Genomic DNA, 228440 nt, shown 5'->3' with positions numbered 1-228440 from the left:
ATTCGTGTGCATGCGATCGAAAGCATCGAGAAACAGGCCGACAAGGTGACGCATGCGACGCTGGATGCGCTGCACAAGACCTTCATTACGCCGCTGGATCGCGACGACATCCACCAGCTGATCTCGCGCATGGACGATATTCTCGATCTGCTCGAGGATGCGGCGCAGACCATTTCGCTGTACGACATCAAGACCATCACGCCGGAAGCCAAGCGCCTCGCCGAACTGTGCCAGGCCTGCATCGAGAAGGTCGCCGCGGCCGTCAAGCTGCTCGACAACATGGACAATTCGCGCGAAATCCTCGGCATCTGCCAGGAAATCGATCGTCTCGAATCCGATGCGGACCATGTGATGCGTGCGGCCATGTCCAAGCTGTTCCGCGAGGAACCGGATGTGCGCAACCTCATCAAGCTGAAGGCGATCTACGAACTGCTGGAAACGGTGACGGATCGCTGTGAAGACGTTTCCAACATCATCGAAGGCATCATCGTCGAAAACGCATGATCGACGCGCAGGCGTCTCTTCCGGTTAGGTTGCTGCGCAGTCTGAACCGGGTGTATTGAACCAAGACTAGATACCCCATGCAAACTCTTCACATGAGCCTTACCGTGCTCGCTTTTCTGATCGTGCTGGCATTGGTGTTCGATTTCATGAACGGCTTCCACGATGCAGCCAACGCCATTGCGACTGTCGTGTCGACCGGCGTGCTGAAACCGCAGACGGCGGTGGCGATGGCGGCAGCCTTCAATTTCATTGCGATCGGCGTCTTCCACCTGCAGGTGGCATCGATGATCGGCAAGGGCACCATCGATCCGCACGTCATCGATCATTACGTCGTATTCGGTGCGCTGGTCGGCGCCATCATGTGGAACGTCGTCACCTGGTATTTCGGGCTGCCGTCCTCTTCCTCGCATGCGCTGATCGGCGGCCTGGTCGGTGCTGCCGTCGCCAAGGCAGGCACCGATGCGCTGGTTGCTTCCGGCCTGATCAAGATCATCCTGTTCATCGTGCTGTCGCCGCTGCTCGGTTTCATTTTCGGAGCGTTGATGATGGTGATCGTGTCGTGGCTGTTCGTGCGATCGTCGCAACGTACGGTCGATCGCATCTTCCGCCGTCTGCAACTGGTTTCCGCGGCCATGTACAGTCTGGGTCACGGCGGCAACGATGCGCAAAAGACAATGGGTATCATCTGGATGCTGCTGATCGCTGCAGGCGTCTCGGCCCCTGAAGATCCGCTGCCGATGTGGGTCGTGATCAGCTGCTACAGCGCGATCAGTCTCGGCACGTTGTTCGGCGGCTGGCGCATCGTCAAGACGATGGGACAGAAGATTACCAAGCTGAAGCCGGTCGGCGGCTTTTGCGCGGAGACCGGTGGCGCCTTCACGTTGTTCCTGGCGACGGCGCTGGGCGTGCCGGTTTCGACCACGCATACGATCACGGGTGCCATCGTCGGCGTCGGCGCGTCGCGCAAGATGTCGGCCGTGCGCTGGGGCGTGGCGGGCAACATCGTCTGGGCATGGATTTTCACGATCCCCGCTTCGGCCTTTGCCGCGGCAATCGCCTGGTGGATCGGTACGATGATTCTTTGAGTCCTGCCGCAATAAAAAAAGCCTGCCGATTTGGCAGGCTTTTTTGTTTGTGACGTACCGCGATTACAGCACGTCGCTTGCGTGATCCGCCAGGCGCGAGCGTTCGCCGCGCGCCAGCGTCACGTGACCGCTGTGCGTCCAGCCCTTGAAGCGATCGACGACGTAGGTCAGACCGCTTGAACCTTCGGTCAGGTAAGGCGTATCGATCTGCGCGATGTTGCCGAGACAGACGATCTTGGTGCCCGGGCCGGCACGCGTGACCAGCGTCTTCATCTGCTTCGGCGTCAGGTTCTGCGCCTCGTCGATGATCAGGTACTTGTTGACGAAGGTGCGGCCGCGCATGAAGTTCAGCGACTTGATCTTGATGCGCGAGCGGATCAGGTCCTGCGTCGCCGCACGACCCCATTCGCCGGCATCAGTGTCGGCCTTGTTCAGCACTTCGAGGTTGTCGTCGAAGGCGCCCATCCACGGCGACATCTTTTCCTCTTCGGTACCCGGCAGGAAGCCGATGTCTTCGCCGACCGGAACCGTTACGCGGGTGACGATGATCTCGCTGTAGAGCTTGGTTTCCAGCACCTGCGCCAGACCCGAAGCCAGCGCCAGCAGCGTCTTGCCGGTACCGGCCTGGCCGAGCAGCGTAACGAAATCGCATTCCGGATCCATCAGCAGGTTCAGCGCGAAGTTCTGCTCGCGGTTGCGCGCCGTCACGCCCCACACGCTGTTCTTCGTGTGCGTGTAGTCGCGCAGCGTCTGGATCACGGCGGTCTTGCCGTTGATCTGGCGCACCTGCCCATAGAAGGACGCTTCACCGTTCTGCGGTTCCATGAAGACGAACTGGTTGACCAGCATCTGCGGCACCAGCGGACCAGTCAGGCGATAGAAAGTGTAGCCGGTGCCGTGCTTGTTTTCCTGCCACGATTCCATGCCCTTGCCGTGCTTGGTCCAGAAATCGTCCGGCAGCTGCATGATGCCGGAGTAGAGCAGGTCGGTGTCTTCGAGAACGTGGTCGTTGAAATATTCCTCTGCCGGCAGGCCCATCGCGCGCGCCTTGATGCGCATGTTGATGTCTTTGGACACCAGCACGATGGCGCGCCCCGGAAACTGGTCTTCTAGTGCGCGGACCACGCCGAGGATCTGGTTGTCGGCCTTGCCGATCGGCAGGCCGTCAGGCAGCGAGGCATTCTGCAGCTTGGTCTGGAAGAACAGGCGCCCGCGCGCATCCTTGTTGCCGAGTTTGGAGAGCGGAATGCCTTCGTCGATTTCGTTTTCCTCGACGCCGCTGACCAGCGCATCCAGCGAACGCGATACCTGGCGTGCGCTGCGTGCCACTTCGGACATGCCCTTCTTGTGGTTGTCCAGTTCTTCCAGTGTCACCATCGGCAGATAGACGTCGTGTTCCTCAAAACGGAACAGGGAAGTCGGATCGTGCATCAGCACGTTGGTGTCGAGCACGAACAATTTCGTCATGCCGCCGACCTTGGCGATCGGTCGACGGCTTGTCGCTTTCGATGCGGAGGATGTCGGTTGCGAAGAGACAGCACGTGGTTTTTCGACGGGAATCTTGTCGATCTTGGCGCGTGGTGGAGCAGGTGGCGTATCGATCTTGCGTGCAGCGGGTTCGATCAGGGTCAGCGATTTGACGATCTTTTCCTTGTCAGCCTTCGGATAGTCTTGCGGAGACAGTAATGCAGCGGGCTTGGTCGGAATTTTTGGTAGGGGCATCAGGACCTCGATCTGGAAAGTATGGGAAACAGCGTACAGACGACTACAGCCAAAGAACGATGGAAGAGGGTTGAGGGAAGGGAAAAAATGGTAACGGCAGCGGCGCACGGCAGGAGCGTACGTCGCGGATCGAAAAGCAAAAAAGCCGTTTGGGACGGCGCGAGGCCTGATCCGCAAACGGCTTTTTCAGATGAATATTCTTTTGAATTCAATGGGTTCTATCACCCTAGGCAAGGGCCTTCACGAAATCCAGCACTTCGTCGATGTGTCCAGGCACTTTGACTCCACGCCATTCTTTCACCAATTTGCCGGACTCGTCAATGACAAAAGTGGAGCGTTCGACGCCGCGCACTTTCTTGCCATACATGTTTTTCATCTTCATGACATCGAACATGACGCAGACCGTTTCATCCGGATCGGAAATCAGTTCGAACGGCAGGCCGAGCTTGGCCTTGAAGCCGTCATGCGAACGGATGCTGTCGCGACTGACGCCGATGATTTCCGCATTGGCGGCGCGAAACTGTTCATGCAGGTCGCGAAACTGCATGCCTTCCGTCGTGCAGCCTGGCGTGTTGTCCTTCGGATAGAAATAGAGGACGATCTTTTTGCCTTTGTAATCAGACAGTTGAAAATCGCGGCCGCCTGTCATCGGTGCGGAGAATTCGGGCACCATCATGTTGAGGGCCGAAGGGCGTTCCGCCGGGGCACTTTGTTGATCCATGTGTTCGCTTTCTTTCGTGAAGGATGATCGATCGCCAATGGACATGAGGGCAACTTTCCATTCTTCAAGTTATTTCACCGGAAATTGATGAAGTATCCATCAACGATCGTTTCCATGGCAGTAGGCATGTCAGTTCGACATCAGCGAAATGGACCGAATACGCCGTCATTGGTTCGGCGTGGTGTACGGCCTGAAGTTCAGTTTTCGAAAATCAGCGCCAGCGCAACCTTGCGGCCTTCGCCCATCAGGATGTTGTAGGTGCGGCAGGCAGCTTGGTTGTCCATGCATTCGACGCCGATGCGGCGCGACGTCAGCGGCGTGGTCAGGCGCGGGTGGGCAAAACGCTGCTGCGTGCCGGTGCCGAGAATGACAACGTCGGGCGAGGCTGCGCTGATCTGCTCGAAATGCTCGATCTGCAATGCTTCGAATGACGAGACGGGCCACGCGGTCGGCGGCGTTTCCGGCATCACCGTCAGGCTGTAGCTGAAGCGGTTCATGTTGATTTCGACGCCGTCCTCGTCGTATGCGGTCACGGTCTGGTATTGCTGGGTAGGCGTGTTGTGGAGCTTCATGACAATGGCCGGAATCCGGCAGGGAAAGTCGGTGGTCGTCTATTGTAACGGTTCATGTGCCGTCGCACGGTGCCGGCAAGAACTTGCAGGAACGACCATAACGGCTGCGAACCGGCGGTGATCCGGCGACTATGAGGCGATATCGGCGGGTATCGATTGATAAAATCGCTTCCTTTCGGCAAAATGGCTCTCTTTCGCGGCGCAACATCCGTCAGCCATCCGATGGCTGCATGCGATCTTTCCCGCCGCACGTCCTTCCCATCGGAGCGCCCGCCGCTTCCGCAGAAAACCACAAGGAATATTCGCTGTGCGACCGATTCAAAAATCGAAAAAACTGGCTGACGTCTGCTATGACATTCGCGGCCCCGTGCTGGAAAAGGCACGGCAGATGGAGGAAGACGGTCACAAGATCATCAAGCTGAATATCGGCAATCTGGCAACCTTCGGTTTCGATGCGCCCGACGAGATCGTGCAGGACATGATCCGCAATATGTCCAATGCGTCCGGTTATACGGATTCGAAAGGCCTGTTCGCGCCACGCAAGGCGATCATGCATTATTCGCAGGAAAAGAAGATCGAGGGTGTGACCATCGATGACATCTACCTGGGCAATGGCGCATCCGAACTGATCGTCATGAGCATGAACGCATTGCTCAACAGCTACGACGAAGTGCTGGTGCCGTCGCCCGACTATCCGCTGTGGACCGCGGCCGTCAGCCTCTCGGGCGGTACGCCCGTGCATTACGTCTGCGACGAGCAGGCCGGCTGGCTGCCGGATATCGACGACATCAAGCGCAAGATCAACGCGAACACGAAAGCCATCGTCGTCATCAATCCCAACAATCCGACCGGCGCACTGTATCCGGTCGAACTGCTGGAGCAGATCGTCGAACTCGCGCGCCAGCACCAGCTGATCGTGTTCGCCGACGAAATCTACGACAAGGTGCTGTACGACGGCGAAAAGCACGTGTCGATCGCCTCGCTGGCGGACGACGTGCTGTTCATCACGTTCAACGGCCTGTCGAAGAACTATCGTTCCTGCGGCTATCGTGCCGGCTGGATGATCGTCTCCGGCGAGAAGCGTCATGCGAAGGATTACATCGAAGGGCTGAACATGCTGGCCTCGATGCGCCTCTGCGCCAACGCGCCGGGGCAGTATGCGATCCAGACCGCCTTGGGTGGCTACCAGAGCATCAACGACCTGGTCGGTCCTGGCGGACGCCTGCTGAAACAGCGCGATCTGGCGCACAAGCTGCTGACCGACATTCCCGGCGTTACCTGCGTCAAGCCGAAATCGGCGCTGTACATGTTCCCGCGGCTCGATCCGGTCATGTACCCGATCGCCGACGACCAGGAATTCGCCTATCAGTTGCTGGCCGAGGAGAGCGTGCTGATCGTGCAGGGCACGGGCTTCAACTGCCCGACCACCGATCATTTCAGGGTAGTATTCCTGCCCAATTCCGACGATCTGGAAGTGGCGATCGGCCGCATTGCGCATTTCCTCGACGGATACCGCAGAAGGGCCGGCTGACAACGGATGCCGCATTGCCGGCATCCGTGCATTCAATATCTCAGTGCTGCTGCCGAAAGCATCCGGCAGCAGCATCAACAGCATCAAAATTACGCAGACATTCAATGAAATCCATCAAAGTAGGCTTGCTAGGAATCGGCACCGTCGGTGCGGGCACATTCAACGTCCTGAAACGTAATCAGGAAGAGATTGCGCGCCGTGCCGGTCACGGCATCGAGATCGTGATGGTGGCCGATCTGGATGTCGCGCGCGCGAAGGAAGTCACCGGTGGCGCATGCGAGGTCGTCAGCGACGGCAATCTGGTCGTTTCCAATCCCGACATCGATGTCGTCGTCGAACTGATCGGCGGCTACGGCGTGGCGAAGGATCTGGTGTTGAAGGCAATCGCCAACGGCAAGCACATCGTGACGGCCAACAAGGCATTGCTTGCCACGCATGGCGACGAGATTTTCCAGGCTGCGCAGCAAAAAGGTGTGATGGTTGCGTATGAGGCAGCAGTGGCCGGTGGTATTCCGATCATCAAGGCATTGCGCGAAGGATTGACGGCCAACCGCATCGAATGGATCGCCGGCATCATCAACGGTACGACCAACTTCATCCTGTCCGAAATGCGCGACAAGGGTCTCGATTTCGACACGGTGCTGAAGGAAGCGCAACGCCTCGGCTACGCAGAAGCCGACCCGACCTTCGATATTGAAGGCGTCGATGCCGCGCACAAGGCGACGCTGATGTCGTCGATTGCATTCGGCATTCCGGTGCAGTTCGACAAGGCGCACATCGAAGGCATCACGAAACTGGAAGCGGTGGACATCCGCTACGCCGAACAGCTCGGCTACCGCATCAAGCTGCTGGGTATCGCCAAGCGCACGCCGAAAGGCATCGAACTGCGCGTGCATCCGACGCTGATTCCATCCAAGCGCCTGATCGCCAACGTCGAGGGTGCGATGAACGCGGTGCTGGTGCAGGGCGATGCCGTCGGCGCCACGCTGTACTACGGCAAGGGCGCCGGCTCCGAGCCGACCGCGTCGGCCGTGATCGCCGATCTGGTCGACATCGCACGCCTGGCCGATGCCGCGCCGGAGCACCGCGTGCCGTATCTGGCCTTCCAGCCGCAAGCGATCACCGATACGCCGATTCTGCCGATTTCGGAAGTCACGTCCAGCTACTACCTGCGCATGCATGTGGCCGACAAGCTCGGCGTGCTGGCCGATGTGACGAGCATCCTGGCCGAATCGACGATCTCAATCGACGCGATGCTGCAGAAGGAACCTTCGCTGGGCGAGACGCAGACCGACATCATCATCCTGACCCATCAGACGCAGGAAAAGAACGTGGAGGTTGCAATCGGCAAGATCGAGCAATTGCCGACGGTGCTCGGCAAGGTGACCAAGTTGCGGCTGGAGCACCTGAGCTGAAAAGAGAAAGGCGCTGCGGCGCCTTTCTCTTTTGTCCGCGCGACGGCCGCGCCGTTTCACGTTGCCGCAATGGCATGATCCAGTAAGTCCACGACCATTCCCGTACGCGAGCGAACGATGGTCAGCAGGTATAATGTCGGCTTGCTTTCGCTCTCCAACACATCTTCCGACATGCAATACATTTCCACCCGCGGTGAAGCCGCTGCCCAGTCCTTTTCCCAGATCCTGCTTGGCGGCCTCGCGCCTGACGGCGGTCTTTATCTGCCGGCCGATTATCCGCAAGTGACGGGCGCCGAACTGGATGCCTGGCGTACGCTGTCCTACGCGGACCTTGCCTACGAAGTGCTGAAGAAATTCGCGACCGACATTCCGGATGCGGACCTGCACGCGCTGGCGCACAAGACCTACACCGCTGACATCTATCGCAACGCACGCCATGGTGAAGATGCATCGCGCATCACACCGTTGCGACTGGTCGAAGAAACCGGCGGCACGAAGATCATGCTGCAGGCGCTGTCGAATGGCCCGACGCTGGCGTTCAAGGACATGGCGATGCAGTTGCTCGGCAACTTGTTCGAATACGCGCTGGCCAAGCAGCATGCAGAACTGAACATCTTCGGCGCAACGTCGGGCGACACCGGTAGTGCGGCCGAATACGCGATGCGCGGCAAGAAGGGTATTCGTGTCTTCATGCTGTCGCCGCACAAGAAGATGAGTGCGTTCCAGACTGCGCAGATGTTCAGCCTGCAGGACCCGAACATCTTCAACATCGCCGTCGAAGGCGTGTTCGACGATTGCCAGGACATGGTGAAGGCCGTGTCCAACGATCTCGCATTCAAGGAAAAGCAGAAGATCGGTACCGTCAACTCGATCAACTGGGCACGCGTGGTGGCGCAGGTCATCTACTATTTCCGCGGCTATCTGACCGCGACGACCAGCAACGACCAGAAGGTGTCGTTCACCGTACCGTCCGGCAATTTCGGCAACGTCTGCGCGGGCCACATCGCGCGCATGATGGGCCTGCCGATCGACAGACTGGTGGTCGCCACCAACGAAAACGACGTGCTCGACGAATTCTTCCGTACCGGTGTCTACCGTACGCGCAAATCTGCCGAGACTTATCACACCAGCAGCCCGAGCATGGACATCAGCAAGGCGTCCAACTTCGAGCGTTTCATCTACGATCTGCTGGGCCGCGACGGCGAGCGCGTGCGTGCGCTGTTCCGCAAGGTCGAAACGCATGGCGGTTTCGATCTGTCAGGCAAGCCGGGCAGCGATGGCGATGAATTCAAGCGCGTCGCGGAATTCGGTTTCGTTTCGGGCAAGTCCACGCATGACGATCGCATCGCGACGATTCGCGATCTGCAGGAAAAATACGGGCTGATGATCGACACGCACACCGCCGACGGCGTGAAGGTCGCACGCGAAAACCTGGCGCCGGGTACGACGATGATTGTGCTGGAAACGGCGCTGCCGGCGAAATTCAACGAAACCATTCGCGAAGCCCTGGGCCGCGATGCGGAGCGCCCGGCCGGATTCGAAAATATCGAAAGCCTGCCGCAGCGATTCGACGTGATGCCGGCCGACATCGACAAGATGAAGGCCTATATTTCGGCCCGCACCGGATTGTAAGTCGTCTGCATAAAGGCATGGCCGCGGGTGTTGCCGCGGCCGTTGCCGTTGCGGTCATACTGCGGCAGCAGGCGCTTCCGGCTACAATCAGCCCATCAGGACAAGCCAGATTTGACATGAACCAACCCAAGCCGATGCTGAGCGTGGCCGAGGCGCTCGACTTTCTTCTCGCAGGCGCCGTCGCCGTCACGGATACCGAGACGCTGCCGACGCTGGAGGCCAACGGCCGCGTGCTCGCGCTTGCCCAGCAGTCGACACTCGACGTGCCGCCGATGGACAACACGTCGATGGACGGCTACGCCGTGCGTGCCGCCGATTGCGCCAGCGGCAACGCGGTGCTGGAAGTCGCGCAGCGCATTCCTGCCGGCCATGTCGGCCAACCGTTGAAGGCCGGCACGGCAGCACGCATTTTCACCGGCGCGATGGTGCCGGAAGGCGCGGATGCGGTCGTCATGCAGGAGGTCTGCACGGCGCGCAAGGATGGCGAGCGTGACGTTGTCACGATCAACCATGCGCCGGCCTCCGGCGAATGGATACGCCGTGCAGGCGAAGACATCCGCGCCGGCAGCACGATCCTGGAAGCCGGCACGCGGCTGCGCGCACAAGAGCTGGGACTGGCCGCTTCGGTCGGACTGGCGCAGTTGCCGGTTGTGCGCAAGCTGCGCGTGGCCGTGTTCTTCACCGGCGACGAACTGGCGATGCCGGGCGACGAACTGAAGCCGGGCGCGATCTACAACTCGAACAAGTTCACGTTGCGCGGACTGCTGGAGAATCTGCACTGCGACATCACCGATTTCGGCATCGTGCCGGATACGCTGGCGGCGACGCGCGAGACGCTGCGCCGCGCAGCTGAAGAGCACGATCTGATCATCACGTCCGGCGGCGTCTCTGTCGGCGAAGAAGACCACATCAAGCCGGCGCTGGAAGCGGAAGGGCGCGTCAACATGTGGCAGATCGCCGTCAAACCGGGCAAGCCGCTGGCGTTCGGCGAAGTCAATCGTGCTACGCATGCAGGACGTGCATTTTTCCTGGGACTTCCGGGCAATCCGGTATCGAGCTTCGTGACCTTCCTGCTGTTCGTGCGGCCGTTCATCCTGCGTTTGCAGGGCGTGCAGAACGTGGCGCCGAAGGCGGTGACGCTGCGCGCCGACTTTGCGTTGCCGAAGGGCGATCGCCGCAACGAATTCCTGCGTGCGCGCATCAATGCGCAAGGCGGGCTGGATCTGTTTCCGAACCAGAGTTCCGGCGTGCTGACTTCCACCGTCTGGGGCGACGGCCTGATCGACAATCCGCCGAACAATTCGATCGCACCGGGAGACCTGGTGCGCTTCCTGCCATTTGGCGACCTGATGTATTGAGGTAAAAACAATGAATATCGAACTCCGTTTTTTTGCCAGCGTGCGTGAAGCGCTGGGCGTGTCGCAGGAAACCGTGGCACTGCCGGCTGGCGTGGCGACCGTGGGCGATGTGCGCGCCTTCCTGCGCGAGCGCGGCGGCAAGTGGGCTGAAGTGCTGGCCGATGGCAAGTCGCTGCGCATGGCCTATGACCAGCAGATGACCGATGCCGCGACGCCGATCCGCGAAGGCGGTGAAGTGGCTTTCTTCCCGCCGGTCACTGGCGGTTGATTCTTGATGCAGGCAGGCAATATGTCCGTACGTGTTCAGACCGAAGATTTCGACGTCAGCCGGGAAGTGGCTGCGTTGCGCGCGCATGATCCGAAGGTCGGTGCCGTCGTCACTTTCATCGGTACCGTGCGTGATTTGAACGATGGCTCCAGTGTTGCCGAGATGGAACTTGAGCACTATCCGGGCATGACGGAAAAGGCGCTGCAGACCATTGTCGAGCAGGCGAAGTCACGCTGGAACATCGCCGATGCGCTGGTGATCCATCGTGTCGGCCCGTTGCTGCCGCGCGACCAGATCGTGCTGGTTGCCGTCACATCCGCTCATCGCGGCGAAGCCTTCGATGCCTGCGAATTCATCATCGACTATCTGAAGACCGAAGCACCGTTCTGGAAAAAGGAACAGACGCCGCAAGGCGCGCGCTGGGTCGATGCACGCGTGACTGACGACGAGGCGCTGGAGAAATGGCGCACATCGGATAACAAGGCCGGTAGCGAAGGAAACGCCGGATGATGTCGTGGGCGGCAGTCGGCATCGGTGCCGCGTTCGGCGCATGGCTGCGTTGGGGGCTGACGCTGTGGCTTAATACGCTGCATTCCAAGGTCTTTTTCGGCACGCTGATCGCCAATCTGGCGGGCGGCTATCTGATCGGCCTGGCCGTCGGCTTCTTCGCCGCGCATCCGGGGCTGTCGGCCGAGTGGCGGCTGTTTGCCGTGACCGGCTTCCTTGGCGGCCTGACGACCTTCTCCACCTTTTCCGCCGAATCCTTCCTGTTGCTGCAACGTGGCGACTATCTATGGGCGATGGCGCACGCCGCGCTGCATCTGTTTGGTTCCGTGCTCTTCTGCATGGCCGGTTTCGCTTCCTACCGGGCCTTTTCCGTCTAAACTGTATCCGGCCGCCAAATGCCAGGGACGTCGGCGGTATCGACGGGGTACCCATGCTTGAAAAGAGGTTTCCCCGGCCCAATCTTTCGTTGCATCGGAAAATCTTCTTACGGGAGAGTATGCAATGCGTCTCGACAAACTCACGACCAAATTGCAGGAAGCGCTGGCAGATGCCCAGAGCCAGGCGGTCGGCAATGACAACCAATACATCGAACCTGTCCATGTGCTCAGCGCGCTGCTGAGCCAGGACGATAGCAGCACGCGCTCGCTGCTGCAGCGTGCCGGCGCCAACATCGGTGGCATGGTGACGGCGTTGAAGAGCGCGCTGGAGCGTTTGCCCAAGGTATCGGGCACCGGCGGCGCCGTACAGATCGGCCGCGATCTGGCATCACTGCTGAATCTGGCCGACAAGGAATCGCAGCAGCACGGCGACCAGTTCATCGCCACCGAAATGGTGTTGCTGGCGCTGACCGAAGACAAATCGGAAGCAGGCCGCATCGCGCGCGAGAACGGCCTGACGCGTAAGGCGCTGGAAGCCGCAATCAAGGCCGTACGCGGCAACAGCAAGGTCGATTCCGCCGAGGGCGAGGGCCAGCGCGAGGCGTTGAAGAAATTCACGCTCGACCTGACCGAACGCGCTCGTCTCGGCAAGCTCGATCCGGTGATCGGCCGCGACGACGAGATTCGTCGTGCGATCCAGGTGCTGCAGCGCCGCTCGAAAAACAATCCGGTGCTGATCGGCGAGCCCGGCGTCGGCAAGACGGCCATCGTCGAAGGGCTGGCGCAGCGCATCGTTAACGGCGAAGTGCCGGAAAGCCTGAAGAACAAGCGCGTGCTGTCGCTGGACATGGCTTCGCTGCTGGCCGGTGCCAAGTATCGCGGCGAATTCGAGGAACGCCTGAAGGCGGTGTTGACCGAACTGTCCGAAGACGAAGGGCAGTCGATCGTGTTCATCGACGAGATGCATACGCTGGTCGGCGCCGGCAAGGCCGAAGGCGCAATGGATGCCGGCAATATGCTCAAGCCCGCGCTGGCACGCGGCGAACTGCATTGCGTCGGCGCGACCACGCTGGACGAATACCGCAAGTACATCGAGAAGGATGCCGCGCTGGAGCGCCGTTTCCAGAAAATTCTCGTCGACGAACCGAGCGTGGAGGCGACGATCGCGATCCTGCGCGGCTTGCAGGAGAAATACGAAGTGCATCACGGGGTCGAGATCACCGATCCGGCCATCGTCGCCGCGGCAGAGCTGTCGCATCGCTATATCACCGATCGATTCCTGCCGGACAAGGCGATCGACCTGATCGACGAGGCTGCGTCCAAGATCAAGATCGAGATCGATTCCAAGCCGGAAGTGATGGATCGCCTGGATCGCCGCCTGATTCAGTTGAAGATCGAACGCGAAGCAGTGAAGAAGGAAACCGACGAAGCGTCGCAGAAGCGTCTGCAACTGATCGAGGAAGAAATCGAGCGCCTCGGCCGCGAGTATGCGGATCTGGAAGAAATCTGGAAGGCGGAAAAATCCGCCGCGCAGGGCAGCCAGCACATCAAGGAAGAGATCGAGAAAGTGCGCCTGCAGATGGAAGAAGCCACGCGCAAGAGCGACTGGCAGCGCGTGTCAGAACTGCAGTACAAGACGCTGCCGGACCTGGAAGCGAAGCTGAAGAATGCGGTATCCAGCGAAAACACGTCGGAGAAGCGGCAACTGGTGCGCACGCAGGTCGGCGCGGAGGAAATTGCCGAGGTCGTCTCGCGCGCAACCGGCATTCCGGTCTCGCGCATGATGCAAGGCGAGCGCGACAAGCTGCTGCGGATGGAAGAGGAATTGCACAAGCGCGTGGTCGGCCAGCACGAGGCGATCGTCGCGGTATCGGATGCGATCCGCCGTTCGCGTGCAGGCTTGAGCGATCCGAACCGGCCGTACGGTTCCTTCATGTTCCTGGGGCCTACGGGTGTTGGCAAGACCGAGCTGTGCAAGGCGCTGGCATCCTTCCTGTTCGATACCGAGGAATCGTTGATCCGTATCGACATGAGCGAGTTCATGGAAAAGCATTCGGTCGCGCGACTGATCGGTGCGCCGCCGGGTTACGTTGGCTATGAAGAGGGCGGCTATCTGACCGAGGCCGTGCGCCGCAAGCCGTACAGCGTGATCCTGCTGGACGAAATCGAGAAGGCGCATCCGGACGTGTTCAACGTGCTGCTGCAGGTGCTGGACGACGGCCGCATGACCGACGGCCAGGGCCGCACCGTGGACTTCAAGAACACGGTGATCGTGATGACGTCCAACCTGGGTTCGCACAAGATCCAGTCGATGGAAGGCAGCGATCCGTCGCTGATCAAGATGGCGGTGATGGCCGAGGTGCAAGGGCACTTCCGTCCAGAATTCATCAACCGTATCGACGAGATCGTCGTGTTCCACGCACTGGATGAGAAAAACATCGGTTCGATCGCGAAGATCCAGCTGCATGTTATCGAACAGCGTCTTGCGCGCATGGACATGAAACTGGATGTCAGCGAGGCTGCGCTGCAGAAAGTGGCCGAAGCCGGTTTCGATCCGGTATACGGCGCGCGGCCGTTGAAGCGTGCGATCCAGCAGCAGATCGAGAATCCGCTGTCGAAGGCTATTCTCGAAGGGCAGTTCGGTCCGAAGGATGTCATCGAGGTCAGCGTGGAAAACGGCGAACTGGCGTTTGTGAAAGCGTCGTAATGTTGGAGTTGGAAATGAAAGACGGCCTTGAGGCCGTCTTTTTTTTGGAGGGGATTGAAATCAATCTTCTATTGCTTTGAACTTTTGATCAAAACAACTTGCGAACGTTAATTCGATTTAGCATTTGTGGCAATCTTCGGCGTTTCCGTTGAGGAATAGGTCTTTAATTCTAGGTTTTTTATGTTATCCAATTTTGTCAGTAAAACTGAATTGCTTTTAGGTAGGAAAAAGAATATTTGTTCGCCTGCTTGCCCTATATATCTCGGCTGTTCTAAAGGAGCATTGTCGACCTTTTGTCCTGTTCCCTCTATCGAACTAACTGTATAAATAAATTTGCTACCAGTATGTATCGATAAAGCTTTTAAATGGCCGTGTCCATATGAGAACGGCGGGAGTATAGCTAGCAAAAATATAACCGTTGATCTGGCTCCGTCAGACAAGATGATGTCTTCCAAAAAGCCAATTTTTTTTAAGCTAAGTGAAACTGGAATAGCTATTAACATCGGTACTAACCACCATTTTTCGTCAGGACCAAACATAAATAGTAGAACGGTAGCTATTGTGTATCCCGCAACAAAAATAAAAACAAAGCGATTTAAGAATTTCCCTAAAACAGTGTCTTTGCCTCCGCCGGGGGGAAGGGCGTTATGTGGAAAAATTATTTCTCCTAAAACAGCACCTATTACGACAAAAATAAATGTTGAGGCAATTGGATACGCTGCGCTTTTGGCAATGTCGGATATGTCCGAATATTCAAAAATATTAATATCGAATACAGACCAATATCCCCAAAGATAAAGAATTGAGGTGATTAAAAAATAAGCAGAAGCCCAATAAATAGAAAACGTTTTTCTATTTATTGATACGGGTGTTGAATCAATAGTCATATCTGACAATTTAGTTGATGTTAAGTAAGTTGGTGAACATCATAACAACTCCACACTATTCAAATTCAGATAACAACTCTCCCGCGTCGTCGTCACAAAATCCGCCAGATAAGGCTTCTGCGACACTTCCGGCAAACAAGCCGTGTACAAATGCCCCGTCAAACCATCCGGCGTAATTTGCTTCGCCAACACATAATTCCGATTCAAATAATTCTGTGCAGCCCACACCGGTAGCGTCGCGATGCCGCGTTTGCTGGCGACTAGTTGCAGCATCGCGACGGTCAGTTCCGTGGTGCGGCGTGCGACTTCGACACCGGCTGGTTTGAGCACCTGACGTACGACGTCCAGCATGTCGTCCGGCACCGGATAGGTGATCAGCGTGTCGCCGTCAAAATCCCTGGCAGTCAGATATTCCTTTTTCGCCAACGGATGGTCGTGCGCCAGCAGCGCGACGATCTCGAAGCGGAACAGCGGGTGGTAATCGACAGTTTCGTCGGGATCGATGTCGGACACGATGGCGACATCGGCACGGTGTTCGTACAACAGGCCGACCGGATCGGCCTGGAAACCGGAGACAATGTCCAGCTCGACCTCCGGCCAGCGGCCGCGGAATACGTCCATCGCCGGCATCAGCCAGTCGAAGCAGGTATGGCACTCGACGGCGATGCGCAACTGGCCGGCCGTACCCTGCGCCAGCCGCGCGAGGTCGCGTTCGCTCTCCGCCACTTGCGGCAGTACCGCATCGGCCAGCTTCAGCAGTCGTTCGCCGGCGGGCGTGAAGCGCACCGGCACCGACTTGCGTTCGAACAGCTGCGTGCCGTGATGATCCTCCAGTTGCTTGATCTGGTGCGACAGCGCGGACTGCGTGACGTTGAGCAGCGTTGCCGCGCGCAGCAGGTTGCCGGCTTCGCGTAGCGCGACCAGCGTTTTCAGGTGCCGTAATTCCAGGATGGATTGCATTATGAATTAAATTCAAGATAAATCTGAATATTTATCGTTTGAATCATATTCCTGTAACGGGCACCATGGCAAGCCTTGAAATCGATCTGGAGTTTTCGGCATGGCAAAGGCACATATCCTGGGTTTTCCGCGCATCGGCGCACAGCGCGAACTGAAGTTCGCCGTGGAATCGTTCTGGCGCGGCGAGATCGACGAAGCCGCATTGCACCAGACCGGCAAGACGTTGCGCGCGCGGCATTGGGCGCTGCAGGCGCAAGCCGGGCTGGATGTCGTGTCCGTCGGCGATTTCGCCTGGTACGACCAGGTGCTGAATACGCTGGCGCTGCTGGGTGCGGTGCCGACGCGTTTCGGCTTCGATCCGAAGAAGCTGGCGCTGGCCGATTACTTCACGCTGGCGCGCGGCAATCCCGATCACTTCGCGATGGAGATGACGAAGTGGTTCGATACCAATTACCACTATCTGGTGCCGGAATGGACGGCGGATGTCAGTTTCGACGGCGGCATCGATTGGCTGTTCGAGGAAAATACCGAGGCCGTTGCACTCGGCCATCAGACCAAGGTGACGCTGGTCGGTCCGTTGACGCTGCTCTACCTGGGCAAGATCAAGTCTGGTTTTGCGGACAAGCTGGAACTGCTGCCGCGCGCGATCGCCGGCTATGAAAATCTGCTGGCGCGTTTGAAGCAGGCCGGCGTCCAATGGGTGCAGATCGATGAACCCATCCTCGCGCTCGAACTGGATGTCGCGTGGGTCGATGCGTTTGCGCCGGCTTATGCGCAACTGTCGCGTAATGCGCCGTCGCTACTGCTGACGACTTATTTCGACCACGTGCGCCGTCACGCGGATCTGTTGCGTGCGCTGCCGGTGGCCGGCGTGCATCTGGATCTGGTGCGCGGCGCGGGACAACTGGACGAATTCATCGACAACTGGCCTGCCGATCGCGTGCTGTCTGCCGGTGTCGTCGATGGTCGCAACATCTGGCGTGCCGATCTGGAAAGCGCGTTGGCGACGCTGCAGCCCTTGCAGCAGAAACTGGGCGACCGGTTGTGGATCGGTTCCAGCTGCTCGCTGTTGCATGTGCCGGTCGATCTGGCGCATGAGAACAAGCTCGATGCCGAACTGAAAAACTGGCTGGCGTTCGCTGCACAAAAGGTGGAGGAAGTCGCTGTGCTGACGCGGGCGCTGAACGGTCGGCGCGATGCCGTCGCTGCGCAGTTCTCCGCTTCCGCGCAGACCGTGGCATCGCGCAAGGTGTCGCCGCGCATCCACAATCCGCTGGTGCAAAAACGTTTGCAGGAAATCGCCGCCGTACCGGCACAGCGTGCAACACCGTTCGCTGAGCGCATCGTCAGGCAGCAGGCACGTTTTCAGCTGCCGGCCTTTCCGACGACTAATATCGGCTCCTTCCCACAAACTATGGATATCCGACAGGCGCGTGCGCAATACAAGCGCGGCGAGATCGGCCATCTGGAATACCTGAATCGCATGCGTGACGAAATCCGCCATGTCGTGCAGCAGCAGGAAGAGATCGGCCTCGACGTGCTGGTGCACGGTGAAGCGGAGCGCAACGACATGGTGGAATATTTCGGCGAACAGTTGTGGGGTTATGCCTTCACGGCCAACGGCTGGGTGCAGAGCTATGGCTCGCGCTGCGTGAAGCCACCGGTCATCTACGGTGATGTCTATCGTCCTGAAGCGATGACGGTCGGCTGGAGCGAATTCGCGCAAAGTCTGACCGCCAAGCCAATGAAGGGCATGCTGACCGGCCCGGTGACGATGCTGCAATGGTCGTTCGTGCGCGACGATCAGCCGCGCGAGACGACGGCGTTGCAGATCGCACTGGCGCTGCGCGACGAAGTGACGGATCTGGAAAAGGCCGGCATCGGCATGATCCAGATCGACGAGCCGGCTTTCCGCGAAGGCCTGCCGCTGAAAGCCGCAGACTGGCCGCATTATCTGGATTGGGCCGTGCGTGCGTTCCGCATCACCGCTTCCGGCGTGCGCGACGATACGCAGATCCATACGCACATGTGCTATTCGGAATTCAACGACATCCTGCCGTGGATCGCAGCGATGGATGCGGATGTGATTACGATCGAGACGTCGCGCTCGGACATGGAGTTGCTGGATGGTTTCGGCGAGTTCGATTATCCGAACGACATCGGGCCCGGCGTCTACGACATCCATTCGCCGCGCGTGCCCAAGGTCGAGGAGATGCAGCGCCTGTTGCGCAAGGCGCGCAGCGTGATTCCGGATGCGCGCCTGTGGGTCAACCCGGATTGCGGGCTGAAGACGCGCGGCTGGCCGGAAACAATCACCGCATTGCAGAACATGGTGCAGGCTGCACGCACCTTGCGTGAGGAGATCGCGGCGACGCAATAAGTCGGATAGTGCGGCTCTGGAAAGCGGAAATCGGTTGCGCGGTTTCCGCTTTTTTCCTTTTGTGTGCGGTGGAGTTGTTAGAATGATGCATTGCCGATGCGGCAGCATTTTTCCGCGTCTTTCTTCCTCCTCCTACACGATTCTTCCTATGTTGAGTTATCGCCATGCCTTTCATGCAGGCAACCACGCCGACGTACTCAAGCATGCCGTCCTGATCCAGTTGCTGAAGTACCTGAATCAGAAGGAAACGCCCTACATGGTGATCGACACGCATGCAGGTGCCGGCGTTTATGCCCTCGACGGCGATTACGCAAGCAAGAATGCGGAATTCGAGACTGGCATCGACAAGCTGTGGGAGCGCAAGGATCTGCCGCCGTCGCTGGCCGATTATGTACAGCTCGTCAAATCGTTGAATCCGAGCGGCAAGATGCGCTATTACCCCGGCTCGCCGTATTGTGCGGATACTTTGCTGCGCGAGCAGGACAGGTTGCGCCTGTTCGAGCTACATCCATCCGACAGCAAGATCCTGGCTGACAATTTCCGCAAGCTGGAAGCGCATGCCGCCGAGCAGGGAAAACGGCCGGCAGCGCGCGGCAAGCGCGTGATGATCGCGCGGGATAATGGATTTGCCGCATTGAAGGGATTGCTGCCGCCGCCATCGCGCCGCGGTCTGGTGCTGATCGATCCGCCTTATGAAGACAAGACGGATTACCGCAGTGTGGCGGATGCCGTGGCCGACGGCCTCAAGCGGTTTGCCACGGGCGTCTATGCAGTCTGGTATCCGGTGCTGAATCGTATGGAAATGCGGCAGATGCCGGAACGCCTGAAGAAACTGCCGTCCAACGGCTGGCTGAACGTCACGTTGTCGATCTCGTCGCCGTCACCCGATGGTTTCGGCCTGCGCAGCAGCGGCATGTTCATTCACAATCCGCCGTGGACGCTGGAGCCGATGCTGCGTGAACTGATGCCTTACCTCGTCTCTGTATTGGGGCAGGACGCCGGCGCCGGCTTTACGCTGGAAAGCGGACAGGGGGCGCCGGTATCGCGCCGCGTTACCAACGATGCATGATTAAAACGCATGACTTAAAGGCATGATTAAGGTGTGCCGCCGTCGCACATCTTAAAACTTGCCTTTTGGAAATGGCGGCGGAATAATGGAGCGGCATGTCTCGATGTGCGGATCGTTCCTCCATCGAAGAAATGCGGAGACAGAAAAAAGAAGAAACAGGAACGTGAACTGGTCGATCGCACGTTCCGCTGGAATGAGACAACCATCTGATGATCACCACCGGAATCGATCGGCATTGCGCTGACAATCTCCCACGTGCGAAGGAATTCTTCCTCGCACGTCAGCCCATATTGAATAACAAGGAAAATCTGGTGGCCTACGAGCTGCTGTTCCGCCATGCGATGGCGGGGCCGGCAAACGTGGTCGACGATCTTTCCGCTACGGCCTCCGTCATCGCTCATGCATCCGAACTGGGCATCGTCAACGTGATCGGCGGAGCACTGGGATTCTTCAACGTCGATGCGGCCGTGCTGATGTGCGATTTCGTGAATTTTCTGCCGAGCGACAAGGTCGTGCTGGAAATACTCGAGACCGTGGAGATCACTCCCGAACTTGTCGCGCGCGTGTCGGAACTGGCGGCGCAGGGATATACCTTTGCGCTGGACGACGTGACCTGCTGCAGCGACGCCCTGCAGCAGCTGGTGCCGCTGGTGAAGATCATCAAGATCGACATCACCGACATGGACGAGCAGAAGCTGACGGAACTCGCAGTGCATTTCAAGCGTGCCGGCAAATTGCTACTGGCAGAGAAGGTCGAAACCATCGAGCAGTTCCGCATCTGCATGGACCTCGGCTTCCATTATTTCCAGGGATATTACTTTGCGCGTCCGGTCATCCTGTCCGGCAAAAAGCTGGCGCCGTCGCAAATCATCATCATGGAACTGATGGCGCTGATCGTCGCCGATGCCGAGAATGCGGAAATCGAATCGGGCATTAAGAAGGATGCATCGCTGGTGCTGACGCTGCTGCGTCTGGCGAACTCGCCGGGTGCCGGCATGCTGCAGCGTATCGATTCCTTGAATCAGGCGCTGGCGGTGCTGGGCCGACGCCAGCTGCAGCGCTGGCTTCAGATCATGCTGTATGCCGACAGCGAGCGCGGTCATCTCACGTCGCCATTGCTGCAGCTGGCTTCCACGCGCGGAAAGCTGCTGGAGCTGATCACCGAGAAACTGCATCCGGGCGAACGAACGATGGCCGACATCGCGTTCACGGTCGGCATCATGTCGTTGATGGATACGCTGTTCGGTCAGTCGATGAAGGAAATTCTCGAACAGGTTTCGGTCGTCGACGAAGTCGGCGATGCCTTGCTCTACCGCAAGGGTTTCTATGGCGACTTGCTCAAGCTCGCGGAATACATCGAGCGCATCGAGCAGACCGGCGCACTGCTGATCCCGACGTTGCGCAAGCTCGGTCTGTCGATCGAGGATCTGTACGCATTGCAGCTGAATGCCTTCGAATGGAGCAATCACCTTTCGGCCGCCTAGTTCAATGTCCGCAGTGGTGTCGCCACGCGTAAAATGGCGGGCATGAATCAACAGGTAAAAAACGATCAGGACGACGACGAGGATTTCGGTGCGCCGCCGATTCCTGCCGGCTCGAAAAACTACATGACGCCGCAGGGCCACCAGCGGATGAAGAACGAGCTGCTGCATCTGATCGATGTCGAGCGTCCCGAGGTCGTGCAAACCGTTTCTTGGGCAGCCTCCAACGGCGATCGTTCCGAAAACGGCGATTACATCTACGGCAAGCGCCGGCTGCGCCAGATCGACAGCCGCATCCGCTTTCTCACCAGGCGGCTGGACATGGCCGAAGTCGTCGATCCTTCTGCGCATCACGGCAGCGACCAGATTTTCTTTGGTGCGACGGTGCGCTATGAAACGCAGTCCGGCGAGGAATTCACGGTGACGATTACCGGCATCGATGAAATCGATCCGCTGAACGGCAAGATCAGCTGGATTTCGCCGGTTGCCCGTGCATTGACGAAAGCGCGCGAGGGCGATGCGGTGATGTTGAAGACGCCTGGAGGATTGGAGGAACTGGTGGTGCTGGAAGTGCGTTATCCGGCACCGGCGGCATGAAGAAGAATCGGAAAATCTTGGTTTTCTGAAGAAGCAGAATCAGTCGCGGATCAGTTGCTCTTCTCGCGCAACAGACGGGTGACGCCGGAAATGCGCCGCAAGTTGCGCATCAGACGCGCCAGATGGACACGATCCTGGACTTGTACGGTGAAGTGCAGGCGTGTCATCGAATGGTCCTTGTCGTCGTCCATGCCGACCTGGACGATATTCGCATCCGTTTCACCGATCTCGGCGGCCACGCGCGCCAGGATGCCTTTTTCGTTGTGTGCAACCAGCGTGATCTTGCAGTCGAAGCGGCGATCGATGTCCGAACCCCACGTCACCTCGATCCAGCGATCCGGCTCCTTCGAGCGCTGCCTTCTGGCGACGTCGCAATCCATCGTGTGAATGACCAGCCCTTGATCGCGTTTCATCTGGCCGACGATGCCGTCACCCGGGATCGGCATGCAACAGGTCGCCAGTTGCACGGAAACGCCTTCGCTGCCGTAGATGATGACCGGGTCGATCTTCTTCGGCACGACTTCGCCGCTGGCATCGATGGTTGGTGGCGTGACAGAAGCGTCGATTTCCGACAGGCTCAGGATGTGACGAGCGACCAGCGCCGCCATGCGCTTGCCGACGCCGATGTCGGCATACAGATCGTCCATCGACTTGGCGCTCGATTCGTTGAGCAGACGTTCGACGAGCTGATCGGGCAGGGCAGGGTTTAGATCGAGTGCCTGCAATGCCTGCGACAGCAGCCGGCGACCGAGCTCGATTGATTCGGACAGATTGATTGTGCGCAGATGATGGCGGATCGCCGAGCGTGCCTTGCCGGTGCGTACGAAGCTGAGCCAATTCGGATTCGGCCGCGAGGTCGGCGCGGTGATGATCTCGACGATGTCGCCGTTGCGCAACTCGGTGCGCAGCGGCACCTGTTCCATGTTGATCTTGACGGCGATCGTCTGGTCGCCGATGTCGGTGTGGATGGTGTAGGCGAAATCGAGCGCGGTGGCGCCGCGCGGCAGCGCGATGATCTTCGACTTCGGCGTGAACACGTAGACCGAGTCGGGGAACAGGTCGACTTTCACGTGCTCCAGGAATTCGGCCGAATCGCCGGTCTGCTTCTGGATATCCAGCAAGGACTGCAGCCATGCATGCGTACGCTGCTGCAGGTCGGACAGCGTGTTTTCGTCGTCTTCCTTGTACAGCCAGTGTGCAGCCACGCCCGATTCGGCGACGCGATGCATTTCCTGCGTGCGGATCTGGAACTCGACCGGCGTGCCGTAAGGGCCGATCAGCGTCGTGTGCAGCGACTGATAGCCGTTCAGCTTCGGAATCGCGATGTAATCCTTGAACTTGCCCGGCATCGGCTTGAACAGCGCGTGCAGCGTGCCGAGCGCGACGTAGCAGTTGGCGAAGCTATCGACGACGATGCGGAAGCCGTAGACGTCCAGCACCTGCGAGAACGACAGATGCTTGTTCTGCATCTTGCGGTAGATGCCGTACAGCGTCTTTTCACGGCCGTAGACCTGCACCGGGATGCCTGTTGCCTCCAGCGTGCCGTTGACCGATTCCAGGATCTTGCTGACCACTTCGCGACGGTTGCCACGTGCTGCCTTGACGGCTTTCGCCAGCGTCCGATAGCGCAGCGGATACAGATGCGAGAAGGCCAGGTCCTGCAGTTCGCGGTAGATGTTGTTCAGACCGAGGCGATGCGCGATAGGCACGTAGACTTCCATCGTCTCGCGTGCGATGCGGCGCTTCTTCTCCGGCGACATCGAGCCCAACGTGCGCATGTTGTGCAGACGGTCGGCCAGCTTGACAAGGATGACGCGCACGTCTCGCGCCATCGCCAGCAGCATCTTGCGGAAATTCTCCGCCTGCGCCTCGATCTGGCTCTGGAATTCGATCTTGTCCAGCTTGGACAGGCCGTCGACCAGCGTCGCGACCGGCGCGCCGAAGCGCTCGATCAGTTCGTCCTTCTTGACGTCCTGATCCTCCATCACGTCGTGCAGCAGCGCGGCCATGATGGCCTGCGCGTCCAGTTTCCAGTCGGCGCAGATTTCGGCGACAGCGATCGGATGCGAGATGTACGGTTCGCCGGAAATGCGCATCTGGCCGAGGTGCGCCTCGTCGGAGAAGCGATACGCTTCCTTGACCTTTTTCAGCTCGGTCGGATCGAGGTATTCGGCCAGCTTGTTGGTCAGATGCGTGACCGAGGCGACGCTGGCGGCAGCGGCCGTATGGCCGTTTTGCTGAGAGGGGGGCGAGCGGTCGGAAACCGCTCGGCTGGGAGCGATGGGAAGTGTCGAATCTGCTGGTGTCAGGTTCATGCCGTTACCGGCTGCATCGCGGTGAAAGTCTTGATACGAATCAGCTTGGGACTTTTTTCAGCATTTCAATCCCGACCTGGCCGGCGGCGATTTCGCGCAGCGCGACGACGGTCGGCTTGTCCTTCGCGTCGACCTTCGGCGTGTGGCCTTGCAGCAATTGGCGTGCGCGGTAGGTGGCAGACAGCGTCAGTTGAAAACGATTCGGGATTTGCTTGAGGCAATCTTCGATGGTGATACGGGCCATGGGGTACTCCTGCTATCAGCTTAAATTGGGATGAATGCCCAGTTGGGCGAACAGAGATGCGTTCCTTGCCGACTGTTGCGCAAAGCGGCAACGTGTGGCTTTGACAATCGCGCTCAACTCGGACAATGCGACTGTAAACTCTTGATTGATAATAACATATTCGAACTCGGACGCGTGCGCGATTTCGCCGCCGGCGGCGAGAATTCGGCGTGTAATCACGTGCGGTTCGTCCTGCCCGCGTTTCCTCAGCCGTTCCTCGAGGGCGGCGATCGACGGCGGCAGGATGAAGATGCCGACCGCATGCGGGAATTGTTTTTTCACCTGCTGCGCGCCTTGCCAGTCGATTTCCAGCAGCACGTCGGTGCCGGCCGCCATCTGGTCGGCGATCTGCAGGCGCGATGTGCCGTAGTAATTGCCGAATACTTCAGCCCATTCCAGGAATTCGCCGGCTTCGCGGCGCGTCTGGAAATCCTCGATCGACGTGAAAAAGTATTCGCGGCCATTCTGCTCGCCCGGGCGCGGCGGGCGTGTCGTGAAGGAAATCGACAGCTTGATCGCCGGTTCCTGCTGCAGCAGGGCGTTGACGAGACTGGATTTGCCGGCGCCGGAAGGGGCGACGACAAGAAACAGGCTGCCGGAAGAGGTGGATTGATCGGACATCTGCATTCCTGAACGATGGAAAGTAAAGGTTGGTTGACTGCGGGTTGATTGCGGATATTGGCGGATGAAACGCAACGACGGTGGATGGCGGCGAAATCGGCCGCCAATCGTCATTCGAGATTCTGTACCTGTTCGCGCATCTGCTCGATCAGCAGCTTCATCGCCATCGACGCATCGGCCAGTTCCTTGACGGCGGCCTTGGAGCCCAGCGTATTAGCTTCGCGATTGAGCTCCTGCATCATGAAATCCAGGCGTTTGCCGACCTGGCCGCCTTTTTTCAGGATGGCGCGGGTTTCGTCCAGATGCGCAGCCAGCCGCGACAATTCTTCGGCGACGTCGATGCGAATGCCGTACAGCGTGACTTCCTGACGGATGCGGTCCAGCGCTTCTTCGCGCGAGATCGTCGGTTGTGCGCCGCTGTCGGCGGATTTGGTGACCAGCCCCAGCGCTTCCTGCATGCGTTCGGTGGCTTTTTGCTGGAACTGCGCGATCACCTGCGGGATCAGCGGCGTGACGCGTCGCACGATGGCTTCCATGTCGTCCACGCGCGACAGTAGCACGGCCTGCAATGCATTGCCTTCGCGCACGCGGCTTTCGACGAAGGCATGCATGGTGGTTTGCATCGCAGTCGCCGCATCTTCCTGCAGCGTGTCCTGGCCCATTTCAGCATCTTCGATGACGCCGGGCCAGCGCAGCAGTTCGCCGATAGACAATGGCGCGGCATCGATAAAACGCTGTCGCAATTCGGCTTGCAGTTTTGCTAACGTATCCAGTGTGGTGGCGTTCAATGCCTGATTGTTGCCGGCTGCTGCCTTGCGGCCGAAGCTGACGCGGCATTCGACCTTGCCGCGCGTGATGCGTGCCATGATCGCTTCGCGCAGCATGGGTTCCAGCGCACGCAGGTCGTCGTTGATACGGAACTGCAGATCGAGAAAGCGCGAATTGACGCTCTTGAGTTCGATCGTCAGGGTGCCGTTGCCAATTTCGTGCGTGGTGACGGCATAGCCGGTCATGCTGCTGATTGTCAAAATGCGATCCTCGTATCTCTTTACAAAGCAGCGATTTATCAACACAATCCGGGAACGAAAGCCGCTCAGCAAGCCGCCAGAGCCTGCCGCAGCTTGGAAAAACAGGCAAGTTATTGCCATCCCGTTTTGCCGATTGTGCGCATCGGCACGATCAGAGACTAGGACGACATGGCTGCGCAAAACAACGCTCCGTTGCCGGATGGACTGGAAATCGCCGGATATCGCATTGTAAAGAAGATTGCGTCTGGCGGGTTCAGTATTGTCTATCTGGCATATGATGAAGACGGCAATGCGGTCGCGGTCAAGGAATACCTGCCGAGTTCGCTCGCACTGCGCCAGCCGGGCGAGCTGGTGCCGGCCATTTCGCCGGAAAACCTGCCGACCTTCCGCATCGGATTGAAATGTTTTTTCGAGGAGGGCCGTGCGCTGGCGAAGATCTCGCATCCGAACGTCGTCAGTGTCACCAACTTCTTCCGTGCCAACGAGACCGTCTACATGGTCATGGGCTACGAGTCGGGCCGCTCGCTGCAGGATCACATCCTGCGCCGCCGCGACAAGGGCGAGAAGCCGCTGGTTTCCGAGCGCTTCATCCGCAAGATGTTCAGCCACGTCATGAACGGGCTGCGCGAAGTACACACGAACAAGCTGCTGCATCTGGATCTGAAGCCGGCCAACATCTATCTGCGCGTCGACGGCACGCCGATCCTGCTGGATTTCGGCGCAGCGCGGCAGACGCTGAAGGCCGACATGCCGAAGCTGTATCCGATGTACACGCCGGGCTTTGCCGCACCGGAGCTGTACGTAAAGAACGGCAATCTCGGCCCGTGGACCGACATCTACAGCATCGGCGCCTCGATGTTCGCCTGCATGGTCGGCGCGCCGCCGCAGCCGGCCGATCAGCGCAAGGTGAACGACAAGATGGATGGCCATTTCAGCAAGCTGGAAGGCGTTTATTCGTCCGACCTGATCAAGGTCATCCGCTGGAGCCTGATGCTGGATCCGCTGGAGCGCCCGCAAAGCGTATTCGCGCTGCAGAAGGCCTTGCGTGAACCGCTGCAAGAACAGCCGGAAGATGCGCGCCTGCAGCAGGTCACGCGCAAACTGAAAAACCTGTTCAGTGGGCTGGGCCGCAAACCGGGCAGTGTGGCGACCACGATCCAGGAACACACGCGCTGATGTTTTCATCCACTCATCCCATCTAGCCTATGCGATTCTCTGTCTACCAGGAAAGCCTCATCGGCGGTCGCAAGAACAACCAGGACCGCATGGGCTACAGCTTTACGCGCGATGCGCTGCTGCTGTTGGTGGCGGACGGCATGGGCGGACACATCATGGGCGAGATGGCGGCACAGATCGCGCTGCAGACGATCGCCGCGCTGTTCCAGGAAAACGCGACGCCATATGTGAAGAAGCCGGAACGCTTCCTCGAAGATAGTTTCTTTGCCGCACACCGCGAAATCCATCGTTACCGCGCAATCAACAACCTGCCGGAAACGCCGCGCACGACGATCGTCGCCTGCCTGATCCAGCACAACAACGCGATGTGGGCGCACTGCGGCGATTCGCGCCTGTACTGGATGCGCAACGGTCAAATTCTTGCCCGCACGCGTGACCATTCGCGCATCGAAACGTTGATCGCGCAGGGCAAGGTCGATCCGTCCGAACGCGATACGCATCCAGAGCGCAACAAACTGTTCAATTGCCTGGGCGCGCCCAACATGCCGATCGTCGAAATCTCGCGCCGCGCGAGCCTGCAGGCCGGTGACATCATGCTGTTGTGCTCGGACGGCCTGTGGTCGGTGCTGCCGGATCACGAACTGGCGCAGCGTTTGCACCAGAACACCATCGTGCGTGCCGTACCGGAACTGCTGCAGACCGCGACCAGCATCGCCGGCAAGACCGGCGACAACGCGACTGCACTGGCGATGATGTGGGAAAGCGGCGAAAGCCTGCAGGGCAACAGCACGATCACCACGCACACGCTGCCGGTCGGCAGCGTGACGACGACCATTCAGGCACCGCGTCATCTCGACCCGGAGCCGGCCGATACCTACAACGATTCCGAGATCGAAAAGGCGATCGACGAAATCCGCAAGGCCATCGACAAATCCTCCCGTATCACTTCCAGGAATTAATTTCACATGCTGTCTGTCATTCGTCCCAGCGGCCGCGCCGCCGATGCGCTGCGCGCCATCAAGATTACCCGTAACTACACCAAGCATGCAGAGGGTTCCGTCCTCATCGAATGCGGCGATACCAAGGTGATCTGCACCGCCAGCATCGAAGACCGCGTACCGGGGTTCCTCAAAGGCAAAGGTCAAGGCTGGCTGACTGCCGAATACGGCATGCTGCCGCGTTCCACACATACACGCATGGACCGTGAAGCGGCACGCGGCAAGCAGTCCGGCCGCACGCAGGAAATCCAGCGCCTGATCGGCCGTTCGCTGCGCGCTGCCTTCGATCTGCAGGCGTTCGGCGAACGGACCTTGCATCTCGATTGCGACGTCATCCAGGCCGATGGCGGCACGCGCACGGCCGCGATCACCGGCACGATGGTCGCGGCCTACGATGCCTTCGACAAGCTGTGCAAGCAGAACCTGATTCCGGCAATCCCGTTGAAGCATTTCGTCGCTGCGATTTCCGTCGGTGTCTATCGCGGACAGCCTGTGCTGGATCTGGACTATGTCGAAGATTCGGATTGCGATACCGACATGAACATCGTGATGACCGAAGCCGGCCACTTCATCGAAGTACAAGGCACGGCGGAAGGCGAAGCGTTCGATCGCGTCACGATGAACAAGCTGCTCGATCTGGCACAGGACGGCATCCGCGATCTGATCGTGATGCAGAAGCAGGTACTGGAAATTTCGGTCTGATCTGTCACTTTGCAGCGGCCGTGCAGCGGCCAGATGGAAAATTCCGCTGCACATCGTTTGCGCCGTACGCGAGAATTGCGACAACACGGTAAACTTCTGCATTTGCATTTCGACCATCCGGACGGTGCAAACCGTCCGGCATCATCATGTCCCGACCACTCGTTCTTGCCTCCAACAACGCCGGCAAGCTGAAGGAATTCGGCGCGCTGCTGGCGCCGCTCGGCTTCACGCTGCACACGCAATCCGAATTCAACGTGCCGGAAGCGGAAGAGCCGCATCCGACCTTCGTCGAGAATGCGATCGCCAAGGCGCGCCACGCGTCCCGCCTGACCGGACTGCCGGCGCTGGCCGACGATTCGGGCGTCTGCGTCAACGCGCTGGGAGGCGCGCCCGGCGTGCATTCGGCGCGCTACGCGGGCGAGCCGAAATCCGACCAGCGCAACAACGACAAGCTGATTGCAGCGCTCGCGTCGCAGACCGACAAATCCGCCTACTACTATTGCGTGCTGGTCTTCGTGCGCCATGCCGACGATCCGCAGCCAGTCATCGCCGATGGTCGCTGGAACGGTGAAATGGTTGCCACGCCGCGCGGGCAGGGCGGCTTCGGCTACGATCCGTATTTCCTGATTCCGTCGCTGCAGAAAACGGCCGCCGAATTGACGGCGGAAGAGAAAAATCGTTTGTCCCATCGTGGGCAAGCATTGCGCGCGCTGATTGAGAAATTGAAATGATTCCGATCAAGCCGTCCGGTTCGAAATCCTTTGGCGCGCTCGATCATGCCGAGCCGGCGCGCGTCGCGATGGCTTATCTGAAGCCGGGCGCGTTGAATCTGACGGCATTGCCGCCGTTGTCGCTGTACGTGCATTTCCCGTGGTGCGTGAAGAAATGCCCGTATTGCGATTTCAATTCGCACGAGGCAAACGGCGGTTTCCCGGAAGAAGACTATCTGGCCGCGTTGCGCGCCGATCTGGAAATGGCGTTGCCGCTGATCTGGGGCCGCAAGCTGCACACGATCTTCATCGGCGGCGGTACACCCAGCCTGTTGTCCGCTGCCGGACTGGATCGTCTGATGTCCGACATCCGCACGCTGCTGCCTTTCGATCCGAGCATCGAGGTGACGATGGAGGCCAATCCCGGCACTTTCGAGGCGGAGAAGTTCAAGTCCTATCGCGGTAGCGGCATCAATCGGCTGTCGATCGGCATCCAGAGTTTCGATGCGCACCACTTGCAGGCACTGGGCCGCATCCACGACGGCGACGAAGCGCGCCGCGCGGTCGAGATCGCGCAGGCGAATTTCGACAATTTCAATCTCGACCTGATGTACGCATTGCCGTCGCAGACGCTGGAAGAAGCGCAACGCGACGTGCAGACCGCCATCGCCTGCGCGCCGCCGCATCTGTCGCTGTATCACCTGACGCTGGAGCCGAACACCTACTTCGCCAAGTACCCGCCGGCAGTGCCAGACGACGATGCCAGTGCCGACATGCAAGACATGGTCGAGACGGAAACGCAGGCGGCCGGCTATCGGCACTACGAAGTGTCGGCCTACGCAAAGCCGAACCGTCAGGCACGCCACAACATGAACTACTGGCAGTTCGGCGACTATCTCGGCATTGGCGCCGGTGCGCACAGCAAGCTGTCGTTCCCGCATCGCGTGATGCGCCAAGCGCGTTACAAGCAGCCGAAGGAATACATGGAGCGCATGCGCGCAGGCAATGCAGTGCAGGAAGAGCGCGAAATCACGCGCGGCGAACTCGGCTTCGAATTCATGCTCAACGCGATGCGCCTGATCGATGGCGTCGAAGCCAATCTGTTCATGGAACGCACCGGCATGCCGCTGAACGTCGTCGAGCGCGCGCTCAACGAGGCGGAGGCCAAGGGGCTGCTTTACCGCGATCACATGACTCTCAAACCTACCGAATTGGGGCGCCGCTTCCTCAACGATTTGCAAGAGATGTTTCTTGCGGAATGATTTCTGAAAATCGGCAACGACAAGGGAGTTGGGTATAATGCGTCCGCAAATCGATGTGTCCAGGTTCAATTGTGAAATATCGATGTCAAAATGGAAGTGTGGCCGAGTGGTTTAAGGCACTGGTCTTGAAAACCAGCGAGGGGTTATACCCTCCGTGAGTTCGAATCTCACCGCTTCCGCCAAATTCTTTCCCCTTTCCGATCAAGCGCCTATCTTGCAGAATCAAGACGAAATCAACCGTTCTGATCCGGTAGAGCAATTGCAATCGCTGGAGTATGCAGTCAGGCGATCGATGATCGTTCGTGAAGACATGGATGAGGCGGCCGAACAACGCCATGTCGACGAAGCCGAAGGCATGGGCATTGCCGTTCCCGATATGCCGACGAAGGGCGAGCTTCTCTCCGTTGTGCAGACTGCGCTGCGAGTAGCCCAAACCGCGCAAAAATCCTGATTCCGTGTTTTCGTACGTGCCGCACATGTAATCGCGGCAACATCCGACATCGGACGTCTGCTTGTCCGACTTGAATTTCGCCGATATTGCAGTAACCTCAGACGGATACAAGTCACGAGGAGGTTGCATCATGCAGATCAATTCCTATAGCAGTAAATTGCACAAGGGAAATTTTGTCGCAACCGATGCGATGGATGTCGGTGACGTTTCCGATCGCTACGATCATGCCGAGTGCCAGATCGTTCATGCCGTCTATGAACGAGGCAACGAGTGCGCTGCCGAAAAGAACGAGCCGATTTTCGACAATCGCGTCGGATTCACCGACATGAAATCTGCTGGTGGTAGCGGGCTCAGAGCAGGCGTGTTCAGTGCTAATCGCGGTGTCGGTTTGAACGATCCGTCGCCGACGCCGCCACAGGAGGCGCGGGAGGTGTTGCAGCAGGCGGCGCAGGAAAGTGCGCGTCTGGATTCGCCGGAGCGAACCAACGATTCAACGATTGCGCCGAACATGCCGAAGCAGGATATTCTCAAGGGCTTCCATGGCGGCTGACTGTCCGTACAGTTCCGCAAAATGAAAAACGGCTGGCGCATCGCTGCGTCAGCCGTTTTTCGTGAGAACGATCAGAACTGTTCCCATTCGTCTCCTGCCGGCACCAAACCTCTTTCCAGTTTTGGTGATTTTGGCGCGGGAATGCTGCGCTTGGTTGTTGGTCGAGGAGCGGGAGAAACCGGAACAGTCGGAGCAACCGCAGGAAGGGCCTTGGCGGGAGCCTCTGAAGGAGCGGCGAGCTGCCGCGATGCGGTCATGCCGTCCAGTTTGAACACCCCGACCGTGCGCTCCAGTTTGCCGGCCTGATCGTTGAGCGAGCCGGCCGCGGCAGCTGCCTGCTCCACCAGCGCGGCGTTCTGCTGCGTCACATGATCCATCTGTGAGATGGCGGCGTTGACCTGTTCAATACCGGCGCTCTGTTCATTGCTGGCGGCGGAGATTTCCGACACGATGTCTGTCACGCGTTTGACGCTGGCGACGACCTCGTCCATCGTGGCGCCGGCCTGTTCGACCAGTCTGCTGCCGATCTCCACCTTGCCCGTGGAATCGTCGATCAACGTCTTGATTTCCTTTGCCGCTGCTGCAGAGCGTTGCGCAAGATTGCGCACTTCGCCAGCCACCACGGCGAAGCCGCGACCTTGTTCGCCCGCGCGTGCAGCTTCGACTGCCGCGTTTAGCGCCAGGATGTTGGTCTGGAAAGCGATGCCGTCGATCACGCCGATGATGTCGGTAATCTTGCGCGCGGAATCGTTGATGGCGCTCATCGTATCGACGACCTGTCCGACGACTTCGCCGCCCTTGATGGCAACTTCCGAGGCGGAAAGGGAAAGGGTATTTGCCTGGCGGGCGTTTTCTGCATTCTGCTTGACGGTGGACGTGAGTTCTTCCATCGACGATGCGGTTTCTTCCAGTGAGCTAGCCTGTTGTTCGGTACGCGACGACAGGTCAAGATTGCCGCTGGCAATTTCATTCGAGGCGGTGGCGATGGCATCGGTGCCGTGGCGGACTTCGCTCACGATGCCGATCAGGCTGTCGTTCATCGCCCGCAGCGCCTGCAGCAGTTGTCCGGTTTCATCCTTGGCGCTGGCTTCGATACGGCTGGTCAGATCGCCGCTGGCGACGGTCTGTGCCACTTGAACCGCCTGATTCAGCGGACGTGTAATGGCGCGGGTGATGAATATACCCAGAACGATGCTGAGCAGTATCGCGATGCCGGCGACGATGAGCACGATGGTGATCGATTGAGAGGTCGTGCTATCGGATTCCTGCGTTTTGGATGCGACGATGCTCTGCACGGATTTGATGACGGTTTCCATGTCGGCCACGATCTGGCGGCGTAGCGGGCTGCATTCGTTGACGAGGAAGAGGCCGTATTCTTCCATCTTGCCGGATTCGCGATACTGACGAGGGCGGTTCAGTTCGTTCGCCATTGCCAGCAGACCCTTGCTGACTTTGTCGAAATCGGCATTGCCTTGAAACAGCGGTGCCATCTTGTCGAGCGCGTCGAGATAGATGGCCTTTTGTTTGTCGACGATATCGAGTTCTTTGCGGGCGTCGGCTTCGTTGGTGAAGACGTAGGCATTGCGGGCGGCGATGCCGGTTTGAGCGAGCGCTTCGCGAGTGACATACAGCTGTTCGAGCTGCTGGGTGCGGATGCGATCCTGTGCGCCGATGACGTTATGGATCTGATTTATTCGCATCAATGAAAACAGGGCGATGAACAGCGTCAGCAAGACGGTGATGCCGAACCCGAATCCGAGTTTCGTTCCTACTTTCATATTGGCGAACATTTTTTCCTCCCTTTGGTCATTGGCGATACAACAAATGTTGTCGATGCAATTTCCCAGCTGCTGGCGCGGCGGTCTTCATGGGAATGACGGCATCCGTAGGAAAAAATGGATGTCTTGATTGCCATGAGGATGAAAAAAATTCTTCTTGGAAATATGACAGATTTTTGTTGGCGGGAATACGATGGGAAGGTGTTTGCAACAAATTTTTACGTTCCTGCAACTACCTAAAATATGGGATGTACAACTGTTGTCGATTCGAACTTTTTCCTTGCCGACAGGCTCGTAAAGTGAGTGGGGGCAGGCCATCGCATAAAGGACGGCATGCGGCTGGACAGGAAACGGCGGCCCTCGCCGAAACCTATTTGAGGAGGGAGGTGCAAGATGAGCCATACCGATGTCGAACTGCATCACGGTTATTCCGTCCATGGCACCGGAGAGAAGCACGATACCGGCAAGTGGGGCGGTAGCTTTCATATCGCCCAGCATGGAAAACCGACAATCAGCGTCAGCGTGGTCGGTACCGAATTCGATTCGGCCGAGGCGGCGGCACGCCATGCACTGCAGCAGGGGAAACGCTATATCGACAATGAGCTGGCGGAGGCGCGACGATGACAGCCATGGCGGCAATCGCCGGCTACTCTGTTTCCGGCGAGGCCAGGATGGTACACAGCGGTGCCTACGGCGGCATCATCCGCATCCATGAGGCACCGCTGGGGAAACCATGCGATCCGCCGGTCGCCATCATTATCCCGGGCCAGTGGAAGACGCCCGAGGAGGCAGGCCAGGCGGCGCTCGACTATGCGGCCGTCATGGCCGATGACGGCGCGCTGGCTGCCGCGATCGCCTTGCGGGAATCGGCGCGGATGTAGCGGTGGAGTAGCGCGATTTGACGAACGATATGGCGATGCTTGTTGCGTTGCCTTGCGGGCAGGCTTGATTTTCCTGAAATGGAGTATATTATGTCCATAAAAGGAGTATCAAATGACTGCCGCCTACGCCTACCCAAAAAGCCGCTTCGAGCCCGCTGCTCCGGTCGATCTGACTGCAAAGCCGGAACGCGAACGCTTGTCCGGTTCGGCGCTGAAGGCATTCTTTCGCCTGGCAGCGGCCTGGAAACTGCGTGACGAGGAAGCGCGCGAATTGCTGGGCGGCTTGTCCAGCAGTGCTTTCTATGAGTGGAAAAAGAATCCGCAGCGCGTGCTGGAAGTCGACCGCATCACGCGGATTTCCTATCTGATCGGCATCTACAAAGCCCTGCATATCCTGCACGGTGACAAGCTGGCCGACGAATGGGTCGGCCTGCCCAATCGCAACGCCATCTTCGCAGGCCGTACGCCGCTGGCCTACATGCAGGCTGGCGGTCTGCTGGCGATGCAGACTGTACGCAAGCTGCTGGACGCGCGACGCGGAGGGCTTTGATGGCTGCTCCGCCGCTGGTGCATCTGCGGCAATTCGATACCTGCAGGCTGATTCCGTCGCGCTTCGTGGACAAGGAAGATTCGGTCCTCGTTCCTTTGGCGGAAGACGATGCACATCTGGCCGACATCTTTGCGCTGGATAATGCGACCAACGAACGGTTGATTGCCGAGCATGATCGCAGCACCGGCATTGGCGTCGACGAGCTGGTATTTGGCGTGCCCAACTTTCGCATGATCAATGCTGCGTTCACCTATGCGCGTCCCGAAGGCAGCCGTTTCAACAACGACGAGCGCGGCGCATGGTATTGCGCCTTCGATATCGAGACGGCACTGGCAGAGATCGTCTTTCACAAGACCGTCGAATATGCGGAGATCGATCGCTTCGACGACAGTGTGCGCTATCAAACGTTGCTGGCGGATTTCAATGCCGCGTTCCATGATTTGCGGAATGCGCCGCGCTATGCGAAATGCCTGGCGCCGGACAGCTATGTCGCCTCGCAACGCCTGGCGACGCAATTGCTGGAAGAAGGATCGCTGGGTGTCATCTATCCCAGCGTACGGCACGAGGGCGGCACCAATCTGGCCTGTTTTCGTCCGGCGCTGGTCGGCAATGTGCGGCGCGGCGTGTCGTACGAGCTGACGTGGTCGGGCACGCCACAGCCGAAAGTCAGGGCGCTCAAGCGATAAATCAGGCGCCGAACCGAGTATTGAAAGCGCCGAGTTACGCGCCTCTCATCCCAAATGGCGAATCTTGTGCAGATAGGTGTATAGCTGGCGCCGCTGCGCCGTATCGAGGCGGATGCATTCGCCATCGACCGCGATCGTCAGCTCGCCGTCGGAAAACAGGCCGGCAATCATGGCGGTGGATGTTCCACGAATCGAAGCGGAGTCGCGCGGCACGGTTTCCAGTGGCCGTACGTTGGACGACACCAATGCCAGCGAGGCGAAGTCGCCGCCCTTGGCGGATCCGGCCATTGCAGGTTTTGTCGCTGCTGCCGACAGCAGGCCATCCGCCATTTCCGGCAAAGCAAAGTGCAGCCGGCCATTCTCATCCCATAACTTGACGATCACGCCCTGCGCCAGCGGCCGATGCAGCAATGCGTGCACGGCGTCGCTGGCGCATCCCATGACATTGCCCAGTTGCTGCGTGGTTTTCGGACCGCTTTGCAGTGCTGCGATTGCCAGCGCAACCTTGCTGCCTGGACGCGGAACGTATATGGCGGTCGATTTTTTCATGCGGCGTTCTCCGGTGGTGGAAATATCGACGACAACTGCATGGCGAGCCGCATGGTGCGAATCACCGTATTCAAGCTATATGAGAACGGATGGATATGTCAATACGCAAATGGATAAAATTTGAGATGCGAAGAAAACAGCGCTGAACGGAAACGAACAAGCTGGGTACTGTGGAAAAGAGAGGGGGCGCTTAGTTTTTCCTGCGCGTCGATCTGCCGGATTCGGCGGGAGCCGGCTCGGCGATGGCATCGATGATCTTGACGATCTGGTTCAGTTTGTACTCGGGCATCTGCTGCATCAGCTTGATGACATGTTCGATGCGTTTGTCCGGGTAAGCGTCGAGCACCGGGACGGAGTGGGAAGCGGGCGTTTCTTCGCCTTCGTTGAGCCAGGTGAAGGAAACCTTGCAGGCACGCGCCAGTTTCTTGATGGTTTCGGTTTCCGGTCCTTTTGCGCCGGTGCCTTTCAGAATGCGGCTGATCGTCGCCTGCGGCACGCCGGAGATGCGCGACAGCTCGCTCTGCGATGTGATTCTGGCGGCTTTCATTGCCTGGTCGAGGCGGTCTCCGATACTCATGCGGCGACTATACATACGCGCATAAGGGCGATCAAAGTTCGATTCATTTGCGCATTAATCTGTATTCATTCATGGATTGCATGGTGTTGCAGGAATTGACGATGTGAGCATCTTCCGACGTCGTGTCGCGTTTCTTTCCGACTGTAGACATTCGGGTTTGACCTTACGCTTCATGCGAAGGCATCCGCGATTGCATGACGGGCTGCAACGACAAGGACGAGAGATGAACGGATCTCGACAGGAAGACACGGATACACAGGAAAACGTTCGGGACGAAGTGCGTTCGGTGGGCTTGCGCTATGTCGACGACCGATTGCCCGGTATTGCCCGCAAGACAGGGCGGTATGGATTCCGTTATGTCGACAACGACGGAAAGCTGCTGCGGGACGAAGAAGAACTGGCACGCATACGCTCGCTTGCCATTCCACCCGCGTGGACCGATGTCTGGATATGCCGCTGGCGTAACGGACATCTGCAGGCAACCGGTCGCGATGCCAGAGGGCGCAAGCAGTATCGTTACCATGCCCATTGGCGCCGTGTGCGGGACGAGGCGAAGTACGAACGTCTGCATGCGTTCGGCATGGCGTTACCCGCATTGCGCGAGCGTGTCGATGCTGCGTTGGCGCTGCCGGGTTTGCCGCGCGACAAGGTATTAGCGGCCATCGTCCACTTGCTGCAGGTTACGCTGATGCGCATCGGTAATCGTGAATATGCACGCGACAATAATTCGTTCGGGATGACGACACTGCGCAAGAAACATGTTCGTGTGGATGGCTCGCGAATCGTTTTCGAATTCCGTGGCAAGAGCGGCATCCGCCATTCGATTCGCCTGCAGGACCGGCGACTGGCACGCATCATCGCCCGCACGCGGGAATTACCGGGGCAGGAACTGTTTCAATACGTCGACGATGCGGGCCAGCGCCATGCGATCGGCTCGGCTGACGTCAACGAATACCTGCGCGCAGTGACCGGCGAAGACTACACAGCCAAGGATTTCCGCACCTGGGCCGGCACCGTGCTGGCAGCCGCCGTGCTGCGCGAATGTGAAGCCTGCATTTCGGAGTCGCAGGGAAAGCATCAGATCGCTCAGGCAATCGCCATGGTTGCGCAAAGACTGGGCAATACACCGGCGGTTTGCCGCAAATGCTATGTGCACCCCGAAGTGATCGAAGCCTATCTGGATGGATCGTTGCACGATTTGGCCAACCGATCCGAAGCCCCCAGTATTGCGCTGGCGCCGGAGGAAGAAATGGTGTTGCGATTGCTGGAAAAGAGAGGGAACGGCACGGCCGGCGATAAATGCACAAGGCGTGCTGCCTGAAGAATCGGGCGAACTATTCCGTCGGCTTCATTGCCTTCATTACGCCGTCGCGTTTCAGGATGTCGCCCCACGATTCGATGCGGTAAATATCGCCGAATTTGTGGATCACCATGCCGAACTGTTCGCGCAGCTTGTCGATCTCGCTATCAACGATGCTTTTGTCGATGCCGGTCAAATCGTCGATTGCCGTAGCGGTCGGACGTTCCAGCAGATCGATGGCGCCGGCAAGAACGAACAGGCGGCGCGCATCGTCATGCGGGTACTGCGGGATGCCGAAATGGTTGGTGTGAAAAGTCATCCGGATTCTCCTGCGATGCCGTCTGGCATGCGCCAGCCCATCGTCGGTTCAGTCTACATACTTTCGATTGACTGGCAAACGGCGAGGAAATTCCTTCTTTCATCATGGATGCGGGGCGTGGACTTACTGCGCGCCGCGAACATTCGCGTACTCCACGTACAATAGCCCGGCCGGAATTGCGCTGCAGGAACGGAACGCAGACGGCACAAGACCATTCCCGTTCCGCGGTCGCTGCGGAATGCTTTGCAAGGTGATGCATCCATGCTCGTTCAATCCTTTCGAATGACCCGGCGCGACTGGCGCGCCGGCGAACTGCGTTTTCTGCTGGTGGCGCTGATCGTCGCGGTCGCTGCGCTGTCGTCTGTCGGTTTCTTTGTCGATCGCATGCGCGCGGGATTGGCACGCGATGCGCATCAACTGCTTGGCGCCGACGTGGTCATCCGTACCGATGAGCCGATTTCCGCCGCCATGCGCGACGATGCGCGCCGCCGCGGATTGCAGCTGGCGGAAACGACGGTCTTCCCGAGCATGGCGATAGCAGGCGAGGGCGAGCAGAGCATGTCGCGTCTGGCGTCGGTCAAGGCCGTTAGCGCCGGCTATCCGCTGCGCGGCAAGGTCAAGATTACCGATCGCGTTGTGAATGATCGTGCTGCGGATGACGGCATCGCGGCCACCGACATTCCCGCCGCCGGCACGGTATGGGTGGACCATGCCATTCTCGACAGTCTGAACGTGGCAATCGGCAGCCCGATGAAGCTGGGCGACAAGACGTTCACGATTGCAAAGGTGATCGCATTCGAACCCGATCGCGGCGCCGGCTTCATGAACTTCGCGCCGCGCGTGATGCTGGGCCAGCGCGATCTGGCAGCGACCAATCTGGTTCAATTTGGCTCCCGCGTGACCTATCGCTTGCTGGTGGCTGGTGCCGACGATGCAGTCGCCGATTTCCGGAAGGCGGTGGAGCAGCGCATCGAGAAGGAAAACATCCGCGGCATGCGTGTGGAGTCGCTGGATTCCGGTCAGCCGCAGATGCGCGCGACGCTGCAACGCGCCGAGGAATTCCTGTCGCTGGTCGGCCTGTTGTCGGCGATGCTGGCGGCGGTGGCGATCGCGATGGCGGCGCGGCGTTTCATGCTGCGCCATGTGAATGCCTGCGCGATGCTGCGTTGCCTGGGCATGACGCAGAATCAGGTGACGGCGCTGTATCTGGTCGAATTCCTAATCGTCGGTCTGGTCGGCAGCATGATCGGCGCGGCGATCGGCTTCGGTGCGCACTTCGTGCTGATCGAATGGCTGGGCAATCTGGTGGCGAAGAACCTGCCGTCGGCGTCCTTCGTGCCCGCCTTGCAGGCAGTGGCGACCGGCATGTTGCTGCTGATCGGCTTTGCGATTCCGCCCATCCTGCAATTGCGCAATGTGCCGCACAACCGCGTGATCCGGCGCGAGCAGCACATGCCGCAGTCGATCACGGTGGCGACTTACGTGCTGGGGCTGGCGACCTTTATCGCGTTGCTGCTGTGGCAAGCGGGCAACGTCAAACTCGGCATGCTGACGGCTGTCGGTTTTCTCGGCGGACTGGGCGGCTTTGCCCTGATTGGCTGGCTGGCGCTGAAATCGTTGCAGTCGCTGCGCGGTGCTGCCAATCATCCGAACTGGCGCTTCGCCTTGACGGCGCTGCAGCGTCGCCCCGGTGCGACTGTGGTGCAGATCGTCGCGCTCGCATTGGGATTGATGGCCTTGCTGCTGCTGACGGTGATTCGCAGCGATCTGGTCGAAGCGTGGCGGCGCGCGACGCCGCCGGATGCGCCGAACCGTTTCGTCATCAACATTCAGCCCGACCAGAAGGCGCAGATCGAGCAGCGGCTGGCGCAGGCCGACATCCGCGACGTGCATTTGTACCCGATGATCCGCGGCCGCCTGCTGGCGATCAACGACATGGCGATTACCGGCGAATCCTTCATCGAGGATCGCGCCAAGCGCCTGGTCGATCGCGAATTCAATCTGTCGACGATGGCGGATATCCCGGAAGGCAACGAAATCGTCGCCGGCAGCTGGTACGACGACAGCAGGCCGGCAGCGTCGGTCGAGGAAGGGCTGGCAAAGACGCTGAACCTGAAGGTGGGCGACAAGCTGAAATTCGAGATCGCCGGCGAAACGGTGGAGGTGCCGATCACCAGTCTGCGCAAGCTCGAATGGGGTTCGATGCGCGTGAACTTCTTCGTCATCATCAATCCGGCAACGATGCGCGACATGCCGCAAACGTGGATCACCGCATTCCGCCTGCCGCCGGCGCAGAGCGAACTGGACAACCGACTCACGCATGATTTCCCGAACCTGACGGTGGTCGACATCGGCAGCATGGTGAGCCAGATCCAGCAGGTGATCGATCAGGTGGTGACGGCGGTGGAATTCCTGTTCCTGTTCACGCTGGCTTCCGGCATGCTGGTGCTGTATGCGGCGCTGGCCGGTTCGCAGGATGAGCGCAAGCGTGAAGCAGGATTGCTGCGCGCACTGGGCGCGACACGTACGCAATTGTCGCGTTCGCAATGGATCGAGTTCGCGCTGGTCGGCGGACTGGCCGGCTTGCTGGCGGCAGCCGGCGCAACGGCCGTCGGCTGGAGCCTAGCCCATTTCGTCTTCGATTTCGAATGGGTGTTCAGCCCTGTCGTCTGGCTGTCCGGCCTGCTGATCGGTGCCGCTTGTGCCTTCATCGGCGGCTGGTTGGGATTGCGCAACGTGCTGACGCATCCGCCGCTGCAGACGCTGCGCGAGGCATGATGCAGCCTTCGCTCAGAACGCGTAGCCGAGGCTGAAGATCAGCGCCGTGTCGGTCTTCTTCGCATCGGGTGCCGGCTCATTGTCGTAATCCAGATTGAACTGCGTGCTGAGATTGATGCCGTTGGCGACCGGGATGCGGATGCCCATGCGGTTGCGTACCAGCACGTCGCCGGTATCCTGCAGATTGGTATCGACGTTGAAGTTGTTGAAATAGACCAGCCGCTGGTTGAAGAACTTCTGCTCGTACTTGACGCCTACGCCCAGCGTGGGGAAGGAGTCGTCCGGCGCGGTGTAATAGTCTTCCCTGATGTAGTTCAGACCGACTTCGCCGGACAACCTGAGCCGATCATTGTCGTAGAACTGATGACCGTAACCGCCACCGGCGCCGCTGCGCAACCTGAGATCGGCCAGCTTGTCCTGCTCGGCTTTCAAATTCACGAACATGTAGTTGCGCGGATCGAGGAACATGTCGTACTGGCCAAGCAGGCGGCGGTTCGATGTGGTCTTCTCATCGGCCGAGCGCGCTTCGTTGAGTTCCCAGGTCAATGTATAGCGATCGTCCGGATTGCGTGCGATGAATTCGCCATTGGTATGTAATTGATCGTCATGCGAATTGCCGCGATTGAAGGCGCCGCCCAGATCGAACTTGCCGGAGTAGCGCGTGCCGTCGCTGAAGGGAGGATTGATCGCCGCGACGTCCTGCCGCGTGAGCGTCTGCGGCTGGCCGAGCGGCGTGTTGTCGACTGCAACCGTGCCGTCTGGTTCCAGCACGGCCTTGCCTTTGACCAGCGTACCGTCCTGCAATTGGAGGCGCGTGCCATCGTCGGACTCCATCCGGTTGACGTTGCCCCACGGGATTTTTACTTCGCCGAAGACGTCCGACTTGATCGTCAATACGCCATCGTTCATTTGTTTCAGTTCGCCGGTGACGCGATCGCCGTTGTTCAGCGTGATGACTGCTGCAGAGGCGGGCAGGGCGGCGAGGCAGGTGAGAAGGGACAGGACGAGTGGACGGGCGGGCAATCTGCCCCGCTTGCCGTAAGACATGGGGAAACTCCTTGAGGACGAATGATGACCACGGGGTAGAGCCGCGCCTAGCCGTCGAGTTCCCGGCGGCTGGCCGGGCATTCATTCCCGCGGAAGGCGAGAGCGACGGCATCACGGTGGAAAATTACGCATGGCCGATGCGTTATTATTGCGGGCTATGGCTACAGAAGACAAATTGACAGAAGGTAAATCCACCGACGAGCAGTCGGCCGAACAGCGACCGACGCTGTATGAACTGATCGGTGGCGAGCAGGAGTTGCGCGCGCTGGTCGACCGGTTTTACGACTTGATGGATCTGGAGCCGCAGTTCGCGGGCATACGCGCACTGCATCCGACGACGCTGGACGGTTCGCGCGACAAGCTGTTCTGGTTCCTTTCCGGCTGGGCCGGCGGACCCAATCTGTTCATCGAACGCTTCGGCCATCCGCGCCTGCGTGCGCGCCATCTGCCGTATGCGATCGGCATCAGCGAACGCGATCAATGGCTGCAATGCATGGACATGGCGATGGAAGACGTCGGCATCGTGCCTGCGCTGCAGGAATATCTGCGCAAGGCGTTTGCCGAAACCGCCGACTGGATGCGCAATATGCACGGTTAAGCTTGGCTAGGGTGCGAAATTTGCGTAGTTGACTGCGCGTCACGCCTGATTGCTCTTTTCGATTTCGCTTCCCGACGGAAGATTCCATGACACAAACGCATTTTTTCATTCTGCTGTTCGCCGCGCTGATCGTCGTCGTGCTGCAGATCGTCCTGCTGATGCGCAAGCGCGGCAACGACGCATCGCAACTGACGCAGATTCAGCAGGAACTGCAGCGCAGCCAGCAGCAGGCTGGTGAACGCATCGAGCGCGAACTGCGCGAACAGCTGCAGTCGACATCGCTGGCGACGCGGCAGGAGCTGGGCGGTAATTTCACGCAATTCCAGCAGACGCTCGCAGCGCAGCTGACCAGCGTGGCGACGCTGCAAAACAGCCAGATCGATAGTTTTGCGCAGCAATTGGCGAAGCTGAACGAAGCCAATGCGCAGCAACTGGAAGCGATGCGGCAGTCGATCGCACAGCAGGCACAGACCGGGCGCGACGAACAGGCCGTTGCGCTGAAACGCTTCGGCGATACGCTGAACCAGTCGCTGGCCGCGTTGACCGAATCGAATGCGCAACGCATGGCCGAAGTGCGCGCGACGCTGGAAGCGAAGATCAAGGATCTGCAGACCGACAACGGCACGCGCCTGGAAGAAATGCGCAAGACCGTCGACGAGAAGCTGCATGCGACGCTGGAGCAACGCTTGGGAGAATCGTTCAAGCTGGTGTCCGACCGGTTGGAAAAAGTGCATCAGGGGCTGGGCGAGATGCAGCAACTGGCGGTCGGTGTCGGCGACCTGAAGCGCGTACTGACAAACGTGAAGACGCGCGGCACCTGGGGCGAAGTGCAGCTGGAAATGCTGCTGGAACAATTGCTGACGCCGGAACAGTATGCGAAGAACGTCGAGACGATTCCGCGCAGCGGCGCACGCGTCGAATTCGCGGTCAAGCTGCCGGGCAAGGACGATGCGAACCAGCCGGTCTGGATGCCAATCGATGCGAAATTCCCGAAAGAGCAGTACGAGCGCCTGGCCGATGCCGCCGAACATGCCGACATGGATGGCGTGGCGGCAGCGGGCCGCGAACTGGAAACAGTGATTCGCAACGAGGCGAAGAAGATCGCGGAGAAATATCTGTCGCCGCCGCTGACGACAGATTTCGCCATTCTGTTCCTGCCGACCGAAGGTCTGTATGCGGAAGTAATGCGTCGCCCCGGTCTGGCGGACGAGTTGCAGCGCAATTGCCGCGTCAGCATTGCTGGTCCGTCGACGTTGTCGGCCTTGCTGAACAGTCTGCAGATGGGCTTCCGTACGCTGGCGCTGGAAAAGCGTTCGTCCGAAGTGTGGCAGGTGCTGGGCGCGGTCAAGACGGAATTCGGCAAGTTCGGCGACGTGCTGGCCGCGACCAAGACGACGCTGGAACGTGCAGCAAAAAATATCGAACAGGCCGAAACGCGCACGCGCCAGATGTCGCGCAAGCTCAAGTCCGTCGAAGCGTTGCCGAGCGACGCGGCACAGCAACTGCTGGGCGGCGCATCGCTGGATGTATCGCTCGATCCGTCGGATGACGCATGATGGGATGGATGGCCGGCGCGCCGGCAGCAATTCTTCAACCGTGATACATTCACGTCTCTGCCGAACAAACTGAGTGTTCGTTCGGCAGTGCGTTCTCGGGGCGGGGTGAAATTCCCCACCGGCGGTGATGACAGCAATGTCCAGCCCGCGAGCGTTCGATGCGATTCCGGTTTGCTTCTCTGCGAACCATTGCGTTGAAGTCAGCAGATCCGGTGTGATTCCGGAGCCGACGGTACAGTCCGGATGATAGAGAACGGAATGCCGCATTCCGCACAGCCGTCTTCGGACGCGTGCGCGTTGTCATTCCTGCTTGATCTTCACCATGCCCTGTAATTCTTTCTGCAGACAGGAGCTTTTGCATGCAATCACCCATCAATATCCAGGCGGGCGGCCGTCGTATCGCCTTCGTTCAATCCAGCTGGCACAAGGACATCGTCGACCAGTGTCGCGTCGCCTTCGTCGAGGAAATGGCACAGCGCGGCCATGCCGCCGACAGCATCGACTTCTTTGAAGTTGCCGGCGCGTTCGAGATTCCGCTGCATGCCAAGCTACTGGCAAAAAGCGGTCGTTATGCAGCTGTCGTCGCCGCCGGACTGGTGGTGGACGGTGGCGTCTATCGCCATGAGTTCGTGGCGCAGGCCGTCATCAGCGGCCTGATGCAGGTGCAGCTGGAAACGGAAGTGCCGGTCATTTCCGCCGTGCTGACGCCACATCACTTCCATTCGCATCAGGAGCATCATGGCTTCTTCCATGAGCATTTCCTGGTGAAGGGGAAAGAAGCGGCACACGCCTGTTCCGATACGATTCGGTGCGTGCAGCAATTGGCGGCAGCGCCGGACCGCATCGCTGCTTGAATCGTCGACAGCATGAAAAAGGGAGCCCGCGGGCTCCCTTTTTTATCGTGCGCTTCGTGTGAAGCGCTAGCGATTACCGCTTGGTTTCCATCTGGATCAGCGGTTCGTTCGATGCCGGCGGCAACGGTTTGCGTTCACGCGGTACGCGCGGTGCAGCGACGATTTTGGCGGCTTCTTCCTGTGCTGCACGCAGCTTGATCGGATCGGTCGATGCCAATTCCAGGCCGGCGGCGCGCAGGACTGCGTCCAGCGTGTCGGCCGTTGCCGGCGTTGTGGTCGAAGCAGTCGTTACTGCGGCACTTGCAGCCGGTGTTTCACTGACAGTTTCGGCTGCGAACAGCGTTTGCTGGCGTGCCAGTTCGGCGGCGGCAACCGGTGCGTCAATAATTTCCTTATTGGCTTCCGCTACGGTTTCTTCGACGGCTTCCGGCGAAATCGTGGCGATTTCTGGTTCGGACGCAATCGTTTCGACAGCTGCTTCGACCGGCGCCGTGGCGACGGTAGTAGCTGCTTCCTGTTGCGGTGCAGCCGCTTCGACAGCAACCGGTGCCGTTTCAACAATCGCTTCGCTGACAACGGCAGCGGCCATCGTACGTGCGTCGACATGCGGTTGTGCCGCCGGGGCTTCTGCCGCTTCGTCCAGCAGCGTGGTTTCCTGCAGGGCCGTCACGGTGTTTTCACCTTCGGCGGCGTCGGCATTTTCCGCATTCTCTGCATTTTCGACATTATCGCGATCGCGGCGATTGCGGTTGCGGCCGCCACGGCGGCGACGGCGGCGCGGCTGTTCTTCGCCGGTTGCGGCTTCCAGCGGATTGCCGTTGACGTCGAGGATGGGCGATTCGACTGCAGCATCGGCAACCGCTTCGCTTGCAGGAGCAATGATGCGTTGCTGCAGAGCCGGTTGCTCGACAGCTTCGGCGACGACCGCTTTGGCGGCTTCGGTTTCCTTGCGATCCTCGCGTGGCGGACGCGGTGCGCGCTCGCGGCGATTTTCATTGCCTTCGCGCTGTTCGCGTGCCTCGCGCGGTTCCCGTGGCGGACGAGCCGGGCGTTGCTGCTGTTGCGCTTCGGCTGCCGGAGCAGCTGCCTTGGCGGTTTCTTCGCGTTCCTCACCACGTTCGCGTCCACCGCGTCCACCGCGACGATTGCGGTTGCGGCCGCCACGTTCGCCGCGCTCAGCGCGATTACGCTGGTTCTTGTCTTCGGCAGCGGCCGGTTTTGCAACCGGTGCCGGTTGGGCAGGCGCACCCATGAACAGGTCGATCAGTTTCTGGAAGAAGCCTTTGCTTTGTACCGGTGCGGCTGTAGCTGCAGGTTTGGCGGCGCCGGCTTCCTTGCGCTCGACAATCGGCGCAGGCTGGTCTGGCGTGATGCCCTTGACGACGGCTTCCTGACGCGGCTTGGTTTCTTCCTTCTGGCGCTTGCCGTAGCTGATGTCGGTCTCTGCCTGCTCGGCCATTGCATAGCTGGCTTGCGTGTCTTCCAGGCGCGGATCGTCGTGCTTGATGCGTTCCAGCTTGTAATGCGGCGTTTCCAGGTGCTTGTTCGGGATCAGGATGACGGCGACGCGATGGCGCGTTTCGATCTTCAGAATCTCGCCGCGCTTCTCGTTCAGCAGGAAGGCAGCGACATCGACCGGCGCCTGCACATGGATGGCGGCGGAGTTTTCCTTCATTGCCTCTTCCTGGATGATGCGCAGCACCTGCAGGGCGGACGATTCGGTATCGCGGATGTGGCCGGTGCCGTTGCAGCGCGGGCAGGTCACGTGGCTGCCGTCGGACAGCGACGGACGCAGACGCTGACGCGACAGTTCCATCAGGCCGAAGCGGGAGATCTTGCCCATCTGCACGCGCGCACGGTCGAAGTGCAGCGCATCCTTCAGGCGGGTCTCGACTTCGCGCTGGTTCTTCGCGTTCTCCATGTCAATGAAGTCGATGACGATCAGGCCGCCGAGGTCGCGCAGGCGCAACTGGCGGGCGACTTCCTCGGCTGCTTCGCAGTTGGTGTTGAAGGCGGTCGTTTCGATGTCGGTACCGCGGGTGGCGCGTGCCGAGTTGACGTCGATCGAAACCAGCGCTTCGGTGTGGTCGATCACGATGGCGCCGCCGGAAGGCAGCGGCACGGTGCGTGCGTAGGCGGTTTCGATCTGGTGTTCGATCTGGAAACGCGAGAACAGCGGCACGTCGTCGCGGTAGCGTTTGACGCGATGCACCATGTCCGGCATCACATGGCTCATGAACTGCTGGGCCTGTTCGTAGATGTCGTCGGTGTCGATCAGGATTTCGCCGATGTCCGGCTGGAAATAGTCGCGGATGGCGCGGATGACCAGCGACGATTCCTGGTAGATCAGGAAAGCGCCAGGGGCTGACTTGCCGGCGCCTTCGATCGCGCGCCACAGCTGCATCAGGTAGTTCAGATCCCACTGCAGTTCATCGACATTGCGGCCGATGCCGGCAGTGCGGGCGATGACGGACATGCCTTGCGGAATGTCCAGCTTGTCCATGGTTTCGCGCAGTTCCTGGCGGTCTTCGCCTTCGACACGGCGCGACACGCCGCCGCCACGCGGATTGTTCGGCATCAGGACCAGATAGCGGCCGGCCAGCGAGATGAACGAGGTCAGGGCTGCGCCCTTGTTACCGCGTTCTTCCTTTTCGACCTGGACCATGATTTCCTGGCCTTCGCGCAGCGCATCCTTGATGGTGGCGTTGCGCACGTCCACGCCTTCCTTGAAGTAGGTGCGGGCGACTTCCTTGAACGGCAGGAAACCGTGGCGGTCTTCGCCGTAGCTGACGAAGCAGGCTTCCAGCGACGGTTCGATGCGGGTGATGACACCCTTGTAGATATTGGACTTGCGCTGTTCGCGTCCGGCGGTTTCGATGTCGATATCGATGAGTTTTTGCCCATCGACAATGGCAACACGCAGTTCTTCCTGCTGTGTTGCGTTGAAAAGCATACGCTTCATTTTTTGTGCTCCACGGCCCGCAGGCCATACGTGCCGTTGCGTTACGCAGGACGTCAGCGATGGCGGTGCTTCCGGCCTGCGGAAATCGATAGCCTCTCGCTATCGTTTTCGCAGCAACTGCGGACAAGCACGTTCTTCATCATCGACGGCGCATGCGCCATGCAACAGCGATCAGTACAGGGGTGTATGCGGGACGGGAGGACTGGGGGAGGGAAATTGCCTTGATGTGTGAGACTCAGCGCAGTGCGCTGTCGTCACAACGGGGCGCGGATGCGGAGAAGCGGTTGCCGGATGCGCACCCGATCGGCATCGGACGCTTCGAGTACATCGAGCGCAACGACGGCGTTTGGTGGGCAATTGGTTCTGACCATACTAAGTAAGGGCAATCGGCAAAACGGTTCTGCTGCATCAACCAGCAAGCTTTCCGTATTCGGCGAGCTTGCCGGACTTTTATCCTAACAATCCAGACATCCTGACCAACACTCTTGCGCGTTATCCGATTGCAACAACGGTGCAACCCTGATTCGCACAAGCGCGGTGCATACACATCTTTTCCATCAAATTTGCGAAATTGGCGAGGCCGATGGAGAGGCCCCTGTGTAGAATGTGTTTTTTATTCTTACACTGCAATGGCTTGGTAGCCATTGCGAACTGATTATATATTCAAAATGAAGGACTTAGCGAGATTTTCCGGGAAAGGGTCTGAAAAGCCTGCGCCCGCCCGGTCAGCGCAGGTCGCTTCCTCGTCTTTTGCACAGGTTCAACTGCTGACGATTTCCGAGGAGGAAGCCGGTCAGCGTATCGACAATTTCCTGCTTCGTATCTGCAAGGGTGTGCCGAAAAGCCATATTTATCGTGTGCTGCGGTCGGGCGAAGTGCGCGTCAACAAAGGGCGCATTGATCAAACCTATCGATTGGCGGAAGGCGATATGGTACGCGTTCCGCCGGTCCGTGTAGCCGAAAAGACAACGACGGGCGTGCCCGGCGCCGAATTCCATATCCTGTTTGAAGATGCGCATCTACTGGTCATCGACAAGCCGGCCGGCGTGGCCGTGCATGGCGGCTCCGGCGTCAGCTACGGCGTGATCGAGCAATTGCGGGCGGCGCGGCCGGACGCCAAATTCCTCGAGCTGGTTCATCGACTGGATCGCGAAACCTCGGGCGTGCTGTTGCTGGCGAAGAAACGTTCGGCATTGACGAATTTGCATGAGCAGATCCGCGGCGGCGAGCCGGACAAGCGTTACTGGACGCTGGTGCATGGCGACTGGAAGAATACGCGCCAGCATGTGAAGTTGCCACTGCATAAATATTCGACGCCGGACGGCGAGCGCCGCGTGCGGGTGCAGGCGGACGGCATGCCTTCGCATACGGTTTTCAATCTGGTGCGGAAATACGAAGATTTTGCGTTGCTGGAAGCGGAACTGAAGACGGGCCGTACGCACCAGATTCGCGTGCATCTGGCGTCCAGCGGTTTTCCGATCGCGGGCGACGACAAGTACGGCGATTTCGCACTCAATCGTGCCTTGCAGAAGGCAGACGGCGAACGACAGGCATTGAAGCGCATGTTTCTGCACGCGCACCAGATTACCTTTATCCATCCCGAAACCGGTCGGCAGATGACGCTGGAAGCGCCGATGCCGCCGGAATGCGCGCGTTTTCTCAAAGGTCTCAAAGAGACACGTGATTGAGCAAGGAGCAGGCGGCGTCGGCCGTCAGTGACATGGCAAGAAAGCAATTCGATTTCATCGTCTTCGACTGGGACGGCACGCTGATGGACAGCACGGCGACCATCGTCCATTGCATCCAGGCGGCCGCGCGCGATCTCGGCCTGCCGGTTCCGAACGAAAGAGCCGCGGCACACGTGATCGGGCTGAGCCTGCAGAGCGCAATGGAAGCGGCGATTCCCGATGTCGATCCCAAATACTATCCGCGCATCGTCGAGCGCTATCGTCATCACTATCTGGCGCAGGACGGCGGGCTGACGCTGTTCGACGGCGTGCACGAGATGCTGGAAGATCTGGCGAATCAGGGATATTTCCTCGGCGTGGCGACCGGCAAGAGCCGCGTCGGCCTGAATCGTGCGTTGAAGGCGGCAGAGCTGGAATCGCGTTTCGATGCGACACGCTGCGCCGATGAAACCTTCTCCAAGCCGCACCCGGCCATGCTGGAAGAACTGACGCGCGAACTGGGACAGGACATGCAGCGCACTGTGATGATCGGCGACACCACGCACGATTTGCTGTTGGCGAGCAATGCCGGCGCCGCAGGCATTGCCGTGCATTACGGCGCGCATCCGCCGGCCGATCTTCAGGCGCTACATCCACTGTTCGCCGCCAATTCTGTGGCAGAACTGCACGCGTGGCTGAATGCGCACGCCTGATAAAAGCGATGCCATGACGACGGAACGTATCGAACCGAGACGGCCGAGCCAACCGCAGCCGTAATCCGCGGCGCATTCACATTGTCGAAAAGGATATCGGGTATGCTGGCAGCCCGACGAACATGTCAGAACCGCACGCGCTTGCGCGGCGGAAAACCCATCGAGTGAGATCATGAGCAACGACAACGATCAAGGCAGGCAGATGCAGAGAAAAGACGGCTGGGAAAGGGACGTGCTGGAAAAGCTGGCCTTTGCCACATTGAAAGAACAGCGCGCACGCCGTCGCTGGAGCATCTTCTTCAAGCTGGCAACACTGGCGGTGATCGGCTTCGGTCTGTGGCTGGTGCTGGGATCGTCGGTTTCGGAAATGGAGAACGTCGGCCCGCATACGGCGCTGATCAAACTTGACGGCACGATCGAGGCCAAGGGCGCCGTCGATGCGGACGCTGTAGTGTCTGCATTGAACAAGGCGTATGAGGATCCGGGCACGGTCGGTGTCATCATGCAGATCAACAGCCCGGGCGGCAGCCCGGTGCAGGCCGGCATCATCAACGATGAAATGACGCGTCTGCGTACCAAATATCCGAAGAAGCCGTTGTATGTCGTCGTTACCGATATCTGCGCATCGGGCGGCTACTACATCGCTGCCGCTGCCGATCGTATCTACGTGAACAAGGCCAGCATCGTCGGTTCGATCGGCGTGTTGATGGACGGCTTCGGTTTCACCGGTGCGATGGAGAAGCTTGGCGTCGAACGCCGCCTGCTGACGGCCGGTGAGAACAAGGGCTTCCTCGATCCGTTCAGCCCGCAGTCCGACAAGCAGAAGTTGTATGCGCAGAACATGCTGGATGAAATTCATCAGCAGTTCATCGACGTTGTACGCAAGGGGCGTGGTACGCGCCTGAAGGAAGTGCCGGAGATTTTCTCCGGCCTCGTGTGGAGCGGCGCGAAGTCGGTGGACTTGGGATTGGCTGACGGTTTCGGTACGGTGGAAAGCGTGGCGCGTGATCAGCTGAAGTCGACGAACGTCGTCGATTACACGCAAAGGGAAGGTCTGTCGGATCGTGTTCTGCGGAAATTCGGTGCGGCTGCCGGTGCGTCTGCGGTGAAGGCACTCACCGAACAATGGATGCCGAATCTCAGGTAATGATTGACTGCAAGATGCCATCGTATTTTTTCAGTGGCACCGTGAAAATCGTCTTGCAGTTTCGGAGTGATTGACTATATTGAGATCGCGTTATCCACATCCGACGATGTGAATGCAACAACGTCAGCAATCAATGGATTGCAATCGCTCGCATTTTTACGATAACGCAGGGGTCTCATGGCCCATCCCGATGCCTTCTAGGAAGGCAGGCAAAGCGGCGATGAAACATCGCCGCTTTGCATCATCTTGCGGCGCGCCTTGAACGGCGCGCCGTTTTCATTTCTCTTTTATTCGGCCAGCAGCAGGAAGACCGTCGGCTTCTTGTGAAAGTCCGGCATGCCGCTGTTTGCCAACTGCTTCTTCCATTGAGCGGCGGATTGCGTGCATATCGTTTCCGATGGCAGTGTCAGATCGGTGGCAATGCTGATCAGTGTATCGGGGCGGCAGGCCGTAATCAGCGCTTCCAGCATGCCGGCATTGCGATACGGTGTTTCGATGAAGAACTGCGTCTGTTTTTCGGCGCGCGAGCGTTCTTCCAGTTGGCGGATGCGCTTCGTGCGGGCAGCGGTATCGATAGGCAGATATCCATTGAAGGCGAAGTTTTGTCCGCTCAGGCCGCTGGCCATCACGGCAAGCAGTAGCGATGATGGCCCGACCAGCGGTTGCACGCGAATGCCATGCGTATGTGCCAGCCGAACGAGATTGGCGCCAGGGTCGGCAACGGCGGGTACGCCGGCTTCCGAGGTCAGTCCGGCATCCTGACCGGCCAGCAGCGGTTCGAGCAAGGCGGGCAGCGCAGCAGCTTGCGTGTTGACGTCGAGTTCGACGATGCGGATTTCCTGCAGCGGTTTTGCGAGTGGAATCTGCGCGTTGACGAGCTTCAAAAAAGCGCGTGTGGTCTTGGCGTTTTCAGCAATGAAATAGTCGAGCTGCGCCGTGATGTGCTGAACATCGGCTGGAATGATATGTGCCAGCGGATCGGCGGCTTCGGCCTGCTGGCCCAGCGTATTGGGAATGAGATAGAGGGTGCCCGGCATGTCGACGGTTTTTATGTATTGAAAAATTCCACGCCGGTACGGCGCAGCATGGCAGTCAATGCGATCAGCGGCAGGCCGGTTAATGCGGTCGGATCGCTGCTGTCGATGCGTTCGATCAGTGCGATGCCCAAGCCTTCGTTCTTGGCGCTGCCGGCGCAATCGTAAGGCTGCTCGATGCGCAGATAGGCATCGAGTTCGTGATCGGGCAGGTTGCGGAACGTGACGCTGGTACGGACGTTTTCCAGTTGGTGTTGTGGCGCCCCGACGCCATCGCGGCCGTCAAACAAGCACAACGCTGTATGAAAGACAACAGTACGGCCGCGCATCTTTTGCAATTGTTGCAATGCCTTGTCATGCGTTCCTGGCTTACCGATTTGTTCGCCATCCAGCGTGGCGACTTGGTCGGAGCCGATGACCAGCGCATTCTGCACTTTGCCCGCGATTGCCGCGGCTTTCTCTTTTGCCAACCTCAGAGCGGTAGTCTCGGGGGATTCCCCCGCTTGCGGCGTTTCGTCGATATCCGGGGTCATCACGTCGAACGGGATACGCAAACGGGACAGCAGTTCGCGGCGGTAAACCGAACTGGAACCAAGGATCAGACGCGGTTGGCGGGAGGGCGAAGGCATTTTTGACGTTTATTTGAATGAGCGCTCAACAAAGACGCGCTAACGCTTTGACGAATAAGGAAAAAGCCTGTTATTATCGCAGGTTTTCCGGATTCGGCCAGCAGCCATGACCGCTTTTGCCATCGACGTTTTCGAATTCTGCCGGCTTGGCGAGCGGCGCGAGGGCGAGGTTTCGGTTGCCGACCTGTCCCGGTTGGCTGCCGAATGCATCGATAGGAATGCGTCGCTGCGCTGGACGTTGCAGGGCGATACGAACAGTTTCGGTCATCCTCAACTGACGATGACGGTCGCCGGCAAGGTACGGCTGGTCTGCCAGCGTTGTATGACGGCGCTGGAGCACGATATTGCGTCGGAACAGGTGCTGGTGCTGGCCAGAAGCGAAGAGCAGGCGGACGAAATCGAGGAGTTGCTGGACGACGAGTCGATCGACGTGATCGTCGGCACGAAGTCGATGAACATTCTGGATTTGGTGGAAGACGAGGCCTTGTTGTCGTTGCCGCTGTCGTCCAAGCATGAAGTCTGTCCGGACGGTGCAATGCAGGATGCCGCAGACAGTACGCGCAAGCCATCGCCTTTCGACGTTCTGAAGGGGCTGAAGCAGTAAGATATCGGCAGGAAGAATTTCAGCAACAGAAATGGTTGTTTTGCGCAGTGACGCAAAACGGATGTGTTAGAATTTTCAAACTTAAGGTTTAGGAGTAGTCATCATGGCAGTTCAACAGAATAAAAAGTCCCCGTCGAAGCGCGGTATGCACCGTTCGCACGACTTCCTGGTTGCTCCGCAACTGAGCACCGAGCAAACCACGGGTGAAACGCACCTGCGTCACCACATCAGCCCGAACGGCTTCTATCGTGGCCGTAAAGTCCTGAAGACCAAAAACGACGAATAATCCATTCCCGTTCAGGCGAAGAAAGCGGCGCGTTGAGTCATGACTTTGCGCCGTTTTTTCATATGCACATCAAGCGCATCGCGTCATTTTGAATCAAGCCGAACCTGCCGCATAATGTGGCCGGACCGAGGCACTGAATCAAGCCAATGACAATCAAAATATCCATAGACTGCATGGGCGGAGACCACGGCCCGGCGGTTACCATTCCTGCAGCCATTTCCTTTGTTGAAAGCGAGCCGGAAGCGGAGCTTATCCTCGTCGGCCAGGAAGCCGTGCTTCTGGCGGAATTGAAGAAGCGCAAGGCTGCGGAGCATCCACGCCTTTCCGTCGTCCATGCGGCGGATGTCGTCGAGATGAACGATACGCTGGAAACGGCGTTGCGTCGCAAGCGCGACTCGTCGATGCGCATCGCGATCAATCTCGTCAAGGAAGGCCAGGCGCATGCCTGCGTCTCCGCCGGCAATACCGGCGCACTGATGGCGATTTCCCGCTACGTGCTCAAGACCATTCCCGGCGTCGATCGCCCGGCGATCTGCAGCATTCTCCCCAATCAGAAAGACGGCCCGACCTATATGCTGGATCTGGGCGCCAACGTCGATTGCGAACCGCAGCATCTGCATCAGTTCGCGTTGATGGGCTCGGCGCTGGTATCGGCGATGGAAGGCAAGGCCAAGCCGACAGTCGGTCTGCTGAATGTGGGTGAGGAAGACATCAAGGGCAATGACGTCGTCAAGCAGACGGCAATGCTGCTGCGTGCCGATCACGAGAAGGGCACGCTGAATTTCTACGGCAACGTCGAAGGCGATGACATCTTCAAGGGGACGACCGACATCGTCGTCTGCGACGGTTTCGTCGGCAACGTCACGCTGAAGACGTCGGAAGGCCTGGGCCGCTTCGTCAAGAGCGTGCTGACCACCGAGTTCAAGCGCACGCCGCTGAACATGCTGGGCGCATTGATTGCGCGCGCCGCGCTGAAAGCCATTTCGCAACGTTTGAATCCATCGCGCTACAACGGCGGCAGTCTGCTTGGTTTGCGCGGGCTGGTATTCAAGAGCCATGGCGGCGCCGATGCATATGGATACCAATGGGCGATCCGGCGTGCTTTCGATGCGGCAAACAACGATCTGCTGTCGCGTATTTCGACAAAGATCGCCGACCTGATGCCGCAAACTCCTTCTCCCGCCGACGCCCCGACCAATACAGATAAAAACACGGAACAGAAAACCGCATGAGTCTCTATAGCAAAATTATCGGCACGGGGAGCTATCTGCCGCCCCGTCGCGTCACCAACCAGGCATTGGCCGACGAACTGGCAGCGAAGGGCATCGAAACTTCCGACGAATGGATCGTTTCGCGCAGCGGTATTTCCGCGCGCCATTACGCAGATCCAGGTATGCAGTCGAGCGATCTGGCCGTCGAAGCTGCGAAGCGCGCGCTTGAGATGGCGAAACTGGCGCCGAACGATATTGACCTGATCATCCTGGCGACTTCGACGCCGGATTTCTTTGGTGGCTTCCCGAGTACGGCCTGTGTCGTGCAGCGCAAGTTGGGCATCACCAACGAATGTGCAGCAGTCGACGTGCAGGCGGTCTGTAGCGGTTTCGTCTACGCGGTATCGACAGCGGACAACTTCATTAAGGCGGGTTCACACAAGAACGTGCTGGTGATCGGCGCCGAAGTGTTTTCGCGCATCATCGACTTCAACGATCGTACGACTTGCGTGCTGTTCGGCGATGGCGCCGGTGCAGTCGTGATGACGGCATCGAACGAACCGGGCGTGCTGGCTACGCGGCTGCATGCCAACGGTAACTATGGCGACATCCTGTGCGGCCCGGGTCGCATCAGCAACGGCGCGATTGAAGGTAACGCTTTCATGTACATGGATGGCCAGGCCGTCTTCAAGCTGGCGGTCGGCCTGCTCGACAAGGTCGCCAACGAGGCACTGCAACAGGCGAAGATGGATGCGTCCGAAATCGACTGGATTGTGCCGCATCAGGCCAATATCCGCATCATGCAGGGCACGGCGAAGAAATTGGGCCTTGGCATGGACAAGATGATCGTCACCGTCGACCAGCACGGCAATACGTCGGCTGCATCGATTCCGCTGGCGTTGGATACCGGCGTGCGCGACGGTCGCATCAAGCCGGGCCAGAACGTGATGATGGAAGGCGTCGGCGGCGGCTTCACGTGGGGCGCGGTTCTGGCGCGCATGTAATTGATTGACTCCCGGAAACAAATAACAACATGAGCAAATTCGCATTCGTTTTCCCCGGACAAGGTTCGCAAGCCATTGGCATGCTGAACGGTTTCGCCGATAACGCGGTCGTGCAGCAGACGCTGGCGGAAGCATCCGATGCGCTGCAATTCGATCTGGCGAAACTGATCGCCGAAGGTCCGAAGGAAGACCTAGATCTGACCACCAACACACAGCCGGTGATGTTGACTGCAGCTGTCGCGATGTATCGCGCATGGATCGCTGCGGGCGGCAAGGCACCGGCGGTGGTGGCTGGTCACAGCCTGGGTGAGTATTCGGCACTGGTCGCAGCCGGTGTGATCCCATTCAAGGATGCCGTGCCGCTGGTGCGCTTCCGCGCCAAGGCGATGCAGGAAGCTGTGCCTGTCGGTCGGGGTGGCATGGCGGCAATTCTCGGCTTGTCCGATGCCGACGTGCTAGCCGCCTGCCAGGAAGCGGCGCAGGGCGAAGTCGTCGAAGCGGTCAACTTCAATGCGCCGGCGCAAGTCGTGATTGCCGGTCACAAGGCGGCGATCGAGCGTGCCTGCGAAGCAGCCAAGGCAAAGGGCGCCAAGCGCGCGCTGCCGCTGCCGGTTTCCGCGCCTTTCCATTCGTCGCTGCTGAAGCCGGCGTCGGATCACCTGCGCGAATACCTGGCGCCGCTGGCGTTCAATGCGCCGCAGATTCCACTGATCAACAATGTCGATGTTGCCATCGTCAATGACGTGGACGGTATCAAGGATGCGCTGGTACGCCAGGCGGCCAACCCGGTTCGCTGGGTCGAAACGGTGCAGAAGATGGCGGCGGACGGCGTGACCGATCTCGTCGAATGCGGTCCGGGCAAGGTGCTGGCCGGCTTGACCAAGCGAATCAACGGCGATCTGACCGGACACGCGATTGTGGATCAGGCATCTTTGGATGCTGTTTTGGAGCTTTTGAAATGACGAATACTCAACTGGCAGGCCAGGTTGCATTGGTTACCGGCGCATCGCGCGGCATCGGACGCGCCATTGCGCAGGAACTGGCAAAGCAGGGCGCAAAAGTGGTCGGTACGGCAACGTCGGAAGCCGGCGCGGCAGCGATCTCGGAATATCTGGGCGAAGGCGGCAAAGGCGTCGTGCTTGATGTCAATAATGCGACGCGTTCGGTCGAGCTGATCGATGAAATCCAGAAGGATTTCGGCGCGGTCACGATTCTTGTCAACAATGCAGGCATCACGCAGGATCAACTGGCGATGCGCATGAAGGACGAAGAGTGGGACAGCGTGATCGCGACCAATCTGACGGCAGTCGGCCGCCTGTCGCGCGCTGTGCTGCGCGGCATGATGAAAGCGCGCAATGGTCGCATCATCAACATAACGTCGGTGGTCGGCTCGTCCGGCAATCCTGGACAGATGAATTATGCTGCGGCCAAGGCGGGTGTTGCCGGCATGACGCGCGCGCTGGCGCGCGAGATCGGCAGCCGCAATATCACCGTGAACTGCGTCGCACCCGGTTTCATCGATACGGACATGACGAAGGTGCTTGGCGAGGAACAGACGACGGCACTCAAGCAGCAGATCCCGCTCGGTCGTCTCGGCCAGCCGGAAGACATCGCTGCAGCCGTGAGCTTCCTTGCTTCACCGCAGGCCGGCTACATTACCGGCACCACGCTGCACGTCAATGGCGGCATGTATATGTAAATTAGGCGCTTTTGGCCGCAGAATCGACTTTCTCGATGACAAAAGCCAAAAGTAATTTATCGGTGCGCAAACCTGCTAAAATGCGCGCACTTTCTGTAACCACTCATTGGAGTTAAACATGTCGGATATCGAACAACGCGTTAAGAAAATCGTTGCTGAACAACTGGGCGTCGCCGAAGCGGACATCAAAACCGAATCGTCGTTCGTCGATGATCTGGGTGCCGACTCGCTCGATACCGTTGAACTGGTAATGGCGCTCGAAGACGAATTCGAAATGGAAATCCCGGACGAGCAAGCCGAAAAAATCACCACCGTGCAGCAGGCGATCGACTACGCCAAGGCAAACGTCAAAGCGTAAGCTTGTTTTGAATTTGAACGACTCCAGGAGAATTGCTTGAGCCGCTCTAGTAAACGTCGTGTCGTCGTAACTGGTCTTGGTTGTGTTTCTCCCGTCGGCAACAATGTCGCGGATACGTGGAAAGCCATCACGGCAGGCCAGTCAGGCATTGCCACCATCACCAAATTCGATGCGACTCCCTTCAGCACGCATTTTGCTGGAGAAGTGAAGAACTTCAATATCGAGGATTACATTCCCGGTAAGGAAGCACGCCACATGGATACCTTCATCCATTACGGCGTGGCAGCTGGCATGCAGGCGATGCAAGACAGCGGCCTGCAGGTGACCGAAGAAAATGCCGAGCGCATCGGCGTCATCGTCGGTTCCGGTATCGGTGGTCTGCCATTGATCGAAGATACGCATGCAGAATTGACGAATCGCGGCCCGCGCCGCATCAGCCCATTCTTCGTGCCGGCATCGATCATCAACATGATTTCCGGCCACCTGTCGATTCATTACGGGCTCAAGGGCCCCAATCTCGCCGTCGTGACGGCCTGCACGACCGGCTTGCATGCCATCGGCTCGGCCGCTCGCATGATTGAATACGGCGATGCGGATGTGATGATTGCAGGCGGCGCCGAATCCACGATTTCCCCGCTGGGGCTGGGTGGTTTTGCGGCAGCGCGTGCGCTGTCCTCCCGCAATGACGATCCGGCGACGGCATCGCGTCCGTGGGACAAGGATCGCGACGGTTTCGTCCTCGGCGAAGGCGCAGGCGTGATGGTGCTCGAAGAGTACGAGGCAGCGAAGGCACGCGGTGCGAAGATCTACGCGGAATTGGTCGGCTTTGGCATGAGCGCCGATGCCTATCACATCACTGCGCCGAACATGGACGGTCCGCGCCGCAGCATGGTCAACGCACTGAAGAATGCGGAAATTTCCGCTGACCAGGTGCAATACCTGAACGCGCACGGCACTTCGACACCGCTCGGCGACAAGAACGAATCCGATGCAGTCAAGGCTGCCTTTGGCGCACACGCGAAGAAGCTGACCGTCAATTCGACGAAGTCGATGACCGGCCACTTGCTGGGCGGTGCCGGCGGACTGGAATCGGTGTTCACCGTTCTGGCCGTGCATCATCAGATTTCGCCGCCGACGATCAATATCTTCAACCAGGATCCGGAATGCGATCTCGACTACTGCGCCAACGCGGCGCGCGAGATGCCGATCCAGTACGCGATGAAGAACAACTTCGGATTCGGCGGTACGAACGGTACCCTGATCTTCGGTAAGGTCTGATCGAAATCCGATTGCTCGCAAGGGCAATCGGATTTTTCACTTTATCCACCCATGTCGATCGCGGTCAGCACCGTGGTGCAGCCATCCAGACTATTGTCTCTGATGACGATGGTCATGTGTATTGCAGTGCTGTGCGCTGGCGTGGTGATCGGCTTGGGCCTCACGGGTGCTTTGTCGCCGGCTTTTCGGATCGTCATTGCGGGGGTATGCCTGGTGCTTGCAGGTCATGCATTCCGCCGCGAGAGAAAACGCAAGTCTTATGCAATTCATGTCTCGGGGACAGGGAAAATATTCTTGTCGACGTGCGATGCACGGGCCGAACCGGTCAGGCTGCTGCCGATCTCCGTGTTGTGGCCAGTTTTGTTAATCTTGCATTTGCAGAATGCCAAGCAGCATACGGAGATGGTGATCGTGCTGCCGGATTCTGCGCCCTCGGATGGATTTCGACGGCTGCTGGTGGCGTGTCGCTGGATTGCGATGCGTGGACCGGAGACCGAGCGCCGCGAGGGAATTGTGCAGGATATTTGAACTAATCGTGTTTCGCCCAGTCAACAGCACGAGCGCGTGCGTGTTGCGACATAACAAGGGAACGGGGATTTGACGACAGAACGCGATATTGATCAGCAACTCGTCGAGCGCGTACAACGCGGCGACAAAAAGGCTTTCGAGCTGTTGGTGATCAAGTACCAACGAAAACTGATGCGACTGGTATCGCGGCTCGTGCGCGACCAGGCGGAAGCCGAGGACGTCGTGCAGGAGGCGTTCATCAAGGCTTATCGCGCGTTACCCCAGTTTCGCGGCGACTCCGCGTTCTATACGTGGCTGTACCGGATCGGGATCAACACGGCGAAAAACTACCTGGTGACGCAAGGGCGCAGGGCACCGACATCGACCGAGGCCGATGTCGAGGAGGCCGAAACTTTTGACGATGGCGACCACCTAAGAGATATCAACACGCCGGAGTCGCTGTTGGCAACCAAGCAAATCGCCCAGACGTTGAACGTCGCGATGGATGAACTGCCGGAAGAGTTGCGGATGGCGATTACCCTGCGCGAGATCGAAGGGTTGAGCTATGACGAAATCGCCGAGTCGATGGGTTGTCCGATCGGCACGGTGCGCAGTCGGATTTTCCGTGCGCGCGAAGCGATTTCGGAAAAATTAAGGCCGTTGCTGGACACGGCAATCGATAAGCGTTGGTAAAAACGGAAAGAAGCGTTTTTTTGCTAAATACAGGGGTAGCCTTAATTTTTTCGGGGTTGTGATGAATACGACGAATATGACGCGGGAACAGATTTCTGCCTTTGCCGATGGCGAGTTGCCTGACGGGCATCTCGACGTCGTTCTGGCCGCTTTGCGCCAGGACGAGGGCCGCGATGCATGGAATCTTTACCATCAGGCGGGTGATGCCCTGCGTTCCGATGAACTGAACGTGCGCTTGAGCGCCGATTTCAATACGCGCATGTTTGCGCGACTGGAAGCGGAGCCGACCATCATGGTGCCGGCCGACAAGCGTGTTGTGGTTGCAAGGGATGTATCGCCGCTGCGCCGCTTCGCGATGCCGGGCATGGCTGCAGCGGCAGTCGCCGTGGCGGCTTTCCTGACCGTGCCGCAGATGATGACGCAGAACCAGAATGCCGCGCCGACACTGGCATCGGCTCCTGCTCCTGCCGTGGCATCCGCTGCGCCGGAAACGGTGACGGTCGCCAGCCAGGAAGGCGAAGTGCTGCGCGATCCGCGCATCGACGAATACCTGCTGGCGCATCAGCGTTTTTCTCCTTCTGTGTACAGCACTGCGCAATACGCCCGTTCGGCTACGTTTGCTGTTGATTCGGACAAGTAACTGATATGCGGCAAACATTGGGATTCTTCAGATTCGTCGTACTTTGCTCCAGCTTCATTGCGTTTGCATCCCATGCACAAGGCACCGAGCCGAATGTTGATTCGCACAATTCGCATGACACGCAGACCTGGCTGAAGAAAATTCAGTCGTCTGCGCAGAAGCTGAATTACTCGGGTACCTTCGTTTATCAGCAGGGCAATCAGGTGCGCACGTCGCGCATCACGCATATTCTGAACGGCAGGAACGAACTCGAGAAACTGGAAATTCTCGACGGCAAGCCGCGCGAATACATTCGTAACAACGAGGAAATCGCCTGCTACGTCCCGGAGAGCAAATCCATCCGGGTAGAGAAGCGCGTCAACAAGGATGTCTTTCCGGCTATCCTCGGCGCCAATCCGGATGACCTGGCTGCGCATTACGAAATGAAGAAGGGCGAGACGGGACGCGTCGCAGGCTACGACTGCCAGGCGATCGTGCTGGAGCCCAAGGACAAGCTGCGCTACGGCTACAAGCTGTGGGCCGAAAAGAACACCGGTCTGCTGCTGAAAGCGCAGACGCTGAACGACAAGAACGACGTGGTCGAGCAGATCGCCTTCACGCAGATCGTGATCGGCCATGTGGATGCGAACCAGGCCAAGCCCAGCTTCAAGGATACGCATGGCTGGCGTGTCGAGAATGCGGTCATGCAGGATGCCGATCTGTCGGAATGGTCCGTCAAGGGCGTGCCGCCGGGTTTCAGGAAGGTGCGCGAGATGAAGCGCCTGATCACGGATACCACCGGCGACAACACCGCGCCGACGCAGCGCGAGGTGTCGCAGATTGTCTATTCCGACGGTTTGGCAGCGATTTCCGTCTTCATCGAAGCCGGCTCGCAAAGCCGCACCGAAGGATCGATGCAGCAGGGTGCGATGAACATCATCGGCAAACGTCAGGGTGATTACTGGCTGACGGTGGTTGGTGAGGTGCCGGCCGCGGCGATCCGCCAGGTTGCCAATTCCATCGAGCTCAAATCCCGCTGAGATTCCTCGGATATCCCTTTTCGATTTCCTTTTGATTCATCCCGCTGATTTTTCTCATCCCATCTTTGCTTTTGCAAGTAAGTGTATGAAAACGATCCCTGTTCAGAAAAAACTTTCTGCCGTGCTGGTCGGAATCGCCGGCGCTTTCCTCATTTCCGTTACTGCGAATGCCGCGACGCCGGCAGCTTCGTCCGCGCCGGCGGTAGTGGCGCCAACGGTCGCGGCCTTGCCGGACTTCGCTGCGCTGGTTGAAAAGACCGGCAATGCTGTCGTCAACATTCGCACCACCGAGCGCGCGAAGATCAGTCAGGGCGGCGACATCACGCAGGATGAGGAAATGCAGGAATTCTTCCGCCGTTTCTTCGGTGTGCCGATCCCGCCGACGCAACCGTCGCCGCGTGGCCGCAAGCAGACGCCTGCTCCGGAAACAGAGGAAGAAGTGCCGCGTGGCGTGGGCTCCGGTTTCATCATTTCGCCTGATGGTTACGTGATGACGAACGCGCATGTCGTCGATGGTGCGGACGAAGTCTATGTGACGCTGACCGACAAGCGTGAATTCAAGGCCAAGATCATCGGTGCAGACAAGCGTACCGACGTCGCCATCGTGAAGATCGACGGCAGCAACCTGCCGCGACTGACGATGGGCGATTCGGACAAGATCCGCGTCGGCGAATGGGTGATCGCGATCGGTTCACCTTTCGGACTCGACAACACGGTGACGGCCGGCATTGTTTCTGCGAAGGCGCGCGATACCGGTGAGTACCTGCCGCTGATCCAGACCGATGTCGCCGTCAATCCTGGCAACTCGGGTGGCCCGTTGATCAATATGCGCGGCGAAGTGATCGGCATCAATTCGCAGATTTACAGCCGCTCGGGTGGCTACATGGGCATTTCGTTTGCAGTGCCGATTGATGAAGCGATGCGCGTGGCCGATCAATTGCGCACCACAGGCAAGGTGACGCGTGGCCGTATCGGCGTGCAGATCGGCGAAGTGACGAAGGACGTGGCCGAATCGCTGGGATTGAAGCACACGGAAGGTTCGATGGTCCAGCGTGTCGAGCCCGGCAGCCCTGCGGAAAAGGGTGGCGTCGAAGTAGGTGACGTGATCCTGAAGTACAACGGTGCGACGATCGAGCGTTCCAGCGATCTGCCGCGTCTGGTGGGTGGCACCAAGCCGGGTACCAAGGCGACGCTGACCGTCTGGCGCAAAGGTGCGACGCGCGATTTGACGTTGACGATCGGAGAGCTGGAAGCAGATGAAGCCAGCGCTGCGCCGCAGAAGAAACCGAAAGCTCCGCAGAAGCCTAATGCGTTGGGCCTGGCAGTTTCGGATCTGAACGCCTCACAGTTGAGCGAACTGAAGATCGACGGCGGTGTGCTGATCGAAGCGTCGGAAGGCGCGGCAGCCCGTTCCGGCCTGCGTGCCGGTGACATCGTGCTGCGCGTGAACAATACCGATATCAAGGATGTCAGCCAGTTCAACGCTGTGGTTGCCAAGCTGGAGCCGAAGAAGACTGTGCTGCTGCTGGTGCGTCGTGGCGATTCTTCGCAATTCGTGACGGTCAAGCCTGCACAATGATGCCGGCAATGATCGGAAAGGCTGCTTGCCGCAAGGCGGCAGCCTTTTTTGCGTTTGTACCCGTGGTGCAGCTGGGATGACGTCGTGATTCGCTTCACACTGTATTCGCGCGCCTATTGCCATTTGTGCGACGACATGTTGTCGGCCCTGTCGGCCTTGATGATTGCCGAGCCTCATGCGATCGACGTCGTCGACGTGGATGCCGACGAAGCATTGGTCGCACGCTATGACGAACTGGTGCCGGTGTTGACTGCCAGCCGGGATAACGGACCAGATCAGCAGCTTTGCCACTATTTTCTGGATGAGGCGGCGGTACGCGCTTTTCTGGTGGGTGAATGAAGCGCCTGCCGACATGAGTCCAATCGTTGTTGCAATGGAAACATCCGGATGGTGAATTACCGGCTTTCCCCTCTGAAATCCGGTAGAATGCCGGGGCCGTCATCCTCTGTAACAAGGCGCTCGCCTCCGGGGGCAACCCCGCACGGAGCGCTTTTTTTGTAATTGTCATCCGGTTAATGAACAACATCCGCAATTTTTCCATCATCGCCCATATCGACCATGGCAAATCGACGCTCGCCGATCGCATCATCCAGTTGTGCGGCGGTCTGTCGGATCGCGAGATGGAAGCACAGGTCCTCGATTCGATGGACATCGAGCGCGAGCGCGGCATCACCATCAAGGCACAAACCGCCGCGCTGACCTACAAGGCGAAGGACGGCCAGGTGTACAACCTGAACCTGATCGATACGCCGGGACACGTCGATTTCAGCTACGAAGTCAGCCGTTCGCTGTCGGCCTGCGAAGGCGCGCTGCTGGTGGTCGATGCGTCGCAAGGCGTCGAGGCGCAGACGGTGGCGAACTGTTATACCGCGCTCGATCTGGGAGTGGAAGTCGTGCCGGTGCTGAACAAGATCGATCTGCCGTCGGCCGACCCGGATCGCGCCAGCGGCGAGATCGAGGAAGTGATCGGCATCGACGCCAGCGACGCGGTGCATTGCTCGGCCAAGACCGGCCTCGGCGTGGCAGATGTGCTGGAATCGCTGATTGCGAAGGTGCCGCCGCCGCAAGGCGATCCCGATGCGCCGCTGCAGGCGCTGATCGTCGATTCCTGGTTCGACAACTACGTCGGCGTCGTGATGCTGGTGCGCGTGAAGAACGGCACCTTGCGTCCGAAGGACAAGATTCGCCTGATGGCGACCGAATCGACGCATCTGGTGGAAAGCGTTGGCGTCTTCACGCCGAAATCGGTCGCGCGCGATGCGCTGACTGCGGGCCAGGTGGGCTTCATCATCGCCGGCATCAAGGAACTGAAAGCCGCGAAGGTCGGCGATACCGTCACGCTGGTCAGCCAGCCGGCACCCGAGCCATTGCCCGGTTTCAAGGAAGTGCAGCCGCAGGTCTTTGCCGGCCTGTTCCCGGTCGAGGCGAACCAGTACGACGCATTGCGCGACTCGCTGGAAAAGCTCAAGTTGAACGATGCGGCGCTGATGTTCGAGCCCGAAGTGTCGCAGGCGCTCGGCTTCGGCTTCCGCTGCGGCTTCCTCGGCTTGCTGCACATGGAAATCGTGCAGGAGCGTCTCGAACGCGAGTTCGACATGGACCTGATCACGACTGCGCCGACCGTCATCTATGAGGTCCTGCAGCGCGACGGCACCATGATCATGGTCGACAATCCGTCGAAAATGCCCGATCCGTCGAAGATCGACGAGATCCGCGAGCCCATCGTCACCGTCAACCTGTACATGCCGCAGGAATACGTCGGCTCGGTCATCACGCTGTGCACGCAGAAGCGCGGCATCCAGATGGACATGAGCTACCACGGCAAGCAGGTCAAGCTGGTGTACGACATGCCGATGGCGGAGATCGTGCTCGACTTCTTCGACAAGCTGAAGTCCACGTCGCGCGGCTATGCGTCGATGGACTACGAGTTCAAGGAATACCGCGCTTCCGACGTCGTCAAGGTCGACATGCTGATCAACAGCGAGAAGGTCGATGCGCTGGCAATCATCGTGCACCGCGCCAACAGCCAGTTTCGCGGGCGCGCGGTGGCGGCCAAGATGCGCGAACTGATTCCACGCCAGATGTTCGACGTCGCGATCCAGGCGGCGATCGGCTCCAACATCATTTCGCGTGAAAACGTCAAGGCGATGCGCAAGAACGTGCTCGCCAAGTGCTACGGCGGCGATATCACTCGTAAGCGCAAGCTGCTGGAAAAACAGAAGGCTGGCAAGAAACGCATGAAACAGGTTGGCTCGGTGGAGATTCCGCAGGAAGCCTTCCTTGCCATCCTACAAGTGGAAGAAAAATGACATTGCAAGACATTCTCGGCAATTTCTCGCTGATCCTGTTCGTCCTGACTGTCGTCACGGGCATCATCTGGTTTCTCGACAAGCTCTATCTGGCGAAGAAGCGCCGCGCACGCGCCGATGCGGTGCTGGCCGAATTCGATGCGCGCCAGGCGAAGCTGGCCGGCGACGGCATCAAGGCGGACAATAGCGGCCGTGCTGCGCTGCAGGCCAGCCTGACGCGCCAGCCGACATGGATCGAATATTCGGGCAGTTTCTTTCCGGTGATCCTGCTGGTGTTCGTGCTGCGTTCCTTCCTGTACGAACCGTTCAAGATTCCGTCGACGTCGATGCTGCCGACGCTGGAAGTGGGCGACCTGATCCTCGTCAACAAGTACACCTACGGCATCCGCCTGCCGATCATCAACAAGAAGATCATCGAGATCAACGATCCGCAACGCGGTGACGTAATGGTCTTCAAGTATCCGGAAAATCCGTCGCTGGATTACATCAAGCGCGTGGTCGGCGTGCCGGGAGACACGGTCGTCTATCGCGACAAGCGCCTGATCGTCAACGGCAAGCCGGTCAGCTACAAGCCGCTGTCGGACTACCTGGATGAAGAAACGCTGAGTTATTCGAAGCACTACACCGAAAAACTGAACGGCGTGAACCATGGCATCCTGATCAATCCGCGCGCGCCGGCCTACGTGCCGAATCCGCATGATTTCCCGAACCGCGAGTTGTGCCATTACGATGCCGACGGATTCACCTGCAAGGTCCCCGCTGGACAATATTTCATGATGGGTGATAATCGGGATAACAGTCTGGACAGCCGCTACTGGGGCTTCGTGCCGGATGGAAATATTGTCGGAAAGGCATTTTTCATCTGGATGAACCTGGGCAGTATCGGCCGTATCGGCAGCTTTCAATAATTACGATCAGGGAGCATAGTCATGGTGGCATTGTCGTCTCGCGTCCGTCGCAACCAGCAGGGCTTGTCCCTGACAGGCTTGATCGTGTTGCTGGCAATCGTGGGATTCATTGCCGTGATGGCGATGAAGGTAGTGCCGACATTTACCGAATACATGTCGATCAAGAAGGCCATCGCCAGCATCAAGGCGGAGGGCGGATCGATTCCCGAAATGCGTGCCGCCTTCAACCGGCAGGCGGAAGTCGGCTATATCGATGCGATCGACGGCAAGGATCTGACGATCGTCAAGAATGGCGACGATGCGGAAATCAGCTTTGCATATCAGAAGGTGATTCCGCTCGTCGGTCCGGTCAGCCTGCTGATCGACTATGCGGGCTCCACGACGGATCGGTAGCCGACAACTGCCGCGTCATGGGGCCGGCGAAGAGAGTTCGAAGCGATAGAAAATGGATGTAACGTTATTGCAAACCCGGCTAGGCCACACATTCAAGGATGCAGTCCTGCTGCAGCAGGCATTGACGCATCGCAGCCACAGCGGCGTGCATAACGAGCGGCTGGAATTCCTCGGCGACTCCATCCTGAACTGCGTGGTGGCCTCGCTGCTGTTCGACCGCTACACAAAGATAGACGAAGGCGATTTGTCGCGTCTGCGCGCCAATCTCGTCAAGCAGCAGTCGCTGTATGAGATCGCGCAGCGGCTGGAACTGTCGCAGTTCCTGCGGCTGGGCGAGGGCGAATTGAAATCGGGCGGCTTCCGTCGCCCGTCCATTCTGGCCGATACGCTGGAAGCGCTGTTCGGCGCGATTTTCCTCGATGCCGGATTCGATGTGGCGCGCGACGTGATCCGCGCGCTGTATATTCCCATTCTCGATACCGTCGATCCGAAGACGCTGGGCAAGGATGCCAAGACGCTGTTGCAGGAATTCCTGCAGGGCAAGAAGATTCCGCTGCCGCAGTACAACGTCGTCGCCACGCATGGCGCCGCGCACAACCAGGAGTTCGAGATCGAATGCCTGGTGCCCAAACTGGATATCCAGGTGTTCGGCACCGGCGGCAGCCGCCGCGCCGGCGAGCAGGCCGCAGCCAAGCTGGCGCTGGAGGCGGTGCAGACCGCACTCGCGAAGTCGCCGGCCGGCAGCCGCAAGAGCCGGCCGCGCACGGCGCAGCTGAAGCTGGCCGGGATTGCAACCGTACAACCCGATGCGCCACAGGACGATGCCGCCAAGCCGGCGAAAGCCAAGGCCGAGCCGAAGGCTGCTGTCAAGCCTGAAGCCAAGGTTCCGCCTCCGGTGGAAGACGGCAGCCAGAAGAGCCTGATCGCCGAACAACCGGAAGCGACGGACAAGTCCGATGCTTCCTCAACCGTTTCCCATTCCAAAACTGCATGACCGAATCCGCAGCGCAATCTACATTCCGGTGCGGCTACATCGCCATCGTCGGCCGTCCCAATGTCGGCAAATCCACGCTGATGAACGAGCTGATCGGCGCCAAGGTCAGCATCACGTCGCGCAAGGCGCAGACCACGCGGCACCGCATCACCGGCATCCAGACGACTGACGACGCGCAATTCGTCTACGTCGATACACCGGGCTTCCAGACGCGCCATTCGAATGCGCTGAACCGCACGCTGAACCGCACCGTCACGACCACGCTGACGGCGGCCGACGTGATTCTTTACGTCGTCGAGGCAGGCACTTTCGGCCAGGCTGATCAGCAGGTGATCGATCTGCTGCCGGCCAAGGTGCCGTGCATCCTCGTGCTCAACAAGTCGGATCGCGTCAAGGACAAGGCGGCGCTGATGCCGTTCGCGCAGCAGGTCGCCGCGAAGCGCGATTTTGCTGCAGTGGTGCCGGTGTCGGCCAAGCAGCGTTTTCAGCTCGGCATCCTGCAGGACGAAATTCGCAAGTATCTGCCCGAAAATCCGCCGGTCTTCGACGAAGACGACATCACCGACCGCAGCGAAAAATTCCTCGCGGCCGAGATTGTGCGCGAGAAAGTGTTCCGTTTCGTCGGCGAGGAATTGCCGTACACCAGCACCGTCGTCATCGAGCAGTTCGAGCAGGAGGGCAACTTGCGGCGCGTGTTCGCCGCCATCCTGGTCGAGCGCGATATGCACAAGGCGATGGTGATCGGTTCGCGTGGTGCGAAGCTGAAGGAAATTTCCACGCAGGCGCGACTGGACATGGAGCGCCTGTTCGGCGGCCCGGTGTATCTGGAAATCTGGGTCAAGGTCAAATCGGGCTGGGCCGACAACGAAGCCGGTCTGCGCGCCTACGGCTACGAATAGATTCCGCCATGGCCGGACTCGCTGCTGTCGATTCCTCTCTGCATGATGTGCCGCACGACGGCGAGACACCTGTGCCTGTTTCCGCTACGGAAATAAAAACGGCGAAAACTTCCGTGCGTCGCACGCGTCCGCCTGAAAAGGAAACGCGCATTACGGAACAGCCCGGCTTCGTGCTGCACAGCTACCCGTACAAGGAAACCAGCCTGATCGTCGACGTCTTCTCGCGCGATCACGGCCGCGTCGCGCTGATTGCGAAAGGCGCCAAGCGACCGCATTCGAAACTGCGCGGCGCGCTGCAGACTTTCCAGCCGCTGTCGGTCTCGTGGAGCGGCAGGGCGGAAGTGCGCACGCTGACCGGCGCCGAATGGATAGGCGGCCTGCTGCCGCTGGAAAAGTCCGCCTTGCTGTGCGGCTTCTACCTGAACGAACTGCTGGTCAAGCTGCTGGCGCGCGACGATCCTCATCCGGCGCTGTTCGATCATTACGTCAGCGCATTGAACCAGTTGGCGCATGATGAGCCAGCCACCGTCGTGCTGCGCAAGTTCGAACGCCTGTTGCTGAAAGAGTGCGGCGTGGCGGCCGACTGGACGCGTTGTACGGCGAGCGGCGAGAAGGTCGATCCGGCGCAGATGTATGTCGTCGATCCGGAACGCGGGCCGCGCCCGGCGTATGCCGCCGATACCTGGCCGCGTGTGTCCGGCAAGACGTTGCTGGATATGGAAAATGAAGACTATGCGGATGCTGCTACGCAAACGCAGGGCAAGTTTCTGATGCGTTTTCTGCTTGCCCATCATCTGCATGGCGCCACCTTGAACACGCGGCAGATCCTGATCGATCTGCTGCAGCTTTGACAGGACATCGTAACGATGAGCTTTCTGCAACCGAATCATCCGACGCTTGAACTCGGCATCAACATCGATCACGTCGCCACGCTGCGCAATGCGCGCGGCACGGTCTACCCCGATCCGCTGCAGGCTGCGCTGCTGGCAGAGGATGCCGGCGCGGACGCGATCACGTTGCACCTGCGCGAAGACAGGCGGCACATCAAGGATGCAGACGTCGAAAAAATCCGCCCGCAGCTGCGCACACGCATGAATCTGGAGTCGGCGGTGACGCAGGAAATGATCGACTTCGCCTGCCGTATCAAGCCGCAGGATATCTGCCTGGTGCCAGAGCGGCGCGAGGAAGTGACGACCGAAGGCGGACTGGATGTCGTCCGCTACTTCACGCAGGTGAGCGCGGCTGTGAAACAGTTGCAGGCCGAAGGCATACGCGTGAGCCTGTTCATCGATGCCGATACGGATCAGATTCAGGCTGCAGCCGAAGCTGGTGCGCCGGTCATCGAACTGCATACGGGCCGTTACGCCGATGCGCATGCAGAGCTCGAAGCGCGCGACGAACTGCAGCGTATCGAAGCCGGCGTGCGTGAGGGCGTGCTGCGCGGCTTGAAGGTCAACGCCGGCCATGGCCTGCACTATACGAACGTGCAGGCGATCGCCGCGATTCCGGAGATCGCCGAATTGAACATCGGACATGCAATCGTCGCACATGCCGTCTTCGCCGGCTGGCAGAATGCGGTGCGCGAGATGAAAGCCATCATGGTCGCATCGCGATTGGAAGGGCTGGTGCGGTGATTTACGGTATCGGCACCGACATCATTCAGATCGATCGCATTCAGGCCGCTCTGGACCGCTACGGAGATCGTTTTGCCGAACGCATCCTCGGTGTGGAAGAGCTGCAGAAATACCATCGCCGCAAGGCGAAAGTGGAAGCACGCGGCTTGCGATTTCTGGCGACGCGCTTTGCCGCCAAGGAAGCATTCTCAAAAGCGATCGGCCTCGGCATCCACATGCCGATGACATGGCGTGCGATGCAGACGCTGAATGCGCCGAGCGGCAAGCCCATCGTCGTCACCAGCGGTGCGCTCGAACAATACATGCAGGATAACGGACTGACGGCGCAGGTCTCGATCACCGACGAGACCGAATACGCTGTCGCCTTTGTGATCGTGGAGAAAAAATGAATACAGCAGTAAAGCACGCGCAGCTTGGCCCCGTCATGCTCGACGTGGTCGGCACCGAACTGAATGATGACGACATTCGGCGCATCCGCCATCCGCTGACCGGCGGCGTGATCCTGTTCGCGCGGAACTATCGTGACCGCGCGCAACTGACGGCATTGACGTCAGCCATTCACGATGCGCGTCCCGGTCTGCCGATCGCCGTCGATCACGAAGGCGGGCGCGTGCAGCGCTTCAAGACCGATGGCTTCACGCATCTGCCGGCAATGCGCAAGCTCGGCGAATTGTGGGATTGCGACGTGCTGGCGGCGACCAAAGCGGCGACTGATGTCGGCTATGTGCTGGCGGGTGAACTGCGCGCTTGCGGCGTCGATCTGTCATTCACGCCAGTCCTCGATCTGGATTACGGCGAATCCGGTGTGATCGGCGACCGAGCCTTCCATCGCGATGCGCGCGTGGTGGCCCTGCTGGCGAAGAGTCTGAATCACGGCCTTGCATTGGCAGGCATGCTGAACTGCGGCAAGCACTTTCCCGGTCACGGCTTCGTGAAAGCCGATTCGCATTTGGAAATTCCGGTCGACGAGCGTGAGCTGAAAGACATTCTCGCCGAGGATGCAGCGCCATACGACTGGCTCGGTCTTGGCCTTGCAGGTGTGATGCCGGCACACGTGATCTACCCGAAGGTGGATAAACATCCTGCCGGGTTTTCACGCAAATGGCTGACGATGCTGCGCCGCGATTTCGGCTTTGACGGCATCATCTTCAGCGATGACCTCAGCATGGAAGGCGCGAGCGTTGCAGGCAGTGTCGTCGAGGGTGCGAATGCGGCGCTGGATGCCGGCTGCGACATGGTTCTGATCTGCAATTCGCCGGACAAGGCCGATAGCCTGCTGGCAGAACTGAAGCCGGGCAAGGACTGGATGAATTCGCCTTCGGCGGCACGCATCGCTGCGCTGACGCCGCAAGCGTCGGCGCTCGACTGGGATGCGCTGCAACGCGAACCGCGTTACCAGGCGGCGCGCAAAACTGCTCTGACGCTGGCATCGGCACGCAGCTAGCAAGGAAACGAGAAACGACGGAGACGCATGACCGTGACGTCCGACATCGAATCGCAAGACCCGCGCGAAGCTATCCTGCAGACGGTGGCGAAGCTGCCGAATCTGCCGGGCGTCTATCGCTATTACGATGCGGAAGGCAACCTGCTGTACGTCGGCAAGGCGCGTGAGCTGAAGAAGCGCGTCTCCAGCTACTTCCAGAAGAACATCGCCAGCCCGCGCACGGCCCTGATGGTCGAACGCATCGCGCGGCTGGAAACCACGGTCACGCGCAGCGAGGCCGAAGCGCTGCTGCTGGAAAACAATCTGATCAAGACGCAGCAGCCGCGCTACAACATCCTGTTTCGCGACGACAAGTCGTATCCGTATCTGAAGATCACCGGCGACGCGTTTCCGCGCATGGCCTATTACCGCGGCGCGGTCGACAAGAAGAACCAGTACTTTGGTCCATTCCCCAGTGGCTGGGCGGTCAAGGAATCGATGCAGATTCTGCAGAAGGTATTCCTGCTGCGCACCTGCGAGGATTCGGTGTACGCCAACCGCACGCGTCCCTGCCTGCTGCATCAGATTCATCGCTGCAGTGCGCCGTGCGTCGGTTTCGTCTCGCAGGAAGATTACGCGGCCGACGTGGAAAACGCCGCGCGTTTCCTGCGCGGCCGGCAAAGCGAAGTGCTGGAGGCCTTGCAGGCCAAGATGCTGGCCTATGCGGAAGAACTGAAGTTCGAGCAGGCAGCGGCCGTGCGCAACCAGATCACCGCATTGTCGCGCGTGCTGCATCAGCAGAGCATGGAAACCGTCGGCGATGCCGACATCGACATCATCGCCGTCGTCGTGCATGGCGGCCGCGCCTGCGTGAATCTGGCGATGGTGCGCGGCGGCCGCCATCTCGGCGACCGCGCCTATTTTCCGACGCACGTGGACAACGCGCCGACCGGCGCCGAGGAATCGCTGACGGCGGAGGTGATGAAAGCCTTTCTCGCGCAGCACTACATCGACAAGTTCATTCCATCGACGCTGATCCTGAATACCGAAGTCGATGCGCCGGAATTGATGCTGGCGCTGATGGAGCAGTGCGGTCATCGCATCAATCTGATCTTCCAGCCGCAGGGATCGCGCCGGCAATGGCTGGAGATGGCGCAGAAGGGCGCGGAAATCGCGCTGGCGCGGCTGCTGTCGGAGCAGGGCTCGCAGCAGACGCGCACGCGCTTGCTGGTGGAGGCGCTCGGCACTGAAGTCGAGGACCTCGATGCATTTCGTGTCGAATGTTTCGACATCAGCCACACGCAGGGCGAAGCGACGCAGGCGTCGTGCGTGGTGTTCCATCATCATGCGATGCAGAACGGCGAATACCGCCGCTACAACATCAACGACATCACGCCCGGCGACGACTACGCGGCGATGCGGCAGGTGTTGACGCGCCGCTATGAAAAAGTGGCGAACGGCGACGGCGTGATGCCTGACGTCGTGCTGATCGACGGCGGTAAAGGGCAGGTCGAGATTGCGCGCCAGGTATTCGTCGAGCTGGGGCTGGACATCAGCTTGATTGTCGGCGTGGCGAAAGGCGAGGGGCGCAAGGTCGGGCTGGAAACGCTGGTGTTCGTCGACGGCCGTGCGCCGCAGGAACTCGGTAAGGAATCCGGCGCATTGATGCTGATCGCGCAGATCCGCGACGAAGCGCACCGTTTCGCCATCACTGGCATGCGCGCCAAGCGCGCCAAGGCACGGCAGACCTCGCGGCTGGAGGAAATCGAAGGTGTCGGCGCCAAGCGGCGGCAAAAATTGCTGGCGCGCTTCGGCGGATTGCGCGGCGTGATGGATGCCAGCGTCGAGGAGCTGGCGTCGGTCGAAGGCATTTCCCGTCAATTGGCTGAAGACATTTACAGGCAATTGCATTAGATTACGGGTGCGCGATCGCGGATCGTGCCTGTCCATCAAACTGAAGTCCGATATGCCCGTCAATATTCCTATTCTTCTTACCTGGCTGCGCGTGGCGCTGATTCCGCTGATGGTCGGCGTGCTGTACCTGCCCGATTCGTGGCTGGGGCCATTCGACAAGAGCCTTGCTTCCACGCTGATCTTCATCGTCGCGGCATTGACGGACTGGATAGATGGTTTTCTCGCGCGGCGCTGGAACCAGACTTCGGCCTTCGGCGCCTTCCTCGACCCGGTGGCGGACAAGCTGATGGTGGCTGGCGCCTTGCTGGTGCTGATCGAATTCGGCCGCGTCAATGCGGTGATCGCCTTCATCATTATCGGCCGCGAGATCACGATTTCGGCGTTGCGCGAATGGATGGCGCAGATCGGCGCATCGAAATCGGTGGCCGTCAGCTCGCTCGGCAAGATCAAGACGATGGCGCAGATGACGGCGATTCCGATGCTGCTTTATTACGACAATTTCTTCGGCCTCGATACGCGGATCTGGGGCCAGTGGTTGCTGCTGATCGCGGCCGTGCTGACGGTGTGGTCAATGTTCTATTACCTGCGAAAAGCCTGGCCGCTGATCAAGGAAAGTGGCGGAAATTTGCTTTGACGCCATGCAAGATTGCTTGACAGGGCAAGGCATTTCTATATAATGCACACCTGTCGATGCGGGAGTAGCTCAGTTGGTAGAGCGATACCTTGCCAAGGTATAGGTCGAGAGTTCGAGACTCTTCTCCCGCTCCAAGGTTTCTTGGAAGGAAGCTGCAAAGCTTCCTTTTTTTGATAGATGGATGCGCATGCAATCCCATCGACGCAGCAGCAACATGCGGGAGTAGCTCAGTTGGTAGAGCGATACCTTGCCAAGGTATAGGTCGAGAGTTCGAGACTCTTCTCCCGCTCCAGATTTTCCAAAAAAGGAAGCTGATGCAGCTTCCTTTTTTATTCGCAGACAGTAAAAGTTTAGCGATCGGTTGTCCGCAGCAGCATGTGTCAATTGCGGTACAATACGGCCCCATGGCGGGGTAGCAAAGTGGTTATGCAGCGGCCTGCAAAGCCGTAGACGCCGGTTCAATTCCGACCCCCGCCTCCAGTTTTTCAAAAGCGCCATTGGCGCTTTTATTTTTTCTGCTGCTGTCGCACGCTGTCTTAAAATGGCGGCATGCCCGGATGGTGAAATAGGTAGACACAAGAGACTTAAAATCTCTCGCCGGAGACGGCGTACCGGTTCGATTCCGGTTCCGGGCACCATCTCTCTTTATCTCTTCCCGATTTCTTTCTTGACTACGCAAGATACTGCGCTTGATGTGCTCGCTTTCGTGCGCCTTCCATTCGCGCGCGATCAGGGCTGGTAAAATTTTCAGCTGATTGCCTTGCAAGCGATGGACTGGCTTTCGATAAAGATAGATGCACCAGCCCCGTCAATACCGCAAGTGCTCGGTATTTTTGTCGCCACGCGCGTATCTCAGGAATGAAGATGATCGGAAGGATCAGCGTCTCGCGTACTGCGTCGCGCCGAACAGGATTTCCTTCGATTTCGCATCTGCGATCGGTTGGCGTTCGCTGACCAGCATGCTGGTGCCTTTCTTCACAGCTGGGCGTTCTTCGATTTCATGAAACCAGCGTTCCAGATGCGGGTAGTCGGACAGCGTGATGCCTTGCTTCTCCCACGAGCGCAGCCAGGGGAAGGTCGCGATATCGGCGATCGTGTAGGTGTCGCCAGCGAGATAGGCGCTTTCGGACAGACGACGATTGATAACGCCGTACAAACGTTTCGCCTCGTTCGTGTAACGGTTGACCGCATATTCGATTTGCTCCGGCGCATACAGACGGAAGTGATGTGCCTGACCCAGCATTGGACCGACGCCGCCCATCTGGAACATCAGCCATTGCAGCGTCGTGAATTTCTCGCGATCGGTTTCGCCGAGAAAGCGGTTCACCTTGCTCGCCAGATAAACGAGGATGGCACCGGATTCAAACAGTGACATCGGCATGCCATCCGGACCGTCGCTGTCGACGATGGCAGGGATTTTATTGTTCGGCGAGATCTTCAGGAATTCCGGCTTGAACTGGTCGCCGGTGTTGATGTTGATGTGATGCAGCCGATAGGGCAGGCCGCATTCTTCCAGCATGATGTGAATCTTGTGGCCGTTGGGTGTGGCGGTGGAATAGGCGTCGATCATTTATCTCTCCTGTATTTTCTGTATCTGCCGATGCTGCAATAGATATGGTTCGAAATCAGTACGGTGCGATAGGCGTGCGCATGCCTACGCGAATGCGCAGATTATGCAGAAATACCGGCATTCCTGCCGGACGCCGGTTTTATGGAGAAATAGTCAGGTGAGGATGGGGCCGCAACTTTGGCCCCACGTAGCGAAGCTGCGTGGCAGAAGTTCTTGCCAGTTACTTATGGCGCTTTTCAAGAAAGGCCTGGATGCCTTCCTGCGCATCGCGATGATTGAGACAATCGACGAAGTGCTGCTTCTCCGCCTCGAAGTGGCGCGACAGCGTATTGTCCCTGGCTTCGCGTGTCAGCAGCTTGATGCGCTCGACGGCGTGCGGTGACAATGCCGCCAATTTGTCCGCCCAGTCCAGTGCGGCATCCAGCACGCTGCTGTCCGGCACCAGCCGGTTGATGAGACCGAGCGATTGCAGGCGCGTAGCCTGTACAGGTCCGCCTTCGATCAGCATCTCGGTCGCCAACTGGCGCGGCAGTGATTGCATCAGGAACCACGATGCGCCGCCGTCCGGCGTCAGGCCGACCTTGACGTAGGACATCGCAAACTTCGCCGTATTGCCGGCCACGATCAGATCGCAGGCCAATGCCAATGAAAAACCTGCGCCGGCAGCTCCGCTCTCGACGGCGGCGATCACCGGTTTCGGGCAATCGCGTATCGCTTCGATCCAGCCACGCAAGCCATCGACCGCATCCATCTGTTCGCCCGTTCCTGCGGTGCGCAGATCGAGCAGCTTGTGCAGATCGCCGCCCGCGCAGAAGAACTGGTCAGCGCCTGTCAAAACGACGGCGCGTATCGAATCGTCGCGCTCGGCCGTGGACAGCACTTCGACTGCCGCGGCAAACATGTCGGGATGCAGCGCGTTCTTCGTGCCTGGATTCGAGATCGTGAGAATCAGTGTCGCGTTGTTGCGCGAGGCTTGGATTTCGGCGGACATGGTGTTCTGGCAAGGATGAAATTGCCACAGAATATACAGGAAGCGAGGCCTGTCGTCGGCATGGCGACCTGTGGATAGGACGAAACAATCTGCAAACAATTGTCAGATGCGCGACCTTTCCTTTGACGTGCGCCAAATTCTTCCTTCAAAATACGGCGCCGAATGGGCTTCGCTGCGGTAGTTTCTAATGCGGCCCTGGCATGCATTCGCACACTTTCCCCATGAGGCATCTATGGCACGCCCCGAAAAGGTTCGGCTAGGCGAAATCCTGGTTCAGCAAAAACTACTTTCAGAAGAACAGCTGGCCTTTTCGCTGGAAGAGCAGAAACGCACCGGCCGCAAGCTGGGGCGCGTGTTCGTGGAAAACGGCCTCGTCAGCGAAGAGCAGATTTCCCATGCCATCGCCCGGCAGCTGGATATTCCCTACATCAACATCAAGTTCTACAACCTGCATGCGGATACTGTGCGCATGGTGCCGGAAACGCTGGCGCGCCGTTTCCGTGCCATCGTGCTGGAAGATCGCGGCAACAGACTGCTGATCGGCATGGCCGATCCGACTGACCTCTTTGCCTACGATGAAATCGCACGCACGATCAAGCGCGATATCGAACTGGCCGTCGTCAACGAGAGCGAACTGCTGCACGCGATCGACCGCATCTATCGTCGTACCGAGGAAATCACCGATTTCGCGCGCGAACTGGAACAGGATCTCGGCGACGGCCATGTCGATTTCGGTGCGCAGACGCTGGCACCGGGGCTGGAAGAGGCGCCAGTGGTCAAGCTGCTGCAATCGGTGTTCGACGATGCGACACAGGTGCGCGCATCGGACATTCACATCGAACCGCAGGAGAGCCGCCTGCAGATTCGTTTCCGTATCGACGGTGTGTTGCATCTACAGACCGAGGCCGATATCAAGATCGCCGCGCCGCTCGCATTGCGCCTGAAGCTGATGTCCGATCTGGATATTTCGGAAAAGCGTCTGCCGCAGGATGGACGCTTCGTGATTCGCGTTCGGAATCATCAGATCGACGTGCGTATTTCCACGATGCCGACGCAATACGGCGAATCGGTCGTCATGCGTCTGCTGAACCAGGGTGGCAGCATGCTGATGCTGGATTCGATCGGCATGCCGGCCGAGATGGTCAAGCGCCTGCGTCGCATCATTCATCGTCCGAATGGACTGGTGCTGGTGACCGGCCCGACGGGCAGCGGCAAGACGACAACGCTCTATGGCGCGCTGGCCGAACTCAATACCGCCGAGCGCAAGCTGATCACAGTGGAAGATCCGGTGGAATACCGCCTGCCGGGCATCAATCAGGTGCAGATCAACGAAAAGATCGATCTCAGTTTTTCGCGCGTGCTGCGCTCAGCATTGCGTCAGGACCCGGATGTGGTGCTGGTGGGCGAGATGCGCGATCAGGAAACGGCGCAGATCGGCATGCGTGCCGCGCTGACCGGCCACCTCGTGCTGTCCACGCTGCACACCAACGATGCCATCAGCACGCCGATTCGTCTGCTCGACATGGGCGTGCCGTACTACATGGTGGCATCGTCACTGCAGGCGGTGCTGGCGCAGCGTCTGGTACGCATGATCTGCGAAAGCTGCATCACGGATTACGAACCGCTGCCGGCGGAGCGTGAATGGTTGCAGGCCGAACTGGGAGATGCTGTCGCATCGCATCGCTACAAGCACGGACGCGGCTGCACGCATTGCAATGGCACAGGTTATCGTGGCCGTACCGGCGTCTATGAAATGCTGGAAATGACATCGGCCGTTGCACATGCCGCCAACAGCGAAGACCACACCGACTTCATTCGCGTCGCACGCGAACAACTGGCGGGACAGACGTTGCGGCATCATGCCGTGTCGCTCGTCATCGAAGGCAAGACCACCATCAGCGAAGCCATGCGCATCACGAATCAGTTCGAAGATTGATTCCGATTCTTTCGCTCGACAAAAATGCCCGTTTCGACGGGCATTTTTGTTTTTGATTTCAGCGTGGGGATTGTTGTGGAAGATCGCTTCTGTTTCAACGTGAAGGATTTGCGGATCGAGAAGGTTGAATAAATTTGTAGAAATGACTGCTGAAGCGCCTGCGATTTTCGAGTCATCGTTTCGTCACAAAAGCGTCTCACAATTTCTTCGCAAGCAAATTATTTCCATGTGGAAATTAATTAGCACGAATAAATTTCCATGTGGAAATAAGTGATGCAAGAGGCCAACACTTTTAGGTTAATTATTGTTAAATGCCCTCTGGCAACATCGGTTTCTCCCTTACCCTCGCGCATGGAGAAATTTTAGGAATCGATGTGCCGTTTTTTGCGTACAAGGCGCGCAACGCGCGTGGCGAATTGCTGCAGGGTATTCTGGAAGGACCGGACAGCGGCGTCATTGCCGATCAACTGTTCAGTACCGGCATTACGCCGGTGGAAATCGTCCCCACCAAAAAGCCTGCAGGCGGTAATGCCGATTCCTGGTGGGGGAGATTGTTCGAGCCGAAGGTGCGTCCCATCGACGTGCAACTGTTCAGCCGCCAGATGTACACCTTGCTCAAAGCCGGCGTACCTATCATGCGCGGTCTGGCGGGATTGCAGGAATCGGCCATCAGCAAATCGTTTGCGCGCGTCGTCAAGGACCTGCGCGAATCGCTGGACGCAGGGCGTGAACTGTCCACGGCAATGCGCCGCCATCCCAAAGTTTTTTCATCGTTTTACCTGAGCATGGTGCGTGTCGGCGAAATGACCGGACGGTTGGAGGAAGTCTTCCTGCGACTGTTCGACTACATGGAATTCGACCGCGACATGCGTCAACGCGTGAAGAGCGCGTTGCGTTATCCGAGCTTCGTCGTGGCGGCGCTGGTCTTGGCCATGGTCATCATCAATATTTTCGTGATCCCGGCATTCGCCAAGGTCTATGCCGGCTTCAAGACCGAGCTGCCGTTCATGACCAAGCTGCTGATCGATACATCGAATTTCACCGTGCAGTACTGGCCGGTGATGCTGTCGATCGTGATCGGCGCGGGTGTCGTCTTCAAGCTCTATACGGATACTCCGCACGGAAAGTATCAGTGGGACAGATTCAAGCTGCGCCTGCCCATCGCCGGCAAGATCATGCTGAAGGGAACGCTGGCGCGATTTGCACGCAGCTTTGCGTTGTCGAGCAAGAGCGGCGTACCCATCGTGCAAGGCTTGAACGTGGTCGCGCAAACGGTCGACAACAGATACATCGCCACCCGCATCGAGCAGATGCGGGACGGCGTGGAGCGCGGTGAAAGCATCCTGCGCACGGCAGTCACGACGGGCGTCTTCACGCCGGTGGTGACGCAGATGATCGCCATCGGTGAGGAAACCGGCGAACTGGACAGCCTGATGGACGAGATCGCCGCGATGTACGAACGCGAAGTGGATTACGAATTGAAGACCTTGTCGGCGCAAATCGAGCCGATCCTGATCATCGGCCTCGGCATCCTGGTATTGATCCTGGCGCTTGGTGTGTTCCTGCCGATGTGGGATTTCGGCCGGGCGGCGTTGCACCAGTGAGGCAAGACGTGTCGATACGGCGGTGCAGACCCGCTGCGATATCGGGCGGCTTCACGTTGCTGGAACTGGTGATCGTGGTCTGCATCGTCAGTACGTTGGCAATTGTGCTGCTGGATCGGCTGCGGGTTTATCAGCGCATGGCGGAGAAGACGGCAGTGGAGCAGATGGTGGGAACGCTGCAGAGCGCGTTGAATTTGCGGTTTGCGTCATTGATCACGCAAGACCGATTGAAGGATACACCGATGCTGGCTGATCAGAATCCGATCGATTGGCTGGTGAAGAAGCCGGCCAATTATGCCGGGGAATTCTTCGGTACACCGGACGATGTGAAGGCAGGCCAGTGGTATTTCGATCTGAAGGATCGCGAGTTAGTTTACCTCGTCTCGAATCGCGGCGAAGTGGAGCGGGAAAAGAAGGAAACGCCGTATTTGCGGTTCAAGACAGAGCTGGTAAAGGGTAATGAGGATTTTCCAGGCAAGAGCGGATCGATCGCTGGAAAAACTGTAGAGGGTGTAGTGGTTACACAGATCGTTCCGTATGGATGGGAATAGCAGTTCAATTGTTTTTATTAAGGGAGCTTTAAATGAAAGTGCAATCTTTTTCGAAAAAACAGGCTGGTTTCACGTTGATCGAATTGGTCGTTGTAATCGTTATTCTGGGTATTCTGGCAGCGACGGCGATTCCGCGTTTTGCGGATATGAGCAAGCAAGCCAAAGAAGCGGCAGTTGACGGTATGGTCGGTGCGCTCCAATCGGCTACGGCTATTGCGCATGCCCAGGCGTTGTTGACCAACACTGTCGACGGCACGATTACGCTTGAAGGTCAGGATGTAACAGTGGCAAACGGCTACCCAGCCGCTAGCGCAGCTGGCATCGGAGCGGCGCTGTCAGCTTATGATGGTTTTACTGCTACTTATCCGAGTAGCGGCGCTGTATTCCAATTGACAAAGGAAAGCGCTACTGAGACAACCTGTTCTGCCAAATATGCGGCAGCTACTGTGGCATCAAGTGTTGTTACGCCGCCAGCTATCACGTCTGACAAGAGCGGTTGTAATTAAGATCAGGCCCGCACCTATACTCAGGTGCGGGCTTTCTTTTTCAACTAAAACGTGACGAAAAACACAGCTTTATCTAATGCCGGTTTTACCTTGATCGAACTCATCATGGTTTTGATCTTGGTAGGCATTCTGTCTGCTTTCGTTCTGCCTCGTTTTTTTGATCGTAATGTTTTTGATAGTCGTGCATTCGGTGACGAAGCACAGTCGATGGTGCGCTATGCACAAAAATTGGCTGTGGCTCGCAATGGAAAAATTTATGTCTGTATGACTTCGACAAGGGTATCTCTGGGAGTGAATGATTCCTGTATCCAAGAAGTTGTGATGCCATCCAGTAAGCCGGCGACCTTGTCGCATAGCGATTTATTTATTAGTCCGGTTACAACCTTTTATTTCGACGCATTGGGCAAGCCGTTCAGCACGGGCTCTTCTGCGTTTGAGACAACGCAGTTTGATTTAACGATAGATGGCGTGACGCAAAGTTTCTTTGTCGAGAAAGAAACAGGCTATGTTCATTAGTCGCCGCACATTTTCTTCTCAACAAACTTCATCCGGTTTCACTCTGGTGGAATTGATTATTTTTATCGTCATCGTCAGCACGGCTGTTCTGGGCATATTGATGGTGATGAACTTCACAACCGCCAACAGCGCCGATCCGCAGATACGTAAACAGGCGTTATCGATTGCGGAAGCGTTGATGGAAGAGGTTTCGCTGGTGCCATTCACCAATTGTGATGGAGCGGAGCCTTCCTGTGTGGAGAGCAATGGTGGAGTCGATGGAGGTGGAAGCGAGAGCAATCTCAATCGGCTTCAGATCAATTCTGGCAATTTCGTTGCAATCAACGATATCAACGGTAATCCGGTTGCTACCCTGAATGGCTATAGAGCGAAAGTAACTATCCAAAACGCAGCTCTTGATTCGATCGGTGCCAGCGATGCATTGCATATCACCGTGACGGTAGCGAACGGTTCGGAATCGATTCAACTGGATGGTTATCGTACCCGCTACATGCCGGAGACCGAGGAATGAGAGTAATCGGTCGCGATTACTTCGTATCGGTTTCACAGCGTGGCTTCACGCTGGTGGAAATGATCGTTGTCATCGTGATCACGGGTATCGTCGCCGCCGCAGTGGCGGTTTTCATTCGTGCGCCGGTGCAGGGATATGTCGATTTGGTCGCTCGCGCGGAACTGGCGGACGAGGCCGATACGGCTGTGCGCCGCATCTCGCGCGAAGTACGCCGCGCATTGCCGAACAGCGTGCGACTCACTTCTGCTGGCGGAAATAATTACCTGGAATTTCTGCTGACTAGTACCGGCGGGCGTTATCTGACCGATTCGGACGATACGGCGCTCGGAGGAAATGTACTCAGCTTTACGACTGCAAGCGATACAAGTTTCAGAGTGGTTGGTGCGTTGTCGACCAATCCTGAGCAGCAAATTCATGCAGGCAACTGGATTGTTGTCTACAACCTGGGGCCAGGACAAGATCCTGCCAATGCCTATTGCAGCGGTGCTTCCTGCAACAACCGCGCAGAAGTGAAGACTGATATTGTGCCCGCATCCCAGACGATTACGCTGACATCCAATCCATTCGCCCCGGCCCCGGCCAATCCTTCCGGTGGCTTCCGTTCTCCTGGCAATCGTTTTCAAGTGGTGTCGACGCCTGTGACCTATGAATGCAATCCGTCGGCACATACGCTGACCCGTTATTCGGGATACACGATCGGTGCGATACAACCGGTTCCGCCAACAGGCGGAACGGCGGCATTGCTGGCAAGCGGTGTGACAAGCTGCGATTTTTCCTATGACAACAGCGCTATCAATACGAGCCAGGCTTTGCTCGGGATTACGCTCGCGTTGGCACGTCCGGATACCAATAGCGGCACGATCACCCTGTTTCATCAGGTGCATGTGGATAACACGCCATGATGAAAAGAACATACATGCATGCAACGAAGATGCGCCGCGCTGAGTGCATGCGCGGATTCAGCCTCGTCAGCGCCATCTTCCTGCTGATCGTTCTGGCGGCATTGGGTGTGGCGATGGTGACGATTTCGACGACGCAGCATCAGAGTTCCAGCCTCGATATCGAAGGTGTGCGGGCGTATCAGGCTGCGAAGGCGGGAATCGAGTGGGGTGTTTATCAACGCTTAAGGAACAACAGTTGTGCTGTTTCATCCACGATTTCGGTGTCAGGATTTATGGTCACGGTTGCTTGCAATGTTGGTGAAGCGGATACAGCGGTGATTAAGGCAACGGCCTGCAATATGCCAGTGGCTAATGCCTGTGACGATCCGGGGCCAAATAATCCTGATTACGTTCGTCGTGTAATGGAGGTGCGGTTGTGAACGTAACGATCCGCTTCCTATTCCGTTTTGTACTGTTACTGCTACTTGCCGTAACAGTAACGAGTAGCGCATATGCGGAATCGACGGGCATCCACTATGCCAATATCTGCGTCAATGCAGGCAGCGGTAGAACCTGGAGTATCCCAAACGGTGGGCTCAATGGAACGGGTAGCGAAAATGCCACGGTAACTCCTGATAGCGATGATGATCCGACCAAGGAATTGCAGTGTAGAAATGCCGGTTTTAACATTCCCAACGGCGCAGTCATCAATAGCATTACTGTCGAGATAAGAAGACGTTCGAGCAGCGAGCCTGATAACGGGGATCGTGCGCGTGACCTGCAAGTGCGTTTGTTTGAAGGCAGTTTGGAAAGCATCAATAAAGCCAGCAATAGCCAGTATCCCTCAAGCTATGGAACGGCAACGTATACCTGGTCCGGTAGTGAGTTGTCGTCGTCATGGACTGCCCAAAGGATCAATAGCAGTGGATTCGGCGTAATCTTCCAGAGCCGGTTTCGTGACAATGACGATCGTATCCGTGTTGATTACATCCGTATTACGATCGACTACACGCTACCCGGTCCGACGGTCGTTTCCATTACGCGTGCCGGCATCAATCCCACCAGCGCATCCAGCGTAGATTGGCGAGTCACATTCAGCGAGAAGGTGACTGGTGTCTCACCATCGAATTTTTCCCTGGCTCGCAGTGGCTTGAGCGGGGCAGCAAACGTGACGGCAGTTGTGGATGAGGGCGATGGTATCAACTGGCTGGTGACGGCAACGACCGGAACGGTGACCGGCGCAACGGGAACGATTCGTCTGGACATGCAGTCGGGTTCGAGCGTCACGAATCAGGCCGGTTATCAACTGACCGGATTGCCGGTACAGGGGGGAACCTACACGATCGACCCGAATGCGGCGACAGAATGCTACATCGACGATTTCGATCGCCCGAACGGTGCCCCGGGAGCCAACTGGTCTGTCGGACATGAGAGCGGAAGCTTCGGCGATCCGCGTATCGTCAGTGGCCGTTTGCGCCTGACGGATAATTCGACCCAAGCCTCAACCTTTGCGACATTGCAGCGCATTTTTCCCGGCGCAGGCAACAAGATCGTCGTGGAATTCAATCACTATGCCTACGGCGGCAATGGTGCGGACGGTATTGCAATGGTGCTGTCGGATGCCTCCAAGCCGCCTATTGCCGGTGCGTTCGGTGGGTCGTTGGGTTATGCACCCAAGCGAACATCGGCCGGAGGAGATACGACGCACGCGGGTTTTTCCGGCGGCTGGCTGGGTGTGGCGCTGGACGAATTCGGTAATTTTTCCAATCCTACCGAGGGACGTTCCGGCGGGCCGGGACAAAGACCCGACGCCGTTACGATTCGCGGTTCAGGCCAGGATTTTGACGGATACGAGTATCTGAGAACTACCGGTTCATTGGGTACTGGTATCGATACATCTTCTTCCAATCCCGGACCAGGATACCGATATCGCATCACTGTGGATCACAGCGACAGCGTACATGCCTATACGAAGGTGGAGCGTGATACCAGCGGCAGTGGCACTAACTATGCAACGCTGATCTCGTCCTTCGATGCCAAGGCGCAGCCAGGGCAGGCTGCGGTACCCACGAATTGGAGCTTGTCGTTCACCGGCTCCACAGGCGGCAACAGCAACATCCACGAGTTCACGCATCTGCAGGTGTGTTCCGTGACGCTGGAACGTCTGCATCACATCGAACTCGATCATCCGACTACATCCTGCGGTGCCGCTCCGGTGACGGTCAAGGCTTGTGCCAATGCGGATTGCTCCAGCCTGTACGTGGGTAAGGTGACAGTCAATCTTTCCAATGTCACATCCAACGGCACATCGAGCTGGTCGTCCGGCAATCTGCTGACTTTTTCCAACGGGCAGACGCAGGTGACTTTGAGCCAGAGCAGCCCAGTCAACGCAACGGTCAATATCGGCGGCAGCACGGCTACTTCGCCTGCGGCGACCAACAATGCAGTCTGCATGGACGGCAGCGGCAATGCGACGAATTGCGTCGTGCATTTCTCATCGGCCTGCTCGTTCGACGTGGTAGAGCCAGGTAAGGCGCCGGGTTCGCCGATCTATACGAAACTCGTCGGCCAGCCGTTCAGCCTGGATCTGCGGCCGAGCGATGCGAGCGGTAATCCGGCACCGTATAACGGCAATGTGACGGTGAGTCTCGTCGATCAGGATGCATCTACAGGAGGACAGTGCAGTAATACGACTGCAGGCATCACGCCGGAATCGGCATCGATTACGTTCAATAACGAATCGGTCAAGACGGTGAATTTCACGCTTAACAAGGCGCAGAAGAATGTACGCGTGCGGGTGATTGCCGGTGCGGGTGGAAGCGCCTTGCCGAGCTGTTCGCGCGACAATTTTGCGATACGGCCGCAATCCTTCCAATTGACGACGCCCACAATCGCGGACTGCACAGGGCCGACATCATGCAGTGCTTCTTATCCGGCTGGTGAGTCTTTCTATGTCGACGCTACACCAACACCAGTGCCGACAGGTTATGCAGGTACGCCGGTTTTTGATGAGACCAAGGTGCGCGACCACACTGGTGCTAATTTGCAGTCGTCGGATATGTTGGCAGGAACCTTTGGGGCGGCCGCTGCCAATGGCGTTGCATCAGGAACTTTCAAATACGACGATGTTGGAAGTATTGCTTTCCTCACGGGTGCAGTAATCGATGCGGTATTTACGAATGTGGATCAGGTGACAGGGACGGCCGGGAACGTGGTACACGACAACGAAGGAGATTGCATTCCCGGTTCTGCAACGAATACGAAAACCAACGGGAAATACGGCTGCTTGATCGGCAACGATGAAACTGCTCCGAAAGGAAGATTCAGGCCGCATCACTATGCTGTAGAAGCATCCCTTACAGCCGCTTGCACACCTGGTGCGCCAGCGCAATCTTTCACTTACATGGACCAATCCATGCAGGTGGCATTGTCTGCGAAGGCACTGAGTCGTAATGATGTTGTGTTGTCCCGTTACACGCCAGTTGCATCAGGCACGCAATTTCCGCAGTTGGCGACCCTCGCAATATCCGGAGTAGATACGGATGGTATCGACAGGATCGTGCGTTTTGTTCCTGCATTGCCGCCACGTGTCTGGACGGAAGGGCAATACAGCGGAAGCGGTACATATCAATTTTCCAGGGAAAGCACACCTGACGGCTCATACGAGAATTTCAGATTGAGTGTGAGCATCGCCGATCCGGATGGTGTCAGGATTACTCAACATAACAGTACGACGGTCGATGCTACGCAGGTCTTTTCCCTGCCGACCATCATCCGATTCGGCCGTCTGAAATTACTGAATGCGAACGGGGCACCGCAGAACACGCTGTCGATACCGATGCGGGTGGAGTACTGGGACAAGACCAGAGGCTTCATCACCAATACGGATGACAGTTGCACGACGCTTCTGCCGGCGAACGTCAAGACGACTCCTGGCGCCACCTTGAACATTTTCAACATTTCAAAAGGTGTTGGTTCTATTGCACTGAACAAGCCGACAACGCCGGGTAAAACCAGCATTGATATATGTACCGATCTGGCCGGTGACAACACGCCAGGAACGATTTGTACTGCCACGACATCCGCAGGAAAACCGTGGCTCCAGGGAGCATGGGGCGGCCCGAATTACGATGACGATCCGACAGCAAGAGCAACCTTCGGTGTCTTCAAAAGCGGTCCGATTATTTACCTTCGTGAGCTTTATTAGTTCACCAAAATTCACAATGCGTTGTTAATTGATTTTGTCTCCCGAGTCGTCGGGCAAATTGATTGACATCAATAATTTAATCACCTAATTTCACGCAGTTCTCGACAAAGATGCCGGTATGAGTTGGTTCCAAAAGAAAAAGAAAACAGCTGGGAGGCTGGTTGTTTCGATACAGGCAGATGATATTTGCATCGCCAGTATCGGCAATGCATCTGCGGAACGGCCGACCGTTGAAATCGCCGCGACGCACGCACTGAAGGGCGCGCAATCGGCAGCGGATCTGTTGGCGAAAATCGCCAAGGAACTGCGTGCCGAATACGATTGCATAAACTTGCTCTGCGGCGACGAATATCAATTGTTGTCGGTCGAGGCGCCAAACGTTCCTGCAGATGAGTTGAAGACGGCGATTCGCTGGCGCCTGAAGGACATGCTCGATTTTCATATCGACGATGCAACCATCGACGTGCTGGACGTGCCGCGCGACAGGAATGCAGGCAATCGCAATCATTCTATGTATGCGGTCGCGGCACGCAATCAGTTGATCGAACAGCGCCAGGCGTTGTTCAGCGATGCGCGCATGTCCTTGAGTGTCATCGACATTCCTGAAATGGCACAGCGCAATATCGCGAAGCTGCTCGAACCGGAAGGACGTGGCATTGCCATGCTGTCGTTCGATGCGCAGGGCGGATTGCTGACGATGACATGCGACGGCGAACTATATCTGTCGCGCCGCATCGATATTCCGTTTGCGCAGTTGGAGCAGGGCAGCGAAGAAGACCGCAATGCCTGCTACGGACGCGTGACGCTGGAATTGCAGCGTTCGCTCGATCACTTCGATCGTCAGTATCACACCATCACGCTGGCCAAACTGGTGTTGGCGCCGTTGAGCGGTGTGGCGACAGGCTTGTCGGCCTATCTGTCCGAAAATCTGTACATCCCTGTCGAGCCCCTCGATCTGGCAAGCGTGTTCGATATGGAGAAAGCGCCGGATCTGAAATCAGTGGAGATGCAGCAGCGCTATTTCATGGTGCTGGGTGCAGCGCTACGGCGTGAAGAGGCGGTGCTATGAGCCAGCAGATCAATCTCTTCAATCCGATCTTCCTGAAACAGGAGAAGCATTTTTCCGCGCTGACGATGGTGCAGGGGCTGGGCATCATCCTGGTCGGCGCATTGCTGTTGACGGCTTACTCGATTTTCCAGTTGTCGAAACTGGAAAAGGAACAGGCGGCGACGGCAGGCAGATTGCAGCAGGCGCAGAATCAACTTGCTCGCGTGACGACCGCCTACGCGGTCAAGGGCAAGGATGCGGAACTGGATGCCCGCTTGCTGCGAAAGCAAGCCGAAGTGCAGTCGTTGCAGCAGGTGGCTGATCTGCTGGAAAAGGGCGAGTTCGGCAACACCGTCGGTTATGCGGATTACATGACGGCCTTTGCGCGCCAGATCGGCAGCGGCATCTGGCTGACGGGCTTCACGATACAGGGCGTAAGCGATATCGCGATTCGCGGCAATACCTTGCGTCCCGAACTGGTGCCAGCCTATCTGTCGCGCCTGAAGACGGAGCCGGTGATGCAAGGCGCATCCTTCTCGACGCTGGAAATGCAATTGCCCAAGCCTGATAGCAAGTCAGCGGCAGCGCCGGACGAGATACCGAAAGCAGCTTCCTATATCGAATTCAGCCTGCATTCATCCGGCATCAAGGCGGCAGCGGAAGGAGGCCGGCAATGAAACAGACCTGGCAGAAACTGGCGCTCAGGATCGATGCGCTGACCTTGCGCGAGCGGGCGATCATCTTCGCCGTCGCGGTGCTGATCTTGATCACGCTGATCAATGCGGTGCTGCTCGATCCGCAATATGCGAAGCAGGCGAAGCTGTCGCAGCAGATTCGACAGCAGCAGGCACAGATCGCGGATATCCAGAACCAGATCCAGCAGCGCGTCAAATTGCAGGAGAACGATCCGAACCAGGAGGCGCGTGCGCAACTGGAAGCATTGACGCAGCGCGCGCAAGACATGCGCGATTCACTGGGCAGCCTGCAGCAGCAACTGGTGTCGCCGGACAAGATCGCCGATCTGCTGGAGAGCGTGCTGAAGAAGAACGACAAGCTGCAACTCGTCTCGCTGAAGTCGCTGCCGGTGACGCGACTGAACGAATCGGTAGAGGAAATCCAGTCGCGGCAGCAGAAGAGCGGCCAGCAGGGAGCGACGACCTCGGCATCAGGTAGTACAGGCGCATCCGGCGAGGATGTCGATGCGGTCTACAAGCACACGGTGGAATTGACGGTGCAGGGCGGTTATCTCGACATGCTGGCCTATGTGAAGTCGCTGGAAAAAATGCCGTGGCGCGTGTTCTGGGAAAACGCGCAACTCAAGGCCGATGGCGATCAGCCGGCGACGCTGACGTTGACGCTCTTTACATTGAGTCTGGACAAGAAATGGCTGAATCTGTGACGCGGCATTGGCGCGCATGCGCATTGGCGGCCGGCCTGATCGGCCTGCTGGGAGCAACGGTTGCGCAGGCGCAGTTGCGCGATCCGACACGTCCGCCCGAGCAATGGATGCCGGGCGGCGATGCAGAACCAACCGGCGGACCGGTGCTGCAGTCGGTACTGCTGTCGCCCAAACGCAAGATCGCCGTCATCAGCGGTCAGGCTCTCGCACTCGGCGAGCGCTATGGCGATGCGACGCTGGTGCGGCTAACCGAAAGCGAGGCTGTCCTACGGTACGACAGCAAATCTGGCAGTGAATCCCAGACGTTGAAACTTTTCCCAAGCATTGGAAAACGGCCGGCATCCGATTCAAGGAATCGGCATCCCGACAATCGGAAATGAGAAGGTAGCAAGCGTGCAAAAATTATCCCTAGCCATTCTGGTCCTTTGTCTCGCCGGTTGCGCGGCGCCGACTTCCAAGAAGGAAACCTACAACCTGATCAACGCGGAAATGGAAAAAGCCGCGCAGACGGTAGCGCAGCCGGCCAAGCCGGACGCGGTATCCGCCGCGCTGCTGCCGCCGTTGAATATCGAGATGCCCAAGCCGAAAGCGCCGCTGGAAGAGCGTTTCAGCCTGGCGTTCAACAACGTGCCGGCTGCGCAGTTCTTCAATGCGATCGTGACCGGCACGCGCTACAACATGCTGGTACATCCGGAGGTGACGGGAACCATCTCGGCCAACCTGAAGGACGTGACGCTGTTCGAGGCGCTGGATGCGATCAAGGAACTCTACGGCTACGACTATTCGCTCGAAGGAAACCGCATCGTCATCAAGCCGTTGACGATGCAGACCAGTATTTTCCGCGTCAACTATCTGACGGGTAACCGCAAGGGCGTTTCCGAAACCAGCGTCATCTCCGGTTCGTTGAATGCAAGCCAGACCAATGGCAACGTCGGCGGCACGAATAACAACTACGGCGGCAGCAACAATAACAACGGCAATCGTTCCGGCCAGACGTTCTCGCCGATCGAAAGCAGCCGCGTCAGCACCACGACGCAGAGCGATTTCTGGTCGGACCTGAAGATCGCACTGGATGCGATCATCGGCAGCGGCCGCGATGGCCGCAGCGTGGTCATCAGTCCGCAGTCCGGCGTGATCGTCGTACGTGCGATGCCGGAAGAATTGCGTAATGTCTCGACCTATCTGAAGGCGACGCAGTTGTCGGTCGATCGGCAGGTGATTCTGGAAGCGAAGATTCTGGAAGTCTCATTGAGTGACGGTTATCAGACCGGCATCAACTGGTCTGCGCTGCATGGCAATACACGTATTTCAGGAGGCTTTGCGACTACAGGTCAGGGCGCGTCGATCAGCAATCAGATCGGCAGCCTTCCTTCTACCGGCCTGACCGACAGCGCAGTCACGGGTAACGGCTTCTTCGGTCTGGCGCTGCAGGCACGCAATTTTGCCGGTTTGATTTCCTTCCTCGAATCGCAGGGCGACGTGCATGTGCTGTCCAGCCCGCGCATCGCGACGCTGAACAACCAGAAGGCCGTGTTGAAAGTCGGCACCGACGATTTCTTCGTCACCAACGTCAGCAACAACATCAATACGTCGGTCTCCGGTGCAGCGACGACGTCGACGCCGAACGTCACGCTGCAGCCGTTCTTCTCTGGCGTGGTGCTGGACGTCACGCCGCAGATCGACGAAGAGGGCAACATCATCCTGCACATCCATCCGTCGGTAACGGACGTGCAGACGGTGGAGCGCGTCATCGATCTCGGTACGCAGGGCAACGTGCAGAACGTTCTGAAGCTGCCATTGGCAAGCAGCAGCACGTCCGAAACGGATAGCGTGGTGCGTGCGCAGGACGGCAACATCATCGCGCTCGGCGGCCTGATGCGTCAGCGTACCGTCAGCGGCCGCGATCAGGTGCCGGTGGCAGGCGATGTGCCGCTCCTGGGCAATTTCGTCAAGAACATCAATCAGGTGACGGAGAAGCGCGAACTCGTCATCCTGCTGAAACCGACGGTGATCCAGAACGAAGCCAGCTGGGCACAGGACGTGCTCGATTCGCAGAAGCGGCTGCAATCGATGGCACCGCGAAGCAAGTCCTGGGAATGATTCTGCATGTATGAGCAGCACTTCGGTCTGAAGGAGCTTCCGTTCGGCATTACGCCCGACACCGGATTTTTCTTCGCCTGTCCGACATACCAGCAGGCGCTGAATACGCTGCTGATCGCTGCGCATAGCGGCGAGGGCTTCATCAAGATCACCGGCGAAGTCGGCACCGGCAAGACGCTGTTGTGCCGCAAGTTTCTGTCATCACTGGATGACGGATTCGTCACCGCTTACATTCCGAATCCCTATCTGGAACCGCGCAGCCTGATGCTGGCGCTGGCCGATGAATTGGAGCTGGTTTTGGAGAAGGACGTCGACCAGCACCAGTTGCTGAAGGCAATCAACCATCATCTGCTGAAGCTGGCGCGCGATGGCAAGCGCGTCCTGTTGTGTCTGGACGAAGCCCAGGCGATGCCGCTGGAAAGCTTGGAAGCGCTGCGCCTGCTGACCAATCTGGAAACCGAAAAGCGCAAGCTGCTGCAGATCGTGCTGTTCGGGCAACCCGAGTTGGATGTGAAGCTGAAGCAGCAGGCCATACGCCAGCTGGCGCAGCGCATCACGTTTCATTATCGTCTGCGGGCACTGTCGCGCGACGATCTGGATTTTTACGTGGCGCATCGCCTGAAGATCGCAGGTCATGCAGGTGGACGTGTGTTCGCCGCCGATGCCGTTCGTGCGCTGCATGCGGCCAGCGGTGGCATTCCGCGACTGGCCAACATTCTTGCCCACAAGTCGCTGATGCTCGCTTACGGAGAAGGGCGGCATGGTTTGAAGGCGCGCCATGTTCGCGCAGCCGCACAGGATACCGAAGCGTCGCGTCGCGTGGCGCCGCCTTGGATGCCGTGGCTTGCGGGAGTTTCCTTACTGATGATCGTATCCGGCGCAGCCTGGACCTATTTGCAATGAGCATTATCAACAAGATGTTGCAGGAGCTGGAACAGCGCCAGGCAGAAGAATCCGATACGCGCGTATTGCCGGGGCAACTAAAGGCTGCGCCGCAGGCACGTAGCCGGCATGCGGGCTGGCTGGCCGCCGCGGTTCTGGCACTTCTGCTGGCTGGTGTGCTTGCGTGGTTGTGGCTCAAGCCTGCTTCTGCGCCTGCAACTATGCCTGCGTCCATCTCTGCAAAGCCAACCGATGCACCGCCGACGCAGCAACTGGCATTGAAGATCGCGCCGACGATGCCGATGGCAGAACCGGAAGCGCCGGAGCCGGCAACGGTTGAGACGCCGATGCCTTCGACCGAGGAAGCATCGGCAGCAAAAATGGAAAAGAAGGAAGAGAAGCCGGCTGGCAGGAGCGAAGCGGTTGCCGCGCCGGCTTCTGTAACACCTGCTGTTGTCGTCGATGACAAGATCGTCGGCAAGACTGAGCGGCCGCAACCTGCGCATCCCGCAACGGTAGAGCGCAATGCGCCGCAACCGACCAAGACATCGCCGAAACCTGCCGTGCCGCCGCAGGTGACGACACAAACGGTTTCGACACAGCAGACAGCATCCGACGTGCCTGTCGTGCTGGACAAGCAGGTCCGGCCATTGACGCCGCAGCAGCGCGCGGAAAACGACTATCGCCGCGCGGCGAGCATGGCGGAACAAGGGCGTGCGGCGGAAGCGACGGCATTGCTGGAGCAGGTGTTGCAGGAAGTGCCTGCACACGCCGGCGCACGCCAGACGCTGATCGCGTTACTGCTGAAGGCAGGACGGCAGGAAGAAGCGATGCGGCGCGCGAAGGAAGGATTGGACATCGATGTACGGCAGCCGGGGCTGGCGATGATTCTGGCGCGCTTGCAGGTGGAGAAGGGCAGCAGCGGACAGCAGGCTGCCATCGCCACACTGCAGAACAGTCTGCCTTATGCGACCGATCAACCCGACTATCGGGCTTTTCTGGCGGCGCTGCTGCAGCGCGAAGGACGACAGAAGGAAGCGATCGAGCAATATCTGCTGGCCGTACGCGCCGTGCCGCAGAACGGTATCTGGTGGATGGGATTGGGAATTTCTCTGCAGGCGGACGGCCGTGCGGAAGAGGCACGCGAGGCATTTTCCCGCGCGCGTGAAACCGGTTCGCTATCGCCCGAGTTACGCGCTTTCGTGGAACAGAAGCTGAAGCAGTTGCACTAAATATTGTTGCGTATCAGCCGGTGGTGGTCTGCAGTGTTGCGATGGCCGGCGCATCAGCTTCCTGCGTCCACGCTTCCGGCGTCATGATGGCGAACAGGCCGTCGCGTCGCGTCTTGCGCGCCAGTTTCAGCAGCGCCTTGTCTTTCGTGATCAGCACGTCGGCGCGGACGTCGCGCGCCAGTTCCAGAAATTTCTGATCGTCCTTGTCCTTGCAGAGCGGCAGCCTGACGGTTGCTTGCGTTTCTTCCGTCTTTGGCAGCATGGGATGGCAACGGATCAGCGCGTCGAATTCCGTCATCGTCGCCGTGCGTCTGTCGTCATCCAGTTTCAAGTGTGGATAGCGCAAGACCAGGTGCCACTCCATGCGGCAATCCTCGCGCGTGACGGCTTCCAGCCGGCCGCTCTGCAGGGCGGCGAGCAGTGTCGTCCAGCGCGGATCGCGGAAGACGAAGAGATCCAGACAGACATTGGTGTCGAGTACGACGCGCTTCGGTATCATTGGCGGTTTTGGTTTTTCGTTCGGAAGTAACATGCTCATCGTCTTATCGCCCGCCAAGTCCCTGGATTACGAAACACCTGCCACGACGAACACCAGCACCAAACCGGATTTCATTAAGCGTTCGGCGGAACTGGTCGACATTCTGAAGCACATGCCGCCAGCCCGTATTGCCAGCCTGATGCGCATTTCCGATCCGCTGGCGGCGTTGAATGCGGAACGTTTTGCCGCATGGTCCACCCGGTTCACGGAAAAGAATGCAAAGCAGGCAATACTGGCTTTCAACGGGGACGTGTACGAAGGGCTGAATGCCCGGACATTCAACGACAAGCAATTGCAATATGCGCAGACGCACCTTCGCATTTTATCCGGACTGTACGGCCTGTTGCGCCCGCTCGATTTGATACAGCCTTATCGCCTCGAAATGGGCACGAAACTCCCCAACGCCGCGGGCAAGGATTTGTATGCGTTCTGGGGCGACACGGTGACCGAGACGTTGAACGCGCAGATCGCGGCGGTAAAGGCGTCGGCGCTGATCAATCTGGCATCCGAGGAATATTTCAAATCGGTGCGGCCGAAATTGCTGACGGTGCCGGTCATCACGCCGGTCTTTCTCGACTGGAAGGGCGGCGCGTACAAGATCATTTCCTTCCATGCCAAGCGTGCGCGCGGATTGATGGCGCGTTATGCGGCGGTAAAGGGGATTACAAGGCCGCAGTCGCTGCAATCCTTCGATGCGGAAGGCTACGCCTTCGACGCGGCGGCATCCGATGAACGGAAGTGGGTCTTCAAGAGGCGACTGACCGCATAAGACCGATAGTGTCGATCGAATGTCGGTGAAATTTTAATGAGACGCCGTAATGAAAAAAGCCCCGCAGTGCGGGGCTTTTTGCTGACGAAGCGATCGATCACCAGATCTGCCACCAAGGCTTCTCGATGGTCTTGCCGCCCTTGAAGTAGACGCTGTCGGGGAAGTTCAGGCGCAGCACGCGTTCTGCATCGTCGCGCAGTTGCGGCAGGTTCAGCGCATCGTAGGACTTCATCATGATGAACAGCGCTTCTTCGGTCGCCGGCGTGTTGGGATAATCCCTCACCGCAGCCTGTGCGCGGTTGGCGGCAGCCAGATAGGCGCCGCGCCGATAATAATAGTCGGCGACGTGCACGTTGTACTGAGCCATCCCGTTGACCAGATAGGCGAGGCGGGCCTCGGCGTCCGGCGCATATTTGCTGTTGGGAAAGCGATCGACCAACAGCTTGAACGAATCGAACGCTTCGCGCGCCGCTTTCGGGTCGCGCTCGGTCATGTCCTGGCGCGACAGGAAATCGAAGATGCTGGTGCGGTCGTTGAAGTTGATCAGGCCGCGCAGGTAATACATGTAATCGACGTTCGGATGATCCGGGTGCAGCTTGATGAAGCGCTCGACGGCGGCCAGTGCCTGCGGCTGGTCGCCCTGGCGGTAGTAGGCGTAGGCGATTTCCATCTGCGCCTGTTGCGCATAGGTGCCGAACGGATAGCGGGACTCCAGTTTTTCGAGGAGATCGATGGCTCTTTCGTAGTTGAGCGCGTTCAGCTCGTCGCGCGCCTCCGAGTATAATTTCGAGGGCGACCAGTTCTTGGTTTCGTCGACCTGATCGAAACTGCTGCAGGCGGTAAGCAGCAGGGCTAGTACGAGAGGGATGATTTTTCGCATTTGGTTTTGCACGGATTTCGCGGCAGGCCGCTGGACAATGGATGATTATAGCCGATGGGATCGCCGGTGAACCCGATTGAAATGGATGTAAATGACGGCGCAATGCCCGATGGCGACTGGGACGGCAGCGACGATGCCGATGCGGCCGCCGCCGATATTTCCCCGATAGAACTGACGCTGACGCCGGACGATTGCGGCATCCGTCTGGACAAGGTGCTTTCCGCACGCGTTCCCCAATATTCGCGCAGCCGTCTGCAGCAGTGGATAGAAGACGGCCACGTGCGCATCAACGGCGCAGTGGCCAAGGCGAAGACGACGCTGTACGGCGACGAAACGGTGGTCATCGCGCCGCAGCCCGCTCCCGAAGAACTGGCTTACAAAGCCGAACCGATGGATCTGCAGATCGCTCATGAGGATGCAGCCATTCTCGTCATCGACAAGCCTGCGGGACTGGTCGTGCATCCGGCGGCCGGCAACTGGTCCGGTACCTTGCTGAATGGACTGCTGCATCATCTGCCTGCACTGGCAGGCGTGCCGCGCGCCGGCATCGTCCATCGGCTGGACAAGGACACCAGCGGTCTGATGGTGGTGGCAAAGAGCCTGACCGCGCAGACCGATCTGGTGCGCCAGCTGCAGGCACGCACAGTCAAGCGCGAATATCTGGCGCTGGTGTGGGGCACGCCCAACCTATCCGGTCGGATAGAGGCGGCGATCGTACGGCATCCGCGCGATCGCATCAGGATGGCGGTATCGAACAGCCTGCTTGCCAAGCCTGCGGCGACGCGCTTCGAACGCCTTGCAACCGGCGCGCTCGATGGCCGTCCGGTCAGCCTGGTGCGATGCCAGCTGGAAACGGGACGCACCCATCAGATTCGCGTACACATGCAGTCGATCGGCTTCCCGCTGGTCGGCGATGCGCTGTACGGCAAGCAGCATCTGGCGTCGGTATTCCCGCGCCAGGCCTTGCATGCGTGGCGTCTCGGCCTGATCCATCCGGTTTCCGGCGAAGCAGGCGAATGGACATCCGTGCTGCCGCAGGATTTCGCCGCTCTGCTGGAACGCGCCGACATCGCCAACGTGACGTAACGCATTCCGCTGCCATGACGTCCATTGCGCCCATCGTCCCCGACTGGTCCATTTCCTCCGACATCGTCGGTGCGCTGATGACCGTGCGCAGCGGCGGTGTCAGCAGCGGTCCTTACGGCGATGCCTCCGGCCAGCGCGGCTTGAATCTCGGATTGCATGTCGGCGACAGTCCGCACAACGTGATGGCGAACCGCTCGCTGCTGCTCGATCGTGTGCCTTCGGAACCGGCATGGCTGACGCAGGTACACGGTACCGATGTGGTCGATGCGGCGCGCGTGGCCAATGCATCGCGGGCCGATGCCAGCATCGCCACGCAGCGCGGCGTGGTATGCGCGATCATGACGGCGGATTGCCTGCCGGTTTTACTGGCCGATGCCCACGGCCGCGTCGTCGGCGCGGCGCATGCAGGATGGCGCGGTTTGGCCGGCGGCGTGCTGGAGCATACGGTGGAACGCATGCGCAAGGCGGGCGGTGAGGAATTGCATGCATGGCTGGGACCGGCGATCGGCCCAGAGCAGTTCGAAGTCGGTGAGGATGTGTTGCAGGCTTTTACGTCCAAGGATGCGGCGGCGATCGATGCGTTCCGTCCGATCACGGGGCGTAGCGGTAAGTATCTGGCCGACATCTATCAACTGGCTCGTCAGATATTGGCGGCGCAGGGCGTGATGCACGTCAGCGGCGGTGATTTCTGCACGGTGACCGATGTCGAGCGTTTCTATTCCTATCGCCGCGACGGCTTCACCGGCCGCATGGCTGCGCTGATCTGGCTGCGCTAGCGTTCGGTTTCGGCTTGCTGCGGCGGCGATATTTGCTGCATTTCTTCCGGCGTGGCCGCACTTTTCTTGTTCTCCTGTTGCAACGCCTGCATTTGCCGTTTGCGCTTGCGGCGCGCGCCGCCTGTCAGATAGACAAGAATCGAGACAGGCAACAGGCCGTACAGCAGAAAGGTCATGACGGCGGCGACTGCCGATGTCTCGGTAATTGCCATCATGAAGGCGACATAAATCCAGGCGATGGCGACAATATGCATGCGAGATGCCGGAATGGAGACAGTGGGAAGGTGCATCACGATACGCGATGGTAGCCGTGATGGAAAGGGCAACAATGTCATCCTTCGCATATAAAAAGGAATGTGTGCGATAGACAAGCATTGCGTAAACCCTTGTTTTTCCGCACTATAATGGCCTCCCTTAGTGAACCTCGTTCGCTTTCTCCGTTCATTCAAGTCTGTGCCGTGGCGCAGCAAGCTGGAAATCCTGATGACGAGTGCAAAGAAAATCCCCGAACGTTTGATCAAGAAGTACCCGAACCGCCGCCTGTACGATACCCAAACGAGTTCCTACATCACGCTGTCCGACGTCAAGCAACTGGTGCGCGACAACGAATCCTTCACGGTGAACGACGCCAAGACCGGCGAAGACCTGACGCGCAGCATCCTGTTGCAGATCATCCTGGAAGAAGAAGCGAGCAGCACGCCAATGTTCTCGATTCCGGCGCTGTCGGAAATCATCCGCTACTACGGTCATGAAATGCAGGGCATGATGAGCGCTTATCTGGAAAAGAACATCCAGGCCTTCATCGACATCCAGAACCGCCTGAACGAAAGCTCCAAGGAACTGGGCGACGACAAGCCGCTCAATCCGGAAATCTGGTCCCAGTTCATGAACGTGCAGGGGCCGATGATGCAGGGCATGATGAGCAACTACATCGAGCAGAGCAAGAACCTGTTCGTGCAGATGCAGGAACAGATGCAGACGCAGTCGCAGAACATGTTCGGCGGTTTTGCCTTCAGCGCGACGGCTGAACAAAACGGCAAATAAAAAAACGGCAATAAGCGCCACGTCTGGCAGGACAGCGCTCTGCGGGGCGGCAAGCTCGACAGCCGGCCGAACGGGTACAATAGCGGATTCGTTTTGATCCTCGGGTTTTGGCCCGTTTCCGTCCCGTTTTTGCCTCGCTTTTTTGCCCTGTTTCTCCATGACCAACGCAACCCAGACCACACCCAAAATCGGCTTCGTTTCGCTCGGATGCCCGAAGGCGCTGGTCGATTCCGAACAAATCCTCACGCAACTGCGCGCCGAAGGCTACGACACCGCCAAATCCTATGACGGCGCCGACCTGGTCATCGTCAACACCTGCGGCTTCATCGATGCCGCCGTGCAGGAATCGCTGGATGCAATCGGCGAGGCGCTGAACGAAAACGGCAAGGTCATCGTGACAGGCTGCCTGGGCGCGAAGAAGGATGCCGACGGCGACGACATCATCACTAAGGTGCACCCGAAAGTGCTGGCCGTCACCGGCCCGCACGCGCTGGGCGAGGTGATGGATGCGGTGCACACGCACATGCCCAAGCCGCATGCACCGTTCATCGATTTGCTGCCGCCGCAAGGTGTCAAGCTCACGCCCAAGCATTTTGCCTATCTGAAAATTTCCGAAGGCTGCAACCATCGCTGCAGCTTCTGCATCATCCCGTCGATGCGCGGCGATCTCGTTTCGCGTCCGGTCGCCGACGTGATGCTGGAAGCGGAAAACCTGTTCAAATCCGGCGTCAAGGAATTGCTGGTGATCTCGCAGGACACCAGCGCCTACGGCGTCGACGTCAAGTTCCGTACCGGTTTCTGGAACGGCCGCCCGGTCAAGACGCACATGACGCAACTGGCCGAGGCGCTGGGCGAACTGGCCGCGCAATATGGCGCGTGGATACGTCTGCATTACGTCTACCCGTATCCGCACGTCGATCAAATAATGCCGCTGATGGCGGAAGGAAAGATTCTGCCGTATCTGGACGTGCCGCTGCAGCACGCGCACCCGGACGTGCTGAAACGGATGAAGCGCCCGGCCAGCGGCGAGAAGAATATCGAACGCATCCAGGCATGGCGCGCGATGTGCCCTGATATCACCATCCGCTCGACCTTCATTGCCGGTTTTCCTGGCGAGACCGAAGCGGAATTCGAATACCTGCTGGATTTCCTGAAGGAAGCGGAAATCGATCGTCTCGGCTGCTTTGCCTATTCGCCGGTCGAAGGCGCGACGGCCAACGATCTGCCGAACGCAGTGCCGGAAGAAGTGCGCGAGGAACGTCGCGCACGCGTGATGCTGCTGCAGGAAGAAATCTCGAAGAAGCGCCTGCAGGCCAAGGTTGGTAAGACGATGCGCGTGCTGATCGACGAAGTCGAGCGCACCGGCGGCGCGACCGGCCGCACGGCTGCCGATGCGCCGGAAATCGACGGCGTCGTCTACGTGAAGGCACCGTTCGAGCCGCATCGTCGTCTGCAAGTCGGCGAATTCGTCGATGTACGAATCACGGCAGCCGATGCACACGATCTGTGGGGAGAAGCATGATGGGCGTGCGCCGCATTGCGGCCGTCGTATCGTTGCTGCTGGCGTCGGCGAGCGCATGCGCTGCCGACGTATCGACATCGGTAGCGACGCCGGCGCCGGCAACTGCGCCGCTGTCGGCACAGCCGGCCGCGCAGCCACCGCAGCTGTTCAGCAAGCCGATGGTGTTTCGCGGCACGCTGGGCGACAAGCAGGTACAGTTGAGCATCCGTCCGAAAAATCCGGCGGATGAAGGATTGGAAGGCGAGTATTTCGTTTTCGGCAGTTCGCAGAAAGTATTGCTGGCCGGCGACGGTGAGGGCGATGCGCTGCTTCTCGAAGAATCCGAAAACGGCAAGGATATTTCCGGTCAGTGGGACGGCAAGCTGGAGGGCGATACGCTGAGCGGCAACTGGACTTCCGCCGACTTCAGCATCACGCGGCCGTTCGTTCTGAAAGTCCTGCCGACCAGCGCGCCGGTTCCTGCGAAAAAGACGACCGGCACACGATAAACCGGAAGAACCATGGAGGTGTCCGTGTCCGACGATCGACCATCCTTCCAGACGACGCTGCTGCATCACGATTACCAGGCGCCCGACGGTTTCGGCGCCTTCCCGCAAGCCATCCATCACGCATCGACGGTGCTGTTCGACAGCGTGGCCGCGATGCGCGCGCGCAACTGGCAGAACAAGTCAGGCTATACCTACGGCCTGCACGGCACCCCGACGACATTCACATTGGAAGCACGGCTGGCCGCCATCGAAAACGGCAAGCATTGCCGTCTTGCCCCCAGCGGACTGGCGGCGATCGCAATGGTCAATTTCGCGCTGCTGAAGACCGGTGACGATGTGCTGCTGCCGGATAACGTCTACGGCCCCAGCCGCGAGCTCGGCAACTGGCTAACGCAGGATTACGGCATCACGGCGCGTTACTACGATCCGCTGATCGGTGCCGGCATCGCCAGCTTGATTCGTCCCAATACACGACTGGTCTGGACCGAAGCACCGGGTTCAGTATCGATGGAAGTGCCGGACCTGCGTGCCATCTGTGCGGCGGCGCATGCGAAGAACGTGCCGGTTGCGCTGGACAACACCTGGTCCGCGGGCATTGCCTTGCCTGCGTTCGAGCTGGGCGTCGATATCGTCATGCAGGCGCTGACCAAGTATCAGTCGGGTGGATCGGACGTACTGATGGGCGCCGTCATCACGAACAACGATGTATTGAACGGCAAGCTGGAAACGGCACACATGCGGCTTGGCTTTGGTGTCGGTGCCGACGACTGCTATCTGGTATTACGCAATCTGCCGACGCTGAAGCTACGCTTCGAGGCGCATGACGCTGCTGCGCGTGAAGTTGCTGCGTGGCTGAAGCAGCGGCCCGAAATCGCCACCGTGCTGCATCCTGCATTGCCGGGGTGCCCGGGACATGAATTGTGGAAACGCGATTTCAGCGGTGCCGGCGGTTTGTTTTCGGTATTGTTCGACCCGCGCTATACGGAAGAGCAGACCGATCGCTTCGTCGATGCATTGAAACTGTTCGGCATCGGTTTCAGCTGGGGCGGAGCGCACAGTCTGTGCGTGCCGTACCGGATGAAGACGATGCGCGACAGCTGGCCGCATCGCGGGCAACTGGTGCGCTTCAACATCGGGCTGGAAGAGCCGAGCGACCTGATCGCGGATATCGAACAGGCACTCGGCAAGCTGTAGACCGGCGCGCTTAAAGAAAAAGCATCCTTGCGGATGCTTTTTTTGTGCCTTGGATTGCCCGTCGGACTACGGCATCGGCTTGTTGTCGTTCAGATCGACAATGCCCTTGATCAGCCGGTACAGCTTCCACAGCCATGCCAGCGCCCAGACCAGAAAGGCGGCCGGAATGCCGACCACGGTCAGGAACAGGATGCAGCCCAGCGTCATCCACACCAGATACCACCAGAACGAACGGATCTGCCAGCCGTGATGGCTGTAGACGAAGGTATCCGCCGCATCGTCGCGCTTGACGTAGTTGATGATCAGCGGAATGAACGAAAACATGCCGAGCGAAAAGAGCAGGCTGGCGCCGTGTCCGATGTATAGCCACCATGCGAGGTTCTTGGCCGATTGCAGGCGCGAATCGAGGACGAGTTGGTTCATGTCGCGTCTCCTTGTCTGATGTCGTCGGAAAGAATGTGACCATTTCGGCGATATCGCCGGATGCCATGATTACCGTCATTCTAACCAACCGTTCGACGGCAGCATCAATGCGCATAAAAAAGCCCGGACAAGAGTCCGGGCTTTTTGCGATTGGCAATCGCGTTAATGAACGACCATCTGCGTGAACGGCGAGACGTATGCCTGCAGCGTCACCAGCAAGCCGACCAATACCGCCAGTGCGATCGAGTGGAAGAACACGTAGCGCAGGATGTCGCCCTCGTGGCCGTACCACTTGGTTGCCGTGGACGCCACGACGATCGATTGCGCATCGATCATCTTGCCCATCACGCCGCCGGAACTGTTGGCGGCTGCCATCAGCACTGGATTCAGGCCGAGTTGTTCGGCCGTGGTTTTCTGCAGGCTGCCGAACAGCACGTTGGAGGCGGTATCGGAACCGGTTAGCGCCACGCCCAGCCAGCCGAGCAGCGTGCCGAACATTGGATACAGCACGCCGGTCTGTGCAAACGCCAGACCCAGCGTCGCATCGAGGCCGGAGTAACGGGTCAGGTAGCCGACACCGAACATCGCGCAGATCGTCAGCAGCGAGAAGCGCACCAGCTTGATCGTTTCCCAGTATTCGACGAACAGACGCTTGACCGAATAGCCCATGGCAAGGCCGGCAACGATGGACGACACCAGAATGCCGGTGCCCGCCATCGACAGCACGTTGAAGTTGAACACGGCGCTTTCGATGATCGGTTCATGCACCACCGGCGGCATCTTCATGACCATATGGTCCAAACCGGGGATCGCCAGTTTCACGGCCCAGATCGAATCGACGAATTTCTTGAAGAATGGCGTGCCCCACAGGAAGACGAAGACCGACAGGACGACCCACGGCATCCATGCGCGCGCCTTGCTGATTGCCGCTGCACCGCCGTTGTTGTCGACGCTGATCGGTTCCGGCTTGACGTCGTTGGCCGAGTTGTCAGGATGCTTGCCGAGGGCGGTGGAGGTCCAGATCTTCTTCGGTTGCCAGATTTTCAGGAACAGCGTCAGGCAGCCCATCGACACCAGCGAGGCGATCACGTCCACCAGCCACGGACCGTGGAAGTTGGAAACGAGGAACTGCGGGATCGCGAACGACACGCCCGCCACCAGGATGGCCGGCCAGATCTCGCGCATGCCGCGGAAGCCGGCAAAGGCCCAGATCAGCCAGAACGGCACGATCACCGAGAAGAACGGCAACTGGCGGCCGATCATGGCCGACAGGTGAAGCAGGTCGAGGCCCGTCACGGCGGACAGTGCGATGACCGGCGCGCCCAATGCGCCATAAGCCACGGGTGCGGTATTGGCGATCAGCGCCAGACCCGATGCCGCCAGCGGCGAGAAGCCGAGGCCGATCAGGATCGCGCCCGTCACGGCGACCGGCGTACCGAAGCCGGCAGCGCCCTCGAAGAAGGCACCGAAGCAGAAGGCCACCAGCAGCAGTTGCAGCCGGCGATCTTCGGTGATATTGCCGACACTGTCCTGCAGCACCTTGAAGTAGCCATTCAGCGTCGTCAATCGATGCAGGAAGATGATGTTGAGCACGATCCAGCCGATCGGGAACAGGCCGGAAATGATCCCCAGCCCCGCCGCCTTGCCGGCCATCGCGACCGGCATGCCGAACACGAAGGCGGCCACGACGATGCCGACCAGCAACGCCAGGCCGGCTGCCAGATGGGCTTTCATGTGGAAGAAGGCGAGGGATATCAGAAGAACGGCCACCGGAATGCCGGCGACCAGTGTGGACAGCGCGAAACTGCCCAACGGGTCATAGATTTGTTGCCATACCATTGTCTGCTCCTTTTTATAGTAGGCGTACAGATTGTTTTTATCTCTGCTTGTGTGAGTGACTCGGCATGCAATGCCGCCCCCGATTATTGAGGCAGAAGCAACGCGAAAAGATGAATAAAATTGCGCGACCGATGAAATGTTCTGCGTGGCGCATTAAATGCAACGTGCGAGGTACTTTTGTAAGCACCATGTAAGATAAATGGACTGCGACATAAGATCGCGAGTCGAGCCGCGAGGGCAAAGAAGAGGTGGCGGCCAGCGTGTGATGCATCGTGTTTTGCGACAGCCTCAGACATTCCTTGAAGGACTCCAGGTACATCCCGCGTCCAGTTCCTTTTTCAACTCATCTCAGTGGCACAACGATGCTTCGGTGAGCGGAATTGGATACGACTTAGAGCTTCTCTAGAAGCTGAGCGCCAAGCCCAGCGAAACACCCGATACGTCTTCTCCAAACATGTAGCGCATCACTAGTCGTGTTCTGGTGACGTAGACATCGTAGGCACTGGAGTCAAGCTCGAAACCGGCGCCGATGGTCGAAAGGGAATCGAAGCCGAGAATGCCGGCCTGGCTGCCGAGATAGCGCGAATGGGAAAATTCCAGCACGTAGCGCAGCGGGCGATCCAGCATCGTGACGCTGGTCGGCGCACGGTAGCGCGTCCAAAGGCTTGCCGTACGAGCATCTGCTTTGCCCTGAACCGATTCCGCGCCGCCGAAACTTCTCAGTTCGATGTCGGTGTAACGCAGTTCAAGATCGACTTCATAGTCTTTCCGGTAATGCTCGTAATCCAGCATCAGCGAGCTGCCCAGGCCGTAGGCATCCAGATGACCATTCTCGAGAAAGTCGAAGCTATGTCCCGTGCGGCGATCGAGAACCCGATTGCCCAGTGACAGATCGCTTTCCACCCGACCCAGCGCAAAATTGAAAATGGGACGCAGCACCAGATCCTGCGCAACGGGAAAATCCCATCCGACACCTGCGGTTCCGGTGAAGCTGTTCCATTTGAATGGCAAGGTGCGTTCGTCGGCACCGGCGCTGGCGACGAATTGCGGATCGTAGCGGCTGTATGCGACGCCGCCTTCAAGGTACAAGGGCACGTCCTTGCTGAGAGTCGCGCCGCCGGCGAACTGCACCATGTTGATGGTGGTGTCGTGCGACGAACTATCTTGAATCGCGAGCGAACTGCTGGCCAGATCGGGAACGACCGAATAAGCCATCAACGACAGCACGCCGTTGGCGCGCTTTTGAACGGTCTGGGGGGAAATATTCAGCAAGCCCTGTGCCGATGCGGAAGTCGCGTGAAGGCTCGCATACAAAACGAAAGCAAGCAGCAATATGCTGCAAAGAATGCGCCGGTCGATTGATGGTTTAGACAGGGTTCGTGGACTGAAAAATTCGGTCATGACGGATGTCGGCATTCCAGATGGTGATCTGCATGCGGAGACAGATGATCGCCATCCGTCCCGAACCATTTTTCAAGCGCTTACAAACGTCAATCTAGCATGGAAGAAATAGCATCCTGGACATTTTTCGGAAAATGCCTTGCGGCGGAATCCGTGCTGCCCGAGAGAACCGAATCAGAGCAGCGGCAGGATGCCGTCCAGGCCGACAAAGTTCAGCGCCACGTCGGCCTGCGCGCGCACGACCGGCTTGGCGCGGAAGGCCACCGACAGGCCGGCGATGCCCATCATCTTCAGATCGTTGGCACCGTCGCCCATGACGATAGCCTGCGATGGCCGGATGCCCATGTCGGCGCAGACGCGTTCCAGCGTGCGTTTCTTTTCATCGGCATCGACGATGTCGCCGATCAATTTACCGGTCAGCTTGCCGTCGACGATTTCTAGCCGGTTGGAATGCGTGTAATCCAGTCCGAGCCGCTGCTGCATGCGATCGGTGAAGAAGGTGAAGCCGCCGGAAACCAGCAGCGTCTTCATGCCGGCGGCTTTCACGGCGGCAAGCATGCGCTCCGCGCCGGGCGACAGCTTCAGGCGTTCGTCGTATACGCGTTGCAGCGCACTCGCATCCAGACCTTCCAGCAGTGCAACGCGGCGCAGCAGACTTTCGCGGAATTCGATTTCGCCGCGCATCGCGGCTTCGGTGATGGCAGCCACCTGTGGCTTCAGCCCCTGCATGTCGGCGATTTCGTCGATGCATTCGATCGTGATCAGCGTCGAATCCATGTCCATCGTCACCAGCTTGAAATCTTCCAGCGAACGGCCGCGTTCGATGAAGGCATAGTCCAGCTGTGCGGCCCAGGCGGCGACGTCGATCTGCGCCTTCACTTCGTCGTTGTAGGAAATGCCTTCGCAACGATAGGCGTGTTCGCCGACCGCGACGACGACGCGCGGACGTGCCAGGCCGGCGATCTGCTCGATGGTGCTGCGTTGCGTTGTCAGTCCTTGCAGAATGAGATCCATGGGTATTCCGATTGAAGCGAATGAGTGTTGGTTTGTATAAGGTGCGCGTCCGTCATGCCGTCAATGCGCGTATCGTGCCGCGTACCTGCGCGACACGCGCTGCCAGATCGGGCATGGCGGCGACGATGCGCAGCTTGTCCTGTCCGTTGAGCTTGATGTGGCGATTCTTCTGAACCAGCTCGATGATACGCATGCCGTCGATCGGCGGATTCGGTTCGAACTGCAGTGTGGCCGATTCGGCGTGTGCGTCGATCTTGACGATGCCGACCGGCTTGGCCGCCACGCGCAGCCGATGCGTTTCCACCAGCGCCTGCGCCGGCTCCGGCATCTTGCCGAAACGATCGATCAACTCTTCCTGCAAGTCGCTGATGGCATCGGCCGTCGCACAGTTTGCCAGACGCTTGTAGATCGACAGCCGTTCGTGTACATCGCCGCAGTAGGTTTCTGGCAGCAGCGCCGGCACGTGCAGGTTGATTTCGGTAGTGGAAGAGAGCGGCGCGGCGAGATCCGGCTCCTTGCCGTTCTTCAGCGCACGCACGGCTTCGTTCAGCATGTCCGAATAGAGCTGGAAGCCGATCTCGGTCATCTCGCCGGATTGGCTTTCGCCCAGCACTTCGCCGGCGCCGCGGATTTCCAGATCGTGCATCGCGAGGTAGAAGCCGCTGCCGAGTTCTTCCATCTGCTGGATGGCTTCGAGGCGGCGCTGCGCCTGCCGCGTCAAGCCTTGCACGTCGTGCACCAGCAGATAGGCGTAGGCTTGATGATGCGAACGGCCGACGCGGCCGCGCAGCTGGTGCAACTGCGCGAGTCCGAACTTGTCGGCGCGATGCATGATGATCGTATTCGCGGTCGGCACGTCGATGCCGGTTTCGATGATGGTCGTGCACAGCAGGATGTTGAAGCGCTGCGAGACGAAATCGCGCATCACCTTTTCCAGGTCGCGCTCGTGCATCTGGCCGTGCGCGACGGCGATACGCGCTTCCGGCAGCAACTCTTCCAACATCGCCTTGCGGTTTTCGATCGTCTCGACTTCGTTGTGGAGAAAGTACACCTGGCCGCCGCGCTTCAATTCGCGCAGGCAGGCTTCGCGGATCACGGAATCGTTCTCGCTGCGCACGAAAGTCTTGATCGCCAGCCGCTTCTGCGGTGCGGTCGCGATGATCGAAAAGTCGCGCAAGCCTTCTAGTGCCATGCCGAGCGTGCGCGGAATCGGCGTCGCGGTCAGCGTCAGAACGTCGACTTCGGCACGCAGCGCCTTCAACGCTTCCTTCTGGCGCACGCCGAAGCGGTGTTCCTCGTCGATGATGACGAGACCCAGGCGCGAGAACTTCACTTCCGGTGACAGCAGCTTGTGCGTGCCGATCACGATGTCCAGCGTGCCGTCGGCCATGCCTTTGACTGCATTGGCGATTTCCTTGCCAGTACGGAAGCGGGATAGCTCAGCGATGCGCACCGGCCAGTCGGCGAAGCGATCGGCGAAGGTCTGCGCATGCTGCTCGGCTAGCAGCGTGGTCGGCGCGAGGATCGCGACCTGCTTGCCGCCCATCACGGCGATGAAGGCGGCACGCAATGCGACTTCGGTCTTGCCGAAGCCGACGTCGCCGCAGACGAGGCGATCCATCGGCTTGCCGCTCGTCATGTCGCGCATCACGTTGTTGATCGCTTCCTGTTGGTCCGGCGTTTCTTCGAAGCCGAAGCTGTCGACGAATCGTTCGTAGTCGTGCGCCGAATACTGGAATGCGTGGCCTTCGCGCAGCGCGCGGCGCGCATACAGGTTCAGCAGCTCGGCGGCAGTGTCGCGAATCTTTTCGGCAGCGCGGCGCTTGGCTTTTTCCCACTGACCGGAACCGAGCGTATGCAGTGGCGCGTCGTCGGGCGATGCGCCCGAGTAGCGCGAGATTACGTGCAGCTGCGAGACCGGCACGTAGAGCTTGGTTTCTTTCGCGTATTCGAGATGCAAGAACTCGGTCTCGCCTTCGCCGAGGTCCATGCTGATCAGGCCCATGTAACGGCCGATGCCGTGGTTCACGTGTACGACCGGATCCCCAATCTTTAGTTCGGACAGGTCGCGCACCATCGCATCGACCTGCGTCGCACCTTCCTGCTTTTTGCTGCCGACGCGGCGGCCGGAGCCGGCGTACAGTTCGGTCTCGGTGACGAAGGCGAGATTCGCCGCGGCATCGCCCAGTTCGAAGCCGGCATGCAGCGGCGCGATGCCAAGCATGACCTTGTCGCCACCAGCAACGAAATCGGCGAAGCCGTCGGCCAGTGGTAGCGACAGGTCGTATTCGTTGAAGTATTGCAGCAGCGTTTCGCGCCGGCCGGCGGTTTCGGCGCAGATCAGCACGCGCTTGCCGGTCTGCAACAGATAGCTGCGCAGATTGACGAGCGGATCGTCGGCGCGGCGGTTGACGGCGACGTTCGGCAGCGGCGCCGACAGTTCGGAGGCTTCGGCAGCTTTCTGGACGACCCAGCGGCCGAACGGTTTGGCCTCCGTATAGAACTGTTCGACCGACAGGAATATCTGTTCCGGCGCCAGCACCGGACGTTCGCGATCCGATTTCAGAAAGCGGTAGCGCGATTGCGTGTCGTTCCAGAAGCGCTGGATCGCGTCGTCAATATCGCCGATCAGGGCGAACGTCGCCTCTTGCGGCAGATAGTCGAACAGCGTGCTGGTCTGCTCGAAGAACAGCGGCAGATAGTATTCGATGCCGGCGGATGCAATGCCGTTGCCGATGTCCTTGTAGATGACGGCGCGCGACGGATCGCCTTCGAACACTTCGCGCCAGCGGCCGCGGAAAGCCGTGCGCGATTCCTCGTCCATCGGAAATTCGCGTGCCGGCAGCAGGCGCACTTCCTTCACCGGATAGAGTGAACGTTGCGTGTCGGCATCAAAGGTGCGAATGGTCTCGATCGTGTCGCCGAACAGGTCGATGCGATAAGGCAGCGGCGAACCCATGGGGAACAGATCGATCAGGCCGCCACGCACCGAATATTCGCCGGGCGACATTACCTGCTTGACCGGCGTGTAACCGGCCAACTGCAACTGCGTTTTCAGTCGCGCTTCGTCCAGCGTTTCGCCCTGCTTGAAGAAGAAGGTATACGACGCCAGGAAGGAGGGCGGTGCCATCCGCAGCAGCGCGGTGGTGGCCGGAACGATCAGCACGTCGCATTGGCCGGTCTGCACTTCATACAGCGTGGCGAGTCTTTCCGACACCAGATCCTGATGCGGCGAAAAGGCGTCGTAGGGCAGGGTTTCCCAATCCGGCAGCAGGTGGCAGCGCAGCTTGTCGGCTTCGCCGTCGGCGAACCACGGGATTTCAGTCAGCAGGCGCTGTGCATCGGCAGGACTGGCGGCGACGATGGCCAGCATGCGTTTCCGCGATTTCAGCTCAATGGCAGCTTGTGCCAGCGCGTAGGCATCCGATGAGCCGTGCAGCGCAGGCAGAACGAAACGGGCGCCGGGTTTGGGAAGGGATTTTTTAAGGGTGAAGGACATCAAGCAGCGAGTCGGACCAACCGTCAGCGATCATGGAATGCACATGCATCCGCGAACGCATGCGCTTGATTTGACAGTGAAAAAGGTTGATGCGATTATAAACCAAGCCCTCGTTCCGGTCGGGCGCGCACTTCCTTCCAATGAGGTTCCGTCGCCGTTTTTCCGCACAAGCGCCTCCGGTTTCGCTGTTTTAGCCAGCCGCTTCGTTTCCGTTATTCGGTCCGATCCCGTGTTCCGATTTCTCGTTTATTTTTTAGTTTCATTTCGTCGATGACCGTATCCCGATATTTTGCATTGATACCGGCTGCCGGCGTCGGCGCGCGCCTGGGCGCGGCGATGCCGAAGCAATATGTGCGCATTGCCGGCAAGGCGATGCTGTCGCATGTATTGTCCGCTTTCACCGGTGTCGGCCAGATTGCGCACACTTTCGTGGTGGTCGGCCGGGATGATGAATATATCGAGGCGGCGCTGGACGAAATCGGCGATGCACGCACACGCGTGACGGTATTGCGCGTGGGAGCCGAAACGCGCCATCATTCCGTGCTGAACGGACTGGCAGCGATGCGTGATCACGTTGGCGACGAAGACTGGATATTGGTGCACGATGCGGCGAGGCCAGGCATTTATGCCGGATTGATCGAAAAACTGATCGAGACCGTGCATCGCGATGCGACGGGCGGATTGCTGGCCTTGCCTGTCGTCGATACGCTCAAGCGTGAAGATAAAGACGGTCGCGCCGCCGAGACGGTGTCGCGCGAACATTTGTGGGCGGCGCAGACGCCACAGATGTTCCGTTATGCTCTGTTGCAGCGCGCGCTGCAACAGGCGGATAGCGTGACGGACGAAGCGAGTGCGGTGGAAGCGCTGGGATTGAAGCCCTTGCTGGTCGAAGGCAGCGCGCGCAATTTCAAGGTGACGCTTCCGCACGATGTCGCATTGGCAGAGCTTTATTTGAAAGGGTTGGCATGAGTTACGTACCGAGCAATTTCCAGCCATTCCGTATCGGGCAGGGATACGACTGCCACGCATTGGTCGAAGGTCGCCAGTTGATCATCGGCGGCGTGACGATTCCGCATGCAACAGGTTTGCTGGGCCATTCCGACGCGGATGTATTGCTGCATGCGATCACCGATGCGCTGTTCGGTGCGGCCGGCCTTGGCGACATCGGACGGCATTTCCCCGACACGGCGGCCGAATATGCCGGCGCCGATTCGCGCGTGCTGCTGCGCGAGGCGGCCAAGCGCGTGATGGCGGCCGGTTACGGCATCGGCAATATCGATGCAACGATCATCGCGCAACGGCCGAAAATGGCGCCGCACATTTCGCAGATGATCGCGAACATTGCGGCCGATCTCGGCGTAACGGTCGGACAGGTCAACATCAAGGCCAAGACCAACGAAAAGCTGGGTTATCTTGGCCGTGAAGAGGGCATGGCGGCGGAAGCCGTGGCGCTGATCTATCGCCGGGACTGATGTGAAATCGACGTCAGGTCAAATACTGACGAATCTCGGCGAATTCTGCACATGGCCGCCTGCATTGCGAATCGTTCGCATTTTCCGGGATGGCAGCGTACCAAGCTGACAACTGCATAGCAAAATGCCAAATTGAAACGGCAATGTTTTATGCATGGCAGCTATTGATTTTCCGAAAAGCATCGCCAGCTATTGCAGCATGCGCCGTATTGACGCATAGTACGTACAGTATGCATAAGGTATGCAGGCATGCGAGACGCGCGATGGTTGTGCGTCCCCCTACAGAAGGAGCAATCTTACTCATGGCATCTTTTCTCTTCAGTCAGCAGATCAATGGCTGGCAGCAAATGTTTCGTCGCGGCCAGTCCGGCAGCTTCCTGTCGCGCCTGTTCGCGTGGTTGATGCTGGGTCTGCTGCTTGCCGTGGGACTGCTGGTGGTCGTCGCGGTTCTGCTGCTCAGCTGGTTGCTGATTCCGGTGCTGCTGTTCAAGAAGCGCAATGCGCTGAAGGCAGCACGTGAAGCGGCAGAGCGCGCTTATTATCGTCGTCCGGCACAAGGCGATGTCATCGAAGGCGTTGTGACGGAAGTCAAGGACGAACGCGCCTGATTCAGATTTCAACGCAGATAAAAAACGCACATCGATGGATGTGCGTTTTTTTTTACGTCTGCAATCGATGAAGAGGGGCAGTATCGCTCGCTGTCTGTATCAATGCCGTTTCTTCGCATGGGCGAAGCTGATCCGGATCATGAGCCCGCCGCCCTTGCGATTCGAAAGCTGCAGCTTGCCGCCGTGGCGGCGCACGATGCGATCAACGATCGCGAGGCCAAGCCCGGCGCCGTTTGCCTGCCCGCGCGCTTGATCCATGCGCGTGAACGGCCGCAGAAGACGGTCGATTTCCTCTTCAGGCACGCCGTCTCCATGGTCGGCAATTTCGAGCAGGACGCGGTCGCCCTCGACGCGGCAGGCGAGATCGATGGTGACGCGTTCGTCGCCTTTCTTCCTGCCGTAGCGTCGCGCATTCTCGACGAGATTGTTGACGATGCGCGTGATGTCCACCGGATTGGCCATGATGGAAGCGTGATCGTCGATCGTGGCATGGACCTGCACATTCTGCAGGCGCGATACTTCCTGCACCGTCTGCTGCATCAGCGACGACAGGTCGACTTGCACGAACTGCGCACTGTCGGTTGGCCTTGCATAGTCGAGGAACTGGCCGATGATGGCATCCATTTGTTCCAGGTCGGATTGCATGCCCTGGTGCGCGTCTTCGGGGAGCTTGGCCATTTCGAGTTCCAGTTGCATGCGCGCCAATGGCGTACGCAAGTCGTGCGAAATGCCGGCAAGCACGACGGCACGATCGGATTCGACGCGGTCCAGATCGTCGACCATGTGGTTGAAACTGCGATTGGCTTCGCTCACTTCGGTCGGGCCGGTTTCCGGTAGCGGTGCAGGGCGCTGCCCGTTCGCGACTGCGCGCGCCGCCGCCGTCAGGCGCGCCAGCGGTCGGTTGATCAGACCGGAAATCATCAATGCGCCCAGCAGGGAGAGCAGCAGCGTGACGGCACCCCAGCCCAGCCACTGCACGCCGGAGCTGCCTTCGACACGCTCGCGATCCAGCATCAGCCAGTATTCGTCGTCGGCGATCATGAAGCTGACCCAGAAGCCGGTGACATCGTTGACCGTGCGCGCAAAGCGCGTTTCTTCACCCAACGCGGCGCGCACATTGTTCTCGATGGTTTCCATCATGCGGCTTGAGGCCGGCGGTTTGATCTGGTCGGTGGCTTCCAGCGGGTAGACGCGTATGCCTTCGTTGCTGGACAGATCGAACAGCAGTTCGCGGCGTAGGTCGGGGGCGGAGTGCGTCAGTGCGGCGCGCGTAATCGTGACGATGGAGACAACCTGCGCCGCGATCTGGTTGGCGCGTGGTGTCTGTTCGACGATGCGGTAGCTGGCGACCCAGGCCGCCATGCTGGCGGCTATGAAGAAGGCGAGCAGGAAGAAAGTGCGCCAGAACAGGCCGCTTTTCATCCAGCTCAGTCTGTTGGGCGGGGTGGAGGGCATGCGTTCCCTTTGGCGGCGCTACGCTATTCCTTGTGCGAAGGCATGCCGATCAGCGCGGCTTGCCTTCCGGGATGAAAACATAACCGAGGCCCCAGACGGTTTGTATGTACAACGGCGTCGAAGGGTCGGGTTCGATCAGTTTGCGCAAACGCGAGATTTGCACATCCAGGCTGCGGTCGAAAACTTCGTATTCGCGGCCGCGCGCCAGTTCCATCAGTTTTTCGCGCGACAGTGGTTGGCGTGCATGACGCGCAAATACTTTCAGCACCGAGAATTCACCCGTCGTCAGCGAGACGGTTTCGCCGTTCTTCTTCAGTGTGCGCGTGCCGAGATCGAGCACGAAGTCGCCGAAGGTGAATGTCTGCGGCGTTTCCGATGGCGCACCCGGCAGTTCGTCGGGGCCGATGCGGCGCAGCACGGCGCCAATGCGGGCGACCAGTTCGCGTGGATTGAAAGGCTTGGCCAGATAATCGTCGGCGCCCATTTCGAGACCGACGATGCGATCGACATCTTCCCCCTTGGCAGTCAGCATGATGATGGGCGTCTTGTCGCCCGCGCCGCGCAGGCGGCGGCAGATCGACAGGCCGTCCTCGCCGGGCAGCATCAGATCGAGCACCAGCAGGTCGTAGCGTTCGCGCAGCCAGAGCTTGTTCATCGTCTGTGCATTCTCCGCCGTGACGACGTTGAATCCCTGTTCCGACAGATAGCGGCGTAGCAGATCGCGCAGACGCAGGTCGTCGTCGACGACGAGAATTTTCGTCTGATGCGTGTTGGCGGACTGCGGTGCGTCCTTCATGGTGGAATTTGTCGTATTCATGTTGCTATGGTAACGTCAGAAATCCTCAGGCGATACGATGAGAATGGAAGACATTACAAAGTGTTACATCCTTTACGGAAATGCACTTAGGGATGGAGACAAAGCGGCCTACACTTCTTGCATGGGACCATACCCTCGCAAAGGCCGCGAAACGACGAGATGAATATTACATTGAAAAGACGGGGAATGATTTTGCTTCTGGTAGCGGGTTTGACTGCAGGTGCTTCGGCGCTGGCGCAGTCGCGTTATCAGCATCCTTCGTTCGGCGGATTCTTTGCGCAGGACAATCGGCAGCGGCAGAACGACAATCGCCGCGAGATGGACAATCGCCGTTACAACGAGCGTGAAAATTCCCGTCAACAACCGCGCCGGGGCGAGCGGCTTTCGCCGGATGAAAGGCGTATGCTGCGTCAGCAGATCGACGAGGCAGGACGCGATATCTATGCGCCGCGTAGACGGTAATCGGTAATTTGCGGCGACGAGTCGCGACGATGGCGATAAACGAAACGGTGATATGCAGGTGTCACAGATACGCGGATGAATGTAAAACGGCGAGCAGAAATGCTCGCCGTTTTTGTATTGGAAGCGCCGACCGTCAGGCGACGATGTGGCGTACTGTCGATCTGCCGGACGTCTGTCCGTCGGGACCGTAGAACTGGTTACCTTGCGGGCTGCCGTGCTGAAGGATGTTCAGCATGCTCTGGTTGCGCACCATCTGCTTGTTGATCAGCGTGCCGTTGATGCGATTGATTTCCTTGGCGACGCGAGCCATTTCGATCAGTTCCAGCCAGGACTGGTTGGCGGTCTGGGAAGCGTCGGGAGTTTGCAGCCAGGCTTGCATGCCTGCTTCGGAAGCGTCGCAGCCGATGGCGGCGAGGGCGGTGTGGCGTTGGGCTGCCAGTTCCGCCATGCGGGCGGTGGCCTGGGCTTTCGGTTCGGTCAGATTGGCGATGCCGTCGATGTCGGCGGCGATCAGATGTTCCTGTTCCAGCTTCAGCAGGTCTGTAAGGGCGCGGATGGTTTCGTGTTCCTGGTGCAGACTGTCTTCGGGGCTGGCGCCGAACGATTTCATTTCAACCTTTCCGGGTTGAGATCAGGTCCTTTACCGTATCCATCAATCCATCGGCCACGCGTTCCGCGTCGACCTGGAATTGACCGTTGGCAATGGCTGCCTTGATCTCGTCCACTTTCTTCGAATCGAAGACGCCGGAAGCCGATGCCTGGCTGGTGAGAGCCTTGGCTTCAGCCGACAGCGTCACATTGTCGGACGATGCTTTCCCTGCGGCATCGGCCTTGTCCGGACCTTTGCCAGCGCGGGTCTGCGTCGCATTCACGCCTACACCGGCGATTTTCTTGCTTGCGTCATCAATTTTCACGACTTGCTCCATATGTTTGCGGCAAAACGCCTATCTCTGATCAGTCTAACGGCGTTATCCCACTAAACTTTAGACCTAAATGGAGGGATCGTAAAATTTAACTACTTATCTTTTCAATAATATTTCTATGCGGAAATTCAAAACGTCATTTCCACGATGCCGCCCAGCTTCGCGATGCCACTGATGACTTCGCCGCTGGCTGTGCGGACTTGCGTCAGTTGTCCTTCATTGGCGTTGTTCAAGGCGCGTGCTTCGCTACTCACGCTGAAACCGGCGCCATTCAATATCACCCTGACGGCCTGTCCCTGACGGATGGCCTGCTGCGTACGCAGCGCATCCTGCCGCAACGGCGCGCCGACGGCGACCGATGAAGCGACGGTGCGGCCGATCGCCTGCGTGGTATCGGTGATGATGCCCGGCGGCATGGCGGTCAGATCGCCCTTCACCTTGGCGAGATCGCCTTCCGTAATGGTTTGTCCTTGCGCCAGCGGCACGGTGGCGACCACGTACTCGCTGCGCACGCCGACGCGGGCTGCGATATAGACGGTCCAGCTGGACGGCGCCGTGCAGCGCACGCCGACCGTGGTCTTGCCCCATGCGCGGTTCCCGCGCGGCAGGAAGGCTTGCGGCTGGGGGCAGGCCGGCAGTCTCATCCGCGGATCGACGGAACCAACTTCGACCGCGATTTCTCCCGGCAGGCCGATGGCCTGTTTCTGCAGGAATTGTTCGACCGTCTGTTTTAGCGCGCCGATCTCCTGGCGCGGCGGTTCGGCGGTCTGCGCGAACGCGAGTTGCGTGGCGAGTCCGGCGGCAGCGATCGACAGGGCGAGGAAAGCGTTCATGAGAGTCCGTGGTTTCATTGCACGATCATGGTACCGATCCGGCCGCCGGGTAAAGCCGGGAATAGCATGGATTTTGGTCTTCTTATCGTTTGATCGAAGCGCCGACGGCATCCGTATAGTCCACGCTATACAAATCCATACTGGGTTCGGAAAACGGCCCGGGATATTTAGGCCGGAGGTGCGATGAGCAAACTTGACGATCTGATGCGATTCCAGGAAACGGCGCTGAGCATGCGTGCGCAGCGCCAGCAATTGCTGGCATCGAATATCGCGAATGCGGATACGCCCAACTACAAGGCGCGCGACATCGATTTCACCAAGGCGCTGCAGGGAGCGATTGCCCGCAGCACGGGCGGCACCGCGGCGCCGGGCGAACTGGTGAAGACGGCTGCCAACCACATGGCGCCCAAAGCGTTGCCGACGCTGGGCGGCGCGCGCATCCAGTATGTCACACCGCAGCAGGCCAATGTCGACGGCAATACCGTCGACATGGACATGCAGCAGAACCAGTTCATGGACAACGCGATGCGCTATGAAGCGAGCCTGACGCTTGCTTCCGCCAAGATCAAGGGCATGCTCACCGCAATTCAGGGGCAATAATCATGTCGCTATTCAATATCTTCAATGTCTCCGGTTCGGCGATGAGTGCGCAGAGCCAGCGCCTGAACGTCGTCTCCAGCAATCTCGCCAACGCGGAAAGCACCACCAGCGCAGACGGCAAGACCTATCGCGCCAAGCAGGTCGAGTTCAAGGCGATCCCGACGAACAATGCGACGGCGACCGCCGTGCGCGTCGATCGCGTGGTCGAGGATACGTCGCCGCTGAAGATGGTGTTCGATCCGAAGAATCCGGCCGCCGACGAGAACGGCAACGTCGCCATGCCGAACGTCAACGTCGTGGAGGAAATGGTCAACATGATTTCCGCCTCGCGTTCCTACCAGAACAACGTCGAGACCATGAATACGGCCAAGACGATGCTGCTCAAGACGCTGACGCTCGGTCAGTAATCGATAAGGGGAAGAACAATGAGTGCAGTGACCAACGATACGACGGCGCCGTCCTGGGTCGATGCTATGAGCCCGAAGACGTCGACCGGCAAGTCGGACGTTGAAGACATTCAGGATCGCTTCATGACGCTGCTGATCACGCAGATGCAGAACCAGGATCCGCTGAACCCGATGGACAACTCGCAGATGACGAGCCAGCTGGCGCAACTGTCGACGGTGACCGGCATCGACAAGGTCAATGCAACGCTGCAGTCGCTGATCGGCACGTTCCAGTCCGGCCAGTCGATGCAGGCGGCCTCGCTGATCGGTCACGGCGTGCTGGCATCGGGCAACAAGACGGCGCTTTCCGAAGGGCAGGCGCTGCTGGGCGCGAACTTCCCGCAGGATGTCGACAATGCCACGCTGGTCATCAAGGACGAATCCGGCAACGTCGTGCAGGCACTGGATCTCGGTGCGCAGAAAGCCGGATCGATCCCGCTGCTGTGGGACGGCAAAATGGCCGACGGCAGCGATGCGCCTGACGGCAACTATACGTTCGAAGTGCAGGCCAGCCTGAATGGCAACAACGTCAGCGTGGAAGAACTGCAGTTCGGCATGGTGACGACGGTCAGCATGGGTGCGGACGGCATGAAGATCAACGTGCCGGGACTCGGTGCGCTGGACTATTCCGATATCCATCAGATTCTTTAATTCAACGGCAGGCTAACCCAGGAGAAACAACATGAGTTTTCAGCAAGGTTTGAGCGGACTGGATGCCGCATCCAAGAGCCTGGAGGCAATCGGCAACAACGTCGCCAATGCCGCCACCGTGGGTTTCAAGCAATCGCAGGTACAGTTCTCGGACATCTACGCCAGCACGCTGCTGGGTTCGGGCGCATCGCAGATCGGCATCGGCACGCAGGTGGCGCGCGTCGCGCAACTGTTCAGCCAGGGTAACGTGACCGCCTCCGACAATCCGCTCGACATGGCGATCAACGGCAACGGCTTCTTCCGCATGAACAACAATGGCGCGATCAGCTATACGCGCAACGGCCAGTTCCTGCCGACCAAGGAAGGCTACATCGTCAGCGCGTCGGGTGCGCGCCTGACCGGCTTCCTGGCCGACGCCAACGGCGTGATCCAGACCGGTACGCCGACCGACATCGTCATCAACAAGGGCGACATGGCGCCGCGCGCCACCGACACCTACGATCTGCAGGTGAAACTGGATTCGCGCGAGGATGCACTGGACCCGGCCGACTTCGATCCGACCGATCCGAATACCTACACGCATGCGACTACCGCGCCGGTGTACGACAGCCTGGGCAACACGCATCAACTGAAGACCTTCTACGTGAAGACAGGCCCCAACCAATGGAGCGTCTATGCCACCAACGACGACGTGGCGGTCAATACCGGTTCCACGCCACCAGGCCTGATCGGCACGATGACGTTCAGCGGCAACGGCGGCGCGCTGACCGGCACGACGCCTGATCCGATGACGATTCCGCTGGATGTGACGACCGGCGCCACCACGCCGTTCAACGTCACGCTGAATCCGGCCGGTACGCAACAGCTGGCAGGCGAATTCGCGCTGTCCAAGCAACTGCCGAACGGCTATGCGTCCGGCATGCTGGTCGACTTCAGCGTCGGCGACAGCGGCATGATCGTCGGCCGCTACACGAACGGCCAGGTGCAGGCACTGGGCCAGGTCATCCTGTCCAACTTCGCCAATCCGAACGGCTTGCAGAACATCGGCGACAACCAGTGGGTGGAAACCGCCGAATCTGGCGTGCCGATGACCAGCACGCCGGGCAGCAGCGGTCTGGGCGCGGTGCAGTCGTCGCGCATCGAGGAATCGAACGTGGACCTGACCGAAGAACTGGTCAACATGATCACCGCGCAGCGCAACTATCAGGCCAATGCGCAGACGATCAAGACGCAGGACCAGATCATGCAGACGCTGGTCAACCTGCGCTGATAGGAAGCTGACAGTCGCCTGCGCCACAACCGGCGCAGACGCATCGGGAGAACGACATGGATCGTCTGATCTATACCGCGATGAGCGGGGCCAAGCAGATCATGGAGCAGCAGGCCACCGCGTCGCACAATCTTGCCAACGTATCGACCAGCGGTTTTCGCGCACAGTTCGATACGTTCCGTGCGGTACCCGTGGTCGGCCCCGGCTTGCCGACGCGCGCCTTTGTCGTCGATTCGACGATCGGCAGCGATTTCCGATCCGGCACGATCCAGCAGACCGGCCGCGTGCTCGACGTCGCTGTTGAAGGGCCGGGCTGGCTGGCGGTGGAAAAGGCCGACGGCAGCGAAGCCTATACGCGTGCCGGCAGCCTGAAGATCAACGAGAACGGTGTGCTGCAGACGCAGAGCGGCCTGAACGTGCTGGGCGACGGCGGGCCGATCACGATTCCGCCGGACGTGAAGATCACGATCGCCAGCGACGGCACGATCTCGCAGGTGGATGCCGGTCCGAATCCGGGCGCGACGATCGATCTGGGCCGCATCAAGCTGGTCAATCCCGAAGAGGCCAACCTGGTGCGCGGCAACGACAGCCTGTTCACCACCAAGGACGGCGAACCGCAGGAAGCCGATGCCAACGTGCGCATCATCAGCGGCGCGGTGGAAGGCAGCAACGTCAATGTCGTCGATGCGATGGTCAACATGATCTCGCTGGCGCGGCAGTTCGAGATGAACATGAGCATGCTGAAGAATGCCGAGAGCAACGCGGCAAAAGCCACCGAATTGTTGTCATTGGGTTGACGGCTGCGGTAGCAGAATGAAGATGGATGCAGGAACCGCCGGCGCTTTGCCGGCATACCGGAGAAGAACATGATTCGCTCACTATGGATTTCCAAGACCGGCCTGGATGCGCAGCAGACGCAGATGGACGTCATTTCCAACAACCTGGCGAACGTCAGCACGACCGGCTTCAAGGGCTCGCGCGCCGTGTTCGAGGATCTGCTGTACCAGACGATCCGCCAGCCGGGCGGTGCATCGTCGCAGCAGACGCAATTGCCGACCGGCTTGCAGCTGGGTACCGGTACGCAGCTGGTAGCGACCGAGCGCATCCATACGCAGGGCAATCTGCAAAAGACCGACGACGCGCGCAACGTCGCGATCGACGGCGACGGTTTCTTCCAGGTGCTGATGCCGGACGGCACGACCGCCTACACGCGCGACGGCACCTTCAAGACCAACGATCAGGGCCAGCTGACGAATGCCAGCGGCTTCCCGATCGATCCGGCGATCACGATTCCGCCGGACGCGACCAGCATGACGATTTCGCCGGACGGCATCGTCAGCGTCACGACGGCCGGCAATCCGCTGAGCGTGCAGATCGGTTCGATCCAGCTGGCGACCTTCATCAACCCGGGCGGTCTGGAAAGCCGTGGCGACAACCTGTACATGGAAACCACCGCGTCCGGCGCACCCGTCACCAACACGCCGGGCAGCAACGGCTCGGGCACGTTGAAACAGAACTACCTCGAAACGTCGAACGTGAACGTCGTCGAGGAACTGGTCAACATGATCCAGACGCAGCGCGCCTACGAAATGAACAGCAAGGCGATCACCACATCCGATCAGATGTTGCAGCGTCTGACGCAGATGTAATCGTCATCGTCATCGTCGCAATAAGTGCACCGTACAAGGAAACATCCGATGAAAACCACCGTGACGGCAATGATCGTGGCAGCAGGCCTGATGGCGGGCTGTGCAAGCCAGCCGCCGAGTACCATCGTGCAGACGCCGCTGACGGCGCGGCCCACCAACTATGCGGCGATGCCGTCGGGCAATGGCGCGATCTTCCAGAATTCCTCTTATCGTCCGATCTTCGAAGACAAGCGTGCGCGTCTGGTCGGCGACACGATCACCATCGTCATCAATGAGAAAAGTTCGGCCGGCAAGGCGGCGGGCAGTTCGGCCAGCAAGACCGGCGGAGTCGCCATGGCGGCGCCCAGCCTGTTCGGCATCTTCCCGGGCTTTACCAACAATCTGAGTGCCACCGCCTCGACATCGTCGCAGTATGCGGACAAAGGTGCGGTCACTTCCAGCAACAACTTCATCAGCACGCTGAGCGTGACGGTGATCGACGTGCTGCCGAACGGTAATCTGGTCGTCGCCGGTGAGAAGCAGGTGGCGCTGGACAAGAGCGCGGAATTCATCCGCTTCTCCGGCGTCGTCGATCCGGCTACGGTCGCCGCCGGCAACATCGTGTCGTCGCAGCAGGTGGCTGACGCGAAGATCGAATATCGCAGCAGCAGTCATATCGACAGCGCGGAAGTCATGTCGATGCTGGCACGCTTCTTCCTCAGCGTGGTGCCGCTCTGACGGCTGCGCGGGATAGCAAGGAACAGGCAGAAAGCAAGCAGGGAACAGGCAGGGGAAATGAGCAAGGAAACATCATGAACAACAAGCATCCGAACCGTCCGTTTTTCAGAAAAATGCTGCAGGCCGTCGCCTGCGCGGCGTTCGTACTGCTGCCGTTCGCGTCGCACGCAGAACGCCTGAAAGACCTCGCCAGCGTGCAGGGCGTGCGGGAAAACCAGTTGATCGGCTACGGCCTCGTGGTTGGCCTGGACGGCAGCGGCGACCAGACGACGCAGACGCCGTTCACCGTGCAGAGCGTGGCCAGCATGCTGCAGCAGATGGGAATCAACCTGCCGCAGACCAACAATCTGCAGCTGAAGAATGTCGCTGCCGTCATGGTCACGGCTTCGTTGCCGGCGTTCGCACAACCGGGACAAACGCTGGATGTCACCGTGTCGTCGATGGGCAATGCGAAGAGCCTGCGCGGCGGCACGCTGCTGATGACGCCGCTGAAGGGCGCCGACGGCCAGATCTACGGCATGGCGCAGGGCAACGTCGTGGTCGGCGGTGCGGGTGCCTCCGCCAATGGCAGCAAGGCGCAGATCAATCATCTGAGCGTGGGCCGCATCTCGGCTGGCGCTACCGTCGAGCGTTCGGTTCCCAGCGCGCTGGCGCAGGGTGACATGATCACACTGGAACTGAAGGACACAGATTTCTCCACCGCCAGCCGCGTCGTCGATGCGGTCAACAAGCGCTTCGGTCCCGATACGGCACTGGCGCAGAACGGCCGCGTGATCCAGGTGCGTGCGCCGCAGGATAGCAATGCACGCGTCAGTTTCCTCGGCTCGCTGCAGAGCATTGACGTCACGCCGGCTCCGGTCGGCGCCAAGGTCATCATGAATGCGCGTACCGGTTCCGTCGTGATGAACCAGAACGTGACGCTGGATACCTGCGCGGTATCGCACGGCAACCTGTCGGTGACGATCAATACGCAACCGGTCATCAGCCAGCCGGCGCCATTCTCCGGCGGCCAGACGGTCGTCGCGCAACAGTCGCAGATCGAAATCAACAAGGACCCGGGCAAGGTCATCCTGCTGAAGAATTCGGCTTCGCTGGCCGACGTGGTCAAGGCATTGAATTCCATCGGCGCGACGCCGCAGGATCTGCTGGCGATCCTGCAGGCGATGAAGGCGGCCGGTTCGCTGCGCGCCGAACTGGAAATCATCTAAAGATCGTCCACGCATGAGCACGTCACCTCTCGACAGCACGAACAATCTGGCGATCGATGCCAACAGCATCGAATCGCTGAAGATCGCCGCGCGGAAGAATTCGCCGGAAGCGCTGAAGGCGACGGCCAAGCAGTTCGAGGCGCTGTTCGTGAACATGATGATGAAGAGCATGCGCGAAGCCACGCCGCAGGACGGCGTGTTCGATAACCAGCAGACGCGCATGTACCAGTCGATGCTGGACCAGCAGCTGAGCCAGAACATGGCAAGCCGCGGCATCGGCCTGGCCGACGTGCTGATTCGTCAGCTGTCGAATCTGCCGGGCAATGCGGTGCAGGACGATGTTGCGACGGCAAACGGCGGCCAGCCGCAGGAACTGCGCGCCAATCTGAATGACGAACTGCTGCGTTCGCTGTCGCCGCGCACGGTGCGCACGGCACAGTCGCAGGCAACCGGCAATGCGAATGATGCAGGCGATGCATCCAGGCCGACGCACGTGCAGGCATTCCAGGATACATTGATGCCGCATGCGCAAGCGGCCAGCCGGACCACCGGCATTCCCGCCAAGTTCATGCTGGGGCAGGCAGCGCTGGAAAGCGGCTGGGGCAAGCACGTGATGAAGATGGCCGACGGCAGCAGCAGCCACAACCTGTTCGGCATCAAGGCGAGTCCGAACTGGAAGGGCAAGACCGTGGATGCGGTCACCACTGAATACGTGAATGGCGTACCGCAGAAGCGCGTCGAGAAATTCCGCGCCTACGATTCGTACGCCGATTCGTTCCGCGATTACGCGAACCTGCTGCGCAGCAATCCGCGCTACGAAAAAGTGCTGGCCAATGCGACCGACGTGCATGGTTTCGCGCAGGGACTGCAGCGTGCCGGTTACGCGACCGATCCGAACTATGCGGCAAAACTGACCAACATCATCAACAACAAACTGTCTACCTGATGCATCGCTGAGTCGCATTGCTTGAGTCGACACCGCGCCGAGGTCGCCGCAGTTGCCACTTCGGCATGATTCCCCGCTCAAGTTTTCCAGCGATGTGCCGTACACGCCAACATAGGGTTAACGAATAGATCATGGCCAATATCTTCAGCATCGCCCAGAGTGGACTCGCCGCAGCCCAGGCGGGTATCGCCACGACCGGTCACAACATCGCCAACCAGGCGACGCCCGGCTATAACCGGCAGCAGGTGATCCAGGCGTCGATGGACGGCCAGAACCTGGGCGGCATCGGCTTCATCGGCAACGGCGTGCAGGTGCAGACGATCCAGCGCATCTATAACGAATTCCTCGGCGCGCAAGCCGTCAGCGGAACCGCGACGGCCAGCCAGCTGGCGACCTATTACGCGCAGATCAACAAGGTCAACAACATGATCGCCGATCCGACCGCGGGTCTGGCGCCAGTGCTCGACAGCTTCTTCGCCGGCATACAGGATCTGGTCGCCAATCCGGGGCAAGTGGCATCGCGCCAGTCGATGCTGTCCGGCGCGCAGACGCTGGCCGCGCGCTTCCAGAGCTTGGATGCGCAATTCCGCAGCATGCAGGACGGCGTCAACAGCGAAATCGAAGGCGCCGTCACCAGCATCAATTCCTATGCGCAGCAGATCGCCAAGCTGAACGAAGCGATCCTGAAGGCAGGCAGCACCGGTCAGCCGCCGAATGATCTGCTGGACCAGCGCGATTACATCGTTGGCGAACTGGCCAAGCAGGTCAAGGTGACGGTTTCCAAGCAGGACAACGGCTACACGGTTTCGATCGGCAACGGCCAGACGCTGGTGATCGGCAATCAGGCGATGCAGCTGGCAGCGGTGCAGTCGCCGACCGATCCGAACCGGATGGAAGTATCGTACACGTCGGCCAGCGGCACCAGCAGCATCATCTCGGAAAGCGCGCTGGCAGGCGGCAATCTCGGCGGCCTGTTCACCTATCGCAGCGAGACGCTGGACCAGATTCAGAATTCGCTGGGCCGCATCGCGATCGGCCTGGCGTCGACCTTCAATGCGCAGCATCGTCTTGGCCAGGACCAGAACGGCGAACTCGGCGGCGATTTCTTCAATGTTTCCCAACCGCTGGTCAGCGGCAGCACGGCGAACAACGGCGATGCGGAGATCAGCGCCACCATCACCAACGTCGATGCGTTGACGACCAACGATTACCGCCTGACCTTCAACGGCACCGACTATCGCGTCACCCGCCTGCCGGACAACACGGTCGTCTATGCCGATCCGGCTTTCCCGGGAGAGATCGACGGTGTGACGTTTTCATTGGCGACCGGCACCGACATGGACGCAGGTGACGAATTCCTGATCAGGCCGACGGCGAGTGGCGCGCAGGATTTCAAGGTGTTGATCAGCGACGTCAAGGACATCGCTGCAGCCGTGCCGATTCGTACCACGGCACCGAGCACGAATACCGGCACGGGCAAGATCAGCGCCGGCGTCATCAATGCCGATTTCGATGCGGCGACCGCTGCGGGATTGCCGGCGACGCTGACCTACGATTCCGCCGCCGGCACCTTCACCGGCTTCCCGGCCGGCATGGACGTGACCGTGACGGTCAATGGTACGCCCACCGTCTATCCGGCCGGCACGCCGGTGCCGTTCACCGAAGGCGCGACGATTTCCTTCGGCGGCGTCGAAGTGCAGATCGACGGCGCACCGGCCAACGGCGACACCTTCACGATCAGCAACAACACGAACGGCGACGGCGACAACCGCAACATGCTGGCACTAGGCGAATTGCAGACCAAAAATGCACTGCAGGGTGGCACTGCCAGCTACAACAGCGCCTACGCGCAACTCGTCAGCTTCGTCGGCAACAAGACCAGCGAAATGAAAGCCAGCAGCGATGCGGAAGCGACGCTGCTGAAGCAAGTGCTGGATGCGCAGCAGTCGCAGTCGGGTGTCAACCTCGACGAGGAAGCGACCAATCTGCTGCGCTATCAGCAGGCTTACCAGGCATCGGGCAAGGTCATGCAGGCGGCGAGCGACATGTTCGACGTCCTGATCTCGCTGCGTTGACACTGAATATTAAGGATTGACACCATGCGTATCAGCACCAACATGATGTTCGAGATGGGCTCCAGCCGCATATCGGAACTGCGTGCCGAAATGATGAAGACGCAGCAGCAGATCTCGACCAATCGCCGCGTGCTGACGCCGGCGGACGATCCGATCGCCGCGGCTTCGGCGGTAGGCGTCAATCAGGCGATCTCGATGAACGACCAGTTCGCGACCAATCGCAACAACGCGAAGAATGCGCTGTCGCAGGAAGAAAGCGTGATGCAGAGCGTCGGCGATATGTTGACGTCGCTGAAGAGCGTGGTGGTCGGCGCCGGCAACGGTTCGTTGAGCGACGACCAGCGCCAGACCTATCTGGCCGAACTGAAAACCAGCTTCGATGAAATGCTCGGTTTCGCCAATACGCGCGACGGCAACGGCGATTACATCTTTGCCGGTTACCAGACCAATACCCAGCCGTTCACCAAGACGTCGACTGGCGCCAGCTACAACGGCGATCAGGGGCAGCGTCTGCTGCAGATCGGCGCTTCGCGCCAGATCGCTTCCAGCGATTCCGGTAGTGCCGTGTTCGAAGGCGGCCTGACGGGCAACGGCCGCTTCGTGACGGCTGCCGGCGCCGGCAACACCGGCAGCGGTATCGTCAGCACCGGCTCTGTCACCGATCTGTCGCAACTGACGAAGCACAATTATTCGATCGATTTCACCGTCGATCCGGCAACCAACGCCACGACTTATACGGTGACGGACAACACCACTGTGCCGCCGAGCGCCGTGCTGACCGATCAACCCTACACCAGCGGCGAGCCGATCGAATTCGATGGCGTGCGTTTCGACATCCAGGGCGAACCGGCCGACGGCGACAGCTTCAGTGTGCAGCCAAGCACGACGGAAAGCATCTTCACCACCATCACCAACCTGATCAATGCCTTGCAGCTGCCGGCCACCGATGCCGACGGCCAGGCGCGCCTGACGAATGCGCTGAACACGGCGAACAACAATCTGGATAACGCGCTGGAAAACGTTTCCGCGGTACGTTCCACGATCGGTGCACGCCTGAAGGAAATCGATGCGCTGGACAGCGAGGGTTCCAGCCTGGACATCCAGTATCAGCAGAATCTGTCCGATCTGATCGATATCGATCCGGTCGAAGCGTATTCGCGTTTCACGCAGCAGCAGTACACGCTGACGGCGGCGCAGCAGACTTTTGTGCAGACTGCAGGTCTGTCGTTGTTTGACCTGTTGCGTTGATTTTTACAAGAGAGCTTGAGCCAGGGCCGGCTGATTGCCGGCCTTTTTTTATCTTCCGAATGAAGGGTCGGCAGGCCGGAACGATGCAGGCATTGCGGCGTATCGCGTATGCGGCGATCGTCAGGACAAGGGTGTGAACGCCACCGTGATCTGCCCCATGGCATTGATGCCTTCCTGGATCAGGGCGATGATGGGATTCGTCAGATAGGGCAGCACGGCGCCGATCATGATGAAGCCGACGCCGATCGTGATGGGAAAGCCGATACCGAAGATGTTCAGTTGCGGTGCGGCACGCGTCAGGATGCCGAGTGCGGCATTGGTGATCAACAGTGCCGTGATAATCGGCAGCGACAATTGCACACCGGCGCTGAAAATGCGGCCACCGAGACTGACGACTTGCTGGAAACCGCCGTTCGACAGGATGTGGCCGGATATCGGCAGCATCTCGAAACTTTGCGCCAGTGTGCTCAATACCAGCAGATGCAGGTTGCTCGAGATGTAGATCATCAGCATCATCAATGCCAGAAACTGGCTGATGGAAGAGGAGCGGGCGCGCGTCTGCGGATCGAAGAAAACGGCGAAGCCGAATCCCATCGTCATGCCGGTGATTTCGCCGGCCATTTCGATACCGGCGAACACGATGCGTATCGCGAAGCCCATCGCCAGGCCGATCACCAGTTGCTGCGCCAGGATCAGCAGGCCGCCCCATGACATCGGGTCCAGCGCCGGTACGGCCGGCACGCCGGGCGCGATCACCAATGCCAGCATGATGCCGAGCCCGATCTTGATGCGTGCCGGCACACTGGCGTTGCCGAACAGCGGCGCGACGGAGAGCACGCCGAGAATGCGTGTCAGCGGCCAGATGAAAGAGGCGATCCAGGTCTGGAGTTCGGCGCTGGTGACGGTAATCATGGTTCGCGGACGGGCGCGACGGAAAGCCGCGTCAGCTGACCAGCAGCGGGATGTTGGTGAAGGTTTCGCGCATGTAGTCGACCATCAGAGTCAGCATCCACGGACCGGCGATGATCAACGCGATGAAGATGCCGATCAGCTTGGGAATGAAGGTCAGCGTCTGCTCGTTGATCTGCGTGGCGGCCTGGAAGATGCTGACGATCAGGCCGATGGCCAGCGCGATCAGCAACATCGGGGCGGCGACCATCAGCGTGACTTCGATTGCATGGCGGCCCAGGGTCATGACACTTTCGGGAGTCATCTTGGCATCCTCAGTAGAAACTTTGTGCGAGCGAACCGATCAGCAATTGCCAGCCGTCGACCAGGACGAACAGCATTAGCTTGAACGGCAGCGCCACGATGGCGGGCGAGACCATCATCATGCCCATCGACATCAGCACGCTGGCGACCACCATGTCGATGATCAGGAACGGAATCATGATCGCGAAGCTGATCTGGAACGCCGTCTTCAGTTCGCTGGTCACGAATGCCGGCACCAGGATGCGCAGCGGCACGTCTTCCGGACCCTGCATGGCCGGTGCGTTCGACATTTTCACGTAGAGCGCCAGATCCGATTCGCGCGTCTGCTTCAACATGAAGGCCTTCAGCGGCACCACGGCCTTGTCCAGCGCTTCCTGCATCTGGATCTTGTTTTCCGAAAACGGCTGATAGGCCTCGGTATAGATCTTGTCCAGCACCGGACTCATCACGAACAGCGTCAGGAACAGCGCGAGACCGATGATGACCTGATTCGGCGGAGCGCTCTGCGTGCCGAGCGCCTGCCGCAGCAGCGACAGCACGACGATGATGCGCGTGAAGCTGGTCATCATCAGCAGCACGGCCGGCAGGAAGGAGAGGCCGGTCAGCAGCAGCAGCGTCTGCAGGCTGAGCGAATAGGTCTGGCCGCCGCCCGGTGCAGGCGTGCTGGTCAGCGCGGGAAGGCCGGCCTGCTGTGCCATTGCCGCCATCGGCAGCGCGAACAGAAGCAGAGGCAGCAGCGGCAGGCAGCGGCGCGCGAAGGAAGCGTTGTCGGCGTTATTGGCCATTGCGTTTGTCGAGAGTCTGGGCGAGCCAGTTGGAGAAATTCTTTGCCGGCGGCGCATCAGGCGTCATCGTTGCAGGTTGTTGATGCTCCTGCTTTTGCATCGTCGCCAATGCATTGACGCGGCCCGGCGCGACGCCGACCACGATCCATTGATCGGCCACTTCGACGACGACCACGCGTTCGCGGTTGCCGACGCTGACGCCGCTGACGATGCGGATGTCGGCATTGCCCAGTCCCTTGGGACCGTTGAAGCGACGCAGCACCCAGGCCAGCGCGGCCATCAGGCCGAGCACGACGATCAGGCCGAACAGCACCTGCAGCAGGCCGCCGGCGGACGATGGCGCGGCAGCGGCGACCGGTGCCAGCGGTTTGGCGACGGCGTGCGCGATGCCGGCAAGCGCATACAGCGCAGCCGGCACGGCCATGGAAGACAGGCGAAGGCGCATTATCGGTTCAGCTTGCGGATGCGTTCGGACGGCGTGATGATGTCCGTCAGGCGGATGCCGAACTTGTCGTTGACGACGACGACTTCGCCCTGCGCGATCAGGCAGCCGTTGACCAGCACGTCCATCGGCTCACCGGCCAGGCCGTCGAGTTCGACGACCGAGCCTTGCGCCAGCTGCAGCAGATTCTTGATCGCGATCTTGGTGCGACCCAGTTCGACCGTCAGCTGCACCGGGATGTCGAGGATGAAGTCGATATCGTTGTGCGTGCCGGTAGACAGGTCGCCGCCGGCGAAATCCTTGAAGACGGTGGCGGTTGCCGGCTTTGCCGCCAGCGCAGCGCTTTCCTCGCTCTGCTGCTGTTCGGCCATTGCCGCGCCCCAATCGTCCTCGGCGGCGATCTGCTGTTCGTTTTCGTCAGCCATGTTCATCTCCTTGCATTGTGTCGCTGCTGCTGTAGATCAGTTTTTCCACACGCAGCGCATATTGTCCGTTCAGTTTTCCGTAAGAGCATTCCATGACGGGCACGCCGTCGACTTCCGCCGTGATGCGCTCCGGCACAGCGATCGGAATGATGTCGCCGGCCTTCATGTTCAGGATGTCGCCCAGCGTCACGCTGGCCGAGCCCATGTTGGCAAGAATTTCCACTTCCGCGGTCTGGATCTGCTGCGTCATCAGGCGGATCCAGCGCTTGTCCATTTCCAGCGTCTCGCCCTGCATGCTGCTGGTGAGCAGATCGCGGATCGGTTCGATCGTCGAGTAGGGCACGCAGAAGTGCATCTCGCCGCTGACCGGGCCCAGCTCGACGGTGAAGGTGGTCGAGACGACGACTTCGTTCGGCGTGGCGATATTGGCGAACTGCGTGTTCATCTCCGAGCGGATGAATTCGAATTCGACCGGATAGACCGGCTCCCACGACTTGGCGTAGGTCTCGAAGATGATGCCGAGGATGCGCTGGATGATGCGCTGTTCGGTCTGCGTGAAATCGCGGCCTTCGACGCGCGTATGGAAACGGCCGTCGCCGCCGAACAGGTTGTCCACCAGCAGGAACACCAGGTTCGGATCAAGCACGAACAGGCCGGTGCCGCGCAGCGGCTTCATGTGGATCAGGTTCAGGTTGGTCGGCACGACCAGGTTGCGGATGAATTCGCTGTACTTCGACACGCGCACCGGGCCGATCGAGACTTCCGCGCTGCGATGCAGGAAGTTGAACAGGCCGATGCGGAACAGGCGCGAGAATCGCTCGTTGATGATCTCGAGCGTCGGCATGCGGCCGCGCACGATGCGCTCCTGCGTCGCCAGGTTGTACGGGCGTACGCCGCTGGCGTCTTCCGGCTTGCCCGCATCATCCTGGTCGCCGGTGACGCCTTTCAGCAGCGCATCGACTTCTTCTTGAGAGAGAAAATTCTCGGCCATGGTTTTACTGTCGGATCTACTGCACGACGAACGACGTGAACAGCACGCTGGAAACGTTCACGCTCGGGCCGTTCGGTACGAAAGGCTGCTTGAGCGCGTCGATGATTTCCTGTGCCAGTTTGTTTTTTCCTTCGACCGTCAGGATTTCGGACGGCTTCTTGCCGGACAACAACAGCAACAGGCGGCTGCGCACGTGCGGCAGGTAAGTCTTGATCACTTCCACCTGATCCTGTGCAGGCAATTGCAGCGTCAGCGTGGTCTGCAGGAAACGCTCGCCGTCTTCAGGCTGCAGGTTGACGGTGAAGGCTTCCATCGGCAGGAACACCGGCGGTGCGGCAACTGCAACCGGCGCCGGCTGCTGCGCACCATGTGCTGCAGGAGGTGCTGCCTTGAATACCAGGAAATACCAGGCGGCGGCACCGCCCGCGCCGAGCACGATCAGCAGGATCAGCACGATGAGCAGCAGGCGCGACTTGGGCTTGCCTTCTGCTGCCGGGGTATCTGCGGATTTTTTCGGGGCGGTTTTGCCTGTTGCCATCTGTCTTCCTCAAGTGCGGCATGACTTCCATTGCATGCCATTATCAAAAAAAAGCGACACGCGGGATGCCTTGAAAAGAGAGGGGAACACGGCGTATATCGGCGCATTCACTTCGCTGCGGCATCCCGGTGCCGACTCTGCGGCGGACATCCATCGACTGCGATGTCTGCATTCAGGATGCTATTAAACCATCATTGCCACGCGACGCACACCCGGAGATCGCCAAAAAGAGGAGGCGCTTTCAGAGTGGAAGAGCGCATGCAAGGCGGGGGCGGCAGAGGCCGGAGCGCCGCTCGCGCGAGACTCCGGCAGAAAGAGACGATCAGGCGAAGGTATCGACCAGGCCGTTGCCGGCGGCGGTCACCGGCACGTGGCTGACGTTGACGGCTGCCGTTTCGACGGCATTGCTGCCCTGGCCGGATGAACGGCCATTCTGGCGCTGATCGCCGGAGGCATTGTTCTGCTGGTTCGGCAGACCGGCGCTGACGTTCGACTGGCCGAGCTGGATACCGGATTCGCTGAGCATCTCGCGCAGGCGCGGCATCGCGGCTTCCAGCGCATGGCGGACTTCCGGCTGGTGCGCGGTGAAGTTGGCGGTGGCCTGGTTGTTGTTGACGTGGACCACGACCTGCATCGGGCCGAGATCGGGCGGATTCAATGTCAGCGTCGCGCTCTGTTGCGCGCCCTGGATCATCCAGACGACCTTCTGGCCGAGCGACTGGCCCCAGTCGTCGGTACCGACCTGCGGCAGCAGACGGTTCGATTGTGGATCCTGCAGATCGTTGACCTGCTGTTGCAGTGCCGCCGTGGTGGCGACGGCGACTGCAGCGATATTCTGCGGCGTCGGTGCAGTGGCCTGTTCCGCATTCTTGGCGACGGCGGCCTGCACGGCGGCAGCCATGTCGGCGTCCGGGCTCTTGGTAGCGCCGGTTGCCGTCGTCTTGCCGGCGTCGGCGTCCTTGCCCTGCATCGCCTTGTCGAGCGAGGCGACGAAATCGGCCTGCTTGTTGGCGGCAGGGCCGGTCTTGTCTTCGATGGCGGCCGTGCCGAATGCGACCGGCGCGGCCTTGCCGTCGATTCCCTTGCCGCCGTCGATGGCGGCGGCAATGCGATCCTTGATCTCGTCGCTGGCGGAAACCGGCGTGCCGTTTGCGCCGGCCTGCGTCAGCGCGGTGACGAAGGCGATGATGTCGGACGGTTCGGTGGCGGCATCGGCCTGTTTGTCGTCCTTGTCGGCGGTCTTGCCGTCAGCGGCTTGTGCCGTCTTGTCGTCCGTGGCCTTGGTGCCGTCGGCCGGCGTGGTGCTACCGTCTGCGGCCGAAGCGGAATCGTTCTTGGTCTTGCCGGCGTCGGTGCCGTCCTTGCGGGTTCCCTGAGCGTTGTCGCTGGTCGTTGTTTTGTTCGGCTGTGCCGTGTCGCGATTCTGGATTCCATTCTGGATACCCATCTCGCGCGTCAGCATCTGGTTGAAGGTGCCGTCCGCGGCTATGGCATCGGCGGCCTTGCCGGTCTGCGGCGTCGGCATCACGGCGTTGAGTGCGTTGCTGATCGATGGTGTGCTCATGGTGATCGCCTTGATCGTTATCTTTGATCGTTATCGTTTGTACAGCAATTGCCTTGCCGCGTGCTCGTCCATCTGCTTCTGGTCGCGCTTGTTGTCTTTTTGCTGTTGCGCCTTTTCCGCGCGTTCGGCCAGCGTACCGTACGACATGCGCTTGCGTTCGCACGCCTGCCAGGTCGATTTTTCCCGCTCGACGCGCGCGTGTGCATCGCGCACGACCAGCTGCTGCGCGGCGATCGCCTGATCCAGCTTGTCCAGAAACTGCTGGTAGTTGCGATAGCCCATTGCCGTCAGTCCGGCCGTCAGACTTTGCTGGAAGCGTGCCGCGTAGTCGTCGCGATATTGCTTCAGCAAGGCCAGCTTCTGTTCGCAATCCTCGGCCGCCTTCATGCACTGGCCGAGCCGCTTGGCGGCTTCGTCGGTGTCCCGTGTTGCCAGTTCGATCAGGGTGCCGAGTGCGGAAGATGTGGCCATTTTTTCCGATTATATTTTTCCGGGAACGGCGGCAATCACGAGAAAAGCGAGGCAAGTTGCCCCAAGCTCTCGTTTATGCCGGCGCGTTCGGTAATGTCCTGTTGCAGGAATGACTCGATTTTCTCGTTCAGCGCGATTGCCTCGTCCAGCACCGGGTCGGAGCCGGCGCTATAGGCGCCGACGCTGATCAGGTCGCGATTGCGCGCGTAGCGCGAGGCCAGCTGTTTGAGCTTGCGGGCCTGCTTCTGGTGTTCGGGGCTGGTGATGTTGTGCATCGCGCGGCTGATCGACTGTTCGATGTCGATTGCCGGGTAGTGGCCGGCTTCGGCCAGCGAGCGGTTCAGCACGATGTGACCGTCCAGGATCGCACGCGCGGAATCGGCGATTGGGTCCTGCTGATCGTCGCCTTCGGTCAGCACTGTGTAGAAAGCGGTGATCGAGCCGCCGCCTTCGCGGCCGTTGCCCGCGCGTTCGACCAGCGCCGGCAGCTTGGCGAAGACGGACGGCGGATAGCCTTTGGTGGCTGGCGGTTCGCCGATCGCCAGCGCGATCTCGCGCTGTGCCATCGCGTAACGCGTCAGCGAATCCATGATCAGCAGTACGTCCTTGCCTTCGTCGCGGAAATGTTCGGCGATCGTCGTCGCGTAAGCGGCACCCTGCAGGCGCATCAGCGGCGGCGTATCGGCAGGCGCGGCGACGACGACGGAACGCGCCAGGCCTTCGTCGCCGAGAATCTGTTCGATGAATTCTTTCACTTCGCGGCCGCGTTCGCCGATCAGGCCGACCACGATGACGTCGGCCGTCGTGTAGCGCGCCATCATGCCGAGCAGCACGCTCTTGCCGACGCCGGAACCGGCGAACAGGCCCATGCGCTGGCCGCGGCCGACGGTCAGCATGCTGTTGATCGCGCGCACGCCGACGTCCAGCGGATCGGTGATCGGTGCGCGTCCCAGCGGATTGGCTGCGCGCACATTGAGTGGGGCGGAATGCACGGCCTGCAGCGGACCGAGAGAGTCGAGCGGACGGCCGGCGCCGTCGACCACGCGGCCCAGCAGTTCGATACCGACCGGCAGGTGGCGTGTGCGGTCGCTCGGGCGGCGGCGCGGATGCGTGACGGCGCCGGGGCGCGGCAGCGATTGCGCCACTTCGACCGGATAGACGCGCGTGCCGGGCACGATGCCTTCGACATCGCTTTGCGGCATCAGGAACAGCTTGTCTTCGTCGAAGCCGACCACTTCGGCTTCGATGCGCGTGCCGCTGGGCAGCGGAATCGTGCAGGCGCTGCCGACGGCCAGCCGCAGGCCGACCGCTTCCATCACGAGGCCGGCGACACGCGTGATGCGGCCGGAGACCTGCATTGGTTCGGCGATGTCGAGCAGCGTGCGGCAGTCGCGCAAATAGGATTGCCAGCGGCCGCTATGGGACGCGTAAGCAGCCGGAGCGGGCGGCGTACCCGGTGTGGGAGAGGGCAGAGCGGGTGTGTCGGTGTTCACGATTCCAGCCAGTCGGATTCCTTACCGAGCGCGGCGGCAATGCGTTGCCAGCGGACAGGCGCGGTGGCGTCGACCTGGTTGCTGGCGGTTTCGACGCGGCAGCCGCCGCGATCCATGTGCGGGTCTTCGACGACGCGCCAGCCGGCGGTGCTGATCTCATCGCCCATGTGTTCGGCAATCAGTACCGCATCTTCCGGATGCAGGTGCAGCAGCGCGGGCTGTTGCAGCGTCGGCAGGTAGTGGATGGCTTCGCGTACGACCGGGACTACCAGCTCGGGGCGGATTTTCAACGCGGTCTTCAGCATGGCCTTGGCGAGATCGAGCGACAGGTCCAGCATGTCGGCGGCGATCAGTTCGTTGGCGCGTGCGACTTCGGTGCCGAAGGTTTCGGCGATCTGCCGCAAGAGTTGTCTTTCCTGTTCGGCTTGCAGGCGGCCTTCGGCGATGCCGGCGGTGCGGCCATCTTCGATACCGGCCTTGCGTCCTTCGGAAAGGCCGGCGGCATAGCCTTCGGCGCGTGCTTCCTCGCGGTCTTCATCGAGCTTGCGGGCGATTTCAGCCAGGCGTTCCTTTTCGGCGGCGGCACTGGCGCGGGCGTGTTCGACGGCGGCATTGCTCGTCGCGAGCGCTTCCTGCTCGCCGAACGATTCCATCTCCCATCGCTGGTAGGCGGACTGCTTTTCCTTCGGAATGACGTTAGACATAAGCATCTTCTGCTTTTCCGCCCAGTGTCAGTTGGCCTTCGTCCGCCAGGCGGCGGATGATCTGCAGGATTTCCTTCTGGTTCGATTCGACTTCGGACAGGCGCACCGGTCCTTTCGATTCGAGGTCTTCGCGCATCATCTCGCCGGCGCGCGACGACATGTTCTTGAAGAACTTCTCGCGCAGCTCAGGCGTGGCGCCTTTCAGGGCGATGATCAGCGTCTCGGACTGCACTTCGCGCAGCAGCAGCTGGATGCCGCGGTCCTCGATGTCGAGGATGTTCTCGAACACGAACATTTCGTCCATGATCTTCTGCGCCATGTCGGCATCGTAGTTCTTCAGGTTGGCCATGACCGACGTTTCGTTCTCGCCGCTGAAGTAGTTGAGGATTTCCGCCGCGGTACGGATGCCGCCCATCGGTTTCTTCTTCAGGTTCTCGTTGCCGGTCAGCAGCTTGGTCAGCACTTCGTTCAGCTCGCGCAGCGCGGCCGGCTGCACGCCGTCCAGCGTGGCGATGCGCAGCACGCAGTCGTTGCGCAGGCGTTCGGTGAAATGATCCAGCACTTCGCTGGCCTGATCGCGTTCGAGATGGACGAGGATGGTGGCGATGATCTGCGGATGTTCGTTGCGCACAAGATCGGCAACCGATTGCGCATCCATCCACTTCAGGCTTTCGATGCCGCTGGAATCGCGCGCGCCCAGAATGCGGTTGATCAGCGAGGCGGCCTTGTCGTCGCCCAGCGCCTTGGTCAGCACGTCGCGGATGTAATCGTCGGAGTCGAGACCGAGGGCGGTGTTCTTCTCGGTCTCCGCACGGAATTCGCTGAGGACGGACACCAGCTCTTCGCTCTGGATCGCCTTCATCGTCGACATCGCCGCGCCCAGTTTCTGCACTTCGCGCGGGCCGAGGTATTTCATGACTTCGGCCGCTTCGTCGGCACCGAGCGCGAGCATCAGCACCGCTCCCTTGTGTACGCCGTTATCAATCATTTCCCACCCACGCCTTCACGATGTTTGCGACGACCTTCGGATCCTGGCGTGCCAGCTGCTTGGCCGCTTCCAGATTTTGCTGGTAGGTGTGCTGCACGCCCATCGGGCCGAGATCCTGCTCGAGTTCCTGCACTTTTTCCGCGCCTTCGCCTACGGTTTCATTCGTCAGCGACAACGGTTCCGGATTCAGCTTGTTGAGCATCGGCTTCAGGACCTTACGGTACAGAATCAGCAGCACGATGCCAAGCAGAACGTATTTGGCCGCCTGGATTGCCATATCGATCATTTCCGGGCGCTGCCACAGCGGCGGCAGCGGTTCCTCGTGCGCCGTGGCGAACGGGCTGTTGACGACGTTCAGCGTATCGCCGCGATCCTTGTTGTAGCCCATCGCTTCGCGCACCAGATCGGTGATCTGCGCTTTTTCGGCATCCGACAGTGGCTGCATCGTGACCTTGCCGTCCTTGCCGGTGACGCGCTTGTAATTGACGACCACGGCGACCGACAGGCGCTTCAGGCCGCCCATCGGCTGTTGCACGTAGCGCACGGTCTTGTCGACTTCATAATTGGTGGTGACGTCGCGCTGCGTCGGCGTGGATTGTGCCTGTGCATTGTTGGCGGCGGCATTTGCACCCTGGGCACCGGCAGCCTGGCCTTGTCCGCCTTGTGCCTGCGCCGCTTGCGCTGCGGCCTGTTGCGCCGGCGTCATCGGCGTGCCATCCGGATTCAGCTGCGGCGCGGTCAGCGGTGCGGTGGCAGACGGTGCCGGCTGGTTGGTCAGCGCGCCCGGAACGCCGGAAGCGGTGGAACCGCCATTGCTCGATTCGCTGCTCTGCTGGCTGCGGATGGTCGCGCTGTTGGGCATCTGGTTCGGCTTGTAGATCTCGGCCGCCTGTTCGCTGGTCGAGAAATCGACGTCCGCCGTCGCTTCGGCGCGCACGTTGTTCTGGCCGACGATCGGCGTGATGATCGATTCGATGCGCCTGACGATGTTGTTCTGCAGTTCCTGCACGTATTTCAGCTGTGACGGATCCATCGTGTTGGTGCCGGCGGGCTTGTTGTTTTCGGACAGCAGATTGCCGGCCTGATCGACGATGGTGACGTTCTTCGGCGACAGCTCAGGCACGCTGCTGGCGACCAGATGGACGATGGCGCTGACCTGCTGCTGATCGAGAATGCGACCCGGATGCAGGTTCAGCAGCACGGATGCGGTCGGTTTCTGCTGATCGCGCACGAATACGGAAGCTTTCGGAATCGCCAGGTGCACGCGCGCCGCCTGCACGGCGGAGATCGACTGGATCGAGCGCGCCAGTTCGCCTTCCAGCGCACGCTGGAAATTCACCTGTTCGAGGAATTGCGAGATGCCAAGCTTCTGGTTTTCCATCAGCTCGAAGCCGACGTTGCCGCCTTTCGGCAGGCCTTCGGCGGCCAGTTTCAGGCGCACTTCATGCACGCGGTCGGCCGGCACCAGGATGGCAGTGCCGCCTTCGGCGAACTTGTAGGGGATATTGGCGGCCTGTAGCGACGCGACGATGGCGCCGCCATCGCGGTCGGAGAAATTGGAGAAGAGGACGCGATAGTCCGGCTTCTGGCTCCACAGCACGATGCCGATCATGATCGAGATGACGGCGGCGACGCCGGCCATCAGCAGGAAGCGCTTGCCGTTCGGCGAACGCGCCATGTCCATGAATGCGCTGGCGGGCGAAGGAGGGCGTGCGCCGGCAACGTCCGGCGTCAGATTGCCTTCGTCTGCGACGACTACTGCCATGATGCGACTCCTGTCAGGCTGCGGTCAGATACGAATGAATTCTTCATGGGTAAGCTCGCTGTTCAAACTTTTTTCCGTAGCATGGATTGTCGATGCTTCGAGGAAATTCAATCGGAAGAACAGAGCGGGGTTTTCATGGCTTATCAGGCCGTTTCGCACGGCGGCGCATGATAACTTGGCGGGGTAGTCGGTTGCCGCTGCAGCAGCCGGAAAAGCACAGTACAGGCAAGTGTGGCGGAAATTATAGCCGCTCCCGCAACGATGGAGAATACGATGAAGGTCAACGGGATCGATTCAAGCGCGATCCAGGCAATGGTGGCGCAACTGAAGGCTGCCGCGGCGCGTGCGCACCAGCCGGCGGAGCCATTGGAAGGCACGAAGGCGATCGAACAGCCGGCCGCCAGGGTCGATTTTTCGCAGGCGCTGAAATCGTCGCTGGACAGCGTGGCGGCGGCGCAGAACAGCGCCAATCAACTCGGGGAACGCTTCACGATGGGCGACGACAAGGTCAATCTGTCGGATGTGATGATCTCGATGCAAAAGGCGAGCATCTCGTTCCAGGCCACTGTCCAGGTGCGCAACAAGCTGGTGTCGGCTTATCAGGACATCATGAACATGCAGGTCTGACTGCGGTTCTTGCCGAGGCGCGCGTTGCGATGTTTCATCGCAGCGGCGGCCGGCGGCGCAATGCCGTGCGGCGCGTACTTCTATTGTGCGATCAACCCAAGCCAGTCGCTTTCGCGTTCTGGTCTCTTTCCAGTTTTGTAATGTATTTCTGCACGGCCGCCAGTGTGCCGTTGGACGGATCCACGAATGCACATCCGATGCGGCTGACGTTCTTGCCGTTGGTCAGCGCCAGTTCCATGTGGTTGCGAACCTGCAGCGCGACAGTGACCGATCCGCCCGGCAGATCGATGCGGCAGTTGTTGTAGATGCGGCCGCTGGTCGTATCGAGGATTTTCTTCTCGTCGACCATCGAAACGCCGCCACCGCTGATGTTGTGCAGCGCCGTGACGACCGAGGCCTGCTGGCCGTCTTCGGTGAGGAAAGGAACCGTGCACAGGATGGGCGAGGTGACGGGCGTCGGCACCCGATAGAACTCGCGCCGCTGCAGCCGGATCGCATTGTCGGGCAGCGGAACGACGAAGGCCGGCAGGTTTTCGTACTGGCAGCTTTCCGCCTGCGACGTCGAAAACAGGATGCGGATGTTGTCGAGCACCGTTTCGAACGACAGCTTGTCGCTTTCCAGCACACGATGATTCACAGTGGCGGTCGGCGCGACGTCGAGGATCATCGTGTCGTTTGTGTCATCAACATCGAGAATGGACGTGACAATCGTGTCGTTGCCTTGATTGATGATCATCCTGACCAGTTGATTGCGGTCTCTGAGGGCGCGCATCAGGGCGAGAACTTCCCGACGGGAGGTCACCCGGTACTGGCTCAGGTTGTCTTCTTCGTAATTGCTCACAAGCGTCATCTTATTTCTTCAACCAAGGCATCGGGCGCGATTCCTTGCCGCCCGTCATCATACATTGCCGCCGCGTCGTTGGGCAGCTTCGACGCGATACAGCCACGCCAAAAGTTCGGCCACCGCGCGGTATAGCGCAGGGGGGATATGGTCGTCCAGTTCGACCTGCATCAGCAGTGAAACCAGCTCCTTCGATTCGTGAATGGCGACTCCATGTTCCTTCGCTCGTTCGATGATTTGTTCGGCCACCATGCCGCGGCCTTTGGCGACGACGCGCGGCGCCGAATCGCCGCTGTTGTAGGCGATGGCGACGGCATTGGGCGGCGGCGTGGGCTTTTCCATCATTCGGTGCGCGTTTGCTGTTCAGGCTCATGCGATGCACGTTCCGGCGCCTGCATCTGTGTTTGTTGCGTTGCATATTCTTGTACTTGTTCTGCTGCATGTGCCGATGCTTGTTTGGGTATTTGCTCCGGACTTTGCTCGGCTATTGGCTGCGTCGTTTCTTCCATTGGTTCTTCCATTTCATGGCGAACCAGCAGCGAATCCAGCTTGGTTCCGGCAGCATCCAGTGCATCGGCGAGCAGGCTGCCGTAATTGCGCAGCGTGCCGGCCGTCTCTGCATCTGCGGTACGCACGTTGACCTGGGCATGTTCGCCGGACAGGCGGATCGTCGCGGAAATCGTGCCCAGGGTAGGCAGCGAAAAACGCACGGTACTTTGCCAGGCTGCTTCGGGCTGCGCTTCCTCTTCGCTTTTACGCTGCGGCGTCTCGTCCGAGATTTCCCATTCGATCGGCTGTCCGGGAAACAGCTGGCCCTGCCAAAGAATGCGTCGCTGTTCGAGCGCGTCGAGCTGCAGGCTGACAAGCCGGATGCCTTCGTTGCTGCCGGTATCCTGTGTCTTGCTTGTGGCATCCCTGCCGTCTTGGATTGCTGCTGCCAGCGCATGCTCCTTCATTGCGCTGATTGTGCGTATGTCCGTGCGTGTTTCGACATCGTTGGTCGGCGGACGTGCGCCGACCCATTCGCGCAGGTTGGCTGCCAGACGGACCAGATCGCTGCGCAGGCCTTGTTGCGCCTGATTGGTCTGCGCATCCTTGCCGTCTTGCGGCAACGGCGTGGCGGGCAGGGACGTTTCCATCCGCTTGGCCGCCGGTTCGCTCTGCAGTTCGGCGAAGGCGCGCATGCCGTTGGCCCATTGCGCGACATGAGATTCGTAGAACAGGCCGCTGAAGGTCATCGCATGCTGCAAGGCCTGGGCGATCTGCGGCGCCGTCGCGCCGGCATCGGCGAGCAGCGGCGTCTTGCCGACCAGTGACGTTGGTGGTGCGCCATCCTGCCGCGCCAGTTGCAGCAGATTGCCGATCAATCGACCGGCATTGCTCAGCGATGCGGTGGCGGCGGCATCGGCACGGCCGAGCAGGAAGGTAGGGCGGGGTTGGGTGGCGAGCAACGTCAATTCCAGCATGTCGCCGGCCTGAGTGCCGGGCGGCAGCTTGACGTTGACCGTCGTGTCGTCGACCTTGATCAGGTAGGAGCCGTTGGCAAGGCGCGACAGCACTTGAGCCTGGAACTCCTTGCCGAGCGCCATCTGGTTCAGACGGTCGAACGCTTCCTGTCTGCCATCCCCGGCGGAGGTGGCCGGCGCGAGCGCCTCGATCAGGATGAGGGGGCGGGCTCCGGTGATGTCGGCCCGTTGCAGCATTCAGTTATCTCGGCGCGGCGCCGTAGGCGTGGTTGAGCTTGCGTTCGGTGCCGACGCTGCTCATCAGCTTTGAAAGCTGATCCATCCACGGCTCGGTGATGCTGCGGATCTCGCGGTCGTCCGACAGGATTTTCTGGATGATCTGCACCTTGCGCTCGCGCACCGCGCCGGTCAGCTGCACCGGCGCTTCGCCGGCTTTCAGCGTGGCGACGTGGCGTGTGCAGCTTGCTTCCAGCGCGATCAGCTCTTCCCAATCGCCGTTGCGTGCGGCTACCAGCATTTGGTCGATGATCGTGGCGACGGTTTCGTACAGCGAAATGACTTCCTGGCTATCCATCATGGATCACGCTTTCACTAAGGTAGAGATATTCGGGGCGAGCGGGTCGTACGCGTTGCGGGCAGCCGGCATTTCCGGTTCCGCGAACGTCGGCTGATCGTCGATGGCGCACCAGGCATCCTTCAGATCGACCAGCAGTTTCAGTACTTCCTCCAGCATGACCGGCTCGTTCTTCATGTTGGCCGTGACCAGCTGCGTGCTCATGTATTCGTACAGCGCATCGAGATTTTCCGCGATCTCGCCGCCGGCCTTTTTATCGAGGCTGGCGCGCAGGCCGCCGTTGATGATGGCGATCGCCTTGGAAATCGATTTGCCCTTGGCAGGGATATCGGATGCCTGCATCTGCTGGATCGCCGCACGCGTGGCGACGATCGCGCCTTCGAACAGCATGACGATCAGGCGATGCGGGCTGGCGGCAACCACGCCGGTCTCGACGCCGACCTGGGCGTAGGCCTTGGCGCCGCTGGTAAGGGATCCGAACATTGTTCTGTACCTTTTATCTTTCTGGTTATGAGGAGGACTGGCTGGTCAGGTTCGCGATCGCGGCCAGTTGTTGCGTCAGGTAGCTTTGCGTCTGCTGCATCTGTGCCACCAGCAGATCGAGCGCGGTGAACTGCGCGCGATAATTGGCTTCGACCTGTGTCAGGCGCGTATTCAGTGCATCGCTCTGCTTGCCGATATCCTTGATGGTGGCGTTGATGCCGGCGGTGCGGCCGCCGATCAGGCCGTCGGCACCGATGAAACCGTCGACCAGCTTGTCCAGCCGGTCGGCATAGCCCTGCGAGAAATCGATCTTGCCGCGATTGCCCGTCGTGCCACCGGTAATTTCGATCTTCAGTCCATCTGCGTTGGTGCCCTTGTTGGCAGTCAGGAACTGGCCGCTGCCGGTAGCAAGCTGGCCGCCGATGGTGCCGGCGACGTCCACGCCTTCCGTGCCTTCCTTGACTGTGCCGAACAATGTGGAAGCCGGTGTGCCTTTGCCGCTGTCGATCGTGATATTGGAAGCGGAGCCGTAGCGGTCGGAGGACACTTTCAGGCGGCCGTCGGTATCGAGCACGACGCTGACCGAGACATCGGACGAAGACAGCTTGGATGAGCCGTTGATAGCCGATTGCAGCATGGTCGCCAGCTGCTTGCCGGTATAGGTGCCGGCCGTCAATGCGACGCTGGTTTCCACGCCGTCGATTTTGACTTTCAGTTCCGTGCCGCTGGCGATTGTTGTCGTGCCGGAACTCAGATCGACATCGCCTTTCAACGCAGCTTGTGTAGCCATCTGCGTGATGTTGATATCGTAGGAACCAGCCTTGGTGTTAGGTCCCGACGTATTGAAATTAATCAGGCTATCGGTCGCTTTGCCGACGGTGGCAAACAGGCTTGCGATGTCATTGAAGTTGCTCGTCAATGCCTTGTCGAGTTTGGAAGAATCTACTGCCAGCGAACCGTCCTTCTGGAAGGCGACGCCGATGGCGGAGAGCGACAGGCTGCTGTTGCTCAATCCTTCCAGCGACGTGGTCAGCGTGCGACGAATCGATTCCTGAATGGTGCGTGTCGTGCCGTCGCCGACGAGCAGGCCGCCTTTCTTGGTTTCCGGGTCGTAGGCGGTCAGTGTCTTGATCTGCGTGTTCAGATCGTTATAAGCCTTGACGAAGGCGTTGATGCTGTCCTTGACTGCGCTTCTGTTGACGGAGGCCGACAGTGTCGTTTCGCCGACTTTCTTCAGATCCAGTGTCATGCCCTGGATAGCGTCGGTTACTTCGTTGCTGTCGCTGGTAATGGCAATACCGCCAACGGTAAGTTTGGCATTTTGAGCTACGTTGGTCTGCGTCAGGTTCTGCGTGCCGGCCGGATCATAGCCGAGCAATGCCTGCAGGGCTGGATCGCCGTCCACGACGATCTTCATGCTCGACGCTTCTCCCGTCTTGTTGGACGTGATGACCAGATGTTCAGGCGTGTCGCTGCCGTCGGAGATCAACGTGGCCGTTACGCCCAGGCCTGCGGCATTGATTGCATCACGAATACCTTGCAGCGAATTGTTCGAGCTATCGATAGTGACGGTGCCGCTTTCTTCGTCGCCATTCTGCGTGAATGTTGCGCTGGTGTATTTACCATCGGTCAGCGTGCCGCCGCTGATTTTGCCGAACTGGAAGGAGATGGTTGTCGTTTGCCCGCTGCCAATCTGTGCAGTACGGCTGGTATGTCCACCGGAAGTGAGAATCTGTTCCTGTGCCAGTTGCGTGACGTTGACACGATAGTTGCCGGCTACAGCATTGGTGCTAGCGGTAGCACTGAAGATGTCGTCATCGCCGATGCTGGTGGTCAGCCCTTGAAACGTGGAGGCCTTGCCCAGGTTCGCCATGGCGCTTTGAAAGGCGCTCAGTGCACCGCTCAATCCGCCATAGGCGCTCAACTGGGCCTGGTAGCTGGCTTCCTTGGTTGCGAGAAGAGTCAATGGCCGGCTTTCGACCGCCATCAGCTTGCTGATGGTGTCGTCGATCGGAAGGCCGGAGCCAATGCCGGGACTGGAAATCGAACCTGTGGTAGCCACTGTATTCTCCTGCAGAAAGCATTAATGTAGCGAAGCACCCGCCATGCCAAAACATCATTAAGACGGGGAATTACCCGTCTCTTCGAGATCAGGCTTCTTCGTGAAAGAGCTTGCCTGCCGCGCGGTCGAGCGCCTTGGCGATTTCCAGTGCTTCGGCGGATGGCATCTGTCGAATAACTTCACCGGTCTGCTGATCGACGACCTTGACGATGGTGCGGTCGGTATCGTCGTCTACCGAGAATTCGAGATTGGAAGATGAGGTCTGCAATGCCTTGTTGATGCTTTGCAAAGCCTGGCCGAGTTGCGCGGGATCCGGCTGTTGCACGGCTGCCGGCGTCTGGACCGGGGTAGGGGACTGCACCGGCCGGGCCGCATTGCCGGTGGCGGCAACGGTCACGGGTTGGCTATCGGTACGCGGGACGGGTTTGGCATTGCTGCCGATTTGTCCTATATCCATGATGTACTCCTATTGTGACAATTCCCCGACTGCCGAAATGCAGCCGGGGAATTGTTTTCACATGCCTGTGGCTAGTGATTAGCCACGGAGCAGGGCGAGCACGCCGTTAGGCAGCGAGTTCGCTTGTGCCAGCATGGCGGTACCGGCTTGTTGCAGGATCTGGCCGCGCGTCAGGTTGGCCGTTTCCGCTGCGAAGTCGGCATCCTGGATGCGGCTGCGCGATGCGGTCAGGTTTTCTGCCGTGGTGCTCAGGTTGGCAACGACTGCCGTGAAGCGGTTCTGGATCGCACCCAGTTGTGCACGCGTGCTGCTGACTTGCGTCAACGCTGCATCAACCGTTGCGAGAGCCTTGTTGGCGCCGTCGACGCTGGAGATATCCATCGTAGAAACCTGCAGATCTTCGGTAACGGCGGCAACGGTGGAGGCATTGTTAGCGGCCGTTGCATCCAGGTTCAGCAGGCCAGCGAGTGCGCCGGTTGCCGAAATCGTGGTACCAAGTTTCGCCGACAGGACCAGACCTGCGTTATAGGTCGCAGCGGTAGCGGTGACGTTAGCGGTCATCACGGTGCCGTTCGTTGCATCTGCGGCAACGCTGGTGTCCTGAACGGTGAAATCGGCGCCGTTGGCCGAAGAGAAGACCAGTTGGCCGCCTTCCACCGTCGCTGTGACACCGGTTTGCGTTGCGACATTATTGATGGTGTCGGCAGCATGCTGTGCGGTATCGCCAGTCGTTGCGGTGAAATTGATAGCCGTGCCATTGATCGTCAGCTGAGCCGTCTGAACGCCGGTGAGGCCGGTAAATGCGCCCGTATCGAACGTGTTGGTGTTTGCACGTGCTGCGGTAACACCAGATGTGCCGCTTTGTGCATTGATTGCCTCTACCAGACCATTCAGAGTGGTCACGCCAGCAGTATCGATAGCCGCGCCATTGACGGTGAGCGCGCCACCGGCAATCGTCGTCGTGGAAGCAATACCGGCGCTGCTGGTTGCCGTGGTTGCGCCAAGTTGCGAGGCACGGGCATCGCCGATCGAGACGTTGATCGTTTCGCCGGCGTTGGCGCCGATCTGGTATTGCTGGTTGGTGTAGGAGCCGTCGAGAATCTTCAGGCCGTTGAACGAGGTGGTGTCGCCGATACGGGAGATTTCACTGACCAGCTGGCTGACTTCCTGTTGCAGTGCTGCGCGGTCGGACGAGCTGTTCGTCGCGTTGGCGGATTGCACGGCCAGTTCACGGATACGCTGCAGCGAATCGCCGACTTGACCCAGTGCGCCTTCAGCCGTCTGTGCCAGCGAGATGCCGTCGTTCGCGTTTTGCGATGCGCGATTCAGACCGTTGATCTGGCTGGTCATGCGTTGCGAGATGGCCAGGCCGGCAGCGTCGTCCTTGGCGCTGTTGATGCGCAGGCCGGAGGACAGACGTTGGATCGACGTGTTGAGGGAGTTCTGCGACATCGTCAGATTCCGCTGGGAATTCAGCGACGGGATGTTGGTATTGATGACTGCTGCCATTTGATTCTCCTGTTGTAGTCCGAAGGATGTCTGACTGAGGTTCTGTCAACGTCTGTTCTGTCCCGGTATTGAGGGCATTGCAGCGTCGTTGAGTGTTTTATCGGACGGTTCCGGGAAAAGTTTAGCGTCCTGCGGAAACTAATTTCTTTCCCGGCGCCGCCCAATCCAGCAGCCAGATAAGTCCGTTGTCGGTTGCCTCGCGGAAAATCTTTAAGGAATTTCGGGCTGATTTGGAACAAATAAAATTCGTTTTTGCCCTCAACTTTTTCTACATACTGCCGATTGGGGAAATTGTTTTTTTTGTATTTTTCTGGCGAAAACGCTATGGAAAATCCACTGCGGGAAATGTCACAGATTGTGAAATCGGTTTTGCGCAGAAACGGAGGGAGTGATCAAGAGGAGACAAATAGCCTTTTTCGATTGTGGGAAGCCGCTACGGGGAGTTGTTTCAGCTGGAGCTTGGACAGGGCGCATCCGGTTTTTGGGTGGCCGCTTCTCCTGGCTTTTTCCCGGTTTTGCTACGTACAGCAATATCGAGTGGTCGGCTCGACGGATCAATGCGATGAATATAAAGCGGAAGCAACATCAGGCAATGCAATACGCGTTTCACACATTAAGGTGAGATATATAAAATCGGTTCGCATTGACAATATACCTACTAGTATGTAGAGTGCGAAAAATGAAACCGAACAATACCTCTCAGGAAATCCTGGATTGCGCTCGCTCATTGATAGTTTTGGGCGGTTATAACGGCTTCAGCTACGCCGATATTTCCAAAGTGGTTGGAGTGCGCAATGCGACCATCCATCATCACTTTCCAAGCAAATCCAATTTGGTTCGTGCACTTGTCCTCAAATATCGAGAAGAAGTGGAGTTGGGCATTGCTGAACTGGAACGGAATGTTCCGGAACCGGTTGAACAGCTCCGTGCGTACATCCGGTATTGGGAAACCTGCATTGCTGACAATACAGCTCCCTTTTGCGTATGCGCGTTGCTCGCAACGGAGTTGCCGATGCTTCCTGATGAAGTCGCGCTGGAAGTGCGAACGCATTTTCGGACGCTGTCGGGTTGGCTGGCTTCTGTTCTGGAACGTGGTGTCGCCCAAGGCAGCATTCAGCTATCCACGTCAGCCAAAATCGAGGCTGAAGGTTTTATGGCCAGCGTTCATGGAGCAATGCTTTCGGCACGCGCTTATGGCGACGCGAAGATTTTCGGCGTTATCACTCATCCATTGCTGGGGCGGCTGCTGCCGGCCTGAAATTGAAAGAGATAACCGCTCAACTTTGCCCAAAATATCTACCTATTAGTAGGTAATGTTTGATTTCATTTCTTCGGAAGTTTCCGATTTGCTGTGTCACTCGATCAAAACTCAATCGAAAGGGTATCAATATGTTCGGAATATCGCCTTTAGGCTGGTTGCATACGCTCGGCAGCCTGCCCGCCATTCCCTTGGCTCTGTATATGTTCGGGCGTTACGGAAAGATCGAGCCCCGGACCGTAGTGGGCGTCGGATATTTTGTCTCGATGCTGATAGGGGCTGCGACGGTATTCCTTGTCGCACACCAGCCGGTGAGTTATGGCATTGCCATTGCAACCATCATCTTTTTGCTGGTTGGATACGGCGCAGCGAAAATTCGCTTCTTGGGACGAGGAGGTATTTATATCGAAACGATTTGCTTGAGTCTCACGGCATTTTTGTTGATGGTTCCTACCGTGAATGAGACGCTTCGTCGTATTCCGGACGGGCATCCGTTTGTCACTGACCTGAGATCTCCGCTTCTTCTCGGCGCCCAGGCAAGTTTGCTTGTCATTCTTGTTCTTGGCTTGACCGCTCAAATAATAACGCTGCGCAATAGAAGCAGATCGGCTAGCTGAGCGCTATCAGCGGTATCAGTGTGCGGCGATCACCCGGTTCTTGCCGGCTTTCTTCGCCGCGTACAGCGCGTTGTCGGCGCGGTCGGTCAGCGATTTCTGATCTTCCAGTTCCTTGCGTTGCGCGACACCGGCGCTGAAGGTCATCAGCAGCCGTGTGTGGTTGTGCATGAAGATCTGTTTCGTCAGTTCGCGCTGCACACGCGTGATGGTCTGGATGGCGTCGTCGAGGCCGGTATCGGGCAGCACGATCATGAATTCCTCGCCGCCGAAACGGGCGATGACGTCCATCGAGCGCAGCGTTTCCTTGATGACGCGCACCAGATGGATTAACGCTTCGTCGCCGGCGGAATGGCCGTACTGGTCGTTGATCTTCTTGAAGTCGTCGAGGTCGAGCAGGGCGATGCACAACGGTGAAGCCTTGCGATCGGCACGCGCCAGTTCGCGTTCGAATACGTCTTCCAGGCCGCGACGATTCAGGCTGCCGGTGAGCTGGTCTTCGCGCACCAGTTCGCTCATTTGTTCCAGCTTGTTTTCCAGCGCCTGGATGCGTGCTTCCGCCTCTTCGACATTCTTGCGCGCGGCGAGGATGGCGTCGCGCGATTTCAGCGCTTCGGATTGCGCGATACGTGTTTCCTTCATGACTTCCTGCAGGATGCTGCTGACGCTGCCGGCATCTGCAGCGGTAACGAGCTGCTTCGAATAGTTATCGATCTTCTCGTGATAGTTGTCGGTAGTATCGGCAATCTCGCCGAGGCGATCGATGAAGGTGGCGACCATGTTTCTGACCGAATCCTTTGCTTCCGTGATGCTGTGTTTCAGCATGCTCTGTTTGTAGATGACTTCCTTCAGGCTACGCATCACTTCGCGTAATGCGATGTCGTCGATGGGACCGGCGATCAGGTTTTGTACGGCTTCGATCTGCCCGTGCATCCACGAATCGTCATCCAGCAGGCCACCGATATTTTCGAGCAGTAGACGGAACAGGCGCAGCAGCAGTTCATGCTGTTCGGCCAGATCGCCGCTCTTCAATTCGATCTTGAAGCAGAGTTGCTTCAGGCGGGCGGACGCTTCATTCAGTGCCTGCTCCGACTGTGCATCCTTGATCGAGCGACCGAGCTCTTCGGCTTCGGCTGCCAGCGCAGGTACGCCTTGCAGCAGTGATGCGACAGCCAGCGTCAGCGTACGCATCAGCAGGTCGCGCAACAGGCGCGGTTGCGGATCGTCGATCAGCGGTGCTGCGGAAAGTGCGACAGGATTCGACAGGCGGGCCAGCCGCCCTTGGTAGTGGCTGACCAGTTGCGTCAATCCCTTGCCGTAATCGGGCCAATAGGATGTGAGCGCCGCCTGCTGCAAGGTTTTGCCGACGGCGGATACTTCATCGGGCAGGTTGAGCAGGGTGGCGGCGAATTCGCTGAATATCTGTTCCGGCGAGGGTTCTGCTGCATAGCCGGCGATTTCGTCATAGACCTTGCGGTAGGCATCCGGCGTGGGAGCGATCTTGCGAATGGCGAGCTGGCGGAAGGTTTCCCGCGCGATATCGACGGGATTCTGGGCGGCAGGATTCCGGGGCGGTTTGTCTGACATGACGGCGCGTGCGCTGGTGGGTGCTTGTGGCGTTCGATTGCAGCCAGATTTGGCTATTGCGCAATCATATAGTCAGACAGGAAAAACGATGCGGGGATCAGCGCGGCAAATGCGGGCCAGTTTGTCGTTTGACAAGCTGGCGGTGGAGATCAGACGGGAATATCAGTCGACCAGATGGTTCTTGATCGCGTAGTGCGTCAGTTCCGCGTTGTGGCGAAGTTTCATTTTTTGCAACAAGCGTGAACGATACATGCTGATCGTCTTGACCGACAGCACCAGTTCGGCCGCGATGTCGCTGACGGTCTTGCCGGAGGCGATCATCGTCAATGTCTGGTATTCGCGGTCGGACAGGGTTTCGTGCAGGGGGATTTCATGGTCGTCGCTGATCTGGTTGGCCAGTTCCTGTGCGAGGGCCGCGCTGATGTATTTGCGGCCGGCCGCCACCTGACGGATTGCGTTGACTAGCTCGGCTGGAGCGCTCTGCTTGTTCAGGTAGCCGGAAGCGCCGGCTTTCAGCGCGCGGATCGCATATTGATCCTCGCGATGCATCGACAGCATCAACACCGCAGTTTTCGGCGATTCCTTGCGCACCTGCTTCAGCACTTCTATGCCGCTGCGATCGGGCATGGAAATGTCGAGCAGCAGGACATGATGCGAAACATCGCGCGCGAGACGGATGGCTTCGGTGCCGTTTTCGGCATGTCCGGCGACGGCGATGTCTTTGGTGTCCGCCAGAATCTGTTTCAAACCTTCCCGTACGATGGCGTGATCGTCGGCGATCAGGACTTTGATTACATTCTTCGTTGTCATGTTCTGCTAGATGAGTGCTGCCTTGCAGACAAACGGTCTCCATCAGTGAGACAAAATTTGGCTCAGCACGGTTCCATGTGACCAAAATGGTCAGTTATTCTGCAATATTGTCCTTCAGGATGTCGATATTGCGCTGCTATCGACCAACGGGACGTTGATAGCAACGATTGTGCCACCTTTTTGCGACGTACTGACGGACAGGCTGCCGCCCATTGCGATCGAGCGTTCGACCATGCCGCGGATGCCGAAGGATTTCGGTTTCGTGCGATCGGTGGCCTTGATGCCGCGGCCGTTGTCGAGAATCTCCAGCCGGACGAAGCGTTCAGTGTGCAGCAATTGCACATTGACCAGCGTTGCCTGTGCGTGCTTCGCGATATTGGTGAGTGCTTCCTGAAAAATCCGGAAGAGGGCGGCCGACTGGTTGGGGTCCAGTTCGATTTCCCGTTTGTTCGACGAGAATTCGCAAGGGATGCCGCATTGCTTTTCGAATTCCCTTGCTTGCCAATCGATCGCCGCTACCAGACCGAAATCCAGCACGCCGGGACGCAGGTCGCTGGCGATTCTGTGGACGGTTTCGATCGTGCGGTCGACGAGCTGTTCGACGTAATCGGCTTTTTCTACCAGTGCCGGATCGGCAGGCAGGCGGCGCGTCAACAGCGCCAGCGCCATCTTGATCGCGGTCAGATTGCCGCCGAGATCGTCATGGATTTCACGCGCGATGTGGGCACGTTCCTGTTCCTTGACGGTATTGATGTGTGCAGACAGTTCTGCCAGCTGCGCGCGCGAGCGGATGATTTCTTCCTGCTCCAGCTTGCTGGCGGTGATGTTGGTCATGATGCCTTCCCACAGCACATCGTGTCCGTCCAGCGCGCGCGGCGTGGCGCGCAGGTTGATCCATTTGATGTCGTTCCACTTCTCGATGCGGATGCGGCCTTCCCAGTTCCACGCGCTCATTTCCCTGGTGGATGCGTTCATCGATTCCAAGTAGGGGGTGCGATCTTCCGGAAGAATCAGCTCGAGGAAGTGGAGCGGATCGTCATGCAACTCTTCCGCCGTGATGCCTAACAGCGCTTCGCAACCTTCGCTCAAATAAGGGAAGGAAAAATGGCCGTCGCGGCCGAGTCGGAACTGATAGACCAAGCCGGGCGTGTTGGACACCATGGCGCTCAGTCGCGATTCGCTCGCGCGCAAGGCCTTGTCTGATTCGTTGCGCGAGCTGACGTCGTTGCCGATCGCGATGATGACGGGGCCGGTCGATGCTGCCAGAAAGAACAGGCGTGATTCGATCGGGTAGGCGGTGCCGTCGCGGCGCACGTGCACGGTGTTTACGCTGATCGAAGCGACGCTGCCGTTGCGCAGGTCGGCCAGCAGTTCTTCGTAGGCTTCCGGGCCGATGCCTTGCACGATCGATGCCGGAGACATGCTACGTAATTCATGCAGGCTGTATTGCAGATTGTCGATCGCGGCCTGGTTGGCGTATTCAAAATGCAGGGTTTCGCAATTGAATACATAGATCTCGCTGGGCGAGCCCTGGAGCATGATCGGTAGCCATTCGGCTTGCACGTCGTCGATGGTTTCCTGCATGGTGGCGGTCCGTATGTGCGTCGCATTGATGTCGTCGGACTGTAGCACATCTGTTTTTGCCGCCGGAATGCAGCCTGACTGTGATTCATGCAGGTAAAACGTATGCCGCGGCGGGCGGGCAGGGGCCAAATGAAGAAAAAATGTAATTTATTGAATAAAGTGGATGAAAAAATGGATTGGCAGACTTCCAAAATGGAATTTGCTCCGCTATAATTTCAATCTTTCGCGGCTGTAGCTCAGCTGGATAGAGTACTTGGCTACGAACCAAGGGGTCGTGGGTTCGATTCCTGCCAGCCGCACCAGTTAGTCAGAAAGGCCAGTGCCACAAGCACTGGCCTTTTTCATTTTGGCTTCAATTGTTCTTGCCGCTTGCACGTTCGTGCGCGCTTCTTTCTCGCTTCTCTGTTTTTTCTTTCCCCGTCCTTTTTGCAGGCATTTTTTGATGTCGCCATGCCGACGTTGCTTTTTTATTTCATCCGGTCATCTATTAACGCTTCGTCTGCGTTAGATAGGTGCGTGACGAGGATCGTGCGATACCTCCGTCACAATGCAGCACAAGCAGGAGCGGTAATCGCGAATCAATCCATTCCATGGTATGCGTTCATGAAATATCTGATAGTCCTGTCTGCAATAACGGCGAAAAGTCTTTATAATCCGCTCCTTGTTGTATTGAATGACCGGATGATGCGTGCTGCATGCCGTCCGCGCCCCTAGAAATGAAATCGCGTCTGTTATCAAGTATCTGGTTGTCGTTGCTTCTGCTGTTTTCGCAGCAGGTGGCATTCGCCGATACGCTGAAACATGTTTGCGGTTCCGCAGCGGATAGCCATCAATACACGTTCGAGGATGATTCGTCCGACGATACGGCACGTCAGTTTTTCCTCGATCATTTCACCGCTCTTCCTCCCCCGATTTTTTCCCTGCCGGTTTCTTCCGGCAAATTCGAAGCGCCGATAGCCACGGGTTTTGTCCGTTTGCCATCGGCTATTCATCGCTACTACTCCTCCCGCGCTCCTCCTCTCCTGTAGCAGGCATTCGTGTGATGGCATGTGACTGACTGCGCCGGCGCTTCTTGCGCGAGCGTCATGGTCACAAACACAGGACGTCTGCGTGATGGCGTCGGCTTTGCCGATTGCTGTTGTGCTTCCTGCCGTGCTTTCTGATTCGAATGTCTGCCTGTTATCGATGTAATTCGAAACGCATCGGCACGTTGTGCCGCATCCGTTACGTCATTCATGACTTCTTGAGAGGCAGTAGAAAAGATGAAAACTATTCAAAACGATACGCCGGCAGCGGGTATCAAAGGCCGGTGGTGGCAGCTCTTCATCGGCATCATATGTATGGCGATGGTCGCCAACCTGCAATACGGCTGGACGCTGTTCGTTGGTCCGATCAACCTCGCGCATCCGGAGTGGACGAAGGCCGCGATTCAGGCGACTTTTACGATGTTCATCATTACGGAAACCTGGCTGGTGCCGTTTGAAGGCATGGTCGTGGACAAATTCGGTCCGCGTCCTGTCGTTGCCTTCGGCGCGATCCTGGTGGCGCTCTCCTGGATTTTGAATTCCCAGGCGACTTCCCTGAATACCTTCTACCTTGCTGCCGTGCTCGGCGGCGTCGGCGCCGGTTGCGTGTATGGCACCTGTGTGGGTAACGCACTCAAATGGTTCCCGGACAAGCGTGGTCTGGCAGCAGGCCTGACCGCAGCCGGCTTCGGTGCCGGTGCTGCACTGACCGTCATTCCGATCGCCAACATGATCCGCACGGATGGTTATCAGGCTGCCTTCCACTTCTTCGGCATCCTGCAAGGTGTGGTGGTCTTCATCCTGGCCATGACGCTGGTGCGACCGGTTCCGCCGACCGGCATCAAGATCCAGGCGCGTCAGACGCTGGCCAAGTTCAACATGACGACGCTTCAGATGCTGAAGACCCCGGTATTCTGGGTGATCTACGTGCTGTTCGTCGCTGTTGCGATGGGCGGTGTGATGGCGACCGCGCAGCTCAAGCCGATCGGTGCCGACTGGGGCCTGAGCAAGGAGATGGTGACAATGTTCGGTGTGACGCTGCCGGCACTGACGATGGCACTGTCTATCGACAGCCTGTGTAACGGCTTTACGCGCCCACTGTGCGGCTTTGTCTCCGATCGCCTCGGCCGTGAAAACACGATGTTCATCGTGTTCACCGGTGAAGCTCTTGCCCTGCTGGGTCTCTATCATTTCGGCCATACCGTGACCGGTTTCATGATCTTCGCAGCGCTGATCTTCGCCTGCTGGGGTGAAATCTTCTCGATTTTCCCGGCGATTGCTGCCGACACGTTTGGCTCCAAGAACGCAACCGGCAACTCGGGCATGCTGTACACCGCCAAGGGTACGGCTTCGCTGGTGGTGCCATGGGCTTCGTGGATTGCTTCGGGCGGCTCTTCGAATGCGAAGGTTCTGAGCGCGGATCACTGGGGTACGGTGTTCTATTTCGCAGCCGCAGTTTCCTTCGGTGCTGCATTGCTTGCCAAGTTCTTCTTGCAGAACTATCGCAAGAAGTTCATCGAACAGGGCAATGCAAACCTGAATGCTCAGGATGAGAAGGTGGGTATCGCAGGTGATCGCGTTACTGCTTAATACGGCTCATTGATCGGGCATCCATGGTGATGGGTGTCCGAATTGAAGGCGGATTACTGTGCCTGGCTCTCTTTAATAGAGAGTGCCTTGAGGCTGGATGCGTGAGCATTCAGCCTTTTTTGATGTCTTGGTTAAGGCCTTGCATTTTATTTAATAACCGAAGAAACCGAACTTGCCGTCGCGATCGAAACGCAGGTCCTGGCCGTTTTCCATCTTGTTGACGATGCCGTTGTTGTCGAAGTGGACATGCATCAGCGAATTCCAGGCATCGTATTCCTTGTACGGATATGTCCAGACTTCGAGTTGCTGTCGGGACAAGTAAGTGGTCTCGGAAGGATGGCCGATGGTGCGCAACACGTCCATCTTGGTGGAAACGCCCGGTTTGATCGTCGCGAATTTCTCGACGGTCAGCACTTGCTCGTAGGAAATCAGTCGGCCGTTGCCGTCGAAGCGTGCCATGTTGGTGGCTTGCCCCCAGGGATTGCGGTTGTATTCCAGCACAAAACCATTGCCGTCGGGTATGCGTGCGGTCGGTCGGCCGAGTTTGGAAACGACTTCTGCTTCCGTTTCGCCGGGCATCAGCGTAACGGGCTGAAACGCGGCGCAGGCCGAAAGCAGGAGCAGGGCGCAGAGAATTGCCAATTGGGGACGGATCATGTTTTTTCCTAAAATTGGTGCGCTAAGTGTTTGAATCGCTTCGGCATTTCCGCTATACTGCGGGGCTGGTCTGATTCAGACCGGTTTTATTAATCGTTGTTCACGATGCAATCGGGGTTGCGCATCAGGCAAAACTCCACGCATCGCATGTGAAAGGTAATCATGTCTATCGAAAAAGCAAGCAAGGCAGCCATCGTCAAGGACAATGCGCGCAGCCAGAACGATACCGGATCTCCGGAAGTGCAGGTCGCTCTGTTGACCGCACGTATCAACGACCTCAACAGCCACTTCAAGGAGCACACGAAGGATCACCATTCCCGTCGTGGCCTGCTGATGATGGTCAACCGTCGTAAAAGCCTGTTGGCATATCTGAAGAACAAAGACGCAACGCGTTATCGCGATCTGATCGTGAAACTCGGTCTGCGCAAGTAATTCGTTGCGACATTCCAGTCGGTTTTCGTCGTAAAAATGCCTGCGTCAGTTTCCTGATGCGGGCATTTGTTTTTTGTGGCATCCGGCAACAAGCAGAAAAGCGGCAAGCAGGAAAATGAAAAACGGCAATGCTTCGGCGCGCCGTTTGTGGTGAGGTGAACGACAGCGCCTGAAAATCTGTCGGCAAATCAGAAAGGGAACACCGTGTTCAATAAAGTTACCAAGACATTCCAGTACGGACAGCATACCGTGACGCTGGAAACGGGCGAAATCGCCCGCCAATCCTCCGGCGCCGTGATGGTGTCGATCGAAGACACCGTCGTGTTGGCCACCGTGGTCGCACGCAAGGATGCGAAGCCGGGCCAGGATTTTTTCCCTCTGACCGTTGATTACGTTGAAAAAGCTTATGCAGCCGGCCGTATTCCGGGCGGTTTCTTCAAGCGCGAAGGCCGTCCTTCGGAGAAGGAAACGCTGACCTCGCGCCTGATCGATCGTCCGATTCGTCCGCTGTTCCCGGAAGGATATCTGAACGAAGTGCAGATTATCGTGCACGTGCTGTCGGTCAATCCTGAAATCGATCCGGATATCGCTTCGATGATAGGCGCTTCCGCCGCATTGTGTGTGGCAGGCATTCCGTTCGCCGGCCCGATCGGCGCAGCGCGCGTCGGTTATATCGACGGCCAGTACGTGCTGAACCCGACCGCATCGCAATTGCCGAAGTCGCAGATGGATCTGGTCGTCGCCGGCACCGAAAGCGCCGTGCTGATGGTCGAATCCGAAGCGCAGCAGCTGTCGGAAGAAGTGATGCTGGGTGCGGTCGTCTACGGTCACGAGCAGATGAAAGTCGTCATCGACGCGATCCACGATCTGGTGCGCGACGGCGGCAAGCCGGAAGTCGAATGGAGCCCGGCGCCGAAAAACGATGCGCTGATCGCGCGCGTGTCGCATTTCGCGGAAAGCAAGCTGCGCGAAGTCTATCAAACGCGCGACAAGCAGGCGCGTACGAGCAAGCTGAAGGATGCCTACGCCGAAGTGAATGCATCGCTGGCAGCGGAAGCGGCATCGATCGGCGGCGAAGCGCCGGATGCGGTCGAAGTCGGCAACATCATGTTCGAACTGGAAGCGAAGATCGTTCGTTCGCAAATTCTGGAAGGCGAACCGCGCATTGACGGCCGCGATACGCGCACCGTGCGTCCAATCTCGATCCGAACCGGCGTGCTGCCGCGTACCCACGGTTCCGCATTGTTTACCCGCGGCGAAACGCAGGCACTGGTCATCGCCACGCTGGGTACCGCGCGCGACGAGCAGAAGATCGATGCGTTGATGGGCGAATATTCCGATCGCTTCATGATGCACTACAACATGCCACCGTTCGCAACTGGCGAAACCGGCCGCGTCGGTACGCCGAAGCGCCGCGAGATCGGTCATGGCCGTCTGGCCAAACGTGCACTGGTTGCGGCACTGCCGACGCCGGAAGAGTTCAGCTACTCCGTGCGCCTGGTTTCGGAAATCACCGAATCGAACGGTTCGTCGTCGATGGCATCGGTGTGCGGCGGCTGCCTCGCGCTGATGGATGCGGGCGTGCCGATGCAATCGCACGTTGCAGGTATCGCAATGGGGCTGATCAAGGACGGTAACAAGTTCGCGGTGCTGAGCGACATTCTCGGCGACGAAGATCACCTGGGTGACATGGACTTCAAGGTTGCGGGTACGGCCAACGGCATCACCGCGCTGCAGATGGACATCAAGATCCAGGGCATCACGAAGGAAATCATGCAGGTGGCATTGGCGCAGGCCAAGGAAGGTCGCATGCACATTCTCGGCAAGATGCAGGAAGCGCTGCCGGCAGGCAAGGCGGAGTTGTCCGACTTCGCGCCGCGCCTGATCACGATCAAGATCAATCCGGAAAAAATCCGTGACGTGATCGGCAAGGGCGGTGCAGTCATTCGTGCGCTGACCGAAGAAACCGGCACGCAGATCGATATCAGCGATGAAGGTGTGGTCACCATTGCATCGGTCGATGCCGGTGCAGGCCAGGAAGCGAAACGCCGTATCGAAGAGTTGACCGCGTCGGTCGAAGTCGGCAAGGTCTACGAAGGTACCGTGCTGAAGCTGCTGGATTTCGGCGCCATCGTTCAGGTTCTGCCGGGCAAGGATGGTCTGCTGCACATCAGCCAGATCGCCAACGAGCGCGTGAATGCGGTTGCCGATTACCTGCAGGAAGGCCAGCAGGTTCGCGTCAAGGTTCTGGAAACGGACGATCGCGGCCGTCTCAAGCTGTCGATGAAAGCTGCCATGGCAGAAGAGAATCCGGAAACGGCAGCGCAGGAATAAGAATCGTTGTCTTTCATGGACCGCCCGTAGCGAAAGCACGGGCGGTTTTTTATTGTCGGAAGAAAAAGCTCTGCCGTATTGGTTTGACCATGCTCGACGCAGCAGGCTAGAATAGCGGGTTATTGGAATTCGGGGGCGATATGCGCCGCAAACTCGTCGCAGGCAACTGGAAAATGAATGGCAGCCTTGCTGCCAATGCGCAGTTGCTGACGGAGATCAAGGCGCAAGTCGACGATGCATGCGATGTTGCGGTATGCGTGCCGTTTCCGTATCTGGCGCAGTGTCAGGCATTGCTCGACGACAGTGCGGTCGCGCTGGGCGCGCAGGATGTGTCGATGCATGTTTCCGGCGCGTATACGGGAGAAGTTTCGGCAGCGATGCTGCTGGAATTCGGTTGCCGTTATGTGATTGTCGGTCACTCGGAACGTCGTGCTTATTACGGCGAAACGGATGAGTTGGTCGCGCGCAAAACCAAGCATGCGATTTCCGCTGGACTGATTCCCATCGTTTGTGTCGGCGAGACGCTTGAGCAACGTGAGGCAGGGCAGACCGATACGGTTGTCGGTGCGCAGATCGATGCGGTGCTCGCTTCGTTGAATATGGAAGAGATGAGCGGCATCGTCGTTGCATACGAACCTGTGTGGGCGATCGGTACCGGCAAGACTGCAACGCCGGAGATGGCGCAGCAGGTGCATGCAATGTTGCGTTCGCGTTTGCAGGCCAAGCATGCGGAAGCGGCGAACAAGATCAGGATTCTGTACGGCGGCAGCATGAAGCCGGACAATGCGGCTGAGCTGATGGCCATGCCGGACATCGATGGCGGTTTGGTCGGTGGCGCGGCGTTGAAGGCGGAAGATTTTCTTTCGATCGTTTGCAAGGCATGAGTTTGTGCAGCGTTCGGAATGACGTATGGAATGAATTGTAATTATCCGACTGGAAAGTAAATGAATAGCTTGCATACCATCATCATCGTTGTCCAGGTGCTATCCGCACTGGTCATCATCGGTCTCGTGCTGCTGCAGCATGGCAAGGGTGCGGACATGGGCGCATCTTTCGGTTCCGGCGCTTCCGGCAGTCTGTTCGGTGCGACGGGCTCCTCCAATTTCTTGTCGAAATCCACCGGCGTTGCTGCCGTCGTTTTCTTCGCTGCGACATTGGGGTTGGCATTCATCAATAACAAGCCGGTGGCTGCAGGTGGTGGTGTGATGGAAAACCTGCCTGTTTCGTCGGTCCCTGGTGCAGCGCCTGCTGCTGAGGCGCCGGCAACAACCGCGAAGCCTGCAGAGCAATCGAATGAGGTGCCGAAATAAAACGCATGTACATGCGTTCGTGATTGTCATAGCGTAATTCGCATTGAATAAAAGCATCAATGCGAGTTAAAATGTAAGTCTTGCGCCGACGTGGTGAAATTGGTAGACACGCTATCTTGAGGGGGTAGTGGCGAAAGCTGTGCGAGTTCGAGTCTCGCCGTCGGCACCAAGCAGTAAATCCATAACTAGATGTCAGTGAATTGGTCGGTGATCCGGTCAATGCAATTAAGACGCATAAATCAACGAATCGTTTAACTACGGCTGCTATCGTGAACCTCGAAAATTATTTCCCCGTTCTGCTTTTCATCCTGGTCGGCATCGGTGTCGGCGTGGTCCCGCAAGTTTTGGGCCGTGTCCTTGGGCCGCACAAGCCGGATGCGCAAAAGCTTTCTCCGTATGAGTGCGGTTTCGAGGCATTTGAAGATGCGCGCATGAAGTTCGACGTGCGCTATTACCTCGTCGCGATTCTTTTCATTCTGTTCGATCTCGAAGTTGCTTTCCTGGTGCCGTGGAGCGTCGCAATGCGTGATGTCGGCATGCTGGGATTCTGGTCAATGATGATTTTCCTCGGGGTGCTGACCATCGGTCTGGTGTTCGAGTGGAAAAAAGGCGCGCTGGATTGGGAGTAAGAAGTCATGGCAATTGAAGGTGTATTGAACGAAGGCTTCGTCACCACGACGGCCGACAAACTGATTAACTGGACGCGTACCGGCTCGATGTGGCCGATGACTTTCGGTCTGGCATGCTGTGCAGTGGAGATGATGCATGCGGGTGCGTCCCGTTACGATCTGGATCGCTTCGGTGTTGTGTTCCGTCCGTCGCCGCGTCAATCCGACGTGATGATCGTCGCCGGCACCCTGTGCAACAAGATGGCGCCCGCGCTGCGCAAGGTGTACGACCAGATGCCCGAACCGCGCTGGGTCATTTCGATGGGTTCTTGCGCGAATGGCGGCGGCTATTACCATTATTCGTATTCGGTTGTGCGCGGTTGCGATCGCATCGTGCCGATCGATGTCTACGTGCCAGGTTGTCCTCCGACTGCCGAGGCCCTGCTGTACGGAATCATGCAATTGCAGACCAAGATCCGTCGCACCAATACGATTGCACGCTAAGGATCGCGGTTAGCCAAAATGACGACCAAACTAGAACTCCTCGAAGCAGCCCTGCGCAATGCATTGGGCGAGCAACTCCAGACTCTGACGGTGGCCCTCGGCGAAGTGACCATCGTTGTCAAATCCAGCGATTACCTGTCGGCCATGCGCACCTTGCGCGATCATGCCGACTTGCGCTTTGAAGAATTGATCGATTTGTGCGGCGTCGACTATTCGACGTACGGCGACGGCGTTTGGGAAGGTCCGCGTTTTGCGGTCGTTTCGCATCTGCTGTCGATTTCGCACAACTGGCGTTTGCGCGTGCGTGTTTTTGCACCCGACGACGAGCTGCCGGTCGTTGCTTCGGTGACGGACGTCTGGCCGTCGGCCAACTGGTTCGAGCGCGAAGCATTCGACTTCTTCGGCGTGCTGTTCGAAGGCCACAACGATCTGCGCCGCATTCTGACCGACTACGGCTTCATCGGTCATCCGTTCCGCAAGGATTTCCCGATTTCGGGCTATGTCGAGATGCGCTATGACCCGGAGCAGAAGCGCGTGATTTACCAGCCGGTCACGATCGAGCCGCGTGAAAATGTGCCGCGCGTGATTCGCGAAGAACAGTACGGGGTGAAATAAAAATGGCTGAAATCAAGAATTACACCCTTAACTTCGGTCCGCAGCATCCGGCGGCGCACGGCGTGTTGCGTCTGGTTCTGGAGCTGGACGGTGAGGTGATCCAGCGTGCCGATCCGCATATCGGCCTGTTGCACCGCGCAACCGAGAAGCTGGCCGAACAGAAAACCTATCTGCAATCCGTGCCGTACATGGACCGTCTCGACTACGTGTCGATGATGAGCAACGAGCACGCGTATGTGATGGCAATCGAGAAGCTGCTCGGCATCGAGGTGCCGCTGCGCGCGCAATACATCCGCGTCATGTTCGACGAGATCACGCGCATCCTGAATCACCTGATGTGGATCGGCGCGCATGGACTGGACGTCGGTGCAATGGCCGTGTTCCTGTACGCATTCCGCGAGCGTGAAGATCTGCTGGACTGCTACGAAGCCGTCTCCGGCGCGCGCATGCATGCTGCCTACTATCGCCCGGGTGGCGTTTATCGCGACCTGCCGGATGCGATGCCGCAGTACAAGGCATCGGTCATCCACAACGCCAAGGCGATCAAGCAGATGAATGAGAACCGTCAGGGCTCTCTGCTGGACTTCATCGAGGATTTCACCAATCGCTTCCCGACCTATGTCGACGAATACGAAACGCTGTTGACCGACAACCGTATCTGGAAACAGCGTCTGGTCGGCATCGGCGTCGTTTCGCCTGAGCGTGCGAAGGCAATGGGCTTCACCGGCCCGATGCTGCGCGGTTCCGGCATCGAATGGGATCTGCGCAAGAAGCAGCCGTACGAAGTGTACGACCTGCTGGATTTCGACATTCCGGTCGGCACCAATGGCGACTGCTATGACCGCTATCTGGTGCGCGTCGAGGAAATGCGTCAGTCGAACCGCATCATCAAGCAATGCGTCGAGTGGCTGCGCAACAATCAGGGTCCGGTGATGACGGACAACCACAAGGTTGCACCGCCGTCGCGCGTCAACATGAAGTCGAACATGGAAGAGCTGATCCACCACTTCAAGCTCTTCACCGAAGGTTTCCACGTGCCGCCGGGCGAAGCCTATGCAGCCGTCGAACATCCGAAGGGCGAGTTCGGCATCTATCTGGTTTCGGATGGTGCCAACAAACCGTATCGCATGAAGATTCGTGCGCCGGGCTTCGTGCATCTGCAGGGTCTGGACGAAATGGCCAAGGGCCACATGATCGCCGATGCGGTGACCATTATCGGCACGCAAGATATTGTGTTTGGTGAGATTGACCGCTGATCGCGGGCAATGAGTAGAGGCATAAAGATGCTGTTATCTGAACAAGCGTACAAACGGATCGATCGCGAGATCGCCAAATTCCCTCCCGAGCAGAGGCAATCCGCCACGATGGCTGCACTTGCCATCGCGCAGGAAGAAACCAACTGGCTGTCGCCTGAGGTGATGCAGGAAGTGGCCGATTACCTTCGCATGCCGGCAATCGCCGTGCAGGAAGTCGCGACTTTCTACAACATGTTCAACACCAAGCCGGTGGGCAAGGCGAAGATTTCGGTCTGCACCAATCTTCCGTGCCTGTTGTCCGGTGGTGAGCGTGCAGCGCACTATCTGAAAGAAAAGCTCGGTATCGATTACCGTGAAACGACCGCAGACGGCCAGTTCACGCTGCAGGAAGGCGAATGCATGGGTGCCTGCGGCGATGCGCCGGTGATGCTGGTCAACAACCATCGTATGTGCAGCTTCATGTCGAACGAGAAGATCGATGCACTGGTAGAGGAACTGAAGAAATGACCAGCCTGCACAATCGTCACATCAAGCCGCTGATCCTTGCCGACCTGAACGGCAGCAACTGGCATCTGGCAGATTACGTCAAGCGCGGTGGCTACGAGTCGTTGCGCCGCATTCTGACCGAAGGCATCACGCCGGATCAGGTCATTGCTGAAGTCAAGGCATCGTCGCTGCGCGGTCGCGGCGGCGCAGGTTTTCCGACCGGTCTGAAGTGGAGCTTCATGCCGAAGAACTACGAAGGCCAGAAATACCTTGTCTGCAACACCGACGAAGGCGAGCCGGGCACCTTCAAGGATCGCGACATCATCCGCTACAACCCGCATGCCCTGATCGAAGGCATGGCGATCGGTGCCTATGCGATGGGCATCACGGTGGGTTACAACTACATTCACGGTGAAATTTTCGCCGACTACCTGCGTTTCGAAGAGGCGCTGGAAGAGGCGCGTGCTGCAGGTTTCCTCGGCGACAAGATCATGGGCTCGGCATTCAACTTCCAGTTGCATGCGTTCCACGGTTATGGCGCCTACATCTGCGGCGAAGAAACTGCGCTGCTCGAATCGATCGAAGGCAAGAAGGGCCAGCCGCGCTTCAAGCCGCCGTTCCCGGCCAGCTTCGGCCTCTACGGCAAGCCGACCACCATCAACAACACCGAGACCTTCGCTGCCGTCCCGTTCATCATGAAGATGGGCGGCGAGGCGTATGCAGCGCTGGGCAAGCCGAACAACGGCGGCACCAAGATCTTCTCGATTTCGGGCGACGTTGAGAAGCCGGGTAACTATGAAATCCCGCTCGGCACGCCATTTTCCGAACTGCTGGAACTGGCTGGCGGCATGCGCGGCGGCAAGAAGATCAAGGCGGTCATCCCTGGCGGTTCGTCGGCACCGGTGGTGCGTGGCGACGTCATGATGGATTGCACAATGGACTACGATTCGATCGCCAAGGCCGGTTCGATGCTGGGTTCGGGCGCGGTCATCGTGATGGACGAGACGCGCTGCATGGTCAAGTCGCTGTTGCGCCTGTCCTATTTCTACTTTGAAGAATCCTGCGGCCAATGCACGCCATGCCGCGAAGGCACGGGCTGGATGTACCGCATGGTGCATCGCATCGAAAACGGCCAGGGACGTCCGGAAGACCTCGATCTGCTGAACAACATCTGCGACAACATCCAGGGCCGCACCATCTGTGCGCTGGGCGATGCTGCCGCAATGCCGGTTCGCGCGATGATCCAGAACTTCCGCGACGAGTTCGTGTATCACATCGAGCATAAGCATTGCTTGGTGCCCGCTTACGTATAAGCACTGCACTTCGTTACCAGACGTAGTGAGAACACTGACGCAGAAAAAGCAAAGCCATGGTTGAAATCGAAATAGACGGCAAGAAGGTAGAAGTGCAGGAAGGCAGCATGGTGATGGACGCTGCCAACAAGCTCGGCACGTATATCCCGCATTTTTGCTATCACAAGAAACTGTCCATCGCGGCCAACTGCCGCATGTGCCTGGTCGAGGTCGAGAAGGCACCGAAGCCGTTGCCGGCCTGCGCGACCCCGGTCGCTCCGGGCATGATCGTGCGTTCGCACAGCGAAAAGGCGGTCAAGGCGCAAAAGGGCGTGATGGAATTCCTGTTGATCAACCACCCGCTGGATTGCCCGATCTGCGACCAGGGTGGTGAATGCCAACTGCAGGATCTGGCTGTCGGCTATGGCGATTCGTCGTCCCGTTACGCTGAAGAGAAGCGTGTGGTTGTGCCGAAGGATGTCGGTCCGCTGATCTCGATGCAGGAAATGAGCCGTTGCATTCACTGCACGCGCTGCGTCCGCTTCGGTCAGGAAATCGCCGGCGTGATGGAATTCGGCATGCTGAATCGCGGTGAGCATTCCGAAATTACTGCATTCGTCGGCAAGACGGTCGATTCCGAACTTTCCGGCAACATGATCGATCTGTGCCCGGTCGGCGCATTGACGTCCAAGCCGTTCCGCTACAGCGCCCGTACGTGGGAACTGTCGCGCCGAAAATCGGTGAGCCCGCATGACAGCGTCGGTTCCAACCTCATCGTGCAGGTCAAGGCCAGTAAGGTGATGCGCGTGCTGCCGCTGGAAAACGATGACGTCAACGAATGCTGGATTTCGGACAAGGATCGCTTCTCCTACGAAGCGCTGAACAGCGCGGATCGTCTGACTGCACCGATGATCAAGCAGGGCGGCCAATGGCAGGAAACCGACTGGCAGACCGCGCTTGAATACGTCGCGCACGGCCTGCGCAATATCAAGCATGAGCATGGCGCAAGCGCTATCGCTGCTTTGGCTGCACAGCATTCCACGCTGGAAGAGTTGTCGCTGCTGCAGAAACTGGTGCGCGGCATCGGTTCTGAAAACATCGATTTCCGTCTGCGCCAATCCGATTTCTCGCTGGACGCATCGGTCAAGCCTTGGCTGGGCATGTCGATCAACGAATTTGCTGCATTGAAGCGCGCTTTCGTGATCGGTTCCTTCCTGCGCAAGGATCACCCGCTGTTGTCGGCACGTCTGCGTCAGGCCGTGAAGAAGGGCGCCAGCGTCAGCATCCTGCACGCAACGGACGACGATCTGCTGATGCCGATCGCCAACAAGATGATCAAGGCACCATCCGACTGGTTGGCCGCTCTGAGCGAAGTCATCGTGGCAGTGGCACAGGCGCGCGGTATCGCTGCGCCGGCCGGTTACGAAAAAATCGAAGCGTCGGCTGAAGCCAAGCAGATCGCGGCAAGCCTGCTGTCGGGCGAGCCGAAAGCTGTGCTGCTCGGCAACGCCGTCCTGCAGCACCCGCAAGCAGCCAAGCTGCACGCTGCAGCGCAATGGATTGCACAGAACACGGAAGCCAAATTCGGCTTCCTGACCGAAGCAGCCAATACCGTCGGCGGTTACCTGGCGAATGCATTGCCGGGTGCAAACGGTGCGAATGCCGCGCAGGCGTTCGAACAACCGCGCAAGGCCTATGTGTTGCTGCATACGGAACCGGAATTCGACAGCTTCAATCCGCAAGTCGCGCGCAATGCGCTGGGCCAGGCGGAAATGGTCGTCGTGATGTCGCCGTTCAAGCAAGGCGCCGATTACGCCGACGTCATGCTGCCGATCGCGCCGTTTTCGGAAACGTCCGGCACGTTCGTCAATGCAGAAGGCCGTGCGCAGAGTTTCAACGGTTCCGTCAAACCGCTCGGCGATACGCGTCCAGCATGGAAGGTATTGCGCGTACTCGGCAATCTGCTGGAACTGAACGGTTTCGAGTACGAAACTTCGGAAGCAATCCGCAACGAGATTCTCGGTACGTCGGTACCGGCTGATGCCGACCTGCAGTCGCGTCTGAACAATATCGGCAATGCTGCACCGCAGGCAGCTGTCACCGCTGCGGGCATGCAGCTGGAGCGTGTGGCCGATGTTTCGATCTATGCCACCGACGCGATCGTGCGTCGTTCGGAGCCGTTGCAACAAACGACTGACGCTGCAGCGCCGAAGGCATGGCTGTCTGCCGATCTGGCGGGCAAGCTGGGCGTTGCTGCCGGCGACAAGGTGGCGGTCAAGCAGGGCAGTGGTGCAGCGACGTTGATCGCAGCTATCGATGCGGCTCTGCCGGCAAATGTGGTGCGTGTAGCGGCAGGTCGTCAAGAGACCGCCGATCTTGGCGCAATGTTCGGTTCTATCAGTGTGGAGAAAGCGTAAATGGATCAACTGTTCGTATCCATCCACGCGACAGGCCAGTCTCTGTTCGGCTTTTACTGGCCGCTGGTCTGGAATATCGTCAAGATTGTCGCCATCGTGGCGCCGTTGATGGGGGCTGTCGCTTACATGACGCTATGGGAGCGCAAGGTGATCGGCTGGATGCATGTGCGTCACGGCCCGAACCGTGTCGGTCCGCTGGGCCTGCTGCAACCGATCGCCGACGGCGTCAAGCTGTTGCTGAAGGAAATCGTCGTTCCGGCGCGCTCCAACAAGGCGCTGTTTGTCATCGCGCCGGTCATGACCATCATGCCGTCGCTGGCGGCATGGGCTGTCGTGCCGTTCGGTCCGGAAACCGTGCTGGCGAACGTCAATGCCGGCCTGCTGTTCGTGATGGCGATTACTTCGCTGGAAGTCTACGGCATCATCATCGCTGGCTGGGCGTCGAACTCGAAGTATGCATTCCTCGGTGCGATGCGTGCATCGGCACAGATGATTTCGTATGAAATCGCAATGGGCTTCGTGCTGTGCGTCGTGTTGATGGTGTCCGGCAGTCTGAACCTGATCGAAATCGTGACGACGCAGACGACCGGTCGTTTCGCCGACATGGGCCTGAATTTCCTGTCGTGGAACTGGCTGCCGCTGCTGCCGATGTTTATCATCTACATTGTGTCCGGTACCGCGGAACTGAACCGTCACCCGTTCGACGTGGTGGAAGGCGAGTCCGAGATCGTTGCCGGTCACATGGTCGAATATTCGGGCATGTCGTTCGCGATGTTCTTCCTGGCCGAGTACGCCAACATGTGGCTGATCGCGATCATGGCGTCGCTGATGTTCCTGGGCGGCTGGTCGTCTCCGTTTGACTTCGCGCCGTTCACGTGGATTCCGGGCTGGATCTGGCTGGGTTTGAAGACGTTCTTCGTCATCACCTGTTTCGTCTGGTTCCGTGCGTCGTTCCCGCGTTATCGCTATGACCAGATCATGCGTCTGGGCTGGAAAGTGTTCATTCCACTGACGCTGATCTATCTGCTGATCGTCGCGATCTGGATGAAGACGCCGTTGAATATCTGGAATTAATCAAGGCTTAGTAGAGGAAGCCAGAAAATGGAAGCAATCAAGGATTTTTTCGGCAGTCTGATGCTGCGCGAGCTGTTCAAGGGCATGGCATTGACCGGCCGCTACATGTTTGCACGCAAGATCACTGTCCAGTTCCCGGAAGAGAAGACGCCGCAGTCGCCGCGTTTCCGCGGTCTGCACGCGCTGCGTCGCTATCCGAACGGTGAAGAGCGCTGCATCGCCTGCAAACTGTGCGAAGCAGTCTGCCCGGCAATGGCCATCACGATCGAATCGGATCAGCGTGACGACGGTACGCGCCGTACGACGCGCTACGACATCGATCTGACCAAATGCATCTTCTGCGGATTCTGCGAAGAATCCTGCCCGGTCGATTCGATCGTCGAAACGCACATCCTGGAATACCACGGCGAAAAGCGCGGCGATCTGTACTACACCAAGGAAATGCTGCTGGCCGTCGGTGATCGTTTCGAGCCTGAGATCGCTGCCGCACGCGCCGCTGATGCGGCCTACCGTTGATTTGATAATTTGGCAGCATTGCGCTGACTTTTCTGGCTGACTATGGAATTTACAACTGTCCTGTTTTACGTGTTCTCAGCGATCCTCGCGTTCGCTGCCATACGTGTGATCACCGATCGGAATCCCGTGCATGCAGCGCTGTTTCTGGTGCTGTCGTTCGCTTCGGCGTCGGCGCTGTGGATGCTGCTGAAGGCTGAATTTCTCTCCATCGTGCTGATTCTTGTCTATGTCGGCGCGGTCATGGTGCTGTTCCTGTTCGTCGTCATGATGATCGACATCAAGCTGAGCAAGCTGCGTGAAGGTTTCTGGGGCTACCTGCCGCTGGCGGCAACGGTGGGCGCGGTAATCGTTCTGGAAATGGCTGCCGTATTGTTCCGCGGCTTCTGGCGCGAAAACACGGATGTACCGGCTGTGTCTGCCAACATCGGCAACACGAAAGAGCTGGGCAAGTTGATCTATACCCACTATTTGTATGCGTTCGAACTGGCTGCACTGCTGCTGTTGGTGGCGATTATCGCCGCCGTGGCGCTGACGATGCGCAAGCGCAAGGACAGCAAGTATTTCGCACCTGGCGATGCCGTGCGCGTGAAGTCGAGCGATCGTCTCCGCGTGGTGAAAATGAAAGCCGAGGCGCGCAACGACGACCAACCCGCTGCGCCTGCAGCAGAACAAAAGTAAGAAGGGGAGTGCTGTGGAGTTGACGCTCGTACATTACCTGATTCTCGGCGCGATCCTGTTCGCGATTTCGATTGTCGGTATTTTTCTGAATCGCAAGAACATCATCATTCTGTTGATGGCCATTGAGCTGATGCTGTTGGCCGTGAACATGAACTTCGTTGCTTTTTCCTATTTCCTGGGCGATGCAGCCGGTCAGATTTTCGTGTTTTTCATTCTGACGGTGGCTGCTGCTGAAGCTGCGATCGGTCTTGCCATCCTGGTTTCCATGTTCCGTACGCTGGATACCATCAATGTCGAAGATCTTGACGGCCTCAAAGGCTGATTCCGAATAAATAACGAATAAGGTTCATCATGGCGGGGCAACTTAACCCTAACCTCCTTCTGGTCATTCCTCTGGCGCCGCTGGTCGGCTCGATGATCGCTGGCCTGTTTGGCACGAAATTCTTCGGCAACATGATCGGCCGCAAGGCGTCGCATTCGGTGACGATCCTCGGCGTGCTGATTTCCTTCCTGCTGTCTGCGTATACGTTCTCGCAGGTGCTGGATGGCGCGACGTTCAACGGCACTATCTACACGTGGATGACGGTCGCCGGCATGAAGCTGGAAATCGGCTTCCTGGTCGATACGCTGACGGCGATGATGATGTGCGTGGTGACTTTTGTGTCGCTGATGGTGCACATCTACACGATCGGCTACATGGAAGAGGACGAGGGTTACAACCGCTTCTTCTCGTACATCTCGCTGTTCACGTTCTCGATGCTGATGCTCGTCATGAGCAACAACTTCCTGCAACTGTTCTTCGGCTGGGAAGCAGTGGGCCTGGTTTCCTACCTGCTGATCGGTTTCTGGTACACGAAGCCGACTGCAATCTTCGCGAACATGAAGGCTTTCCTGGTCAACCGTGTCGGCGACTTCGGTTTCGTCCTCGGCATCGGCCTGCTGGTCGCTTACTCCGGCTCGCTGAACTACGGCGAAGTTTTCGCCAAGAAGGACGAGCTGGCTCTGCTGACGCTGCCGGGTACCGACTGGATGCTGCTGACGGTGGCCTGCATCTGCCTGTTCATCGGCGCGATGGGTAAATCTGCACAATTCCCGCTGCACGTCTGGCTGCCTGATTCGATGGAAGGCCCGACCCCGATTTCCGCACTGATCCACGCTGCAACGATGGTGACGGCTGGCATTTTCATGGTGTCACGCATGTCGCCGCTGTTCGAACTGTCGGATGCCGCCTTGTCGTTCGTGCTGGTAATCGGTGCGATCACGGCGCTGTTCATGGGCTTCCTGGGCATCATCCAGAACGACATCAAGCGCGTCGTTGCATATTCCACACTGTCGCAGCTCGGCTACATGACCGTTGCACTCGGTGCATCGGCCTACTCGGTTGCCGTGTTCCACCTGATGACGCACGCGTTCTTCAAGGCACTGCTGTTCCTTGGCGCAGGCTCGGTCATCATGGGCATGCATCACGATCAGGACATCCGCAACATGGGCGGCCTGCGCAAGTACATGCCGATCACCTGGATCACGTCGCTGCTGGGTTCGCTGGCGCTGATCGGTACGCCGTTCTTCGCAGGTTTTTACTCGAAAGACAGCATCATCGAAGCAGTCCATGCGACGCATCTGCCGGGTGCCGGTTTTGCCAACTTCGCCGTGCTGGCTGGCGTGTTCGTGACGGCTTTCTATTCGTTCCGCATGTATTTCCTGGTATTCCATGGCGAGGAACGTTTCGGCAAGGCGCATGCGCACGACGATCATCATGCACATGACGATCACGATGACCATGGTCATGACGAGCATCACGGTCTGGCTCCGGGACAGAAGCCGCACGAGTCGCCGTGGGTGGTGACGTTGCCGCTGATCCTGCTGGCAATTCCGTCGGTGATCATCGGTTACATCGCAATCGAGCCGATGTTGCACGGCAGCTTCTTCAACGGCGTGATCACGGTCGGCGAAAACCACGGTGCAATGGAAAGCCTGCACGAGGAATTCCACGGTGCGCTGGCGATGGCGCTGCATGGCTTCACTACGCTGCCGTTCTGGCTGGGTCTGGCCGGTGTCGTGTCTGCCTACTACTGCTACATGGTCAATCCGCGCGTTCCGGCATGGTTCTACAACAAGTTCCGCGCCATCCATACGCTGCTGGACAACAAGTACTACATGGACAAGTTCAACGAAGTGTTCTGGGCCAATGGCGCACGTCTGCTGGGCGGTGGCCTGTCGCGTGTCGGCGACCGTACATTGATCGATGGCTTGATCGTGAACGGCAGTGCGAAGGTGGTGGGCTGGTTCTCGCGGATCGTCCGCACGTTCCAGACCGGCTACATCTATCACTACGCGTTTGTCATGATTCTCGGCGTGCTGGGTTTCCTGATTTATTTCCTGCCGTTCCCATCGTTCGCCCAATAAGTTAGCGAAATAAGCAAAGAAAAATCATGATGCAGTCAACATTTCCTATCCTGAGCCTTTCGATCTGGTTGCCCATCGCGTTCGGTGTGCTTGTTCTGGTAATCGGCCGTGACGACAATCCATTCGTTGCGCGTGTCGTTTCTTTAATCGGCGCCATCGTCAGCTTCATCGCGACGCTGCCGCTGATCCAGAAGTTCGACAATGCTGCGCACGGCATGCAGTTCGTCGAAAGCCACAAATGGATCGAAATCTTCAACATCAACTACACGCTGGGCGTCGATGGTCTGTCGCTGTGGTTCGTTGTGCTGACTGCCTTCATCACGATTTTCGTCGTGATCGCCGCATGGGAAGTGATCGAGAAACGTGTTGCCCAATACATGGGTGCCTTCCTAATCCTGTCCGGTCTGATGATCGGTGTGTTCTGCGCGCTGGACGGTCTACTGTTCTACGTATTCTTTGAATCGACGCTGATCCCGATGTTCATCATCATCGGTGTCTGGGGTGGTCCGAATCGCGTCTACGCATCGATCAAGTTTTTCCTGTACACCTTCCTCGGCTCGCTGCTGATGCTGATTGCCTTGCTGTACCTGTACTTCAAATCGGGCAACAGCTTTGACATCCTGGCATGGCATGTGCTGCCGCTGTCGCTGAATGCGCAGATCCTGATCTTCCTGGCTTTCTTCATGGCCTTTGCGGTCAAGGTGCCGATGTGGCCGGTCCACACGTGGCTGCCGGATGCCCACGTCGAAGCGCCGACCGGCGGTTCCGTCGTGCTGGCTGCGATCATGCTGAAACTGGGTGCTTACGGTTTCCTGCGTTTCTCGCTGCCGATCACGCCTGATGCCAGCCACTACCTGTCCGGCTTCATCATCACGCTGTCGCTGATTGCCGTGATCTACATCGGTCTGGTGGCATTGGTTCAGTCCGACATGAAGAAACTGGTTGCGTATTCGTCGATTGCGCACATGGGCTTCGTTACGCTGGGCTTCTTCATGTTCAACGACATGGCAGTGCAGGGCGGTATCGTGCAGATGATTTCGCACGGTTTCGTTTCCGGCGCAATGTTCCTGTGCATCGGCGTACTGTACGACCGCATGCATTCGCGCCAGATCGCCGACTACGGTGGCGTCGTCAACACGATGCCGAAATTCGCGGCTTTCTTCATCCTGTTCTCGATGGGTAACGCAGGCCTGCCGGCAACTTCCGGCTTCATCGGCGAATTCATGGTGATTCTGGGCGCTGTCCAGTACAACTTCTGGATCGGTCTGCTGGCAGCAACGGCACTGATTCTGGGCGCAGCCTATTCGCTGTGGCTGGCCAAGCGCGTCATCTTCGGTGAAGTCGCCAACAAGCACGTCGCTGAATTGACCGATCTCAGCAAGCGTGAATTCCTGATGCTTGCTCTGCTGGCTATCGCGGTGCTGGGCATGGGCTTGTATCCGGCTCCGTTCACCGATGCGATGCAGACTTCCGTGACCGACCTGCTCAAGCACGTCGCGATTTCGAAAATCAATTAACGCGCGGCCACGCCACTGAACGCACCAACATTGCGACACCATGAATAATCTGAATTTGACACCGGTCCTTCCCGAAATCTTCCTGGCATGCGCCATCATGGCGATTCTGCTGGTCGATCTGTTCCTGACGGATGCCAAGCGCAACGTGACCTATGCGCTGTCGTTGATCGCGCTCGCCGTATGCGGCGTGCTCTCGTTCTGCGATTTCAGCAGCGGTGCCACGGCATACGCATTCGGCGGCATGTTCGTTTCCGATCCAATGGCAAACCTGATGAAGGTTTGTTCGTATATTGCCGTCGGTTTGACGCTGGTCTATTCGCGCCAATATGCGACCGATCGCCAAATGGTGAGCGGCCAGCAGGGCGGCGAGTTCTACCTGCTGTCGCTGTTCTCGTTGCTGGGTCAGATGGTGATGATTTCGGCCAACAACTTCCTGATCATCTACCTCGGCCTCGAAATGATGTCGCTGTCGCTGTATGCGCTGGTGGCGATGCGTCGCAATCATGCGACCTCGACCGAAGCGGCAATGAAGTACTTTGTACTGGGTGCACTGGCTTCCGGTTTCCTGCTGTACGGCATTTCGATGCTGTATGGCGCGACCGGCACGCTGGATCTGCTGGAGGTGGCACGTGCCATCGCCACCGGTGCGATCAACAAGCCGGTGCTGGTGTTCGGTCTGGTGTTCATCGTTGCCGGCTTGGCATTCAAGCTAGGCGCCGTGCCGTTCCACATGTGGGTGCCTGACGTCTATCAAGGCGCGCCGACTGCCGTCACGCTGCTGCTGGGCGGTGCGCCGAAGCTGGCGACTTTCGTGATCGCGATCCGCCTGCTGGTCGAAGGCCTGTCGGCGCTGTCGGTCGATTGGCAGCAAATGCTGACGATCCTGGCCGTGCTGTCGATGGCTATCGGTAACATCACGGCAATCGTGCAGACCAACATCAAGCGCATGCTGGCGTATTCGACGATTTCGCAGATGGGCTTCATCCTGCTGGGCCTGCTGTCCGGCATCGTGCCTGGTGCGGATGGCTCGTCGACCAACGGCTATGGCTCTGCAATGTTCTACGCGATCACCTACGTGCTGACTACGCTGGGCGTGTTCGGCGTCATCATGCTGTTGTCGCGTGCCGGTTTCGAAGCGGAAAACATCGACGATTTCAAAGGCCTGAACCAACGCAGCCCGTGGTTTGCCTTGGTCATGCTGCTGATGATGTTCTCGCTGGCAGGCGTGCCGCCGGTCGTCGGCTTCTATGCGAAGCTGTCGGTTCTGCAGGCCGTGTTGAGCACCGGCCAGATCTGGCTGGCAATCATTGCCGTCATGTTCTCGCTGATCGGCGCCTACTACTATCTGCGCGTCGTCAAGGTCATGTACTTTGATGAGCCGGCCGATACGACGGTCATCGCGGCAAGCGTGGACGTGCGTGCGGCATTGAGCGTCAACGGTGTCGCCGTGCTGGCCCTTGGCCTGCTGCCTGGCCCGCTGATGGCTGCCTGCGCATCGGCAATCGTCAAGACGCTGGCTTCCTGACGGTCGCGCCGGTGGATGTTTCGCTGGCTAGCTGGTTTGTGATTCTGTTGGCGCTGTTCAGCGCCAACCTTCCTTTCTTCAATGAGCGGCTGTTTGCCATCATTCCTGTCCCGATGGCAGTCAAGCCGGTCTGGCTGCGCCTGATCGAGTTGCTGCTGCTCTATTGTTTCGTCGGCCTGATTGCCCGTTTGCTGGAAGCGCAGATGGGCAACGTTTTTCCGCAGGGCTGGGAATTTTACGCGGTGACCGCTTGTCTGTTCTTGGTGCTGGCCTATCCGGGCTTCGTCATGCGTTACATGCGACGTCGTCGGCGCTGACGTGGCCTTTCACCTGACGGAGTGCGTATGGACGATCACCTGAAAGAAATCCGCGTCGATGGCGCGCTGGCCTATGACGGCTCCTTTCTGAAAGTGCAGAAGGACGTCGTTCGGCTGCCGAACGATAGCCAGGCAACGCGCGAATACATCCGTCATCCGGGTGCGGTCGTCATCCTGCCGGTGTTCGATGACGGCACCATTCTGCTGGAGCGCCAGTTCCGTTATCCGCTGGAGCGGGTGTTCATCGAATTCCCGGCAGGGAAAATCGATCCGGGCGAGGCATCGCTAGCTTGTGCCAAGCGCGAATTGCTGGAGGAAACCGGCTATACGGCGCGCGACTGGCAGTTCGTCTGCACGATCCACAATGCTATTGCCTATTCCGACGAGCATCTCGATTTGTTCCTTGCGCGCGGATTGACGGCGGGCGAGCGCAAGCTGGACGATGAAGAGTTTCTCGATGTTTTCAGTACAAAACAGGAAGAGTTGATGGCATGGGTTCGCGAAGGGCAAATTACCGACGTCAAGACCATTATCGGTGCCTTCTGGCTGGAAAAGATTCTGGGCGGTGCCTGGAAGCCCTGAGGGCTGTCTCACGAATTCCGCAGTCAATAAAAAAGCCGCATCAGCGGCTTTTTTATTGCGCGATCACATGTTCGGATAGTTCGGACCGCCGCCGCCTTCCGGTGTGACCCAGACGATGTTCTGCGTAGGGTCCTTGATATCGCAGGTCTTGCAGTGCACGCAGTTCTGCGCGTTGATCTGCAATTTGTCCTGGCCCGCATCGTCCTTGATGAATTCGTAGACTGCAGCAGGGCAGTAGCGTGCTTCCGGTCCCGCATATTCCGCAAGGTTCACCCGCACTGGCACGTCCGGATTCTTCAACGTCAGATGGATGGGCTGGTTCTCGGCATGGTTGGTGTTCGACAGGAAGACCGACGACAAGCGGTCGAAGGTCAGCTTGTTGTCCGGCTTTGGATAGACGATGGGCTGGAAGGCAGAGGCAGGACGCAGGCAGGCGTGGTCGGCATGCGTATTGCGCAGCGTCCACGGCGCCTTGCCGCGGAAGACGATCTGGTCGATGCCGAACATCAGCGTGCCGAGATAGAGGCCCTTGCTCATCCATGGCTTGAAGTTGCGTGCCACATGCAGTTCTTCGTGCAGCCACGACTGTTCGAAGGCAACGGGATAATCCGTCAACTCGTCTTGCTGGCGGCCATTGGCCAGCGCGGTAAAGGCAGCGTCGGCCGCCATCATGCCGCTCTTCAGTGCAGCATGGCTGCCCTTGATGCGGCTGGCGTTCAGGAAGCCGGCTTCGCAGCCGATCAGTGCGCCACCGGGGAAGATCAGCTTCGGCAGCGATTGCAGGCCGCCGGCAGTGATGGCGCGTGCGCCGTAGGAAATACGCTTGCCGTTCTCGAAGAAGCGGCGAATTTCCGGATGCGTCTTGTAGCGCTGGAATTCCTCGAACGGCGACAGATAAGGATTTTCGTAGCCGAGGCCGATGACGTAGCCGACCGCGACCTGATTGTTTTCCATGTGATACAGGAAGGAACCGCCGTAGGTATCGCTGGCCAGCGGCCAGCCGGCGGTATGGATGACGAGGCCGGGCTGGTGCAGCGCCGGATCGATTTCCCACAGCTCCTTGATGCCGATCGCATAGGTTTGCGGCGCCTTGCCGTCGGCAAGGTTGAATTTCTCCATCAGCTGGCGGCCGAGATGGCCGCGCGCGCCTTCGGCGAACAGCGTGTATTTCGCATGCAGTTCCATGCCGAGTTGGAAGGCATCGGTCGGCTGGCCGTTGCGGCCGACGCCCATGTTGCCGGTGGCGACGCCTTTCACCGAGCCATCGTCGTTGTACAGAATTTCCGCAGCTGGAAAGCCGGGGAAGATTTCAATACCCAGCGCTTCGGCCTGCTGTCCCAGCCAGCGCACGACGTTGGCGAGCGAGACGATGTAGTTGCCATGATTCTGCAGGCAGGACGGCAGCATGAAGTTGGGCGTGCGCAGCGCCTTTTCCTTGCCGAGAAAGAGAAAACGGTCTTCGGTGACTGGAGTGTTCAGCGGCGCACCGCGTTCTTTCCAGTCGGGGAACAGTTCTGCCATTGCGAGCGGATCCATCACCGCGCCGGACAGGATGTGCGCGCCGAGTTCGCCGCCTTTTTCCAGTACGCAGACGGAGACTTCCTGTTCCTTTTCGGCGGCAAGCTGCTTGAGACGGATGGCGGCAGCCAGGCCGGCCGGACCGCCGCCGACGATGACGACGTCATATTCCATCGTGTCGCGGGGACCGTATTGTTCGAGCAGGCTGGAGTCGGAAGTGGAAGTCATGGTTCGAGAGTGCCGGACGATGCGGCGATAGTGTTCAGGTCAGGCAGGATTGTCCATCGATTTGCCGCTCGGGCAAAGAGGAAATGCTTTTATTGCGGTGCTTTCGTGTAATCATAACGCTTCCGGCATCGATTTCGCCGGTGCGCGTCGATAATCGGGGGTATTTGTGGGCATTGAAGTCAATTTCGAAGGCAAGGTGGCGCTGGTAACCGGCGCTTCCAGTGGGCTGGGTGCGCGTTTCGCGAAAGTATTGGCGATGGGGGGCGCACAGGTCGTATTGGCATCCCGTCGCGTCGAGCGGTTGAAGGAATTGCGCGCGGAAATCGAAGCCGAAGGTGGCGCGGCACATGTCGTCGCGCTGGATGTGACCGATTACGCCAGCATCAAGTCCGCGATCGCGCATGCAGAGACGGAAGCGGGGCCGGTCGACATTCTCGTCAACAATGCCGGCGTCTCGATGAATCGCCGGTTGACCGATGTCACGCCGGACGATTATGCCTACGTGATGGACACTAACCAGCGCGGTGCCTTCTTCGTCGCACAGGAGACAGCTAAACGCATGATCGCCCGTTACAAGGGCGATCCGCGCAAGCAGCATCGCATCATCAACATCGCCTCGGTGGCAGGCCAGCGCACCGTGCCGGAACTCGGCCTGTACTGCATCAGCAAGGCTGCCGTCATCCAGATGACGAAATCGATGGCGGTGGAATGGGGGCGTTTCGGCATCAACGTCAATGCGATCTGCCCCGGTTATATCGGCACCGAAATGAACATGAACTATTTCAACAGCGAGCAGGGCCGCCAACTGATGGAAACATTGCCGCGCAAGCGCCTCGGCAAGCCGGAAGACCTGGACAGCCTGCTGCTGTTGCTGGCTGCCGAAGAATCGCATTTCATCAACGGCGCGATCATGAATGCCGATGACGGCATCAGCGCAACCTGATCAGCCATTGCAAAGAGAACGAACAAGAATGACGCAGCCACGCATCCGGACGGTGCAATGCCTGTCTCCTTCAGGATTGCACCGGATGGCTTACAAGGAATGGGGCGATCCGGAAAATCCGGCAACGCTGGTTTGCGTACATGGCCTGACACGCGTGTCGGACGATTTCGATGCGCTGGCCGCCGAGCTGTGCGGCACCTATCGCATTATTTGCCCGGACGTGGTCGGCCGCGGCCGTTCCGATCATCTGAGCGACCCGCTGGCGTATCAGGTGCCGCAGTATGTCGCTGACATGGTGACGCTGATTGCGCGTCTGAACGTCGAATCGGTGCACTGGATCGGCACGTCGATGGGCGGCCTGATCGGCATGTTGCTGGCGTCGCTGCCGGGATCGCCGATTCGCAAGCTGCTACTCAACGACATCGGCCCCACGCTGAACGTGCCGGCGCTGGCGCGCATTGGCGAATACATCGGTCAGCCGATCCGTTTTGCGACGCTGGAGCAGGGCGTCGAATACGTGCGGCAGGTTTCGCTGTCCTTCGGCCCGCATACCGATGCACAGTGGCGCAAGCTGGCGGCCGACGTGCTGAAACAGGATGCGGATGGTCAATGGATGTTCGGCTACGATCCGGCGCTTGGCGTCACGATGCGCGGCATGACGGAGCAAGACGTGCACCAGGCCGAAGCGCTGTTGTGGAACGCCTACGACACGATCGCCTGTCCGACACTGCTGTTGCGCGGTGCAGAATCGGATCTGCTGTCGCGCGAGACGGCGCAGGCGATGACGCAGCGCGGTCCGAAAGCCGCGTTGATCGAGATTCCCGGCGTCGGTCATGCACCGACCTTCGTTGATCCGGCACAGATCGCCATCGCACGCAAATTCCTGCTTGCATGATGGCTTTCTGTCCCCATATTGCCGATTATCATGAATATCACCCGCTTGCACATCGGCGACACGCTGTCCGAAATCGCCATCCATAACGGTACTGTCTATCTGGCCGGCCAGATTGCGGAAGACGTTTCGCAGGATATCCAGGGCCAGACGCGCGAAGTCCTTGGCCACATCGATCGCTTGCTGGCTGAAGCCGGCAGCGACAAGACGCGCATCCTGTCCTGCCAGATTTTCATTGCCGACGTTCGCGATTTCGATGGCATGAATGCTGCATGGAACGAATGGGTGCCGGCAGGGCATACGCCGCCGCGCGCCACCGTGGCAGTTACCTTTCCCGAGTCCAGGCGGCGGGTCGAAATCGTAGTGGTTGCCGCCGCCAATCCATCCGGGTATTGAATGGTTTCCCTCGCCACAGCGCAAAGCGATACGCGCGAATTGCTGCGCACGGGCCTGACCGAACAGGATGGCGCCCGTGTGTTGGACGCGCTCGCCTTCGTCGAACCGCTCTATCAGGGCAAGATCATTTCTTCGGCGCAAGAGAATCCCGAAAACGGTCAGGATGCTTTCGAATTTGTACAGGGCGTAGCTTGTCTGGTCGCGCAACTGGAGACGGATGCCGATACGCGGATCGCGGCTTTGCTGTTCGAACTGGCCGAACTTGATCCGGCAGCCGCAGAAAAGATTGCGGAACGGTTCGGCAAGGAAGTGGCCGATCTGGTGACCGGCATACGCCAGTTGATGCGGCTGCACGAATTGACCTTCGTGCAGCAGGCTTCGCGCGGCAAAAACGCTGCGCAGGAAGCCGCGGATCAGCTGGAAGTCTTGCGCAAGATGCTGCTGGCGATGGCGAGCGACATGCGCGCCGTGCTGGTGCGACTCGGCACGCGCGTGATCACATTGCGGCATTTCGCCGAGAAGAAACTGCAGAATGAACGTTCGCGCCAATATGCGCGCGAAACCTTCGACTTGTACACGCCGCTGGCAAACCGACTCGGCGTCTGGCAATTGAAGTGGGAATTGGAGGATTTGTCGTTCCGCTTCCTGGAGCCCGAATCCTATCGTCGCATTGCCTCGATGCTGGAAGAGAAGCGTGTCGAGCGCGAAGCCTTCGTCGAAAATTCGATCAAGCGCCTGCAGGCAGAGATGAAGGCTGCCAGCATCAAGGCCGATGTGTTCGGCCGGCCCAAACACATCTACAGCATCTGGAACAAGCTGCGCGGCAAGGCGATCGATTTTTCCGATCTGTACGACGTGCGCGCCTTCCGCGTGATCGTCGATGACGTGAAGACTTGCTACACGGTGCTGGGCATCGTGCACAACATCTGGACACCGCTGCCGGAAGAGTTCGACGATTACATCGCGCGCCCGAAGGCAAACGGTTATCAGTCGCTGCACACGGTCGTCATGGCGGAAGACGGCCGGCCGCTGGAAGTGCAGGTGCGCACGCACGACATGCATGATTTCGCCGAGTACGGCGTCGCGGCGCACTGGCGCTACAAGGAAGCCGGTACTTCCAATTTTTCGGCGCAGAAATACGATGAAAAGATCGCCTGGCTGCGCCAGCTGCTGGCATGGAAGAGCGAAGTCGTTGATGCTGTCGTCGCGCACGAGGATGTGCATCGCGACTGGGTCGAAAAACTCAAATCGGCCACGCTGGACGATCGCATCTACGTGTTGACGCCACAGGCGCGCGTGATCGAATTGCCGAACGGCGCCACACCGATCGACTTTGCCTATCACCTGCACAGCGACGTCGGCCATCGCTGCCGCGGCGCACGCGTCGACGGCGCGTTGGTGCCGCTGAACACGGTACTGAAAAACGGCCAGACCGTCGAGATCATCACCGCGAAGGGATTGAGCACGACCGGCGCGGTCGGCCCGTCGCGCGACTGGCTGTCGCCTGGATATGCTGCCAGTTCGCGTACACGCGCGAAGGTGCGTGCCTGGTTCAATGCGATCGATCAGCAGGAGACGCTGGCGAGCGGACGCAGCATGATCGAGAAGACGCTGCAGCGCGAAGGCAAGACGGCAGTCAATCTGGAAGAACTGGCGCACAAGCTCGGATTCGCCAAGCTCGATGATTTGTTCCTCGCTGTCGGCAAGGACGAGTTCAGCCTGCGCACGATCGAGCAAGCTTTGCATGGCGAAGATCCCGATGCGGCCAAGCAGATCGAATTGGACGAGAGCGCCATTGCACGCAAGAGCCGTGCGTCCAGCGTCACGCAGGGCGCGAAGTCGGGTGTGCTGGTGGTCGGCACCGATGGGTTGATGACGCAGTTGGCGCGCTGCTGCAAGCCGGCGCCGCCGGACCCTATCGTCGGTTTCGTCACGCGCGGCAAGGGTGTGTCCATCCATCGTGCCAACTGCCGCAATTTCGTCGAGATGCGGCAGCGCGCGCCGGAGCGCGTGATCCAGACTGCCTGGGGTAAATCCGAATCCGCAACTGTCTATCCCGTGGATATTTTCGTATTGGCCTCCGATCGCCAGGGGCTGCTGCGTGATATTTCCGATATTTTCCTGCGCGAAAAAATCAACGTGATCGGCGTCAGCACGCAAAGCATGAAAGGGCAGGCGCGCATGGCATTTACTGCGGAAATCAATTCGACAGCACAGTTGCAGAAAGCCCTGAACGTGATTCGCGAAGTCAACGGCGTGCTGGAAGCACGCCGTCATTGAGCGTTGCATGCGTGCACTTCCGCGCTAGGAATTTTTGCGGATTAAATGCAAATACCACTAGGCAAGTTTGAAAACAGTGGCTATAATTTCGCTTCTTTAGGCGCGTAGCTCAGCTGGTTAGAGCACTACCTTGACATGGTAGGGGTCGTTGGTTCGAGTCCAATCGTGCCTACCAACGAATAATTGGTAATCCCTGTAAGAGCGAGAAAGGCATCCCGGTTATGACACCGCGAACGAATACCTTAACGGTTTCCAAGCAATAGTCGGGTTATTTTTTCGTCGTCATCAAGAAAAAGAACGCGGCTGGCCCGCGTTTTTTTTCGTCTGCAGTTTTCTCTCAATCGATTTAGTCTAGCGTCAGCGCAACGCGCGCTGAAACGGAGAACATCATGATTCAAGTCCGCCTTCCGGATGGTTCGCAACGTCAATTCGATGCGCCTGTCACTGTCGCTCAGGTCGCCGCCAGCATCGGCGCCGGTCTCGCCAAAGCGGCACTGGCTGGCAAGGTCGACGGCAACGTCGTCGATACTTCGTATCTGATCGACAAGGATAGCGATCTGTCCATCATCACCGACAAGGATGCCGAAGGCGTCGATGTGATCCGCCATTCGACTGCGCACCTGCTGGCGTATGCGGTTAAGGAATTGTTCCCGGATGCGCAGGTGACGATCGGCCCGGTTATCGATAACGGCTTCTACTACGATTTTTCGTACAAGCGTCCATTCACGCCGGAAGACCTGCAGGCGATCGAAAAGAAGATGACCGAGCTGGCCAAGAAGGACGAGCCGGTCACGCGCAAGGTCCTGCCGCGCGACGAGGCCGTTGCCTATTTCAAGTCGATCGGCGAGCACTATAAAGCTGAAATCATTGCGTCGATTCCCGCAAATGAAGACGTCTCGTTGTACACCGAAGGCAAGTTCACCGACCTGTGCCGCGGCCCGCACGTGCCATCGACCGGCAAGCTGAAGGTGTTCAAGCTGATGAAGCTGGCCGGTGCCTACTGGCGTGGCGATTCGAAGAACGAAATGCTGCAGCGTATCTACGGTACCGCATGGGCGAAGAAGGAAGAGCAGGAAGCTTATCTGCACATGCTGGAAGAGGCCGAAAAGCGCGACCACCGCAAGCTGGGTCGCCAGCTTGATCTGTTCCATTTCCAGGACGAAGCGCCGGGTCTGATTTTCTGGCATCCGAAGGGTTGGGCGCTGTGGCAGCAGGTCGAGCAATACATGCGCCGTGTTTATCAGGACAACGGTTACCAGGAAGTGAAGGCGCCGCAGATTCTCGACCGCAGCCTGTGGGAAAAATCGGGGCACTGGGAGAACTACAAGGAAAACATGTTCACCACCGAGTCGGAGAATCGCGCCTATGCGCTGAAGCCGATGAACTGCCCGGGCCACCTGCAGATTTTCAATTCGGACCTACGTTCGTATCGTGAACTGCCGCTGCGCTACGGCGAATTCGGCCAATGCCACCGCAACGAGCCGTCCGGTTCGCTGCACGGCATGATGCGCGTGCGCGGCTTTACGCAGGACGACGGCCACATCTTCTGCACGGAAGATCAGATTCTGGACGAATGCGTTGCCTTTACGTCATTGTTGCAAAAGGTGTATCGTGATTTCGGCTTTACCGACGTGATTTACAAAGTGGCAACGCGCCCTGAGAAGCGTGTCGGCTCCGACGAATTGTGGGACAAGGCCGAACAGGCGCTGATCGCATCGCTCGACCGTTCCGGCCATCCGTACGAGATTTCGCCGGGAGAAGGCGCTTTCTACGGTCCGAAAATCGAATACACGCTGAAGGATGCGATCGGCCGCATGTGGCAGTGCGGCACGATCCAGGTCGATTTCTCGATGCCGTCGCGCCTGGGCGCTGAATATGTCGCGGAAGACAACACCAAGAAGGTGCCTGTCATGCTGCACCGCGCGATTCTCGGTTCGCTGGAGCGCTTCATCGGCATGTTGATTGAAAACTACGCTGGCGCGTTGCCGCTGTGGCTGGCGCCGGTGCAGATTGCCGTGCTGAACATTTCGGACGGTCAGGCCGAATACGCAAAGGATGTTGCACAAAACCTGAAAAAACAAGGGTTTAGGGTGCACCTGGATTTGCGTAACGAGAAAATTACCTATAAAATACGCGAGCATTCCGTTCAGAAGCTGCCGTACATCATCGTGATCGGCGACAAGGAGCGGGACGCGGGTACAGTGGCCGTGCGAGCGCGGGGCAATGTCGATCTGGGCGCGATGCCTGTCGACCAGTTGGTGGATCGCCTCAAGACCGAGGTGGAAACCAAAGCCTGAAGGGGAAACCCACAGCGCAGGAGCACGGCTTAATTATTTGATTTTTAAAGGAAACTGCAATAGCTACTGACAAGTCGCATCGTATCAACGGTGAAATCACGGCGCAGGAGTTGCGTCTGTCCGGTGTCCAGAACGAGCCGCTCGGTATCGTGAGCCTGGCAGAGGCTTTCCGCCTCGCGGAAGAAGCGAATGTGGATTTGGTGGAAATTGCGCCGACTGCGCAGCCGCCGGTCGCCCGCCTGATGGATTACGGCAAGTTCAAGTATCAGGAACAGAAGAAGGCGCACGAGGCCAAGCTGAAGCAGAAGGTCATCCAGGTCAAGGAAGTGAAATTCCGCCCGGGTACCGATGATGGCGATTACAACATCAAGCTGCGTAACCTGACGAAGTTCCTGGAAGAAGGCGACAAGACGAAGATCACGTTGCGCTTCCGCGGCCGTGAAATGGCGCACCAGGACATCGGCATGCGGATGCTGGAGCGTTTGAAAGCCGATCTGGAACCGTATGGCCAGGTCGAGCAGTTTCCGAAGATGGAAGGCCGCCAGATGATCATGGTTCTGGCGCCGAAGAAGAAAAAATAAGATTCACCGGTTTGCCGTTTCGGCGGCAGGCAGGTAGAAGGCAGCGGTTCATCCCGTTGCATAACAAGTGAAAGCAGGCATCCAAGAGCAACGACGTTGTTGCCACCTGCAATCATACAAAATGGAACTGTCCCTAAAAGGACAGAGAGTGTCATGCCTAAAATGAAAACGAAAAGCAGCGCCAAAAAGCGCTTTCGTGTACGTCCGGGTGGTACCGTCAAGCGCGGTCAGGCGTTCAAGCGCCACATCCTGACCAAGAAAACCACCAAGAACAAACGTCAATTGCGCGGTGCGGTCGGTGTCCATGACACCAACCTGAATTCCGTTCGCGCGATGATGCCGTCCGCTTAACCTCACCTAAGGAGCAATCATGCCTAGAGTCAAACGTGGGGTTACCGCACGCGCCCGTCACAAGAAAGTCCTCGAGCAAGCCAAAGGCTACCGTGGTCGCCGCAGCAAGGTTTATCGCATCGCCAAGCAGGCGGTCATGCGCGCAGGCCAGTACGCCTACCGCGATCGCCGCAACAAGAAGCGCGTGTTCCGCGCACTGTGGATCACCCGTATCAACGCGGCAACGCGCGAGCACGGCCTGACCTACAGCAAGTTCATGAACGGCCTGAAGCGCGCTTCGATCGAACTCGATCGCAAGGTGCTGGCAGACATGGCTGTCATGGACAAGCCGGCGTTCGCCGCGATCGTCAATCAGGTGAAAGCAAACATCGCTGCTTGAGTGTTGTGATCGCGTGTACCGTCGCATGACGGTATAGCCAAATCCGAGCGGGGCAGAGGTCATACCTGTGTCCCGCTTTTGTTTTTACGTTCCCATTAGCCTTCCGGTCTTCATTCAAGAACGAAAACAAGCCGCATGAATCCCCTAGATCAACTCGTTACCCAGGCACAGGCCGATTTCTCGGATGCGGCGGATGCCGCCGCGCTGGAAAACGCGAAAGCCAAATATCTCGGCAAGACCGGCCAGATCACCGAGCAGATGAAAAGTCTCGGCAAACTGGCGCCCGAGGAACGCAAGGCGCAGGGCGCCGTCATCAATGCCGCAAAGGAAAAGATCGAGGCCGCGCTGACTGCACGTCGCGAAGCGCTCTCGAATGCGCAGATGGAAGCGCGCCTGAATGCGGAAGCAATCGATATCACGCTGCCGGGCCGCGGACGCGGTACCGGTGGCATCCATCCGGTGATGCGCACGTGGCAGCGCGTCGAGGAAATCTTCGGTTCGATCGGCTTCGATGTCGCCGACGGCCCGGAAATCGAAAACGACTGGACCAATTTCACCGCATTGAACAGCCCGGAAAATCATCCGGCGCGTTCGATGCAGGACACCTTCTACATTGAAGGTAAAGACACGCTCGGCAAGCCGCTGCTGCTGCGCACGCACACCAGCCCGATGCAGGTGCGCTATGCGCGCATGAACAAGCCGCCGATCCGCGTGATCGCGCCAGGCCGTACCTATCGCGTCGACAGCGATGCGACGCACTCGCCGATGTTCCACCAGGTCGAAGGCCTGTGGATCGACGAGAACGTCAGCTTCGCCGATCTGAAGGGCGTGTATCTCAATTTCGTGCGCGCCTTCTTCGAGACCGACGATCTGCAGGTGCGCTTCCGCCCATCCTATTTCCCGTTCACCGAACCATCGGCCGAGATCGACATCGCCTTCGGCAGTGGTCCACTGAAAGGCCGCTGGCTGGAAGTCTCCGGCGCCGGCCAGGTGCATCCGACCGTGCTGCGCAACATGGGCTTCGATCCCGAGCAGTTCATCGGCTTCGCCTTTGGCTCCGGCCTCGAGCGCTTGACGATGCTGCGTTATGGTATCAACGATCTGCGCCTGTTCTACGAAGGCGACCTGCGTTTCCTGAAGCAATTCAACTGATGGCGATGCGTCGTGCGCATGCGCCGGCGCTCCCGTTTTGCGACGTTTGTGGCATAGGGTTTTAATCATGCAATTTTCCGAAAGCTGGCTGCGTACGATGGTCGATCCGAACATGACGTCGGATGAGCTTGCGCATTTGTTGACGATGTCCGGACTGGAAGTCGAAGAAGTCGAACCGGTTGCGCCGCCGTTCACCGGTGTGGTCGTGGCCGAAGTGCGCGAAGTTGCCAAGCATCCTGATGCGGATCGCCTGAAGGTTTGCCAGGTCGATGCAGGCACCGGCACGCTGTTGAACATCGTTTGCGGCGCACCGAACGTACGCGCCGGTATGAAGGTCGCCTGTGCGATGGTCGGTGCAGTGCTGCCGCCGGGCGCGGACGGCAAGCCGTTCAACATCAAACTGGGCAAGCTGCGCGGCGTGGAGTCGCAGGGCATGCTGTGCTCGGCGAAAGAGCTTGGTCTGCCGCAGGACGAAGAGGGCGGTTTGATGGATCTGCCGTCGGATGCGCCGGTCGGTCAGAACTTCCGCGATTACTTTCAACTGAACGATCTGAAGTTCACGATCAAGCTGACGCCGAACAAGGCCGATTGCCTGTCGGTGCTCGGCGTGGCGCGCGAGGTAGCGGCGCTGACCGGTTCGCAACTGAAGGCGCCGACCTATCCGGTCGTGGCGTCGACGATCAGCGAAGTGCTGCCGGTCAAGGTGTCGGCGCCGGATCTGTGCGGCCGTTTCTCGGGGCGAGTGATTCGCGGCCTGAACGCGAAAGCGGCAACGCCGCAATGGATGAAGCAGCGCCTGGAACGCAGCGGCCAGCGCTCGATTTCGGCACTGGTCGACATTTCCAACTACGTGATGCTGGAACTGGGACGTCCGACGCACGTGTTCGATCTCGACAAAGTGCACGGCGGGCTCGACATCCGCTGGGGCAGAAAAGGCGAATCGCTGAAGCTGTTGAACGGCAATACCGTCGAACTCGATGAATGGATCGGCGTGGTCGCCGACGACAAGGAGGCGGAAGCGCTGGCCGGCATCATGGGCGGCGACGCGACGGCAGTTTCGCTCGATACACAGAACATCTATCTCGAAGCAGCGTTCTGGCATCCGTTGGCGATCCAGGGGCGTGCGCGCCGTTTCAACTTTTCGACCGATGCTGCGCATCGCTTCGAGCGCGGCGTCGATTTCGCGACGACGGTCGAACATATCGAACGCATTACATCGCTGATCGTCGAGATTTGCGGCGTGCCGGATCAGACGACGGTCGGCCCGATTGACGATCACATCGTCAATCTGCCGAAGCGTGAACCGGTCAGCGTGCGTACTGCGCGTGCGACGAAGGTGATCGGCGTAGCGTTGGACGATGCGCAGATTGCCGATATCTTCACGCGTCTGGGCCTGACGTTTACGCAGCAGGATGGCGTGTTTTCGGTGACGCCACCGTCCTATCGTTTCGATATCGAGATCGAGGAAGACCTGATCGAGGAAATCGCGCGCGTCTACGGTTTCGAGAATATTCCTGCGTTACCGCCGGTTGCGGCGAACACGATGCGCATCGCGCCCGAAAACACGCGTTCGCCGTTCACGATCCGCCGCCAGTTGGCCGATCTGGATTACCAGGAAGTCGTCAATTTCAGTTTCGTCGAACAGGCATGGGAAGCGGATTTCGCCGCCAATGCGAATCCGATCAAGCTGCTGAATCCGATCGCCAGCCAGATGAGCGTGATGCGTTCGACGATGATCGGCAGCCTGATCGCGAACGTGCGCTACAACCTGAACCGCAAGGTCAGCCGCATTCGCCTGTTCGAAATCGGCGCGGTCTACCTGCGCAACAAGGAGGAAGCCGATGGCCCGTTGTCGGTGGCCGGTTTCGCCCAGCCGAAGCGTGTGGCCGCGATTGCCTACGGTTCGGCAGCGGACGAACAGTGGGGGCAGGCGACGCGCAACGTCGATTATTTCGACGTGAAGGCAGATCTGGAAGCCTTGTTCGCGCCGAAGAAACCGGTTTTCGCCCGCCTTGCGCATCCGGCGCTGCATCCGGGGCGTTCGGCCAGCGTGTTGGTCGATGGCGTCGAAGTCGGCTTCATCGGTGAACTGCATCCGCGCTGGCAGCAAAAGTACGATTTGCCGCTGGCGCCGGTATTGTTTGAAGTGGATGCGGCGGCGCTGCAGCGCGTGGACATCCCGGCCTACAAGGAAATCTCGAAATTCCCGGCTGTCACGCGCGACCTGGCATTGGTCGTCAAACAGGACGTGCAAATGCAGACGCTGATCGATGCATTTATTGCTGAAAAGAAAGTAAATCCTGTTTGCAATATTTTGCAAGTGATTGTTTTATTTGATGAATATCGCGGCAAGGGATTGGAATCGGACGAAAAAAGCCTTGCTTTCCGCTTCACCATGCAAGATACTCAATCGACCCTGCAGGACGATCAGGTCGATGCTGCGATGGCCGCTTTCGTCGCCGTTGCGGGCAAACATCATGGCGCCAGATTGCGTGCCTGAATATGCGGGGAACAACAACCATGAATGACGTGAATTCTGCCGAACTTCAGTCCGTGCTTGCTGCCGATCTTGACCGCGCGATGCTGCAGGCCAAGGTCCGCTCCCAAGCCGAAAAAGACCTGCCTACGCTGACCAAGGCCGAACTGGCTGAGTTGCTGTTCGAGCAGGTTGGCCTGAACAAGCGCGAAGCCAAGGACATGGTCGAAACCTTCTTCGACGAAATCCGCAATGCGCTGGAACGCGGCGAATCGGTCAAGCTGTCCGGCTTCGGCAATTTCCAGTTGCGCGACAAGCCGCAGCGTCCGGGACGCAATCCCAAAACCGGCGAGGAAATTCCGATCACGGCGCGTCGCGTCGTAACATTCCATGCAAGCCAGAAGCTCAAGGTGATGGTCGAGGATGCAAGCCAGAAGCCTGTCGCTCGCACGGCTTGATCATAGCTTCATTCATATTGCCCGATTCACAGTCCGATTAAATGAACGAACGGATCAACAAACCTGAATTGGTCGCGTTGCCGCCAATTCCCGCGAAGCGTTACTTCACGATCGGCGAGGTCAGTGAATTGTGCGGCGTGAAGCCGCATGTGTTGCGTTACTGGGAGCAGGAGTTCACGCAGCTGAAGCCGGTCAAGCGTCGCGGCAACCGTCGTTATTACCAGCATCACGAAGTGCTGCTGATTCGTCGCATTCGCGAACTGCTATACGAACAGGGATTCACGATCAGCGGCGCACGCAACAAGCTGGATAGCCGCATTCTGGAAGAACGTGGAGCCGATGAGGGCGAACGTGATATCGGCGGGGACAGTGCGCAGTTGATGGCGATTCGCAGTGAACTGACGGAAATTCTGGATTTGTTGAAGTAATACCGGCGAAGTAGTGCAGATGGAATGATGGTACTGCCCGCGTTACGGTTGTCGTACTGAAAAAGCAAAAGGGTCACGCGAGCGTGACCCTTTCTTTTTTCATGGTCGGGGCGGCGGGATTCGAACTCGCGACCCCTTGCACCCCATGCAAGTGCGCTACCAGGCTGCGCTACGCCCCGAAGCGCGAGATTATAGCAGAGCATCGTCGCGGCATCATGCATTTCCTCCTCTCCGCGGAACGCGCAATGACGCAGTCAACGATGCGGGAGAAAAGTATCGCGTAGCGCGAGCGCATTGCGCGTGGCTGCACCATGCATCGTATTGTCGAAGACGCACCAGACATGATGGTTCAGGCGCATCTCTTCATCGAGCCGTTGGGCGAGTGCCGCAAGAAAGTCGTCAGAATAGGAGGATGCGTACATTTCCGGCGATCCGTGCAGACGGAAGTATCGGATGTCGGTGTCGGGAATGGACGGTGACGGTACCGGTTCAGGATCGGCGATGACACGTGCGACCGACCAGGTTTGCAGCATCTTCCAAGCCGCGTCATCGCTCCAGGTTCGATGGCGCGGTTCACAGACGACAGGGCCGTCGAAACGTGCGCGCAGGCGCCTCAGAAATTCGGCAACGTCCGTCTGGATGAAAGCCAGTGACGGTGGCAGTTGCAGCAGCAGGCAGCCGAGTTTTTCTTCGAGATGGCAGACTTCGTTGAGAAAGCGTTCCAGCGGTTCGTTGCAGTCGCGCAGCCGCCGGATGTGCGTGATGTCGCGCGGGATTTTGACCGAGAAACGGAAATCGTCGGAAACGCTATCGCGCCAACGTGCATAGGTTGCAGGACGATGCGGACGATAGAACGATGAGTTGATTTCCACTGCGGAAAAGACAGCCGCGTAGCGTTGCAGATGGCTGCCTTCCGATGGAAAAGCCGAAGCGTCGGCCGACGGAATAGTCCATCCGGCACAGCCTATGTATGGCTTCTTCACGAATAGAACAATTTCAGGCGCTCGGAATGGTGATTCTGTCGCGCGGCAGTGTCATGTAGGGATCGCTCGGCAAGCCCCGTTTGTGCGCGGTTGCGCGATAGCGTTTGACGATGCGTTCGCGAGCCTGTTCGTCGATCGGTTTGCCGCTGAGGAAATCGTCGATCTGGTCGTAGCTGACGCCGAGCGCCTCTTCGTCTGGTTTTCCCGGCGCGAGAGTTTCCAGATCGGCTGTCGGCACTTTGTAGGCCATGTCTTCCGGAGCGCCGAATGCCAGCGCCAGTTGCCGTACCTGATGCTTGTTCAGGCCGTAGAGCGGCGTGACGTCGGCGGCGCCGTCGCCGAACTTGGTGAAAAAGCCCATCAACGCCTCCGCAGCATGATCGGTGCCGACCACCAAGCCGTTGCTCGCACCGGCGACCGAATAGTGGGCGATCATCCGCTGTCTTGCCTTGATATTGCCGAGGATGAAGTCCTCCTGGTATGCGTTCTCGAACGTCAGCCCAGCATCACGTAATTGCTGCAGCATGGCGTCGGCGGCCGGCTTGATGTCGATCGTCAGGATGCGATGCGGTTCGATCAATTTCAATGCGCGTTGCGCGGCTTCTTCGTCGCTCTGGATGCCGTAGGGCAGGCGCAACGCGATGAAGTCGGCCTGGCGGCCGTGTCCCTTGGCTTGTTCGGCCGCATGTTGCGCCAGATAGCCGGCTACCAGCGAATCGACTCCGCCGCTGATGCCGAGCACCAGCGCGTGCTTGTCGTTCTCGATCAACTGGTCGGCGAGGAAAGTGGTGCGGCGGACGATTTCAGCGGAAGGATTGAAGGCGTGCAGAACCTTCAACGCATCCATGATTTCCTGTTGTATCGGGTCGATGCCTGTTGTCAGCATATCGTTCTCCTCCAATTGCATTTCAGGGAATCCCGCGCTCCTGCTGCGCCAGACGATGATAGAACAAGGTGCGTTCGATCGCATAGCGGGCGGCGGATTTTCTGACAGTGTTGCGGTCGCCGCTGAAGCGGCGCGTCTCGGTATAGGTTTGCATGCCGCCGTTGCGGAACGACCAGGCGAGACAGACGGTACCGGCCGGCGTTCCGTCATCGCCCGCATCCGGCCCCGCCACGCCGGTGTTGGCAATGGCGATGTCGCTGTTGCTACTGCGCTTGAGCGCGCCTTCTGCCATTTCGGACGCGACCTGCACGCTGGTCAGGCCATGTTGCCGGATGGTGGCGGGCAGGACGCCGAGCAAGGCGTGCTTGGCATCTTCCGAGTAGGTGACGAAGCCGCATTCCAGCCAGGCGCCGCTGCCTTCATAATCTCCCAGTATCGACGCGATCAGGCCGGCGGTGCAGGATTCCGCGGTGGCGAGCTTCAACCGGTTGTCGGTCAGATAACGGGCAAAGGGGGCGAGGAATTCCATGGCAGGGTCTCCTGTCGTCGTTATTCGTGCATGATAGTCGAGCGCAAATGCGCTGGCGGTGCGGGAACGAACCTAACGTGTGCTGTCGGAAGAATGTCTCGATTAAGCAGAGAACAAAAAGAGCAGAGAGGCGGAATATGGCAATACTGGTTGCTGCCGGCAGCTTGCAGACGGCGATGGACGAAATCGTCGCCGCATATCGCAAGCGGAGCGGAGAACGGAACGACGCGACGTCCGATCTACGGTTTGACGTTCGTTACGGTCCTTCCGGCAAGCTGCGGCATGAAATCGAAAATGGCATGCTGGTCGACGTGTTTGCCTCGGCTTCGACCGAGCATACGGAAGCACTGGCCGCCAGAAATCTGCTGGGGCCGTCGCACATCCTGACGCATAACGCGCTATGCGTGATTGCGCGGCCGCAGTTGAAGATGCGCGAAGAGAACGTGCTGGATATCCTGGCGACGCCATCGGTGCGTGTGGCGACGTCAACGCCGGGCAGCGATCCGATGGGCGACTATACGTGGGAATTCTTCCGCCGTGCTGATGCGCTGCGGCCGGGGTTTCATGCACTGCTCGACGGTAAGGCGATCCGGCTGTCCGGTGCGGCGATGCCGGAACCGGGGGCCGCGTATCTGCCTTATATCTCGGCTTTTACGGATGACAGGGCGGACGCCTACGTGCTGTACCGTACCAACGCGCTGATCGTGCATCGTACGCTGCCTGAACTGGATATCGTGCGCATCCCGCAAACCTGCGATGTACGCGGCACTTACGGGATTGCGGCACGGGCAGATTCGGCACAGGGCAGGGCATTCGTGGAATTTGCGTTGTCCGCGGATGGGCAATGCATCCTGCAGCGGCACGGTTTTGGCTAGGAAAACGTCGCGCATCGAATCCTTACATCCGTCAGGCATGTCGTCCGACATCGATGCTGTAGCGATGCTGCTACAGTCAATCGCTGCAACGGCAAATCTGAAAGGAGAAGATAATGCGCACTGATGAAAACAAACCGTCCCGCGAAAAGCCGGCGACGCCGACGACAACGGGCTATGTGAACGATCCGCGCGCCAAGGCGGCGGATAATTTGGAACAGAATAATGAGAACAAGCTGGGAGAGCGTCTCGACGACAAGCACGACAAGACAGGCGGATAGCCTGCATGAATTGCATCCAGGCGTCATCGCATGGTGACGCTTTTCGAGTTCGAACAAAATGGCGGCTATGCACTGCGCCGCGTCCCCATGATCATGCGATTGAAACTGGATGTCTGCGGCTTGCGGATTTCGCTGGCTGCGTGGCAGGTCTTGAGCCGCGACGAGCGCGAAGCGCTGGTGGCAATGCCATTCGCCTCGGAAGAGGAGCGCATGGCTTTTCGCGCATGTCTCGTTGCGATGCTGGCGCCGTACGCAGATGACCCCGAAAAGGTCGTGGAGCAAGTTGACGTCGATCCATCGCCCGCATGGCAGCAGAAAGAAACGGTGCCGCAGGACGTGCTCGATACGCTGAATGCAATGATGCTGCCGGCCATCACGCAGGAACAGTGGGCCGGCCTGAACGTGTTGCAGCGTTTTGCGTTGAGCAAGTTGACCCGGCCGGGCCACAAGAATGCGAAACTGCTTCCTGCATTGCAGGAATTCGGCCTGGCATGATTGGTGTATCTGTGCGAAAAACACGCGGATTTTCTGCCGTTTTTCCTACATCGCATTCAGAAATCGACCGATAGCCGGGGCATGATGGCGTTCTTACAATGCGTCATCAATTACCGGAGCCGGCGGTTCGAAAATATACCGGCACCAATTCCCTCCCGAAGATGTGTTGAACGGCCACTGGTACGTTCAACACGGCATGGCAAATCCCCTACAATCCTTTCTTCCAGCCTCGGCCATGGCGCTGCGGCTATCGATTTTTATCAAGGGATGTAATGACCATCAGAATCAGTTCCGGCTTCGATGCCGGCGCGATCGATATTGTCGATATCGTGCGTACGGAAACTGCGCAGCAGATCGATCTGCGATTGCGCAAGGACAGCCATGCCGATATTGCGCAATGGTTTTATTTTCGTCTGCAGGGCGCGCGCGGGGAACGATGCAGCATACGTTTCCTGAATGCGGCGGAGGCGACCTATCCGGACGGCTGGAAGGACTACAACGCAGTTGCCAGCTACGATCGCGAGAACTGGTTTCGCGTGCCGACGACGTTCGACGGTGAAACAATGACGATCACGCATGTGCCGCAGGCGGACAGCATTTATTACGCATATTTCGAGCCCTATTCCTGGGAGCGTCATCTGACGATGCTCGGGCGTGCACAAGCATCGCCGCTGACACGCATCGAAAATCTGGGCAGTACGGTAGACGGGCGCGACCTGGACATGCTGACGATCGGCGATACGGCGGCTCCCAGAAAAATCTGGGTCATTGCGCGCCAGCATCCGGGCGAAGCGATGGCCGAATGGTTTGCCGAAGGAATGATCGATGCGCTGCTGGATACCGATAATTCCGTTGCGCGCGAATTGCTGCACCATGCGGTATTCCATATCGTTCCGAACATGAACCCGGACGGCGCGATCAACGGAAACCTGCGCACCAATGCGGCCGGTGCGAATCTGAATCGCGAATGGATGACGCCGTCTCTGGCGAGCAGCCCCGAAGTGTTCCATGTCAGGAATCGCATCCACGCGACCGGATGCGATCTGTTTCTCGATATCCATGGCGACGAAGGGCTGCCTTATGTGTTCGTCGCCGGCAGTGAGATGCTAGAAGGTTTTTCGGAGAGACAGAAAATGGAGCAGCAGGCTTTCATCGATGATTTCCTGCGTGCGAGTCCGGATTTCCAGACCAGGTACGGTTACCCGGCCGGGAAATACCGGGAAGACATGCTGAAACTCGCATCCAAGTACATCGGCCATACGTTCAAGTGCGTATCGCTGACGCTGGAAATGCCGTTCAAGGACAATGCGGACGCGCCGCAACCGGAAGTCGGCTGGAACGGTGCGCGCAGCGCACGGCTGGGGCGCGACATGCTGGTGCCGATACTCGGGCATCTGCGCAGGAGCCGGCAATGAGCGTGGAAATAGAGCGCAAGTTTCTGGTTCGCGGCGATGCGTGGAAAACGCTGGCGCGGGGTGTGGCGATGCGCCAAGGCTATCTGTCGACGCACCCGGACCGTACGGTGCGTGTGCGCATTGAAGGCGAGAGTGCAACGCTGACGATCAAGGGGCGTACGCAGGGTTTCAGCCGCGGTGAATGGGAGTACGCGATTCCGCTGGCGGATGCCGAAGCGCTGTTGAATGATGTCTGCGAACGGCCGCTGATCGAGAAGACCCGCACGCGCATCGTGCATGAAGGCATGACGTGGGAAGTGGACGAGTTCTTCGGCGACAATCTGGGACTGGTCGTCGCCGAAATCGAACTCGAAAGCGAAACGCAGGCATTCACGCGTCCGGACTGGCTGGGCGAAGAAGTGACGGGCGACGCACGCTACTTCAATTCCAGCCTGCTGAAGCGCCCCTATTCATCCTGGTGAAGTGTCCTTGTAGCGAGGAGTTGTGGCAGGCTGCAACGGTTACGCATGATTGCCGCATGGCCTGCATCGTGGCGCATTTCGCGACCTAATCACAAGGATGCTCAATGCAGATGCGCGTTGCCGGCCGGCGCGTCTTCCGGCATTTCCGCATGGACCAGATCGGCGTTGATGTCCGGGAACAGCGGTGAGCCGCAGTCGTCGCAGAATTCCATCGAAAACAGTTCGGCCAACCGCTTGATGCGGATGATGCCGCATTCTTCCAGCAACCCGACGATTTCCTCGGTCGGTGTCTTGCGCAATGCCGGCTCTGATGCAGAGGCGGTCAATGCAGTCGACGGTGCGACGCGATGCGCCTCTTCATCGTCTTCCTGTCCATACAGCGGCCAGACGACGCCATACAGGATGTCGTCATCGCCGGCCAGCCCGAAGCCGATCCGGTATTCGTCGACGCGGCCGTTGTTTTCCTCTTCGCCGAAGCTGCCGATGACGGCTTGCAGCGCAGCCGGTTCGATTTCCAGCGTATGCGTCAGATAGTGAACGGCGGCACGTATCGAAGCCGGCCGGATCAGACGATCGCCTTCGCGGCAGGCGACGAAATAGGCTTCCGGCAGCAGCAGTTCGATGCCGCATCCGGGGAGCAGACGCGCGATGTTGGGTAGGGCTTGCGCATTCCATTGCGCCAGTGCCTGATCGCGTTCAGCCAGATCGGCGGATGCCTGCCAACGGAACAGGGGCGCGCCGGCAGGAGCGGTAATCGCCGCCAGCAGATAGCGGGTATCGGCCAGGAAGGGCGCGGTTTCCACTTGGCGTGCCGGCGGTTTCGGCGTACTGCCTTTCAGTGCGGCCAGTCCCATCTGCTGGGTCAGCGCAAAGGTATCGGCGTGCGTGCGCGGCAACTGGTCGATGGAGAACAGCATCGGCGACATCGCCATCTTCACGTCTGCCGCCAGCACGTGCGCATGCAGATGGGCGGACAGCGTCATCGCCATGTCGGCCGGAAGCGGGCCGGATGCAATGGAAAAGCGCGTCCAGGCAAGAATGGGCATGGCGATCAACAGCACATCGTATTGCGTGCCGTCATGCTCGATCGTGCAGGATTCCGCAGCCGCCTCGACGCTTTCCATCAAGGCATCGTAGGCGCCGGATTCCTGCTTGAACAGATTGTCCAGCGCGGCATCGATCACATCCTGATGATGGTTGCGCAGCAGCTTGTGCAGCAGGATATCCAGCTGGTTTTCCCAGTAGCGCTCTTCCAGGCGGCTGGCGGCCTGGTCGATCGCCTGCGAGAACGTCGTCAGCCGCTGGCTGTCGGCGGAAAGTTTGCTGCCGGAATTTTTCTTGAAGGGGCGACGCATGAAGAATGGCGATGAAAGACAAGAAGCGTATTGTAGTTGAATACGCGTCACCGCCGGATAACGGGACGACAGACGAAAAAAAGCCGCATGCATTTCGGCATGCGGCTTTGGCGGGAAGAACGGCAGATCAGGCGGCCAGCAACTGGCGCAGCACGAACGGCAGGATGCCGCCATGCTTGTAGTAATCGACCTCGATCGGCGTATCGATGCGCAGTAGCAGCTTGACTTCCTGATTGTTGCCGTTGGCGCGATGGATGACCAGCGTCACTTCCTGCTGCGGACGGATATTGCCTTCCAGGCCTTTCAGGTCGAAAGTCTCGTCGCCCTTGATGTCGAGCGTCGCCACGCTGTCGCTGCCGGTGAACTGCAGCGGCAACACGCCCATGCCGACCAGGTTGGAGCGGTGGATGCGTTCGAAGGAACGGGCGACCACGGCTTTCACGCCGAGCAGCTGCGTGCCTTTCGCCGCCCAGTCGCGCGACGAACCGGTGCCGTATTCCTCGCCGGCAAACACCATTGTCGGCGTGCCTTCCTTCATGTAGCGCATGGCGGCGTCGTAGATCGACATTTCCTCGCCGCTCGGCTGGAAGCGGGTGAGGCCGCCTTCCACGCGCGAGCCGTCAGCCTTCGGCGGGATCATCAGGTTCTTGATGCGTACGTTGGCGAAGGTGCCGCGCATCATGATTTCATGGTTGCCGCGGCGCGAACCGTAGGAGTTGAAGTCGGCCTTCAGCACGCCGTGTTCGGTCAGCCATTTGCCTGCCGGGCTGCTGTCCTTGATTGAACCGGCCGGCGAGATGTGATCGGTCGTGATCGAATCGCCGAATACGCCGAGTGCGCGTGCGCCGGTGATCGTGGTGGTTGCCGCCTGCGGCGCCATCGTGAAATCGGCGAAGAAAGGCGGCTCGGCGATGTAGGTCGAATCCGGCCAGTTGTAGACCTGGCCTTCGGCCACGCCGGTAATGTGTTCCCACAGCTTGCCCGGTTCGGTCTTCACCTGCGCGTAGTTGTCCTTGTAGTTCTTCGCGTTCATCGCGAACTTCATCAGCTTTTCGACTTCCCGCGAGGTCGGCCAGATGTCGCCCAGATAGATGTCGCGTTCCTTGCCGTCCTTGCCCTTGCCGCGGCCGACCGGTTCGGTCATCAGGTCGCGTGTGACGGTGCCGGCAATCGCGTAGGCGACGACCAGCGGCGGCGATGCGAGGAAGTTGGCGCGAATGTTCGGATGGATGCGCGCCTCGAAGTTGCGGTTGCCGGACAGCACGGCGGCGGCCACGATGTCGTTCTTCGCGATCGCTTCGTTCATCGCCGGCGTCAGATCGCCCGCGTTGCCGATGCAGGTCGTGCAGCCATAGGCAGTCAGGCCGAAGCCGAGTTTTTCCAGGTACGGCAGCAGGCCGGCTTCCTGCAGGTATTGCGTGACGATGCGCGAGCCCGGGGCCAGCGAGGTCTTGATGTGCGGCGCGACGTTCAAGCCTGCTTCGACGGCTTTCTTCGCCAGCAGACCGGCGGTCAGCAGCACGCTGGGGTTCGACGTGTTGGTGCACGAGGTGATGGCAGCAATCAGGATGTCGCCATTCTTGACCGGAATGCCGTCGGCGTTCGTGTAGCTTGCGTGCAGGTCTTCGGCCTTCTTGTTGAAACCGTTCTCCGCGACAGGCTTGACGAACAGGTCGGCGAACTGCTGTTTGACGTTGCCGATTTCGATGCGATCCTGCGGGCGTTTCGGGCCGGCCAGCGACGGCGCGACCGAGCCGAGATCCAGTGCGACGACGTGGGTGTAATCGATCTCGCCGGATTTCGGAATGCCGTACAGGCCTTGTGCCTTGAAGTAGGATTCGAACGCGTCGATCTCATCCTTCGTACGACCGGTACCCTTGAAATAGTCGATGGTGGCATCGTCAACCGGGAAGAAGCCCATCGTTGCACCGTATTCCGGCGCCATATTGGCGATGGTGGCACGGTCGGTCAGCGACAGCGATTCGGTGCCTTCGCCGAAGAATTCGACGAACTTGCCGACGACCTTTTCCTTACGCAGCAGTTCGGTGATCGTCAGCACCAGATCGGTTGCGGTGACACCGCCGCGTAGCTTGCCGGTCAGGTTGACGCCGACCACGTCCGGCGTCAGGAAGTAGACCGGCTGGCCCAGCATGCCGGCTTCCGCCTCAATACCGCCCACGCCCCAGCCGACCACGCCGATGCCGTTGATCATCGTCGTATGTGAATCGGTGCCGACCAGCGTGTCCGGATAGTAGACGCCGTCGCGATTATGCACGCCGCGCGCCAGATATTCGAGATTGACCTGATGCACGATGCCGAAGCCCGGCGGCACGACGCCGAAGGTATCGAAGGCTTGCATGCCCCATTTCATGAACTGGTAGCGTTCGTTGTTGCGCTTGAATTCCAGCTTCATGTTCAGGTCGAGCGCATTCTTCTCGCGGAAGTGATCGATCTGCACCGAGTGGTCGACCACCAGATCGACCGGCACCAGCGGTTCGATGTTCTTCGGATTCTTGCCCATGCGGTCGGCTACGCCGCGCATGGCAGCCAGATCGGCCAGCAGCGGCACGCCGGTGAAATCCTGCAGCACGACGCGCGCGACGATGAACGGAATCTCTTCCGTGCGTGCGGCATTCGGCGCCCAGTTGGCGAGCTGGCGCACGTGTTCCTCGGTGACCTTGTTGCCGTCGCAGTTGCGCAGCACCGATTCCAGCACGATGCGGATCGAGACCGGCAGGCGGGAAACGTCCACGCCGAGCTTATTGCCCAGTGCGGGCAGGGAATAGAACGCGCCTTTACGCGCTTTGGAAATCTTGAATTCCTTGAGCGTATCCAGAGTATTGCGCGACATGATTTCTCCTTAATGCTGAATGGCCGATATGTGAATGTGGTGAGTGACGACGCCGGCTGTCAGCCGCCGCAGCGACGTCATGGCAATGTCAGCCTTTCTTGGCTGCCAGCGCCTTTTGCTGTTCGGGGTTGCGGCATTCGTTTGCCAGTTGCTGGCCCTTGCGTGAATCGAGCAGCATGGCCTTCGACGGAATGCTGATCCAGACCAGACCGTAGCGGCGGTTCTCGAAGCGGTTGGCGCCGGTGCTGGTGCCGACGCGACGCAAGCGGTGCACGGTGTTTTTCCAGCGCAGCGCCATGTATTTGTCGTCGCTGTCGTTGTGATAGGTGGTGATCCTGTTGCCGAGCTCGCAGTTGTATTCGGTGACGATCGAGCCTTCGATGTTGGCTTCGCCGAGATCTTCTTCCGACATATCCGGCACCAGGCCATCAGCACCGGCTGCAGCGGCTTTCTTGGCAGTTTTCTTTGCCGGTTTCTTGGCGGCTTCCTTGTGCGTTTGCGGTGCAGTGGATTGTGCGAACGCAGGGGCGGACGTAAAGCCAACCAGCAGAAGGGCGCAGAGCAGTTTGTTCATGCAGAGTTCTCCGTTCGATTTCGTTCATCTGCCGTTCATACGGACCGGCGGGTGTCATTCATTGTTGCTACTCATAACAGCGCATGCGAGGCTTCAGGCAATTGCAGCCCGCTTGCATGCGCACGTTGCAGGATGGTCCAGTAGTAGCGGTAGCTGGCGCGATCGTGCAATTTGCCGTTGTGCTGTATCGGCCCCCAGTGCGCTTCCTGTGCCTGCGACAGGATGGCGGCGGCTTCGTTCACTTCGGACAGCCGCGGCGCGAGCGATTTCAGAATGGGGCGAATCTGGTTCGGATGGATGCTCCACATCCGCGTGTAGCCGCATTCGGATGCGGCGCGGTGGGCATCGCTGGCAACGACGGAAGTATCGTTGATTTCCGTCGTCACATTGTGTGATGGCACCTTGCCATGCGCATGGCAGGCGGCGGCAATTTCCAGCTTGGCACGCATGACGAGCGGATGCGTGAATTGGCCGGGCGAGCGCATCGCCGTGCCGGGAATCGCACCGTAGTGTGCGGAGACGAAATCCATCACGCCGAACGACAGGCATTCGACTTGCGGAATCGCGGCGATCGCATGGGCATCGGCCAGCGCGCCATGGGTTTCGATCAGGACGTGGACCGGCAGTTTGTCGCGCCCGTGTTTCTTCGCATGCTTGTTGATCAGCGTGACGGCGCTTTTGACGTCGGCCGCGCTTTCTACTTTTGGAACGACGAGGTAGGCCAGTTTTCTGGCAGCGTGCTGCAGGATGATCTCGACATCCTGCTCGAAGAACGAGCTGCCGACGTCATGCACGCGGGCGCCGATGCGGCCGAAGCGGTTGTCTTCGCCGGTCAACAATGTGCCGATCAGGTGCGCATGGGTTTCTTCACTGCCGTTCGATGCGCCATCCTCGCAGTCGAAGGTGATGTCGAAGACCGGGCCGAGTTCGTGCTGCAATGCCATCGACTTGCGCATCAGTTTTTCGGAACCGGCATAGTGATCGCAGGCCGGAATCGATACCGGTGGATGCGTTCCCTGAAAAAGGACCTCGGAAGGATGCGTGAGCGACATGGTGTCTGGCTTGCGTTCGGGCTGGCGGGACGATGGACGGGTTTCTGCGGGAAGCCCGTCCATCGCGGGCATCATGGCAGCAGGTGCTTGATGCCTTCGCGCTCTTCGGTCAGTTCCTTCAGCGTCAGGTTGATGCGCTCTTGCGAGAATGCATCGATTTCCAGGCCTTGGACGATCTTGTATTCGCCGTTTTCGGTCGTGACCGGGAAGCCGAAGATGATGTCTTTCGGAATGCCGTAGGAACCGTCGGACGGAATGCCCATCGTGGTCCATTTGCCGTTGGTGCCCAGTACCCAGTCGCGCACGTGATCAATGGCGGCGTTGGCAGCGGACGCAGCGGAAGACAGGCCGCGCGCATCGATGATGGCGGCGCCGCGCTTGCCGACGGTCGGCAGGAAGACATCCTTGTTCCAGACGTCGTCATTGATCATCGCCTTGACGGGCTGGCCGTCGGCGGTGGCGAAGCGGTAGTCGGGATACATCGTCGGCGAGTGGTTGCCCCAGACGCACAGTTTTTCGATCGACGACACCGGCTTGCCGGTCTTGGCGGCGATCTGCGACAGCGCGCGGTTGTGATCCAGGCGCAGCATCGCGGTGAAGTTCTTGGCCGGCAGGCTCGGTGCCGATTTCATGACGATGTGGGCGTTGGTGTTGGCCGGATTGCCGACCACCAGTACCTTGACGTTGCGCGAAGCGACGGCATCCAGCGCCTTGCCCTGCACGGTGAAGATTTGTGCGTTGGCTTCCAGCAGATCCTTGCGCTCCATGCCAGGGCCGCGCGGACGGGCGCCGACCAGCAGGGCGACGTCGGCATCCTTGAATGCCGTCATTGCGTCGCTGTGCGCGGTCATCCCGGCCAGCAGCGGGAAGGCGCAATCGTCGATTTCCATCATCACGCCTTTCAGCGCTTTCTGGGCCTTTTCATCATTGATTTCCAGCAGTTGCAGGATGACCGGCTGGTCCTTGCCCAGCATGTCGCCGTTGGCGATACGGAAAAGAAGCGAGTAGCCGATCTGGCCGGCGGCGCCTGTTACGGCAACACGCATGGGGGCTTTAGCCATGTTGAATCTCCAAGAGAATGATGAGGCGGATTAATTTCTGCGGATTCAATTCCGCGGATCCGATTCCGGGAAAAATTTCGCGTCGCGCAATGATACAGTCGAATGTCCGTTTAGTCAGCGTCAGAGCGGGCTGTGCGTGTTGTCTGCGGGCATGGTCGCGAAGCTGTGCAATCAAATCAATCTGCGGAATTATTCGAAGATGCGGGGCACAGCGAATCGTGGGCGAGTGTAGTCCTTCGGGTGTCGTACTGTCAATATCTATCTTATGTCTTATATAAGATATGTTATTTATGGATTTGTCTGGACGACCCGGCTTTTTTGTGGTGAAATCGCTTTCCATGACGCCTGCCCAGCCTATTTCGTCAAGCAGTGCCACGCCGCCTTCTGCCGGAGGGCGGTCGGCTGGCGCATCGCCGCCGAGATTCAGTCCGCTTTACCAGCAGATCAAGGCATTGATCCTGCAGCAGCTGCAGTCGGGCGAATGGCGTGCCGGCGAACTCATTCCGAGTGAAATGGAGCTGGCGAGCCGTTTCAAGGTCAGCCAGGGCACCGTGCGCAAGGCCATCGACGAGCTTGCGGCAGAGAACCTGGTGGTGCGCCGCCAGGGCAAAGGTACCTTCGTCGCCACGCACCAGGAAGCCCGTTCGCAATTCCGTTTTTTGCGCCTGAAGCCGGATGTCGGCGACGCGCATTATCCCGATAACGTCATCATCGAAGCCAAGCGCCTGCGCGCGCCGGCGGATGTCGCACGCCAGCTCGACATCAAGACCGGCGATTCGGTCGTCTTCATGAAACGCATCCAGTCTTTCGACGGCGCGCCGACGATTCTTGAAGAGCTGTGGTTGCCAGGGCAATTGTTCAAGGGACTGTCGGTCGAGCGCATGCTGCAATACAAGGGGCCGATGTATGCCTTGCTGGAAACGGAATTCGGCATGCAGATGATTCGCGCGATCGAGAGCATACGCGCGGTAGCGGCCGATCCTCAGGCGTCCGAATTGCTGAAGATCGAAGCCGGCATGCCGTTGCTCAGTGTGAACCGGCTGTCGTTTACATATGGCGATAAACCGGTGGAAGTGCGGCGTTCGCTGTATGTGACGAACGGCCATCATTACGAGAATGCGTTGAGCTGACGATGAAACATATTTCACTGAACGACGCGTTGGCCGTCATGAAAATTACATGGTGTGGCACATCAAAATCGGGGAAAATTACGCGTTCATCTCATTCGGGAAATTCACGCCATGACTGAGCCACTCAAAACCGGCAAGCCTCAGTTCAAGAATATCGGCCTCGCCGATATTGCGCGCTATCGCATGCCGCTGGCCGCGATCCTGTCCATTCTGCACCGTATCAGCGGCGCGCTGATGTTTCTGCTACTGCCGCTCGTTCTGCTGCTGCTGGACAAGAGCCTGATGTCGGAAATCTCGTTCGAATACTTCAAGGGCATCGTTTCGCACTGGTTCGTCAAACTGCTGCTGCTGTGCCTGATCTGGGCGTATCTGCATCACGTCTGCGCCGGCATCCGTTTCCTGTTCCTGGACGTGCATGTCGGAATTGACAAGGACAAGGCGCGGCGTTCGTCGGTTGCCGTGTTCGCCGTCAGCCTGCCGCTGACGCTGATCTTCGCACTTAAATTGTTCGGAGCTTTCTGATGGCAAACGACAATATCGGACCGCACAGACTGGTCGTCGGCGCCCATTACGGTTTGCGGGACTGGCTGGCGCAGCGCATCACGGCAATCGTGATGGTCGTCTATACGCTGGTGCTGCTGGCCGCATTCCTGATTTCCGGCGACATCGGCTATGAAAGCTGGGCCGGCCTGTTCGCGCATCAGTGGTTCAAGATGCTGACTTTCGTCGCGCTGTTGTCTCTGTTCTATCACGCATGGGTAGGCATGCGCGATATCTGGATGGATTACGTCAAACCGGTTTCGATCCGCCTGGCGCTGCAGGTTGCCACCATCCTGTGGCTGCTGGCATGCGCGGGCTGGGCCGCACAGATTCTTTGGAGAGCCTAACGTGGCTGCAATCAAATCCAGCATTCCGGTACGTCATTTCGATGCGATCATCGTCGGCGCCGGCGGTTCCGGCATGCGCGCATCGCTGCAGCTTGCCGAAGCGGGGCTGAGCGTCGCTGTATTGTCGAAGGTCTTCCCGACCCGTTCGCACACGGTGGCGGCGCAGGGCGGCATCGGCGCCTCGCTCGGCAACATGGCCGAAGACAACTGGTACTGGCACATGTTCGACACGATCAAGGGATCGGACTACCTGGGCGACCAGGACGCCATCGAATTCATGTGCCGCGAAGCGCCGCGCGTTGTCTACGAGCTGGAACATTTCGGCATGCCGTTCGACCGCAATGCAGACGGCACCATTTACCAGCGCCCGTTTGGTGGCCACACGGCCAATTTCGGCGAGAAGCCGGTGCAGCGTGCCTGCGCCGCCGCCGACCGTACCGGCCACGCGATGCTGCACACGCTATACCAGCGCAACGTGCGTGCGCATACGCATTTCTTCGTCGAATGGATGGCGATCGACCTGATGCGCGATGCCGATGGAGATGTGATCGGTGTCGTCGCACTGGAAATGGAAACCGGCGAAGTGATGATCCTGCAGGCGAAGACCACGCTGCTGGCAACTGGCGGCGCCGGCCGCATCTGGGCCGCATCGACCAATGCCTTCATCAATACCGGTGACGGCATGGGCATGGCGGCGCGCGCCGGCCTGCCGCTGGAAGACATGGAATTCTGGCAGTTTCACCCGACCGGCGTGGCCGGTGCCGGTGTGCTGATCACCGAAGGCGTGCGCGGCGAGGGCGGTATTTTGGTGAACAGTGAGGGCGAGCGTTTTATGGAACGCTATGCGCCGACGCTGAAGGATTTGGCGCCGCGCGACTTCGTCTCGCGTTCGATGGACCAGGAAATCAAGGAAGGTCGCGGCGTCGGTCCACACAAGGATCACGTGCTGCTGGATCTACGTCATATCGGCGCCGAGACGATCCAGAAGCGCCTGCCGTCGATTCTGGAAATCGCGCGCAAGTTCGCTAACGTCGACGCGACGCGCGAACCGATTCCGGTCGTGCCGACGATCCACTATCAGATGGGCGGTATTCCGACTAACATCCATGGCCAGGTGGTCGCGCCGCGCAACGGCAATCCGAATTCGGTCGTCAACGGGCTGTATGCGGTGGGCGAGTGCGCCTGCGTTTCGGTACACGGCGCGAACCGCCTCGGCACCAATTCGCTGCTCGACCTGCTGGTGTTCGGCCGCGCTGCCGGCAACCACATTGTGCGCAGCAATCTGACCCGCCGCGAGCACATTCCGCTGCCGGCGGATGCAGCCGACCGTGCGCTGGAACGTCTGGCGCGGCTGGAAAGCAGCACCGGTTCCGAACGTGTGCAGGATGTCGCCAACGATATCCGCTCGACGATGCAGCGCTATTGCGGCGTGTTCCGTACTGACGAATTGCTGCAGACCGGCGTCAAGAAGATCATGGAACTGGACGAGCGCCGCAAGCATGTCTCCTTCAAGGACAAGTCGCGCGTCTTCAACACGGCGCGCATCGAGGCACTGGAGCTGGACAACATGATCGAGACGGCAAAGGCGACCATCGTCGCGGCTGCCGCTCGCAAGGAATCGCGCGGCGCGCATGCGCATCGCGACTACGAACAGCGCGACGACGAGAACTGGCTCAAGCATTCGCTGTATTTTTCCGAGGACAACCATCTCGAATACAAGCCGGTCGTCACGCAACCGCTGACTGTCGACACCTTCAAGCCAAAACCTCGCACATTCTGAGGCAGCCAATATGGGACGCACTATCAGACTCCAGATTTACCGTTACGATCCGGACAAGGACGCCAAGCCTTATATGCAGGACGTGACGGTCGAACTGCATCCGCACGACAAGATGCTGCTCGACGCGCTGCAGCGCATCAAGGCCGATGTCGACGATTCGCTGGCCTTGCGCCGATCGTGCCGCGAGGGTGTTTGCGGCTCGGATGCGATGAACATCAACGGCAAGAACGGTCTGGCCTGCATCACTAATCTGAACGATTTGACCGAACCGATCGTGCTGCGTCCGTTGCCGGGGCTGCCGGTCATCCGCGACCTGATCGTGGACATGACACAGTTCTTCAAACAATACGATTCGATCAAGCCTTATCTGATTAACGATACAATTGCGCCTGAAAAGGAGCGTCTGCAGATGCCGGCCGAGCGGGAAGAGCTCGATGGCCTGTACGAATGTATACTATGCGCCTGCTGTTCGACGTCCTGTCCGTCCTTCTGGTGGAATCCGGACAAGTTCGTCGGCCCGGCGGGATTACTGCAGGCGTATCGTTTCATCGCCGACAGCAGGGATCATGCGACCGGCGAACGCCTGGACAACCTGGAAGATCCGTACAGGCTGTTCCGCTGCCATACGATCATGAATTGCGTGGATGTCTGTCCGAAAGGGCTGAATCCGACCCGCGCGATCGGAAAGATCAAGGAATTGATGGTGCGCCGGGCCGTCTAGGCCCTGGGCTCAATACGGCGGCCGGTCGGCCGTCTTTTTCTTCCTTCGCGGGAAGATGACATGGAAACGTGTTGCCGAGGTAGATGCCATGTCGCAGATAACTCATCAGGCAGATCCGGTGAAGCGTGCACGCCTCAGATGGCGGGCGCGGCGCGGACTGCTTGAAAACGATTTGATCATCACGCGGTTTCTCGATGGTCATGAGGAGACACTCAGCGACGAAGAGGTCGATGCCTTTTCGTTGTTGATGGAATTGCCGGATAACGATTTGCTGAATTTGCTGCTGGCAAGGAACGAGCCGGAAGGCGAGGCCGATCTGCCCCACGTACGGGCACTGCTGGCGAGAATGCGTGCTGTCTAGCGCGTGCGCAGGTTTTTAAATTGGGATTAAATCCTACGTTACTAGAAGGAAGAGCCATGCCTCACTCACAATCTGACACCAAAGCCACACTGTCGTTTTCCGACGGTTCTCCCTCGGTGGATCTGCCGATCTACAAAGGCTCGCTTGGTCCAGATGTCGTCGATATCCGCAAGCTGTACGGCTCCAGCGGCAAATTTACCTACGATCCGGGCTTCATGTCGACCGCATCGTGCGACTCGACGATCACCTATATTGACGGTGACAAGGGCGAACTGCTGTATCGCGGTTACCCGATCGAACAACTGGCAGTCGAGTGCGATTTCCTGGAAAGCAGCTACCTGCTATTGAAGGGCGAACTGCCGACGGTTGCGCAGAAGAAAGATTTCGTCAGCACCGTCAGCAAGCACACGATGCTGCACGAGCAGATGCAGTTCTTCTTCCGCGGCTTCCGTCGCGACGCGCACCCGATGTCGGTGCTGGTTGCCACCGTCGGTGCGCTGGCATCTTTCTATCATGATTCGCTGGACATCAACGATCCGCATCATCGCGAAGTTTCCGCGATTCGCCTGATCGCCAAGATGCCGACGCTGGTGGCGATGTCGTACAAGTATTCGATCGGCCAACCGTTCGTCTACCCGCGTAACGATCTGTCGTACACGGCGAATTTCATGCACATGATGTTCTCGACGCCGAGCGAAGAGTACAAGATCAACGACGTGCTGGTGCGCGCGCTGGATCGTATCCTGATCCTGCATGCCGACCACGAACAAAATGCATCGACGTCGACGGTGCGTCTGTCCGGTTCGTCCGGCGCCAATCCGTTCGCCTGTATCGCAGCCGGTATCGCCTGCCTGTGGGGCCCGGCGCACGGCGGCGCGAACGAAGCTGCGCTGAACATGCTGAAGCAGATCGGCAGCGTCGAGCGCATTCCTGAATTCATCGCCAAGGCGAAGGACAAGGATTCCGGCTTCCGCCTGATGGGCTTCGGTCATCGCGTCTACAAGAACTTCGATCCGCGCGCCAAACTGATGCGCGAAACCTGCCATGAAGTGCTGAACGAACTCGGCCTGCACGACGATCCGCTGTTCAAGCTGGCAATGGAACTGGAGCGTATCGCACTGGAAGACGACTACTTCGTTTCGCGCAAGCTATATCCGAACGTGGACTTCTACTCGGGTATCGTGCAATCGGCGCTGGGCATTCCGGTTTCGTTGTTCACCGGCATTTTCGCGATGGCACGTACCGTCGGCTGGATTGCACAGTGGAACGAGATGATTTCCGATCCGGAACAGAAGATCGGTCGTCCGCGCCAGCTGTACATCGGCTCCACGCAACGCGATGTCGTCGAAATCGCGAAGCGCAAGTAAGTTCACTGCCACACAGTAAGGCTGCAGTAAGGGAAACCGGCGGAAAATACACATAGTTTTCCGCCGGTTTTTTCATGGCCATCACGACGTGGATAGATATGCTATTCTCGTTTTCACACTTCAACACAGAGTAACCACGCAAAGTAACAACGTCCTTCCCTACAATTTGGTTTGATGTGCAATCCGCTAACCGGTCAGGCCGTGTCGCGGAAGGTTTGAACAACCCGCTAATCTCGCGAAACGCGAAGAAAGGTGAGCAAGATGATGCAGCAGTCGGTTTCCACCTCCTATCTGTTTGGGGGGAACGCGCCGTACGTCGAAGAACTGTACGAAGCGTATCTAGACAATCCAGGGGCCGTCCCCGATAACTGGCGTTCCTACTTCGACGCCTTGCAACATGTTCCCGCAGTCGATGGTTCCGAGCGTCCCGATGTGACGCATGCATCCGTCATTGCCTCCTTTGCCGAACGCGCCAAGCGCGGCCCCATCCGTGTCATTGCACCGATCGAAGATATTGAGATGGAGCGCAAGCGCGTCGCCGTCACGCAATTGATCGCTGCCTATCGCGTACTCGGCAACAACTGGGCCAATCTCGATCCGCTGCAGCGCCAGGAACGTCCGTCGATTCCCGCACTGGAGCCGTCCTTCTACGGCTTCACCGATGCGGACATGGACATCGTGTTCAACATCAGCAATACCTATTTCGGCACCGAAACCGCATCGCTGCGCGATCTGCTGAATGCGCTGCGCGACACCTACTGCCGGTCGATTGGACCGGAGTTCATGTACATCAGCGATCCCAAGCCGAAGCTGTGGCTACAGGAAAAGCTGGAATCTCTTCGTTCCTCGCCGACGTTCCCGGCTGAGAAGAAAAAGCACATCCTCGAACGCCTGACGGCGGCGGAAGGACTGGAACGCTATCTGCACACCAAATACGTCGGCCAAAAGCGCTTTTCGCTGGAAGGCGGCGAGAGCTTCATCGCATCGCTGGATGAAGTCATCCAGCGCGGCGGCGAGAAGGGCGTGCAGGAAATCGTCATCGGCATGGCGCATCGCGGCCGCTTGAACGTGCTGGTCAATATCCTCGGCAAGACGCCGCAGGAACTGTTTGCCGAATTCGAAGGACGCCATGCCGACGATCTGCCGTCCGGCGACGTCAAGTATCACCAGGGCTTTTCGTCCGATGTCAGCACGCCTGGCGGCCCGGTGCATCTGTCGCTGGCCTTCAACCCTTCGCATCTGGAAATCGTCGATCCGGTGGTCGAAGGTTCGGTGCGCGCGCGTATCGAACGTCGTGGCAACAACGACAACAGCAACGATCCGGCGCAGCAGGTATTGCCGGTGCTGATCCACGGCGACGCCGCCTTCGCCGGCCAGGGCGTTGTGATGGAAACGCTGAATCTCGCGCAGACGCGCGGTTACGGCACGGGCGGCACCGTACACATCATCATCAACAACCAGATCGGCTTCACGACGTCCGACCCGCGCGATTCACGTTCGACGCTGTACTGCTCGGATGTCGCAAAGATGATCGAGGCACCAGTACTGCACGTGAACGGCGACGATCCGGAAGCGGTCGTGTTTGCCTCGCAGCTGGCGCTGGACTACCGCCAGGAATTCCGCAAGGACATCGTCATCGACCTGATCTGCTTCCGCAAGCTGGGTCATAACGAGCAGGACACGCCGGCGCTGACGCAGCCGCTGATGTACAAGAAGATTGCCCAGCATACCGGTACACGCAAGCTGTATGCCGACAAGCTGGCAACGCAGGGTGTCATCGATGCCGAGCAGGGCGATCAACTGATGCGGGAATACCGCGATGCGATGGATGCGGGCAAGCATACGATCGACCCTGTCATTTCTAACTTCAAGAGCAAGTATGCGGTCGACTGGATGCCTTTCCTGAACAGGAAATGGACCGATGCGGCAGATACCGCCGTTCCACTCACCGAACTGAAACGCCTGGCGACACGCATCACGACGATTCCGGAAAATTTCAAGGTGCATCCGCTGGTCGAGAAAGTGCTCGCTGATCGCGCCGCGATGGGACGCGGCGAGATGGATCTGGACTGGGGCATGGGCGAACATCTGGCCTATGCATCGCTGGTCAGTTCCGGCTATGCGGTGCGCCTGACCGGCCAGGATGCCGGCCGCGGCACCTTCGTTCATCGCCACGCGGTGCTGCACGACCAGAACCGCGAGAAGTGGGATGCCGGTACGTATGTACCGTTGCAGAACGTCTCCGATCAGCAGGCATGGTTCCGCGTCATCGATTCGGTGCTGTCCGAAGAGGCGGTACTCGCCTTCGAATACGGATATTCGACTGCCGATCCGAACACGCTGGCGATCTGGGAAGCGCAGTTCGGCGATTTCGCCAACGGTGCGCAGGTCGTCATCGACCAGTTCATCAGTTCCGGCGAAGTGAAATGGGGCCGCATTTCCGGCCTCGTGATGATGCTGCCGCACGGCTATGAAGGCCAGGGACCGGAGCACTCGTCGGCACGTCCGGAGCGTTTCCTGCAACTGTGCGCCGACAACAACATGCAGGTCGTGCAGCCGACGACGGCCGCACAGATATTCCACCTGCTGCGCCGCCAGATGATCCGTCTGTTCCGCAAACCGCTGGTGATCCTGACGCCGAAATCTCTGCTGCGGAACAAGGATGCCGGCTCGCCGCTGGAAGATCTTGCCAAGGGTTCGTTCCAGACCGTGATCGGCGAGGTGGACGACAAGATCGATGCGAAGAAGGTCAAGCGCATCATCGCCTGCTCGGGCCGCGTGTACTACGACCTGGTTGCCGCGCGCAAGGAGCGCGCGCAGAACGATGTGGCGATCATTCGTATCGAACAGTTGTATCCGTTCCCGCACAAGGCATTCGCCGCCGAGCTGAAGAAATTCCCGAACGCGAACGAACTGGTGTGGGCGCAGGACGAACCGCAGAACCAGGGCGCATGGTTCCAGATCCAGCACAACATTCTGGAAAACATGGAGGACGGCCAAAAGCTGGCCTATGCGGGACGCCCGGCCAGCGCATCGCCGGCGGTCGGCTATTACGACAAGCATTTTGCGCAGCAGAAAGCATTGATCGAAGCGGCTTTTGCCAAGTTAAAAGGTTTTGTACTGACCAAATGAAGACCCTGCGGCGCATCCGAATGCCGGAGCGCCGCATGAACAAACCGAAACGGAGAGTTATATGGCAATTCTTGAGGTAAAAGTCCCGCAGCTGTCGGAATCCGTCGCCGAGGCGACGCTGCTGCAATGGCACAAGAAGGTCGGTGAAGCCGTCGCGCGCGACGAAAATCTGATCGACATCGAAACCGACAAGGTCGTGCTGGAACTGCCGGCACCCGACGCCGGCGTCATCACGCAGATCGCCAAGGAAGACGGCAGCACCGTGGTGGCGGGCGAGGTAATCGCATTGATCGACACCGACGCCAAGCCTGCGGCGGCGGAGGCAAAGGCAAGTCCGGCCGTGACACCCAATCCTGTCTCGGATGCGCCGGCTGCGACTGCTGCACCGGCACCGACGCAGATCGCGCCCAAAGAGACGGCGAAGGCTGGCGACGTTGCGATGCCGGCCGCGGCCAAGATGCTGGCGGAGAACAAGCTGTCGGCATCCGACGTGGCAGGCACGGGTAAGGACGGACGCGTCACCAAGGGCGACGTGATCGATCATCTGCAAGGCAAGCCGGCAACGACGGCAGCGCCTGCGCCGGCTGCGCCGGCTGGCGTGAGCAAGCCGTCGCTGCAGCAGGTTGCCACGCCGACCAATCCGGCCCTGGCCGATCGCCCGGAAGAACGTGTGCCGATGAGCCGCCTGCGCGCGCGCATCGCGGAACGTCTGCTGCAATCGCAATCCAACAACGCCATCCTGACGACCTTCAACGAAGTCAACATGCAGCCGGTCATGGATTTGCGTACCAAGTACCGCGACAAGTTCGAAAAGGAACATGGCGTCAAGCTCGGCTTCATGTCCTTCTTCGTGAAGGCGGCAGTCGCCGCGCTGAAGAAGTACCCGATCATCAATGCATCGGTCGACGGCAATGACATCGTCTATCACGGCTACTTCGACATCGGCATTGCCGTCGGTTCGCCGCGCGGACTGGTGGTGCCCATCCTGCGCGATGCAGACCAGATGTCGATTGCGGATATCGAGAAAAAGATCGGCGAATTCGGCACCAAGGCCAAGGACGGCAAACTGACGCTGGAAGAGCTGACCGGCGGCACATTCTCGATCTCCAACGGCGGCATCTTCGGCTCCATGCTGTCGACGCCGATCATCAATCCGCCGCAATCCGCGATTCTCGGCATCCATGCAACGAAGGAACGTCCGGTCGTCGAAAACGGGCAGATCGTGATCCGCCCGATCAACTATCTGGCGCTGTCCTACGACCATCGCATCATCGACGGCCGCGAAGCGGTGCTCGGACTGGTGGCAATGAAGGAAGCGCTGGAGGATCCTGCGCGCTTGCTGCTGGATCTTTGAGTCGAACCGGGATTTTGTGATGATCTTCGGGAGGCGCGACTGCGCAAGTGCATGCCAGCGCCTTCCGATACCGACGATATGACAGGATAACGATATGGCGAACAATTTCGATGTCGTAGTAATCGGCGGCGGTCCGGGCGGCTATGTCGCCGCGATTCGCGCCGCGCAGCTGGGGCTTTCCACTGCCTGCATAGACGAATGGAAAAATGCAAAGGGCGGCCCGGCACCGGGCGGCACCTGTACCAATGTCGGCTGCATTCCTTCCAAGGCGCTGCTGCAGTCTTCCGAATATTTCGATCACGCAGGGCATGCGTTTGCCGATCACGGCATCGAAATCAAGGATCTGTCGCTGAATCTGAAAAAGCTGCTGGCTCGCAAGGACACGGTGGTCAAGCAGAACAACGACGGCATTCTTTATCTGTTCAAGAAGAACAAGGTGACGTTCTTCCACGGCCGCGGCTCTTTCGTGAAAACGGGTGCGGACGGCAGCGAAATCCGGATTGCCGGTGCGACAGAAGAAACCATCGTCGCCAAACATGTCATCGTGGCGACCGGTTCCTCGCCGCGAGAATTGCCGAACGTGCCTTTCGATGAAAAGTTGATTCTGTCGAATACCGGCGCGCTGGCGATTCCCGATGTGCCGAAGCGGCTCGGCCTGATCGGTGCAGGTGTCATCGGGCTGGAGATGGGCAGTGTCTGGCATCGCCTGGGTTCGGAAGTCACGATCCTGGAAGCGTTGCCGAATTTTCTTGGTGCGGCCGATGAAGCGGTTGCCAAGGAAGCGTGGAAGCAGTTCACGAAGCAGGGATTGGCGATCAACCTGGGTGTCAAGATCGGTACGATCGCTGCCGGCAAGAACAACGTGACGGTCAACTACACCGACGACAAGGGCGGTGCGCAGAAAGCCGTGTTCGACAAGCTGATCGTTTCGATCGGCCGCGTGCCGAATACGGTCGGACTGAATGCAGAAGGCATCGGACTGAAACTGGACGAGCGCGGCTTCATCGCTGTCGACGACGATTGTCGCACCAGCCTGCCGAACGTATGGGCGGTCGGCGACGTGGTGCGCGGCCCGATGCTGGCGCACAAGGCAGAGGAAGAGGGCGTTGCCGTCGCCGAGCGCATTGCCGGCCAGCATGGACATGTCAACTTCAACACGATTCCATGGGTCATTTACACATCGCCGGAAATCGCCTGGGTCGGCAAGACCGAGCAGCAGCTGAAGAGCGAGAATGTCGCCTACAAGAGCGGCAGTTTCCCTTTCTTGGCGAACGGTCGTGCCCGCGCGTTGGGCGATACCGCAGGCTTCGTCAAGATATTGGCCGATGCGCGCACGGATGAAATTCTCGGCGTGCACATCATCGGGCCGATGGCGTCGGAGCTGATCGCCGAATCGGTTACGGCGATGGAGTTCCGCGCATCGTCGGAAGACATCGCCCGCATCTGCCATGCACATCCGTCGTTGTCGGAGGCGGTGAAGGAAGCCGCGCTGGCTGTCGATGGCCGTGCATTGAATTTCTAGGAGCGAGGCATGAAGCACTGCGTGAGACACATCGTGCGGAGCAAGATGGCGGCGGTGCTGCTGCCTTTGTTCTTGGCAGCCTGTGCAACCGGCCCCGCCGATCGGCAGGTCACGATCGCGACCGCTACGAGCAACGGACAGGAATTCCCGGGCGCGAGTTGTTTCGTCTCGACCAATAGCCGCAGCTGGAACGTGACTACGCCGGCGACACTGGAAATTCCTGCCAGCGGCGATTTGCGCATCGTCTGCAACAAGGCCGGTTACCGGACATCCGAATTGCGCATGCCACCGATCGGGCAGGGAGGCGGTTCCAGCATGGGTGTCGGCGTCGGAGGCGGCAGCGGCAACGTTGGTGTGGGACTGGGTTTCAGCCTACCGATCAGTTCAAGCGGCAGCAGTTATCCACCTCGCATACGGGTTACGATGTCGCCGCAATGACAGAACGGTTTTCTAGCGATAAGGGCGAGCACGGCTCGCCCGTTTTTTTGCCCACGGATACGATGCAATGAATGTCAGCGAATTCTATGAGCAGACGCTGCAGTCACGCGGCTTTTCCGCCGATGCTGCGCAGCGCAATGCAGTGAACCGGCTGCAACGCGCCTACGACGAATGGGTGACGTACAAGGAAAAGCGGCGTAATCCATTGCGGCGATGGCTGTCTCCGCCGGAAGTGCCGCGTGGCGTGTACATGTGGGGTGGTGTCGGGCGTGGCAAATCCTTTCTGATGGACAGTTTCTATTCGGTTGTTCCGCTGAAAAGGAAAACACGCGTGCATTTCCACGAATTCATGCGCGACATACACCGGCAGCTCGATGCGTTGAAAAAAGTCGCCGATCCGCTGGATACGGTGGCAGCCAATGTAGCGAAAAAATATCGGCTGATCTGTTTCGATGAATTCCACGTCATCGATATTGCCGATGCAATGATTCTCTACAATCTATTCAAGGCATTGTTCGCACACGGCGTATCGTTCATCATCACTTCCAATTTCGAACCGAGCACACTGTATCCGGATGGCTTGCATCGCGACCGCATCCTGCCGGCCATCGCCTTGCTGAAGGAAAAGATGGACATTCTGCAAGTCGATGGCGGCACGGATTACCGCAAGCGTGCGCTGGTACAGGTTGCGGCCTATCACACGCCTGCAGATGCAAACGCCGAGCGTGCATTGCAGGCGGCGTTCGAACGCATCGCGGAAATGGTCGATGAGGACCCCGTCATTCGCGTCGAAGGGCGGGATATCCGTTCGCTGCGTCGTGCCGGGGGCGTAATCTGGTTCGATTTCGCAACGTTATGCGGCGGTCCGCGTTCGCAGAACGATTACCTGGAAATTGCCAGCCGCTTCCATACGGTGATCCTGTCCGGCATACCGGCGATGTCGGCTGCGATGGCATCGGAGGCGCGCCGCTTCATCTGGCTGGTCGATGTGCTGTACGATCACAAGATCAAACTGCTGGTCTCGGCCGAGGTACCGATGGAACACCTGTATGCAGAAGGCTCGCAGGCGATGGAATTCCAGCGTACCGTGTCGCGTCTAATGGAAATGCAGTCCGCAGAATATATGGAAGCAGAGCGCCGCCACACGCCCTTCTTTTAGTTGAATTATCTATCCGGAAATTTATGAAACTGTCATTGAAAATTGTGATTCTTTCCATGTTGTTGTCGTATGGCCAGTTTGCGCTGGCGCAATCTGCCGAAGAGGCGCATGCGGAAGCACTGGCTTATACGATCGACGATATCGTCGCCCATTACCCGGCCAATTCGATCCAGTCGGTGGATATGGCCAATGTCGCGCTGACGGACGTACAGCAAGCGCGCGCGAAACTCGAAGCGCGATTCGAGGCGGAACAGCAGCTTTGCTATCCCAAGTTTTTCACTACGGCCTGCCTGAACAAGTCAATCGAGCGCAAGCGCCTGGATTTGCAGGCGGTGAAGAACATCGAGATTGAAGCCAACGCCTACATCCGGCATGCGCGTGTGGAAAAACGCGACCGGAAACTGGAAGAAAAGGCACGCGAGAGGGCGGAAAAGAACAAGGTCGATCCCATCCTGACGGCACCGCAGCCGGAAGAGTCCGCCACGCCTGTGGTACCGCCGGCCGACGTTGCGGACCCCGAGCGCAAGCAGAAGGCGGATGCCTATGCGAAGAAGGTGGCGGACCATGAAAAACGTCAGCAGCAACTGGAACAGGAGCGGCAGGCAGGCGCTGCCGAGCGCGCCGCGAATGTCGAAAAATATGAGGCCAAGCAAAAAGAGGCCGCGGAACGTCAGCGCAAGGTAGTCGAGCGCAAGGCGGAAAAGGAAAAGGCAGAAAAGGAAAAGCAGGCGAAGGCGGCTGCCGAAGCGAACCGTCCGCCGCCGACACCCGGCGAGTAAAAATTCGAGCGTAAATTGGTTTGCAGCGTTGCCGGCGGGACATTGGCAATCGCATAACGGGACCAATGAGGCATTCGTACGACAAATTATGCTGAATTGTGCAGCGTGCGACGATTTTCTTCCGGTATAATCAATCGGCGTGGAGATTCGAGCTTGTGGTGCAGTCTGTCTGTCATTCCTGTCTTGGTTGAAACGAACTATCGGGGTATTTACCCCACAACTTGAAAATAGGAATTGCAATGGCAACTGGTACCGTTAAATGGTTCAATGACGCAAAAGGCTTCGGCTTTATCACCCCGGACGAAGGCGGCGAAGATCTGTTCGCACACTTCTCGGCTATCCAAGACAGCGGCTTCAAATCGCTGCAGGAAAACCAGCGCGTTACTTTCGAAGTGACGACTGGCCCGAAAGGCAAGCAAGCTTCGAACATTCAAAAAGCCTAATCGGCGATTGAATGCATAAAAAAACCCCGGCATGCCGGGGTTTTTTGTTTTGCAGGAGCGCTCTTTGGCTGCGATGACGTTGCTGATAGACGTGGGTCTTGTCAGCCCTGACGCAGTACCGCGCGCAGGTTGCGTTCCTCCTGCCATGTACGCTGTTCGGCGTTGCGCGCCGCCGCATGCCGTTCATCTTCACTCTTGTCCGCGTGGGCCATGAGCAGCCTGTGCGCGATGCGCGGATCGGGCAGCGAGGTTCCGTAGAAGACGACATCGTCGCCGCGTTGGAGCAGCAGGGTAGGGAAGTTCTCCACGTCGAAATCGCCAACCAGGTCGGCACGATCTTCGATATCGATCCAGACAAACAATTTGTCCGGATGTTCGTTCGCCAGCGTATCGAAGCCGGGGCGATAGGCATTGCAGACGTCGCACCAGGCAGCGCACAGGCAGGCGACGACCCATGTGTCGTCTTTCATCTGTTGCGCCAGTTGCGACTTGTTTTCCTGGTCTAGTACGATGGTTGGCATCCCGTTATTCTACCGGTTTGCATCGGATCATGAGCGGCAGTGCAATGCTGCAGGGATTTGCACTGAACGTGTCGGTCTTGCACGGTAAAATACACGCCATGTCCACGATTCTCGCCATCGAAACCTCCGCCGATCTCGCATCTGCCGCCTTGCTGCGCAATGGCGTGCTTACGGTGCACGAGTCAGCCGGAGTCGCCAATCATTCGCAAACGATTCTGCCGATAGTGCAGGCGCTTCTATCCGATGCTGGTATTGCGTTGGCTGATTGCGATGCGATCGCCTTCGGCTCGGGGCCGGGATCGTTCACCGGCGTGCGTACGGCCTGCGGCATCGCGCAAGGATTGGCGTTCGGTGCCGAATTGCCGTTGCTGCCGACAGTGACGCTGCTGGCACTGGCGCGCGCCTGCCATGAGCAAAGCGGCGCAGCGGATGTGCTGGCGATCATCGATGCACGCATGGGAGAAGTCTACTGGGCGCAATATCGTTTTGGTGCGGGTGCAGACTGGCAGACAATCGTTGAACCCGCGTTGTCGTCTGCAGCGGATGTTGCACCTGTCGGCACTCCGGTTGCATGCGGCAATGGCTTGAAGGTTTATGAAAAGGATTTTGCCGGCCGTGCGTTTTTCGATGCGCAATGGGCCGACCTTGTGCCGCACGCCGCGCAGGTGGCGACGTTGGGCGCCGCTGCCTTTGAGCGAGGAGAGGGCGTGCACGCCGATGCGGCGGAACCGCTTTATCTGCGCAACAAGGTCGCGCTGACAACCAGCGAACGCATGGCGAAGGCGGAAGCAAAGGAGACGGCATGAGCATGGTGTTCAGCGCGCCGCCGGCCTCCGATGAGTCGGTGCATGAATTCCGTTTTTTTCGCATGCAGCCATCCGATATCAGCGATGTGCTGGCAATCGAAAACGACGTCTATCCATTCCCGTGGACGCGCGGCAATTTTCTCGATTCGATCAGCAGCAATTATGAAACCTGGCTGTTGCGCGATGCCGCTGGCGCATTGACCGGCTATTTCCTTTTGATGTTGTCGGTGGACGACGCCCATTTGCTCAACATTACCGTGCATCGCGATATGCAGGGACAGGGGATCGGCCTGTTGTTGCTCGACAAGGCCAGGGCGATCACGCGTGAGAAAAAACTGCATGCGATGCTGCTGGAAGTTCGGCCATCGAATACGCGTGCGGAAAAAATCTATCGACAGTACGGCTTCACGCGCATCGGCGTGCGCAAGGGGTACTATCCGGCACCGAACAACGAGCGTGAGGATGCCATTGTCATGAAATTGGTGCTATGAGCGATACGGCACGCCGCACGGCGTTTCTGCACGAGATGGGGCTGGGGCCGATCTGGCAACAGCGTAGCCGCGCATTCGTGAACGATGTCGAGGTGCCGGCGATACCGTTGGCGGATGAGCCGGCATTGGCGTCGACGATTCCCGAGCCGGTTGCTGCATCACCAGTGGACTCGGCATTCGCCATGGTCGATGCCGCCGTAGACAGGGAAACGGCAATCGCCGGCATGGATTGGGAGGAACTGCAAGCGGCGGTATCCGGCTGCACCAGCTGCAATCTGTGCAAGACGCGCACGAAAACGGTATTCGGCGTCGGCGACCGCAAGGCGCGCTGGATGTTCATCGGCGAAGGTCCAGGCCGCAACGAGGATCTGCAAGGCATGCCTTTCGTCGGCCCGGCCGGCAAACTGCTCGACAACATGATGGTGGCGATGGGATTGAAGCGTGGCGAAAACACCTATATCGCCAACATCGTCAAATGTCGTCCGACGGATGCCAACAAGCGCGACCGGCCGCCGGAAGCCGACGAATCCGGCGCCTGCATGCCGTACCTGCAGCGGCAGATTGCACTGATCCGGCCGACCGTGATCGTCGCGCTCGGCAAGACGGCGGCATTGTCGCTGCTGCAGCTGGACCCTTCCACGCCGGTCAGCCGCTTGCGCGGCAAGGTATATCGCCATGGCGATATACCGTTGATCGTCACCTACCATCCCGCTTATCTGTTGCGTAATCTGCCGGACAAGAGCAAGGCATGGGCCGATCTGTGTCTGGCGATGCAGGCATATGAAGGCGGCAACTGATTCTGCGGCACGTCCTGCCGCTACTTTTCAGGAAGAGTTCCATCGGCGCTGGTCGCATCTGCGCGATCCGCAGGTGCGCAGCCTTGCATGGCTGCTGGATGCGCCTGATCTACTCGACGCGTCCGACAGGCGATGGCAGGGACGTATCGCTTCGCTGACCGGCATTGCTGATGCAGAAACGGCTGCATGGTTGCGCGAGCTTGACGATAAACCCCAAGCCTTGCATGCACATCTGGATGTGCGGCCGTTTTCCCGTCTCGGCCGTCATGCGGAAAAGCTGATGTCTTTCTATCTGCTGCACCGTGGCGTCCTGGTTGCGCATGGCGTGCAGGTTCGGGATGAGAACAATACGATAGGCGAATTCGATTTTCTGGTGCGGCTGAATGCGCAACTCGTGCATTGGGAATTTGCCACCAAGTTCTATCTGCTCGAATCCAGCGGTACCGGTGCGGATGCCGATTACTTCGTCGGCCCGAATCTGGCAGATACGCTGGGTGCGAAGATGCACAAGATCTTCGATCGGCAATTGTTGCTGTCGTCCCATCCGGCGGCTCGGGCAGTATTGCCTGGGACGGTGGCGCTGGCGCAGGCCCTGGTGAAGGGATGGCTGTTTTACCGTGATGGCGATGCCTGGTCGCCGCATGTGCATGGCACCTCACCGGCGCATTGCCGCGGATTCTGGTGTGCGTTGAGCGAAATGGAAAATCACCCCGACGAGCGTTATGCCGTCCTGCCGCGCCTGCAATGGCTGGCGCCGATACGGTTGCCGTCGCAGGAGACGATGACGAAGAAAGCATTGCTGGCGCATTTGTCTGCACATTTCGCGCAGGACACGATGCCGGTGATGGTGGCGCGCATGGCAGAGGGTGGCGATTGCGCCATCGAGGCCGAGAGAGGATTCGTCGTGCCGGACGACTGGCGCACACGCGCCGGGCAGCGCGTGCAATTGGGACGATCCGGAAGCTAAGGGTTCTAGTGCTTAGGTTCGCCGATCAGCGATAGCGAATCGTGCTCGCGCTGGTTGGCGGCATGGCGGCGCATGATCAGATACATTGTGCCGGCAACGAACAGACCGAACAGGACGATCACGATGTCGATGTCCAGATCGATCTTGACCATCAGCGCATACAGCAGAAGCATCGTCAGCACCGACAGGTTTTCATTGAAGTTTTGCACTGCAATTGAATGGCCGGCGCTCATCAGCACATGGCCGCGATGTTGCAGCAGCGCATTCATCGGCACGACGAAATAGCCGGACAGCGCGCCCACCAGCACCAGCAAAGGATAGGCGATCAGCGTGGTATGCACCATCGTCATTGCCATGACGACGATACCCATGACGATGCCGAGCGGCATCACGGATAGCGATTTCTTCAGCGGAACGAAACGAGCGGCCGCCATTGCACCAACTGCCACGCCGCAGGCGACGATGCCTTGCAGAATGGCGGCCTTGTCGAGCGGCATGCCCAGCGATTGCTCCGCCCACTTCAGCACGATGAACTGCAATGTGGCGCCGGCACCCCAGAACAAGGTGGTGACGGCCAGCGAGATTTGGCCGAGGCGGTCTTTCCACAGTGTGGTGAAGCAGCCGGCAAAATCGGCGATCAGTTTGATCGGGTTGCGTTCCTGATGCGGATAACGTGCGCCGGTATCGGGAATCCGTAGGTTGAAGAGGGCGGCCAGTAGATAAGTGATGGCGATGACGCACAACGCCGCTTCGGCCGGTGTGTCGATACCGAGATCGATGATCGGAAAATCGAAGGCCAGCAGTTCGGCAGCAATGCGCGGATTGATCAATGCGCCGCCCATCACGGTACCAAGAATGATCGACGCCACCGTCAGGCCTTCGATCCAGCCATTGGCGGCGACCAGTTTTTCTGCCGGCAGCAATTCGGTCAGGATGCCGTATTTGGCCGGCGAATAGGCCGCGGCACCGAAGCCGACGACCGCATACGCCAGCAGTGGATGAACACTGAAGAACATCATCGCGCAACCTGCAATCTTGATCAGGTTGGTGATGAACATGACGCGTCCCTTGGGCAGCGCATCGGCGAAGGCGCCGACGAAGGCGGCAAGCAGAACGTAGGACAGGACGAAGAACAGTTTCAGCAGCGGGGTCATCCAGTCGGGGGACTGCATGGTTGTCAACAAAGCGATGGCGGCGATGAGAAGGGCATTGTCGGCGAGCGAGGAAAAAAACTGCGCCGCCATGATGGTGTAAAAACCGCGATTCATCCGCATCAACTCTTTTTGCTGTGTGTCTGTCTGTGTCTCCGGCCTGCTTTATACCATGAAAATCGTGAACGCCAGATGAAATGACCGGCGCGATGCAGGCATCGTCCGGTAAAATGCACGATCTGCCCGATTGACCGTTCCCACCGATTCACGTATGCCAAGACCGCTCGTCGCCACTATCGATATCGCCGCTCTTAGACACAATCTTGCCGTCGCGAGGAAATGTGCGCCGGCAGCAAGAATTCTGGCGGTCGTCAAGGCGAATGCATACGGGCACGGATTGGCGCGCGCCTTGCGCGGTTTTGCCGATGCGGACGGCCTTGGCCTGATCGAGCCGGAAGGCGCGATCGAGCTGCGCCAGTCGGGCTGGACCAAGCGCATCGTCCTGCTGGAAGGATTTTTCGATGAAGCTGATCTGCGGACCGTCCTCGATTTCGAGCTGGATACGGTTGTCCATTCTCTCGCCCAGCTGGATATGCTGGAAAAAATCCAGTCAGTCCGGCAGGATGCGCAAATCGATGTGCATCTGAAAGTAAACAGCGGCATGAACCGTCTGGGCTTCATGCCTGCCGATTGTCCCGCCATCTGGAAACGATTGCGTGTGTTGCCGTTCGTGCGCGATATCGGATTCGTTACGCATTTTGCCAATGCGGAAGAGGGCGATCATCCTGTGCTGCCGCCGTCGGAGCAGGTACGTCGCTTCAAGGCCGCGACTGGCGATCTGTCGGGCGAGCGCAGTCTCTCCAATTCCGCTGGTGACCTGATGCATCCGGAATTCGCCGCCGACTGGGTGCGCCCTGGCGTGATGCTGTACGGTGCCACGCCGGCAGAACGGTCCGCCGCTTCCTTTGATCTGAAACCGGCAATGACCTTGCAGACGGAGGTGATCGGCATTCAGCAGATTGCCGCCGGCGATGCAGTGGGCTACGGCAGCCGTTTCGTGGCCGAGCGGCCGATGAGCATAGGCGTCGTCGCATGCGGCTATGCGGACGGTTATCCGCGCCATGCACCGGATGGTACGCCGATTCTGGTCGATGGCATTCGTACACGTGTCGTCGGCCGTGTATCGATGGACATGATCACCGTTGATCTGACGCCGGTTCCCGACGCGCACATCGGCAGCAAGGTGACCCTGTGGGGCGAAGGTTTGCCGATCGACGAAGTCGCCAATGCAGCCGGTACCGTGGGATACGAATTGATGTGCGCGATCATGCCGCGCGTACGGGTCGTCGAGGTTGGCGACTGATTTTTGCAGTGATCGTCGCATTCACGCTAGAACAACATAACCGAAACAAACAAGTACAGATGGCTAAAGCCAAAACCAATTACACCTGCAGCGAATGCGGCGGCGTTTCCGCCAAGTGGGGCGGCCAGTGCCCGTCCTGCGGCGCGTGGAATACGCTGGTGGAAAACGTCGTCGAAAGCGCCGGTGCGAATCGCTTTTCGGCGCAGCACCAGGGACTGGTGCAGACGGCGCCGGTGCTGAGTCTGGCCGACATCGAGGCGCTGGACGTGCCGCGCTTCGGTACCGGCATCGAGGAATTCGATCGCGTGCTGGGCGGCGGGCTGGTGGCCGGCGGTGTCGTGCTGATCGGCGGCGATCCGGGCATTGGAAAATCCACGCTGCTGCTGCAGGCGCTGTCCAATCTGTCGAAGATCAAGAAGGTGTTGTACGTCAGCGGCGAGGAATCCGGCGCGCAGATCGCGTTGCGTGCGAAACGCCTGTCGGTGGACGGTCGTGAGCTGAAGCTGCAGGCGGAAATCCAGCTCGAGAAGATCCTCAATACGCTGGCCGAGCACAAGCCGGAAGTTGCCGTCATCGATTCGATCCAAACTATCTATTCGGATGCGCTAACGTCTGCGCCGGGTTCGGTGGCGCAGGTGCGCGAATGCGCGGCACAACTGACGCGCGTGGCCAAGCAGAACGGCATCACGATCATCATGGTTGGCCATGTGACGAAGGAAGGTTCGCTGGCCGGTCCGCGCGTGCTGGAGCACATCGTGGACACCGTGCTGTATTTCGAAGGCGATACGCATTCGAGTTTTCGCCTCGTGCGTGCGATCAAGAACCGCTTCGGTGCCGTCAACGAACTGGGCGTGTTTGCAATGACCGAAAAGGGATTGAAGGGCGTCTCCAATCCATCGGCACTGTTCCTGTCACAGCACGACAATCCGGTGCCGGGCTCCTGCGTGATGGTGACGCAGGAAGGCACGCGGCCGCTGCTGGTGGAAATCCAGGCGCTGGTGGACAGCTCACACGTGCCGAATGCGCGTCGATTGTCAGTCGGCCTGGAACAGAATCGGCTGGCGATGCTGCTTGCGGTGCTGCATCGGCATGCCGGCATCGCGGCCTTCGATCAGGACGTATTCATCAATGCCGTCGGTGGCGTGAAGATCACCGAACCCGCCGCCGATCTGGCGGTGCTGCTGGCGATCCATTCATCGATGCGCAGCAAGCCGTTGCCGCGCGGTCTGGTTGTGTTCGGTGAAGTCGGCCTGGCTGGCGAGATTCGTCCCGCACCACGGGGACAGGAACGCCTGCGCGAAGCGGCCAAGCTGGGCTTTTCGATGGCGCTGATTCCGAAAGCGAATGCGCCCAAGCAAAAGATCGAAGGGTTGAAGGTTATCGGCGTCGAGCGTATCGACGAAGCGATGAACCGTGTGCGCGAATTGGAATAAGTGCGGGTAGCGGCTTGAGGCTAGCTGGCCGCAATGTGTTCCTTCAATAGGCGTGCCGCCTTGACGCCGCTGCGCACGGCAGACTCCAACGTCGCCGGATAGTCGCCTGCCAGATAGTCGCCGGCAATTGCAAGATCGGGAAATGCCGTTTGTTCGACAGGGCGCTTCAGTGCCGGCGTGCAGGAATAGGTGGCACGCTTTTCGGTGATGACGCGTGCCCAATCCGGATGCGCGAGTTCGGGGCGCTCGAAGGCATCGGCGAGTTGCGTCGTCACAGCTTGGATCAGAGCCTCGTGTCCATCAGCGATGGCAGCGGTCGACGCGCTGATGACGACGGCGAACAAGCCGTCCTGTTGTGCATCGAGCTGGCCGCGGTCGAAAACAAATTGTCCCGGTCTATTGGTTGCATCGTCGAGCAAGGCAAAGAACGGTTGCGTGAGACGCGTGCCGGACGGATATTGCACATAGCAGGTGCTGATTGGTTCGTAGGCAAAGTCCGGAAACGGTTGGCCCGTCGCTTCGGCCAGCAGGCTTGCTGTCTGCAGAGCAGGCGTGGCGACAATTACCGCATCGAAGATCGCTTCTTCATTTCCCGCTGTTGCCAGCATCCACCCTTTGTCCGTCTTGCACATGCTTTGGACGGCCGTGCCCATCCTGATTTCTCCATCATGCTTTTCGATAAAGCTGGCTGCGTGTTGCGGGAACAGCGTGCTCAGATCGACCTTGGGAATCAACATGTCGGATGCCGCACGACGAGCACCAAGGCTGTCGCGCAGAACATTCAGGAAAACCTGCGCCGAGGCGCGTTCCGGCGGCGTGTTCAGCGCGGCGATGCAGAGCGGTTGCCACATCAGCCGGATCAATCGTTCGGTTTGATCGTAGCGCTGCAGCAATGTCGTCACACTGCAATCGTCGTTCAGCCGCCAGTCCATCCAGCGCGCGGTCGTCGAGAAGCGCGCGAGCGCCAGCTTGTCGTCGCGCGTCAA

Annotated in this window: 228 protein-coding genes, 9 tRNA genes and 1 riboswitch (2 of these 238 only partly in view); of the genes, 167 read left to right on the top strand and 70 right to left on the bottom strand. The window is 58.9% G+C overall.

Features of this window, described 5'->3' with window-relative positions; genetic code table 11:
• A protein-coding gene (locus ACO1VH_RS02015; RefSeq protein ID WP_486242046.1) for a DUF47 domain-containing protein crosses the window boundary here: on the top strand, nt 1-504 show its 3' portion. The gene continues 123 nt to the left of window position 1, outside the view; 504 of the gene's 627 nt are visible here — the last part of the coding sequence; its start codon lies off the left edge, out of view; it ends in the stop codon at nt 502-504.
• A gap of 77 nt (nt 505-581) precedes the next feature.
• Nucleotides 582-1589, top strand: a complete 1008-nt coding sequence (locus tag ACO1VH_RS02010; protein ID WP_486242044.1) for an anion permease — start codon at nt 582-584, stop codon at nt 1587-1589.
• Between the two features lie 63 nt (nt 1590-1652).
• On the opposite strand, the gene ACO1VH_RS02005 is transcribed toward ACO1VH_RS02010, so the two are convergent.
• The 3 genes from ACO1VH_RS02005 to ACO1VH_RS01995 all read right to left on the bottom strand — a co-directional run bounded on the left by ACO1VH_RS02005 (nt 1653) and on the right by ACO1VH_RS01995 (nt 4604).
• Complete coding sequence (locus ACO1VH_RS02005; RefSeq protein ID WP_486242043.1) at nt 1653-3311, bottom strand: PhoH family protein; 1659 nt, start codon at nt 3309-3311, stop codon at nt 1653-1655.
• Between the two features lie 226 nt (nt 3312-3537).
• Nucleotides 3538-4032, bottom strand: a complete 495-nt coding sequence (locus ACO1VH_RS02000) for a peroxiredoxin (protein WP_486242041.1) — start codon at nt 4030-4032, stop codon at nt 3538-3540.
• Nucleotides 4033-4229: 197 nt separating this feature from the next.
• Nucleotides 4230-4604, bottom strand: a complete 375-nt coding sequence (locus ACO1VH_RS01995) for an Mth938-like domain-containing protein (RefSeq protein ID WP_486242039.1) — start codon at nt 4602-4604, stop codon at nt 4230-4232.
• A gap of 307 nt (nt 4605-4911) precedes the next feature.
• Between ACO1VH_RS01995 and ACO1VH_RS01990 the strand changes: the two genes are divergently transcribed.
• The 8 genes from ACO1VH_RS01990 to clpB all read left to right on the top strand — a co-directional run bounded on the left by ACO1VH_RS01990 (nt 4912) and on the right by clpB (nt 14399).
• On the top strand, nt 4912-6135 hold the full coding sequence (locus ACO1VH_RS01990; protein WP_486242037.1) for a pyridoxal phosphate-dependent aminotransferase: 1224 nt from the start codon (nt 4912-4914) through the stop codon (nt 6133-6135).
• Nucleotides 6136-6239: 104 nt separating this feature from the next.
• The gene (locus ACO1VH_RS01985; RefSeq protein WP_486242035.1) at nt 6240-7550 is read left to right on the top strand and encodes a homoserine dehydrogenase; all 1311 of its coding nucleotides are present in this window, start codon (nt 6240-6242) and stop codon (nt 7548-7550) included.
• A gap of 171 nt (nt 7551-7721) precedes the next feature.
• On the top strand, nt 7722-9182 hold the full coding sequence (gene thrC / locus ACO1VH_RS01980) for a threonine synthase (RefSeq protein WP_486242827.1): 1461 nt from the start codon (nt 7722-7724) through the stop codon (nt 9180-9182).
• A gap of 116 nt (nt 9183-9298) precedes the next feature.
• On the top strand, nt 9299-10540 hold the full coding sequence (locus ACO1VH_RS01975; protein WP_486242033.1) for a molybdopterin molybdotransferase MoeA: 1242 nt from the start codon (nt 9299-9301) through the stop codon (nt 10538-10540).
• 10 nt (nt 10541-10550) lie between these two features.
• A complete protein-coding gene (gene moaD, locus ACO1VH_RS01970) occupies nt 10551-10808 on the top strand; it encodes a molybdopterin converting factor subunit 1 (RefSeq protein ID WP_486242031.1) in 258 nt (85 codons plus the stop codon).
• Between the two features lie 21 nt (nt 10809-10829).
• Nucleotides 10830-11318 carry a molybdopterin synthase catalytic subunit MoaE gene (gene moaE, locus ACO1VH_RS01965; protein WP_486242029.1) on the top strand — a complete coding sequence of 163 codons (489 nt, stop codon included), beginning with the start codon at nt 10830-10832 and terminating at the stop codon, nt 11316-11318.
• Nucleotides 11318-11692 (top strand): fluoride efflux transporter CrcB, encoded by a 375-nt coding sequence (gene crcB / locus ACO1VH_RS01960; protein WP_486242825.1) that lies wholly within the window; start codon nt 11318-11320, stop codon nt 11690-11692. Before moaE ends, crcB begins: the two co-directional genes overlap by 1 nt.
• 124 nt (nt 11693-11816) lie before the next feature.
• Entirely contained in the window at nt 11817-14399 is a 2583-nt protein-coding gene (clpB, locus tag ACO1VH_RS01955) for an ATP-dependent chaperone ClpB (RefSeq protein WP_486242027.1), read from the top strand.
• A 107-nt stretch (nt 14400-14506) separates the two neighbouring features.
• Here the strand turns inward: clpB and ACO1VH_RS01950 are convergent, their stop codons facing one another.
• Nucleotides 14507-15295 (bottom strand): hypothetical protein, encoded by a 789-nt coding sequence (locus ACO1VH_RS01950; protein WP_486242026.1) that lies wholly within the window; start codon nt 15293-15295, stop codon nt 14507-14509.
• 30 nt (nt 15296-15325) lie between these two features.
• The gene (locus ACO1VH_RS01945; RefSeq protein WP_486242024.1) at nt 15326-16246 is read right to left on the bottom strand and encodes a LysR family transcriptional regulator; all 921 of its coding nucleotides are present in this window, start codon (nt 16244-16246) and stop codon (nt 15326-15328) included.
• 100 nt (nt 16247-16346) lie between these two features.
• Between ACO1VH_RS01945 and metE the strand changes: the two genes are divergently transcribed.
• The 4 genes from metE to greB all read left to right on the top strand — a co-directional run bounded on the left by metE (nt 16347) and on the right by greB (nt 21773).
• Nucleotides 16347-18626: a 5-methyltetrahydropteroyltriglutamate--homocysteine S-methyltransferase gene (gene metE / locus ACO1VH_RS01940; protein ID WP_486242022.1), complete on the top strand. Its 2280-nt coding sequence runs from the start codon at nt 16347-16349 to the stop codon at nt 18624-18626.
• A gap of 148 nt (nt 18627-18774) precedes the next feature.
• A complete protein-coding gene (locus tag ACO1VH_RS01935; protein WP_486242020.1) occupies nt 18775-19695 on the top strand; it encodes a 23S rRNA (adenine(2030)-N(6))-methyltransferase RlmJ in 921 nt (306 codons plus the stop codon).
• 209 nt (nt 19696-19904) lie between these two features.
• The gene (locus tag ACO1VH_RS01930) at nt 19905-21179 is read left to right on the top strand and encodes an EAL and HDOD domain-containing protein (protein ID WP_486242019.1); all 1275 of its coding nucleotides are present in this window, start codon (nt 19905-19907) and stop codon (nt 21177-21179) included.
• A 33-nt stretch (nt 21180-21212) separates the two neighbouring features.
• Nucleotides 21213-21773 (top strand): transcription elongation factor GreB, encoded by a 561-nt coding sequence (greB, locus tag ACO1VH_RS01925; protein WP_486242017.1) that lies wholly within the window; start codon nt 21213-21215, stop codon nt 21771-21773.
• A 50-nt stretch (nt 21774-21823) separates the two neighbouring features.
• On the opposite strand, the gene ACO1VH_RS01920 is transcribed toward greB, so the two are convergent.
• The 4 genes from ACO1VH_RS01920 to ACO1VH_RS01905 all read right to left on the bottom strand — a co-directional run bounded on the left by ACO1VH_RS01920 (nt 21824) and on the right by ACO1VH_RS01905 (nt 26005).
• Nucleotides 21824-24088, bottom strand: coding sequence for a RelA/SpoT family protein (locus tag ACO1VH_RS01920; protein WP_486242016.1), 2265 nt, complete (start codon nt 24086-24088; stop codon nt 21824-21826).
• A gap of 40 nt (nt 24089-24128) precedes the next feature.
• Nucleotides 24129-24332, bottom strand: coding sequence for a DNA-directed RNA polymerase subunit omega (rpoZ, locus tag ACO1VH_RS01915; RefSeq protein WP_486242014.1), 204 nt, complete (start codon nt 24330-24332; stop codon nt 24129-24131).
• Between the two features lie 15 nt (nt 24333-24347).
• Nucleotides 24348-24992: a guanylate kinase gene (gmk, locus tag ACO1VH_RS01910; RefSeq protein WP_486242012.1), complete on the bottom strand. Its 645-nt coding sequence runs from the start codon at nt 24990-24992 to the stop codon at nt 24348-24350.
• Between the two features lie 110 nt (nt 24993-25102).
• Nucleotides 25103-26005, bottom strand: a complete 903-nt coding sequence (locus tag ACO1VH_RS01905; protein ID WP_486242823.1) for a YicC/YloC family endoribonuclease — start codon at nt 26003-26005, stop codon at nt 25103-25105.
• A gap of 183 nt (nt 26006-26188) precedes the next feature.
• Here ACO1VH_RS01905 and ACO1VH_RS01900 point away from each other — a divergent pair, with 183 nt between their 5' ends.
• The 8 genes from ACO1VH_RS01900 (at nt 26189) to ACO1VH_RS01865 (ending at nt 31869) form a co-directional block, all read left to right on the top strand.
• Nucleotides 26189-27196, top strand: coding sequence for a serine/threonine protein kinase (locus tag ACO1VH_RS01900; protein WP_486242011.1), 1008 nt, complete (start codon nt 26189-26191; stop codon nt 27194-27196).
• 29 nt (nt 27197-27225) lie between these two features.
• Complete coding sequence (locus tag ACO1VH_RS01895) at nt 27226-28155, top strand: PP2C family protein-serine/threonine phosphatase (RefSeq protein ID WP_486242009.1); 930 nt, start codon at nt 27226-27228, stop codon at nt 28153-28155.
• 6 nt (nt 28156-28161) lie between these two features.
• A complete protein-coding gene (rph, locus tag ACO1VH_RS01890; protein ID WP_486242008.1) occupies nt 28162-28896 on the top strand; it encodes a ribonuclease PH in 735 nt (244 codons plus the stop codon).
• Between the two features lie 146 nt (nt 28897-29042).
• Nucleotides 29043-29627, top strand: coding sequence for an RdgB/HAM1 family non-canonical purine NTP pyrophosphatase (gene rdgB / locus ACO1VH_RS01885; protein WP_486242006.1), 585 nt, complete (start codon nt 29043-29045; stop codon nt 29625-29627).
• Complete coding sequence (hemW, locus tag ACO1VH_RS01880; RefSeq protein ID WP_486242005.1) at nt 29624-30868, top strand: radical SAM family heme chaperone HemW; 1245 nt, start codon at nt 29624-29626, stop codon at nt 30866-30868. The genes rdgB and hemW overlap by 4 nt, the downstream gene beginning before the upstream one ends.
• A 92-nt stretch (nt 30869-30960) precedes the next feature.
• Nucleotides 30961-31050 (top strand) — tRNA-Ser (locus ACO1VH_RS01875).
• A 32-nt stretch (nt 31051-31082) separates the two neighbouring features.
• Complete coding sequence (locus ACO1VH_RS01870) at nt 31083-31319, top strand: hypothetical protein (RefSeq protein ID WP_486242004.1); 237 nt, start codon at nt 31083-31085, stop codon at nt 31317-31319.
• A 61-nt stretch (nt 31320-31380) separates the two neighbouring features.
• A complete protein-coding gene (locus ACO1VH_RS01865; protein ID WP_486242002.1) occupies nt 31381-31869 on the top strand; it encodes a hypothetical protein in 489 nt (162 codons plus the stop codon).
• Between the two features lie 71 nt (nt 31870-31940).
• Here ACO1VH_RS01865 and ACO1VH_RS01860 read toward each other — a convergent pair whose 3' ends face one another.
• Nucleotides 31941-33659 (bottom strand): methyl-accepting chemotaxis protein, encoded by a 1719-nt coding sequence (locus ACO1VH_RS01860; RefSeq protein ID WP_486242000.1) that lies wholly within the window; start codon nt 33657-33659, stop codon nt 31941-31943.
• Between the two features lie 381 nt (nt 33660-34040).
• Here ACO1VH_RS01860 and ACO1VH_RS01855 point away from each other — a divergent pair, with 381 nt between their 5' ends.
• The 4 genes from ACO1VH_RS01855 to ACO1VH_RS01840 all read left to right on the top strand — a co-directional run bounded on the left by ACO1VH_RS01855 (nt 34041) and on the right by ACO1VH_RS01840 (nt 35764).
• Nucleotides 34041-34271, top strand: a complete 231-nt coding sequence (locus ACO1VH_RS01855; RefSeq protein ID WP_486241999.1) for a DUF6566 family protein — start codon at nt 34041-34043, stop codon at nt 34269-34271.
• Between the two features lie 5 nt (nt 34272-34276).
• On the top strand, nt 34277-34528 hold the full coding sequence (locus ACO1VH_RS01850) for a hypothetical protein (RefSeq protein WP_486241997.1): 252 nt from the start codon (nt 34277-34279) through the stop codon (nt 34526-34528).
• Nucleotides 34529-34640: 112 nt separating this feature from the next.
• Nucleotides 34641-35078: an antitoxin Xre-like helix-turn-helix domain-containing protein gene (locus ACO1VH_RS01845; protein ID WP_486241996.1), complete on the top strand. Its 438-nt coding sequence runs from the start codon at nt 34641-34643 to the stop codon at nt 35076-35078.
• Nucleotides 35078-35764 (top strand): RES family NAD+ phosphorylase, encoded by a 687-nt coding sequence (locus tag ACO1VH_RS01840; protein ID WP_486241994.1) that lies wholly within the window; start codon nt 35078-35080, stop codon nt 35762-35764. The genes ACO1VH_RS01845 and ACO1VH_RS01840 overlap by 1 nt, the downstream gene beginning before the upstream one ends.
• A gap of 45 nt (nt 35765-35809) precedes the next feature.
• Here the strand turns inward: ACO1VH_RS01840 and ACO1VH_RS01835 are convergent, their stop codons facing one another.
• Nucleotides 35810-36313, bottom strand: a complete 504-nt coding sequence (locus ACO1VH_RS01835; RefSeq protein WP_486241992.1) for a hypothetical protein — start codon at nt 36311-36313, stop codon at nt 35810-35812.
• Between the two features lie 190 nt (nt 36314-36503).
• Complete coding sequence (locus ACO1VH_RS01830) at nt 36504-36890, bottom strand: helix-turn-helix domain-containing protein (protein ID WP_486241990.1); 387 nt, start codon at nt 36888-36890, stop codon at nt 36504-36506.
• 223 nt (nt 36891-37113) lie between these two features.
• Between ACO1VH_RS01830 and ACO1VH_RS01825 the strand changes: the two genes are divergently transcribed.
• Entirely contained in the window at nt 37114-38211 is a 1098-nt protein-coding gene (locus ACO1VH_RS01825; protein ID WP_486241989.1) for a DNA topoisomerase IB, read from the top strand.
• 13 nt (nt 38212-38224) lie between these two features.
• Here the strand turns inward: ACO1VH_RS01825 and ACO1VH_RS01820 are convergent, their stop codons facing one another.
• Entirely contained in the window at nt 38225-38509 is a 285-nt protein-coding gene (locus ACO1VH_RS01820; protein ID WP_486241987.1) for a hypothetical protein, read from the bottom strand.
• Between the two features lie 261 nt (nt 38510-38770).
• Between ACO1VH_RS01820 and ACO1VH_RS01815 the strand changes: the two genes are divergently transcribed.
• Nucleotides 38771-41287: an ABC transporter permease gene (locus tag ACO1VH_RS01815; protein WP_486241985.1), complete on the top strand. Its 2517-nt coding sequence runs from the start codon at nt 38771-38773 to the stop codon at nt 41285-41287.
• Between the two features lie 12 nt (nt 41288-41299).
• Here ACO1VH_RS01815 and ACO1VH_RS01810 read toward each other — a convergent pair whose 3' ends face one another.
• Nucleotides 41300-42334 (bottom strand): DUF481 domain-containing protein, encoded by a 1035-nt coding sequence (locus ACO1VH_RS01810; RefSeq protein ID WP_486241984.1) that lies wholly within the window; start codon nt 42332-42334, stop codon nt 41300-41302.
• A 157-nt stretch (nt 42335-42491) separates the two neighbouring features.
• On the opposite strand from ACO1VH_RS01810, the gene ACO1VH_RS01805 reads away from it, so the two are divergent.
• From ACO1VH_RS01805 to ACO1VH_RS01795, 3 genes are all read left to right on the top strand, one after another.
• Nucleotides 42492-42932, top strand: a complete 441-nt coding sequence (locus tag ACO1VH_RS01805; protein ID WP_486241982.1) for a group II truncated hemoglobin — start codon at nt 42492-42494, stop codon at nt 42930-42932.
• Between the two features lie 86 nt (nt 42933-43018).
• The gene (locus tag ACO1VH_RS01800; protein ID WP_486241981.1) at nt 43019-44488 is read left to right on the top strand and encodes a DNA recombination protein RmuC; all 1470 of its coding nucleotides are present in this window, start codon (nt 43019-43021) and stop codon (nt 44486-44488) included.
• Nucleotides 44489-44575: 87 nt separating this feature from the next.
• A riboswitch (FMN riboswitch) is annotated at nt 44576-44747 on the top strand.
• A gap of 100 nt (nt 44748-44847) precedes the next feature.
• The gene (locus ACO1VH_RS01795; RefSeq protein WP_486241979.1) at nt 44848-45342 is read left to right on the top strand and encodes a 6,7-dimethyl-8-ribityllumazine synthase; all 495 of its coding nucleotides are present in this window, start codon (nt 44848-44850) and stop codon (nt 45340-45342) included.
• 73 nt (nt 45343-45415) lie between these two features.
• Here ACO1VH_RS01795 and ACO1VH_RS01790 read toward each other — a convergent pair whose 3' ends face one another.
• Nucleotides 45416-48304: an Rne/Rng family ribonuclease gene (locus ACO1VH_RS01790; protein WP_486241977.1), complete on the bottom strand. Its 2889-nt coding sequence runs from the start codon at nt 48302-48304 to the stop codon at nt 45416-45418.
• Nucleotides 48305-48972: 668 nt separating this feature from the next.
• Here ACO1VH_RS01790 and rluC point away from each other — a divergent pair.
• The 3 genes from rluC to ACO1VH_RS01775 all read left to right on the top strand — a co-directional run bounded on the left by rluC (nt 48973) and on the right by ACO1VH_RS01775 (nt 51831).
• Nucleotides 48973-49992 (top strand): 23S rRNA pseudouridine(955/2504/2580) synthase RluC, encoded by a 1020-nt coding sequence (gene rluC / locus ACO1VH_RS01785; RefSeq protein WP_486241975.1) that lies wholly within the window; start codon nt 48973-48975, stop codon nt 49990-49992.
• Nucleotides 49993-50024: 32 nt separating this feature from the next.
• Complete coding sequence (locus tag ACO1VH_RS01780; protein ID WP_486242821.1) at nt 50025-50684, top strand: HAD-IIIA family hydrolase; 660 nt, start codon at nt 50025-50027, stop codon at nt 50682-50684.
• A 172-nt stretch (nt 50685-50856) separates the two neighbouring features.
• Nucleotides 50857-51831 carry a S49 family peptidase gene (locus tag ACO1VH_RS01775; protein ID WP_486241973.1) on the top strand — a complete coding sequence of 325 codons (975 nt, stop codon included), beginning with the start codon at nt 50857-50859 and terminating at the stop codon, nt 51829-51831.
• 287 nt (nt 51832-52118) lie between these two features.
• On the opposite strand, the gene ACO1VH_RS01770 is transcribed toward ACO1VH_RS01775, so the two are convergent.
• Entirely contained in the window at nt 52119-52868 is a 750-nt protein-coding gene (locus ACO1VH_RS01770; RefSeq protein ID WP_486241971.1) for an SAM-dependent methyltransferase, read from the bottom strand.
• Between the two features lie 11 nt (nt 52869-52879).
• Nucleotides 52880-53494 (bottom strand): Maf-like protein, encoded by a 615-nt coding sequence (locus ACO1VH_RS01765; protein WP_486241969.1) that lies wholly within the window; start codon nt 53492-53494, stop codon nt 52880-52882.
• A 106-nt stretch (nt 53495-53600) separates the two neighbouring features.
• On the opposite strand from ACO1VH_RS01765, the gene ACO1VH_RS01760 reads away from it, so the two are divergent.
• The 29 genes from ACO1VH_RS01760 to ACO1VH_RS01620 all read left to right on the top strand — a co-directional run bounded on the left by ACO1VH_RS01760 (nt 53601) and on the right by ACO1VH_RS01620 (nt 76118).
• On the top strand, nt 53601-54098 hold the full coding sequence (locus ACO1VH_RS01760; protein ID WP_486241967.1) for a YceD family protein: 498 nt from the start codon (nt 53601-53603) through the stop codon (nt 54096-54098).
• 103 nt (nt 54099-54201) lie between these two features.
• The gene (gene rpmF, locus ACO1VH_RS01755; RefSeq protein WP_188419210.1) at nt 54202-54384 is read left to right on the top strand and encodes a 50S ribosomal protein L32; all 183 of its coding nucleotides are present in this window, start codon (nt 54202-54204) and stop codon (nt 54382-54384) included.
• A gap of 146 nt (nt 54385-54530) precedes the next feature.
• Nucleotides 54531-55616: a phosphate acyltransferase PlsX gene (gene plsX / locus ACO1VH_RS01750; protein ID WP_486241965.1), complete on the top strand. Its 1086-nt coding sequence runs from the start codon at nt 54531-54533 to the stop codon at nt 55614-55616.
• Nucleotides 55613-56599 carry a beta-ketoacyl-ACP synthase III gene (locus ACO1VH_RS01745; RefSeq protein ID WP_486241963.1) on the top strand — a complete coding sequence of 329 codons (987 nt, stop codon included), beginning with the start codon at nt 55613-55615 and terminating at the stop codon, nt 56597-56599. Before plsX ends, ACO1VH_RS01745 begins: the two co-directional genes overlap by 4 nt.
• Nucleotides 56600-56628: 29 nt before the next feature.
• Entirely contained in the window at nt 56629-57561 is a 933-nt protein-coding gene (gene fabD / locus ACO1VH_RS01740) for an ACP S-malonyltransferase (protein ID WP_486241961.1), read from the top strand.
• Nucleotides 57558-58298 carry a 3-oxoacyl-ACP reductase FabG gene (gene fabG / locus ACO1VH_RS01735; protein WP_486241960.1) on the top strand — a complete coding sequence of 247 codons (741 nt, stop codon included), beginning with the start codon at nt 57558-57560 and terminating at the stop codon, nt 58296-58298. The genes fabD and fabG overlap by 4 nt, the downstream gene beginning before the upstream one ends.
• 118 nt (nt 58299-58416) lie before the next feature.
• Nucleotides 58417-58656, top strand: coding sequence for an acyl carrier protein (gene acpP, locus ACO1VH_RS01730; protein ID WP_188419205.1), 240 nt, complete (start codon nt 58417-58419; stop codon nt 58654-58656).
• A 36-nt stretch (nt 58657-58692) separates the two neighbouring features.
• Complete coding sequence (gene fabF / locus ACO1VH_RS01725) at nt 58693-59934, top strand: beta-ketoacyl-ACP synthase II (protein ID WP_486241959.1); 1242 nt, start codon at nt 58693-58695, stop codon at nt 59932-59934.
• Nucleotides 59935-59985: 51 nt separating this feature from the next.
• Complete coding sequence (locus tag ACO1VH_RS01720; RefSeq protein WP_486241957.1) at nt 59986-60462, top strand: protein YgfX; 477 nt, start codon at nt 59986-59988, stop codon at nt 60460-60462.
• A 69-nt stretch (nt 60463-60531) separates the two neighbouring features.
• Nucleotides 60532-61134 carry an RNA polymerase sigma factor RpoE gene (gene rpoE, locus ACO1VH_RS01715; protein WP_188419202.1) on the top strand — a complete coding sequence of 201 codons (603 nt, stop codon included), beginning with the start codon at nt 60532-60534 and terminating at the stop codon, nt 61132-61134.
• 61 nt (nt 61135-61195) lie between these two features.
• The gene (locus tag ACO1VH_RS01710) at nt 61196-61774 is read left to right on the top strand and encodes a sigma-E factor negative regulatory protein (RefSeq protein ID WP_486241956.1); all 579 of its coding nucleotides are present in this window, start codon (nt 61196-61198) and stop codon (nt 61772-61774) included.
• 5 nt (nt 61775-61779) lie between these two features.
• Nucleotides 61780-62793: a MucB/RseB C-terminal domain-containing protein gene (locus tag ACO1VH_RS01705; protein ID WP_486241955.1), complete on the top strand. Its 1014-nt coding sequence runs from the start codon at nt 61780-61782 to the stop codon at nt 62791-62793.
• An 85-nt stretch (nt 62794-62878) separates the two neighbouring features.
• Entirely contained in the window at nt 62879-64372 is a 1494-nt protein-coding gene (locus tag ACO1VH_RS01700; RefSeq protein WP_486241953.1) for a DegQ family serine endoprotease, read from the top strand.
• A gap of 84 nt (nt 64373-64456) precedes the next feature.
• On the top strand, nt 64457-64711 hold the full coding sequence (locus tag ACO1VH_RS01695) for a glutaredoxin family protein (RefSeq protein ID WP_486241951.1): 255 nt from the start codon (nt 64457-64459) through the stop codon (nt 64709-64711).
• Nucleotides 64712-64887: 176 nt separating this feature from the next.
• Nucleotides 64888-66681 carry a translation elongation factor 4 gene (gene lepA / locus ACO1VH_RS01690; protein ID WP_486241949.1) on the top strand — a complete coding sequence of 598 codons (1794 nt, stop codon included), beginning with the start codon at nt 64888-64890 and terminating at the stop codon, nt 66679-66681.
• Nucleotides 66678-67589 (top strand): signal peptidase I, encoded by a 912-nt coding sequence (gene lepB, locus ACO1VH_RS01685; RefSeq protein WP_486241947.1) that lies wholly within the window; start codon nt 66678-66680, stop codon nt 67587-67589. Before lepA ends, lepB begins: the two co-directional genes overlap by 4 nt.
• A gap of 21 nt (nt 67590-67610) precedes the next feature.
• Entirely contained in the window at nt 67611-67982 is a 372-nt protein-coding gene (locus tag ACO1VH_RS01680) for a DUF4845 domain-containing protein (RefSeq protein WP_486241945.1), read from the top strand.
• A gap of 52 nt (nt 67983-68034) precedes the next feature.
• Nucleotides 68035-68976 carry a ribonuclease III gene (gene rnc / locus ACO1VH_RS01675; RefSeq protein WP_486241943.1) on the top strand — a complete coding sequence of 314 codons (942 nt, stop codon included), beginning with the start codon at nt 68035-68037 and terminating at the stop codon, nt 68974-68976.
• Complete coding sequence (era, locus tag ACO1VH_RS01670) at nt 68973-69875, top strand: GTPase Era (RefSeq protein WP_486241941.1); 903 nt, start codon at nt 68973-68975, stop codon at nt 69873-69875. The genes rnc and era overlap by 4 nt, the downstream gene beginning before the upstream one ends.
• An 8-nt stretch (nt 69876-69883) precedes the next feature.
• Complete coding sequence (gene recO, locus ACO1VH_RS01665; protein ID WP_486241940.1) at nt 69884-70726, top strand: DNA repair protein RecO; 843 nt, start codon at nt 69884-69886, stop codon at nt 70724-70726.
• Nucleotides 70727-70741: 15 nt separating this feature from the next.
• Nucleotides 70742-71509 carry a pyridoxine 5'-phosphate synthase gene (pdxJ, locus tag ACO1VH_RS01660; RefSeq protein ID WP_486241938.1) on the top strand — a complete coding sequence of 256 codons (768 nt, stop codon included), beginning with the start codon at nt 70742-70744 and terminating at the stop codon, nt 71507-71509.
• Complete coding sequence (acpS, locus tag ACO1VH_RS01655; protein WP_486241936.1) at nt 71506-71898, top strand: holo-ACP synthase; 393 nt, start codon at nt 71506-71508, stop codon at nt 71896-71898. Before pdxJ ends, acpS begins: the two co-directional genes overlap by 4 nt.
• The gene (nagZ, locus tag ACO1VH_RS01650; protein WP_486241935.1) at nt 71895-72953 is read left to right on the top strand and encodes a beta-N-acetylhexosaminidase; all 1059 of its coding nucleotides are present in this window, start codon (nt 71895-71897) and stop codon (nt 72951-72953) included. The genes acpS and nagZ overlap by 4 nt, the downstream gene beginning before the upstream one ends.
• Nucleotides 72954-72980: 27 nt before the next feature.
• Nucleotides 72981-74846 (top strand): excinuclease ABC subunit UvrC, encoded by a 1866-nt coding sequence (gene uvrC / locus ACO1VH_RS01645; protein WP_486241934.1) that lies wholly within the window; start codon nt 72981-72983, stop codon nt 74844-74846.
• Nucleotides 74847-74898: 52 nt separating this feature from the next.
• Nucleotides 74899-75480, top strand: a complete 582-nt coding sequence (gene pgsA, locus ACO1VH_RS01640; RefSeq protein WP_188419189.1) for a CDP-diacylglycerol--glycerol-3-phosphate 3-phosphatidyltransferase — start codon at nt 74899-74901, stop codon at nt 75478-75480.
• Between the two features lie 58 nt (nt 75481-75538).
• Nucleotides 75539-75614 (top strand) — tRNA-Gly (locus ACO1VH_RS01635).
• Between the two features lie 82 nt (nt 75615-75696).
• Nucleotides 75697-75772 (top strand) — tRNA-Gly (locus tag ACO1VH_RS01630).
• A 114-nt stretch (nt 75773-75886) separates the two neighbouring features.
• Nucleotides 75887-75960: transfer RNA gene (locus ACO1VH_RS01625), tRNA-Cys, on the top strand.
• 71 nt (nt 75961-76031) lie between these two features.
• A tRNA-Leu gene (locus ACO1VH_RS01620) sits at nt 76032-76118 on the top strand.
• Between the two features lie 239 nt (nt 76119-76357).
• Here the strand turns inward: ACO1VH_RS01620 and ACO1VH_RS01615 are convergent.
• Complete coding sequence (locus ACO1VH_RS01615) at nt 76358-77050, bottom strand: glutathione binding-like protein (RefSeq protein ID WP_486241932.1); 693 nt, start codon at nt 77048-77050, stop codon at nt 76358-76360.
• 220 nt (nt 77051-77270) lie between these two features.
• Complete coding sequence (locus tag ACO1VH_RS01610) at nt 77271-78041, bottom strand: oxepin-CoA hydrolase, alternative type (RefSeq protein ID WP_486241930.1); 771 nt, start codon at nt 78039-78041, stop codon at nt 77271-77273.
• A 232-nt stretch (nt 78042-78273) separates the two neighbouring features.
• On the opposite strand from ACO1VH_RS01610, the gene ACO1VH_RS01605 reads away from it, so the two are divergent.
• The 16 genes from ACO1VH_RS01605 to ACO1VH_RS01530 all read left to right on the top strand — a co-directional run bounded on the left by ACO1VH_RS01605 (nt 78274) and on the right by ACO1VH_RS01530 (nt 95414).
• Complete coding sequence (locus ACO1VH_RS01605) at nt 78274-79977, top strand: GspE/PulE family protein (RefSeq protein WP_486241929.1); 1704 nt, start codon at nt 78274-78276, stop codon at nt 79975-79977.
• A gap of 374 nt (nt 79978-80351) precedes the next feature.
• Nucleotides 80352-81581, top strand: coding sequence for a type II secretion system F family protein (locus tag ACO1VH_RS01600; RefSeq protein WP_486241927.1), 1230 nt, complete (start codon nt 80352-80354; stop codon nt 81579-81581).
• A 56-nt stretch (nt 81582-81637) separates the two neighbouring features.
• Complete coding sequence (locus ACO1VH_RS01595; RefSeq protein ID WP_486241926.1) at nt 81638-82132, top strand: hypothetical protein; 495 nt, start codon at nt 81638-81640, stop codon at nt 82130-82132.
• 32 nt (nt 82133-82164) lie between these two features.
• Nucleotides 82165-82638, top strand: coding sequence for a prepilin-type N-terminal cleavage/methylation domain-containing protein (locus tag ACO1VH_RS01590; protein WP_486241924.1), 474 nt, complete (start codon nt 82165-82167; stop codon nt 82636-82638).
• 51 nt (nt 82639-82689) lie between these two features.
• The gene (locus ACO1VH_RS01585) at nt 82690-83154 is read left to right on the top strand and encodes a pilus assembly FimT family protein (protein WP_486241923.1); all 465 of its coding nucleotides are present in this window, start codon (nt 82690-82692) and stop codon (nt 83152-83154) included.
• On the top strand, nt 83144-83665 hold the full coding sequence (locus ACO1VH_RS01580) for a type IV pilus modification PilV family protein (protein WP_486241921.1): 522 nt from the start codon (nt 83144-83146) through the stop codon (nt 83663-83665). The genes ACO1VH_RS01585 and ACO1VH_RS01580 overlap by 11 nt, the downstream gene beginning before the upstream one ends.
• Nucleotides 83662-84567: a prepilin-type N-terminal cleavage/methylation domain-containing protein gene (locus ACO1VH_RS01575; RefSeq protein ID WP_486241919.1), complete on the top strand. Its 906-nt coding sequence runs from the start codon at nt 83662-83664 to the stop codon at nt 84565-84567. Before ACO1VH_RS01580 ends, ACO1VH_RS01575 begins: the two co-directional genes overlap by 4 nt.
• A 14-nt stretch (nt 84568-84581) precedes the next feature.
• A complete protein-coding gene (locus ACO1VH_RS01570; RefSeq protein ID WP_486241918.1) occupies nt 84582-84986 on the top strand; it encodes a pilus assembly PilX N-terminal domain-containing protein in 405 nt (134 codons plus the stop codon).
• Entirely contained in the window at nt 84983-88753 is a 3771-nt protein-coding gene (locus ACO1VH_RS01565) for a DUF6701 domain-containing protein (RefSeq protein WP_486241917.1), read from the top strand. Before ACO1VH_RS01570 ends, ACO1VH_RS01565 begins: the two co-directional genes overlap by 4 nt.
• A gap of 118 nt (nt 88754-88871) precedes the next feature.
• On the top strand, nt 88872-89822 hold the full coding sequence (gene pilM / locus ACO1VH_RS01560; RefSeq protein WP_486241915.1) for a type IV pilus biogenesis protein PilM: 951 nt from the start codon (nt 88872-88874) through the stop codon (nt 89820-89822).
• The gene (locus ACO1VH_RS01555; protein ID WP_486241913.1) at nt 89819-90478 is read left to right on the top strand and encodes a PilN domain-containing protein; all 660 of its coding nucleotides are present in this window, start codon (nt 89819-89821) and stop codon (nt 90476-90478) included. Before pilM ends, ACO1VH_RS01555 begins: the two co-directional genes overlap by 4 nt.
• Nucleotides 90475-91200 (top strand): type II secretion system protein GspM, encoded by a 726-nt coding sequence (gene gspM / locus ACO1VH_RS01550; RefSeq protein WP_486241911.1) that lies wholly within the window; start codon nt 90475-90477, stop codon nt 91198-91200. The genes ACO1VH_RS01555 and gspM overlap by 4 nt, the downstream gene beginning before the upstream one ends.
• A complete protein-coding gene (locus ACO1VH_RS01545) occupies nt 91185-91580 on the top strand; it encodes a hypothetical protein (RefSeq protein WP_486241910.1) in 396 nt (131 codons plus the stop codon). Before gspM ends, ACO1VH_RS01545 begins: the two co-directional genes overlap by 16 nt.
• Nucleotides 91581-91593: 13 nt before the next feature.
• The gene (gene mshL, locus ACO1VH_RS01540) at nt 91594-93300 is read left to right on the top strand and encodes a pilus (MSHA type) biogenesis protein MshL (RefSeq protein WP_486241908.1); all 1707 of its coding nucleotides are present in this window, start codon (nt 91594-91596) and stop codon (nt 93298-93300) included.
• A 6-nt stretch (nt 93301-93306) separates the two neighbouring features.
• A complete protein-coding gene (locus ACO1VH_RS01535; RefSeq protein ID WP_486241906.1) occupies nt 93307-94203 on the top strand; it encodes an ExeA family protein in 897 nt (298 codons plus the stop codon).
• Nucleotides 94200-95414, top strand: a complete 1215-nt coding sequence (locus tag ACO1VH_RS01530; protein ID WP_486241905.1) for a tetratricopeptide repeat protein — start codon at nt 94200-94202, stop codon at nt 95412-95414. The genes ACO1VH_RS01535 and ACO1VH_RS01530 overlap by 4 nt, the downstream gene beginning before the upstream one ends.
• Before the next feature lie 13 nt (nt 95415-95427).
• Here the strand turns inward: ACO1VH_RS01530 and ACO1VH_RS01525 are convergent, their stop codons facing one another.
• A complete protein-coding gene (locus ACO1VH_RS01525) occupies nt 95428-95913 on the bottom strand; it encodes a putative toxin-antitoxin system toxin component, PIN family (RefSeq protein WP_486242819.1) in 486 nt (161 codons plus the stop codon).
• Between the two features lie 31 nt (nt 95914-95944).
• On the opposite strand from ACO1VH_RS01525, the gene yaaA reads away from it, so the two are divergent.
• Nucleotides 95945-96721 (top strand): peroxide stress protein YaaA, encoded by a 777-nt coding sequence (yaaA, locus tag ACO1VH_RS01520; protein ID WP_486241903.1) that lies wholly within the window; start codon nt 95945-95947, stop codon nt 96719-96721.
• Between the two features lie 97 nt (nt 96722-96818).
• Here yaaA and ACO1VH_RS01515 read toward each other — a convergent pair whose 3' ends face one another.
• Nucleotides 96819-97613, bottom strand: coding sequence for an outer membrane protein assembly factor BamD (locus tag ACO1VH_RS01515; protein ID WP_486241901.1), 795 nt, complete (start codon nt 97611-97613; stop codon nt 96819-96821).
• A 90-nt stretch (nt 97614-97703) separates the two neighbouring features.
• Here ACO1VH_RS01515 and ACO1VH_RS01510 point away from each other — a divergent pair, with 90 nt between their 5' ends.
• Together ACO1VH_RS01510 and pgeF are read left to right on the top strand one after the other, a co-directional pair.
• The gene (locus ACO1VH_RS01510; protein ID WP_486242818.1) at nt 97704-98687 is read left to right on the top strand and encodes an RluA family pseudouridine synthase; all 984 of its coding nucleotides are present in this window, start codon (nt 97704-97706) and stop codon (nt 98685-98687) included.
• 23 nt (nt 98688-98710) lie between these two features.
• Nucleotides 98711-99463: a peptidoglycan editing factor PgeF gene (gene pgeF / locus ACO1VH_RS01505; protein ID WP_486242816.1), complete on the top strand. Its 753-nt coding sequence runs from the start codon at nt 98711-98713 to the stop codon at nt 99461-99463.
• On the opposite strand, the gene ACO1VH_RS01500 is transcribed toward pgeF, so the two are convergent.
• Complete coding sequence (locus ACO1VH_RS01500; RefSeq protein WP_486241899.1) at nt 99460-99717, bottom strand: hypothetical protein; 258 nt, start codon at nt 99715-99717, stop codon at nt 99460-99462. The genes pgeF and ACO1VH_RS01500 overlap by 4 nt on opposite strands.
• A gap of 229 nt (nt 99718-99946) precedes the next feature.
• On the opposite strand from ACO1VH_RS01500, the gene phaR reads away from it, so the two are divergent.
• From phaR to ACO1VH_RS01480, 4 genes are all read left to right on the top strand, one after another.
• Nucleotides 99947-100507 (top strand): polyhydroxyalkanoate synthesis repressor PhaR, encoded by a 561-nt coding sequence (gene phaR / locus ACO1VH_RS01495; protein ID WP_486241897.1) that lies wholly within the window; start codon nt 99947-99949, stop codon nt 100505-100507.
• Nucleotides 100508-100664: 157 nt separating this feature from the next.
• On the top strand, nt 100665-102029 hold the full coding sequence (gene rimO / locus ACO1VH_RS01490) for a 30S ribosomal protein S12 methylthiotransferase RimO (RefSeq protein WP_486241895.1): 1365 nt from the start codon (nt 100665-100667) through the stop codon (nt 102027-102029).
• Complete coding sequence (locus tag ACO1VH_RS01485; protein ID WP_486241893.1) at nt 102026-102517, top strand: hypothetical protein; 492 nt, start codon at nt 102026-102028, stop codon at nt 102515-102517. Before rimO ends, ACO1VH_RS01485 begins: the two co-directional genes overlap by 4 nt.
• Before the next feature lie 24 nt (nt 102518-102541).
• Entirely contained in the window at nt 102542-103711 is a 1170-nt protein-coding gene (locus ACO1VH_RS01480; RefSeq protein WP_486241891.1) for a cystathionine beta-lyase, read from the top strand.
• Between the two features lie 66 nt (nt 103712-103777).
• Here the strand turns inward: ACO1VH_RS01480 and ACO1VH_RS01475 are convergent, their stop codons facing one another.
• From ACO1VH_RS01475 to mfd, 5 genes are all read right to left on the bottom strand, one after another.
• Nucleotides 103778-104134, bottom strand: a complete 357-nt coding sequence (locus ACO1VH_RS01475; RefSeq protein ID WP_486241890.1) for a DUF4870 family protein — start codon at nt 104132-104134, stop codon at nt 103778-103780.
• A gap of 162 nt (nt 104135-104296) precedes the next feature.
• Nucleotides 104297-105973, bottom strand: a complete 1677-nt coding sequence (locus tag ACO1VH_RS01470) for an L-lactate permease (RefSeq protein WP_486241889.1) — start codon at nt 105971-105973, stop codon at nt 104297-104299.
• Nucleotides 105974-106375: 402 nt separating this feature from the next.
• The gene (locus tag ACO1VH_RS01465; protein WP_486241887.1) at nt 106376-107245 is read right to left on the bottom strand and encodes an autotransporter domain-containing protein; all 870 of its coding nucleotides are present in this window, start codon (nt 107243-107245) and stop codon (nt 106376-106378) included.
• A 303-nt stretch (nt 107246-107548) separates the two neighbouring features.
• On the bottom strand, nt 107549-108388 hold the full coding sequence (gene serB, locus ACO1VH_RS01460; protein ID WP_486241885.1) for a phosphoserine phosphatase SerB: 840 nt from the start codon (nt 108386-108388) through the stop codon (nt 107549-107551).
• A 52-nt stretch (nt 108389-108440) separates the two neighbouring features.
• Nucleotides 108441-111887, bottom strand: coding sequence for a transcription-repair coupling factor (gene mfd / locus ACO1VH_RS01455; RefSeq protein ID WP_486241883.1), 3447 nt, complete (start codon nt 111885-111887; stop codon nt 108441-108443).
• Here mfd and ACO1VH_RS01450 point away from each other — a divergent pair.
• The 4 genes from ACO1VH_RS01450 (at nt 111877) to ACO1VH_RS01435 (ending at nt 113967) form a co-directional block, all read left to right on the top strand.
• A complete protein-coding gene (locus ACO1VH_RS01450; protein ID WP_486241881.1) occupies nt 111877-112161 on the top strand; it encodes a hypothetical protein in 285 nt (94 codons plus the stop codon). The two genes, mfd and ACO1VH_RS01450, sit on opposite strands and share 11 nt — an antisense overlap.
• Nucleotides 112158-112856, top strand: a complete 699-nt coding sequence (ispD, locus tag ACO1VH_RS01445) for a 2-C-methyl-D-erythritol 4-phosphate cytidylyltransferase (RefSeq protein ID WP_486241880.1) — start codon at nt 112158-112160, stop codon at nt 112854-112856. Before ACO1VH_RS01450 ends, ispD begins: the two co-directional genes overlap by 4 nt.
• The gene (ispF, locus tag ACO1VH_RS01440; RefSeq protein ID WP_486241878.1) at nt 112853-113359 is read left to right on the top strand and encodes a 2-C-methyl-D-erythritol 2,4-cyclodiphosphate synthase; all 507 of its coding nucleotides are present in this window, start codon (nt 112853-112855) and stop codon (nt 113357-113359) included. Before ispD ends, ispF begins: the two co-directional genes overlap by 4 nt.
• Before the next feature lie 302 nt (nt 113360-113661).
• Entirely contained in the window at nt 113662-113967 is a 306-nt protein-coding gene (locus ACO1VH_RS01435) for a hypothetical protein (protein WP_486241876.1), read from the top strand.
• 99 nt (nt 113968-114066) lie between these two features.
• On the opposite strand, the gene ACO1VH_RS01430 is transcribed toward ACO1VH_RS01435, so the two are convergent.
• Together ACO1VH_RS01430 and ompR are read right to left on the bottom strand one after the other, a co-directional pair.
• A complete protein-coding gene (locus tag ACO1VH_RS01430) occupies nt 114067-115422 on the bottom strand; it encodes a sensor histidine kinase (protein ID WP_486241874.1) in 1356 nt (451 codons plus the stop codon).
• A gap of 49 nt (nt 115423-115471) precedes the next feature.
• A complete protein-coding gene (gene ompR, locus ACO1VH_RS01425; RefSeq protein ID WP_486241872.1) occupies nt 115472-116239 on the bottom strand; it encodes an osmolarity response regulator transcription factor OmpR in 768 nt (255 codons plus the stop codon).
• Between the two features lie 186 nt (nt 116240-116425).
• Between ompR and ACO1VH_RS01420 the strand changes: the two genes are divergently transcribed.
• Entirely contained in the window at nt 116426-116701 is a 276-nt protein-coding gene (locus tag ACO1VH_RS01420) for a hypothetical protein (protein ID WP_486241871.1), read from the top strand.
• A gap of 133 nt (nt 116702-116834) precedes the next feature.
• Here ACO1VH_RS01420 and ACO1VH_RS01415 read toward each other — a convergent pair whose 3' ends face one another.
• The 3 genes from ACO1VH_RS01415 to flgA all read right to left on the bottom strand — a co-directional run bounded on the left by ACO1VH_RS01415 (nt 116835) and on the right by flgA (nt 118457).
• Nucleotides 116835-117311: a flagella synthesis protein FlgN gene (locus tag ACO1VH_RS01415; RefSeq protein ID WP_486241869.1), complete on the bottom strand. Its 477-nt coding sequence runs from the start codon at nt 117309-117311 to the stop codon at nt 116835-116837.
• 1 nt (nt 117312) lies between these two features.
• The gene (gene flgM, locus ACO1VH_RS01410) at nt 117313-117615 is read right to left on the bottom strand and encodes a flagellar biosynthesis anti-sigma factor FlgM (RefSeq protein WP_188419152.1); all 303 of its coding nucleotides are present in this window, start codon (nt 117613-117615) and stop codon (nt 117313-117315) included.
• 137 nt (nt 117616-117752) lie between these two features.
• Nucleotides 117753-118457 carry a flagellar basal body P-ring formation chaperone FlgA gene (gene flgA, locus ACO1VH_RS01405; RefSeq protein ID WP_486241867.1) on the bottom strand — a complete coding sequence of 235 codons (705 nt, stop codon included), beginning with the start codon at nt 118455-118457 and terminating at the stop codon, nt 117753-117755.
• A gap of 183 nt (nt 118458-118640) precedes the next feature.
• Between flgA and flgB the strand changes: the two genes are divergently transcribed.
• The 11 genes from flgB to flgL all read left to right on the top strand — a co-directional run bounded on the left by flgB (nt 118641) and on the right by flgL (nt 129267).
• Complete coding sequence (gene flgB, locus ACO1VH_RS01400) at nt 118641-119057, top strand: flagellar basal body rod protein FlgB (RefSeq protein WP_486241865.1); 417 nt, start codon at nt 118641-118643, stop codon at nt 119055-119057.
• A 2-nt stretch (nt 119058-119059) separates the two neighbouring features.
• Nucleotides 119060-119464 (top strand): flagellar basal body rod protein FlgC, encoded by a 405-nt coding sequence (gene flgC, locus ACO1VH_RS01395; RefSeq protein ID WP_486241863.1) that lies wholly within the window; start codon nt 119060-119062, stop codon nt 119462-119464.
• Between the two features lie 18 nt (nt 119465-119482).
• Nucleotides 119483-120154 (top strand): flagellar hook assembly protein FlgD, encoded by a 672-nt coding sequence (locus ACO1VH_RS01390; protein WP_486241861.1) that lies wholly within the window; start codon nt 119483-119485, stop codon nt 120152-120154.
• 31 nt (nt 120155-120185) lie between these two features.
• On the top strand, nt 120186-121424 hold the full coding sequence (gene flgE / locus ACO1VH_RS01385) for a flagellar hook protein FlgE (RefSeq protein WP_486241859.1): 1239 nt from the start codon (nt 120186-120188) through the stop codon (nt 121422-121424).
• Between the two features lie 56 nt (nt 121425-121480).
• On the top strand, nt 121481-122221 hold the full coding sequence (gene flgF, locus ACO1VH_RS01380; RefSeq protein ID WP_486241858.1) for a flagellar basal-body rod protein FlgF: 741 nt from the start codon (nt 121481-121483) through the stop codon (nt 122219-122221).
• Nucleotides 122222-122290: 69 nt separating this feature from the next.
• Nucleotides 122291-123073 (top strand): flagellar basal-body rod protein FlgG, encoded by a 783-nt coding sequence (flgG, locus tag ACO1VH_RS01375; protein WP_486241856.1) that lies wholly within the window; start codon nt 122291-122293, stop codon nt 123071-123073.
• 48 nt (nt 123074-123121) lie between these two features.
• On the top strand, nt 123122-123790 hold the full coding sequence (locus ACO1VH_RS01370) for a flagellar basal body L-ring protein FlgH (protein ID WP_486241854.1): 669 nt from the start codon (nt 123122-123124) through the stop codon (nt 123788-123790).
• A gap of 113 nt (nt 123791-123903) precedes the next feature.
• Nucleotides 123904-124998 carry a flagellar basal body P-ring protein FlgI gene (locus ACO1VH_RS01365; RefSeq protein WP_486242814.1) on the top strand — a complete coding sequence of 365 codons (1095 nt, stop codon included), beginning with the start codon at nt 123904-123906 and terminating at the stop codon, nt 124996-124998.
• A gap of 13 nt (nt 124999-125011) precedes the next feature.
• Nucleotides 125012-125944, top strand: a complete 933-nt coding sequence (gene flgJ / locus ACO1VH_RS01360) for a flagellar assembly peptidoglycan hydrolase FlgJ (RefSeq protein WP_486241852.1) — start codon at nt 125012-125014, stop codon at nt 125942-125944.
• Between the two features lie 131 nt (nt 125945-126075).
• Nucleotides 126076-128019, top strand: coding sequence for a flagellar hook-associated protein FlgK (flgK, locus tag ACO1VH_RS01355; protein ID WP_486241850.1), 1944 nt, complete (start codon nt 126076-126078; stop codon nt 128017-128019).
• Nucleotides 128020-128043: 24 nt separating this feature from the next.
• Nucleotides 128044-129267: a flagellar hook-associated protein FlgL gene (gene flgL, locus ACO1VH_RS01350; protein ID WP_486241848.1), complete on the top strand. Its 1224-nt coding sequence runs from the start codon at nt 128044-128046 to the stop codon at nt 129265-129267.
• Between the two features lie 120 nt (nt 129268-129387).
• On the opposite strand, the gene fliR is transcribed toward flgL, so the two are convergent.
• From fliR to fliF, 13 genes are all read right to left on the bottom strand, one after another.
• Complete coding sequence (fliR, locus tag ACO1VH_RS01345) at nt 129388-130179, bottom strand: flagellar biosynthetic protein FliR (protein WP_486241846.1); 792 nt, start codon at nt 130177-130179, stop codon at nt 129388-129390.
• 31 nt (nt 130180-130210) lie between these two features.
• Nucleotides 130211-130480: a flagellar biosynthesis protein FliQ gene (gene fliQ, locus ACO1VH_RS01340; protein WP_486241844.1), complete on the bottom strand. Its 270-nt coding sequence runs from the start codon at nt 130478-130480 to the stop codon at nt 130211-130213.
• A gap of 10 nt (nt 130481-130490) precedes the next feature.
• Nucleotides 130491-131264, bottom strand: a complete 774-nt coding sequence (gene fliP, locus ACO1VH_RS01335; RefSeq protein ID WP_486241842.1) for a flagellar type III secretion system pore protein FliP — start codon at nt 131262-131264, stop codon at nt 130491-130493.
• On the bottom strand, nt 131254-131709 hold the full coding sequence (gene fliO, locus ACO1VH_RS01330) for a flagellar biosynthetic protein FliO (RefSeq protein WP_486241840.1): 456 nt from the start codon (nt 131707-131709) through the stop codon (nt 131254-131256). Before fliO ends, fliP begins: the two co-directional genes overlap by 11 nt.
• A complete protein-coding gene (fliN, locus tag ACO1VH_RS01325) occupies nt 131709-132131 on the bottom strand; it encodes a flagellar motor switch protein FliN (RefSeq protein ID WP_486241838.1) in 423 nt (140 codons plus the stop codon). The genes fliO and fliN overlap by 1 nt, the downstream gene beginning before the upstream one ends.
• Nucleotides 132124-133122 (bottom strand): flagellar motor switch protein FliM, encoded by a 999-nt coding sequence (gene fliM, locus ACO1VH_RS01320; protein WP_486241836.1) that lies wholly within the window; start codon nt 133120-133122, stop codon nt 132124-132126. Before fliM ends, fliN begins: the two co-directional genes overlap by 8 nt.
• 16 nt (nt 133123-133138) lie before the next feature.
• The gene (gene fliL, locus ACO1VH_RS01315; protein ID WP_486241834.1) at nt 133139-133660 is read right to left on the bottom strand and encodes a flagellar basal body-associated protein FliL; all 522 of its coding nucleotides are present in this window, start codon (nt 133658-133660) and stop codon (nt 133139-133141) included.
• A gap of 322 nt (nt 133661-133982) precedes the next feature.
• On the bottom strand, nt 133983-135224 hold the full coding sequence (locus ACO1VH_RS01310; RefSeq protein ID WP_486241832.1) for a flagellar hook-length control protein FliK: 1242 nt from the start codon (nt 135222-135224) through the stop codon (nt 133983-133985).
• A gap of 30 nt (nt 135225-135254) precedes the next feature.
• Entirely contained in the window at nt 135255-135695 is a 441-nt protein-coding gene (gene fliJ, locus ACO1VH_RS01305) for a flagellar export protein FliJ (RefSeq protein ID WP_486241830.1), read from the bottom strand.
• Nucleotides 135696-135730: 35 nt separating this feature from the next.
• Nucleotides 135731-137167, bottom strand: coding sequence for a flagellar protein export ATPase FliI (gene fliI, locus ACO1VH_RS01300; protein ID WP_486242812.1), 1437 nt, complete (start codon nt 137165-137167; stop codon nt 135731-135733).
• 17 nt (nt 137168-137184) lie between these two features.
• Nucleotides 137185-137898, bottom strand: coding sequence for a flagellar assembly protein FliH (fliH, locus tag ACO1VH_RS01295; RefSeq protein WP_486241828.1), 714 nt, complete (start codon nt 137896-137898; stop codon nt 137185-137187).
• Nucleotides 137885-138880, bottom strand: a complete 996-nt coding sequence (fliG, locus tag ACO1VH_RS01290; protein ID WP_486241826.1) for a flagellar motor switch protein FliG — start codon at nt 138878-138880, stop codon at nt 137885-137887. The genes fliH and fliG overlap by 14 nt, the downstream gene beginning before the upstream one ends.
• Nucleotides 138873-140645 carry a flagellar basal-body MS-ring/collar protein FliF gene (gene fliF / locus ACO1VH_RS01285; protein ID WP_486241824.1) on the bottom strand — a complete coding sequence of 591 codons (1773 nt, stop codon included), beginning with the start codon at nt 140643-140645 and terminating at the stop codon, nt 138873-138875. The genes fliG and fliF overlap by 8 nt, the downstream gene beginning before the upstream one ends.
• A gap of 273 nt (nt 140646-140918) precedes the next feature.
• On the opposite strand from fliF, the gene fliE reads away from it, so the two are divergent.
• A complete protein-coding gene (gene fliE, locus ACO1VH_RS01280) occupies nt 140919-141272 on the top strand; it encodes a flagellar hook-basal body complex protein FliE (protein WP_486241822.1) in 354 nt (117 codons plus the stop codon).
• Between the two features lie 91 nt (nt 141273-141363).
• Here fliE and ACO1VH_RS01275 read toward each other — a convergent pair whose 3' ends face one another.
• The 8 genes from ACO1VH_RS01275 to ACO1VH_RS01240 form a co-directional block, all read right to left on the bottom strand.
• A complete protein-coding gene (locus ACO1VH_RS01275) occupies nt 141364-142122 on the bottom strand; it encodes a flagellar brake protein (protein ID WP_486241820.1) in 759 nt (252 codons plus the stop codon).
• Nucleotides 142123-142170: 48 nt separating this feature from the next.
• Entirely contained in the window at nt 142171-142455 is a 285-nt protein-coding gene (locus tag ACO1VH_RS01270) for an EscU/YscU/HrcU family type III secretion system export apparatus switch protein (protein ID WP_486242810.1), read from the bottom strand.
• Nucleotides 142455-143816 (bottom strand): flagellar hook-length control protein FliK, encoded by a 1362-nt coding sequence (fliK, locus tag ACO1VH_RS01265; protein ID WP_486241818.1) that lies wholly within the window; start codon nt 143814-143816, stop codon nt 142455-142457. Before fliK ends, ACO1VH_RS01270 begins: the two co-directional genes overlap by 1 nt.
• A 4-nt stretch (nt 143817-143820) precedes the next feature.
• The gene (locus ACO1VH_RS01260; RefSeq protein WP_486241816.1) at nt 143821-144156 is read right to left on the bottom strand and encodes a flagellar protein FliT; all 336 of its coding nucleotides are present in this window, start codon (nt 144154-144156) and stop codon (nt 143821-143823) included.
• Nucleotides 144157-144159: 3 nt separating this feature from the next.
• On the bottom strand, nt 144160-144636 hold the full coding sequence (gene fliS / locus ACO1VH_RS01255; protein WP_486241814.1) for a flagellar export chaperone FliS: 477 nt from the start codon (nt 144634-144636) through the stop codon (nt 144160-144162).
• 25 nt (nt 144637-144661) lie between these two features.
• The gene (gene fliD / locus ACO1VH_RS01250; RefSeq protein ID WP_486241812.1) at nt 144662-146698 is read right to left on the bottom strand and encodes a flagellar filament capping protein FliD; all 2037 of its coding nucleotides are present in this window, start codon (nt 146696-146698) and stop codon (nt 144662-144664) included.
• 88 nt (nt 146699-146786) lie between these two features.
• On the bottom strand, nt 146787-147155 hold the full coding sequence (locus tag ACO1VH_RS01245; RefSeq protein WP_486241810.1) for a flagellar protein FlaG: 369 nt from the start codon (nt 147153-147155) through the stop codon (nt 146787-146789).
• 78 nt (nt 147156-147233) lie between these two features.
• Nucleotides 147234-148664 (bottom strand): flagellin N-terminal helical domain-containing protein, encoded by a 1431-nt coding sequence (locus ACO1VH_RS01240; RefSeq protein ID WP_486241809.1) that lies wholly within the window; start codon nt 148662-148664, stop codon nt 147234-147236.
• Nucleotides 148665-149343: 679 nt separating this feature from the next.
• Here ACO1VH_RS01240 and ACO1VH_RS01235 point away from each other — a divergent pair.
• Both ACO1VH_RS01235 and ACO1VH_RS01230 read left to right on the top strand, forming a co-directional pair.
• Nucleotides 149344-149922 carry a TetR/AcrR family transcriptional regulator gene (locus ACO1VH_RS01235; protein ID WP_486241807.1) on the top strand — a complete coding sequence of 193 codons (579 nt, stop codon included), beginning with the start codon at nt 149344-149346 and terminating at the stop codon, nt 149920-149922.
• 131 nt (nt 149923-150053) lie between these two features.
• Nucleotides 150054-150539, top strand: coding sequence for a hypothetical protein (locus ACO1VH_RS01230; protein WP_486241805.1), 486 nt, complete (start codon nt 150054-150056; stop codon nt 150537-150539).
• A gap of 15 nt (nt 150540-150554) precedes the next feature.
• Here the strand turns inward: ACO1VH_RS01230 and ACO1VH_RS01225 are convergent, their stop codons facing one another.
• The 3 genes from ACO1VH_RS01225 to ACO1VH_RS01215 form a co-directional block, all read right to left on the bottom strand.
• Nucleotides 150555-152123 (bottom strand): sensor domain-containing diguanylate cyclase, encoded by a 1569-nt coding sequence (locus ACO1VH_RS01225; protein WP_486241802.1) that lies wholly within the window; start codon nt 152121-152123, stop codon nt 150555-150557.
• Nucleotides 152124-152285: 162 nt separating this feature from the next.
• On the bottom strand, nt 152286-152933 hold the full coding sequence (locus tag ACO1VH_RS01220; protein ID WP_188419121.1) for a response regulator: 648 nt from the start codon (nt 152931-152933) through the stop codon (nt 152286-152288).
• A gap of 114 nt (nt 152934-153047) precedes the next feature.
• Nucleotides 153048-154517 carry a PAS domain-containing sensor histidine kinase gene (locus tag ACO1VH_RS01215; protein ID WP_486241800.1) on the bottom strand — a complete coding sequence of 490 codons (1470 nt, stop codon included), beginning with the start codon at nt 154515-154517 and terminating at the stop codon, nt 153048-153050.
• Between the two features lie 225 nt (nt 154518-154742).
• Between ACO1VH_RS01215 and ACO1VH_RS01210 the strand changes: the two genes are divergently transcribed.
• The 3 genes from ACO1VH_RS01210 (at nt 154743) to oxlT (ending at nt 157132) form a co-directional block, all read left to right on the top strand.
• Nucleotides 154743-154819, top strand: a tRNA-Arg gene (locus tag ACO1VH_RS01210).
• 414 nt (nt 154820-155233) lie between these two features.
• Nucleotides 155234-155545 carry a hypothetical protein gene (locus ACO1VH_RS01205; RefSeq protein ID WP_486241798.1) on the top strand — a complete coding sequence of 104 codons (312 nt, stop codon included), beginning with the start codon at nt 155234-155236 and terminating at the stop codon, nt 155543-155545.
• Nucleotides 155546-155779: 234 nt separating this feature from the next.
• A complete protein-coding gene (oxlT, locus tag ACO1VH_RS01200; RefSeq protein WP_486241796.1) occupies nt 155780-157132 on the top strand; it encodes an oxalate/formate MFS antiporter in 1353 nt (450 codons plus the stop codon).
• Nucleotides 157133-157282: 150 nt separating this feature from the next.
• Here the strand turns inward: oxlT and bamE are convergent, their stop codons facing one another.
• Nucleotides 157283-157789 carry an outer membrane protein assembly factor BamE domain-containing protein gene (gene bamE, locus ACO1VH_RS01195; protein WP_486241794.1) on the bottom strand — a complete coding sequence of 169 codons (507 nt, stop codon included), beginning with the start codon at nt 157787-157789 and terminating at the stop codon, nt 157283-157285.
• A 162-nt stretch (nt 157790-157951) separates the two neighbouring features.
• On the opposite strand from bamE, the gene rpsO reads away from it, so the two are divergent.
• The 21 genes from rpsO to ACO1VH_RS01090 all read left to right on the top strand — a co-directional run bounded on the left by rpsO (nt 157952) and on the right by ACO1VH_RS01090 (nt 177658).
• Nucleotides 157952-158221, top strand: a complete 270-nt coding sequence (gene rpsO, locus ACO1VH_RS01190) for a 30S ribosomal protein S15 (RefSeq protein ID WP_188419117.1) — start codon at nt 157952-157954, stop codon at nt 158219-158221.
• A gap of 204 nt (nt 158222-158425) precedes the next feature.
• Nucleotides 158426-160555, top strand: a complete 2130-nt coding sequence (gene pnp / locus ACO1VH_RS01185; RefSeq protein ID WP_486241792.1) for a polyribonucleotide nucleotidyltransferase — start codon at nt 158426-158428, stop codon at nt 160553-160555.
• 140 nt (nt 160556-160695) lie between these two features.
• A complete protein-coding gene (gene tpiA / locus ACO1VH_RS01180) occupies nt 160696-161439 on the top strand; it encodes a triose-phosphate isomerase (RefSeq protein WP_486241790.1) in 744 nt (247 codons plus the stop codon).
• Nucleotides 161440-161499: 60 nt separating this feature from the next.
• Entirely contained in the window at nt 161500-161865 is a 366-nt protein-coding gene (gene secG, locus ACO1VH_RS01175) for a preprotein translocase subunit SecG (RefSeq protein WP_486241788.1), read from the top strand.
• Nucleotides 161866-161949: 84 nt separating this feature from the next.
• Nucleotides 161950-162034 (top strand) — tRNA-Leu (locus ACO1VH_RS01170).
• Nucleotides 162035-162134: 100 nt separating this feature from the next.
• Complete coding sequence (locus tag ACO1VH_RS01165) at nt 162135-162494, top strand: NADH-quinone oxidoreductase subunit A (protein ID WP_486242808.1); 360 nt, start codon at nt 162135-162137, stop codon at nt 162492-162494.
• Between the two features lie 6 nt (nt 162495-162500).
• Nucleotides 162501-162977, top strand: a complete 477-nt coding sequence (locus ACO1VH_RS01160) for a NuoB/complex I 20 kDa subunit family protein (protein ID WP_486241786.1) — start codon at nt 162501-162503, stop codon at nt 162975-162977.
• A gap of 18 nt (nt 162978-162995) precedes the next feature.
• Nucleotides 162996-163592: an NADH-quinone oxidoreductase subunit C gene (locus ACO1VH_RS01155; protein ID WP_486241784.1), complete on the top strand. Its 597-nt coding sequence runs from the start codon at nt 162996-162998 to the stop codon at nt 163590-163592.
• A 2-nt stretch (nt 163593-163594) separates the two neighbouring features.
• Nucleotides 163595-164848 carry an NADH-quinone oxidoreductase subunit D gene (locus ACO1VH_RS01150; RefSeq protein ID WP_486241782.1) on the top strand — a complete coding sequence of 418 codons (1254 nt, stop codon included), beginning with the start codon at nt 163595-163597 and terminating at the stop codon, nt 164846-164848.
• A 27-nt stretch (nt 164849-164875) separates the two neighbouring features.
• Nucleotides 164876-165355, top strand: coding sequence for an NADH-quinone oxidoreductase subunit NuoE (gene nuoE / locus ACO1VH_RS01145; protein WP_188419109.1), 480 nt, complete (start codon nt 164876-164878; stop codon nt 165353-165355).
• Complete coding sequence (gene nuoF / locus ACO1VH_RS01140) at nt 165352-166647, top strand: NADH-quinone oxidoreductase subunit NuoF (RefSeq protein ID WP_486241780.1); 1296 nt, start codon at nt 165352-165354, stop codon at nt 166645-166647. The genes nuoE and nuoF overlap by 4 nt, the downstream gene beginning before the upstream one ends.
• Before the next feature lie 56 nt (nt 166648-166703).
• Nucleotides 166704-169043, top strand: a complete 2340-nt coding sequence (nuoG, locus tag ACO1VH_RS01135) for an NADH-quinone oxidoreductase subunit NuoG (protein ID WP_486241778.1) — start codon at nt 166704-166706, stop codon at nt 169041-169043.
• Nucleotides 169044-170117, top strand: coding sequence for an NADH-quinone oxidoreductase subunit NuoH (gene nuoH, locus ACO1VH_RS01130; protein WP_486241776.1), 1074 nt, complete (start codon nt 169044-169046; stop codon nt 170115-170117).
• A 27-nt stretch (nt 170118-170144) separates the two neighbouring features.
• Nucleotides 170145-170633 (top strand): NADH-quinone oxidoreductase subunit NuoI, encoded by a 489-nt coding sequence (gene nuoI / locus ACO1VH_RS01125; RefSeq protein WP_486241774.1) that lies wholly within the window; start codon nt 170145-170147, stop codon nt 170631-170633.
• Between the two features lie 42 nt (nt 170634-170675).
• Nucleotides 170676-171311, top strand: coding sequence for an NADH-quinone oxidoreductase subunit J (locus ACO1VH_RS01120; RefSeq protein WP_486241772.1), 636 nt, complete (start codon nt 170676-170678; stop codon nt 171309-171311).
• Nucleotides 171312-171324: 13 nt separating this feature from the next.
• Nucleotides 171325-171633, top strand: coding sequence for an NADH-quinone oxidoreductase subunit NuoK (gene nuoK / locus ACO1VH_RS01115; protein ID WP_188419103.1), 309 nt, complete (start codon nt 171325-171327; stop codon nt 171631-171633).
• 29 nt (nt 171634-171662) lie between these two features.
• Nucleotides 171663-173717 carry an NADH-quinone oxidoreductase subunit L gene (nuoL, locus tag ACO1VH_RS01110; protein ID WP_486241769.1) on the top strand — a complete coding sequence of 685 codons (2055 nt, stop codon included), beginning with the start codon at nt 171663-171665 and terminating at the stop codon, nt 173715-173717.
• 26 nt (nt 173718-173743) lie between these two features.
• Entirely contained in the window at nt 173744-175234 is a 1491-nt protein-coding gene (locus tag ACO1VH_RS01105) for an NADH-quinone oxidoreductase subunit M (RefSeq protein WP_486241767.1), read from the top strand.
• 40 nt (nt 175235-175274) lie between these two features.
• Nucleotides 175275-176759: an NADH-quinone oxidoreductase subunit NuoN gene (nuoN, locus tag ACO1VH_RS01100; RefSeq protein WP_486241765.1), complete on the top strand. Its 1485-nt coding sequence runs from the start codon at nt 175275-175277 to the stop codon at nt 176757-176759.
• Nucleotides 176760-176770: 11 nt separating this feature from the next.
• Nucleotides 176771-177076: a DUF2818 family protein gene (locus ACO1VH_RS01095; protein WP_486241763.1), complete on the top strand. Its 306-nt coding sequence runs from the start codon at nt 176771-176773 to the stop codon at nt 177074-177076.
• A 27-nt stretch (nt 177077-177103) separates the two neighbouring features.
• The gene (locus tag ACO1VH_RS01090; RefSeq protein ID WP_486241761.1) at nt 177104-177658 is read left to right on the top strand and encodes an NUDIX domain-containing protein; all 555 of its coding nucleotides are present in this window, start codon (nt 177104-177106) and stop codon (nt 177656-177658) included.
• Nucleotides 177659-177721: 63 nt separating this feature from the next.
• Here the strand turns inward: ACO1VH_RS01090 and ACO1VH_RS01085 are convergent, their stop codons facing one another.
• The gene (locus ACO1VH_RS01085; protein ID WP_486241759.1) at nt 177722-179404 is read right to left on the bottom strand and encodes an electron transfer flavoprotein-ubiquinone oxidoreductase; all 1683 of its coding nucleotides are present in this window, start codon (nt 179402-179404) and stop codon (nt 177722-177724) included.
• Nucleotides 179405-179570: 166 nt separating this feature from the next.
• Between ACO1VH_RS01085 and ACO1VH_RS01080 the strand changes: the two genes are divergently transcribed.
• The 13 genes from ACO1VH_RS01080 to ACO1VH_RS01020 all read left to right on the top strand — a co-directional run bounded on the left by ACO1VH_RS01080 (nt 179571) and on the right by ACO1VH_RS01020 (nt 192037).
• Nucleotides 179571-180347, top strand: coding sequence for an SDR family oxidoreductase (locus tag ACO1VH_RS01080; RefSeq protein ID WP_486241758.1), 777 nt, complete (start codon nt 179571-179573; stop codon nt 180345-180347).
• 28 nt (nt 180348-180375) lie between these two features.
• Nucleotides 180376-181242, top strand: coding sequence for an alpha/beta fold hydrolase (locus ACO1VH_RS01075; RefSeq protein ID WP_486241756.1), 867 nt, complete (start codon nt 180376-180378; stop codon nt 181240-181242).
• Between the two features lie 30 nt (nt 181243-181272).
• On the top strand, nt 181273-181635 hold the full coding sequence (locus tag ACO1VH_RS01070; protein ID WP_486241754.1) for a RidA family protein: 363 nt from the start codon (nt 181273-181275) through the stop codon (nt 181633-181635).
• A complete protein-coding gene (locus ACO1VH_RS01065) occupies nt 181636-183915 on the top strand; it encodes a RelA/SpoT family protein (RefSeq protein WP_486241752.1) in 2280 nt (759 codons plus the stop codon).
• A gap of 98 nt (nt 183916-184013) precedes the next feature.
• Nucleotides 184014-184090 (top strand) — tRNA-Val (locus ACO1VH_RS01060).
• 214 nt (nt 184091-184304) lie between these two features.
• On the top strand, nt 184305-186212 hold the full coding sequence (gene thrS, locus ACO1VH_RS01055) for a threonine--tRNA ligase (RefSeq protein WP_486241750.1): 1908 nt from the start codon (nt 184305-184307) through the stop codon (nt 186210-186212).
• Between the two features lie 59 nt (nt 186213-186271).
• Entirely contained in the window at nt 186272-186793 is a 522-nt protein-coding gene (gene infC, locus ACO1VH_RS01050; protein ID WP_486242806.1) for a translation initiation factor IF-3, read from the top strand.
• 153 nt (nt 186794-186946) lie between these two features.
• A complete protein-coding gene (gene rpmI, locus ACO1VH_RS01045; RefSeq protein WP_188419091.1) occupies nt 186947-187144 on the top strand; it encodes a 50S ribosomal protein L35 in 198 nt (65 codons plus the stop codon).
• A 19-nt stretch (nt 187145-187163) separates the two neighbouring features.
• A complete protein-coding gene (rplT, locus tag ACO1VH_RS01040) occupies nt 187164-187523 on the top strand; it encodes a 50S ribosomal protein L20 (RefSeq protein ID WP_486241748.1) in 360 nt (119 codons plus the stop codon).
• A 135-nt stretch (nt 187524-187658) separates the two neighbouring features.
• Nucleotides 187659-188675 (top strand): phenylalanine--tRNA ligase subunit alpha, encoded by a 1017-nt coding sequence (gene pheS / locus ACO1VH_RS01035; RefSeq protein WP_486241746.1) that lies wholly within the window; start codon nt 187659-187661, stop codon nt 188673-188675.
• 67 nt (nt 188676-188742) lie between these two features.
• Entirely contained in the window at nt 188743-191175 is a 2433-nt protein-coding gene (pheT, locus tag ACO1VH_RS01030) for a phenylalanine--tRNA ligase subunit beta (protein WP_486241744.1), read from the top strand.
• Nucleotides 191176-191255: 80 nt separating this feature from the next.
• Nucleotides 191256-191609: an integration host factor subunit alpha gene (locus tag ACO1VH_RS01025; RefSeq protein WP_486242804.1), complete on the top strand. Its 354-nt coding sequence runs from the start codon at nt 191256-191258 to the stop codon at nt 191607-191609.
• Nucleotides 191610-191650: 41 nt separating this feature from the next.
• Complete coding sequence (locus tag ACO1VH_RS01020; RefSeq protein ID WP_486241742.1) at nt 191651-192037, top strand: MerR family transcriptional regulator; 387 nt, start codon at nt 191651-191653, stop codon at nt 192035-192037.
• Between the two features lie 102 nt (nt 192038-192139).
• Here ACO1VH_RS01020 and ACO1VH_RS01015 read toward each other — a convergent pair.
• The 4 genes from ACO1VH_RS01015 to ACO1VH_RS01000 all read right to left on the bottom strand — a co-directional run bounded on the left by ACO1VH_RS01015 (nt 192140) and on the right by ACO1VH_RS01000 (nt 194435).
• Nucleotides 192140-192216 (bottom strand) — tRNA-Pro (locus ACO1VH_RS01015).
• A gap of 75 nt (nt 192217-192291) precedes the next feature.
• Complete coding sequence (locus ACO1VH_RS01010; RefSeq protein ID WP_486241740.1) at nt 192292-193020, bottom strand: DUF72 domain-containing protein; 729 nt, start codon at nt 193018-193020, stop codon at nt 192292-192294.
• A gap of 13 nt (nt 193021-193033) precedes the next feature.
• A complete protein-coding gene (gene nadE / locus ACO1VH_RS01005) occupies nt 193034-193906 on the bottom strand; it encodes an ammonia-dependent NAD(+) synthetase (protein WP_486241738.1) in 873 nt (290 codons plus the stop codon).
• 22 nt (nt 193907-193928) lie between these two features.
• Complete coding sequence (locus ACO1VH_RS01000) at nt 193929-194435, bottom strand: CinA family protein (protein WP_486241736.1); 507 nt, start codon at nt 194433-194435, stop codon at nt 193929-193931.
• A gap of 137 nt (nt 194436-194572) precedes the next feature.
• Here ACO1VH_RS01000 and ACO1VH_RS00995 point away from each other — a divergent pair, with 137 nt between their 5' ends.
• The 5 genes from ACO1VH_RS00995 (at nt 194573) to ACO1VH_RS00975 (ending at nt 197959) form a co-directional block, all read left to right on the top strand.
• A complete protein-coding gene (locus tag ACO1VH_RS00995; protein WP_486241734.1) occupies nt 194573-195310 on the top strand; it encodes a substrate-binding domain-containing protein in 738 nt (245 codons plus the stop codon).
• 113 nt (nt 195311-195423) lie between these two features.
• Nucleotides 195424-195588, top strand: a complete 165-nt coding sequence (locus ACO1VH_RS00990) for a hypothetical protein (protein ID WP_486241732.1) — start codon at nt 195424-195426, stop codon at nt 195586-195588.
• A gap of 30 nt (nt 195589-195618) precedes the next feature.
• Nucleotides 195619-196083 (top strand): nitrate reductase associated protein, encoded by a 465-nt coding sequence (locus ACO1VH_RS00985; protein ID WP_486241730.1) that lies wholly within the window; start codon nt 195619-195621, stop codon nt 196081-196083.
• A 272-nt stretch (nt 196084-196355) separates the two neighbouring features.
• Complete coding sequence (locus tag ACO1VH_RS00980) at nt 196356-197498, top strand: M14 family metallopeptidase (RefSeq protein ID WP_486241728.1); 1143 nt, start codon at nt 196356-196358, stop codon at nt 197496-197498.
• Nucleotides 197495-197959: a CYTH domain-containing protein gene (locus ACO1VH_RS00975; RefSeq protein WP_486241726.1), complete on the top strand. Its 465-nt coding sequence runs from the start codon at nt 197495-197497 to the stop codon at nt 197957-197959. The genes ACO1VH_RS00980 and ACO1VH_RS00975 overlap by 4 nt, the downstream gene beginning before the upstream one ends.
• 101 nt (nt 197960-198060) lie before the next feature.
• Here the strand turns inward: ACO1VH_RS00975 and ACO1VH_RS00970 are convergent, their stop codons facing one another.
• The 5 genes from ACO1VH_RS00970 to ACO1VH_RS00950 all read right to left on the bottom strand — a co-directional run bounded on the left by ACO1VH_RS00970 (nt 198061) and on the right by ACO1VH_RS00950 (nt 204852).
• Nucleotides 198061-199314 carry a DUF2863 family protein gene (locus tag ACO1VH_RS00970; RefSeq protein WP_486241724.1) on the bottom strand — a complete coding sequence of 418 codons (1254 nt, stop codon included), beginning with the start codon at nt 199312-199314 and terminating at the stop codon, nt 198061-198063.
• A 127-nt stretch (nt 199315-199441) separates the two neighbouring features.
• Entirely contained in the window at nt 199442-202165 is a 2724-nt protein-coding gene (gene acnA / locus ACO1VH_RS00965; protein ID WP_486241722.1) for an aconitate hydratase AcnA, read from the bottom strand.
• A gap of 88 nt (nt 202166-202253) precedes the next feature.
• Nucleotides 202254-202739 carry a hypothetical protein gene (locus tag ACO1VH_RS00960; RefSeq protein ID WP_486241720.1) on the bottom strand — a complete coding sequence of 162 codons (486 nt, stop codon included), beginning with the start codon at nt 202737-202739 and terminating at the stop codon, nt 202254-202256.
• A gap of 71 nt (nt 202740-202810) precedes the next feature.
• Entirely contained in the window at nt 202811-203791 is a 981-nt protein-coding gene (locus ACO1VH_RS00955) for an HpcH/HpaI aldolase/citrate lyase family protein (protein WP_486241718.1), read from the bottom strand.
• Nucleotides 203792-203862: 71 nt separating this feature from the next.
• Nucleotides 203863-204852, bottom strand: a complete 990-nt coding sequence (locus ACO1VH_RS00950; protein WP_486241716.1) for a malate dehydrogenase — start codon at nt 204850-204852, stop codon at nt 203863-203865.
• 338 nt (nt 204853-205190) lie between these two features.
• Between ACO1VH_RS00950 and ACO1VH_RS00945 the strand changes: the two genes are divergently transcribed.
• The 14 genes from ACO1VH_RS00945 (at nt 205191) to ACO1VH_RS00880 (ending at nt 219925) form a co-directional block, all read left to right on the top strand.
• Entirely contained in the window at nt 205191-205982 is a 792-nt protein-coding gene (locus tag ACO1VH_RS00945; RefSeq protein ID WP_486242802.1) for a GntR family transcriptional regulator, read from the top strand.
• Nucleotides 205983-206093: 111 nt separating this feature from the next.
• Complete coding sequence (gene sdhC / locus ACO1VH_RS00940; protein WP_486241714.1) at nt 206094-206504, top strand: succinate dehydrogenase, cytochrome b556 subunit; 411 nt, start codon at nt 206094-206096, stop codon at nt 206502-206504.
• Nucleotides 206504-206869: a succinate dehydrogenase, hydrophobic membrane anchor protein gene (sdhD, locus tag ACO1VH_RS00935; RefSeq protein WP_486241712.1), complete on the top strand. Its 366-nt coding sequence runs from the start codon at nt 206504-206506 to the stop codon at nt 206867-206869. The genes sdhC and sdhD overlap by 1 nt, the downstream gene beginning before the upstream one ends.
• A 1-nt stretch (nt 206870) precedes the next feature.
• A complete protein-coding gene (gene sdhA / locus ACO1VH_RS00930; protein ID WP_486241710.1) occupies nt 206871-208649 on the top strand; it encodes a succinate dehydrogenase flavoprotein subunit in 1779 nt (592 codons plus the stop codon).
• A 10-nt stretch (nt 208650-208659) separates the two neighbouring features.
• Nucleotides 208660-209370 carry a succinate dehydrogenase iron-sulfur subunit gene (locus tag ACO1VH_RS00925; protein ID WP_486241708.1) on the top strand — a complete coding sequence of 237 codons (711 nt, stop codon included), beginning with the start codon at nt 208660-208662 and terminating at the stop codon, nt 209368-209370.
• An 88-nt stretch (nt 209371-209458) separates the two neighbouring features.
• The gene (locus ACO1VH_RS00920; protein ID WP_486241706.1) at nt 209459-209731 is read left to right on the top strand and encodes a succinate dehydrogenase assembly factor 2; all 273 of its coding nucleotides are present in this window, start codon (nt 209459-209461) and stop codon (nt 209729-209731) included.
• Between the two features lie 56 nt (nt 209732-209787).
• Nucleotides 209788-211098 carry a citrate synthase gene (gene gltA, locus ACO1VH_RS00915; RefSeq protein ID WP_486241704.1) on the top strand — a complete coding sequence of 437 codons (1311 nt, stop codon included), beginning with the start codon at nt 209788-209790 and terminating at the stop codon, nt 211096-211098.
• 261 nt (nt 211099-211359) lie between these two features.
• The gene (locus tag ACO1VH_RS00910; protein ID WP_486242800.1) at nt 211360-214230 is read left to right on the top strand and encodes a 2-oxoglutarate dehydrogenase E1 component; all 2871 of its coding nucleotides are present in this window, start codon (nt 211360-211362) and stop codon (nt 214228-214230) included.
• Between the two features lie 61 nt (nt 214231-214291).
• Nucleotides 214292-215584: a 2-oxoglutarate dehydrogenase complex dihydrolipoyllysine-residue succinyltransferase gene (gene odhB / locus ACO1VH_RS00905; protein WP_486241702.1), complete on the top strand. Its 1293-nt coding sequence runs from the start codon at nt 214292-214294 to the stop codon at nt 215582-215584.
• A 94-nt stretch (nt 215585-215678) separates the two neighbouring features.
• On the top strand, nt 215679-217106 hold the full coding sequence (gene lpdA / locus ACO1VH_RS00900) for a dihydrolipoyl dehydrogenase (RefSeq protein ID WP_486241700.1): 1428 nt from the start codon (nt 215679-215681) through the stop codon (nt 217104-217106).
• Between the two features lie 9 nt (nt 217107-217115).
• Nucleotides 217116-217544: a hypothetical protein gene (locus ACO1VH_RS00895; RefSeq protein WP_486241698.1), complete on the top strand. Its 429-nt coding sequence runs from the start codon at nt 217116-217118 to the stop codon at nt 217542-217544.
• Between the two features lie 67 nt (nt 217545-217611).
• Nucleotides 217612-218703: a cell division protein ZapE gene (zapE, locus tag ACO1VH_RS00890; protein WP_486241696.1), complete on the top strand. Its 1092-nt coding sequence runs from the start codon at nt 217612-217614 to the stop codon at nt 218701-218703.
• Between the two features lie 23 nt (nt 218704-218726).
• Nucleotides 218727-219482: a hypothetical protein gene (locus tag ACO1VH_RS00885; RefSeq protein ID WP_486241694.1), complete on the top strand. Its 756-nt coding sequence runs from the start codon at nt 218727-218729 to the stop codon at nt 219480-219482.
• A 239-nt stretch (nt 219483-219721) separates the two neighbouring features.
• The gene (locus ACO1VH_RS00880; protein WP_188419062.1) at nt 219722-219925 is read left to right on the top strand and encodes a cold-shock protein; all 204 of its coding nucleotides are present in this window, start codon (nt 219722-219724) and stop codon (nt 219923-219925) included.
• A gap of 101 nt (nt 219926-220026) precedes the next feature.
• Here the strand turns inward: ACO1VH_RS00880 and ACO1VH_RS00875 are convergent, their stop codons facing one another.
• Nucleotides 220027-220446: a thioredoxin family protein gene (locus tag ACO1VH_RS00875; RefSeq protein ID WP_486241692.1), complete on the bottom strand. Its 420-nt coding sequence runs from the start codon at nt 220444-220446 to the stop codon at nt 220027-220029.
• A gap of 98 nt (nt 220447-220544) precedes the next feature.
• On the opposite strand from ACO1VH_RS00875, the gene tsaB reads away from it, so the two are divergent.
• The 4 genes from tsaB to ACO1VH_RS00855 are packed head-to-tail and all read left to right on the top strand — an operon-like array spanning nt 220545 to nt 223507.
• A complete protein-coding gene (gene tsaB, locus ACO1VH_RS00870) occupies nt 220545-221252 on the top strand; it encodes a tRNA (adenosine(37)-N6)-threonylcarbamoyltransferase complex dimerization subunit type 1 TsaB (RefSeq protein WP_486242798.1) in 708 nt (235 codons plus the stop codon).
• Nucleotides 221249-221743 carry a ribosomal protein S18-alanine N-acetyltransferase gene (gene rimI / locus ACO1VH_RS00865; RefSeq protein WP_486241690.1) on the top strand — a complete coding sequence of 165 codons (495 nt, stop codon included), beginning with the start codon at nt 221249-221251 and terminating at the stop codon, nt 221741-221743. The genes tsaB and rimI overlap by 4 nt, the downstream gene beginning before the upstream one ends.
• Complete coding sequence (locus ACO1VH_RS00860) at nt 221740-222540, top strand: uracil-DNA glycosylase (RefSeq protein ID WP_486241688.1); 801 nt, start codon at nt 221740-221742, stop codon at nt 222538-222540. Before rimI ends, ACO1VH_RS00860 begins: the two co-directional genes overlap by 4 nt.
• Entirely contained in the window at nt 222524-223507 is a 984-nt protein-coding gene (locus ACO1VH_RS00855) for a DUF1853 family protein (RefSeq protein WP_486241686.1), read from the top strand. Before ACO1VH_RS00860 ends, ACO1VH_RS00855 begins: the two co-directional genes overlap by 17 nt.
• 5 nt (nt 223508-223512) lie before the next feature.
• Here the strand turns inward: ACO1VH_RS00855 and lplT are convergent, their stop codons facing one another.
• The gene (gene lplT, locus ACO1VH_RS00850) at nt 223513-224775 is read right to left on the bottom strand and encodes a lysophospholipid transporter LplT (RefSeq protein ID WP_486241684.1); all 1263 of its coding nucleotides are present in this window, start codon (nt 224773-224775) and stop codon (nt 223513-223515) included.
• A 154-nt stretch (nt 224776-224929) separates the two neighbouring features.
• Here lplT and alr point away from each other — a divergent pair, with 154 nt between their 5' ends.
• Both alr and radA read left to right on the top strand, forming a co-directional pair.
• Nucleotides 224930-226021, top strand: coding sequence for an alanine racemase (gene alr / locus ACO1VH_RS00845; protein WP_486241682.1), 1092 nt, complete (start codon nt 224930-224932; stop codon nt 226019-226021).
• 59 nt (nt 226022-226080) lie between these two features.
• Complete coding sequence (gene radA / locus ACO1VH_RS00840; RefSeq protein ID WP_486241680.1) at nt 226081-227454, top strand: DNA repair protein RadA; 1374 nt, start codon at nt 226081-226083, stop codon at nt 227452-227454.
• A gap of 20 nt (nt 227455-227474) precedes the next feature.
• Here the strand turns inward: radA and hpnE are convergent, their stop codons facing one another.
• Nucleotides 227475-228440 carry the 3' portion of a hydroxysqualene dehydroxylase HpnE gene (hpnE, locus tag ACO1VH_RS00835; RefSeq protein WP_486241678.1) on the bottom strand. Its footprint extends 354 nt past the window's final position, so 966 of the gene's 1320 nt are visible here — the last part of the coding sequence; its start codon lies beyond the right edge, outside the window; it ends in the stop codon at nt 227475-227477.

Source organism: Oxalicibacterium sp., assembly GCF_057353965.1.
Note: the sequence above shows the minus strand (reverse complement) of the source record. Positions and strands in the feature narration are given on the sequence as shown.

Coding starts and splice junctions, on each gene's coding strand:
- ACO1VH_RS02010 (WP_486242044.1), top strand. CDS start 582: ATGCAAACTCTTCACATGAGCCTTACCGTGCTCGCTTTTCTGATCGTG.
- ACO1VH_RS02005 (WP_486242043.1), bottom strand. CDS start 3,311: ATGCCCCTACCAAAAATTCCGACCAAGCCCGCTGCATTACTGTCTCCG.
- ACO1VH_RS02000 (WP_486242041.1), bottom strand. CDS start 4,032: ATGGATCAACAAAGTGCCCCGGCGGAACGCCCTTCGGCCCTCAACATG.
- ACO1VH_RS01995 (WP_486242039.1), bottom strand. CDS start 4,604: ATGAAGCTCCACAACACGCCTACCCAGCAATACCAGACCGTGACCGCA.
- ACO1VH_RS01985 (WP_486242035.1), top strand. CDS start 6,240: ATGAAATCCATCAAAGTAGGCTTGCTAGGAATCGGCACCGTCGGTGCG.
- thrC (WP_486242827.1), top strand. CDS start 7,722: ATGCAATACATTTCCACCCGCGGTGAAGCCGCTGCCCAGTCCTTTTCC.
- ACO1VH_RS01975 (WP_486242033.1), top strand. CDS start 9,299: ATGAACCAACCCAAGCCGATGCTGAGCGTGGCCGAGGCGCTCGACTTT.
- moaD (WP_486242031.1), top strand. CDS start 10,551: ATGAATATCGAACTCCGTTTTTTTGCCAGCGTGCGTGAAGCGCTGGGC.
- moaE (WP_486242029.1), top strand. CDS start 10,830: ATGTCCGTACGTGTTCAGACCGAAGATTTCGACGTCAGCCGGGAAGTG.
- crcB (WP_486242825.1), top strand. CDS start 11,318: ATGTCGTGGGCGGCAGTCGGCATCGGTGCCGCGTTCGGCGCATGGCTG.
- clpB (WP_486242027.1), top strand. CDS start 11,817: ATGCGTCTCGACAAACTCACGACCAAATTGCAGGAAGCGCTGGCAGAT.
- ACO1VH_RS01945 (WP_486242024.1), bottom strand. CDS start 16,246: ATGCAATCCATCCTGGAATTACGGCACCTGAAAACGCTGGTCGCGCTA.
- metE (WP_486242022.1), top strand. CDS start 16,347: ATGGCAAAGGCACATATCCTGGGTTTTCCGCGCATCGGCGCACAGCGC.
- ACO1VH_RS01935 (WP_486242020.1), top strand. CDS start 18,775: ATGTTGAGTTATCGCCATGCCTTTCATGCAGGCAACCACGCCGACGTA.
- ACO1VH_RS01930 (WP_486242019.1), top strand. CDS start 19,905: ATGATCACCACCGGAATCGATCGGCATTGCGCTGACAATCTCCCACGT.
- greB (WP_486242017.1), top strand. CDS start 21,213: ATGGCGGGCATGAATCAACAGGTAAAAAACGATCAGGACGACGACGAG.
- ACO1VH_RS01920 (WP_486242016.1), bottom strand. CDS start 24,088: ATGAACCTGACACCAGCAGATTCGACACTTCCCATCGCTCCCAGCCGA.
- rpoZ (WP_486242014.1), bottom strand. CDS start 24,332: ATGGCCCGTATCACCATCGAAGATTGCCTCAAGCAAATCCCGAATCGT.
- gmk (WP_486242012.1), bottom strand. CDS start 24,992: ATGTCCGATCAATCCACCTCTTCCGGCAGCCTGTTTCTTGTCGTCGCC.
- ACO1VH_RS01905 (WP_486242823.1), bottom strand. CDS start 26,005: ATGACCGGCTATGCCGTCACCACGCACGAAATTGGCAACGGCACCCTG.
- ACO1VH_RS01900 (WP_486242011.1), top strand. CDS start 26,189: ATGGCTGCGCAAAACAACGCTCCGTTGCCGGATGGACTGGAAATCGCC.
- ACO1VH_RS01895 (WP_486242009.1), top strand. CDS start 27,226: ATGCGATTCTCTGTCTACCAGGAAAGCCTCATCGGCGGTCGCAAGAAC.
- rph (WP_486242008.1), top strand. CDS start 28,162: ATGCTGTCTGTCATTCGTCCCAGCGGCCGCGCCGCCGATGCGCTGCGC.
- rdgB (WP_486242006.1), top strand. CDS start 29,043: ATGTCCCGACCACTCGTTCTTGCCTCCAACAACGCCGGCAAGCTGAAG.
- hemW (WP_486242005.1), top strand. CDS start 29,624: ATGATTCCGATCAAGCCGTCCGGTTCGAAATCCTTTGGCGCGCTCGAT.
- ACO1VH_RS01860 (WP_486242000.1), bottom strand. CDS start 33,659: ATGTTCGCCAATATGAAAGTAGGAACGAAACTCGGATTCGGGTTCGGC.
- ACO1VH_RS01855 (WP_486241999.1), top strand. CDS start 34,041: ATGAGCCATACCGATGTCGAACTGCATCACGGTTATTCCGTCCATGGC.
- ACO1VH_RS01850 (WP_486241997.1), top strand. CDS start 34,277: ATGGCGGCAATCGCCGGCTACTCTGTTTCCGGCGAGGCCAGGATGGTA.
- ACO1VH_RS01845 (WP_486241996.1), top strand. CDS start 34,641: ATGACTGCCGCCTACGCCTACCCAAAAAGCCGCTTCGAGCCCGCTGCT.
- ACO1VH_RS01840 (WP_486241994.1), top strand. CDS start 35,078: ATGGCTGCTCCGCCGCTGGTGCATCTGCGGCAATTCGATACCTGCAGG.
- ACO1VH_RS01835 (WP_486241992.1), bottom strand. CDS start 36,313: ATGAAAAAATCGACCGCCATATACGTTCCGCGTCCAGGCAGCAAGGTT.
- ACO1VH_RS01830 (WP_486241990.1), bottom strand. CDS start 36,890: ATGAGTATCGGAGACCGCCTCGACCAGGCAATGAAAGCCGCCAGAATC.
- ACO1VH_RS01825 (WP_486241989.1), top strand. CDS start 37,114: ATGAACGGATCTCGACAGGAAGACACGGATACACAGGAAAACGTTCGG.
- ACO1VH_RS01820 (WP_486241987.1), bottom strand. CDS start 38,509: ATGACTTTTCACACCAACCATTTCGGCATCCCGCAGTACCCGCATGAC.
- ACO1VH_RS01815 (WP_486241985.1), top strand. CDS start 38,771: ATGCTCGTTCAATCCTTTCGAATGACCCGGCGCGACTGGCGCGCCGGC.
- ACO1VH_RS01810 (WP_486241984.1), bottom strand. CDS start 42,334: ATGTCTTACGGCAAGCGGGGCAGATTGCCCGCCCGTCCACTCGTCCTG.
- ACO1VH_RS01805 (WP_486241982.1), top strand. CDS start 42,492: ATGGCTACAGAAGACAAATTGACAGAAGGTAAATCCACCGACGAGCAG.
- ACO1VH_RS01800 (WP_486241981.1), top strand. CDS start 43,019: ATGACACAAACGCATTTTTTCATTCTGCTGTTCGCCGCGCTGATCGTC.
- ACO1VH_RS01795 (WP_486241979.1), top strand. CDS start 44,848: ATGCAATCACCCATCAATATCCAGGCGGGCGGCCGTCGTATCGCCTTC.
- ACO1VH_RS01790 (WP_486241977.1), bottom strand. CDS start 48,304: ATGAAGCGTATGCTTTTCAACGCAACACAGCAGGAAGAACTGCGTGTT.
- rluC (WP_486241975.1), top strand. CDS start 48,973: ATGAAGGACTTAGCGAGATTTTCCGGGAAAGGGTCTGAAAAGCCTGCG.
- ACO1VH_RS01780 (WP_486242821.1), top strand. CDS start 50,025: ATGGCAAGAAAGCAATTCGATTTCATCGTCTTCGACTGGGACGGCACG.
- ACO1VH_RS01775 (WP_486241973.1), top strand. CDS start 50,857: ATGAGCAACGACAACGATCAAGGCAGGCAGATGCAGAGAAAAGACGGC.
- ACO1VH_RS01770 (WP_486241971.1), bottom strand. CDS start 52,868: ATGCCGGGCACCCTCTATCTCATTCCCAATACGCTGGGCCAGCAGGCC.
- ACO1VH_RS01765 (WP_486241969.1), bottom strand. CDS start 53,494: ATGCCTTCGCCCTCCCGCCAACCGCGTCTGATCCTTGGTTCCAGTTCG.
- ACO1VH_RS01760 (WP_486241967.1), top strand. CDS start 53,601: ATGACCGCTTTTGCCATCGACGTTTTCGAATTCTGCCGGCTTGGCGAG.
- rpmF (WP_188419210.1), top strand. CDS start 54,202: ATGGCAGTTCAACAGAATAAAAAGTCCCCGTCGAAGCGCGGTATGCAC.
- plsX (WP_486241965.1), top strand. CDS start 54,531: ATGACAATCAAAATATCCATAGACTGCATGGGCGGAGACCACGGCCCG.
- ACO1VH_RS01745 (WP_486241963.1), top strand. CDS start 55,613: ATGAGTCTCTATAGCAAAATTATCGGCACGGGGAGCTATCTGCCGCCC.
- fabD (WP_486241961.1), top strand. CDS start 56,629: ATGAGCAAATTCGCATTCGTTTTCCCCGGACAAGGTTCGCAAGCCATT.
- fabG (WP_486241960.1), top strand. CDS start 57,558: ATGACGAATACTCAACTGGCAGGCCAGGTTGCATTGGTTACCGGCGCA.
- acpP (WP_188419205.1), top strand. CDS start 58,417: ATGTCGGATATCGAACAACGCGTTAAGAAAATCGTTGCTGAACAACTG.
- ACO1VH_RS01720 (WP_486241957.1), top strand. CDS start 59,986: ATGTCGATCGCGGTCAGCACCGTGGTGCAGCCATCCAGACTATTGTCT.
- ACO1VH_RS01710 (WP_486241956.1), top strand. CDS start 61,196: ATGAATACGACGAATATGACGCGGGAACAGATTTCTGCCTTTGCCGAT.
- ACO1VH_RS01705 (WP_486241955.1), top strand. CDS start 61,780: ATGCGGCAAACATTGGGATTCTTCAGATTCGTCGTACTTTGCTCCAGC.
- ACO1VH_RS01700 (WP_486241953.1), top strand. CDS start 62,879: ATGAAAACGATCCCTGTTCAGAAAAAACTTTCTGCCGTGCTGGTCGGA.
- lepA (WP_486241949.1), top strand. CDS start 64,888: ATGAACAACATCCGCAATTTTTCCATCATCGCCCATATCGACCATGGC.
- lepB (WP_486241947.1), top strand. CDS start 66,678: ATGACATTGCAAGACATTCTCGGCAATTTCTCGCTGATCCTGTTCGTC.
- ACO1VH_RS01680 (WP_486241945.1), top strand. CDS start 67,611: ATGGTGGCATTGTCGTCTCGCGTCCGTCGCAACCAGCAGGGCTTGTCC.
- rnc (WP_486241943.1), top strand. CDS start 68,035: ATGGATGTAACGTTATTGCAAACCCGGCTAGGCCACACATTCAAGGAT.
- era (WP_486241941.1), top strand. CDS start 68,973: ATGACCGAATCCGCAGCGCAATCTACATTCCGGTGCGGCTACATCGCC.
- recO (WP_486241940.1), top strand. CDS start 69,884: ATGGCCGGACTCGCTGCTGTCGATTCCTCTCTGCATGATGTGCCGCAC.
- pdxJ (WP_486241938.1), top strand. CDS start 70,742: ATGAGCTTTCTGCAACCGAATCATCCGACGCTTGAACTCGGCATCAAC.
- nagZ (WP_486241935.1), top strand. CDS start 71,895: ATGAATACAGCAGTAAAGCACGCGCAGCTTGGCCCCGTCATGCTCGAC.
- uvrC (WP_486241934.1), top strand. CDS start 72,981: ATGACCGTGACGTCCGACATCGAATCGCAAGACCCGCGCGAAGCTATC.
- pgsA (WP_188419189.1), top strand. CDS start 74,899: ATGCCCGTCAATATTCCTATTCTTCTTACCTGGCTGCGCGTGGCGCTG.
- ACO1VH_RS01615 (WP_486241932.1), bottom strand. CDS start 77,050: ATGATCGACGCCTATTCCACCGCCACACCCAACGGCCACAAGATTCAC.
- ACO1VH_RS01610 (WP_486241930.1), bottom strand. CDS start 78,041: ATGTCCGCCGAAATCCAAGCCTCGCGCAACAACGCGACACTGATTCTC.
- ACO1VH_RS01605 (WP_486241929.1), top strand. CDS start 78,274: ATGGCACGCCCCGAAAAGGTTCGGCTAGGCGAAATCCTGGTTCAGCAA.
- ACO1VH_RS01590 (WP_486241924.1), top strand. CDS start 82,165: ATGAAAGTGCAATCTTTTTCGAAAAAACAGGCTGGTTTCACGTTGATC.
- ACO1VH_RS01580 (WP_486241921.1), top strand. CDS start 83,144: ATGTTCATTAGTCGCCGCACATTTTCTTCTCAACAAACTTCATCCGGT.
- ACO1VH_RS01575 (WP_486241919.1), top strand. CDS start 83,662: ATGAGAGTAATCGGTCGCGATTACTTCGTATCGGTTTCACAGCGTGGC.
- ACO1VH_RS01570 (WP_486241918.1), top strand. CDS start 84,582: ATGCATGCAACGAAGATGCGCCGCGCTGAGTGCATGCGCGGATTCAGC.
- pilM (WP_486241915.1), top strand. CDS start 88,872: ATGAGTTGGTTCCAAAAGAAAAAGAAAACAGCTGGGAGGCTGGTTGTT.
- ACO1VH_RS01555 (WP_486241913.1), top strand. CDS start 89,819: ATGAGCCAGCAGATCAATCTCTTCAATCCGATCTTCCTGAAACAGGAG.
- gspM (WP_486241911.1), top strand. CDS start 90,475: ATGAAACAGACCTGGCAGAAACTGGCGCTCAGGATCGATGCGCTGACC.
- ACO1VH_RS01545 (WP_486241910.1), top strand. CDS start 91,185: ATGGCTGAATCTGTGACGCGGCATTGGCGCGCATGCGCATTGGCGGCC.
- ACO1VH_RS01535 (WP_486241906.1), top strand. CDS start 93,307: ATGTATGAGCAGCACTTCGGTCTGAAGGAGCTTCCGTTCGGCATTACG.
- ACO1VH_RS01530 (WP_486241905.1), top strand. CDS start 94,200: ATGAGCATTATCAACAAGATGTTGCAGGAGCTGGAACAGCGCCAGGCA.
- ACO1VH_RS01525 (WP_486242819.1), bottom strand. CDS start 95,913: ATGATACCGAAGCGCGTCGTACTCGACACCAATGTCTGTCTGGATCTC.
- yaaA (WP_486241903.1), top strand. CDS start 95,945: ATGCTCATCGTCTTATCGCCCGCCAAGTCCCTGGATTACGAAACACCT.
- ACO1VH_RS01510 (WP_486242818.1), top strand. CDS start 97,704: ATGCCCGATGGCGACTGGGACGGCAGCGACGATGCCGATGCGGCCGCC.
- ACO1VH_RS01500 (WP_486241899.1), bottom strand. CDS start 99,717: ATGCATATTGTCGCCATCGCCTGGATTTATGTCGCCTTCATGATGGCA.
- phaR (WP_486241897.1), top strand. CDS start 99,947: ATGACGAGTGCAAAGAAAATCCCCGAACGTTTGATCAAGAAGTACCCG.
- rimO (WP_486241895.1), top strand. CDS start 100,665: ATGACCAACGCAACCCAGACCACACCCAAAATCGGCTTCGTTTCGCTC.
- ACO1VH_RS01485 (WP_486241893.1), top strand. CDS start 102,026: ATGATGGGCGTGCGCCGCATTGCGGCCGTCGTATCGTTGCTGCTGGCG.
- ACO1VH_RS01475 (WP_486241890.1), bottom strand. CDS start 104,134: ATGAACCAACTCGTCCTCGATTCGCGCCTGCAATCGGCCAAGAACCTC.
- ACO1VH_RS01470 (WP_486241889.1), bottom strand. CDS start 105,973: ATGGTATGGCAACAAATCTATGACCCGTTGGGCAGTTTCGCGCTGTCC.
- serB (WP_486241885.1), bottom strand. CDS start 108,388: ATGGATCTCATTCTGCAAGGACTGACAACGCAACGCAGCACCATCGAG.
- mfd (WP_486241883.1), bottom strand. CDS start 111,887: ATGTCCTTCACCCTTAAAAAATCCCTTCCCAAACCCGGCGCCCGTTTC.
- ispD (WP_486241880.1), top strand. CDS start 112,158: ATGACCGTATCCCGATATTTTGCATTGATACCGGCTGCCGGCGTCGGC.
- ispF (WP_486241878.1), top strand. CDS start 112,853: ATGAGTTACGTACCGAGCAATTTCCAGCCATTCCGTATCGGGCAGGGA.
- ACO1VH_RS01435 (WP_486241876.1), top strand. CDS start 113,662: ATGGCATCTTTTCTCTTCAGTCAGCAGATCAATGGCTGGCAGCAAATG.
- ACO1VH_RS01430 (WP_486241874.1), bottom strand. CDS start 115,422: ATGCCCTCCACCCCGCCCAACAGACTGAGCTGGATGAAAAGCGGCCTG.
- ompR (WP_486241872.1), bottom strand. CDS start 116,239: ATGAATACGACAAATTCCACCATGAAGGACGCACCGCAGTCCGCCAAC.
- ACO1VH_RS01420 (WP_486241871.1), top strand. CDS start 116,426: ATGATTTTGCTTCTGGTAGCGGGTTTGACTGCAGGTGCTTCGGCGCTG.
- ACO1VH_RS01415 (WP_486241869.1), bottom strand. CDS start 117,311: ATGAAATCGTTCGGCGCCAGCCCCGAAGACAGTCTGCACCAGGAACAC.
- flgA (WP_486241867.1), bottom strand. CDS start 118,457: ATGAACGCTTTCCTCGCCCTGTCGATCGCTGCCGCCGGACTCGCCACG.
- flgB (WP_486241865.1), top strand. CDS start 118,641: ATGAGCAAACTTGACGATCTGATGCGATTCCAGGAAACGGCGCTGAGC.
- flgC (WP_486241863.1), top strand. CDS start 119,060: ATGTCGCTATTCAATATCTTCAATGTCTCCGGTTCGGCGATGAGTGCG.
- ACO1VH_RS01390 (WP_486241861.1), top strand. CDS start 119,483: ATGAGTGCAGTGACCAACGATACGACGGCGCCGTCCTGGGTCGATGCT.
- flgE (WP_486241859.1), top strand. CDS start 120,186: ATGAGTTTTCAGCAAGGTTTGAGCGGACTGGATGCCGCATCCAAGAGC.
- flgF (WP_486241858.1), top strand. CDS start 121,481: ATGGATCGTCTGATCTATACCGCGATGAGCGGGGCCAAGCAGATCATG.
- flgG (WP_486241856.1), top strand. CDS start 122,291: ATGATTCGCTCACTATGGATTTCCAAGACCGGCCTGGATGCGCAGCAG.
- ACO1VH_RS01370 (WP_486241854.1), top strand. CDS start 123,122: ATGAAAACCACCGTGACGGCAATGATCGTGGCAGCAGGCCTGATGGCG.
- ACO1VH_RS01365 (WP_486242814.1), top strand. CDS start 123,904: ATGCTGCAGGCCGTCGCCTGCGCGGCGTTCGTACTGCTGCCGTTCGCG.
- flgJ (WP_486241852.1), top strand. CDS start 125,012: ATGAGCACGTCACCTCTCGACAGCACGAACAATCTGGCGATCGATGCC.
- flgK (WP_486241850.1), top strand. CDS start 126,076: ATGGCCAATATCTTCAGCATCGCCCAGAGTGGACTCGCCGCAGCCCAG.
- flgL (WP_486241848.1), top strand. CDS start 128,044: ATGCGTATCAGCACCAACATGATGTTCGAGATGGGCTCCAGCCGCATA.
- fliR (WP_486241846.1), bottom strand. CDS start 130,179: ATGATTACCGTCACCAGCGCCGAACTCCAGACCTGGATCGCCTCTTTC.
- fliQ (WP_486241844.1), bottom strand. CDS start 130,480: ATGACTCCCGAAAGTGTCATGACCCTGGGCCGCCATGCAATCGAAGTC.
- fliP (WP_486241842.1), bottom strand. CDS start 131,264: ATGGCCAATAACGCCGACAACGCTTCCTTCGCGCGCCGCTGCCTGCCG.
- fliO (WP_486241840.1), bottom strand. CDS start 131,709: ATGCGCCTTCGCCTGTCTTCCATGGCCGTGCCGGCTGCGCTGTATGCG.
- fliN (WP_486241838.1), bottom strand. CDS start 132,131: ATGGCTGACGAAAACGAACAGCAGATCGCCGCCGAGGACGATTGGGGC.
- fliM (WP_486241836.1), bottom strand. CDS start 133,122: ATGGCCGAGAATTTTCTCTCTCAAGAAGAAGTCGATGCGCTGCTGAAA.
- fliL (WP_486241834.1), bottom strand. CDS start 133,660: ATGGCAACAGGCAAAACCGCCCCGAAAAAATCCGCAGATACCCCGGCA.
- ACO1VH_RS01310 (WP_486241832.1), bottom strand. CDS start 135,224: ATGAGCACACCATCGATCAGCAACGCACTCAACGCCGTGATGCCGACG.
- fliJ (WP_486241830.1), bottom strand. CDS start 135,695: ATGGCCACATCTTCCGCACTCGGCACCCTGATCGAACTGGCAACACGG.
- fliH (WP_486241828.1), bottom strand. CDS start 137,898: ATGCTTATGTCTAACGTCATTCCGAAGGAAAAGCAGTCCGCCTACCAG.
- fliG (WP_486241826.1), bottom strand. CDS start 138,880: ATGATTGATAACGGCGTACACAAGGGAGCGGTGCTGATGCTCGCGCTC.
- fliF (WP_486241824.1), bottom strand. CDS start 140,645: ATGGCAGTAGTCGTCGCAGACGAAGGCAATCTGACGCCGGACGTTGCC.
- fliE (WP_486241822.1), top strand. CDS start 140,919: ATGAAGGTCAACGGGATCGATTCAAGCGCGATCCAGGCAATGGTGGCG.
- ACO1VH_RS01275 (WP_486241820.1), bottom strand. CDS start 142,122: ATGACGCTTGTGAGCAATTACGAAGAAGACAACCTGAGCCAGTACCGG.
- ACO1VH_RS01270 (WP_486242810.1), bottom strand. CDS start 142,455: ATGGAAAAGCCCACGCCGCCGCCCAATGCCGTCGCCATCGCCTACAAC.
- fliK (WP_486241818.1), bottom strand. CDS start 143,816: ATGCTGCAACGGGCCGACATCACCGGAGCCCGCCCCCTCATCCTGATC.
- ACO1VH_RS01260 (WP_486241816.1), bottom strand. CDS start 144,156: ATGATGGATAGCCAGGAAGTCATTTCGCTGTACGAAACCGTCGCCACG.
- fliS (WP_486241814.1), bottom strand. CDS start 144,636: ATGTTCGGATCCCTTACCAGCGGCGCCAAGGCCTACGCCCAGGTCGGC.
- ACO1VH_RS01245 (WP_486241810.1), bottom strand. CDS start 147,155: ATGGATATAGGACAAATCGGCAGCAATGCCAAACCCGTCCCGCGTACC.
- ACO1VH_RS01240 (WP_486241809.1), bottom strand. CDS start 148,664: ATGGCAGCAGTCATCAATACCAACATCCCGTCGCTGAATTCCCAGCGG.
- ACO1VH_RS01235 (WP_486241807.1), top strand. CDS start 149,344: ATGAAACCGAACAATACCTCTCAGGAAATCCTGGATTGCGCTCGCTCA.
- ACO1VH_RS01230 (WP_486241805.1), top strand. CDS start 150,054: ATGTTCGGAATATCGCCTTTAGGCTGGTTGCATACGCTCGGCAGCCTG.
- ACO1VH_RS01225 (WP_486241802.1), bottom strand. CDS start 152,123: ATGTCAGACAAACCGCCCCGGAATCCTGCCGCCCAGAATCCCGTCGAT.
- ACO1VH_RS01220 (WP_188419121.1), bottom strand. CDS start 152,933: ATGACAACGAAGAATGTAATCAAAGTCCTGATCGCCGACGATCACGCC.
- ACO1VH_RS01215 (WP_486241800.1), bottom strand. CDS start 154,517: ATGCAGGAAACCATCGACGACGTGCAAGCCGAATGGCTACCGATCATG.
- ACO1VH_RS01205 (WP_486241798.1), top strand. CDS start 155,234: ATGAAATCGCGTCTGTTATCAAGTATCTGGTTGTCGTTGCTTCTGCTG.
- oxlT (WP_486241796.1), top strand. CDS start 155,780: ATGAAAACTATTCAAAACGATACGCCGGCAGCGGGTATCAAAGGCCGG.
- bamE (WP_486241794.1), bottom strand. CDS start 157,789: ATGATCCGTCCCCAATTGGCAATTCTCTGCGCCCTGCTCCTGCTTTCG.
- rpsO (WP_188419117.1), top strand. CDS start 157,952: ATGTCTATCGAAAAAGCAAGCAAGGCAGCCATCGTCAAGGACAATGCG.
- tpiA (WP_486241790.1), top strand. CDS start 160,696: ATGCGCCGCAAACTCGTCGCAGGCAACTGGAAAATGAATGGCAGCCTT.
- secG (WP_486241788.1), top strand. CDS start 161,500: ATGAATAGCTTGCATACCATCATCATCGTTGTCCAGGTGCTATCCGCA.
- ACO1VH_RS01160 (WP_486241786.1), top strand. CDS start 162,501: ATGGCAATTGAAGGTGTATTGAACGAAGGCTTCGTCACCACGACGGCC.
- ACO1VH_RS01155 (WP_486241784.1), top strand. CDS start 162,996: ATGACGACCAAACTAGAACTCCTCGAAGCAGCCCTGCGCAATGCATTG.
- ACO1VH_RS01150 (WP_486241782.1), top strand. CDS start 163,595: ATGGCTGAAATCAAGAATTACACCCTTAACTTCGGTCCGCAGCATCCG.
- nuoE (WP_188419109.1), top strand. CDS start 164,876: ATGCTGTTATCTGAACAAGCGTACAAACGGATCGATCGCGAGATCGCC.
- nuoF (WP_486241780.1), top strand. CDS start 165,352: ATGACCAGCCTGCACAATCGTCACATCAAGCCGCTGATCCTTGCCGAC.
- nuoG (WP_486241778.1), top strand. CDS start 166,704: ATGGTTGAAATCGAAATAGACGGCAAGAAGGTAGAAGTGCAGGAAGGC.
- nuoH (WP_486241776.1), top strand. CDS start 169,044: ATGGATCAACTGTTCGTATCCATCCACGCGACAGGCCAGTCTCTGTTC.
- nuoI (WP_486241774.1), top strand. CDS start 170,145: ATGGAAGCAATCAAGGATTTTTTCGGCAGTCTGATGCTGCGCGAGCTG.
- ACO1VH_RS01120 (WP_486241772.1), top strand. CDS start 170,676: ATGGAATTTACAACTGTCCTGTTTTACGTGTTCTCAGCGATCCTCGCG.
- nuoL (WP_486241769.1), top strand. CDS start 171,663: ATGGCGGGGCAACTTAACCCTAACCTCCTTCTGGTCATTCCTCTGGCG.
- ACO1VH_RS01105 (WP_486241767.1), top strand. CDS start 173,744: ATGATGCAGTCAACATTTCCTATCCTGAGCCTTTCGATCTGGTTGCCC.
- nuoN (WP_486241765.1), top strand. CDS start 175,275: ATGAATAATCTGAATTTGACACCGGTCCTTCCCGAAATCTTCCTGGCA.
- ACO1VH_RS01090 (WP_486241761.1), top strand. CDS start 177,104: ATGGACGATCACCTGAAAGAAATCCGCGTCGATGGCGCGCTGGCCTAT.
- ACO1VH_RS01085 (WP_486241759.1), bottom strand. CDS start 179,404: ATGACTTCCACTTCCGACTCCAGCCTGCTCGAACAATACGGTCCCCGC.
- ACO1VH_RS01075 (WP_486241756.1), top strand. CDS start 180,376: ATGACGCAGCCACGCATCCGGACGGTGCAATGCCTGTCTCCTTCAGGA.
- ACO1VH_RS01070 (WP_486241754.1), top strand. CDS start 181,273: ATGAATATCACCCGCTTGCACATCGGCGACACGCTGTCCGAAATCGCC.
- ACO1VH_RS01065 (WP_486241752.1), top strand. CDS start 181,636: ATGGTTTCCCTCGCCACAGCGCAAAGCGATACGCGCGAATTGCTGCGC.
- thrS (WP_486241750.1), top strand. CDS start 184,305: ATGATTCAAGTCCGCCTTCCGGATGGTTCGCAACGTCAATTCGATGCG.
- rpmI (WP_188419091.1), top strand. CDS start 186,947: ATGCCTAAAATGAAAACGAAAAGCAGCGCCAAAAAGCGCTTTCGTGTA.
- rplT (WP_486241748.1), top strand. CDS start 187,164: ATGCCTAGAGTCAAACGTGGGGTTACCGCACGCGCCCGTCACAAGAAA.
- pheS (WP_486241746.1), top strand. CDS start 187,659: ATGAATCCCCTAGATCAACTCGTTACCCAGGCACAGGCCGATTTCTCG.
- pheT (WP_486241744.1), top strand. CDS start 188,743: ATGCAATTTTCCGAAAGCTGGCTGCGTACGATGGTCGATCCGAACATG.
- ACO1VH_RS01025 (WP_486242804.1), top strand. CDS start 191,256: ATGCTGCAGGCCAAGGTCCGCTCCCAAGCCGAAAAAGACCTGCCTACG.
- ACO1VH_RS01020 (WP_486241742.1), top strand. CDS start 191,651: ATGAACGAACGGATCAACAAACCTGAATTGGTCGCGTTGCCGCCAATT.
- nadE (WP_486241738.1), bottom strand. CDS start 193,906: ATGCTGACAACAGGCATCGACCCGATACAACAGGAAATCATGGATGCG.
- ACO1VH_RS01000 (WP_486241736.1), bottom strand. CDS start 194,435: ATGGAATTCCTCGCCCCCTTTGCCCGTTATCTGACCGACAACCGGTTG.
- ACO1VH_RS00995 (WP_486241734.1), top strand. CDS start 194,573: ATGGCAATACTGGTTGCTGCCGGCAGCTTGCAGACGGCGATGGACGAA.
- ACO1VH_RS00990 (WP_486241732.1), top strand. CDS start 195,424: ATGCGCACTGATGAAAACAAACCGTCCCGCGAAAAGCCGGCGACGCCG.
- ACO1VH_RS00985 (WP_486241730.1), top strand. CDS start 195,619: ATGGTGACGCTTTTCGAGTTCGAACAAAATGGCGGCTATGCACTGCGC.
- ACO1VH_RS00980 (WP_486241728.1), top strand. CDS start 196,356: ATGACCATCAGAATCAGTTCCGGCTTCGATGCCGGCGCGATCGATATT.
- ACO1VH_RS00975 (WP_486241726.1), top strand. CDS start 197,495: ATGAGCGTGGAAATAGAGCGCAAGTTTCTGGTTCGCGGCGATGCGTGG.
- ACO1VH_RS00970 (WP_486241724.1), bottom strand. CDS start 199,314: ATGCGTCGCCCCTTCAAGAAAAATTCCGGCAGCAAACTTTCCGCCGAC.
- acnA (WP_486241722.1), bottom strand. CDS start 202,165: ATGTCGCGCAATACTCTGGATACGCTCAAGGAATTCAAGATTTCCAAA.
- ACO1VH_RS00960 (WP_486241720.1), bottom strand. CDS start 202,739: ATGAACAAACTGCTCTGCGCCCTTCTGCTGGTTGGCTTTACGTCCGCC.
- ACO1VH_RS00955 (WP_486241718.1), bottom strand. CDS start 203,791: ATGTCGCTCACGCATCCTTCCGAGGTCCTTTTTCAGGGAACGCATCCA.
- ACO1VH_RS00950 (WP_486241716.1), bottom strand. CDS start 204,852: ATGGCTAAAGCCCCCATGCGTGTTGCCGTAACAGGCGCCGCCGGCCAG.
- ACO1VH_RS00945 (WP_486242802.1), top strand. CDS start 205,191: ATGACGCCTGCCCAGCCTATTTCGTCAAGCAGTGCCACGCCGCCTTCT.
- sdhC (WP_486241714.1), top strand. CDS start 206,094: ATGACTGAGCCACTCAAAACCGGCAAGCCTCAGTTCAAGAATATCGGC.
- sdhD (WP_486241712.1), top strand. CDS start 206,504: ATGGCAAACGACAATATCGGACCGCACAGACTGGTCGTCGGCGCCCAT.
- ACO1VH_RS00925 (WP_486241708.1), top strand. CDS start 208,660: ATGGGACGCACTATCAGACTCCAGATTTACCGTTACGATCCGGACAAG.
- ACO1VH_RS00920 (WP_486241706.1), top strand. CDS start 209,459: ATGTCGCAGATAACTCATCAGGCAGATCCGGTGAAGCGTGCACGCCTC.
- gltA (WP_486241704.1), top strand. CDS start 209,788: ATGCCTCACTCACAATCTGACACCAAAGCCACACTGTCGTTTTCCGAC.
- ACO1VH_RS00910 (WP_486242800.1), top strand. CDS start 211,360: ATGATGCAGCAGTCGGTTTCCACCTCCTATCTGTTTGGGGGGAACGCG.
- odhB (WP_486241702.1), top strand. CDS start 214,292: ATGGCAATTCTTGAGGTAAAAGTCCCGCAGCTGTCGGAATCCGTCGCC.
- lpdA (WP_486241700.1), top strand. CDS start 215,679: ATGGCGAACAATTTCGATGTCGTAGTAATCGGCGGCGGTCCGGGCGGC.
- ACO1VH_RS00895 (WP_486241698.1), top strand. CDS start 217,116: ATGAAGCACTGCGTGAGACACATCGTGCGGAGCAAGATGGCGGCGGTG.
- zapE (WP_486241696.1), top strand. CDS start 217,612: ATGAATGTCAGCGAATTCTATGAGCAGACGCTGCAGTCACGCGGCTTT.
- ACO1VH_RS00885 (WP_486241694.1), top strand. CDS start 218,727: ATGAAACTGTCATTGAAAATTGTGATTCTTTCCATGTTGTTGTCGTAT.
- ACO1VH_RS00880 (WP_188419062.1), top strand. CDS start 219,722: ATGGCAACTGGTACCGTTAAATGGTTCAATGACGCAAAAGGCTTCGGC.
- ACO1VH_RS00875 (WP_486241692.1), bottom strand. CDS start 220,446: ATGCCAACCATCGTACTAGACCAGGAAAACAAGTCGCAACTGGCGCAA.
- tsaB (WP_486242798.1), top strand. CDS start 220,545: ATGTCCACGATTCTCGCCATCGAAACCTCCGCCGATCTCGCATCTGCC.
- rimI (WP_486241690.1), top strand. CDS start 221,249: ATGAGCATGGTGTTCAGCGCGCCGCCGGCCTCCGATGAGTCGGTGCAT.
- ACO1VH_RS00860 (WP_486241688.1), top strand. CDS start 221,740: ATGAGCGATACGGCACGCCGCACGGCGTTTCTGCACGAGATGGGGCTG.
- ACO1VH_RS00855 (WP_486241686.1), top strand. CDS start 222,524: ATGAAGGCGGCAACTGATTCTGCGGCACGTCCTGCCGCTACTTTTCAG.
- lplT (WP_486241684.1), bottom strand. CDS start 224,775: ATGAATCGCGGTTTTTACACCATCATGGCGGCGCAGTTTTTTTCCTCG.
- alr (WP_486241682.1), top strand. CDS start 224,930: ATGCCAAGACCGCTCGTCGCCACTATCGATATCGCCGCTCTTAGACAC.
- radA (WP_486241680.1), top strand. CDS start 226,081: ATGGCTAAAGCCAAAACCAATTACACCTGCAGCGAATGCGGCGGCGTT.